Here is a 227919-nt window from a genome sequence, read left to right as displayed (position 1 = left end):
CGTATCCGCGGACCTGCAGGCGAATCTCGGCACCTTCGTCATAGGGCGACACGACCAGCGCGACATTCGGTCCGTTGCGGGGGCGAAGGAAGTCGGCAGCGTCACTCAGGTCGGCCAGCGTCGCCGACAGGCCGATCCGGGGGACGCGACGGCCGACAACCCTATCGATGCGGTGCATGAGCGACTGAAGCTGGGCGCCGCGCTCTGACCCGATGAACGAGTGGAACTCGTCGATGACGACGTGGCGCAGCCCGGCGAAGATCCGCGCCACCCGGGAGCCGTCGCGGACGAACAGCGCCTCCAGCGATTCGGGCGTGATGAGAAGGATACCGTCGGGATTGGTGCGGACGTTCCGCTTCGCACTTCCGGGGACGTCCCCGTGCCACCTGTGCACAGGGATGTCCGCGCTCTCGCCCAGAGTCTCCAGCCGCAGGTGCTGGTCATTGATGAGGGCCTTCAGCGGTCCCACGTACATGGCCTTGATCCCCGGCGCGCCGTCGCCGGCATGCTCGGCGATGTCCGAGCAAATGGGCAGCCATGCCGCCTCGGTCTTACCCGCCGCCGTCGCCGCCGAGATGAGAACGTCGCGTCCGGACAGGATCGGCTCGACCGCCAGCGCTTGAACCGTCCGTAGGCTCGTCCAACCCTGGTTCCAGATCCACCGCTGGACACCGGGGTGCAGCCGGCCGAAGGCGCGAGCCGGATCCGCGTGCCCGGCGGCGGCATCGGACAGCATCAGAGCTTGAACGACCGCAGTTCGTCGTCCTCGTCAGCGACCTGCCGCACCGGCAGCTCTCGGGATCCGTCGCTGGCTGAGTCCTCGGGCAGCGGCTCGAGGTCCGGATTCGTCTCGTGTTGAACGGGAAGGGCCTCGATGATTTCGTCCCACTGCTGGTCGGGGTTCTGCTCGAGCACGGCGAGCAGATCCAGGAAGCTGCGGATGGTGTTGCGGGGCGTGCGGAAGTAGGCGTCGCCGATGCGGTTCGAGCAATGCTGCATGAACGCATGTAGCGCGTCGGCCTCGAGCAGGTAGGCATTCGCGTCGCCAGCCGCGTGCACATGGACGAGCTTGGTCAGGAGGACATAAAGGTCCTCGGGTGTGAGTGCCGCGAGCCGAATGACCGGACCCGAGAGGTCGATCCGTCCACCTGTAGCGAAGGTGTTCTCCGCGAGCCGGGACTGCAGAGCGGTGTAGGAGTAGAGGCCACGGCGGCCGTCGGTGAGGAAATCCGGGGTGCCGCCGAAGACGAAACCGATGCCTTCGGCCGACCCCTGCAACGCGTCGTTGAGGATGCGCAGGATCTGCTCGTAGTTCGAGTTCCGCGCCTGGGAATGGGGGAGCTTATAGAGGTTCACCATCTCGTCGAGACAGACCAACAGGCCCTCGAAGCCGGCGAGACGGACGAACCTTGCGAGCAGTTTGAGCTGGTCGTAGAAGTTGGCGTCATCGATGATGGTCCGCACCCCGAGCGCGGCACGTGCGTCGGTGCGGGTGCTGAACTCGCCGCGAAGCCACCGAACGGCGTCCGACTTCAGCTGCTCGTCACCCGTGTCGTGACCCTGCCAGTACTTTGCAACGACTTCGGCGAAGTCGTATCCGCCGGTCAGTTCGCTCAGCTGGTTGAGGCGACCCCGGATTACCGCCTCCGGTTGAAGACCCTGGGTAGCGGCCTCGGTGAGGGCGCCGGTCACGAACCGTTCGACGACGCTGCCCATCGCGCCGCCGTCAGGCTTCGCGCGGGTCGACATGTTCCGCATGAGCTCGCTGTAGAGGGAACGTGCCTGCCCTCCGGTGGCGTGCAGCCGCCGATCGGGGGAGAGGTCCGCATGGGTCGTGACGAGCCTGCGCTGCAGCGCGACCGACCGGACGAGGTGGAGGAAGAATGTCTTTCCGGACCCGTACTCACCGATGACGAACCGCGCGGTCGCTCCGTTGTCGGCGATGCGGTCGATATCGACGAGCATCGCATTGAGCTCGTTCACGCGGCCGACTTGGATGTGCTGCTGCCCCACGCGAGGAACGACTCCGGCACGCAGGCCATTGATGAGTGTGTCGCGGTCACGAGGCCGGATTCGTTCGGCGGTTCCTCCCGTGAGGGCCTGACCCTGGGGCATCACTGCAGCTCCTGGCGCGCGTAGTCGTTGACGGTAAACATGTCGAGCTGGTCCTCCTCGAGGAGCGGTTCGCCGGCGATGTCGAGGGCGAACTCGTTGATCGTGTCGAGGACTCCGTCGGGCATCAAATGGCCCTCCTCGGCGAGTTCCTCGATCTCCGCTCGTGACCACGAGCTGCGGGTCAGGACGGTTCGCAGGAATCCCGAGTGAGCGGCGTCGAGCCCAGGAATGGGCGCGGCGGCCGAATCGCCTGGCGCGCCGGCAGATGTCGGTCCCCCGGCCACCTCGGGGGACAGCGCCATGGTGTGGACAGGCTCGTCGTCGCTGAAGATATCGGCCAGCAGTGCGCCGACCGCCGCGGTCTCGGCGAACTTCGCCTGGATGGCCTCGGCATCGAGGCTGAAGGCAGCTGACGGGGCGTCCGCACCGACTCGGCCGGGCGAAGCGACGGGGTACCCGGGATCGGGTGCACCCGCTTCGCGGACTGTGACGGGACGAGAAGCCGGTGGCTGCCGGCCGCCCGCGAGGTGCGCGTGCAGCGACGAGTGGACATCGGCGGGGTCGAGTCCGAGCAGCTTGAAGATCTTTGTCAGGCTGGTGATCTCTTCCGGAGATATCGCGCCGTCTGCCGCGGCGACGGTGACCAGAAGGTCAGCGACGCTGGTCCGCTGCGGTTGTGACAAGGCCTCGACTCGCTTCGAGAGGCCGGTGAGCTTCACTCCAGCCGCTGTCAACCACCGCAGGTGCGCTTGGAGGCGGAGCCGCTCACCCGCCGTCAGTTCCAGCGCTCGTTCGAGGTGGTCGACCAGATGCTGCTGCTCGCTGGGGCTGACGTGCCCATCGGCTGAGGCCACGGCCGTCGCGAGATGCAGAAGTGTCGCCGCGGACGCATAGGCCGGCGTCGCTGACTGCGGTGGCGCCTCGCCGCCGGTCTCGAACAGGATGACCTTCGCCGCGGCCAGGATCGCCGGTCCGCCGAGGCGGACATCCGGTTCGATGCCGAGTCCGTGCCGGCCCAGCAGCCGGGCCAGAGCTACGGTCTCCGGCTTGGCGAGCCGGTCCGAAGCCTTCGACGGCCACCGCGACAAGACATCAGCGCCCGTCGTTGCGATGCCCGACTCCGCGAGTCGAGTGCCCCACTGGATCAGTGCAACCACTTCGGGCGACTGAGCTCCCCTGAGGTCATCCGGCAACAATGCCGCCGCGGCCAAGCTCGACCCACCGCTCGGGTTCCGCCCGAGGAAACGACTGTAGGCGTCGAGGTCGGCGCTCACCGACTCGACCAGGCTCTCCAGGTGCTTGCGTGGCGCTGCCTGGGCGAACACGTCCGGAGCGTCCATCGAGACCTGGGCGGATCCGAGACCGGCGGACGCGGCGTAGTAGTCGAACTGGATCCTCGACTTCCCCGGTCGCACCCTGATGCCGTCGCCATGCGCAGCGCGGTATCGGGAGGTGAACAACGCCGTGAACTCTTTCGTGCACCGAGTGGCCGACGTTCTCAGGTGGATCTCGGGGTGATACCACGCCCAGGCCAAGGCCCATTCCGCCGGCACCGGCCTTCCTGCCGATGCAAGCCTCCCGACCTCGGCCATCAGCGACAGAGGCGGCACCCAGTGACGTTCGGGGTCGAGCGGGGGTGGCGACGCCGCGTTCGATCCGCCTTGGGCCAGCTGAAGGTCCAGGACATCCAGAAACTTCGTCGCATAGCCGCGGAAGGAGTTGTTGCCCCCGTAGATGCCGAGCAGCCGTTGGACCTCTGCCCGCAAGAGCGGGAGCTCAATCTTCAGCCGTTCATCCGCCGGGATGTCGACGAGTGCACGTCGCTCCAAACCGTAGAAGAACAGGAAGACGAAGCCGATGTAGGCGTGGGGATCCCGGCGGCCACCGGCCAGCCAGATCAAGTAGCCTGCGCGGGCCTCAGGGCTGATCTTGTGATAGCTCGGCCAGTAGCCCATGGTGGCGCCGAACGTGTCGACGTTGCGGACCGCCACCTTCAATGTGGGGTCTATCTGCGCCGGCTCGACGTCGCCCCGTGGCGATCGCAAGCCATGGCCGATGTAGAGCATTCCGCCCGGCAGTGTGTAGCCGGCCACCCTCATGCTCGAGCTAGGGCCCACCCATTGCGCGTACTTGGTCAATTGCTGGACGCCCAGCCCCTGCGCCCCAGGCCTGGCATCCGGCTGGCTGAGACGCTGCGGCGGTCTTGGCGCCGCAGCAGGTGCGGGAGTCGGCGGCGCTGGTGGCCTGGGAGGTGTGGACGGCGCGACAGGGAGCGGGGTTGTGACCACGCTTCTTCCGGCGTTCGGACGAACAGTGTGCTTCGGCTTGTGCTGCCTCCGAAAGCGGTCGAACAGCCCCACGGTCCCCGCCTCGCTATCTTGCCGCCCGATGAGTGAGCCAGGAGCCGGGTTCGCACGCCGGTGACGGTTGTAGGTGTCACCATCACCCGAGCCGGCCACGACTCAAGCGGAAGTGAATCAGGAGCCCCGGACACTTGCGGTGAGCAGGGGTGGCGCCGGCCGGATCGTCGACGGTTCGGTTGTCCGTGCTCCTCGCTGAGATCCCACGCGTGGCGAGCGCGATCCCTGCTTCGCGTGGCCCGAAGGGGGCGTATAGTTGTTGCGGATAGTGCAGTTAGAGCAGATGAGGAAGGCGCCATGACGGAGATGCTGGCTCGAGATGTCGAGGCTGTGCACCGTGCTCTGGATGCTGGCGGTGACGAGGTGCAAGTGTCGCTCTCGCGACAGACGGCGGAGCTTCTTGCGCTTGTGGTCGACGCGCGTGCTCGTGGTCAGCAGGTTCTCGTCACTCGGGGACATGCCGAGGTCACGCCGAGTGAGGCCGCTGAGCTGCTGGGGATGTCGCGGCCACAGGTTCGCAAGCTGATGGATCAGGGCGTGCTCGACTTCCGCAAGGTTGGTGCCCATCACCGCATCCGGGTCTCCTCGATCAGGGCGTTCCTCGATGCCGAGCGTCCGCGGCGTCGTGCAGCCTTGGAGGATCTTGCCGATCTGCAGGATGAGTTGGGACTCACGGAGTGACTGACGATCTCGACCTGCCCGGCATGGTCCGGGTCGTGCTGGTCGACGCCAACGTCCTGTACTCGCGCGTCTTGCGTGACTATCTGCTCTACGCCGCTGATGAGGAGATCATCGCCGTCGCGTGGAGTCGAGAGATTCTCGACGAGGTCACCGAGCATCTGGTGGCGAACGTCGCCGGCTTCACCGTCGAGTCTGGTGCGCGCCTTGCGGCCGCGATGAACCGGGCGTTCCCTTATGCCGAGGTCGAACCGGAACCTGAGGCTCACGAGCGGCTGTCCGAGCTGGCGCTGCCCGACGAGGACGACCGTCATGTGATCGCCGCTGCCGTCGCTGCGGAGGCCACAATCCTGTGCACGGCGAACACGAAAGACTTCCCGGAGGAAATCGCGGGGCCGCTCGGATTCGAGGTGATGACGCCCGATGCGCTGCTGAGCCTCCTGATCGCCGAGTACCCAGCTCAGATGCTTACCGCACATGCGACCTCCGTTGCTCGGCTGCGCGGCGCCACGGACGCATCGACCATCGCCGCGCTCGAGCGTGCCGGCGCCCCGATCGCGGCCACCAGAATGGTCCCTCTGCTGGAGTCGGCCGGCATAGCTCTCGACTGAGACGCCCCACCTGCTCCATCGTTAACAACCCGTACCGACCATCAAAGACCCGATACAGTCGGAGGGCGAGAACCACCCGGTTCCCAGCTAAGAGCAGGGGATCCGCAAGCTTACGAGATGACCGTAAAGCCGCTCTGACCAGCGGTTTCATCCAAGGGGTCGCAGGTTCAAATCCTGTCAGCCCGACCATGTGGCAAGCCCCGTTGACGCAGGTCAGCGGGGCATTTTCATGCCAGGCCGACCGGCTGGCCGCTCTCGGCCGAGCGGTACGCCGCCAGCGCCACGCGTGTCGCCGCCAGCCCGTCCTCGCCGGTGACGGACGGCCGGCGCCGGTGCCGGGCCGCGTCGAGGAACTCGTCGATCATGCCCTGGTTGGCATCGGATCCCCACAGGGGCCAGCCGAGCCGCCCGTCCGGTCCGCCGTGGACGGTGAGGTGCTGGCTGAACGCGTCGACGGCGACCGTGCCGTGCTCGCCTACCAGCTCGAGGGTGAGCCCGCCCCACGTGGGGTAGTCGTCCGGACGGCTCCAGCTGGAGTCGATGCTCGCGAACACGCCGTCGGCGTAGTTCAGCATGACCAGACCCCCGGTCTCGACGGTGACGGCGTCGCGGTGCAGCACGCGGTTGGTGGCGGCGAACACCTCGACCGGGTCCTGGCCCAGGTACCAGCGCAGGACGTCGGCCAGGTGCACTACGTGGTCCATGATCGCGCCGCCGCCGGCCAGCACGGGGTCGGCGAACCAGGCGCCGTGCCTCGTCGGCAGCACGCTCTGGTTCGTGCCGGTGCACGCGTGGACGCGGCCGAGCGCGCCGCCGGCCAGCAGTGCGGCGGACTCCAGCAGTGGCGGGCTGAACCGCATGGGGAACGCCGTCATCAGCGGCACGCCCGCCCGGGCGCACAGGTCGACGATGGCGCGCGCGTCATCCTCGGTGGTGGCGAGCGGCTTCTCGCAGAGCACGGCGACACCGGCCGCCGCGGCCTGCTCCACCAGGCCGCGGTGGTGCGCGGTCTCCGAGGCAACCACGACCGCGTCCAGGCCGGCGTCCAGCAGCTGCCGCGGCGACGCGAACCACGGCACCGCGTGCGCGGCGGCCCACCGGCCGCCGCGCTCGGCGTCGTCGTCGGTCACTCCGGCCACCTCGGCGCCGGCGGCCCGGACGTTGTGGACGTAGGCGTCGACGTGCACGTGTGCCGTCGACAGGAATCCGACCCTCATGCGGCGACCTCCACGTCGACGGATCTGCCGGTGGCGATCGACTCCCCGACCGCCGCGGCGATGCGCACAGCCGCGAGGGCGTCGTCGGCGGTCACGATCGCCGTCGCCGTGCCGCGGACGACGTCGAGGAAATGCCGCAGCTGGACGGCGAAGGGCGACTCGGCGATCGGGCTGGACGGCAGCGGCATCGGCCCCGCCGCGGACTCGGCCCGCAGGTTCGGCCGTACCGGTGCACTGCGGTCGGAGTCGAACTCGAGCAGGCCGCCGGTCCCGGCGATCTCCGCCCGGGTGCGAAACGTCGGCGGCGGCTGCGCCCACGACGCCTCGACGTGGCTGATGGCACCCGGCGCGTGCCGCAGGATGGCGAGGACGTGGTCGGGGGCGTCCGGGCGAGCGGCCCGGACGCTGCGCGCGTGCACGCCCACCACCTCGCCGGCTACCCAGCGGGCGTAGTCGAGGTCGTGCACCATCAGGTCCAAGCTGAGCCCGCCCGAGCGTGCCTCGTCGAGGTGCCACCGGTCGCCGGGGGGCTGGAACGTCGCGCGGGTCAGCCGGACCACCGCCGGTTCGCCGATGACGCCGGCGTCGACCGCGGCCTTCGCCGCCGCGTACTCGGGGAAGAACCGCACGACGTGGGCGGGCAGCAGCGGCACGCCGGCCTCCCGGCACACCGCGATCATCTCCGCCGCCTCGCCGGGCGTTCGGGCCAGCGGCTTCTCGCAGACGACGGCGCGACCGGCGCGGGCCGCGCGGACGGTGACCTCGTGGTGCAGGTCGGTGGGAACGCAGACGTCGACGACGTCGACCTGGTCGAGCAGCTCGTCCAGGCCGGCGCAGGCCTGCATGCCGTACTCGTCCGCCAGCCGCGTGGGCGGGCCGCCGGACCCGCCGACGACCGCCGTCAGCCGGGCGTCCGGGCAGGCCGCCCACGCCGCCGCGTGGACGGACCCCATGAAGCCGGCACCGACGATGCCGATCCGCGTCCGGCTCATTTGATCGCTCCCGACGTCAGACCGCGGACGAACTGCCGCGAGAAGATGATGAACAGGGCCAGCATCGGCAGCGCCGCCAGCGTCAGCACCGCGAGCACGGCGTTCCAGTCGCTGACGAACTGGCCGAGGAACAGCTGGGTGCCCAGCGTCACCGTGCGGACGCCCTCGCCGGGCGTGAGGATCAGCGGGAACCACAGGTCGTTCCAGATCGGCAGCATGGTGTACACGCCGATGGCGGCGAGGCCCGGCCGCGCCAGCGGAAGGGCCAGCGCGTACACCCGGTACTCGCTGGCGCCGTCGATGCGCGCCGCGTCCTTCAGGTCACCGGGCACCTGTTTGAAGAACGCGGTCAGCACGAACACGGCCAGTGGCAGCCCCATGGCGGTGTACACCAGCACCAGTCCGGCCAGCGAGTTCACCAGGTTCAGCCGGACCATGAGGTCGAGGATCCCGACGGTGCCGAGCCGGATCGGGATCATGATCCCCACCGCCAGGTACAGCGAGACGACGGTGATGCCCGCGAACCGGTACTCGGCGAGGGCGAACGCCGCCATCGACCCGAGCAGCAGCACCAGGACCACCGTGCCGACGGTGACGATGAAGCTGTTGAGGAAGTACAGCTCGAACCGGGCCCGGGTGAAGACCGTCTCGAAGCCGCCCAGATCCACCGTCGACGGCGTCGGGAACGCGAACGGCTCCTCGAAGATCGCCTGGCGGGACTTGAACGCGTTCATGACGATCAGCGCGATCGGCCCGCACGCCACGACGACGTAGGCGATCAGGATCAGGTGCGGGACGGCCACGCCGGCCCGCGCCCGCCAGGTCCGGCCCGCCCGGGGCGGCCGTGCGACACCGCGGGGCGGGGTGCTCACAGCGCTCACTCTGGGCTCCTCATAGTTGGTAGCTCTGGATGCGCCGCTGCCAGCCGTAGAAGTACGCCAGCACGCCGGCCAGGATGAGCAGGAACATCATGGTGGCGACGGTGGCGCCCATGGTGCTGGAGCCCTGCTGGAGCTGGAAGCCGAAGAAGGTGCGGAAGAACAGCGTCCCCATGATGTCCGAGGCGAAGTCCGGACCGGCCAGGGCGCCCTTGACGGTGTAGATCAGGTCGAAGGCGTTCATGTTCGCCACGTAGGTGATGACGGAGACGATGCCGACGGTGGGCAGGATCAGCGGGAACTTGACCCGCCAGAACGTCGACCAGGCGCCGGCGCCGTCGACCGTCGCGGCCTCGATGAGCTCGTCCGGGATGCTGATGAGCACGGCGTAGAACAGGATCATCGGGATGCCGATGTACTGCCACACCGACATCAGCGCGAGCGTCACCAGGGCGGTGCTCGACTGCCCCAGTAGCGGCGTCTCGACGAACCCCCACACCGGGCTGATGATCAGCTGCCAGATGAACCCGACGATGACGACGCTCAGTGTCGTCGGGATGAACAGCAGCGTGCGGTACGCCGACCGGCCGCGCAGCGTGGGCGCGGCCAGCAGCGCCGCGAGCAGCAGGCCGATCGGGTTCTGGACGAAGAAGTGCACGGCGAAGAACACCAGGTTGTTCCACACCGCGTTCCAGAACGCGTCGGAGAGCAGGTCGTCGGAGACCAGATGGACGAAGTTGTCCAGGCCGACGAACGTCTGGACGCCGTCGACCGGGGCGTACAGGCTCAGCCGCAGCGAGTCGAGCAGCGGGTAGACCATGAAGATCGTGTAGATCGCCGCCGCCGGTGCGATGAAGACGACCAGATGGGTGCGGAACCGGCGACGCGGGCGGGCGGCGGGCATCGGCGCCACGGCCGGTGTGCTCGCGGCCGTGGCGTCGATGCCGATCCCCTCGGGGGGCGCCGAGGTCATCCGTTCTCCTTACCGCTGCTGCGGCTCGTACCAACGCTCCAGGCCCGCCTGGGCCTGGGCGGCGGCATCGGCCGGCTGGACGGTGCCGTTCAGCACCTGCGCGCTGAGATCCCAGAGCTGGTTCTCGAGGTTGGGCTCACCGCGCGAGAGGATCTGGTACGAGTTGCGGATGGTCGACTCGCAGTCCTCACGCCAGCTGAGGAACTCCTGCGCCAGCGGGTCGTCGACCTCGACGTCGTGGTCGGACATCGGGAAGAACCCCGGCAGCTCGTTGGCGTACAGGTCCGCGAACTCGGCCGACGTGGTCCACTCCAGGAACGTCCTGACCTCGTCCGGGTGCTCGGTGGCCGCGTTCATGCCGATGCCGATGTCGGTGTGGTCGCTGATGTAGCAGGCGTCCTGGCCCTCCGGCAGCGGCGGGCCGAACGCGCCCATCTCGAAGTCCGCCTGCTCGTTGAAGAGCGCGATCTCCCAGGAGCCGGCGGGGAAGATCGCCCCCCGGCCGAGCGTGAACATGTTCTGCGCGTCCGGGTAGGTCATCGACTCGTAGCCGCTGGGCAGGAACTCCGCCCACGAGGCCAGCTCGGTGAAGGCGGCGACGTACTGCTCGTCGTCGAACCGCTCGGCGCCGTCGATGAGCGCCTGCCGGCCCTCCTCGCCGTTCCAGTAGTTCGGGCCGATGTTCTGCAGGCCCATGGTCGCCGCCTCCCACTGGTCGGCGGTGCCCATCACCAGCGGGGCGTACGTGCCGTCGGCGGCGATCGTGTCGAGCAGTTCGTGGAACTGCTCCTCCGTCTCCGGCGGCGTGAGGCCGAGCTCGTCGAACGCCGCGGTGTTGTAGAGGAAGCCGTGGATCACCGACGCCATCGGGACGCAGAACGACTCCGATCCGTCGTCGGTCGACCACGCGGCCCGGGCGACGTCGCCGAAGGCGTCCATCCCCTCCAGGTCGGCGAGCGAGGTGAGGTGGCCCTCCTCGAACAGGCGCAGGGACACGTCGAACGGGCGGCAGGTGATGAGGTCGCCCGCCGTGCCGCCGGAGAGCTTGGCGTCGAGCGCGGCGTCGTACTCGTCCGGCGCCGTCGGCTGGAACGTCACCCGGATGTTCGGGTGCTGCTCGTGGAACGCGGGCAGGATGACGTCCTCCCAGATGGCAAGGTCGTCGTTGCGCCAGCTCTCCATGACCAACGTGACCTGGCCGTCGTCGCTGCCGCCGTCGCCGCCGCCGGCGTCGGTGTTCTCTCGCGGGTCGGAACTCTCGCCGCAGGCGGCGAGCACGAGGGCCGCGCACACGGCCGGTGCCAGCCGGCCGAGTCGGTTCGACATGGGATCTCCCGTGATGATCGAGGGGATGAGGGGTCCGGGTCCGGCGCCGGCCCGCGAGTGGCGGACCGGCGCCGGACATCGTCTGTCACTGCTGTGTCACGACATGGACCACGACGTCCGGCTCGACGCCGGGCGCCCGATGTCGCTGCGGGCGGCGGTGCTGACGATGGCGCCGCGCTCGCGTGCCGTGAGCACGCCGTCGGTCACCAGCTGGCCGGTCACCTCCCCGGCGTGCCGCACGAAGGCGCCGTGGCTGGACCATTCGCCGTCGTCGAGGATGAGGTCGTTGACCGTGCAGCCGTCGTCCAGGGCGTAGCTGGGCACGCCGCTGTCGAGGTCGCCGATCATGACGGTCTCCCGCGGGTCCGGCTCCGGGCAGGCGCCCGGGTCGCCGTCGCCGATGGTGAACTCGGCCGTCTGCCATTCCTCGGTGTGGCCGGCCACGTCCACCGACCGGAACTCGACGACGTGGTCGCCGGGCTCGGTGACGGTGATCGGCTCGGTGTAGGCCACCGGCTCCTCCGTGTCGGCCATCCGGTACTGCGTCTCGGCGACGCCGGACGTGGCGTCCTGCGCGCCGAGGGTCACCGTCACCGGACCGGTGTAGACGTCGCCGGCCTGCTCGCCGGCCAGCGATGCCGTGGTGGTGGGCGCCGTCTGGTCGATGAGGAACTCGATCTCCTCGATCCCGGTCTCGACCGGGGGCTGACCGGTGGACGGCGTCACCTCGAAGGTCGCCACCATCCCGGCCCACGTCGTGGGATCGTCCGGGTCGGGCCGGTTCGAGTGCGGCGTGCAGTAGACGTAGTACGTGCCCACGTCGGCGGCGTCGAAGAAGAACGGGTCGTCCTCCCAGTCGTCGCCGAGCGGACGGGACGCCAGCACCTCGCCGTTCTCGTCGGTGATCACGACGTCGTGGGCGTAGCCCGGGACGTACTGGAACTTGACGGTGTCGCCCTGCGCCACGCTGAAGTCGGTCTCGCTGAACCCGAAACCGCCCGAGCCGACGAGGATCTCCTTCTCGACCGGCTCACCGCCGTCGCCGGGGATCGCCGCCTTGTAGTCGATGTTGTAGACACCGTCGGTGTCGAACAGCACCGGCTCGGTCCACGTACGCCATTCCGTCTCGTCCGTGCGCGGCCGCCAGAACAGCTCGGCGTCCGGGTCGTTGGACTCCAGGCCGAGCGTGACCGGCGAGACGTACCAGCCGTTGGCGCCGTCGGGCTCGGGCGGCGCCAGCGTGGCGTCGACCGTCAGCTCGTCCGCGATCTCCTTGATCCAGACGTTGCGGAACTCGACGCTCTCACCGGCCGCCTGCCCCGACGAGTGGTTCTGCAGGCCGACGAAGCCCTCGAGCGGACGGGTGCCGTCGCTGGTGAACGTGGTGACCTCGACGCCGTTGAGCGTGACGCGGTACTCCTGGCCGATCACCTCGATCTCCATCGTGTTCCACTCACCGATCGGGTTCGTGGCCAGCGACTCGGCCGGAGCGTAGTTGTAGATCGCGCCGGTGCGAGTCATCGGATCGTCGGTGCCGTCGTAGATCTGGACCTCGTGGCCCTCGTCGATCGTGTTCGTCGGATCGCCCTGCGGGTCGGGGAAGCGGACGTACACGCCGGAGTTGTCCGTCGGCGCCTGGACCCGGAAGTCGACCCGCATGACGTAGTCGGAGAACGTCTTCTCGTCGTACCAGAGCAGGCCCATGCCGCCGAACGGCTCGAGCAGCCCGCACTCGTCGATCTCGAAGCCGCCCGGGCCGGCCATGGTCCAGCCGTCGAGCGTCTCGCCGTCGTACAGCGGCACGAAGCCCGCCGGCGGCGCCTGCGGCTCGGGGCACTGCGTGTCGCCGAGCTCCTTGATCCAGATGTCGCGGAAGAACACGTTGTCCGACACGCGGTTGTTCTGGATGCCGACGAAGCCGGAGGCGAGGTCGCGCCCGGAGCCCTCCGGGTTCTCGTACTCGTTGACCAGCACGTCGTTGATCCAGACCCGGACCATCGGGTCCTCGACCTCGATCTCCATCTCGTTCCACTCACCGGCGACCGTCGGGAACGACGTCGGCGCCTGGAACGTGTAGATCGACCCGGTCTTGGACTTGTCCTGGGCGCCCGGCGAGCCGCCGGTGTCGTCGATCTGGATCTCGTAGCCCTGGCGCACGGCGACGTACGGATCGTCACCGGGGTCGGGGAACCCGAAGAACACGCCGGAGTTGTCGTCCTCGGCCACGGCCTTGAAGTCGAGGTGCAGCCGATAGGACTCGAACTCCTCCTCGTGCCAGAGCATCCCCAGGCCGGCCGGGTCGCCGACCGACTCGAGGGCACACGAGCCCGCGCGCTCCCCGTCCGGGACGACGGCGAACCCACCCGGGCCGGACTGGTTCCAGCCGGTCAGCGTGGCGCCGTCCCACAATGGCCGGTAACCCTCGTCGGGCTGCGGCGCCGCACACGCGGGCTCCTCCGGGACGCACAGCGAGTAGTCGGAGAACGTCGCGGTCAGCGGCGTCTCGATCGCGTTCGGGCCGTGGGCGGCGAAGAAGCCGAACTGGGGCGCTTCGTACTGCGAGATCGGCGCCGGTCGCCCGACGTTGACCCAGGTCACGCCGTCGCGGGAGTAGGCGGCCCGCACGTTCTCGCCGTCACCGCTCAACCGGAGGTGCAGCGTCCGCGGCGCGTTGGTGATGGTGGGGTTGTCGACCCCGCCCTGGTAGCGGATCTCTCCGTTCTGGTGGAAGAGGTACTCCATCCGCCCGTCGACCGCGCTGCCGTACGGCGGGAAGTAGGCCGCCTTGGTGAAGTTCTGATCGTCGGCGTAGATGATGAACCCGGCCTGGTCATGGCTGACCGACTCCGCCGGCAGGTCGACGGTGACCGTGGCCTCCCAGCGCCCGTCGGGTACCGGAGTCATGATCAGGTTCTGCGCGGTGGTGTTGATGTTGCCGGTCAGGTGGTTGCTGATCATGTCGCCCTGCAGCATGTCGATCTCGAGGGCGCCGTCGGTCTGCCGGTAGCCGTCCGGGTTCTCGCGCACGATCGTCGGCCAGGCCTCGCGGTCGAGCTCGGTCCCGGCGAAGTCGTCGGTCACGCACTGCCCGGGGCCGGTGTCGGGCACGTGGTCGACCCGGTACAGGCCGGCGTTCGGGCTGTTCCCGAACGCGCCGCCCTCCAGCACGTACAGCGATCCGTCCGGGCCGAACTCGCCGTCCATCAGGCCGGACCAGGTCTGGCCGGGCATGAAGTCGTCGATGGCCTCGACCTGCTCGTTCTCGTCCAGGTCGGCCGTCTTGACGTGGCCGCGGTGGAAGTCGAGCAGGAACCAGCGCCCGTCGTAGTGCTCGGGGAACTTGGTGTCGGACTGCAGCGCCGGGTCGTAGCGGTAGACCGGGCCCGACATCGGGCCGCCCGCGCCGGAGCCCATGTTCAGGAACGGCTCCGGGATCGGGTTGAGCTCCTGCGCCGGCCAGCCGACCCACGACTCGGGCCAGCCCGTCCAGCTGCGCGGGTAGTAGATCGTCGCCGGCGTCACGGGCGGGAGCTGGTCCAGCCCGGTGTTGTTCGGCGAGTCGTTGACCGGGCCGTTCTCGCAGTCGTAGAAGTCACCGAGCGGCTGGTTGGTCGCGTAGTCCCACGGCCGGTACGGGTAGTTGTTCCCGATGCAGAACGGGTACCCGAAGTTCGCCGCCTCCGACGTCGCCATGTACTGGTCGAAGCCCCACGGGCCGCGCTCGGTCCAGTCGCCCAGCCGGTCCGGCCCGTAGTTGCCGATGTGCAGCCGGTCGGTCGCGGGGTCCAGCGAGATGCGGAACGGGTTGCGGAACCCCATCGCGAAGATCTCCGGCCGGGTCTTGCCGCCGCCGTCCTCCTCGCCGGTGAACAGGTTCCCGTCCGGGATCGTGTAGGTGCCGTCGGGCTGCGGCGTGATCCGCAGGACCTTGCCACGCAGGTCGTTCGTGTTGCCCGAGGTCCGGCGGTCGTCGTTGTACCAGTGTGTCGGACGGCTGTCGAGCGGCGAGTACTGCTGGTTGAGGTCCGGCGGCGACTCGTCTCCGGTGCTCAGGTACAGGTTGCCGGCGGAGTCGAAGTCGACGTCCCCGGCGACATGGCAGCAGTGCGTCTTGTTGTAGGGGACCTTCAGCATGACGACCTCGGACTCGACGTCGAGCTGGTCGTTCTCGACGACGAACCGGGAGAGGTAGTGCGCGTTCTCGGCGCGGGTCGTGTAGTACACGTACACCCAGCCGTTCGTCGCGAAGTCCGGGTCCAGGGCCAGGCCCAGCAGGCCGCCCTCCTGGTTCTTCGACCCCTCGAAGTCGGGGTTCTGCGGCAGCGGGTGGTCGTCGAAGACGTCCAGCTCGCCCACCACCATCGCGTGCCCCATGTTCGGGTCATACACGCGGATGACGCCGTCGCGGCTGGTCATGTACACGCGGCCGTCGTCGGCGATGTCCATGTTCATCGGCTGGGAGATGCCGGGAGCCACCAGCACCTTCTCGAACTCGTCGGCTGCGGACAGTTCCGCGAACGTACCGCCGGGTTCGGCCGGGACCTCGGTCGTCTGTGCGGTGGCCGGCGTGCTGACCAGGACTGACAACAGCAGCGCCAGTAACAATGGTAACGATGCGGATCGCTTGCCCAACATGGCTTCCTCCCGGGGAAGGGGACCGGTTCTGACCTGTACGAACGCCGTGTCGATCTACTGCGGAGGAATGTGATGAGTAGCGCCCTGCAGGTGCCGGCAAGCAGAGCCTGGCTTCGGGTTGACGGCCACAACTGACAGCGGTGACGACCACCACCTACACTTAGTAAGGAAACTTCCCTAACTATGTTGACGATCACTATGTTGGTACGTGATCGTTGGTGTCAAGGGGTACTAGTGACGCAAACCGGACATGGCAGTGGGCCCCAGATGCTGCGGCTCATGAACTGCGCGGCGGTGCTCAGCGCCATCCGTGCCACGGGCACGGCACGTGTGACGGATCTGATCCGAGCGACCGGCCTGTCGCGTCCCACGGTCAGTGCGGCGGTGTCGACGCTCATGGCCGACGGATGGGTCGAAGAGACCGAGGCCCCCGACCCCGACCTGCCGCGCATGGGCCGACCGGCGCGCGTGCTGCGGTTCCGTGCCGACGCGCGGTACGTGCTCGGGATCGACGTCGGGCCGCACAAGATCTACTGCGTCGTCGCCGATCTCAGCGGAACCGTCGTCTCCCATGCCCGCCGCGACGTCGACGGGCCCAGGACCCATGCCCAGCTGCTCGAGCAGGTGAAGGCCACGATGCGCCGGGCGCTCGATGCGGTGCCCGTCCCGTCGTCCGCGCTCGCGGCGGTGGGCATCGGAACGCCGGGTGTCGTGGACGACCAGCGTGGCGCCGTGGTGCAGGCGCCGTCCATCCCCGGATGGAGCTCACTGGAGCTGGGCGGGCTGTTCCGGCGCAGCGTCGAGTGTTCCGTCCGGGTCGAGAACGACGTCAACCTCGCCGTCATGGCCGAGCGTTGGAACGGTGCCGGCGGCGCTGCCGAGAACCTGATCCTCGTGCAGTGGGGTGCCCGGGTCGGTGCGGCGGTGCTGGTGCACGGTCAGTTGCACCGTGGCGCTCACGGCGCGGCCGGAGAGCTCGGTTTCCTCGAACTCGACGAAGAACCCCGAGGTGTCCAGCCCGACGGCCTCGGCCCGCTGGAGTCCGCGGCGGGAACCGCGTGGATCCTGCGCCGGGCGGTCAGCCTCGGCTTCGACGACGGCGCCGATGCCGCCGCCGTCCTCACCGCGGCGGCCGACGGCGAGCCTCGGGCGCTCCAGGCCGTCGAGGAGGCCTGCGCCCAGCTGTCGCGAGGACTCGCCTCCTTCGTGTCCGCCATCGACCCCGAGTTGGTCATCATCGGCGGCAGCATCGCCCTGGCCGGCGACGCGGTACTGGCGAGCATGCGGCGGCATCTCGGCCGGCGTGCGCTCGTGACGCCCCGGTTGGAGCTCAGCCAGCTCGGCGACGACGCGGTGGCGCTCGGTGCCGTGCGGCTCGCCCTCGCCGATGCCGAGCGACGGCTGCTGGACGTCTATGCGGCTCCGTCGTCGGCTGAGCAGGTGTGACACGTGTCGCGCGGCGGGTTCACGAGGCCGGGCGGCTCCTCGCCAGCGAGCCAGGCGGCGACGGCGGCGGCGCCGAGCTCCGCCGCGCGGTGGGCGGTCTGCTTCGTCGCGCCGGCGAGGTGCGGCGTCATCACCACCCGGTCCGAGCGCAGCAGCGGCCAGCCGGGCGCCGGCGGTTCGGCGGGGAAGACGTCGAATCCGGCCCCGGCCAGGTGGCCGTCGTCGAGGGCGGTGAGCAGCGCGTCGTAGTCGACCAGGCCGCCACGGGCGGAGTTGACCAGGTAGCTTCCCGGCCGCATCAGGGCCAGTGCCGCCGCGTCGATCAGGCCCGCCGTGCCGGCGGTGAGCCGGGCGTGCAGGCTGACGATGTCGCTGCTCGTCAGCAGCTCCTCCAGTGAGACCAGCGCGACACCCTCCGGGAGCTCCGCCGGCGCGACATACGGGTCCGTGACCAGCACGCGGGCGTCGAACGCCTGCAGCATCCGCGCCACCCGCCGGCCGATGGCGCCGTAGCCCACCAGCCCCACCGTCGACCCGCTCAGCTCCAGCCCGCACTCGTCGTAGGCGTACAGGTCGCTGCGCCACTGCCCGGCGGCGACGGTGCCGTGGACGCGCGGGATCGCCCGTACCGTTGCCAGGATCAGCGTGACGGCGTGCTCCGCGGCGGCGACGGCGTTGCGGCCGGGGGTGTTGCACACCAGCACACCGCGCTCGGTGCAGGCGTCGACGTTGACGTTGACCGGGCCGCCTCGCGTGCAGACGACCAGCCGCAACGACGGCGCCGCGGCGAGCACCCGCTCGGTGACGGGCGCCATCTGGGTGACGATGACCTCCGCGTCGCGAGCCAGCTCGACGAGTTCGTCCTCGACGTCGGAGGCCTCGTCGACCTCGGCGACGCGGCCGAACGGAACGTGTGGCCAGGGCAGTTCCAGCGTCCGCAGCTCGACGGCCGGCGGCGACGGCGTCCGTGCCACCGCCGCGAGCAGCCGTTCGGCCAGGAGGTCGTTGCGGACGAACTGGTCACCGGCCAGCAGGATCCGGCTCATGACTGCCCTTCCGGCGTGCGCGTCCAGGTCTCGCGGGCGACGGCGACGCGGTCGAGGTAGTCGGCGAACCCGTCGTCGTACCGGGATCGGAGCGCGGGTGTGGGTTCGACGACGTGCGCCCGGACCGGCCATCCGGGGGACTCGCCACGTGCCTCCAGCGCGGAGAGCACCGCACCGTAGGCGCCGGCCTGTGGCACGTCGACGACCTCGAGCGGGCGGCCGAGCACGTCGGCGAAGAGCTGGGTCCAGGCCATGCTCTGCGCGCCGCCGCCACAGACTGCGAGCCGCCCGGTCAGCCCGGCGGCGTCGAAGCAGTGCCGGGCCGCGTAGGCGAGCCCTTCGCACAGGCCGCGGACCAGGTCGGCGCGCGACGTGGCCAGGTGCAGGCCGTCGAACCGGCCGCGAGCGGACGCCTCGACGAACGGTGCTCGTTCGCCCGACGCCGACCAGTACGGCAGCACGGACACGCCGCGGGCACCCGGCGGCGACTCCGCCAGCAACTCGGCCAGCGCGGACACCGGGGCGCCGACCAGGCGCAGCAGCCAGTCCAACGATGCCGTGCCGACCATGGCCGGCATGGCGCGGATCCACCGGCCCGGCTGCCAGGTCGCCAGCAGGAGACCGGCGCGGTGGGGAAGTGGGCCGGGGTCGGCCGTCACGACCTGGCAGGCCAGCGTCGTGCCGATGATCAGCAGGCCGTCGCCGGGCTCGACCGTGCCGCTGCCGCGGGCGGAGGCGAGCAGGTCGTACGGGCCCGCGCTCACCGTCGTCGACGGCGGCAGCCCGAGGCCGGCCGCTGCGGCCGGTGTCAGTCCCGCCGCCGGACCGGCCGGCCCGACCACCGGAGGCAGCAGGTCGCGGCGGTGGGAGAGCCCGGTGAGCCCCAGGAGTTCGTCGGACCAGTCGCGGGTGATCGGGTCGAGCAGGGGATACGACGCGTCGGACAGATCCACGGCGCGGACCCCGGTGAGCCGCTGGAACACCGTCCCGACACAGTGCGTGGCCGTCGCCGCGCGGTCCAGCGTGGCGGGCTCGTCGCGGTCGAGCACGGCGAGGATCGCGGCGGACGCACCGGGGAAGACCATGCCGCCGTTGCCGGCGAGGACGGCGTCGGCCGTGCCGTCGCGGTCCCACCGGCGTACGACGTCGGCGGCGCGGCCGTCCAGCCACGACGCCGCGGGCCGGACGGGGACGCCGTCGGCGTCGGCGAGCCAGCAGCCGTCGCCCTGGCCGGTGAGCGCCACGAGCTCCGGCGTGCCGGGCAGCCGGTCGGCGACCTCGTGGACCACGGCGGCGACGGAGGCCACGACGGCGTCGGCGTCCTGCTCGACCCGGCCGTCGTCACCGTGGACGAGCTCGGTCGGGACGCTGTGCGCGCTGAGCTCGGTGCCGTCGTCGCCGTAGCCGACGGCCTTGGTGAGCGTGGTGCCGATGTCGACGCCGATGTACATGCCGCCTCCTTGCTGACTCAGGGGGTGTCGAGCGGTGCGACGTGGACGTTCACCTGGTGGTCGCGCAGGGTGCGCAGCACGTCGGCGGGGGCGCCGGCGTCGACCACGACGTCGTCGAAGTCGGCCAGCGGCGCCAGTTGGTGCAGCGCGGTGCCGCCGAGCTTGGTGTGGTCCATGAGCAGCACCTTGCGCGTGGCCGAGCGCATCATGGCCCGCTTGACCAGCACGATCTCCTGCTCCTGGTGGTAGGTCAGCCCGCCTGACGCCGCGGACGTCGAGGTCAGCAGCACGTCGGCGTGCAGCGACTCGATCGCCTCGATGCACGGCACGCCGAGGAAGGAGTCGTGCGTCGGGTAGTACTCGCCGCCCAGGGCGATGAGCCGAACCCCGTCGACCTGGCTCACGGCGTTGATGACCTGCAGGAAGTTCGTGATGACGGTGAGCGGGGCGGCGTCGGGAAGCAGCTCGGCCACGCCGAGGGTCGTCGTCGAGTCGTCCAGCATGACCGCCATGCCGGGCTCGATGAGCGTACGGGCGACGCGAGCGATGGCGGCCTTCTCGGCGCGCGCGGTGCGCAGCCGGTAGGCGACGTTGCTCTCGAAGACGCTGGAGGGCTGGGCGCTGACCCCGCCGCGGTACTTGCGGACGACGCCCTGCCGCTCGAGCTCGTCGAGGTCGCGGTGGACGGTCATCAGGCTGACGCCGAACGTCTCGGCCAGCTGGCTCGCCGAGACCGAGCCCTCGCGCAGGACGTGGTCGGCGATCTGGTCCTGGCGTGCGTTGCGGGTGGTCCGGCCGGTCATGACGCGGTCCGGTTGTAGTGGTCGAGGCTGACCGCGTGGTTGTAGTGGTCGAGGGTGACGGTGCCGCCGGCGCCGAAGGCGAGGCGGGTGGTGGCGGTCGGTTCCGGGCCGCGGAGCGCGGTGCGATACGTGCGCATCGGGATGCCGGTGAGCCGGCAGACCAGGAGGCGCATCAGCGTGTTGTGGCAGATCACCAGGACATTCTGGTCCGGATGCCGGTCGACGACGTCGAGAAGCGCCCGCTGCGCGCGGTCGGCGGCCGCTTCGGGATGCTCGCCCCCTGGGTGGTGATGGGCGACGGGGTCGTGTTCGAACGCCGCGACCGCATCGGGGTCGGCCGCGCGGAGCTGGGCCAGGGTCCTGCCCTCGGCGGCGCCGAAGTCGAGCTCGCGCAGGCGCGGATCGGTGTGCACGGCCAGCCCGGTGACGGCGGCGACGGCGGCAGCGGTCTGCTGGGCGCGGAGCAGGTCGGAGGCGTAGAGGGCGTCGGGGACGTCGGCGCCGCGCTGGGCGGCGGCGAGGGCGGCGGCCTGCTGGTGCCCGACGTCGTCGAGGCCGACGTCGCTGGAGCCGGTGTAGCGGTTGCCCTCGTGCCAGGCGGTGCGGCCGTGCCGCGCGAGGGTGATGGTGGTCGTCATGGGGCGTACCCGTTCAGCCGAGGGGCGGTGGTCGTCGGGGTGGCGCCGGCCTCGGTGCCGGCGAGGTCGAGGTGACCGCGCCGGGTCAGTTCGGCGACCAGCTGCTCGTAGCCCGCGGTGAGCCGCTCGTGCGACCCGGCGCGCGGCTCGACGACGGCGCGGCGGGCGACCATGGTCGCGGCGCGGGCGGCGACCGTCGTCCCGGGTGCCGAGGCGAGGACCGCCATCCCGAACGCGGGCTCGGGGGTCCGGGGCAGCGCGAGCGGCCGGCCGAGCACGTCGGCGCGGAGCTGGTTCCAGTAGGCGCTGCGGGTGGCGCCGCCGGTGATGGTGACGTCGCCGCTGACGTCGGCGCCGAGTCCGCCGAGCCGTTCGAAGCAGAGCCGCTCGACGTAGGCGACGCCCTGGACGACGGCGGCGTACCGCTCCGCCCTGGTGGTCGTGGTGCCGAGCTCGAACCGGGTGGCGTCCGGACGGACGAAGGGGAACCGCTCGCCCCGCGCCGTCAGCGGGTAGACGACCGCGCCGGCCGGCTCGAACCGCCGGGCCTCGGCGGCCAGTACGTCGAGGTCGTCGTCGGCGAACTCCTCGGCGACGGCACCCGCCCCGACGTTCGACGCCCCGCCCGGGAGCCAGCCGCCGTCGGGATGCCGGTGGCTGTAGACGGCGCCCGCAGGGTCGTCGATGAGCGCTGCGGAGACGCCCTTGAGCACCAGGGTGGTGCCGAGCACGGAGTTCCAGCTGCCCGGCGAGAGCGCTCCGGCGGCGATCTGGGCGGCGCACCCGTCCGTCATTCCCGCGACCACGGGTGTGCCGGCGGGCAGGCCGGTGTGGGCCGACGACGCCGCGGTCACGGTGCCGAGACGGGTGCCGGGCGGGACGACCGAGGGGAGGCGGCCGGCGTCGACACCGGCCGCGTCGAGGAGTTGCGGGTCCCAGCGCTCCTCGACGACGTCGTAGCCCGACTTCAGCGCGTGGCTGCTGTCAGTGGGCACCCGGTGGCCCACCAGCGCCGCGGCGACGACGTCGGCGCTGTGCGCGACGTACCCGGGGCACCGGCCCGTCGTGGCTTGCCGGCGGAGCAGCCAGTCGATCTTCGGCAGGGCCCAGGACAGCTGGACCGACGCGTCGGGCTCCGCGTGCGGTGCGCCGGAGCCGCCGGCGCGCAGCCGTTCCCGCAGCCGGGACAGCTCACCCACCGCGCGGGCGTCGTCGTACATGAGTGCCGGCGTGATGGGTGCGCCCCGCTCGTCGGTGAGCAGGACGGTGCCCGACGTGCTGCAGATCGCGACCGCGCCGACCGGTGACCTCCGCTGCCGCGGCGGCAGGCCGGCGAGGGCCTGCCGGGACGCCGCGCCGACCGCGTGCCACCACTGGTGCGGATCCTGCTCGTGCCGGCGTCCGCCGGGGCTGCGACGGTCGCTCGTGAGCCCGGCGGACCCGAGCGCGAGCACTCGGCCGGTGTCGTCGGAGATGAGGACCCGCACGCTCTGCGTCCCGATGTCGACGCCGGCCCAGAGGACGTCCGCGGGCCTCGACTCCATGTGCGCTCCGTCTGCTCGATGTCCGTTCCGTACCGAACGCTATCGCATAGTTAACACCAGTACATGTGATGCACCCTCGCAGATCGCGATGATGCTTGCCAATATCTCAATCTGGACGTTAAGTTACCGCACCAAGTGTTAGCTACGTCCGTCCCGTCCATCGGATCCGATGGCAACCGTCACGTCGGAGGCGCTCGTGGGGAGTCGAATGGTTATGTGCGCGCACCGCGGCTCTCCGGCCGTGGCGCCGGAGAACACCCTGGCCTCGTTCCGGCGCGCCGTGGAGCAGGGCGCCGACGAGGTCGAGCTGGATCTGCGGTTGTCCGCGGACGGGCGCCTCGTCGTCCTGCACGACGAGACCGTCGACCGGACGACCGACGGCACCGGCGCCGTCGCCGACCTGACCTTCGCGGAGCTCCAGGCCCTGGACGCGGGCGGGGAGCCGGTGCCGTCGTTCGAGTCGGTGCTCGACGCCGTCGCCGTGCCGCTGCAGGTCGAGATCAAGGCGCCCGAGGCGGTCGGGCCACTGGCCGCCCTGCTGCGTGAGCGCCCGGCCGAGCTCGACCGGATCTCGCCCTGCAGCTTCGAGCCGGAGGTCGTGGCCGAACTGGTCCGGCTCTTCCCGTCCACTCCCGTGGGGCTGATCGCGTCGGCCGGCTCCGCCGAGAACGTGGCGCGGGCGGCCGGCTCCGGCGCGTCGCGGGTGCTCCTCGGCTGGCCGGGCACCACTCGCGCCCTGGTGGCGAGTGCGCACCGGCGCGGCCTGGACGTCAGCGTCTGGCCGGTCGACACGCCGGCGCAGCTGCGCGCCGCCAGCGACCTGGGGGTCGACGGCTTCACCACCGACCATCCGGGCCTCATCGGGGCCGAGCTCGCTCGCACCGCGGGAGCGCGGTCATGACGCCGGTCCGCATGCGGCTCCGCTCAGAGCCGGAACCACCCGGTGCGGAAGTGCCAGGGGCGGCCCGCACGGATGTGGGTCACCAGGGCGCGCTGCAGCGACGTGTCCTGCGGCAGTGCGTCGAGGTGATCGGCGGGGCGCTCGAAGACGAACTCGACGACAGTGCCGGCGCGGTCCGGGCCGGGATCCGGCGCGAGCTCGAACCGGCGCTGGAAGGCGAGGATGTTCGAGTCGGCCGCGAGGTACGAGCGCAGCTGCGGATCCAGTACCCACGAGGTGCAGACGCCGAACCGGTGGTCCTCGTGCCCGAACTCGCGCCGGTAGAAGGCGGTGGCCGCGGCGATGGACTCGTCGCACGCCGCCGGAGTCAGCCGTCCCTCCGGGATGTGCAGGGACAGCACGGGCTCGCCTCGGACCGGGCCCGCGGCGCCGTGTCCCGGCGCGTCCGCGTCGAAGTAGCTCCGCTCGACGTGGAGTCTGCCGAAGTCGAGGATGGTGGCCCGGAAGTGCCGGGTCAGCCAGTTCTGCTCGCTCAGTCCGGCGACGCCGTGCAGGGACCTGTACGCGGCCAGCTGGGCGGCGAGGTTGGCCAGGATCCGGCTGCCGTCGCGTCGCGTCACGCCGTGGCGCTCGTGGAACGCGCGCACCTCGGGGAGAACCGACAGGAACACCCAGACGTAGACCAGGTTCCCCACCCGCTCGTGCGGCGGGCCGACGTCGTGCCAGTCCGGCAGGGTCCGTGGATCACCCAGGTGCGCGATCAGCTGCCCGCGTCGCTCCGCGAGCAGTGCCAGCAGGCCGGGCGAGGCCGCCAACGCCGGACGGGCCGCCAGCACGGCGAGCCGGTCCTCGGGGGCGACGCCGATCTCCGCGAGCCAGGCATCGGCCTGTTCCGCCGAGGGCAGCTCCGCGGTTCCGGGCTCGTGCATGGTCCCTGATCCCCTTCCTCGGTCCCGCCCCTGAGGCGGTCCGGCACTACTCATTGCGCAGTCTCAACGGTCGCACTATAGTTTCGCAACCCTGAATCTATCTTCGAAATATCGAAGAGTTATGGCAGGAGGTCTCGTGTTCACACCCACGCATGTCACGACGCAGCTGTCGCGTCGCCGGGCGCTCCAGCTCGGCGGCGCCGCCGGGCTGGCGGCCTTCCTCGGGTCCTGCGGGCTCGGCGAGGACACCGACGGCGGCTCCGGCGGAGGGGGCGGGAAGGTCGACCTCTGGCTGACGCCCAACGCCTCGCCCGAGGCCATGAAGGCGTTCACCGACGAGATGGCCGCGGGCATCAAGGAGTCCTCGGCCGGTGAGATCACCGCGTCGAGCCTGGTCATCCCGTGGGAGAACGCTCTGACGAAATACACCGCGGGGTTCTCGGGCAACAACCCGCCGGACGTGACCTACCAGATCATCCCGTGGATGAACAAGTGGCGCGAGACCGGCGTGCTCGCCGACTTCCGCGAGCTCGCCGGCGAGGACGACCTCGCATCCTTCACGCAGGGGCAGCCTCAGTCCTACCTCGACGCGGCCACGGGCCCGGACGGCGAGCTGTACGCCGTCCCGTTCACCCAGGGGTTCCAGCCGCTCGGCCTGAACGCCGCGATCTGGGAGAAGGCCGGGCAGCCGCCGCTGCCCACGACCTTCGAGGAGATGATCGGCTTCGCGGAGGCGCTGACCTTCGACACCAGCGGCCGCAACCTCAAGGACCCGGGCTTCGACGCCGGCAACGTCGAGCACTGGGGGATGGCGTGGTCGAGCATCCCGACCCAGGAGGACAACTGGGTCTGGCAGTACTTCTGGGGCTACGGCAGCGACTACATCAACGAGGCCCGCGACGACATCGGCTTCGACACCCCCGAGGGCCGCGAGGCGCTCGAGGTGATGAAGCGGCTCGTCGACTCCGGCGCGGTGGTTCCGCAGGGCACCTTCGCCGACGACGCCCGCTGGAGCCAGGCCACCATCTCGGGCAAGGCTGGGATGCAGTGGATGCCGCCGCTGTCGGCGGAGCTGTGCACGCAGTACCCCGACGCGCGGCTGACGGTGATCCCGCTGCCGGGCGGGCCGGCGGGACGCAACATCGTCGCCGGCTGCGGCTACTGGGCGGTGTCGGCGAAGAGCGACGACCTCGACGCGGCCTACGAGTACGCCAGGTTCCTGCTCCAGCCCGACCAGACCGACCGCTACATCCGCATGATCCTGGGCCAGCCGACCCGCCCGGTCGAGGGCAACTTCTACGAGGAGCCCCTCGCCGACCCGCGGATGAACACCTTCCTGAACGAGGCCACCGAGTACGGCCAGTACGCCCGGGCCACCCTGGTGCTGCCGTACCAGCCGCAGGAGTTCCTGATCGGCAAGATCAACGACTACCTGTTCAACGGCCAGCCCCTCGACGCCATGATCTCCGAGGCCTCCGAGGGCATTCGGCAGATGGCCAGCACCGCCTGACCCGGCGCGCACCGTCCCGCCCTCTCCGTCCCCCTTCCGGTCACCCGAGCCGAGGACCGACCATGACACCTGACGACACCGTCGAACCGAGCCCGACCCAGAGCCAGCTCCTCGCCGCACGGTGGGGACGCCGGCGGTTCCTCACCGTCACCGGAGCCGCGGCCGCACTCGCCCTCGGCGGCTCCCTCGCGGCCGCCGACACCTCGCCTCAGCGGGCCCGGCTGCCCTACCCGTTCACGCTCGGCGTGGCGTCGGGCGATCCGCTCGCCGACGGCGTGGTGCTCTGGACCCGCCTGGCGCCGGAGCCGCTGGCCACGTTCGGCGGCATGGACGGGCGCCTCTCGGTGCCCGTCAAGTGGGAACTCGCCGAGGACGAGGCGTTCCAGCGCGTGGTGCGCCGCGGCACCGCGCTGGCGCGGCCGGAGTTCTCCTATGCGGTCCACGTGGACGTGCGCGGGCTGCGGCCGTCGGCGCACTACTTCTACCGCTTCCGGGCCGGTGAGCACCTCTCGCCGCCGGGACGGACCAAGACCGCGCCGGCGCGCGACGCCGCCACCTCGTCCATGCGGTTCGCCTTCGTGTCCTGTCAGCATCGTGTGGTCGGCTACTACACCGCCTACCAGCACCTGACCGCCGAGGACCTCGACGTCGTGCTGCATTTGGGCGACTACATCTACGAGGGAGCCGACCAGGGCAGTCTCGGACGCGGGCACTTCCCCGAGCGCACGCTGCTCACGCTCGACGACTACCGGGCGCGCTACGCGCAGTACAAGACCGACCCGGACCTGCAGGCGGCGCACGCGGCCTTCCCGTGGATCGTCACCATGGACGACCACGAGGTGCTGTCGAACTGGGCGTCGGACTACTCCTTCTACTACCCGCAGGAGGCGAAGGACGCCTTCGTCGTCCGGCGGGCGAACGCGTTCCGTGCCTACTGGGAGCACATGCCGCTGCGGCTCGCCCAGCTGCCGGCCGGTCCCGGCATGCCGCTGCACCGGCGGTTCGGCTACGGCGACCTGGCCCGGATCAACGTCCTCGACACCCGCCAGTACCGCAGCGACCAGGCCAACGGCGACGGGATCAAGCCGCCGAGCGACGAGAGCCGCGACCCGAGCCGCACCATGCTCGGCGACGACCAGGAGCGCTGGCTGCTCGACGGGCTCGCCGGATCCGGGGCCACGTGGAACGTGCTCGCCCAGCAGGTCTTCTTCTCGCAGCTGGACCTCAACGTCGCCGATGACAGGGAGTCCTACGAGATGGACGCCTGGGACGGCTACGAGGCCAGCCGGGACCGGATCGTCGACTTCGTCCAGGACCGCGACATCGCCAACCCCGTCGTCCTCACCGGCGACGTCCACGCGAACAACGCCTGCGAGATCAAGGCCGACTTCGACGACCCCGACTCCGCCACCATCGGGACGGAGTTCGTCGGCACCTCGATCAGCAGCTCCGGCGACGGCCGCGACACCGACCCCGGCCGGGACGCGCTGGCCTCACAGCTGCCGCACATCCCGTACTACAACGTGCAACGCGGCTACGTGCGCTGCGAGCTGACTCCGCAGCTCTGGCGCACCGACTTCAAGGTCCTCGACTACGTGAGCCGGCCCGGCTCCCCGCTGCGCACCGACGCCACGTTCTACGTCGAGAGCGGCAGCCCGGGCCTGCAGCAGGCCTGACCCCCGCCGCCCCTCGACCGCCTCGACTCGTCCTCAGGAGCGACCATGCCCCACCTCCAGCAGAGCCGGCGCCGGCCGCGCACCGTCCTCGCGTTCGGCGTCTCCGCCACCGTCATCGCGTTCGGGGTTCTCGCGGTCGTGGCCCCGCGCGGCGACAGCGCCCCGGCAGGCCCGGAACCGTCGGCCTCGCTCGAGCTCACCGCCGGCCCCGAACGGCTCGACGTCGCACCCGGCCTCTGCTCCCCGTCGACCACCCAGATCGGCGTGCGGAGCGTGGACGGTGCGGCCGCCTATCCGACGGTGCGGGTCACCGCGCCGGAGCCGGTCGGGCTCTCGCGCACCACCTTCACCACCTACGCGCCCGCCGAGTATCCGGCCCTGACCCCGCTCGACGTGGTGGTGCCGGGCGACACGCCGGCGGGGGAGTACGACCTGGCGCTGCGGTCGGGCGCGTCGACGCTGACGATCCCCGTGACCGTGACCGAACGCCCGTCCGGGCCGGACGCCAACCTGGCCCGCGGTCAGGAGACCACGGCCTCCTCCGTCGGCAACCTCACCACCGCCTGCGGCGTGGTGGACGGCAACCACACGTACACCCTCGAGGGCTTCAACCGGCCGCCGACGGCGTGGGCCGACGGCTCGCCCGGAGTCTTCCCGGACCAGCTCGAGACGCGTCTCGCCCGGCCTGCAGCGGTCGGCCGGGTGGACGTCCACACCCATGCGGAGGCGAGGTTCGCCCTGCGGGACTGGGACGTCGAGCTGCACACGGAGGCCGGGTGGACGACGGTGGCATCGGTGCGCGGGCACACCGCCGGCGCAGCCACCTCCACCTTCCCGAGCCTGCGGGCCGACGCGGTGCGGATCACCGCGCTCGCGACCAACGGCTACGCCTACGCGATCGTGACGGAGGTCGAGGTGTACGGGCCATGACCCCGGTGAGCGCTCGCGCGCCGGCGCCCGCCACCGTGGCCACCGGGCCGGGTGGGTCCGGCACCGGCGGGACCGCCCCCGCCCGGCGGCGGCTGCGGCGCCTCGGCGAGCTGGGGCCGGCGCTGCCGTTCCTGGTCGCCAAGGTGCTGCTGTTCGGGACGTTCATCGCGTTCCCGTTCGCCTACACCGTCTACCTGACGTTCCAGCGCGGCTCCCTGCTCTCCGGGCTGACGTTCGCCGGGCTCGAGAACTACCGCAACGTGCTGCGCGACACCCTCTTCCACGAGACGTTGCGCAACACCGCTCTGTTCATGGTGGTCGTCATCCCGCTGACCATCGTGGTCACCTGCGCCGTCGGGCTCCTGCTGTCGAGCCGGATCCGCGGCATGCGGATCTACCGGTCATTGATCTACACGCCGTCGCTGCTCTCGATCGTGGTCGCGGGCCTCATCTGGAAGATGCTCATCGACGGCGAGACCGGGCCGCTGGACCGCTTCACCAGCGGCGTGCTCGGCCTGGACGTGCCCTGGTTGACCGACGGCACGACCGCCATCGTCTTCCTGTCGGTGGTCACGCTCTGGACGAGCATCGGCTTCTACTCGCTGCTGTTCATGGCGGCGTTCAACAACGTCGACCTCGACCTCGTCGACGCCGCACGCATCGACGGCGCCGGCGGCTGGCAGATCCTGACGCGGATCAAGCTCCCGCTCATCAGGCCCGTCGCCCAGGTGGTGCTGGTGCTCGTGACCATCAACGCGGTGCAGTTGTTCGACCTGGTCTACGTGATGACGCAGGGCGGTCCGGGGACGGCGACCTACACGGCCATGTGGTACGTCTACCAGAACGCCTTCAACGGCGGCAGCGTCCCGTACGCCGCCACCATGAGCCTGGTGCTGCTCCTGATCACGGCCGTCATCGCCGGGATCTTCATCAGCCGAAGCAGGTCGGAGGCCGACGATGTCTAGTGTCACCACCGCCGCCCGGCCACGCCGTGCCACCCGGCGCGGCGCGCAGGCCGCGGCCGTCCACCTGGCGGCCATCGTGGTGTCGTTCGTCTGCGCCGGCCCGGTCGTGCTCCTGATCGTGGCCTCGCTGCACGACTCCGTCTTCGCCGACTTCTCCTTCGCGAACCTCACGGTCGCGAACTACGAGCGGCTGCTGTCCAACGCCGTGTTCCTGCGCTGGATCGTCAACAGCGTCCTCGTCGCGTCGGCCGTCACGGCGCTCACCGTCGCGGTCGACATGCTCGCCGCGTACGCGTTCGCGAAGATGCGCTTCGCCGGCCGCGACCTCACCTTCCGGTTGCTGCTGGCGACGATGATGCTGCCGTTCTCGGCCACCCTGGTGCCGGTCTACCTCCTGGCCTCGGAGCTCGGCATGATCGACCGGTACAGCGGCCTGATCGTCCCGGCCCTCGCGGGACCGTTCGGGGTGTACCTGCTGCGCCAGTTCGTCAGGGGCATTCCCGACTCCCTGCTCGAAGCCGCTCGCATCGACGGCGCCGGCCACGGGGGCATGTTCCTCAGGATCGTCCTGCCGCTGTGCCGCCAGCCGATGGCCGTGCTGGCCATCTTCACCTTCGTGGCCAACTGGAACACGTTCCTGTGGCCACTGCTGATCGCGCAGAGCGAGCACATGATGACCCTGCCGGTCGGCATCGCCACGACGAACACGCAGTTCGCGCAGAACATCTCGATGCTCACCGCGGGGGCCGTCATCAGCATCGTCCCGATGGCCGTGCTCTTCGTCGCCTTCCAACGCCACTTCATCGGCGGCGTCCTCGCGGGCGCCGTCAAGTCCTGATCGTCCACCCGAAAGGTAGATCCATGTCTTCGTTCCGCGGCCGGCCCCGGATTCCAGAGCAGGGCATCAAGGCCACGCTCTGCGGCGGCAACACCATCGGCGGCACCATTCGTGAGCGGGAGGCCCGCGCCGACGGCTACCGGCACATCGACACCCCGGCACTCGTGCGCCGGCTCGTCGAGCTGAACGTCAACACGTACCTGTTCGGGGTGTGGGACTCGCCGACCGACTGGGACGACCTGCGCCACGAGTTCCTGCCGGCGGCCCAGGAGGCCGGCATCGACGTCATCCCGTACATCGTGCCGCCCAGCGAGACCACCGAGAACGGCCGCGCCTCGCGCCCCTTCATGACCGACTACGTCGCCTGGGCGCGGGCGATCGCGGAGCTCTCCGTCCAGTACCCGAACCTGGTGTCCTGGGCGATCGACGACTTCGAGATCGGCGACAACGCCCTGCTGTTCACCCCGGACTACATGCAGCAGATCAAACGGGCCCAGGCGGAGGTCAGCCCCGACCTGGGCTTCTACACCTGCGCCTACATCCGTTCCGCGACGGATCCGTCCTTTCTCGACAAGTACGGCCCGTACATCGACGGGGTCATCTACCCGTTCCTCGACGGCCGCAACGAGAACACCACCGTCGCCACGTCGCTGCGCGAGTGCATCGCCGAGATCCGCACCCACACCGAGCCGCGCGGCCTGCAGCTGATGCTGCTGATCTACACCGGCCGGTTCCTCGACGCGCCGCTTCCGCCGACCGAGGACTACGTGCGCGAGACCGTCGCCGAGGGTGTCCGGCTCGCCGCCGAGGGCCAGACCGTCGGTGTCGTGGCCTACGGCACGCAGCAGGACGACGCCACCGCTCCGGCGACGGACAACCGCGCCATGTACGGCGCCGGGCGGCTCGCCCTCTTCGCCTCGCGCAAGCCGGTGGCGCCGGGCCAGCAGGCCGGCGGCGCCCAGACGGTCCGCGTCGACCCGGCGAGCCCGCGCTACGAGCTGTCCTTCTGGTTCCGCCGCGAGTTCGTCGTCGACAACCTGAAGCCCGGCGACTACCGCCTCCAGGTCGCCGTCGACGACCACGTCGTCTGGGACTTCGACGTGGTGGATCAGCCGCAGAACCTCTGGCTCCAGGGCGACGCCTACCAGGGTCCCATCGACGTCACGGCGGCGGTCGCGGGCAAGGAGTCGGTACGGCTCGCGTTCCGGCTCGTGTCGACGTCGCAGACCGACCATGCCTTCGTCGACGTCGGCATCGACCACATCGAGACCGTCGGACTGCACGTCGTCGACCCCGGGTTCGAGGAGCCCGGCACCTGGGAGGTGCACAGCGAGGGCGTCATGGTCGCGACCGTCGACCTCTTCGCGGCCGACCGTCCGCAGAGGATCCGCTCCGCGCTCCGGGACGTCTTCGCCGCGGACGGACGCCCGTGACGGACGCGGTTCCGAGCGGCTCCGGTGCGTCCCTCCTGCGGTGGGAGACGCACCGGAGCTCCGCCGTGGTGGACCTCGACGACGGCGCCCGGCTGACGTCGCTGCGGTTCGACGGGCACGAGCTCCTGGTTCCGCACGAGGGACGTGACCCGCTGTGGTGGGGCTCGTTCGTCATGGTGCCGTGGACCGGTGACCTGCACCACGGCACCTTCCGGTGGAGGGACCGCGCCTGGCGGGTGCCGGCCGAACCGGGCGGGCACGCCTCGCACGGCACGGTCCGGCGGTCGCGCTGGACGTCGCCGGCACCGGGGCGGGCGGTGGCGGCGCTCGAGGACGGCTGGCCGTTCGCGGGCTCCGTCGAGCTCACGGCCGAGCTCGAGCCCAGCGTCCTGCGACTCGGTCTCCGGCTGTGGGCGGAGGAGGACATGCCGGCGGCCATCGGCTTCCATCCGTGGTTCCCCCGTCGCCTCACCCCGGGCGGCGGCGCCGCACGGGTCGAGCTCCCGGCGGGCTCCAGGATGCTGCTGCGCCAGGACGACGGCACCCCGACGACCCGCTACGTCGGGCTCGGCCCGCCGCCCTGGAACGAGACGGTCCGGTGCTCCGTGCCCGAGGCCGCCGTCGTCTGGCCCGGCGACGGCACCCTCGGACTGACCTGGACCAGCCCGTTCGCCACCGTCTTCACGGCCCACGAGCAGGGCGTCTGCGTCGAGCCGGTGACGAGCCCGTCAGGGCGCATGGACGACGACCTGGCGGCGGGCGAGGTACTGGAGCTGACCTTCACCTTGACCTGGACGCCGTGGGCGGTCCTCCACTGTTGATCATGGAGAAGTTCGGCCTCCACGGCGCTGTTGACCCGCTCTTCTCCATGATCAACAGCCCGGGGCGCCCTCAGTTCGTCGACGAGAGGATGGGCAGCTTCGCCGCCGTCTCGTCGTCGGCGGGGGTGAAGGTGGACATCGTGATCTCCGAGTGGGGTCCGGCGTTCAGCTGCGTGACGGTGAACGTCAGGAGACCCGCGGCCGGGTGTTCGAACCGCCGAGTCGTCACCGGCTCGCGCGTCACGTCGCAGCGGGGCCAGAGCTGCTCGAACAGGGGCGACTCGGCGGTCAGCCGCTTCACCAGGGATTTCCACGCCGGCTCGCTCACATGATCGGCCCAGGCGGCGCGGAAGCCGGCCACGAGACGTGGAACCTGCTCCTCCCAGTCGACGGAACGAGCTCGCCATTCAGGATTGAGCAGCGACTGCACCAGAAGATTGCGTTCCGAGAGAGGAATGGCGCCCAGATCGCCCATGAGCCAGCTGTAGCCCCGGTTGTGGGCGAGAACGTCGCACCGCGCATTCGTCACCATGGCCGGATAGGGATCGAGCTTGGCCATCATCGCCGTCATCGACGGCGACACGGCATGACCGCCCGCGTCGCTCGGCGGTTCTGCCGAGCCCGCCAGGGTGAAGAGATGTGCCTGCTCGTGCTGATCGAGCCGCAGCGTGCGCGAGATCGCCACCAGCACCTGTTCGGACGCATTGATGTCGCGGCCCTGTTCGAGCCAGGTGTACCAGGTGACGCCGACGCCGGCGAGTTGGGAGACCTCTTCGCGCCGCAGTCCGGGGGTACGGCGGCGGCCCACAGTGGGCAGGCCGACCTGCTCGGGGGTGATGCGGGCGCGCCGGCTCTTCAGGAAGTCGCCGAGCTCGCCGCGACGAGCGCGAGCCTCACGAACCGTATCCACGTCCTCCAGTCAACCACCGCCGAGCAGGGCGATCCAGGTGCTGCCGGTACCAGGATGATGGGGCTCCTGGTACCAGGGTCGGCGACGGCTCACGCTCGGCTCATGAGACTTGGACTCCGACTGCCCCAGCGGGTGGGCACCGATCTACGGCACGACGTCACGGAGGTGGCCGGCGCGGCCGAACGCGCCGGGTTCGACAGCGTGTGGGCCTGGGAGCGGCTGTTGTTTCCCGTCGCGCCGCGCGATTCCTTCACCCCGGGCGCGCCGTGGCCGTCCGCGTACCGGCAGGCGGCCGACCCGCTGACCGTTCTCGCGGCCGCGGCCGTGGTGACCGAGCGAGTGAGAATCGGCACCAGCGTCATGGTGGCCGGCCTTCACCAGCCGCTCCAGCTCGCGAAGAGGTTCGCGACCCTCGACCAGCTCAGTGGCGGGCGCGTGGTCGCGGGACTGGGAACGGGCTGGGCGGTCGACGAGTTCGAGGCGGTCGGGGTGGCCAAGGTCCATCGCGGCCGGCTGCTCGACGAGACCCTCGACGTCTTCGAGGCGGCCTGGGGTCCGGATCCGGTGAGCTACCGCGGGCCGACCACGCTCATCGACAACGCCTACGTCCTGCCGAAGCCGGCCGCGCCGATCCCGGTCCTGCTGGCCGGCGATGTCGACGTCAGTGCCGCAGGAGGTCCGAACGCACGGGTGCTGGAGCGGATCGCCCATCGGGCCGACGGGTGGCTGCCACTCCTCCCGACTCCTGGCGCCGCCGGCGCGACGAAGCTGCGTACGGAGTGGGACCTGATCCGGCAGACGGCGGCAGCCGCGGGCCGCGACCCGTCGACGATGGAGCTGGTCGTCGTGGGGAACATCGCGTTCTCCGAGACGCCGCTGGGCGACGACCGGGCCGGCTTCGCGGGTACGCGAGCGCAGGTCCTCGATGACATCGCCGCCGTCGCGAGTGCGGGCGCCGACGAGCTGATCCTCGACCTGCACCTGCAGGACTGGTGGCAGAGCACCCGTCAGATGCTGGACGCGGCCCTCGAGATCCGGGACCTCGCCGCGGCCTAGTGGCTGTACTCGCCCCGGTAGTACTCGAAGATCCAGCCGATGGCGGCGACCGCGGCCAGGGCGATGCCGATGATGAAGACGAACCACGCGAACACCAGGCCGATGAACACCACACCCACCGCGGCGGCGGCCGCGAGCGGCCACCACGAGTTCGGGGCGTAGAAGCCGTACTCGCCGGCGAAGTCCGGGATCGTGGCGTCCGAGCGGTCCTCGGGCCGCGGGCGGATGCGGCGGGAGACCAGCATGAAGTAGAAGGCGATCATCCCGCCGAAACCGAACGTGACGGTGAGAGCGGTCGTTCCGGTCGGGTCCTCGGACAGGAACCAGTACACGGGCGTGACGATCGCGAAGAACACCGTCACGATGCCGAAGATCATCGACTCGATCCTCATGTTCAGCTCCCCGATGATTCACTCAGCCTCGGGAGGGGCTGTGGTGGGTGCATCTCCAACTTACGGCCGCATCGACGGTGTGGCGCAGCCGCGACGGGACCAGTTTCCGTCTTTTGCGGACGCGATCAGCGGGGCAGCGGGCTCCACGGTGTCGGGTTCCCAGACGGGAGTGCGGCCGGGACGCTGGATCCCCAGCCGATCGTGAAGCCGAGCTCGTCCCGAAGGACCACGCGCCGACCGTCGTCGAGCAGCGCGAACTCGCTCACCGAGTAGCTCGTCGGCACGCCGGGTGGGAATAGTCGGCGGTGGAACCGCCTTTTATGGGTAGGATCGACAGTGCCCTGCAGGGGACCCGCGGAGCGGGAATCGCCTCACTGTCAGTGACGCAGGGTAGAACCAAGGTCAGGGGTGCACGGGCCCGGCGCAAGCGTCACGCGCCGATCGGTGCGACCGAAGCCGCAGCGCAGTACGCGGCCACCCCGCAGCCACGCAGGCAACGCGCGTGGCAACTCCGAAGGAGGAGAAGCGATTGGCGAGAGACGCCAGGCGCCGGCCCGGCGCCAGTAGAACGGGCACGCGAGCGAAGAGTCGCGCGCGTGGCCAGGGCAATCAAGGCACCGAGGGCACGCAGGACATCATGTCCGTGCTCGCGCGTGCGGTGCGTGAGGTCGAGTCCGCCGTGCAACGCGGGTCGTCGACTCCCTCGACGCGCACGAAGTTCCAGGTCATCGCCCTGCTGGTCCGTGAAGAGCGGGCCCAGGTCAAGGCCGACACCACCCGCAGCGAGGCCTATCGGGCCGAGCAGCTGAAGCGCCTGGACGGCATCGCGACGATTCTCGCGAAGGTCGCCGTTCGCGAGTCGCCGCTGCTGGAGCTGCTCGACGAGAACGCGGTCGTCACCGACGCGGCCAGGGGGCTGCGGCGCGAGATGCTGATCGCGGCCGGGCGGCAGCCGGGGGAGGACTCCGTCGCCGTCACCACTCCGACGGCCACCACCACGGCGAATGCGGCGACGACGGCGCCGAAGCGGCAGGTCGTGCCGCAGGCGGTCGTGTCGAGGCAGCTGTCCAACCCGTTCCTCGCCCCCGACTACGAGGCGTTCTCTGCGGTTGCGCCGCGGCCGGACACCCAGCGGCCCCGCCGGCTGGTCAACTGGGAGCTGATCGAGCCGCTGCTCAACTCGTTCGAGACCGCGGCCGACGGCAAGGCCGCCTCCATGGACCTCCCCGACCGCGCCGACCCTCGCACGCGGGACGGACAGCTGCTCATGCGCCACCAGGCGCAGGTGGTCGAGGCCGCTGAGGAGGGGCACCGGACGTTCCTGCTCGCCGACGAGCCGGGACTGGGCAAGACCGCCCAGGCACTGCTCGCCGCGCAGGCGGCCAATGCGTTCCCGCTGCTCGTCGTCGTGCCGAACGTCGTGAAGACGAACTGGGCGCGCGAGGCCGCGCTGTGGACGCCGGGCCACCCGGCGACGGTCATCCACGGCGACGGCGACACCATCGACGGGTTCGCGGACATCATCGTCGTCAACTACGAGGTGCTCGACCGCCACGTCGGCTGGCTCGGCGACCTCGGCTTCCGCGGCATGGTCGTCGACGAGGCGCACTTCATCAAGAACAAGAAGTCGCAGCGGTCCCAGCACGTCCTGCAGCTCTCCGAGCAGATCCGGACCCGGACGGTGCGCCCGCTGCTCATGGCGCTCACCGGAACACCGCTGATCAACGACATCGACGACTTCCGGGCCATCTGGCAGTTCCTCGGCTGGATCGACGAGAAGAAGCCGCGCGCCGAGCTCATGGGAGCGCTCGAGGCGACCGGCCTCACCCCGGCCGACCCCGGCTTCGCGACCGCCGCCCGCACCAGCGTCATCGACCTCGGCATCGTCCGGCGCCGCAAGGTCGACGTCGCGGCCGACATCCCGGCGCGACGAGTCGCCGACTTGCCCGTCGAGCTCGACGACTCTCTCGGCCGCTCGATCCGCAAGGCCGAGCGCGAGCTCGCCGACCGCCTCGTCGCGCGCTACCGCATGGCGCTCGAGGCACGCGCCGAGGCCGCCGGCACGCTGACCGGAGCTGCCGCCGTCGTCGACGGCATCGACCACGACCTCGTGCGCCGCGTCGTCGGGGCCGAGCTGACCGACAAGTCGGCGAAGACCGGCGAGAACGTGTTCAGCATGATCCGCCGCATAGGCCAGGCCAAGGCCGGCCTCGCCGCCGACTACGCAGCGCAGCTCGCCCGCAACGTCGGCAAGGTCGTCTTCTTCGCCAAGCACGTCGACGTCATGGACGCGGCCGAGGCGATCTTCGCCGAGCGCGGACTGCGCTACTCGTCGATCCGCGGCGAGCAGACGAACAAGAAGCGCCAGCAGAACATCGACGCGTTCGTGAACGACCCCGAGGTGGCGGTCGCGGTCTGCTCGCTGACGGCGGCCGGCGTCGGCATCAACCTGCAGGTCGCGTCCAACCTCGTGCTCGCCGAGCTGTCCTGGTCCGCCGCCGAGCAGACCCAGGCCATCGACCGCGTCCACCGCATCGGCCAGGCCGAGCCGGTCACCGCGTGGCGCATCATCGCCGCGCAGACCATCGACACCAAGATCGCCGAGCTCATCGACAGCAAGGCCGGACTCGCGGCCCGGGCGCTCGACGGCTCCGACGACGAGGTGGCGTCGGCGGCCGACGTGCAGCTCGAGGCGCTGGTAGCGCTGCTGACCGACGCACTGCGCGCAGAGGTGCTGCCGGTGACGCCATAATCGCTCGTCAGGGGCTTCGCGGCTTGCCAGAATGCAACGTCATGGCCGAGAAACCCAGGCGGGACCCGCGTGACGAAGTCGTGGACGCGGTCGTGCTGTGGCGGCTGGATCCCGCAGGTGAGGCGAAAGCGGTCATCGACGCCGCGGTGCAGGCACTCCTCGACGGTCTCGATACGCCTGCGCTCCGCGAGCTCGCAGGCGCGAGCCCGAAGGAGTCGACGTACGTCCTCGAGGAACTGATCGACCGTAGACGGTCGACGAGCTGGAGGTCCGCGACCGCCTGGGTGATGACCCCCGACACGCGGCGTTGCACCTGATGTGCCGGCGCGTCCTGTCGGGCACCATGACGCCGCGACAGCTCGCCGCGTGGGCGCGCGGGTTCGTTGCGTACGACGGCGGGCCCGAGACGCTACCGCTGGTCACCCTCGACGGCATCTACGACGACGCGGAGTTCACGGGCCTCGCGCTGGACCAGGTGGACGAATGGACCATCGAGGAGGCGCGGGTCCTCGTCGCGGGCGCGCCGTCGCGGTTCTTCGGCGATTCGCCTCTGGAATCGAGGACGCTCACCCAGGGTCGCCCGCGCCGTTGGCGGCGATCGCTTCTCGCCGGCCGATGGCGTCTCGCCGCCAGGCGACGTCCGTCGCCATAGGAGGTGCCGGACCTTCTCGGAACTCAGGGGGAGTGGACGACGGCGACGGGGCGGGACGAGCGCTGCAGCACCGCGCTGCTGGTCGAGCCGAGCAGCAGGCTGCGCACCTGACCGCGCCCCCGCGAGCCGACCACGATCAGCGCCGCGTCCCGGCCGGCCTCGACGAGCACGTCCGAGGGGCGGCCGGGATCGATGCGGATCGACACGTCGGGGTCGGTGAGGATCGCCGCCCGGGCCCGTTCCAGCGCGGCCGGCACCAGCGACTCCAGGTCGGACTGGTCGTGATGGGCGTACACCGCCACGACCTTCGCCGACCGGCGTCCGGCCTCGGCCAGTGCGAACCGGAGCGCGGCGTCGCCGGCGCGGGAGCCGTCGACCCCCACCACGATCGACCCGTCGTCGGGCGAGACGACCGAGGGCACGACCACCGTCGGGCAGCTCGCGCGGGCCGCGACCCGGCTGCTGACCGAGCCGAGCACCAGCCCGCTGACCCCGCCGAGGCCGCGGGTCCCGACCACGATCAGCTCCGCCTCGTTCGCGACGTCGAGGATCGCCTCCACGGCGCCGCGCAGGATGAGGAAGGTGTCGACGTCGACGGCGGGCTCGGCCCGGGCCACGCGGTCGCGGGCGGCGTCGAGCACGCCGGTCGCCAGTTCGCGCAGCTCCTCCGACGGCGGGAGCGTGGCGGCCGGGCCGAACGGGACCGCGGCGACCGGCATGAGCAGGCCGTACACGACGGTGAGGCCGACGCCACGCAGCGCGGCCTCCTTCGCGGCCCAGTCGAGGGCGATGCCGCTGTCGGGCGATCCGTCCACGCCGACGACGATCGTGCTGCTCATGCGGGGGCTCCGTTCACGACGGTGACAGGGGGCGGGTGGTGCGCGTACGACGCGGTGCTACGACATCGACCGCGCAGGTGCACTCAGACGTGACGCGCGTACACCGGGACGGAGCGCTCGGTGCGCAGGACGATCAGCCGCTCGGCCCGGTCCTGGTGGCGCTGCCAGCGGTTGCGCAGCGGGTCGTCCGCCGGCAGGCCGGTGTGGCAGTTGGTCGCCGTCCGCTGGCGCTCGCGGTCGACGTCGACGACGAGGACCTGGTGGCCGCGGGCGGGCTGGCCGGCGCGCAGCGTCCAGGCATAGAGCGTGCTGCCCTGCTTCGTGGCCGCGCGGTAGGCGGCGCGCATGGCGCGGATGTGGTCCGGGTGGGCGTCGGCGCCGGTCGCGTCGACCGTGAGGATCGCGTCGGCGCTGTGCCGCGTGCTCAGGATCTCCTCGACGAGGTCGTCCAGGCCGACGATGGCGAGCGTGCCGGGCGCGTGATCGAGCAGCGTGACGTCCTCGGCGCCGAGGTGACGGGTCGCGCGGCCGAGGTCGCGGGCGCGGTCCAGGCGGTGCCGTGGCCGCGGGTCGGCGTGCCGGCCGTGGGTGAGGCAGAGGACGTGCACCGACGTCCCCGAATCGGCGAACGCCGCGATGACGCCGCCGAGCGCGAAGGTCGCGTCGTACGGATGCGCGCATACGACGACCAGACTCCGGGTGGCCGGAACCGGCCGCACGTACTTTGTCATGCCCTCAAGGGTCCGGCCAGCCGGTATACGGCCGTAGGGGCGGAAAGACCGTCATCTCGGGACCTTCGTCCCAATGCATCCGATCATGATGAGGGCCCGACTGAGCTGCGACGCTGGCGGTGCGCTGACGCCGTCGGGCATGGTGTGGGCAGCGCCGACTCCCGACGAACCCCCGACGAACGGAGCGCCCATGAAGGCCGAGCAGCTGACCGCGGCGGTGTGCGAGCACGGCGAGGGGCCGGCGTACTCGCCGCGCTGGGCCGGCCCGCGCTGGGTCGACATGCTCGCCGGCGAGCTGCTCGAGCTCGACGGGACGGGCGCCATCGAGCGCCGCCGCGTGGGCGAGGTCGCCGCCGTCGTGCGGGCGCGGCGTGACGGCGGCTGGGTGGTCGCCACCCGCCGGGCCATCGCGCTGGCCGGCGGCGACGCGCTCGACGCGCCCCTGGACGAGCGCCCGGAGCTGTGGAACGGCGACGCCGTCCGTGCCAACGACGGCGGCTGCGCGCCCGACGGCGCCTTCTACCTGGGCTCCATGGCCTACGACGAGACGCCCGGCGCCGGCACGCTGTACCGCATCGACCCTGCTGGCGCGGCCGCCCCCGTGGTCAAGGGCGTGACGGTGTCCAACGGCATCGGCTGGTCGCCCGACGGCACCCGCGCCTACTACGTCGACACCACGACCGACCGCATCGACGTCTTCGACTGGTCCGAGGCGACGGGGCTCACCGGCCGGCGCACCTGGACCGAGGTCCCGGGCTGGCCCGACGGCCTCACCGTCGACGCCGAGGGCGGGGTCTGGGTCGCGACCTACGCGACGGGCGAGGTGCGCCGCTACGACGCCGACGGCACCCTCGACGCCGTCGTCGACCTGCCGGTCACGCACGCCACCGCGGTCGCCTTCACCGGGCCCGGCCTCGACCAGCTCATCGTGACGACGTCGCGGCTCGGCATCGACACCGCGGCCGAGCCCGCGGCGGGCGCCCTGTTCGTCATCGCCGAGCCCGGCGTCCGCGGCCTCCCGCTGCACGAGTTCGGCGGCTGATCGACGACGGCGTCAGCCTGCGGCCGCGACGGGGTCAGCTCACCGCCGCGCGCAACCAGTCGCCGAGGATACGGGCGCTGGCGTCGACCACCGACGGCCAGTCGAGGGCGGACTCGTCGGCGGTGTCGGAGACGTGCTTGACCAGGCGCACCGGGACGCCGAACGCGCGGCAGGCGTAGGCGACGGCGTAGCCCTCCATGTCGACGAGGTCGGCCCGCGCGGCCAGCCGGTCGCGCACGACGGGGTCGGCGACGAACCGGTCGCCGGTCGCGAGCGTGACCCCGTCGCCGCCGGGCACCTCGAGCAACTCCTCGGGGTCGTAGCCGAGCGCCCGGATCGCGTCGGCGTCGATGTCGTGGTTCAGCACCCGGCCCGGCGTGAACAGGCCGCTCACGCCGTCGTGCAGGGCGCCGGCGGTGCCGATGTTCAGCACCGTCAGGCCGTCGAGGCTAAGGCCGGCGAGGGCGCGCGCCGTCGCCGTCGCCGCCGCGGTCTTGCCGAGCCCCGTCACGACGACGGGCAGGCCGGCGGGGACGTAGCGGGCCTCGGCCTCGGTGGCGCTGACGATGAGGAAGCCGGTCACGCGGTAGAACCTACGGCCGGGCGAGGATGGCGGCGCACATGGCCTCGCCGATCCAGTCCTCGTACTGGTCGGCGGACCAGCCGCGCGCCAGCCTGAGCAGGCGCCAGACGTCGATGCTGGTCAGGGTCCACAGGCGGTCGCGGGCCGCCTCGGCGGCGAGGCCGGGGCGCAGGCCGCCGAGCTCCTGGACCCGCCCGGCCGCCATGCCGGCGCCGATCAGCCGCTCGCCGTCGGTGGTCTCGATGTGCGCCGTCAGCTCCGGGTCCCCAGAGCCTGCCCCGGCGGCGATGACCAGCATCAACGGGCCGAGTCGCTCGCTCAGCGTGCGGGCGAGCCCGGCATAGCCGCGCAGGAACTCGGCCGGGTCGGGGAGCGCGTACATCGCCTGGACCTCGGGTCGCTGCGCCAGCGGGATCGGCTCGTCGTCGCCGGCCAGGACGACGTCGTAGACGTGCTTGAGCAGCGCCGGCTTGCTGCCGAACGCGTTGTACACCGTCTGCGCCGAGACCTCCGCGGCGGCGGCGACGGCGGCGATGGTCGTCGGGCCGTAGCCCTGCTCGACGAAGAGCCGGTGCCCGGCGTCGAGGATGCGCCGCTGGGTCAGCCGGGTCTGCTCGGCGCGCAGCGCGCTGGTGTATGTGCGGCGTTCGTTATTCACTTGACTCACTCTCAAATGAAGTTAGGCTCACTACATCGAAAACATCGTAGACCGGGGGGACAGACCATGGCGACCTTCCTGATCGCGTCGATCGCGATCGAGGCCCACACCACCAACCCGCTGCCCGTCGCGGCGCGGCTGGTCGAACGCGGGCACACCGTGCTCTGGTACGCCGGCCGGGCGTTCCACGAGCGCATCGCCCGCACCAGCGCGACTCCGCTGCCGTACGTCGATGCGCCGGACTTCAGCGGCCAGGACTTCTTCGAGTACTTCCCGCAGTTCCGCGGCCGATCCGGACCGAAGGTCATCGGCGACGCCTTCGCCCAGGTCTTCGTCGGGCACGCGCCGCAGCGGGTCGCCGACCTGCGCCGCATCACCGCGGCCCACCCCGTCGACGCCATGCTCACCGAGGGCCTCAGCTACGGCGTCGGCATGGTCTCCGAGCTCGAGGGCATCCCGTGGGCGACGTTCGCCGACGGCCCGCTGCCGTTCGAGGACCCCGACACGCCGCCGTTCGGCCCCGGCCTGCTCCCCATGCGCGGGCCGGCCGGGCGGCTGCGCAACCGGCTCATCCGGGCCGCCGCCGGCCGGCTGATCTTCCGCGACGCCGAGCGCGTGTACGACGAAGTCCGGGCCGGCCTGGGACTTCCGCCCGACCCGGGGTCCGCGCTGCAGGCCGGACCGTCGCCGCTGCTGCACCTGCAGGCGTGCACTCCGTCGTTCGAGTACCCGCGCCGCCACCTGCCGGCGCACATCCACTGGATCGGCGCGCTCCGGCCCGACCCGAGGCCGTGGGACCCGCCGGCCTGGTGGGACGAGCTGGGGGTCGACGGCGTCGACGGCGCCGGCCGCCGGCCGGTCGTGCACGTGACGCAGGGCAGCCTTCGGCCCGACCCGGCCGAGCTGGTACTGCCGGCCGTCCGCGGGCTGGCGGACGAGCCGGTCACCGTCGTCGTCACCACCGGCGGCGCGTCGCGGGCCGACCTCGAGCGGGCCGCGGGGGAGCCGCTGCCGGCGAACTGCCTGGTCATGCCCTGGATCCCGTACGACGAGCTGCTCGCGCGGGCCGACGTGTTCGTCACCAACGGCGGCTACACCGGCGTGACGCTGGCGCTCGCGCACGGCGTCCCGATCGTCCAGGCCGGCACCACGGAGGAGAAGGCCGAGAACGCCGCCCGCATCCAGTGGTCCGGCGTCGGGCTACGGCTCGGCAAGACCCACCCGGCGCCGTCGAAGGTGCGGGCGGCGGTCCGCCGGGTGCTGGACGAGCCGTCCTTCCGCACGGCCGCCCGCAGGGTCCAGGCGGAGATGTCCGCTCACGACGCGGCCGTCGAGTCCGCCGAGCTGCTCGAGCGCCTGGCCGCGACCCGCCGGCCGGTGCTGCGCGCCGACGCTGATGAGAGGGTTCTCAGCCGGTCCGAATAGCGGACTCATGCGGCGTGCCGATCGTGGAGGCGTCAGCGCCCCCGACGAGAGGACCGCCGCGAGATGGACGCCGGCCCGCTGCCCGGAACGCTCACCCGAGCCCCGGCAACCCCGCCGCCACCACCGGCGTCGCCTCCGCCACCGCCGCCTCCTCCGCCGCGGCATGAGCGTGCGCACCGGCGCGCCCGGCCCGTCCGGGCCGCCCGGTTCCCGTGGTGGCTGCCGAACGTCGGGGTCGCCGTCGCGGCGGTGGTGCTGTTCGCCGTCGTCGCCGGGACGGGGGTGCAGGGGCCGGCGCCCGGCTCGGCGGCGTGGTGGGCGCTGACGGTGACCCTGCACCTGCCGCTGCTGGTCATCGTTGCGTTTCTGAGCGGCGGCGTGATCGAGCGGCTCGGCTACTTCTGGCGCGGCCGGGCGCCCGAGCAGCCCGGCCGGCTGCCGTTCCGGTACCCGTCGGTGTGCGTGCAGCTGCCGATGTTCAACGAGCACGCCGTCGCCGCGCGGATCATCGAGGCGGCCTGCTCGCTGCGCTGGCCGAAGGACCGGCTCACGGTGCAGGTGCTCGACGACTCCACCGACGGCGACACGCGGGCGCTGGTCGACGCCGTCTGCGCGCGGCTGCGCGAGGAGAGCGGCGTCAACGTGACGGTGCTGCGCCGCGAGCACCGGCACGGCTACAAGGCCGGCGCGCTGGAAGAGGGCCGCAAGCGCACCGACGCCGAGTTCATCGCGATCTTCGACGCCGACTTCCTGCCGCGGCGCGACTACCTGTTGCGGGCGATCCCGCACTTCTACGGCCCCGGCGGCGTCCCGGACCACGGGCTGGCGCTGGTCCAGGCGCAGTGGGGGCACCTCAACCACGACGAGTCGGCGCTGACGCGGGCGCAGTCGCTCTGGGTCGACGACCACCACACGCTGCAGATGGCCTGGCGCTCGGCGCGCTGGCGGTTCGTCAACTTCACCGGCACCGCGGGCGTCTGGCGGGCCGCGGCGGTCGAGGCGGCGGGCGGGTGGCGGGCGGCCAGCCTGGTCGAGGACTGCGAGCTGAGCTTCCGGCACCTGTTCGCCGGCTACCGCACGACGTTCGTCAAGGAGATCGTGGCGCCGGCCGAGCTGCCCGCCACCTACACCGCGTACAAGGCGCAGCAGAAGCGGTGGACCCAGGGCTGGGTGCAGGTGCAGCGGATGCACCTGGCGACGCTGCTGTTCCGGCACCGCTGCTCGCTCGCGCGCCGGATCCACCTCGTCTACCACATGTGCACGACGTGGCAGTGGCCGTTGTGGGGACTGTGGATCATGGTGCTGCCGGCGCTGATCCACTCCGGGCTCTGGTTCGGCGCGCTGGGCACCGCCGCCGGCGTCGCGCTGTACGTGCTGCCCAGCCTGCTCTGGATGACGCTCGTCACCAGCCTGGCGTCGGCGGAGACCCGCCACACGTATGCGGAACGGCTGACGCCGTCGTCGTTCCGGCGCCGGTTCGCGCGGATCCTGCCGTACCTCGTCGTCAACACCGGCATGCTGCCGCACCAGTTCAGCGCGTTCACCGAGGGACTGTTCGGGCCGCTGCACAGCGAGTTCGAGCGGACGCCGAAGGCCGGCGACGCCGCCGGCCCGGCCCGCGCGGGAGCGGGGGCGGCGCGACGCTACGGCGTCAAGGTGCACTGGCCGTACGTGGCGGCCGAGCTGTTCTGCGTCGCGTACCAGCTGGCCTGGGCCGGCGTGTTCCTGGCCGAGGGCCTGGTGTGGTGCGCGCTCGGCGCCGGCTACGTCGCCGCCTGCGTGGCGTACCTGCTGTTCCGGTACGGCGACCACGCCGGCAAGGTGCTGTTCGTGCTCGACCCGCCCCGGTTCGACCCGCCCCGGTTCGGCACGTCCCGGCGCGGTGCGGCGCGCCGGCTCAGGCGGTCGCGGCGGGCAGAACGGGTGCCAGCGCCCGCCGGGTGAGCTCGTCGAGCAGCTCCTGGGCGACGGCGTCGAGGGCGACGGGGCTCGGCGTGGCCGGACGGCGCTCGTCGTAGTAGGTGCCGTTGTCGTGGTCGCGCCGGACGACGTCGAGCAGGTTGGCGGCGGCGTACTCGGGGGAGTCGCCGCCGGCGGAGAACATGGCGTGCAGCAGGCCGGTCGCGATGACGCCCGGGTGGATGCTGACCACGTCGAGGGTCTCGCGCGGGCGGCGGGTGGCGAGCCGGCAGGACCACGTGACCACGGCCAGCTTCGACCGCGCGTACGCCGCCGCGGGGGAGTAGCCGTTGCCGGACCAGGTGAGGTCGTCGAGGCGCAGGCTCGCCGAGTAGTGGGTGGCCGACGCGACGTTGACGAGGCGTCCCGGCCTGCCGGCGCCGACGGTGTCGAGCAGCAGCGTCGTCAGCAGCACCGGGGCCAGGTAGTTGACCTGGAAGGTCGCCTCGTGGCCGTCGCCGGTGAGCGTCCGTGACGGCGCACCGGGCCGGGCCGCGTTGTTGACCAGCACGTCGATGCCGCCGGGACAGGCGGCGCGGACGTCGGCGGCCAGCCGCGCGACGTCGGCGAGGTCGCCGTAGTCGGCCCGTAGGTAGACGACGTCGGCGTGCGCCGACAGCCCGCCGATCAGCTCGGCGACCTCGGCCTCGTCCTGCGGCCCGTGCACGACCAGCCGCCCCGGCCCGGCGGCCGCGATGGACTGCGCCGTCGCCCGGCCGATGCCGGACGTCGCACCCGTGAGGACGATGGTGGACCCGCCGACCCGCATGAGACCCTCCTGCTGCGCGAAGTGTGAGGTCACAGTAGGGCACGAAGACGACAGTGACAGCATGGCCGGATGCGGGTGCAACCGGTGACCGAGAACGTGCTGGTGGACCGCATCGTCGATCTCGCCCTGACGCGCGGTTCGGGCGGCGACGGGAGCGGCGACGGCGGCCGCGGTGGCGCCGTCCGGCTCATGATCGACGGCCACCCCGCGACCCGGCCGGACCGGCTGGCCGACGCGCTGGTCGAGCCGCTGCGGACGGCGGGCCGGCCGGTCGCCCGGATCCGCGTCGCCGATTTCCTGCGGCCGCGGTCACTCCGGCTGGAGCAGGGCCCGCAGGACCCGGACTCGCTGCTGGACGCCTGGATCGACGCCGAGGCGCTGAACCGCGAGGTGCTGACGGCCGTCGGGCCGGGCGGGACCGGCCGCTACCTGCCGACGCTGCGGGACCCGGTGACCGACCGCTCGACCCGCGCGCCCTACGCCGACGCGCCGCCCGGGCTGGTCGTGGTGCTGGACGGGTCTCTGACGCTGGGCGCGTGGCTGGACCTCGACCTGACGGTGCACCTCGCACTGCGCCCGGACACGCTGCGCCGGCGCACCCCGCCGGAGGACGCCTGGACGCTGCCGGCTTACGAGCGCTACGCCGCCGAGGTCGACCCGGAGACCGTCGCCGACCTGGTCGTCCGCGCCGACGACCCGCGGCACCCCGCGCTCGTGGTCAGCTGACGGCCGAGGCTTCGTCCCCGACGTCGAGCCCCATGGTCGAAGGATCAGGCCCCAGGCCCGCCGTGTCTTGGGATGCGCTGGCCGGTGGCGGTTGCGTCGGCCACTGACGGTGGTGGCGACGCCTCGCAATCCGGCTCACGCTCGGGAATCCGGCGCTTGCGGCCCGGATTCCGCTTCCAAGCGCCGGTTTCCCGAGCGTCCGCCGGTTTCCAGGCATCAGGGCGCCATCCGCACCCGGCCGCGCATCAACGTCGCGGCGGGCGGTGCGACGGGAGGAAGCGTCAGCTGACCTCGACGCCGACGAAGCCGGTGCCGGGGCGATAGTCGGGGGACTGGTGCCGGAAGTAGGTGTTGTACACGTCGCAGTAGGCGCCGCCGGCCCGCAGCAATGAGTCGTGCGTGCCCTCTTCGACGATGCCGCCGTCGCGCATGACGATGATGCGGTCGGCGTGCTCGATGGTCGACAGCCGGTGCGCGATGACGATGGACGTGCGCCCGGCCAGCGCGACGTCGAGGCCCTCGGAGATCTGCGCCTCGGTGAGCGGGTCGACGCTGGCGGTGGCCTCGTCGAGGATGACGATGGACGGGTCCTGCAGCAGCAGCCGGGCCAGCGCCACCAGCTGCCGCTGGCCCATGGACAGCGCGGAGCCGTGCTCGCCGACCTCGGTCGCCAGGCCGTCGGGCAGGGCGTCGAGCCAGTCGCCGCCGGCCACCGACTCGGCGACCGCGCGCACGTCGTCGTCCGAGGCGTCCGGCCGCGGGTAGCGGATGTTGTCGGCGACCGTCCCGGAGAACAGGAACGGCGACTGCGGCACCACGCCGAGCTGGTGGCGGTAGCCGGTGAGCTCGACGGTGCGGATGTCGGTGCCGTCGATGAGGATCTGGCCGCCCTGGAACTCGTAGAAGCGCACCAGCAGCCGCCCGATGGTCGACTTGCCGGCGCCGGTGTGCCCGACCAGCGCGACGGTCTCGCCGGCCTCGATGGTGAGGTCGAACCCGTCGAGCACCGGATGCTGCGGCGTGTAGCCGAACGTGACCGAGCGGAACTCGATGCGCCCGGCCAGCCGCCCGACCGGCCGCGGGTCGCGCTGCACGACCAGCGGCTCGGCGTCGATGAGCGCGAACACCCGCTCGGATGCCGACAGGCCCTGCTGGAACTGCGACCAGAACGAGGCGATGGACGTCAGCGGCATCCAGAACAGCCCGACGCTCTGCAGGAACAGGTACCAGTCGCCGGCCGAGATGTCGCCGTCGAGCACCCGCCCGCCACCGACCTGCACGAGCATGACGGTGGCCAGCCCGGCGACCGCGAACAGCGCAGGGAAGATCGTCCCGAACACGAAGCCCTGCTTGAGCGTGACCCGGTAGTTCTGCCCGTTGATGGGGCGGAACTCGTCGTAGATGGTCTGCTCCTGGCGGAAGTTCTTCGCCACGGAGATGCCGCCCATGGTCTCTTGCAGCGTCGCGTTGACCTTCGCGAGCGAGCGCTGCTGCTGCCGGGTGGTCTCGCGCGCGATGCGCCGGAACGCCAGCGCCATGGCCACGATGATCGGCACCACGGCCATGACCAGCAGCGCCAGCCCGAGGTTGCGGGTGAACAGCAGCGCGGTGATGAGCCCGACCAGCAGCACCTGGCTGACGAGGTTGAGCGTCAGCGTGACGACGGTGGCGAAGTCCTCGGTGTCGGACGTGACCCGGCTGACCACCTTGCCGGAGGAGTGCTCGTCGTAGAAGGACATGTCGCGGTCGAGGACGGCGTCGAAGGCGTCCTCGCGCAGCCCGAGCACGACGTCGCCGACCACCGTCGCGGTGTACCAGCGCTGGACGAAGTTGAACACCCAGCCGAGCACGCCGGTGACCAGCACCGCCGACACCAGCGCGACGACCAGCCCCGTCGTGCGGTCGTCGACGATGCGGTCGAGGCCCTCGCTGACCACGAGCGGGAACACCGCCTGCATGAGCGACTGGGCGACGATGGCGACCGCGATGAACCCCATGACGCGCGCCTTGGGCCGGAAGTAGCGCAGGATGCGCCGCAGCAGCTCGCGGTCGTCGTAGGTGCGGTCGTAGGCCTCGGCGTCGAGGCCGGCCATGAGGAACGCCATCAGCCGCTCACCTCGTCGTAGTGGGCGAAGATGCGCCGATAGAGCGCGCAGCGGGCGAGCAGCTCGTCGTGCGTGCCCTCGTCGACCAGCCGGCCGCGCTGCAGCAGCAGGACCTTGTCGGCCCAGCGGATCTGCGACAGCCGGTGCGTGATGAGCAGCGTGGTGCGGCCCTCGAGGACGCGCTGGATGGCCCGCTGGATCTCGTCCTCGGTCGCGCTGTCGATGGCGCTGGTGGAGTCGTCGAGCACGAGGATGGCGGGGTCGGTGAGCAGCGCCCGGGCGATGGCCAGCCGCTGCCGCTGCCCGCCGGACAGGGTGACGCCGCGCTCGCCGATGACGGTGTCGTAGCCGTCGTCGAGCGCCGTGACGAACTCGTGCGCCTGGGCGTCCTTCGCGGCGCGGACGACGTCGTCGCGGGAGGCCTGCTGGCCGAGGCTGAACGCGATGTTCTCGTGCACCGAGCGGCTGAACAGCACGATGTCCTGCTCGATGGTGGAGATCTGCGAGCGCAGGGAGTCGAGGTTCCACTCGCGCACGTCGACGCCGTCGACCAGGATGCGCCCGGAGCCGACGTCGTAGATGCGGTTGACCAGCTTGGTGAGCGTGGTCTTGCCGGCTCCGGTCTCGCCGACGACGGCGACCGTCTGGCCGGGCTCGATGCGGAACGACAGGTGCTCGAGGACGGGCTGGTCGCCGTAGCCGAACGTGACGTCCTGGAACTCGACGGTGCCGCGCATGGGAGCGGTGTGGCCGGCCTCGTTGTGGTCGAGCTCGGTCTCCTCGCGCATGAGCGCCAGCAGCCGGTTGGCGCTGGCGATGCCGTTCTGGACCAGCGAGAACGAGAAGATCGAGATGAACGCCGGGAAGCCGAGCAGGCCGAGCAGCCCGATGTAGGTGATGAGCCCGCCGACGCTCAGCTCGCCCGCGTCGAGCAGCCAGAGCCCGTGCAGCAGCCCGCCCGCCGTCGCGACGGCCAGCAGCAGCGTGGGCAGGTAGCGGGCCTGGATGAAGCCCTGCTCGACGTAGGCGTCGCGGTAGCGGCGGGCGTTGCGGCCGAACTTGGCGAGCTCTTGCTCCTCCTGGCCGGTGGCCTTGACCACTTCGATGCCGCGGATGGTCTCGTTCAGCCCGGCGTTGAGCGTGCCGTAGTTCTCGCGCAGGCTCGCCGACACCGGCGACAGCCGGCGCATGAACCGGCGGATGGACCAGACGAACGCGACGGCGAAGATCAGCGGCGCGACCAGCAGCCGCGGGTCGAGGAACGCGATGAAGACGATGGGCACGATGCCCTGCGTCAGGGAGTCGACCAGCAGGTCGATGCCCGGGCTGAACATGGTGCCGAGCTGGCGGACGTCGTTGGCGCCGCGGGCCATGAGGTCGCCGACGCGCTGGCGGTTGTGGAACGTCTGGCTCTTGCCGAGGAGGCTGACGTACAGCTCTTCGCGGGCGTCGCGCTCGATGCGTTTGGCCAGCACCTCGGTGCACAGTCGGGCGACGAAGTCGATCACCGTCCGCGCGACGACGACGACCAGCAGGACCACGACGATGGTGGTGAGCTCGGCGCGCTGGTCGGCGGTCTCGTCGAGGACGGTGTCGAAGGCGTCGCCGACCAGCCCCGGGATCATGGAGTTGAGCACGACCATGACCACCGAGCCGGCGAGGAAGCCGGCCAGCTGCCACGGATTGCGCAGCTGGTGGGACACGACCCATCGCACCGGCCCGCGCCGGTCGTACTCCGGCTGGCCGGCGACGGTGAACTCGGTGCGCGCCAGTGTCATCGTCGGAAGTTCTAACACGCGGCACCGACAGACCTCATCTGGTTAAACCCGGGCGCTTATGCTCACTGCTGGGAATCGGGAGGTGTGCTGGTGGCCAGGAGCCGGCTCGGGTCGCTCGAGGCGGCCGTCATGGACGTCATGTGGACGTCGGCGGCGCCGCTGACCGTCCGGCAGGTCGCCGAGGCGCTGGCCTCGTCGCGTGCCGTCGCCTACACTACGGTGCTCACCGTCATGGACAACCTCTTCCGCAAGGACGTGCTGGCGCGCGACCTCGCGGGCCGGGCGCACGTGTACCGCCCGCGCACGTCGCGCGAGGAGTTCGCCGCCGACCTCGTCGAGACGGCGCTGTCGGACAGCCCCGACCGGGCGGCCGTGCTCATCCGCTTCGCCGACCGGCTCGACGAGGCCGACGTCCGGCGGCTGGTCGAGGCGCTCGAGCAGCACCAGGGACGCGGCGGGAACTCGCGGCGGTGACGGCGCTCGCGGTGGCGGCCCTCGGACTTGCCGGGGCGTGGCTGCTGCCCCGTCCGCTCGCCGCCGCCCGCTGGCCGTACCGGTTCCCGCGGGCCGGCATCGCGGCCTGGATGCTGCTCTTCCCGGCGACGGTGGGCGCGCTGCTGGCCGCCGGGCTCACCATGGCGCTGCACCTGCTGTCGAAGGGTCCCGGCCCGGAGCACATGGGCGGCCCCGTGCTCGACGGCGCGATCGCCGTCAGCGAGGTGCTGCTGGTGTTGGCCGGGCTGGCTGCTGTGTCGACGACGGTGCACCGGGCGACGGTGGCGCGGCGGACGCACCTGCGCGACCTGTTCCTGGTGGCCCGGCCGACGGCGCACACCGGCGTCGTCGTGGTCGAGGCCGGTGTGCCCGCCGCCTACGCCGTCCCCGGCCGGCACGGCGCGGTGGTGCTGACGACAGCGGCCCGCGATGCGCTGAGCCGGCCCGAGCTCGCCGCCGTCCTCGAGCACGAACGAGCCCACCTGCGCGCCCGGCACGACCGCCTGCTGACGGTGACCGGAACGTTCGCGACGGCGGCGCCGTGGGTCCCGGCCGCCCGGATCGGCCACCGGTCGCTGCGGATGCTCGCCGAGATGCACGCCGACGACGCCGCCGCCCGTCGCACCTCGCCGTTCACGACGGCGACAGCCCTGGTCAAGCTCGCGGGAACGGCAGCGCCGTCGACCGGGTTAGGGGTGACCGGCACCGACGTCGCGGTGCGGGTGCAGCGGCTGCTCGACCGCGCCGCCGAGCCGCGCGTACCCGGTCGCTGGCCCATGGTGCTCGGGCTGGCCGGCCTGGCCGCGCTGGCCTCGGTGCCCTTCGAGGTCCTGGTCGTGGCGCTGGCCTGAGCGTCGGTGGGGGTCGTGGGGTTGGGTGGGGTTCCCCCGTCCCCCTGCTGCCCATTGTCTTAGCCGCGGGGACCCGCCTCAAGCGGACCGACGGCGCTTCGCGCGGGGGAGACCGCTTGACCCGGGTCCCCGCGGTCTAAGAACGGGCAGCTATCAGGGGGACGGGGGGAGTCTGGCGACGGGTGCGGGGTCGGACCTGGTGCGGCCCGGCGTGGGGAGGGAGTTTTCCTCGCTATAGCGGGGGAAACTCCCTCCCCACGGGTGTCGTGGGAGGTTTACTACCGCTCCAGCGGTAGTAGCTCTCCCTCGACGACCGTCGGTGTCCACGTGGTGGGATTTACCGGCGATTCTTGGGCCGCCCACCACGATTACCTGTGCATCACGAGGCCTGTAATCGTGTTGAGGCTCGGGTAATCCTCGTGATGTACGCGATCCTTGATGATCATCGCTGTCCACAGCCGCAACCGACCGGCGCTGAACGGGCGAGGCGTGTCCAGGGTCTCCCCGTCCCCCTGATAGGTGCCAGGTTCTTGGCCGGGTGTGTGCGGGTCAAGCGGTCCCTTCGCGCGAAGCGCCGTCGGTCCGCTTGAGGCGCACGTGCGCGGCTAAGAGACTGGGCACCAGGGGGACGGGGAGCCAACCTCACACCCCCGCAGAACCTCAAAGACCCGCCGGGCGCATGCGAACCCTCAGCGGATGCGGACGAAGACCGGGTTCGAGTAGAACCAGAGGTCGTCCCACGGGTTCTCGAGGCCGTCGGCCTCGGGCTCGAGCTCGTCGGTGCTGGTGCCGCGGACACGGGCGTAGAAGCTGGCGTCGGCGTCGCGGACGGTGTGGCGGATGACGTACTCGTCGCCTTGGCGCTGCCAGTCGCCCGGGCCGAAGCGGCCGACCACCTGGGTGGTGGGGTTGGTGGCGGCGTCGAGGTCGCTGACCGGGCCGGTGACCTGGCCGATGATGAGGTCGACGCGGTTGACCTCGGGCCGGTCGCCGTGGTGGTTCTTGCCGTCGAGCGGGCGGAAGCGGATCTCGATCTCGACGTCGTTGCGGCTGCGGCGGTCGAGGGTGAGGGTCTCGCCGACGGTGACCGTCTTGCGCCGGCTGGTGGCCGACAGGTCCAGCGACCTGATGAGGTCGCCCGTCGTGACGAACATCCGGCCGCTGCGGATGCCCTCCATGATGTCGGTGTAGTCCTGCTTGGCGTGCACGTAGGTCTTGCTGTACTCGCCGGGCCAGAAGTCCGAGCCGCCCCGGGTGTGGTGGACGTGCGAGTCGGAGGTGGCGGTGATCCACCACTTGCGGCCCTCGCCGAGCAGCGAGTCCCACAGGCCGCCGACGCGCGCGGTCATCTGGTCGTAGCCGCCGTGCGTGGGGTAGTTGCCGTAGCCGCCGCGGGCGCCGCCGTTGAGTGGACCGGCCTGGTGGCCCGGCGCGCCCTCGAAGCCGACGTAGATGTCCGGCGCGGCGTTGTTGCCGTTGCGGAACTCGTGCGGGGTGTCCTGGCCCCAGACGCCCAGGCCGGTCGCCGAGCGGGCCGCGTGGTGCGCGATGACCAGCGGCTTCGGGTTCAGGCCCTTCGCCACCTTGAGGAACTCGATCATCTTCGCCTCGCTGTTGGCGTCCGGCGGCACCGTCGGGAACGGGTCGTTCTTGGCGAAGCGGCGCTCGAGCTCGTAGAGCATCTTCGCCTCGTCGTCGTGCCGGGGGATCATCAGCGTGTGGTGGTCCATGGCCGGTGCGTCGAACTCCATGCCCCAGAACTGCAGCACGTCCGGCACCAGCCGGCGCGACAGCAGCAGGTCGGGGTAGGCCTGCTCGAGGTTGACCTTCGAGTGCGTCGGACCGCCGTGGTCCGTGCACATCGCCCAGGTCAGCCCGAAGTTCTTGGCCATGATCGCGTTGGTGACGATCGGGTAGACCGCGTCGGCGCCCTTGTGGAAGACCGGCGGGTTCACCGACGTGTCGAACTCACCGCTGTACTCGGAGTGGATGTGGTGGTCGCCGGCCCGCCAGGCGCGGCCCTTGGACCCGCCGGACGGGCCGGACGGCTGCCCGTTGCCGCGGTCGTCGTCCTCGTGTGCCCACGCGGCGCTCCCGCCGGCCACCGTCGTCGCCGCCGCGAGCGTCGCGCCGACACCGGCGTACCTCATCAGCTGGCGCCGCGACAGACCCTGGTCCGGCTCCTCGACCCGCTCGCCCATGGATGACCCTCGTCTCTACTAAGAAAGGCAGTACTAACCCGCTTAGTTTTGACGTGGTCGTTGAATCGTCGATGAACGAGCAGGGAACGGCCGCCGTCAGTCGACGGCCCAGGTGTGGACGGGGTCGTTGGTGTGCATGTGCTCGACGTAGGAGCCGAGCATGCCGCGCAGCGCGTCGTGGCGCTCGGCCGACGTCGCCTCGAACCGTTTGCGGAACGCCTCGACCTGCCAGGTCGACCCCGTCCGCCGCTGCGTGCAGCGCTGCTCGATGATGCCGAGCAGCCGCTCCTGCTCGGCGGTGTCGACGTTCCAGCGGCGCAGGCCCTCGTAGGCGAGCGGCAGCAGCCGGCGCAGGACCAGCTCGGCCACCGGCACGTGGCCCAGCCCCGGCCAGTACACCTGGGCGTCGATGCCGTCGCGGGCGCAGGCGTGGAAGTTCTCCTCGGCGGCGCTGAACGACATCTGCGTCCACACCGGCCGGTCCTCCTCGGCCAGCGTGCGCACCAGCCCGTAGTAGAACGCGCCGTTGGCCAGGGTGTCGGCGACGGTCGGCCCGGCCGGGAGGACGCGGTTCTCGACCCGCAGGTGGGCCCGGCCGCGGACGACGTCGTAGACCGGCCGGTTCCAGCGGTAGATGGTGCCGTTGTGCAGCCGCAGCTCGGCCAGCTCGGGGGTGTCGCCGCGGTCGAGGACCTCGACGGGGTCCTCGTCGGACACGATCGGCAGCAGCGCGGGGAAGTAGCGCACGTTCTCCTCGAACAGGTCGAAGATCGAGGTGATCCACCGCTCGCCGAACCAGACCCGCGGCCGCACGCCCTGCGCCTTGAGCTCCTCGCTGCGGGTGTCGGTGGCCTGCTCGAACAGCGCGATGCGGGTCTCGGCCCAGAGCTGCTTGCCGAGCAGGAACGGCGAGTTGGCGCCGACGGCGATCTGCACGCCGGCGATGGCCTGGGCGGCGTTCCACATGGCGGGGAACTGCTCGGGGCTGACCTGCAGGTGGAACTGGGTGCTCGTGCAGGCGGCCTCGGGGACGATGGTGTCGCACGAGACGCGCAGCCGCTCGGTGCCGGTGATGGACAGGTGCAGGTCCTCGCCGCGCGCGGCCAGGATCTGGTCGTTGAGCAGCTCGTAGCGGGGGTTCACCGATAGCGCGTGCCCGGTCATGTGCTCCAGCCGCAGCGTCGGCAGGATCCCGATCATGGCGAGATGGGCGCCGACGGCGGACGCCTTCTGTTCCGCGGCGTTCAGGCTGGCGCGCACGTCCTGCTCGAACGCCGCCACACCGGCGCCGTCGAGCTCACGCGGGGCGAGGTTGATCTCGAGGTTCCACTGGCCGAGCTCGGTCTGGAACGCGGGATCGGCGATGGCGGCGAGCGCCTCGGCGTTGCGCAGCGCGGGGTCGTTGGCGCCGTCGACGAGGTTGAGCTCGATCTCCAGACCCGTCATGGGGCGGTCGAACTCGAACTGCGCCTCGCGCAGCATGCGCTCGAACGCGTCGAGGCACCGGCGGACCTTGGTGCGGTACTTCGTCCGGTCCGCCCGGGTGAACTCCTGCCGGCCGACGTCCTCGCCCATGTGACCTCCAGCGGCTCGTCAGCTCAGTATGACGCCGGGTCAGCCGAACAGCTCGCCTCCCTGCTGCCAGATCGTCAGCGCCGACAGCACGCCGAACAGCAGGAACGCCCACACCAGCGCGGCGACGCGGCCCTTCGAGGGCTGGATGGCCGGCGCCAGGGACCGCTTGTTCAGCAGGATCAGCAGGCCGCTGTAGAGGAACATCATGAAACCGCCGACGCACGCGGCGATGACCACCAGCACCAGCGGCTGGTCGAACCCGACGGCCAGGACGACGATCCCGATGGCGACCAGGCCCCACACCAGCCCGAAGTACAGGTGGCTCTCCTTGGCCTGCTTCACGTACGACGTCTTCAGCACGTCGGCGGCGAGGCGGCTGGTGTAGTCGACGATCCCCAGCGCCGCCGCGTACAGCGACAGTGCGCCGATGAACCAGAAGAACGCGCCGAACCAGTCGCCGACGGCGTCCTTGAGCTGCTCACCCTGCACCTGCAGGAAGCCGATGTCGTCGGGCAGACCGGGCAGGCCGAACACCGTCGAGTACGACAGCAGCGACATGAACGTGATCGACACGAACGTGATGAGCACGAACGTCGTCAGCTGCTCGATGTTGGCGAAGCGCCACCACCGCCGCCAGCGGTCGAGGTTGTCCGGCGTCGGCTCGAAGACGTAACCGGCGCCGGGCGCGGCCTCGGGCTCGCCGGTCACGGGGCTCTCGATGCGCGGGACGTAGGCGCCCATGCCGAAGCCCTTGTCGCGGATCCAGTTGCTCTGGCACAGGTTCTGCCCGCCGCCCGCCCCGGCGAACGCCAGCGCGCCCAGCAGCACCGCGAACCCGAGCTCCTCGTACGGCAGCTCTGGCGACGCGACGATGTCGGCGGTGTCGCGCCAGGCCTCGGCCGTGACGGCGAACACGCCTCCGACCACGATGAGCAGCAGGACGGCCGCGACCTTGACCATCTGGATCCGCTCGAGCGCGGTGTAGACGACGGGCGCCAGTGAGAGGATCAGGCCGATCGAGACCAGCATGCCGACGGCGATCCACGTCGCGTTGCCGCCCCAGAGGTACGTCACCAGCGTCGCCGAGCTGGTCGCCCAGCCCGGCCACAGGTTCGCGGAGTACGTGAGGATCGCGAACACCAGGCCCCAGTGCCGCCAGAAGCGGCTGAACCCCGTCAGCGCCGTCTCGCCGGTCGCGAGCGTGTACCGCTCGATCTCCATGTTGAGGAAGTACTGCGTGACCAACCCGACCAGCGCCGCCCACACGAAGACCAGGCCGACCTGGCTGGCGATGTACGGGTACAGGATGAACTCGCCCGACGCGAGCCCGACGCCCGCTGCGATGATGCCCGGCCCCACGATGCGCGACGTCGACGACGGCGGCTCGGGGAGCGGCTGGACCCCCGGCGGCGGCAGGTGGGTGGAACGGAGCCGGTCGGCGACAGAGACGCGAGGGTCCATGTAAAGCGCTTACCCCGCCTTGTCGCGAGGCATGCGCAGTCGCGTGGGCCGCCGTGCGACGATGAGTTCCGGGCACGCAGGCGGTCGGTACGGACAGAGACCCGACCAACGATGGGGGAAGGACCGGCTGATGTCCCGTTCCGTGCTCTACATGTCCATGTCTCTCGACGGCTTCATCACCGGCCCCGACGACGGCCCGGAGAACGGCCTCGGCACCGGCGGCGAGCGGCTGCACGAGTGGCTGTTCTCCGGCGGCGACGACGCGCCGGCGCGCGGGGGTGGCGGGCTGCCCGACTTCCGTGTCGCGCCGGCCAGTCTGCCGGTCTTCGACGAGATCCTCGCCACCGGTGCGGTGCTGACGGGGCGGCGCACCTTCGAGGCGGCCGGCGGCTGGGGCGGCGACCACCACGACGGCGTCCCCATCGTCGTCTTCACCCGCAGCGCGCCGGGCCCCGACGCCGTCCGCGGCCCGAACGTCGCCTACGTGACCGACGGCATCGAGGTGGCCATGGCCCGCGCCAAGGACGCGGCCGACGGGCGCGACGTCATGGTCCACGGCGCGACGACGGCGCAGCTCGCCCTGGCCGCGGGGGTCCTGGACGAGCTGCAGATCCACCAGGTGCCGGTGCTGCTGGGCGGCGGCCGGTCGCTCTTCGGCGAGCTGGGGGCGCCACGCGACCTCGAGCTGGTCCGCGTCGTCGACGCCCCCGGCGTGACGCACCTGCGCTACCGCGTCGCCCGCTGACGCGGACGCCGTCGGGCGACTACTGCTGCTGGGAGCCCAGGATGTTGACCATCCAGGTGACGCCGAACCCGTCGACGCACATGCCGAAGGTGTCGCCCCACGGCGCCTTCTCGAGCGGCATGGTGGCCTGGCCGCTGCCCGCCAGCTTGTCCCAGTACCCGCGCAGCTCGTCCTCGTCGGGGCCGCTCAGCGAGATGGAGATGCTGCTGCCCGCCGTCAGCTCCATGGAGTCCGGGGTGTCGGCGGCCATGAGGACGAGGTCGTTCGAGGTGTTCAGCTGGCCGTGCATGATCTTGCCGGCCTCGGCCGGGTCCTCGCTGGCGCCGAAGTCGGCGAACGTGCTGAGCTGGAGGTCGCCGCCGAAGACCGTCTGGTAGAACTCCAGCGCCTGCCGGGCGTTGTCGCGGAACCCGATGTAGGGATTGAGGCGCGTGCTCATGGGACCGACCTCCTCGTCGAACCGGCGGATCCGCGGAACGCGATCCGTGCCACGTCGACAGTAGACCCGCAACGTCCGGGCGAGCGGGAAGACCGAGTGAACATTCAGCGCAGGGAAGGACCGTGACCATGGGAACCGTGCTGTCGAGCTTCTCGACCTCACTGGACGGCTTCATCGCGGCGCCCGACGGCAGCGTCGGCCCGCTCTTCGACTGGTACACCAACGGCGACGTCGAGGTGCGGCCGCCCGGGTACCCGATCACGTTCCACATGACCCGGGCCAGCGCCGACTACTGGAACCGGACGGCGACGTCGGAGGGCGCGTTCGTCACCGGCCGGGCGCTGTTCGACTTCGCCCACGGTTGGGGCGGCCGCCCGCCGAACGACGCGCCGACCTTCGTCGTCACGCACCGCCCGCCGCCCGCGGACTGGCCGCCGATCCCGGACGCCCCGTTCACCTTCGTCGGTGACCTCGAGACGGCGATGCGCCTGGCCCGCGAGGTGGCCGGCGACGACGGCGACATCGGCGTGGCCGGGCCCAACCTCGCGCAGCAGTGCCTCAACGCCGGCTGGCTCGACGAGGTCCGCATCGACCTGGTCCCGGTGCTGCTCGGCGACGGGATCCGCTACTTCGACAACCTCGACTCCCAGGTCGTGCTGGAGGACCCCGAGGTCGTCCAGGGCTCGCGCGTCACCCACCTGCGCTACCGCGTCCGCCGCTGACCGGGTGGGGAGCGGTGGGGCAGACGAGAAACGGGGAGGGCCCCGGCCGGCGCGATGCCAACCGGGGCCCTCCCCGTCGAAACCCGGAGAACCGGGTCAGTGCAGCATGACCGGCGGCGCCTGGCTGGCGTCGCCCTCACCCTCGCCCTCGTCCTCGCGCGGGTCGTGGCGCAGCTCCTGCTTGCTCCGCGGCAGGAAGAACGCCGGGATGAGGCAGAGCACCACGAGCACGATCGCCACGAGGTAGGTGTCGCCGAACGCGCCCGCCATGGCCGACTGGCCGGCCGACACGGCCTCGGCCGGCAGCTGGTCGACGGTCTGGGTGTTGACGGCACCGAAGTACATGGCGGCGGACTCGTTGTTGAGGATGTTCTGGGTCAGGATGACCGACATGACGGCGGTGCCGATCGAACCGCCGGTCTGCTGGACGATGTTCATCAGCGTAGAGCCGCGGGCCACCTCGCCGTGCGTGAGGCTGGCCAGCGCAGCCGACATGATCGGCATCATCGTCATGCCCATGCCGAGGCCCATGACGAACAGCGAGCTCAGCAGCAGCCAGTACGACGTGTCGGCCTCGAGCTGGGTGAACGTGCTCATGCCGAGGGCGATGAGCACGATGCCGCCGAGCACCAGCTTGCCGGGGCCGGTCTTGTCGGTGAGCCGGCCGGCGATGGGCATGGTCACCATGGCGCCGAGACCCTGCGGCGCGATCAGCAGCCCGGCCGCCAGCGTGGTCTCGCCGCGGACCTGCACGAAGTAGCTCGGGAACAGCAGGCCGGCGCCCATGAACGCGACGATGAACAGCGACATCGTCACCACGGCGATGGTGAGGTGCCGGTTGAGGAACAGCCGCAGGTCGATCAGCGGGTGGCTCTTGCGCAGGGCGTGGAAGACGAACGCCACGACGAGGGCCAGGCCGATGAGCGCCGGGACCAGGACCTCGGCGTTGTTGACGGTGCCGTGCTCGGGGATGGACGAGACGCCGTAGAGGAACGCCGCCAGGCCGGGGGAGAGCAGTGCCATGCCGACGAAGTCGAAGCTCTCAGAGGGCTGGGGCTGGTCCTTCGGCAGCACGCGCCACGCCGCGACGAAGCCGATGATGCCGATGGGCAGGTTGATCAGGAAGATGTAGTGCCACGAGTACGCCTCGATCAGCCAGCCGCCCAGGATCGGGCCGCCGATCGGGCCCAGCAGCATCGGGATGCCCAGCACGGCCATGACGCGGCCGACGCGGTCCGGGCCGGCGGCGCGGGTCATGATGGTCATGCCCAGCGGCATCAGCATGCCGCCACCCAGGCCCTGCAGCACCCGGGCGCCGATGAGCGGGCCGATGTCCCAGGCCATGGCGCACAGCACCGAGCCGAGCGTGAACAGGACCAGCGAGGTCAGGTAGAGCCGCTTGGTGCCGAACCGGTCCGCCGCCCAGCCGCTGATCGGAATGACCGCGGCCAGCGCGAGTGTGTACGCCGTCATGGTCCACGCGGCGGTGGCGACGGTCGTGTTGAACTCGGACTGGAAGGTCGGCAGCGCGATGCTGACGACGGTGATGTCGAGGATCGACATGATGGCGCCGAGCACCACCACACCGGCGACCTTCAGGACGCCGCGGTCGAGCTTGTCGTCGGACCCGGTAGCGGGGGGTCCGGCCGGTGCACTCATGAGAGTTGTTCCTCCAGGCGAGATGGTGCGGATGGTTCGACGATCGGAGCGAGTGCGGCGAAGAGCCGGTCCCGGTCCGAGGGATCGAGGGAGCGGGCGAACGTCACCAGCGCGTTGCGGCGGTGGACGTCGATCTCGGTCATGATCGTCCGTCCCGACTCCGAGAGCGAGACGAGCCGGACGCGGCGGTCCTGAGGGTCCTCGCGGCGCTCGACGAGGCCGTGCGCGACCAGACGGTCGACGTTGCGGCCGGCCGTGGCCAGGGTGAGGTCGAGGAGGTCGGCGAGCTCGTTGATGGGCAGCGCGGCGCTGTGCTGGCCCAGCGTGATGAGGCAGCGGAACTGCGAGATCGACAGGTCGAGCTCGACCATGGAGCGCAGGTCGGAGTCGGCCTTGGAGCAGGACACCTGACGGAAGAAGGCCTCGAGGGAGCGGACGAACTCGTCCTCGGACGCGGGCACCCGAGAATACTAACGCACCTGCAACCATTGCGGGTGTGATAGCTATCACGCACGCACCTGCCGACCCCCATGCAGGCAAGGATGACCGCAGCGCACGCCGTCGCGCATCGCATTTTCCGGTCCCTGGAAAATGACACCGTTCCGTCCGTCCCCGTGGCCGCCACACCCACAAGACGCACGACCGGGCCGTTCTGTGACGCGTACTCTTGGGTCGGCAGCCGCGCCACGGGGAGACATGGGGGAGGACGGGCTGTGAAAGCGCAGGAGACGGAGGTGCAGACCGACCGGGTGTTCACGATCCCGAACATCCTGTCGTTCCTGCGGCTCCTCGGCGTGCCCGTGTTCCTCTGGCTGGTGCTGGTCGAAGAGGCCGACACGCTGGCCATCGTCGTGCTCGCGGTGTCCGGGTTCACCGACTACCTCGACGGCTACCTCGCCCGCCGCTGGAACCAGATCAGCCGCGTGGGCCAGCTGCTCGACCCGCTGGCCGACCGGCTCTACATCTTCACGACGATCATCGCGCTGACGGTGCGCGACATCATCCCGCTCTGGTTCGCCATCCTGCTCGTCGCGCGCGACGTGTACATGACCGGCATCGTCGCGCTGCTGCGCGCCCGCCGCGGCATCACCGGGCTGCCGGTGCACTTCCTGGGCAAGTCCGCGACGGCCTGCCTGCTGTATGCCTTCCCGCTGCTGCTGTGGGGCGACGGCGACGGCACCGTCCCCATGCTGGCGCGGGTGTTCGGCTGGGCGTTCGTCATCTGGGGGGTCGCGCTGTACTGGTGGGCGGCGGTCCTCTACACCGAGCAGACCCGCAAGGTCCTCGCCGAGACCAGCCCCGCACGGAATTCCTGACCACCTGGCACGGATGTCGGCGTGGAACGATCAGGGGCGCGTGCGAGCATGGGGGGCGTGGTGACAGGGCAGCCTCCTCGCGTCCGTCCGCTCCGGCGGCCGGACGAGTCGATGTCGCTGCTCAACGACATCTTCGCCAAGCCGCTCGAGCCGGGGTACGAGGACGCCGCCGCCCGCCGGCGCGCCGCGGGCGAGAAGCCGACGTCCGCACGCACCTGGCGCTCGCCCGCGCTGGCGCTCGGCCTGGTCGCGCTCGGACTGTTGCTGACCATGGCGGTCGTCCAGGTGCGCAACACCGCTAGTGTGGTCTCTTCGGAGCGGCAGGGGCTCATCGAGCAGATCCACAACGAGGACGACCGCGTCAGCCGGCTCCAGGGCGACGTCAGCGCGCTGGAGTCCGAGATCAGCGAACTCGAGGACAGCCTCCTGCAGAACTCCACCACAGGGCAGCAGATGCGTGAGGAAGTCGAGAGCTTGCAGGCGACAACCGGTTCGATCGCCGTGACGGGGCCAGGGGTCGTGGTCACGATCCACAACGCCGACGAGCAGAACTCCGACGGCGGTCTCGACTACGTCCTCGACCTCGACCTGCAGCAGGTGGTCAACGGCTTGTGGGCCGCCGGGGCCGAGGCCATCAGCATCAACGGCCAGCGCATCACCCCGCTCACCGCCATCCGCCAGGCCCAGGACATCATCCAGATCAACTACCGGCCCATGAACGCGCCCTACGAGGTCTCTGCCATCGGCGACTCCCGGACGCTGGGCAACGACTTCGCCAACAACATCGGCGGCGAGTGGCTGCGCAGGATCGCCGGCGAGAACGGCATCGACTCCGACGTCAGCTCGCACGACTCGCTGACCCTGCCGGCCGGGAACACGCCTCTTTCCTTTGCGACCCCTGGGGAGGGCGCACCATGATCCCCTTGGCGGGGCTCGTCCTGGGCATCCTGGCCGGCCTCTTCTTCGACGTGACGGTGCCGCTGGAGCTGCAGCCGTACCTCCCGATCGCCATCGTCGCCGCGCTCGACGCGGTGTTCGGCGGCATCCGGGCGGTCATGGAGGGCATCTTCAACGACAAGGTGTTCGTCGTGTCGTTCATCGCCAACGTGCTGATCGCCGCGTTCATCGTGTTCCTCGGCGACCAGCTCGGCGTCGGCTCGCAGCTGTCGACGGCGGTGATCGTCGTGCTGGGCATCCGCATCTTCACCAACGTCGCGACGATCAGGCGGCACATCTTCCATGCCTGAGCCCGACGGCACCACCGACCGCACCGACGCCCCCGGCGACGGCGTCGACTCCCTGCCCGAGGCGATCCTGCCGCGGCACGCGCACCGCCGCGCCCCGGCGGAGCCCGAGCCCGACGCCGTCGAACCCCCGGACCGAGCGGACGCCGTCGGCACCCCGGACGAGCCCGAGCCCATCGGAGACGAGGCCCGTGCGGAGGAGGACGCCGCCGCCGAGGACGCCGTCGACGACGACCGGGACGACACCCGCGGCGACGACCGCGACGACGACCGCGACGACACACGCGACGACGAGGAGCCGGCCGAGGCGGCGCCGGCACAGCGGTTCGTGCCCGCCGGCGCCGGCAGCCGGTTCACGCCCGCCGCGCCGTCGGGCACTCGCCGGCTGTGGAACGCCGTCACCCAGAAGCCCGACGGCGGCCAGCTCCTCGTGGCCGTGCTGGTCTTCATGCTCGGCTTCGGCGCCGTCCTCCAGGTGCGCGCCGACGACGAGGACACCCTCGCCAACGCCCGCCGCGACGACCTCGTGCAGATCCTCGACGGCCTGCGCCGTCAGGGCGACCGGCTCGACGACCACGTGGGCGAGCTCGAGGCGGACCGCCGCGACCTCATCAGCGGCGCCGACACCGAGCAGGCGGCGCTCGAGCAGGCCCAGGAGCGCGCCCGCACCACCGGCGTGCTGGCCGGCACCATCCCGGCCACGGGGCCGGGCATCATCATGACCATCAGCGACCCCGGCCACCGGGTCAACGCCATCCTCATGCTCCGTGCCATCAACGAGCTGCGGGTGGCCGGCGCCGAGGCGATCCAGATCCGCGGCCACGGCAACGACTCCGAGGTCCGGGTGGTCGCCGACACCTCGTTCGTGAACCCCGACCTCGACGTCCTCGCGGTCGGCGGCCAGATCATCGAGCCGCCCTACGAGGTGGTCGCCATCGGCGAGCCGAGCGAGCTGAGCGGCTCCATGACGTTCCCCGACGGCGTCGTCGACCGCATCCAGGAGCAGGAGGACGCCGAGGCGACCGTCGACGAGTACGACGAGCTCACCGTCGACGTGTTGCACGAGCCGAAGGCGCCTCAGTACGCTCGCCCGGCGCCGGAGGACGAGGACGAATGAGACCGGCCGGCCACACCCGCCCGCCGTACCCCGCCGACCGGCCGTCCGTGCCGCTGAGGAGGCAGATCCGTTGTATCCCGACGACCTGAGGTACACCGCGGAGCACGAGTGGATCCGCAGCCCCGGCGAGGCCGACGGCAGCGTCCGCGTCGGCATCACGCACTTCGCCCAGGAGCAGCTCGGCGACATCGTCTACGTGCAGCTCCCGGCCGTCGGCGACGAGGTCACGGCCGGCGGCGTCTGCGGTGAGCTCGAGTCCACCAAGAGCGTCAGCGAGCTGTTCGCGCCGGTCACGGGCACCGTCGTCGCCCGCAACGAGGAGCTCGACGCCGCGCCCGAGCAGGTGAACGCCGACCCGTACGGCGCCGGCTGGATGGTCGAGATCGTCCCGGCCGACCCGGGCGCCGTCGACCAGCTCCTCACCGCCGCCGACTACCGCTCGCAAGTCGAGGGGTAGGTGCGGCCGGGTCCGCCCCCGCAGATAGGGTCGAATCCTCGGTTGACCCCTGGCGGGAGCCGGATCTAGGTTGCCAACATCCGTAAACCCTCAGGCGCTGGTCGAGAGTCAGTGAGACACTCGTAGCGCCGACGAGTCGAAGTCGTGGGGAGACCCGCGGCGGGAGGCCAAGCCGATGCCGTTCTGCACCCAGTGCGGGCACCAAAACCCGTCCGACGCGAAGTTCTGCTCCAATTGCGGAACCCCGCTGGTCCGGCCCATGCAGCCGGCCGAGACGGGGGGTGACGCCACGAGCACCATGGCGATGGTGCGCGAGGAGACCGCACAGGTCGAGCGGGACGACACCGGTGACCTCGCGGCGGCCGACCAGGCCGCCGTCGACGCCCTGCCCGAGGGCAGCGCCCTGCTCGTGGTGCTGCGCGGCCCCAACGCCGGCAGCCGCTTCTTGCTCGACACCGACGTCGTCAGCGCCGGCCGGCACCCCGACTCCGACATCTTCCTCGACGACGTCACCGTCTCGCGGCGGCACGCGGAGTTCCGGCGCATGCCCGGCGGCTTCGTGGTGTCCGACGTCGGCAGCCTCAACGGCACCTACGTCAACCGCGACCGCATCGACGAGGTGGCGCTCAGCAACGGCGACGAGGTCCAGATCGGCAAGTACCGCCTGGTCTACTACTCCAGCCAGCACGGGTTCGGAGGCGGGCCGAGGTGAGTCCCGCCGAGGGGAACTCGGCGCGTGCCTCCGGGCCGGCGCGGCGCGACGCCGCGCCGGCCGGCCAGACCATGAGCATCGGCGAGGTGCTGGCCCAGCTGCGGCCCGACTTCGCCGAGGTGAGCATCTCGAAGATCCGCTTCCTCGAGACCGAAGGCCTGGTGGAGCCGCAGCGCTCGCCGTCGGGCTACCGCCGCTTCACCCCTGACGACGTCGCCCGGCTGCGCTACGTGCTCACCGTCCAGCGCGACCACTACCTCCCGCTGCGGGTCATCAAGGAGCAGCTGGCGCAACTCGACCGCGGCATGGAGCTGGTCACCGACGGCGGCAGCACGGTCACGCCGTACACGGCCGCGGCCGGCGCCAACGACGAGGTGCTGCTGCCGCGGGCGTCGCTGCTCGAGGCGGCGGGCATCAGCGACGACCTGCTGGCCGAGCTCGAGTCCTACGGGCTGGTGACGGCGCGCCGCGGGGGCGCGTACGACGCCGACGCCCTGCTGGTCGCCCGCACGGTCGGCGAGCTGGCGCAGTACGGCCTGCAGCCACGGCATCTGCGCGCCGTCCGCACCGCCGCCGAGCGCCAGGTCGGGCTGGTCGAACAGGTCGTCGCGCCGATGTTCCGCCAGCGCGGGGCCGACTCCCGCGGCCGGGCCGAGGAGGCCGCCACCGACGCCGCCCGGCTGACCGTCCGGTTGCACGCCGCGCTGGTCGACGCCGGGATCCGCCGGCTGTCTCGCTGAACAGTTCTCCGGCTGAGCCGGGCGGGGAGCGGGGGTAGTGTTGAAGGCGTGCGCGAGCTAGACGTCGTGGGCGTCCGAGTGGAGATGCCCTCCAACCAGCCCATCGTCCTTCTGCGTGAGGTGGGCGGTGACCGGTTCCTGCCGATCTGGATCGGCGCGGTGGAGGCCACGGCCATCGCGTTCGCCCAGCAGGGTGTCGTGCCACCGCGGCCCATGACTCACGATCTGTTCAAAGACGTGCTCGATGCCGCCGGCATCACGCTCGAGCAGGTCCGCATCACCGAGGTGCGCGACAACACGTACTACGCCGAGCTGGTGCTCTCCGGCGGGCTCGAGGTCAGCTCGCGGCCGTCGGACTCCATCGCGCTGGCGCTGCGCACCGGGTCGCCCATCTACGCGTCCGAGCCGCTGCTCGACGAGGCCGGCGTGCTCATGTCCGACCCCGACTCCGAGGAGCAGGAGGACGAGGTGGCCCGGTTCCGGCAGTTCCTCGACGAGGTGACTCCGGAGGATTTCAGCGGCTAGGAGTGCGTGTGACTCGTGTGACTGGTGTGATTCCTGTCTAGAGCTGAAGTGAAGCTTGAGACTTGCCGCGTGTTGCATTGACCGGCGCTGGGCCCGGGCCTAACGTCACTGGTGTAAGACGACGTCGCAATCGGTTTGGGACCACGAAGGGGTCGGCGTGAGCGCAGACAGCACATCCGGTACCGGCACGGCGGACGACGCCGGCCGGACCGCCGCGGCCGGCCGCGCCGCCACGCGTCAGGGCCTGTTGTTCGAGGGCATGGTCGGGCCGGTCCCCGAGGACGTCGGCTACCGCGGGCCCACCGCCTGCAGCGCCGCCGGCATCACGTACCGCCAGCTCGACTACTGGGCCCGCACCGGCCTCGTCGAGCCGAGCATCCGCAGCGCCGCCGGGTCCGGCAGCCAGCGGCTCTACTCCTTCCGCGACATCCTGGTCCTCAAGATCGTCAAGCGGCTGCTCGACACCGGCGTCTCGCTGCAGCAGATCCGCACCGCCGTCACGCACCTGCGCGACCGCGGCGTCGAGGACCTCGCCGGCATCACGCTCATGAGCGACGGTGCCAGCGTCTACGAGTGCACCTCCGCCGACGAGGTGGTCGACCTCGTCCAGGGTGGCCAGGGCGTCTTCGGCATCGCTGTCGGGCGGGTGTGGCGCGAGATCGAGGCCACCCTCGTCGAGCTGCCGGCCGAGAAGCCGGGCGAGCCTCCGGCCGAGCACCCCGGCGACCAGCTGGCCGCCCGCCGTCGCGCCCGCGCGGCAGGGGCCTAGCCACTCGCTCGCCCACGTCCCGAACGCCCGCTCCGCCCCCGGAGCGGGCGTTTCGCGTTCCCGAGCGGCGTCGTCGGGTACGTCCTCGAGGGTGCCCTCTCGATAGGCATCGCCGACCCGATCCAGGACGAGCGCAGCTGGCGGTTCACGCTGGACCCGGACGGCCGCGACCCTGTCCTCGGCATCGGCTACCTCGCCGAGGCCTACGCCGCCGCCGACCCCTCCTACGACGGCGGCGTGTCCGTCCCCGCGATCGTCGACGTGCCGTCGGGGCGGCTGGTCACCAACGACTATCCGCGGATCACGCTGGACCTCAGCACCGAGTGGCGTGAATACCACCGGCCGGGTGCGCCGGACCTGTACCCGCTGGAGTGGCGCGACGAGATCGACGAGATCAACGAGCTGGTCTTCATGGACGTCAACGACGGCGTCTACAAGGCCGGGTTCGCGTCGTCGCAGGAGGCGTACGAGCGAGCCCACGACGCGCTGTTCGCCCGGTTGGACTGGCTCTCCGAGCGGCTGGCGAACCGGCGCTACCTGGTCGGCGACCACCTCACCGAGGCCGACGTGCGGCTGTTCACGACGCTGGCCCGCTTCGACCCCGTCTACCACGGCCACTTCAAGTGCAACCGGCACAAGCTGGCCGAGCTGCCCGTGCTGTGGGCGTACGCGCGAGACCTCTACCAGACGCCCGGCTTCGCGGGGATGTGAACTTCGACCACATCAAGCGCCACTACTACCAGGTGCTCGACCAGCTGAACCCGTCGCGCATCGTCCCGGCCGGCCCGGACCTCTCGGGCTGGCAGGAACCGCATCACCGCGAGGTCCTCGGCGGCACCCCGTTCGGCGAGGACGGCACGCCCCCCGCCCGACGTGTCCGACCTCGGCTGAGCGGGGCGGCCCTGTCGCTGCGGACTTGCGGTCCCGTGGCTGGGCCGCCCGCCCAGGCCAGCCGCCTTCGGGGGAGTGTCCCGCCGTGCTGGAGGTCTGCGGTCGCTTGTGACAGCAGACCTCTAACGCGCGTTCGCGCTTTGCGGTCGCATCCGACCGCAGACCTCCAGCGACTCGAAGGGGGCCTCCCTGGGGCCGGGGCCGGCGCGACGGGTGCTGGGGCGGCCTGCCCACAGGGCGAAGGAATCTACCGGGTTGTCCCCATAACGGATCTTCGTGCCGTCGCGGCCGGATCCGACGTGGTCCGATGATCACATGAACGAGGACGATGAGGACTGGATACCGAAACCGCGAGTGCCGATACCCGCATGGGGTCACGAAGGCGCCTCGCCGCATTATCGCCTCGAGTTCAGCGCAGTCACGTGTGTCCTGCGCACGGCGCGGGCCTACGCGGGCCTGAGCCAACGGGAGCTCGCGGAGCGGTCGGGCGTATCGCTGTCGGCGATCGTCCGGGCAGAGACGGGGCGAACCGTCCCGTCGTGGCGCATGGTGGTCACGTGTCTCGAAGCCTGCCGGTTACGGCCGGTGCTGATCGACGATAGCGACGAACTGATCTTGGAGGCGCCGCTGGTGATCGGCCTGAACCGAGGCCGACGGCGCTATCCGGCGCATCTCCCCGTATGGCAGGTCAAGCAGGCCGAGGACTGGTGGGACGGCACGCTCAGCCGCCGCGTCCCGGTCGTCCCGCCCGAACTGATCCCGCCGTTCAGCTTCCGCCGCCGGCACCCGAACGATCAGGGCAAGGCGCGATGGGAGCGCGACGAGCGCCAGCCGGCTGGTCCGCGCGTCCGCGTCGCCTGCCCGGGGCCGGCGAGCTATGCTGACGGCGAGCTGTGGACCCGGGCCGGGAGAGTTCTCGCCACGCGCGAGGCGCCGAAGGGGCAACATCCCCGCCAACCTCTCAGGCAGCAAGGACCGGTCGGGCGAGGCCACTCTGAAGCCGTCATCGGCGGCGACAGAGGGGGAGCGAACTCGTCCACACGTGTCCGAGGAGCTCCGCCGATGTCCCTGTCCCAGCCGCTGTCGCAGGTCGCCTGCGACGCACCGTTCGTCTCCCGGCACATCGGGCCGCGCGACGAAGAGATCGCGAAGATGCTCGACGCCGTCGGGTACGAGTCCTTGGACGCGCTGGTCGAGGCCGCCGTCCCCGACGCCATCCGCAACCTCGGCGCGCTCGACCTGCCGCCCGCCGCCACCGAGACCGAGGCGCTGGACGAGCTGCGGGCGCTGTCGCGGCGCAACCAGCGGCACACCCAGATGATCGGCCTCGGCTACTACGACACCGTCACCCCGCCGGTCGTCGTGCGCCGCGTCCTCGAGAGCCCGGCCTGGTACACCGCCTACACGCCGTACCAGCCCGAGATCTCGCAGGGCCGGCTCGAGGCGCTGCTGAACTTCCAGACCGTGGTGTCCGACCTCGCCGGGCTGCCGACGGCGAACGCCAGCCTGCTCGACGAGGCGACCGCTGCCGCCGAGGCGATGACGCTCATGCGCCGATCCATCCGCGGCACCACCAGCAACACCGTCGTCGTCGACGCCGACTGCCTGCCGCAGACCATCGCCGTCATCCAGACCCGGGCCGAGCCGCTGGGCATCGACGTCGTGGTCGCCGACCTCGACGAGGGGCTGCCCGACGGCGACCTCTTCGGCGTCGTCGTGCAGTACCCGGGCGCGTCCGGGCGCATCCGCGACCTCGCCCCGGTCGTCGAGGCCGCGCACGAGCGGGGCGCGCTGGTCACCGTCGCCGCAGACCTGTTGGCTCTGACGCTGATCACGCCGCCCGGCGAGGCCGGCGCCGACGTCGTCGTGGGGTCCTCGCAGCGGTTCGGGGTGCCGCTCGGGTACGGCGGCCCGCACGCCGGGTACATGGCCGTCCGGGCCGGGCTCGAGCGCGGGCTGCCCGGCCGGCTGGTCGGCGTCTCGAAGGACGCCCACGGCGCGCAGGCCTTCCGGCTCGCGCTGCAGACCCGCGAGCAGCACATCCGCCGCGAGAAGGCGACGTCGAACATCTGCACCGCGCAGGTGCTGCTCGCCGTCGTCGCCTCCATGTACGCCGTCTGGCACGGGCCCGAGGGGCTGCGCGAGATCGCGACCCGCGTGCACCGACACGCGACGGCGCTCGCGGCGGCGCTGCGGGCCGGCGGCGTCCAGGTCGTCCACGACGCGTTCTTCGACACCGTGCTGGCCCGGGTGCCGGGCCGCGCGTACGCCGTCGTCGCCGACGCCGCCGAGCTGGGCGTCAACCTCGGCCCGGCCGGGGTCGACGACGTCCGCATCGCCTGCGACGAGGTCACGACGGCGGCCGACGTCGCCCGGGTGCTGCGCGCCTTCGGGGTGAACCCCGACACCGTCCCGAGCGGGACCGCAGCTGACGCCGTCCCCGAAGGTCTGCGCCGGCACAGCCCGTACCTCACCCACCCGGTCTTCAACACCCACCGCTCCGAGACGTCAATGCTGCGCTACCTGCGCAAGCTCGCCGACAAGGACTATGCGCTGGACCGCGGCATGATCCCGCTCGGCTCGTGCACCATGAAGCTCAACGCGGCCACCGAGATGGAGCCGATCACCTGGCCCGGGTTCGCCGGCATCCACCCGTTCGTGCCGGTCGAGCAGGCCGACGGCTACGTCGCCATGATCCGCCAGCTCGAGGGGTGGCTGGCGACGGTGACGGGCTACGACGCGGTCTCGATCCAGCCGAACGCGGGGTCGCAGGGCGAGTTGGCCGGGCTGCTGGCGATCCGGGCGTTCCACCGCTCCAACGGCGACGAGCAGCGCGACGTCTGCCTCATCCCGTCCAGCGCGCACGGCACCAACGCGGCGTCGGCGGTCATGGCAGGCATGCGGGTCGTGGTGGTCGCGGCGGCCGGCGACGGCACCGTCGACCTCGCCGACCTGCAGGCGAAGATCGACGAGCACGCCGACCGGCTGGCCGCGATCATGGTGACCTACCCGTCGACGCACGGCGTCTACGAAGAGGGGATCACCGAGATCGCCCGCCTGGTGCACGCCGCCGGCGGCCAGGTGTACGTCGACGGCGCCAACCTCAACGCGCTGGTCGGGCTGGCCAAGCCGGGGGAGTTCGGCGCCGACGTCAGCCACCTCAACCTGCACAAGACGTTCTGCATCCCGCACGGCGGCGGCGGTCCCGGCGTCGGCCCCATCGGCGTGCGCGCACACCTGACGCCGTTCCTGCCGAACCACCCGCTGCTGCCCGAGGCCGGCCCGGCGACCGGCGTCGGGCCCATCGCGGCGGCGCCGTTCGGGTCCGCGTCGATCCTGCCCATCCCGTGGGCGTACGTCCGCATGATGGGCCCGGCCGGGCTGAAGCTGGCCACGCAGACGGCCGTGCTGAACGCCAACTACATGGCCGTGCGGCTGCGCGACCACTTCCCCGTGCTCTACACCGGCCGCGGCGGGCTGGTGGCGCACGAGTGCATCGTCGACCTGCGCCCGCTGACCAAGGCGACCGGCATCACCGTCGACGACGTCGCCAAGCGGCTCATCGACTACGGCTTCCACGCGCCGACCATGTCGTTCCCGGTCGCCGGCACGCTCATGATCGAGCCGACGGAGTCCGAGGACAAGACCGAGCTGGACCGGTTCTGCGACGCCATGATCGCGATCCGGGCCGAGGCCGACCGCGTCGCCGCCGGTGACTGGCCCGCCGACGACAACCCGCTGGTCAACGCCCCGCACACGGCCGCCTCCGTGGTCGCCGAGTGGACGCACCCGTACGACCGCGAGGCCGCGGTGTACCCGTCGCCGTCGAGCCGCGAGGACAAGTACTGGCCGCCGGTGGCACGCATCGACGGCGCCTACGGCGACCGCCACCTGGTCTGCTCGTGCCCGTCGCCCGAGGCGTTCCAGGACTGACCCTGACCCGCACCCCCGACGAAAGTCGGGGGTGCGACTCCGCCTGAGGTCGCATGTACGGGCCTCATCGGCCGCGTAGGGTCGGAGGTGACCACTCGGCGAACGGCGAACACGGGGGACCATGAACGACGCGATCATCGAGGCTGCCCGCGACGTCATGGGGTCGCCCTGGGTCTACGTGGTGCTCTTCGCCATCTCCGCCATCGACGGGTTCTTCCCGGCGGTGCCGAGCGAGTCCCTGGTCATCACCGCCGGCGTGTTCGCCGCCGCCGACGGCGTGCCCAACCTGCTGTTCGTCATCCTGGCAGCGTCGGCCGGCGCGTTCGTCGGCGACCACATCTCGTACTTCATCGGCCGCACCGCGGGCACGCGGGTCAGGCATCGCATCGAGGGCGGCAAGAAGTCCGGGGCGATGTTCGCCTGGGCCGGGCGCATGCTCGAGGAACGCGGCGGCGTCATCATCGTCGTGGCGCGCTACATTCCCGGCGGGCGGACGGCGGTCACGCTCACCGCCGGCACGGTCGAGTACCCGCTGCGCAAGTTCTCCTTCTTCGATGCCATCGCGGCGCTGTCGTGGGGCACCTACTCGGGCCTCATCGGCTACGTCGGCGGGCACGCGTTCGAGGACAACCCGCTGCTCGGCCTGGGCGTTGGCCTCGGCATCGCGCTGGCCATCACCGGTCTCGTCGAGCTGATCCGCCACCGCATCGGCGCCCGCAACAAGCGCCGCGCCGCCGAGCAGGGCGCCGCCACGGAGCCGTCGGACCAGGAGGGCTCACCCGGCGAGAAGCCGCAGGAGCTCGTCTGACCGTCACGGCGCGGGTCATCCGATCCGCCCGTTCTGGATCTTTTCCACGATTTTTCCTGCCGCCCTTGACCGGCCTCAGGCGTCCCTGTACGGTCTGGATACCTTATCAAGTAGGCAACATCCACGCCGAGGATCGTTCCTCGCGGACCGAGTGGAGAGCCGTCCTCTTCGGAGGGGATGAGCTCTCGAAAGCATGAGCTCCGCCCGTCAAGTGGTCTGCCCGATGGGTTTCGCCTCGTGCTCGTCAGCTCCGCCTGCCCTGCCACGATCTCGCTTTCTTTCGGTTCACCGGATTCGACGACCGAATTTCCGCTCGACGCACTGCACACCGGGTTTCGCGCACGTCCACGGCCCATCGCCGCGGCGACGGGTCATATTCCCCTTTTGCTTTCGCGCTGACTGGAGAAACGCCGATGAGCATTACCCGAGGTTCCACCTCAGTCTTGGGACTCGTCATCGCGCTCGGCCTCGGACTCACCGCCTGCGGCGGCGACGACGGAGGTGACGAGACGACCGACGCCGGCGACGGCGGCAACGCGGGCGACGCCGGCACGGCCTCGCCCGAGGACGCGCCGCCGTTCACCGTCGCGATGCCCGGCGTCCCCGGCGTCTCCATGGTCCCGCTGCTCTCGGCCATCGACGTGCTGCGCGAGCAGGGCTACGAGATCGAGACGCCGTGGATCGCCGAGTCCGAGCTCACCGTCGAGGGCACTGCCTCCGGTGACTTCGAGTTCTCCAGCGGGACGTCGCAGTCGACGATGCTCGCCATCGAGCAGGGCGCGCCGCTGAAGTGGATCGCCGACCGCGTCGCCAACGAGTGGACCGTCTACGGCGTCGACGACATCGCCGACTGCGCGGGCCTCGACGGGCGCCGGCTCGCCATCCACAGCGAGGGCGCCATCAGCACGGCCATGGTGCACCTGTGGATGGACACGGACTGCCCGGGCACGAAGGCCGAGGAGGTCGTGATCGCCGGGTCGCCGAACCGCCTGCAGGCGCTGGTGGGCGGGCAGATCGACGCGAGCCCGCTCGAGCTGGCCGACGCGATCCAGCTCGAGGAGACGCGCGACGGCTTCAACCGGCTGACCAGCTTCTCCGAGGACATCCCGGAGCTGAAGACCACCACGTACTACGGCAACGAGCAGTTCATGAGCGAGAACCCGCAGATCGTGCACGACCTGCTCAAGGCCATCGTCGAGGAGAACCGCAAGATCGCCGAGGACCCTGCGTACCTGGCCGAGCTCATCCCGAAGTACGTCGAGGACTTCGACACCTCCGTCCTCGAGATCGTGTCCGAGGAGTACGCCGGGCTCGGGATGTTCAGCGTCAACGCGGAGCTGTCGCCGGACGAGGTGCAGTTCACCATCGACACCTTCGCCGAGGGCGGGATCACCGGCGACGGCCTCACCGTCGAGCAGATCGTCGACCCGAGCTACCTCGAGGCGGTGCTCGAGGAGATCGGCAGGGTGTGACCCGGCACCGACCCGGCACTGACCCCGCACTGACCCGGCCCCGTCGGACCACGAGGTGGAGCGGCCCATGGATCAGAGGACGATGACCGGCCGACCGGCCCCGGAGACGCCCGGAGCCGGCCCGGCAGGCCGGCGGGAACGGCGAGCGCTCTGGGACCGGCCCTGGTTCCTGCGCAGCGTGACGCTGTTCGTGTTCGTCGCCGGGTGGCAGGTGTTCGCCATGATCAACGGCGGGCTGATGTTCCCCACGGCGTTCGGGACGATCCAGAGCCTCGGCGAGCTGCTGGTCGACCCGGAGCTGTGGTCGGCGCTGTGGGTGAGCAACCAGGCGCTGCTCATCGGCTTCCCGCTGGCGATCGTCACGGGGATCCCGCTCGGGCTGTACATGGGCCGGGCGCGGTCGGCGGAGAAGTTCGTCGACCCGTACATGAACATCCTGCTCGTCACGCCGATGGCGGCTTTGACGCCGTTGCTGCTGATGTCGGTGGGCATCGGACTGACGTCCCGGGTCATCTTCGTCTACATCTTCGCGCTGCCGATGATCGTGGTGCACGCGCGCACCGGAATTCGCCAGGTCGACATCTCGCTCGTGGAGATGTCGCGTTCTCTGCGGGCGTCGGAACTGCAGATCTGGCGGCGGATCTTCATTCCGTCGGCGCTACCGGCGATCATGACCGGAATTCGCATCGGGACCGGGCGTGCGGTCACCGGAATGATCCTCGCGGAACTCCTTCTCGTCTCGGTCGGAATCGGCGGGATGGTGCTCGAGTTCCGCGGCTTCTTCGCCTCGGAGAAGTTGTACGCCGCCGTGATCATCGTCGTGATCGAGTCACTGCTTCTCGTCGAGCTCGCCCGCTATGCCGAACGCCGGCTCGCGCCCTGGGCGGTCACCGGAAACGAAAGGGCAGGAAAAGAATGATCTCCATCACCAACCTGACGAAGATCTATCCCGCCCGGGGCGACGCCGAGCCGGTGCTCGCGATCGACGACCTCTCGCTGTCCGTGGCGGAGAACGAGTTCCTCACCGTTCTCGGCCCGTCGGGCTGCGGCAAGACCACGCTGCTCAAGATCCTCGCCGGGCTGGTGCCCTGGAACACCGGCGAGATCACCATCGACGGCGTCCCGGTGGACGGGCCGGGCGACGACCGCGCGATGGTCTTCCAGAGCTTCGCGCTGCTGCCGTGGGCCAGCGTGCTCGACAACGTCGCATTCGGGCTCATGCTGCGCAAGGTGCCCAGGGCCGAGCGGTACGAGCAGGCCCGGGCCATGATCCGGACCGTCGGGCTGGCGCGGTTCGAGAAGAGCCTCCCGCGCGAGCTCTCCGGCGGCATGCAGCAGCGCGTGGGCCTCGCCCGGGCGATGGTCATGCGCCCGAAGGTGCTGCTCATGGACGAGCCGTTCAGCGCGCTGGACGAGCAGACCCGCCGCTACATGCAGGAGGAGCTGCTCGGCATGTGGGAGGCGCACAAGACGACGGTCATCTTCATCACGCACAGCATGGAGGAGGCCGTCTTCCTCGGCGACCGCGTGGTGCTGCTCGAGCCCAGCCCGGGGCGGCTGCACAAGATCTACGACGTCCCGCTCGCCCGGCCGCGGCACGACGTCGAGGAGGATCCGGAGTTCGGCCGGATCACCAGCGAGCTGTGGCGGCAGATCCGGGCCATGTCGACGGTGGACGTCGGCGCCCCGGCCCCGGTGACGTCGTGAGCACCGAGGCCTCGGCGACGGCGGCGGCCCGGCGGCCGTCCGGCACCGGAACCGGCGCCGGAACCGGCGCCGCCACCGCGCCCCGCCGTCGCCGCCGGGTGGAGCTGCCGTGGAAGGAGGTCCTGTCGCTGGCCATCGGCGCGGCCCTCTGGGAGCTGATCGGCCGCAGCGCCGACGCGGCGTTCTTCCCGCCGCTGAGCGACGTGCTGGTGCGGCTGTGGGAGCTGATCCTCAGCGGCGACATCCTCACCAACCTGCTCGGCAGCCTCGGCAACTTCGCCCTGGCGTTCGCGTTCTGCATCGTGGTCGGCGTGCCGGTCGGCATGCTGATGGGGTTGTCGTACCGGCTGCGCGCGGCGCTGGACATCTACGTCAACGCGTTCCTGACGGCGCCGTCGCTGATCTTCGCGCCGATCTTCTTCGCCATCTTCGGGTTGTCGCGGTGGTCCATCGTCGCGGTCATCGTCATGTACTCGCTGTTCATCATCATCGTCAGTGCCGAGGGCGCGGTGCGCAGCGTGGACGCGTCGCTGAAGGAGATGGCCCGCTCGTTCAACGCCAACCGGGTGCAGACCTTCTTCAAGGTGCTGCTGCCGGCCTCGCTGCCGCTGATCTTCGCCGGGCTGCGGCTCGGCGCGGGCCGCGGCGTCAAGGGGATGATCAACGGCGAGATGTTCATCGCGGCGGTCGGGCTCGGCGCGCTGCTGATGTCGGCCGGCCGCGGCTTCGACGCCGCCACGGTGCTCGCGGTGCTGCTGGTCATCATCGTCGTCGCGCTGGTCATCGCCCGGCTCATCCAGGCGATCGACGCCCGCGCCACGGCCTGGCTGCCGTCCACCGACCGCAAACAGTCCTGACCGGGAGGTCCGGGTGACGAACGGAGAACCGGACGGCGTCACGAGGCTCGGGTACGCCTTCGGCGACCGCGTCCAGGTGCACGGCTACGACCTCACCGAGGAGCTGCTCGGCTCGGTGTCGTTCACCGACATGGTGGGCCTGCTGCTGACCGGGTCGTGGCCGACGGCGTCGCAGCGGCGGCTGCTCGACGCGCTGCTGGTGGTCCTCATCGAGCACGGCATGGTGGCGCCCGTCGCCGTCGCGCGGCTCACCTACAAGAACAGCCCCGAGTCGCTGCAGGGCGCGGTGGCGGCGTCGCTGCTCGGCGCCGGCAGCAAGCACCTGGGCTCGTCGGAGCTGTGCGCCCACGACCTCGTCGCCGCCCTGGACCACGGTGACACCGTCGCCGAGCAGGCCCGCTGGCTGGTGGCCGACGCGCTGGGCGGGTGCCGCTACGTCTACGGCGTCGGCCACAGCACCCACACCGAGGGCGATCCGCGGGCACGGCGGCTGTTCGAGATCGCCGAGGAGGAGGGCGTCGCCGGCCACCAGTGCGCGCTGCTGCGGGAGGTGCGCGACGAGCTGCAGCGCAGGACCGGGAAGGACCGGCCGGTCAACGTGACGGGGGCGATCGCGGCGATCTCGCTCGACCTCGGCCTGCCGTGGCAGATCACGAAGAGCTTCGCGCTGATCGGCCGCTGCCTCGGGTCGCTGGCGCACATCCGCGAGGAACTGGAGAACCCGCTCGGCCCGCGGCTGAAGCGGCTGCTGAAGGACGTGGCGACGTACGAGCCGCCGGCCCGGGTGGGCTCGCCGGCGCAGGAGGGCTCGCCGGCCGGACCGACGAAGGAGACGACGTGGACACAGGACTGACGGTCGGGATCGACATCGGCGGCACCTTCACCGACGTCGTCGCGCTGGGCGCCGACGGCACGCTGACCACGACCAAGGCCGCCACCACGCCCGGCGCGCTGGAGGAGGGCGTGCTCACCGGCGTGGCGGACCTCGCCGCCGCGCACGGCCAGAGCGTCGAGGAGTTCCTGGGCCGGGTGCGCTACGTCAAGCACGGCAGCACGGTGGCGACGAATGCGCTGCTCACCGGCCGTGGCGTGCGGGTGGGCCTGCTGACGACGGCGGGCTTCGAGGACACCCCGCTCATCATGCGCGCCGTCGGGCGCGTCGACGGCCTCTCCGACGAGCAGATCCGCCACGTCGCCTCCGTCACCAAGCCCGAGCCGCTGGTCGCGCGGCAGCGCATCCTCGGCGTGCACGAGCGGATCGACTCGCAGGGCAAGGTCGTCGTCCCGATGCGCGACGAGCAGGTGCTGGCAGCGGCGGAGCGCCTCGTGACCGCCGAGGGCGCGCAGGCGCTGGCGATCAGCTTCCTCAACTCGTGGGCGAACCCGGTGCACGAGCGCCGCGCCGCCGAGCTGATCCGCTCGTCCGGCGTCACCCGCGACGTCTACCTCAGCACCGGCCACGAGCTGAGCCAGCGGGCCGGCGAGTACGCCCGCACGAACTCCGCCGTCGCCAACAGCTCGGTCGGACCCGTCGTCAACACCTATCTGCGCCGGCTCAACGACCGGCTCCGCGCCGACGGGTTCACCGGCGCGTTCCTCATCATGCAGGGCAACGGCGGTCTCGCCGACTGGCAGAGCATCCGGCCCATCGACATGCTGCAGTCCGGGCCGGCCGGCGGCATGCGGGCCAGCCAGGTCTTCGCCGGCCGACTCGGCCACACCCAGGTGCTCACCGGCGACATGGGCGGCACCAGCTTCGACGTCGGGCTGGTGGTCAACGGCTCGTTCGGGTACGCCGACGAGCCGGTGTTCGACCGGTACCGCCTCGCGCTGCCGCTCGCCGACGTCAAGTCGATCGGCGCCGGCGGCGGGACCATCGCCCGCTACGACGACGGCGCCGGCCTGCGGGTGGGCCCTGACAGCGCGGGCTCGGACCCCGGGCCGGCCTGCTACGGGCGCGGCGGCGAGCTGCCCACCGTCACCGACACCAACGTCATCATCGGCGTCATCGACCCCGAGAACTTCCTCGGCGGGCGGCAGACGCTCGACCGCGACCGGGCGTTCGCGGCGCTGGAGGAGCACGTCGCGCGGCCGATGGGCCGCGACATCCAGGAGGCGGCGGCCGGGATCCTGCAGGTCACCGACAACCGGCTGGGCGACATCCTGCGCCGCGAGGTGGTGCAGAGCGGCTACCTGCCCGAGGACTTCGTCATCTACTCCTTCGGCGGCGCCGGGGGCGCCCACGCGGCCCAGTACGCCCGGATCCTCGGGGTGCACCGCGTGTACGTGTTCCGGCAGGCCTCGGTGTTCTCCGCGCTGGGCATCGCGATGGCCGACATCGTGTCCACGCGGGTGGCGTCGTGCAAGCTGCTGCTCACGCAGTCGCTGCAGCAGGTCGTCGGGCGCGTCGACGAGCTGCGCGAGGAACTGGTGCACACGGTGCGCGGCTCGCTGTCGGACCTGGGCGACACCGCCGCCGACGACCTCGACTTCGAGATGTTCCTCGGCATGCGCTTCCTGCGGCAGTCCTCGCACGTCGAGGTGGCCTACCCGGTCGAGCTGCTGGAGTCGCGCGACGTCGACGGCCTCGAGCGGGCGTTCCGGACGAAGTACACGGCGATGTACGGCGAGGGGACCGACGGCGCCCGCGAGGACATCGAGGTCTCGTCGATCCGGCTGGACGCCATCCACCGGGTGCCGAAACCGCTGATCGTGCCACCACCCGCGGCGGGCGGACCGGCCGAGCGCCGATCGCGCGTGGTGCACCTGGCCGGGGGACCGGCGCCGGTCGACGTCGCCGACCTCGACTCGCTCACCGGCGGCACCTGGCTGGCCGGCCCGGCCGTGATCGAGGCGACCGACACGACGGTGCTCGTGCCGGCGGACTCGCGGGCGTACGTGGACGACTTCAGGACCGTCGTGGTGCATGTGGGCACCTGCCCGGACTCTTGCGGCGCGGCGGCCGGCGACGAGACGGGGGCGAACTGACATGACGACGACCATGACGATCGACCCGTTCCGCTTCGAGATCCTCACCCACCGCATCTGGTCGATCCTCGAGGAGGGCCGGCTCACCCTGCAGCGCGTGTCGGCCAGCCCGATCGTGTCGCAGGGCGGCGAGTGCATGAGCTCCTTCTACGCGCCCGACGGGACCATGGTGCTGGCCTGCTCCGGGCACCTGCGCTTCGCGGCGGCGACCTCGCAGGCGATCCGGGCGCTGATCGACTGGTTCGGCGAGAGTCCCGGCTTCTTCCCCGGCGACCAGATCTTCTTCAACGACCCCTACGTCGCCGGCTCGCACACGTACGACCAGATGGTCATCAAGCCGCTCTTCCACGGCGACGTGCTGTACGGCTGGACGGCGTCGAGCTCGCACACCGCCGACACCGGCGGCCAGCTCCGCGGCGGCGCCACGGAGATCTTCCACGAGGGCATCCGCTACCTCGGGGTGAAGATCATCGACCGGGGCGAGTTCCGCGAGGACGTCTACAAGTCCATCGTCGAGCAGTGCCGCGACACCGTCTACGTCGGCCTGGACCTGCGCTCGCGGATCGCCGCCAACAACGTCGTCGCCGAGCGGCTCGACACCGTCATCGACCAGTTCGGGCTGGACTTCCTGCAGGCCGCGAGCGACGAGCTGATCGCCGACGCCGAGCGGCGGGCCCGGGCCAAGCTGCGGTCGCTGCCGGACGGGCGGTGGTCGAGCCGGCTGTACTCCAGTGCCCGCGACAAGGCGACGGACGGGCCGGTGGTGTTCCCGGTGGTGTGCACGGTCGACAAGCGCGGCGACGAGCTGAGCATCGACCTCACCGGCTCCGGCCCGCAGATGAGCAACGACCAGAACTCCACGCTGGCCAGCACGCTCGCGCACGTCAGCGTGGCGCTGACCAACTTCCTCTTCTGGGACGTCCCGTGGAGCGACGGTCGCATGGCCCCGGTGTCGGTGGTCGTCCCCGACGGCTCGGTGGTCAACTGCACCTTCCCGGCCGCGTGCGGCGGCGCGCCCCGCGTCGGCCAGGTCATCGTCTCCGCGCTCGGCGAGTGCCTGGCCAACATGCTCTACGCGGCCGGCGAGGTCGAGGACGTCAATGCGACCTGGCAGGGCTTCTGGTACCTGGGCGGGCCGGGGCGCTTCTACGGCGGGCTCAACCAGGACGGCGTGCCGGTGCCGCAGGGCCTGTACGACGACCACGGCGGCGGGCTGGGCGCGACGCCGGGACGCGACGGCGTGGACACCGGCGGCCACAACAACATCCCGTCCGGCGGGGTCAGCGACGTCGAGACCATCGAGCTGCACTACCCGTTCCTGTACTTCGCCCGCCGGCACACCGTCGACGGCGTCGGCTACGGGGAGCGGGTGGGCGGGTGCGGCAGCCAACGGCTGCTCATGGTGCACGGGTCGAACGACCTCACCGTCGACTTCAAGCCCTACGCCGGCGTCCCGCAGGGCGGCTTCGGCCTGCACGGCGGGTTCCCATCGGGATCCGGAGGCGTGCGCGCCGTCCTCGAGCCGCGTCCGGAGCTGCTGAGCGCGCTGGCCGGCGGCCGCTACCCGACGGCGGCGGCGGACGCCCTCGACGACGGGATCGCGACGACGTGGAGTCCGGCGGCCAGCGCCAAGCGGGTGCCGGTGCCGGAGGGCTGGCTGCTCTCGGACTTCACCCAGGGCGGCGGCGGCTTCGGCGACCCGCTGCGCCGGCCGGAGCAGAGTGTCCGGGCCGACGTGCGGCGCGGGGTGCTGTCGCCGCGCATCGCCGGCCTCGTCTTCGGCGTCGTCCTGGACGCGCAGGGCGACGTCGACGCCGTCGCCACCACGACCCGCCGGGCCGAGCTGCGTCAGGACCGGCTGACCTGGGACCGGCTGGGGTCACCGCCCGCCGTGGACCGGGCCGCGCTGACCACCGTCCGGCGCATCCACGACGGGCTCGACCTCGCGACCACCGCGGACGGCGCCGCGTACACCGTCTGCCACTACTGCGCCGAGCCGCTCGCCGCGGCGGGGGACAACTACAAGCTGGGCACCCGCTACCGGACCGTCGCGATGGAGGAGGTCGCCGGCCGGCCGATGCCGACCGGGGTGCCGTACCTCGGCGAGCTGCAGCAGTACGCCTGCGGCTCCTGCGGCCAGCTGCTCGCCACGACGGTCTGGGTGCCGGGCGTCGACGAGGCCGAGCACTGGCACGACATCGCGGTGGAGGCCTGACGGTGCGCCCGCTCGACGGCGTCCGGGTCATCGAGGCGGCCAACTACGTCAGCGGGCCGTTCGCGGGGCTCCTGTTGGCGCAGCTGGGCGCCGAGGTGGTGAAGCTCGAGCAGCCGGGCGTCGGCGACGCGTTCCGCAAGTGGCGCAACGGCGCGTCCAGCCCCACCTTCGGCGCGCTGAACTACGGCAAGCAGTCCGTCGCCGTGGACCTGAAGTCCGCGGCCGGCCAGGAGGTGGTCCGAGAGCTGCTGCGCGACGCCGACGTGCTGGTCGAGAACTTCCGGCCCGGCGTGCTGGAGCGGTACGGGCTGGGGCCGGACGCCGTCGCCGCTCTGGCCCCGAGGCTGGTGTACTGCTCGATCACCGGCTACGGCCCCGACGGGCCGCTGGCCGGCGAGCCCGGCTACGACACCGTCGGCCAGGCCCGCAGCGGGCTGCTGAGCCTGCTGACCGACCTCGACGCGCCGCAGCCGATGGGGTTCTCGCTGTCGGATCACCTCACCGGCGTGTTCGCCGGCCTCGGGATCGTGGCCGCGCTGCGCTCGCGGGAGGTGACCGGCCGCGGCACCTGGGTGCGGACCTCGCTGCTCGAGGCCACGGTCGGGCTGATGGCCGAGAGCTTCGGCCGCTACCTCGCCGACGGCGACGTCCCGCGGCGTGGTCACCGGGCCCGGCTGGCGCAGGTGTTCACCGTCGTCGCCGCGGACGGGAAGGCGGTCGCCGTCCACCTGTCGTCGCCGGAGAAGTTCTGGCAGGGCCTGGCGTCAGCACTCGAGCGGCCGGACCTCTTGACCGACGAGCGGTTCCGGGACCGGCCGGGGCGGATCGAGCACTACGATGCGCTGCGCGCCGTGATCTCGGCGGTTGCCGGCGGTCTGACCCGGGCCGAGCTGCTGGCCCGGCTCGCCGCTCACGGCGTTCCTTGTGCCGCCGTTCAGGACCTCGAGGAGGTGGCCGGCGACGAGCAGGTCCGCCACCTCGGGCTGATCACCGAGACCAGCGGCGACCGGGGGAGCCCGGTGCGCCATCCGCGGGCGCCCGTCACCGGCACGGGCTGGCTCGACGGGCCGCCGCTGGGCGATCCGCCCGGGCTCGGCGACGACACCGCGGCGGTGCTGGCGGCGGCAGGCCTGACGGCGGAGCGTCTCGCCTCGTTGACGGCCGCGGGGGTGATCGCCGTCCGGTGACCCGTCAGCCGCGGGCGCGGTGCCGGGCGCGGTCGCGGGCCTGCCGGTTCTGCCGCACCCGCAGCACCACGAACACCACCACCGCCACGACGACCGCCGCGATGACGGCGTACTGGAACAGCCCGACGTAGCGCTCGACGGCGTCCCAGTTCTGCCCCAGCTGGTAGCCGAGCAGGATGAACACGGTGTTCCAGATGGCGCTGCCCAGCGCAGTGAACAGCAGGAACACCGTCAGCGACATGCGCTCGACGCCGGCCGGGATGGAGATGAAGCTGCGGAAGATCGGGATCATCCGCCCGAAGAAGATCGTCTTCACCCCATGCTTGGCGAACCAGCCCTCGGCCTTGTCGACGTCGGCCATCTTCACCAGCGGCAGCTTCGCCAGGATGGCCCGGGTGCGGTCGCGCCCCACCGCCGCGCCCACGGCGTACCAGACCAGCGCGCCGACCACCGAGCCCACCGTCGTCCAGATGATCGCCGCCGCCAGGTTCATGTCGCCGCGGCTGGCGGTGAACCCCGCCAGCGGCAGGATGACCTCGCTGGGCAGCGGCGGGAAGAGGTTCTCGAGGAAGATCGCGAGGCCGGCGCCGACCGCGCCCATGGTGTCCATGAGGTCGACGGCCCAGCCGGCCAGACCGGTGAGCTCGGTTTCCGGGGAGAGGCGGATGTTCACGCCACGACCGTACGGGATGCGGACGCCGTCGTGCGACGACGACCCGGTCTGAGGTGGAAAGCGCATTCGGCGCGCCTCATCGGGTCTGCGCCGCTGCGCCGGTAGCGTCGCACCTGGCCTGGTTGTGGTCGATTCGTCCCGAGTGAGGCGAGGTGGTGCCGGTGTCCCGAGAGCTCCGGGCTGCCCTCATTCTGTGCCTGGTCGTGGGCGTCATCGTCGGCGCCGCGCGCAGCGACCCCCAGGGCGGTTCCGGCGGCACGTCGGCCGCGGCCGCCTCCGTGCAGGCGAAGTCGTCGCCGCAGCGGCTGCTCGGGCTGAAGCCGGCCGCCGCCGACGGCTCCGCGCCGGTCGCCGAGGTCGACGACGCCGGCACCCGCCGCCTCAACGGCCGCGAGGGCAACACCGTCGCGCTCACCTTCGACGACGGCCCGCACCCCGACCAGACGCCCGCCGTCCTGCAGATCCTCCGCGACTATGACATCACCGCGACGTTCTGCCTGGTCGGCGAGATGGCGCGGCTCTACCCGGACCTCGTCCGCGAGATCGCCGACGACGGCCACCGGCTCTGCGACCACACCATCACCCACGACACTTCGCTGCCGGACAAGCCGGCCGACGTCATCGAGGACGAGATCGGCGGCACGCTCGACGCCATCGAAGAGGCCGTCCCCGGCGTCGAGGTGCCGTTCTACCGCGCGCCCGGCGGCAACTTCGCCGCCAACGTCAACGAGATCGCCGCCGAGCACGACCAGGTGCCCCTCGGCTGGAGCGTCGACCCCGGCGACTGGCGCAAACCCGGCGCCCGCGCCATCCACGACTACGTCGCCGAGCACGTCCACCCTGGCGCGATCATCCTCCTGCACGACGGCGGCGGCGACCGGTCGGGCACCATCGATGCGCTGCCCGAGATCATCGAGACCCTCCGCGACGCCGGCTACGAGTTCGTCGTCCCGCGCGCCTGACGCTTGTGGCACGCTTACGGCCATGACGCGGCAGGACTCGTTCGGGGAGCGGCTGGTGCGCGGCATCGGCCAGACCCTGTGGGTGCTGATCCCGCTGCTCAGCGTCACGTTCCTGGCCTGGCTGCCGGCCGCGCAGGCGTGGTGGCGGGCCCGGACCACCGGCTGGTTCATCACCGCCCTCGTCCTGCTGCTGGGCAGTGCGGGCGTCGTCGTGCTCATGGCAGGCCCCGAGGACGGCGGCGCGGCCGCGGGCGGCCTGCTGATCATCGGGACGCTGGTCGGCGGCATCGTGGCCGCGCTGAAGGCCCGCCCGGTGGTGTTCCGCCGTCGCGAAGAGGTGGTCGAGCTGCCGCCGTACCCCGCCGCGGCGCCGGGCGCGACCGGAGCGGGCGCCGTCGCCGATCTGCGCGACCATCCCGCCGTCCGCGAGGTGCTGGCCGACCGGGAACGACGGCAGCAGGCGCGCGACCTGATCGCGCGCGACCCGGCCATGGCGGTGGAGCTGAACCTGGCCCGCCCGGACGTCCCCGACGTCGTCGACGACGGCGGTCTCGTCGACCTCAACAACACCGGCGCCGGCGGGCTGGCCGCCGCGCTGGGCTGGCCGCGCGAGACCGCCGAGGCGTTCGTCGTCGCGCGTGACCTGCGTGGCGGCTACCAGTCGCTCGACGAGATCGCGGCGCTGTCCGGGCTGGCACCGCAGCTGCTCGAACGCGACGCCGAACGCATCGTCGTCCTGCCGTACCGGCCGGCATGAGCGACGCCGCGAGCCCGGGGGAGAGCCGGTTCGACCGCTGGCGCCGGACGGCGGAGGCGGCGGCCGCGTCGGCGGGCGAGACGCGGGCGAAGGTCATCCGCGACCTGGCCGCGGCGCTCGCCGTCCTGGTGCGCCGCGTGCGGATCCCGCTGTTCGCCGTCGGGCTGCTGCCGCTGACGCCGGCGCTCGTGCTGGCGCTCGAAGGGCTGGCCCTGGGCGGCCGTAGCGGCCTGTTCTTCCTGGTCCTGGCGTTGCTCGGCGCGGCGCCGGGTCTCTGGGTGCTCCGGCGGCGGCGCCGGCTGCTGCGCGCCGTCGACCCGGTCGACGAGCTGGCCGCCGAGCTGGCCCAGGCCTACGACGTCGCCGGGGCGTGGGCGAAGGCGGGCGACGCCCTGCAGCAGGTCCGCGGCGCCGGACCCGGCCTGCGCGGCGCCGGGCGGGCGGCGCGCGGCGTGTGGGCCGGCGTCCGGCTGACCCGCGAGCTGTTCGACCGGTTCTCCGACCTGCCGCGGGTGGCGCCGTTCCTGCCGGTGTCGCTGCAGTTCACCGGCTATCTCTGCCTCGCGTCCGTGGTGTCCACGGTCGTGCTGATCGCCCTTGCCGTCGCCGGGTTCGGCGTCGTGCTCGTCGCAGACTGACCTCAGTCTTCTGCCGTTGTGTGTGGGTTCGTCACCTCGTGTTGGGGTGGCGCCGACAGGGTGAAGTCCCGCAACTCCGTGCCCCCACACGACCGGAGGATTTCCCATGGCGAGAGGTAGATCGTCGACTACGGGCCGCCCGCCCAGGGCCCTTTCGAAGAGATTGTTGATCGGCGCCGGCGTCACCGCGACGGTGACCGGCCTCGGCGCGACGGGCTTCGGCCTGGCCGGCGCCGAGGTGGCGCCCGAGACCGAGACCGCCACCGGTGTCGTCTACGACGACGCCAACCGCAACGGCAAGCGCGACAGCGGCGAGGCCGGCGTGGCGAACGTGTCGGTGTCGAACGGCCGCGACGTCGTCCGCACCGACGCGCAGGGCGAGTACAGCCTGCAGGTCGACGACCAGACCGTCATCTTCATCAGCAAGCCGGCCGGCTGGATGGTCCCCGTCAACGACGTCCAGCTGCCGCAGTTCTACTACAAGCACTACCCGAACGGCAGCCCGTACGAGCTGCGCTACGGCGGCGTCGAGCCGACCGGCCCGCTGCCGGAGTCGGTCGACTTCCCGATGTACCAGGACGACTCCGTCGACAAGACGTTCTCGGCGCTGGCCTTCGCCGACCCGCAGACGTCGAACGTCGGGCAGATCAACACCATGGCGATCGACGTCATCGCCGGCATCGTCGGCAACACCGACGCCCGCTTCGGCCTCACCGTCGGCGACGTCGTCAACGACCCGCTGGACCTGTTCGCGCCGCACAACCAGGCGGTGTCGGCCATCGGCATCCCGTGGTGGAACACGCCGGGCAACCACGACATGGACTACGACGCGCCGACCGACGAGAACGCCACGGACACCTACAAGGAGACGTTCGGGCCGACGGACTACTCGTTCGACTACGGCCAGGTCCACTTCGTGCTCATGGACAACGTGCTGCACGAGGGCCCGGACCACGGCTACATCGGCTACCTGAACGACGAGCAGCTGCAGTGGCTGGAGAACGACCTGCGGTATGTGCCGGAGGACAGGCTGATCGTCATCGGGACGCACATCCCGCTGGCCACCAACGCCACCACGTCCGACGGCGTCAACACCACCAACCTGCCCGAGCTGTTCTCGATCCTCGAGGACCGCGAGCACGTGTACACGATCTCCGGCCACGACACCAGCAACAGCTGGCAGATGTACATGGGCGAGGAGCACGGCTGGTATGGCCCGAAGGACTTCCACCACCAGGTCCTCGCCGAGGTCCGCGGCAGCGGCTGGAACACCGGCCCGCGCGACTCGCGCGGCATCCAGGCGGCGGACATGTCCGACGGCAACCCGAACGGCCACTACGAGCTGTTCTTCGACGGCAACGAGTACAAGGCCGAGTTCAAGCCGGCCAGCCTGCCGGAGGAGTACCAGGTCCGGCTCACCTTCGACGGCGGCTGGGACGACCAGGTCCGCATCCCCGGCGGCGTGAGCGGTGTCGACGGCTTCGCTCCGGGCGCCGTGCGGTTCGCGGCGCGCGACTGGACGGGTCTCGGCGTCCAGCGCCCGACGGTGACGGCGAACGTCTTCGACGGCGGCGAGCGTCACACCGTCGAGGTCAGCGTCGACGGCGGCCGCTTCGTCCCGATGACGCACCTGGCCCCGCAGAACGACCCGTACATCTCGGTCCTGCGCTCGACGCTGACGGGCAGCCTCCGCCCGGCCGCGCCCGAGCCGTCGTCGCACCTGTGGTCGTTCGAGCTGCCGCGCGGCCTGCGGTTCGGCGAGCACACCGTCGTCGTCCGCAGCACCGACCCGTACGGCAAGGTCTCGACCACCGACGAGACCATCACCGTCACGGGCGGCCGCCCGTAGTACGGAACTGATCGTGGCGGGTGGTTTGGTGGCGCTATAGCACCACCAAACCACCCGCCATCATGTGGTCGTCAGGTGAGTTGCAGCAGCGACGCGAGCTCGGCGGCGACGCCTGCGACGTCGCGCCGGTCGGTCTCGATGCGATGGTCCGACGGCGTCTTCTGCGCCCCGGCGTAGCGATCCCGGAAGAAGTCGTCAATCGGCGGACGATCGGGATCGGCCTCGAACCGTCGCCGCCACTCCGTCTCGCCGACGACGAGCTGCACCGTGGTCGGCAGCGCGCCGGGCGGCGCCAGCGACCGGACGAGCTCGTGCAGGTGCGTGGACTGGAAGACCCAGGTGACCACGAGCACCTGGACCCCGGCGGTCGCCGCGTGGTCCATCACGGCGGCGAGATTGGCCCGGACCATGGCCGTGGTGCGCTCGTCGACGCGCCACGGTTGGTGCCACCACAGCGCGTCGACGTCGACCCACTGCACCAGTGCTGAACCGCCGGCGGCGCGGCGCAGCAACTGCCGCGCGACGGAGGTCTTGCCCACGCCCGGGGCGCCGCCCAGGAGAACGAGACGCATGAGCGGCGCGGCCGGTCGTCAGGAGGCCTGCGACACCGAGGACATGTTGAAGTCGGGGACGCGCAGGGCCGGCATCGCCGTCCGGGGGAAGTAGTCGCCCCACTCGCGGCTGAAGGTCGGCACCGTCGCGCCGGCGGCGGTGAAGCGGTCGAGCAGCGCCACCGGGCTCTCGTTGAAGCGGTAGTTGTTCACCGCGCCGGTGACCTCGCCGTTCTCGACGAGGTAGACGCCGTCGCGGGTGAGGCCGGTGAGCAGCAGCGTCTGCGGGTCGACGGCGCGGATGTACCAGAGGCACGTGAGCAGCAGGCCGCGCTCGACCCCGGCGGCCAAGTCCTCGGTGCCGCCGGTGGCGCCGTCGACGGTGAGGCCGAGGTTGTCGACGGCGGGCGTCATCGGCAGGCCGGTCAGACCTGCCGAGTGACGGGTCTGCAGCAGCGCGCGCAGCGTGCCGTCCTCGATCCACGACGTCCGCGCGATGGGCAGGCCGTTGTCGAAGACGCTGGACTCCGACGACGAGGCGTGCGCGAACACCGTCGGCGCGCACTCGAGGCCGGGCGCCGCCGGGTCGGACCAGAGCGACACCGGGTGCTTCGAGAGCCGCTCGCCGACGCGGGTGGTGCCGCCGGGTGCGGAGTAGACGGACCGGCCGTCCTGGGCGTCGCGCGCGCTCATGGTCCAGTAGGCGTAGATCATGAGGTCGGCGACGGCGGTGGGCGGCAGGACGGTGTCGTAGCGGCCGGCCGGCAGCTCGACCGTGCGTTGCGCCCAGCCCAGCCGCTTTGTCAGCTCGGCGTCGAGCGCCGTGACGTCGACGTCGGTGAGGTCGCGCGAGGACTGCCCGACCCAGGCCGACCGTGTCTTGTCGGCGGACTTGCCGGTGATGCCGATGTGGCCGGTGGGCTGCTCGTGCCGCGCCCGCAGCCCGGTGCTCGACCCCAGATAGGTGGTGCGGACGCCGTGCTCGAGGTAGCCGTAGAGCAGCCGCTGCTCGTCGTCGGCGCGGCTGAACGCGTCGCCGAGGGCCGGGGCGATGCCGCCGAACACCTCGGGCGAGGTCTCGCCGGGCACGTCGTACCAGCCGGCGCCCGCATCGCTGCCGCCGTCGCCGCTGTCGCCCGCGCCGATCAGCGGTTGCGCGTCCTCGGCCGGGCCGTTGTCGCGGGCGGCCTGCTCGGCGGCGCGGACCAGCGGCTCGAGGCCCTCGGCGGTGACGGCGCTGCGGGCGACCACGCCCGACGCCGTGCCGGTGCCGCCGTCGACCGCCGCGATCACCGTCACCGACCGGTCGCGGGTGACGCCGTTGGTGGTGAGGGCGTTGGTCGCCCAGCGCAGGTTGGCCGTCGACGACTCGTCGACCAGCACGAGCGTGCCGCTGGCCTTCGACAGCTCGAGGCAGCGCTCGACGATCTCCTGCGGCGTCATGGTGCCCGTCACTGGCCACCCTCCTCGGCGGTGTTGAGGATGCGGATGTCGCGGAACAGGGCCGACGGCGCCCCGTGCGAGACGGGGGCGATCTGGCCCGGCTGGGCCTTGCCGCAGTTGAACGCCCCGCCCAGCACGTACGTCTGCGGGCCGCCGACGGCGGCCATGGAACCCCAGAAGTCGGTGGTGGTGGCCTGGTACGCGACGTCGCGCAGCTGGCCGTCGAGCTCGCCGCCGCGGATGCGGAAGAACCGCTGGCCGGTGAACTGGAAGTTGTAGCGCTGCATGTCGATGGACCACGACTTGTCGCCGACGATGTAGATGCCGTCGTCGACCTGCGAGATCAGCTCGTCGGTCGAGGGGCCGCCGTCGGCCGGCTGCAGCGAGACGTTGGCCATGCGCTGCACCGGCACGTGGCCGGGGGAGTCGGCGAAGGCGCAGCCGTTGGAGCGGCTGGTGCCGAGCGCGCTGGCGTTGGCGGCGGCCATGGCGCGGTCGAGCTGGTAGCCGACGAGCGTGCCGCCGCTGACGATGTCCCAGCGCTGCGCCTCGACGCCCTCGTCGTCGTAGCCGATGGTCGACAGGCCGTGCGGCGTGGTGCGGTCGCCGGTGACGTGCATGACGGGGGAGCCGTAGCGCAGCGTCCACAGCTGGTCTAGCGTGGCGAACGACGTGCCCGCGTAGTTGGCCTCGTAGCCGAGGGCGCGGTCGAGCTCGGTCGCGTGCCCGATGGACTCGTGGATGGTCAGCCACAGGTTCGTGGGGTCGATGACAACGTCGTAGCGGCCCGCCTTGACGCTCGGCGCGCCGAACTTCTCGGCCAGCAGCGGCCCCAGCTCGTCGAGCGCCGCGCCCCAGTCGACGACGCCGTCGGCGCCCGTGGCGTACTCCCAGCCGCGCCCGGCCGGGGCGGCGAGGGTGCGCATGGTCTCGAACCGGCCGGTGGCGGGGTCGACCTTGAGCGCCTCGAAGACCGGGTGCAGCCGGACCCGCTGCTGCGTGGTGACGGTGCCGTGGGTGTCGGCGTAGAACTTGTTCTCCTGCACCTGCTGCAGCTGAGCGGTGACGTGGTCGACGTCGGGTTGCGCGAGGACGCGGACGGAGTGGCCGACCATGCGGTCGATCTTCTCCGTGTCCGGGACCTCGAACGGGTTCACGTCGTAGGCCGACACCCACGTGACGTCCGGGTGGACCGGCTCGTCCGCCAGCTCGGTGCGGGCCGGGCTGAGCCGGCGCGAGACCTTCGCGAGGTCGACGGCCTTCTCGGCCGCCTTCGCGGCATCGTCCGTCGTGAGGTCGACGGTGGCGGCGAACCCCCACGTGCCCTCGTGCAGGACGCGGACCGCGAACCCCACGTCCTCGCCGTCGCGGCTGCCCTCGAGCTTGCCGTCGCGGAAGGAGAGGTCCTGGGAGCGGATGCGTTCGAGCCGGAAGTCGGCGTGCTCGACACCCAGGTCACGGGCTCGCTGCAACGCGGCGTCGGCCAGCGAGCGCATCGGCAGGGCGATGAAGGCTGGATCGATCTCGTGCGGCACCCTGCCGAGCCTAGACCAGCCCTCCGGCGCGCGGCACCGGCATTACGGCAGTAGTCGACGGCCCATGATCATCCGAGCGGGTGGCGCCACCTGAGACGGGGGTAGCGCGCGAAGCCTCGACCGGTCGTGATCCATTCGGACCCCGATTCGATGGCGAGCGCAGCCAGGTAGGCGTCCGGGACGGCGTTGCCCGAAGCTGCAGTCGTGTCCAGGAGGTCGGTGAAGATGCTCCAGTGACGGGCGCCGGGCCGGATCGGGACGGCGTTGGCGGCTGAACGAACCGCTTGCTCGAAGGCGTAGGCGAGCACGTTGACGTCGCAGAGGATCACCCGAGGTCGTCCATCAGATCCCGCAAGGAAACGTTGTCGTTCAGCGACACGCCCGGGCGGAGCCGCCCACTGCCGATCGGAAGCTCAACCGCAGATCTCTTGGCCGGATTGCCTTCACGTTCGAGAACGGCGCGTAGCGCGTCCTCCATCAACGACGTCAGAGTGCGGCCTCGTCTGGCCGCCAGCGCCTTGGCGCGCGCGACGAGGTCAGTCACCCAGATCCAGCTCTCGAGGCATTTCTGAGGCGCGCTCCGCGACGATCTCGTCGAGCACGTCGGCGATCGCATCGCTGTGCGGCCCGGCGTCGGCGAGCGCGGACTTCAGGTCCTGGTACGGCCCGGCCGGGCCGGTCACTGGTTCCACTCCACCAGGGTGAGAGCGGCCGTCGCGCCGCGCAACTCGTGCCACGGTGGACAGTCGTCGGGCGCGCGGGCGGGGCGTGGGAGAATTCGAGTCATGCTCAGATGGCTGACAGCGGGGGAGTCGCACGGGCCTGCCCTGGTCGCGGTTCTCGAGGGACTTCCGGCCGGGGTCGAGGTCACGACCGCCGACATCGACGCGGCGTTGGCGCGGCGGCGGCTCGGCTATGGCCGCGGCGCCCGCATGAAGTTCGAGGCCGACGCGGTCACCGTCGTCGGGGGGCTGCGGCACGGCCGCACGCTCGGCAGCCCCGTCGCCATCCAGGTCGGCAACACCGAGTGGCCCAAGTGGGAGCAGGTCATGTCGGCCGACCCGGTCGACCCTGCCGAGCTCGAGGGCAGCGCCCGAAACGCCCCGCTCACTCGCCCGCGCCCCGGTCACGCCGACCTCGCGGGCATGCAGAAGTACGGGTTCGACGAGGCCCGCCCGGTGCTCGAACGGGCCAGCGCCCGCGAGACCGCCGCCCGGGTCGCGCTCGGCGCCGTCGCGTCGGCGTTCCTGCGGCAGGCCTACGGCATCCGGCTGGTCAGTCACACCGTCGAGCTGGGGACGGTCGCGGTACCGGCCGGTTCCGCACTGCCCGGACCCGACGACGTCGACTACCTCGACGCTGACCCGCTGCGCTGCTTCGACGCCGACACCAGCAAGCTCATGGTCGCCGAGGTCGACGCGGCGCACGACGAGGGCGACACGCTCGGCGGCGTCGTCGAGGTCGTCGTCGCCGGCATGCCGCCGGGCGTGGGCAGTTACGTGCACGGCGACCGCAAGCTCGACGCGCGCCTCGCCGGCGCCCTCATGGGCATCCAGGCCATCAAGGGCGTCGAGGTCGGCGACGGCTTCGAGCTCGCCCGCACGCGCGGTTCCAAGGCACAGGACGAGATCGTGCCGGTCGACGGCGGCGGCGTGCGGCGCACGTCGGGGCACTCGGGCGGCATCGAGGGCGGCATGTCCACCGGCGAGACCCTGCGGGTCCGGGCCGCCATGAAGCCCATCTCGACCATCCCGCGCGCGCTGCGCACCGTCGACACCGCCACGGGCGAGGTCACGAAGGCCCACCACCAGCGCTCCGACGTGTGCGCGGTCCCGGCCGCGGGCGTCGTGGCCGAGGCCATGGTCGCGCTGGTCGTCGCCGAGCTGGCGCTCGAGAAGTTCGGCGGCGACTCCGTCACCGAGACCGCCCGCAACCTGGCGACGTACCTGCAGAACATCCCGCCGCGGCTGGCGGTGCGCTGATGGCGCCGCGGGTCGTCATCGTCGGGCCGCCCGGGGCTGGCAAGACCACCGTCGGCACGCTGGTCGCCTCGCGGCTGGGCGTCGAGTTCCGCGACACCGACGCCGACATCGAGCGCACGGCCGGCAAGCCGATCACCGACATCTTCGTCGAGGACGGCGAGCCGGCGTTCCGCGCGCTCGAGCGGGCCGCCGTCGCCAAGGCGCTGGCCGAGCACGACGGCGTCCTCGCGCTCGGCGGGGGAGCGGTCGTCTCGGCGGAGAACCGCGCGCTGCTCGCCGGCCACCTCGTCGTCTTCCTCGACGTCGGCCTGGCCGACGCCGTCGCACGGGTCGGCCTCAACCGCGACCGCCCACTGCTCATCGAGAGCCCGCGCGCCCAGCTCAAGCGGCTGCTCGACGAGCGGCGGCCCATCTACCTCGAGGCCGCCACGGTCACCGTCGACACCGGCGGACGCGAGCCCGAGGACATCGCCGACGAGGTCACCAAGCATGTCCACTGACGCCCCCGTCGCCGGCTCCGGCGACCCGCGGGTCGACCGCGTCCACGTCGGCGGCGAGCACCCGTACGACGTCGTCATCGGCCACGGCCTGCTGGGCGAGCTGCCCGGCCTGCTCGGCGACGGCGTCCAGCGGATCGCCGTCATCCACCCCGGCGCGCTGCGGACCACCGCCGACGCCGTCCGTGACGATCTGGTCGCGCAGGGCTACGAGGCCCACGCCGTCGAGGTCCCCGACGCCGAGGACGCGAAGACCGCCGAGGTCGCCGCGTACTGCTGGTCGGTGCTCGGACGCATCGGCATGACCCGCTCCGACGCCGTCGTCGGCATCGGCGGGGGCGCGACCACCGACCTCGCCGGGTTCGTCGCCGCGTCGTGGCTGCGCGGGGTGAAGTGGGTCCCCATTCCGACGACGGTGCTCGGCATGGTCGACGCCGCGGTGGGCGGCAAGACCGGCATCAACACCGCCGAGGGCAAGAACCTGGTCGGGGCGTTCCACCCACCGGCCGGCGTGCTCTGCGATCTCGCCGCGCTGGCCTCGCTGCCCGCCAACGAGTACGTGGCCGGCCTCGCCGAGGTCATCAAGGCCGGCTTCATCGCCGACCCCACCATCCTCGACATCGTCGAGGCCGACCCCGCCGGCGCCGCCCTGCCCGACGGCCCCTACGTGCGCGACCTCGTGGTGCGGTCGGTGCAGGTCAAGGCCGACGTGGTCGGCGCGGACCTGCGCGAGTCGGGGCTGCGCGAGATCCTCAACTACGGCCACACGCTGGGCCACGCCATCGAGAAGCTCGAGCGCTACAAGTGGCGGCACGGCGCGGCCGTGGCCGTGGGCATGGTGTTCGCCGCCGAGCTCGGCCGGCTGGCCGGCCGCCTCGACGACGACACCGCCGACCGGCACCGGCGCATCCTCGAGACCCTCGGCCTGCCGACCACGTACGACGGCCAGGCCTGGCCCCGCCTGCTCGACACCATGCGCATCGACAAGAAGAGTCGCGGCAACCGCCTGCGGTTCGTCGTGCTCGACGCGCTGGGCAAGCCCGGCATCCTCGAGGCGCCCGACCCGCAGCTCCTGACGGCGGCGTTCACCGAAGTGGCGCGGTAACGCGTCAGCCGAAGCGCCACCGGGTGGGGTTGTAGGGCTCGCCCTCGCCCGAGCCGTAGCCGAATCCCTTCGACGGCGTCAGCGCATAGACGTCGAACGGGCCCGGCCCCGCGGTGGGCGCGCCGTCGGCGTGGAAGACGCCGTCGCGGATCTCGACCGGCCAGTCGTACTGGTCGAGGTAGCGCGCGGCCGCCGCCTGCAGCACGGGCTCGTCGCGCACCGGCACCGCACGGCCCTCGACGGCGAGGTCGATGCCGTCGGCGTTGACGGCGACGACACAGCGCGGGTTCGCGGCGAGGTTGCGCCCGGCGACGCTGCCGGGCCACGCCGCGAAGTGGAACGCCCCGTCGACGACCACGCCCAGGATCGGCACGACATGCGGCCGCCCGTCCGCGCGCACCGTCGACAACCAGTAGGTGTCGGCGGCGGCCAGCGCGGCGACCGCCTCGGCCCACGCCCTGGCCGGCGAGCCGTCACTCACCATGGAGTTGCTCTGCGGTTCCTCGGTCATGCCGATCATCCTGGCATCCGGCGCGGGGCTCGAGCCCACGTGTCAGGAGGGAGTTTGCCCCGCTCTAGCGAGGGAAACTCCCTCCCGATGCCCAAGCCGAGGCGACCGAGCCGCCGTCGGCGCCCTCAGTCCTTCTGGGTGAAGACGGAGTCGAAGGCGCGCTGGGGACGGTCCCAGAGCAGCGACCGGACGTGCTTCAGGGCCTCGGGGGCGCCGGCGAGCCGGTCCATGCCGGAGTCCTCCCACTCGATCGAGATGGGGCCGGTGTAGCCGATGGAGTCGAGCGCCCGGAACGCGTCGTCGAAGGGGACGTCGCCCAGGCCGGCCGACACGAAGTCCCAGCCGCGGCGCAGGTTGCCCCACGCCAGGTGCGAGCCCAGCCGTCCCGCTCGGCCGTCGCGAGGGCGCAGCCGGGTGTCCTTGCAGTCCACGTGGTAGATGCGGTCGGCGAAGTCGAGGATGAAGTTCACCGGGTCGATGTCCTGCCACATCATGTGGCTCGGGTCCCAATTGATCCCGAACGCCGGCCGCCGGTCGATCGCGTCCAGCGCGCGCACCGTCGTCCAGTAGTCGTAGGCGATCTCCGACGGGTGCACCTCGAGCGCGAACCGCACGCCCTCGCCGTCGAACACGTCGAGGATCGGGTTCCAGCGGTCGGCGAAGTCCTGGTACCCGTCGTCGATGACGGCGGCAGGCACCGGCGGGTACATGGCGACGTAGCGCCAGATCTTCGAGCCGGTGAAGCCGGTGACGGTGTCGACGCCCAGCAGCCGGGCCACGCGCGCCGTCTTCTTCATCTGCTCCGCCGCCCGCGCCCGCACGCCCTCGACGACGCCGTCGCCCCAGGTGCGCGGGCCGGCGATGTTCTCGTGCCGGAAGTCGAGCGGGTCGTCGCAGACCAGCTGGCCCTGCGCGTGGTTCGAGATCGCCCACACCTTCAGCCCGTACCGGTCCAGGATCTCCCGCCGCGACGCGAGGTACGCGTCGTCCTCCAGCGCCCGGTCGACGTCCAGGTGCGTCGTCTTGCAGGCGATCTCGAGGCCGTCGAAGCCCCAGTCGGCGGCCAGCTTCGCGACCTCCTCGAGCCGCAGGTCGGCCCACTGGGCGGTGAACAGGGTGACGGGGTGCGTCATGGGGACTCCTGGAGGAACTCGAGCTGGTTGCCGAACACGTCGTAGCTGTGGAACCGGCGGTGGCCGGGGAAGCGGTCATCCATCTCGACGACGGCGTCAGCCTCCCGCAACCGCGTGGCCACCGCGTCGAGGTCGTCGACGAGGAACGCCGGGTGACCCAGACGGTTGGCGACGAAGTCCGGGTCCGGCAGGCCGTGCACTTCCACTCCGTCACCACGGAACCAGCAGCCGACCGCCGCGTTCATCGTCGACGGCTTCGGCACCTCGGTCAGGCCGAGCACGCCGCCGTAGAAGGCCCGGGCCTCGTCCTCGGCGCCGACGGGGTGCGTGAACGTCGCGTGGTGCAGCCGGAGAAAGGCCATCACACGGCAGCGACCGGCGTCGCGTGCACGCGGGCGATCGCGTCGCCGAGCACTCGCGGCAGGTCGCCCTCGGGGATGGTGAACGAGGTCTCGTCGTCGATGGCCAGCGGCGCGCCGAACACGACGACGCCGGCGCCGATGGTCGGGCAGCTCACGGCCTGGTCGATCGACAGCCCGCCGACCGCCTGCACCGGCACCGTCGTCGCGGCGACGATGGCCGGCAGGTCGGTGAGCGGCGAGAGCCCGAGGTGCTTGTTGACGCTGCGGTGGTCGTGCCCGATGTGGTGCAGCACCATCCCGACGCCCAGGTCCTCGAGCCGGCGGCCCTCGGCGGCGCGGTCGTCCGCGCCCATGTCGTCGCCCATGACCAGCAGCCCGAATTTCTCACCGGCTTCGCAGACCCGCTCGACGGTGGCGTCGTGCGCGCGGCCCATGACGACGACGGCGTCGGCCCCGGCGTCGGCGAACATGGCGGCCTCGCCGTAGCCGCCGTCCATGATCTTGAGGTCGGCGACCAGCGGGTGGTCCGGGTACTCCTTGCGCAGCGCCCTGACCGCGCGGGTGCCCTCGGCCATGACCAGCGGGGTGCCGATCTCGAGCCAGTCGGCGCCGGCCTCGACGGCGATGGCGGCCATGCGCAGGCCGTCGTCGAGGTTCTTGAGGTCGAGCGAGACCTGCACGATGCCGTGCGTGAGGTCGGTGCGGCGCAGGCCGCGGATCGAGCTGCTCATGTGGTGCTCTGTCCTTTCGCGCGTTCGTGTGATTCGACCCGGACGACGGTCGAGCCGCCGAACCAGCGCTCGCGGGCGGCCTTGAGGAAGTCGACGGACGCGCGCAGCTCGTCCATGCCGTTGACGCCGTCCTCGATGCTGATCCAGCCGTCGTAGCCGTTCGCGGTGAGGATGGCGAAGATGCGGTCGTAGTCGTTGAGGCCCTGCCCGACGACACCGTGCGCGAGGTCGGGGGAGTAGCCGATGGTGCCGTCCGCCAGCCGGAGCGCGTCGAGCGTGGCACCGTTGACCAGGTGGCGGTCCGACGCCTGCATGGTGACGACGCGGTCGACGACGGTCTCCAGGAACTCCGCGGAGTCGACGCCGGCGGTGATGGCGTTGGACGGGTCGAACTGGACGCCGAAGTGGACGTGGTCGTCGATGCCGTCGACGAGGGCTCGGAACACCTCGGGGCGCTGCGCGAACTCGGGGTACTTCCAGGTGCTGGCCTTGTAGTGGTTCTCGATGGCCAGCGTGATGCCCAGCTCGGCGGCCAGCGGCAGCAACGAGCGGATGGCGTCGCCGGCCCACTGCAGTCCCTGCTCGACGGCGACGCCGGGGTGCGCCTGACCGCTGAGGACGCGGCAGGTGGCGCCGGGTCCGCCGAGTGCCGCCGTCGTCCGCATGAACCAGGCCTGGTCGTCGAGCTCGCGCGCCCGCACGTCCGCGTCGGGGTTCGTGAAGTCGGGCGAGGCGCACATCATCGGCATCGCGAACCCGGCGGCCTCGATGGCCTCGCCGACCTTCGCGACGTAGTCGTCGCCGGTCTCCCAGAGGAAGCCGGTGTGCAGCTCGAGGCCCTCGACGCCCAGCGAGGCGGCCTCGTCGATCCACTCGAAGACCGTCTTGGTGCGCTGCAGCACCATCGCCTGGAGCTCGCCCTTGGGGAACGCCGCGATCCTCAACGTCACTCCTCGACCGTTGACCCAACTCGTGATTTTCAGAACACTATCACCCGGTAGAATGAAAGATAGCGAACAACCTTTGAGTGGGGACGTCCCACTCTCCGAGTGCCGCCTGCTGGAGGATCGCCGATGAAGGCGCTGGTCAAGTATGCCTACGAGGATGGCGCGCTCGAGGTGCGCGAGCTGCCCGAACCCGTCGCCGGACCGGGCACCGTCCTGGTCCGGGTGCACACCGTCGGCGTGTGCGGCTCCGACATCCACATGTGGCACGACTCGCAGAGCAAGAGCTCGAAGGGCGTGCTGCCCGTGACGCTCGGCCACGAGTCGGCGGGTGTGATCGCGGCCATCGGCGACGGCGTCGGCGGCTGGTCCGTGGGCGACCGCGTCGTCTGCGAGACCGCGGCGTCGATCTGCGGCGTCTGCGCGCTGTGCCGCAGCGGCCGCTACAACCTGTGCCCGTGGCGCGAGGGCTACGGCCTCAAGCGCGACGGCGCCATGGCCGAGTACCTGGTGGCCGAGCCGCGGGTCCTGCACCGCATCCCCGACGGCGTCCCCTTCGAGCGGGCGGCCATGACCGAGCCGTTCGCCGTCGCCTACAACGCCGTCGTCGAGCGCGCGTCCGTCGTCCCCGGCGACCTCGTCGTCGTCCAGGGCGCCGGCGCCATCGGCCTGTGCGCGCTGCAGGTGGCGATCGTGCGCGGCGCCGGCACCACCGTCGTCCTCGGCACCGGCATCGACGGCAAGCGACTGGCCAAGGCCACCGAGATGGGCGCCGACCGCGTCGTCGACATCACCCGGGAGGACCCGCTCGAGGTCGTCGCCGGGCTGCACGACGGTCTGGGCGCCGACCTCGTCGTCGAGGCCACCGGCGTCAGCGCCGCGCTCGAGCAGAGCATGCAGCTGGTCCGGCCGGGCGGGGCCATCGCGAAGGTCGGCTGGGGGCCGCAGCCGCTGGGCTTCACCCTGGATCCGCTGGTGAAGAAGGCCGTCACGCTGTACGGCTGCTACTCGCACACGTGGAGCACCTGGGAGAACGTGCTCCGGCTGTTCGCGTCCGGCCGGCTCCACCCGGAGCTCGCGCTCGGCGGCACCTACGACATCGACGACTGGGAGGAGGCGTTCTCGGCGATGCAGCGTGGGGACCACGTGAAATCGGTGCTCAGGACGCCGTTCGGCGCGTCGTCGCCGGAGACGGGGGTGACGGCCTGATGGGCGCGCCGATCCGCCTCGGCATCCTCGGCCTCGGCGCGGTCGCGCAGGTGGTGCACCTGCCCCTGATCGCCCGCCGGCCCGAGTTGTTCACCGTCAGCGCCGTCGCCGACTTCTCCGACGAGGTCACCGACGTCGTCGGCGCCCGGTTCGGGGTCGACGAGAAGCGCCGCTTCCGCACGCTCGACGAGCTGCTCGACGCCGGCGACCTCGACGCGCTGATGATCCTGTCGCGCGGCTCGCACGCGAAGGCCGTCCTGGCGGCGTTCGAGCGGCGCATCCCGGTGTTCTGCGAGAAGCCGCTGGCGTTCACCACCGGCGAGGTCGACGAGCTGATCGCCGCCGAGCCCGACCTCGGCCACCCGGCGCTGCTGCTGGCCTACATGAAGCAGTACGATCCCGCGGTCATCGAGGCAGCCCGGCTGCTCGAAGAGGTCGACGACGTCCGCAGCATCGAGGCGACCGTCCTGCACCCCACGGGGGCGTCGCAGCTGGCGTTCGGGCACGTCGCCAGCCCGTCGGGGCCGCTGCCGGACTGGGCGCTCGAGGAGATCGCGTCCGAGGACCGCCGGCTGTGGACCGCCGCCGTCGGCGACACCGAGGACGGGCTCTGGCGGGCCTACCGCGGCTCGCTGGTGAGCTCGCTGGCGCATGACTTGTCGATCCTGCGCAGCTTCGGCGCGCCGCCGGCCACCGTCGACCACGCCGACATCTGGCGGCAGAGCTCTCGCTTCGCGGTGCGCGACGTCGGCCGCGACCGCGGCTCGTTCGGCCAGCACCCGCCGTCGATCTCCGCGACGGGGACGCTCGCCGACGGCGGCCGGTACACGCTGGCCTGGCACTACCTGCCCGACTTCCCGGCCTACCGCGAGACCGTCCGCGTGGTGCACGGACGGGGGAGCGTCGAGCTGACCTTCCCGTCGCCGTACCTCATGCACGCGCCGACGGAGCTGACGGTGACGACGCTCGACGGCGACGCCGAGCGCCGGGTGGTGCGGCGCAGCATCACCGAGGCGTTCGAGACGCAGCTCGAGGCGTTCCACGCGATGGTCCGCGACGGCGTCGCGCCGCGGTCCGGTCTGGCCGACGGGCGGCAGGACATCTACGACTGCCAGCGGATCGTCGCGACCTACGCGGCTCGGGCCGGCGTGGCGCTCGGCGGCGAGGTCGGCAAGGTGGTCGCGTCGTGACTGGCCCGATCCGCACCGCCGTGGTGGGGTACGGCCTGGCCGGCAGCGTGTTCCACGCGCCGCTGGTCACCGCCGACCCGGCCTATGCGCTGACGCACGTCGTGACGGGGAACGCCGAGCGGGCCGCGGCGGCGTCGGCGCGCTACCCGTCGGCCCGCATCGTCGGTAGCGTCGACGAGCTGCTGACCCTCGCCGACCAGGGCGAGGTCGACCTCGTCGTGGTCGCCTCGCCCACGCCGACCCATGCCGAACTGGCGCTCGCCGTCGTGGACCGCGGGCTGGCCGCCGTCGTCGACAAGCCCCTGACGGTGCACCTGGCCGATGCCGAGGCGCTGATCGCGCGGGCGGAATCGACGGGTGCCGTCCTGACGGCGTTCCAGAACCGGCGGTGGGACGGCGACTTCCTGACGGTCCGGCGGCTGGTCGAGTCCGGCGCGCTGGGCGAGGTGCGGCGGTTCGAGTCGCGGTTCGAGTGGCTCAGCGCGCGGCCCCGCCCGCCGTGGAAGTCGGGGACGTCCGGCCGTGACGGTGGCGGGGTCGCCTACGACCTCGGGTCGCACCTCATCGACCAGGCCGTGCAGCTGTTCGGACCGGTGGCCGACGTGTACGGCGAGCTGGACGCGCACCGTCCGGGCCGCGTCAACGACGACGACAGCTTCATCGCGCTGACTCACGAGTCCGGCGTCCGGTCGCACCTGGCGATGAGCAGCCTGGTCGCGCAGCGCGGGTTCCGGTTCCGGGTGCTGGGGTCGGAGTCGGCGTTCACGAAGTGGGGGCTCGACGGCCAGGAGGGGCAGCTCGGGTCGGGGCTGTCGCCGCTGGACGACGCGTTCGGCGTCGAGTCGCCGTCGTCCTACGGCCTGCTGGGTCGCGACGGCGAGGCGTCGTCGGTGCCGACGGAGCGCGGGCAGTACGTGCGGTTCTACCGCGAGGTGGCTGCGGCGATCGCGGGGGAGGGGCCGGTCCCCGTCGACCCCCGAGACGCCCTGACCGCGATCCGCATCATCGAGCAGCTGCACGCGGCGAAGTCCTGAGAGTCACGACGGCGCTCGGCCCCGGCAGGTGGGGTCGAGCGCCGTCGCGTCTGTCGGGGATCAGAGGGTCGCGGCGTAGGGGTCCCAGTCCTCGCCGAACGCGGGGGCCGACTCGACGGTGCTGTCGACGGCGACCCGGACGCCCTGCTCGATCGACTCCGTCGCCGCCGCCATGACGTCGGTGACGTGGTACGCCAGCTCGCCCGACGCGCGGTGCGGCACGCCGGCCCGGGCCGATCGGATCAGGTCGAGCGCGCCGAGGCCGCGACCCGCCACGGGACCCTCGGCTGCCACCGTCGTCCACTCGTCGTCGCCCTTGCGGCGGATCGCCAGCGCGCCGTCGAAGTGGTTGGGGTCGGGGATGGAGAGCGTCGCCTCGGTGCCGACGATCTCGACGTGGCCGACGCGGCGGTGCGGGGAGTCCCAGCTGAGCACCGTCGTCGATGTCGCGCCGGACTCGAACTCGGCGAGCAGGCTGACGTGCGTGGGGACCTGGACGGCGAACTCCTGGCCGGTCTTCGGGCCGACCAGCAGGGTGCGGACCGGGCGGGCGATGCGGCCCATGCCGACGACCGACGCGACCGGGCCCAGGCTCTGGACCAGCGCCGTCAGGTAGTACGGGCCCATGTCCCACAGCGGGCCGGCACCGGTCGAGAGCAGCACCTCGAGGTTCTTGTGGTCGTCGACCGGGCCGGGGACCTCGAACAGCGTGAGCCCGCCGAGCGGCACGCCGATGTCGCCGCGCTCGATCATGCGGCGGGCGGTCTGCAGGCCGGCGCCGAGGAACGTGTCGGGGGCGCTGCCGATGCGCAGGCCCGCGGTGTTCGCCGTGTCGAGGAGCGTGCGGGCCGTTGCCAGGTCCAGGGCGAACGGCTTCTCCGTCCACACGTGCTTGCCCGCCTCGAGCGCCGCCAGCGAGACCTCGGCGTGCGCGGCCGGGATCGTGAGGTTGACGACGATCTCGACGTCGGGGTCCGCGAGCACGTCGGCCGGGCTGCCCGCGCGCGGCACGCCGAACGCCGTCGCCTGCTCCTTCGCCTTGTCCTCGAGCAGGTCGCCGACGATGCGGACGTCGAGGTCGGGGAAACTGGTCAGGTGCTGCAGGTACTGGTTGCTGATGGTGCCCGCGCCGATGACGCCGACGCCCGCCCGGCTCATGCCTGGACCTGCGGGTTCAGGTAGGCGTGGCTGGCCGCGATGGCGTCGAAGATGTCTCCGTCGTACTCGTCGAACTCGACGGCGCCCGCCTCCAGGTTCGGCGCGGCGGCGAGGATGTCGGTCCAGGGCAGCGTGCCCTTGCCGGCCGGCTGCTGCTCGATGTTGTTGCGGTTGACCGGGCCGTCCTTGAGGTGCAGGAACGCGACGCGCTGGGCGAGCTTCGCGACGTAGGCGGGGACGTCCTGCCCGCCGACGGCCACCCAGTACGCGTCCAGCTCGAACACGATGCGCGGGTCGAGGCGCGCCTCGAGGCTCTCGAGCGCCGTCAGGCCGTCCTCGAACGACTGGTCGATCTCCCACCAGTGGTTGTGGTAGCCGACACGCAGCCCGTGGTCCGCGGCCTTCGCGGCCGCGTTGTTCAGGCGGTCGGCCGTCGCGACGATGTCGTCCAGCGAGGTCCAGTACGGCTCCGGCAGGTACGACTCGATGACCGCCGACGCGCCCAGCTCGGTCGCCTTCGCGAACACGTCGTCGAGGTCGACGTCGAACAGCGGCGACGTCATGGTCGGCGCCGTCAGGCCGTTGGCGCGGAGCGCGTCCAGCGTCTCAGGGCCGGCGGACATCAGCTTGTAGGACGCCTCCACCTGCGTGTACCCGATGCCCGCGACCCGCTCGATGGTGCGGGCGACGTCCTCGTCGAGGGCGTGGCGGACGCTGTACAGCTGGAGGGACAGGGACCTGAGTGGCACGGGGAACCTTTCGTCGTCGCGCACTGACGGAGTTCAGACTAGCCCACGGTTGTGTTCAAATGAACAGAAAGATGTGACCAAGTTACCAACTCTGTGCCGGTCGAGCAGGCCCTCTCGGAATGATCACGTTCACCACGGAATTCCGTGTCGCACCACGCCTGTAGACGTGTTGAGGGTCGGGTAATCCTGGTGATGGCCCGTCGTCGCGGCTGGCAAGCGCTTGCCGTGCACGTCACGAGGCGTTCGCGCGCGTCACGAGGGCTGCAGGCCTGGTTCAGCAGGGAATTCCGTAGTGAACGTGATCATTCCGGGGCGGGGCGAGGCGGGGCGAGGCGAGGCGTGGGGTGCGGGGTCGGCTTTCGCCGGCCAAACGTGGCAAACTTCGGCGAACCGCTCTCCGAGCCGACTCTCGTCTCAACATGCGGCCAAAAACCGTCCACGATGCGGTCTCTCGCGCGCGCGAGAGAACCTCATCCCCTACAGTGAGGCTTCCCGGACTGTAGTCCGCGCCAAGAGGGGGCTTGCGTTGTCTCTACGTCTGTTCACATCCGAATCCGTCACCGAGGGTCATCCAGACAAGATCTGCGACCAGATCAGTGACGCCGTGCTCGACGCGCTGCTGAAGGACGACCCGAACAGCCGGGTCGCCGTCGAGTCCATGGTCACCACCGGCCTGGTCCACGTGGCCGGCGAGGTGACCACGCAGGGCTATGCCGACATCCCGGGCATCGTCCGCGAGACCATCCTCGGCATCGGCTACGACTCGTCCACGAAGGGCTTCGACGGCTACTCGTGTGGCGTGTCGGTGTCCATCGGGTCGCAGTCGCAGGACATCGCGCAGGGTGTGGACTCCGCGTACGAGCATCGCGTCGAGGGCGACCTCGACCCGCTGGACCTGCAGGGGGCGGGCGACCAGGGGCTGATGTTCGGCTACGCGAGCGACGAGACGCCCGAGCTGATGCCGTTGCCGATCATCGTCGCGCACCGGCTGGCGCAGCGGCTGTCCGAGGTGCGCCGCTCGGGTGCGGTGCCGTACCTACGGCCCGACGGCAAGACGCAGGTGACCATCGAGTACGACGGCGACCGCCCGGTCCGCCTCGACACCGTGGTGGTGTCGACGCAGCACGCGGCGAACATCGACCTCGAGCAGCTGCTGACGCCGGACATCGCCAACCAGGTCGTGAAGCCGGTCCTCGAGTCGTTCGAGCTCGACGACCACGACTTCCGGCTGCTGGTCAACCCGACCGGCCGGTTCGAGATCGGCGGACCCATGGGCGACGCCGGCCTCACCGGACGGAAGATCATCATCGACACCTACGGCGGCATGGCCCGCCACGGTGGCGGCGCGTTCAGCGGCAAGGACCCGTCCAAGGTCGACCGCTCGGGCGCCTACGCCATGCGCTGGGTGGCGAAGAACGTCGTCGCGGCGGGGCTGGCCAAGCGGTGCGAGGTGCAGGTCGCCTACGCCATCGGCAAGGCCGAGCCGGTGGGCCTGTTCCTCGAGAGCTTCGGCACCGAGACCGTCCCGGTCGACCGCATCGCCGACGCCGTCAAGCAGGTGTTCGACCTGCGGCCGGCGGCGATCATCCGCGACCTCGACCTCAAGCGGCCCATCTACGCGCAGACCGCCGCCTACGGCCACTTCGGCCGCGAGCTGCCGGACTTCACCTGGGAGCGCACCGACCGCGTCGACGCGCTGCGGGCGGCCGCCGGCTGATCGTCCCTGCGGGGGAGGCGCAGATCGTCCTGGAGTGCGACGGGGACGCGGTGGGGCGTCCGTAGCGTGGGTCCATGCGCCGACTGAAGACGCTTTCCGCCCTGTCCGCAGCACTCGTCCTGCCCGTCGCGGCCACACCGGCCGCGGCGGGCAGTGCCATGTCCGCCGCTGTCGACGGCGACCTCGACGTCGCGTGGCTGGAGGAGTCTCTGGCGGCGCTGGGCGCCGCCGGGCCGCAGGCCGTCGTCGTCGAGGTCCGCGACGGCGAGCAGGTGTGGTCGGCCGCGACCGGCGACCGCGACCCGTTCGCACCCGCGCCGCACGACGACCCGGCCGAGCCCACCGACCTCGTCCGCGTCGGCAGCGTGACCAAGAGCATGATCGTCACCGTGGTGCTGCAGCTGGTCGCCGAAGGCCGCCTGAGTCTCGACGACGCCGTCGCCGACCACCTGCCCGGTGTGCTGCCGTACGACGAGCCGATCACCGTCCGCCAACTGCTCGGCCACACGTCGGGGGTGCCGAACCACTTCCCGCTGCTGTACCCGTCGCTGGCGCAGGGCTCGGCCGAGGACCTGGTCCGCAACCAGCACGCCTACTTCCGGCCGCCGGCGCTGGTCGAGTTCGCGACGCGCGGGCCGCTCGACTTCGCCCCCGGCGCGCACTACTGGTACTCCAACACCGGGTACGCCGTCATCGGCCTGCTGGTCGAGGAGCTCACCGGGCAGCCGATCGAGGACGAGCTGGAGCGGCGCGTGTTCGAGCCGGCCGGGCTGACGGACACGACGTTCCCGCGGCACGGCACCCGCTGGCCGGGCGAGCACCCCGACGGGTTCTTCGCCACCGGCGACCCCGCCGAGCCCTACGTCGAGACGACGCAGATGTCGGCGTCGCAGTTCTGGGCGGCGGGCGCGGTGGTGTCGACGACGGCGGACACCAACCGGTTCTTCCGGGCGATGTTCGACGGCACGCTGCTGCCCGAGGGCCTGCTGGCCGAGGCCCGCACCCTGACCCCGCAGTCCGAGGGGACCTACGGGCTGGGCATCCAGGCGGTGGCGGCGCCGTGCGAGCCGATCGGCGACGGCGGCCTGGCCTTCGGCCACACCGGCGGCACGTTCGGGCACTCGACGTACGCGTTCTCCTCGCCCGACGGCGAGCGCCAGGTCAGCGTCGTGCTCAGCATCGACGACCAGCTGGCCCCGTCCGAGGAGCGGGCACTCGCCCTGAACGAGCTGCTCGTCGCGGGACTCTGCGGATCGACGACGGCGCCGGCTGCCCGTTCCGCCGGGGTGGACGTCCTGGGCGAGCTGGAGATCGTCCGGGGCTGATCGGGACGATGCCCTAAGGGCCGGCACCTGCGCGGATCGTCCTGGAGTGCCAGGAGAACGCGGTGGCGCGTTCCTAGCGTGGAGGCATGCGCCGACTCCTGCCGATCACGGTCCTGTCCGCCTCCGTCCTGTCCGTCTCCGTCCTGTCAGCCGCGGCCCTGCCGACTGCGTCGGGCGACGCCGTCGCCACCGGACTCGACGTGCCGGCGCTGGAACGCGCCCTCGAGGCCGTGGATGCCGCCGGTGCGCCGGGCACCGTCGTCGAGGTCCGCGACGGCGACGAGGTCTGGTCCGCCGCGGCGGGTGATCGTGACCCACTCGACCGGCGCCCGGAGCCGGTCGAGCCGACCGACCGGGTCCGCATCGGCAGCGTCACGAAGAGCATGCTGGTCACCGTTGTGCTCCAGCTCGTCGACGAGGGCCGGCTGGGCCTCGACGACACCGTCGCCGAGCACCTGCCCGGAGTGCTGCCGTACGACACGCCGATCACCGTCCGCCAGCTGCTCAGCCACGCGTCGGGCGTGCCCGACTACTTCCCCGACCTGTTCCCGTCGTTGTTCGAGGGCTCGCCGGCGGACGCCGAGCGGAACCGGCTGCGCTACTACCGGCCCGAGGGCCTGATCGGGATGGCGACGGTGCGCCCGCTCGACTTCACGCCCGGCACGTCCTGGACCTATTCGAACACCGCCTTCTACGTCGCCGGCCTGCTGGTCGAGGAGATCACCGGCAACTCCGTCGAGGACGAGCTGGAGCGGCGGGTGTTCGAGCCGGCCGGTCTCGACGACACCGACATCCCGCGGTACAGCACGTCGATCCGGGGTGAGCACCCGCGCGCGTACCTCGCCACCGGCGACCCGGACCGGCCGCTGCTCGACACCACCCGGATCTCGCCGACGCTGTTGTGGGCGGCCGGCGCGGTGGTGTCGACGACGGCAGACGTGAACGCGTTCTTCCGGGCCATGTACGACGGCACGCTGCTGCCGGCCGAGCTGGTGGCGCAGGCACAGGCGCTGACGCCGGAGTCGGGCGGCGAGTACGGGCTGGGGACCGAGGCGCTGCCGGCCGACTGCCCGCGGATCGACGGCGGCGTCGCCTACGGCCACACCGGCAGCACGCTCGGGTTCGTCACGTCCGCGTTCTCCTCGCCCGACGGCGAGCGGCAGGTCAGCGTCACGATCACCGTCGAGGACCTGCTGGCGCGCAACGAGCAGCTGTCGGCCGCGGTCGACGAGCTGCTCGAGGCCGGGTTGTGCACAACCACGCCTGTCCGGGGCTGAGCCTGTGGACAATCATGAGACGGGTCCGCGGGTGCGGTAGAACGGGTCTGTGAGCGCATCCGAGCCGGCCGAGCCCGACCAGCTGGCGCTGGTCGCCGCCCCCGGCCGGCGCCGGTTCCGCACCCGCGAGCCCGAGCCGGTCGCGGAGGAGCGGCCGGTGGCCCGCGTGCTGGTCGACGTCGGGCTGCCGCACCTCGACCGGCCGTTCGACTACCTCGTCCCGGCGTCCATGGCCGACGACGCCGTCGTGGGCGCTCGGGTGTCGGTGCGGTTCGCGGGCACCGACCACGACGGCTTCATCATCGCGCGCGGCGACGACAGCGACCACGATGGCAAGCTGGCGCGGCTGCGCCGGGTGGTGTCGCCGGAGCCGGTGCTGGCCCCCGAGATCGCCGCCCTCGCGCGCGCCGTCGCCGACCGCTACGCCGGCACCGTCTCCGACGTGCTCCGGCTGGCCGTCCCGCCGCGGCACGCCACCGCCGAGAAGGCCGCGTCGCCCGATGCGCCGGTCCCGCCGGCCAAGCCCGACCCCGGCGGCTGGGCCGACCACGACGCGGGCGCCGCGCTGCTCGACGCGCTGGCCGCCGGGGGAGCGCCGCGCGCCGTCTGGAACCCCGGCCCGGCCGCCGACTGGCCCGACCTCGTCGCCCGGCTGGTCGCGGCGACGCTGTCGGGCGGACGGGGCGCGCTGGTGGTGGTGCCCGACGGCCGCGACGTCGCGCTGGTGTCGGGGGCGATGACGGCGCTGCTGGGCGCGGGACAGCACGTCGAGCTCGAGGCCGACGCAGGGCCGTCCACACGGTACAAGCGCTGGCTGGCGGTCCGACGGGGTGCGGTGCGGGCCGTCGTGGGGACGCGGTCGGCCGCGTTCGCGCCGGTGCACGACCTCGGGCTGGTCGTCGTCTGGGACGACGGCGACGACCTCCATGCCGAGCCGCGCGCGCCGTACCCGCACACCCGCGAAGTGCTGCTGCTGCGCGCCCACCAGGCCGGGGCTGCCGCTGTCGTCGGCGGGTTCGCGCGCACGGCCGAGGCGGAGCAGCTGCTGACCACCGGCTGGGCGCGGGCCGTGACCCCGCCGCGGCCGGCCGTGCGCTCCGCGGCGCCGCGCATCCACTCCAGCGGCGACGACCACGAGCAGGTCCGCGACGCGGCGGCCAGGAGCGCGCGGCTGCCGTCGCTGGCCTGGCGCACGGCGCGTGCGGGCCTGGCTCGCGGGCCGGTGCTGGTGCAGGTGCCGCGGGCCGGCTACCTCCCCGGCGTGGCCTGCGGTCGCTGCCGCACGCCGGCGCGCTGTGCGGCCTGCTCCGGGCCGCTGGTGCTGGGCCAGGCCGACCAGCCGCCGCGGTGCGCCTGGTGTGCGACGGCGTACCCGTCGTGGCGCTGCGAGACGTGCGGGCACGGAGGGCTGCGGGCGACGGTGGTGGGTGTGCGGCGCACGGCCGAGGAGCTGGGCCGGGCGTTCCCCGGCGTCCCCGTGCTGCTCTCGCGCGGCGACGCCGTCCGCTCCACGGTCGACGCCGAGCCGGCGCTCGTGGTGGCGACGCCCGGGGCCGAGCCGGTCGCGTCCGGCGGGTACACCGCCGCGCTGCTGCTCGACGGCACGGCGCTACTGGCCCGGCCGAGCCTGCGCGCGGCCGAAGAGTCACTGCGCCGCTGGCTGCGGGCGGCCGCGCTGGTCCGGCCGGGCACCATGGGCGGCGAGATCGTGGTGGTCGCCGACTCCTCGGCGCCCGCGGTCCAGGCACTGGTCCGCTGGGACCCGGCCGGCTTCGCCTCGCGCGAGCTGGCCGAGCGCGCGTCCTTGCACCTGCCGCCCGCCGCCCGGGTCGCCGAGCTGACGGGCGCCGCCGCCGACGTCGACGACCTGCTCATGCACGCTCAGTTGCCGGGGGAGGCCGAGGTCATCGGACCCGTGCCGGTCGAGGACGGCGGCGCTCGGGCGATGATCCGCGCGCCCCGTGGTGCGGGGACGGCACTGGCCGCGGCCTTGCGGTCGGCGGCCGGCGTACGGTCGGCTCGCCGCACCGGTGGGTCGGTACGCGTGCGGATCGATCCGGTCGACTTCGGCTGACCGTCTCGTCGGGTCGTGGGGTTGGGTTGGGTGGCCCCGCCCCCCCTGCTGCCCATTCTCTTAAGCCGCGGGGACCCGCCTCAAGTCCGCGCCCTCTGTGGTCGGCTTTCGCTGTGGCTTCCGGGGCTTCGACTTGACCCGGGTCCCCGCGGCCTAAGAACGGGCAGCTATCAGGGGGACGGGGGGAGTCTGGCGACGGGTGAGTGGTCGGCGGGCCTGCACCATCCCACGATGCGGGATTTCGGGCGCGTTGGCTGGGCCGCCCACCACGATTACCCGAGCCTCAAGACGCCTGCAATCGTGTTGGGGCTCGGGTAATCCTCGTGATGTACGCGATCCTTGATGATCATCACTGTCCATACCCCGGCGAACCGGACGAAACGGGCATGGAAGGGCGAGGCGTGCCCAGGGTCTCCCCATCCCTCTGATAGCTGCCAGTTCTTGGCCGCGGAACCGCGGGTCAAGTCCGTCTCTCCGGCGCGAAGCGCCTCCATCGTCGGACTTGAGGCGCGGTTGCGCGGCTAAGACACTGGGCAGCAGGGGGACGGGGAGCCCACCTCATCACTCCGACGAACTGAGGTCCACGTAGAACGCCACGGCTTCGGCGGGCAACCCGTCGAACACCAGGCGACCGTCGTCGAAGACCAGGACACGGTCCATGGCGAGCACCGCGTCCAAGTCGTGCGTCACCAGCACCACCCGCTGCGGCAACTCCGCCAGCAACGCCAGCACGCGCCGGGTGTTGCGCAGGTCCAGCAGCGTCGTCGGCTCGTCGCAGACCAGGACCTTCGGCTCCGTCACCAGCACCGAACACAGCGCCAGCAGCTGCTTCTGGCCGCCGGACAGCAGGTGCGCCGGATGGTCGGCGTGCCCGGCCAGCCCGAACGACGACAGCGCCTCGGCGACGCGCTCGGACACGACCGCACGCGGCAGGTCGCGCAATCCGAACGCGACGTCCTCGGCGACCGTGGGCATGAGGATCTGCGCGTCGGGGTCGGTGAACACGAAGCCCACCGAGCGTCGCACCTCCGCGCCCGACCGGCCCCGGGTCGACAGCCCGTCGACCGTTACGGACCCCGTCGTCGGCAGGACCAGCCCGTTCAGCAGGCGCGCGAACGTCGACTTGCCCGACCCGTTGGCGCCGATGACCCCGACCCGCTGCTCGGTCAGCGTCACGGACACGTCGCGCAGGACGGTCCGGTCGCCGTACCGATGGCTGACCTCCTGGACCTCTATCACAGGGACGACGCGGCGAAGGTGTCGCAGGCCGCGATGTCGCCGGTCTTGAGGCCCGTGGTGAACCAGCGCTGCCGCTGCTCGCTGGACCCGTGCGTCCACGACTCCGGCGTGACGGTGCCCTGGAAGCGCTCTTGGATGTAGTCGTCGCCGACGGTGTTGGCGGCGGACAGGGCGTCGGAGATGTCCTGCTGCGTCAGCTCGGTGATCAGCGGCTGGCCGGAGCCGTCTTCGGCCGTGGTGGCGTGGTGCGCCCACATGCCGGCGTAGCAGTCGGCCTGCAGCTCGAGCCGGACGGCGTCGGACGTCGGCCCGGACTGGGTGCGGACGCGCTGCATCTGGCCGGTGAGGTTCTGGATGTGGTGGCCGTACTCGTGGGCCAGGACGTACGCCTCGGCGAACTGGCCGCTGGGGCCGCCGTAGGTGGTGCGCAGCTGGTCGAAGAACCCGAGGTCGAGGTAGACGTTCTGGTCGCCGGGGCAGTAGAACGGCCCCACCTGCGACGACGCCGTGCCGCACCGGGTGGTGACGGACGAGGTGAAGAACGTCGTGGTGGCCGGGGTGTACTGCTCGCCGGCCGCGGCGAAGTAGTCCTCCCAGAACGCCTGGGCGGAGTTGACGTAGAGCACGAAGCGGCAGTCGGCGTTCTGGTCGATGTCGGCGACCGTCTGGCACTCGCGCTCGAGCTCGCCCTCGGAGCCGGGCTCGGCCTGGACGCCGGACGCACCGCCGTCGTCGCCGCCCAGGAGGTCGGCCGGGTTGTTCCCGGTGAGAAGCGCGATCAGCGCGATGATCACCACGCCGATGCCGCCACCGGCCGCCGCTGTGCGGCCGGCCGGGCGCCGGCCACGCTGGTCGGACACCTGGGAAGAGTCCAGGCGTGCCCGCCGGTTGAACTTCATGGCCGATTCACCTCCCGCGTAGACTGCTCACCATGATGCCCGTGGCGGACTGATCGTGCTGCGCCGGTCACCCAACCCCACACGAGGCCACGGAGAGTTCACCCTGACATGATCACCGCTCATCAGCTCGAAGTGCGTGCAGGCGCGCAGGTACTTCTCGAAGACGCCAGTTTCCGCATCGGCCCGGGCGACAAGGTCGGGCTGGTGGGCCGCAACGGCGCCGGCAAGACCACGCTCACCCGCATCCTGGCCGACGAGGGCCAGCCCGCCTCCGGCTCCGTCGTGCGCACGGGCCCCATCGGCTACCTCCCGCAGGACCCCCGCGCCGGCGACCCCGAGGTCGTCGCCCGCGACCGCATCCTGGGCGCCCGCGGGCTCGACGTCGTCGTCGCCGGCATGCGCAAGGCCGAGAAGCAGATGGCCTCCAGCGACCAGGACGAGCACGAGCGCGGCATGCGCCGCTACGCCCGGCTCGAGGCCGAGTTCCTGGCCGCCGGCGGGTACGCCGTCGAGTCCGAGGCCGCCACCATCGCCGCCAGCCTCGGACTGGCCGACCGCGTGCTCACGCAGCCGCTGAAGACGCTCTCGGGCGGTCAGCGCCGCCGCGTCGAGCTGGCCCGCATCCTGTTCTCCGACGCCGAGACGCTGCTCCTGGACGAGCCGACCAACCACCTCGACGCCGACTCCATCGTGTGGCTGCGCGACTTCCTGCGGGCCTACAAGGGCGGCCTGGTGGTCATCAGCCACGACGTCGCGCTGCTCGACAAGACGGTCAACCGCGTCTTCCACCTCGACGCCAACCGCGCCGCCCTCGACGTCTACAACATCGGCTGGACGGCGTACCTCGCCCAGCGCGAGACCGACGAGCGACGGCGGCACCGCGAGCGGGCCAACGCCGAGAAGAAGGCCGCCGCCCTCAAGGCGCAGGCCGACCGCATGCGCTACAAGGCCACGAAGGCCACCGCGGCGCAGAACATGGACCGTCGCGCCCAGCGGCTGCTGTCGGGGCTCGAGGAGTCGCGCCGGTCGGACAAGGTCGCCAAGCTGCGCTTCCCCGACCCCGCGCCGTGCGGCAAGACGCCGCTCACGGCCAGCGGACTGTCGAAGTCGTACGGATCGCTCGAGGTCTTCACCGACGTCGACCTCGCCATCGACCGCGGCAGCCGGGTCGTCATCCTGGGCCTCAACGGTGCCGGCAAGACGACGCTGCTGCGGCTGCTCGCGGGCGTCGAGGCGGCCGACACCGGCGCCGTCGAGCCCGGCCACGGCCTGCGCCTGGGCTACTACGCGCAGGAGCACGAGACGCTCGACACCTCGCGGACGGTCCTCGAGAACCTGCGCAGCTCGGCGCCGGACCTCCCGGAGCTCGAGGCGCGCCGCGTGCTCGGCTCGTTCCTGTTCTCCGGCGACGCCGTCGACAAGCCGGCCGCCGTGCTGTCCGGCGGCGAGAAGACCCGGCTGGCGCTGGCCTCGCTGGTCGTGTCCAGCGCCAACGTGCTGCTGCTCGACGAGCCGACCAACAACCTCGACCCCGCCTCCCGCGAGGAGGTGCTGGGTGCGCTGCGCTCGTTCGCCGGCGCGATCGTCCTGGTGACCCATGACGAGGGCGCCGTCGAGGCGCTGAACCCCGAGCGGGTCGTGCTGCTCCCCGACGGAGTCGAAGATCTGTGGAACCCCGACTATGCGGAGCTCGTCTCACTCGCATAGGAGAGGTCCATCCACGCTGCGTCTTTTTCGTTCCCCGGAGCACGATCGGGGCTTCGAGTGGCGAAAATGCGCAATGAAGCGGATCATTGTCATCTGTCATGCAGGACAACGAAACGGGAGGACGCGTGGCCGAGAAGTTGGTAAAAGGCGCGCGGATCAGTGGGGGGCAGCGTGACAAGCTCGCCTCTGACCTGAAGAAGAAGTACGAAGGTGGTCGGAGCATCCGCGAGCTCGCCACCGAAACCGGGCGTTCCTACGGGTTCGTCCACCGGGTTCTGTCGGAGTCCGGTGTCAACCTACGAGGGCGTGGAGGGGCCACACGAGGCAAGGCCAAGAAGCAGGTCTGAACCAGCCCCTAGTTGGTCGAGATGCCGGAGGAGGGTGGCCTCCAGCAGCTCGATCACCCCGAGAAACGCTTCGTCACCCATGGCGCGGTCCCCGGCGCGCACGCCTCACCAGGCGATGCGGCGGCGATCCACCGAGTCCCTGACCGGTGCATCGTTCGGCGGTTACTCGAGTCGTCGTACTCGAACCCGAGGGGCCTTCACTCATCTGTCGACCACGGTCGCGGCCGGTACAGCCGATCGGGCGAGCCTGACATATCGGGCAGCCGTCAAGCGGTCGCACTCCGCACTGTTGATCTTGGTCCGAGTCATTGCTCGCGATATCGGCGCGCTTTCACTGAGAGTGACGTGAAGGCAGTTCATGCCAGTCCGGGAGTTCGTTCTGTCACGGTGCGTGACGGCTTGGTGTTGGCCAATTGGATCCGGAGAACCGCCATTCGGTCACCGTGGGTGACCATTCGTGCCGCCACGATACCCGGTGACATTGCGCCGCGATGCCCCCTGCATGCTCTGAGCGAACGCGGGAAGAATCGGTTGCGCACCCGGCGTTGTCGGCGCTGAGTCGCATGATGGACCCAGCGGACGTGAAGGAGGTCGACGCCGGTGTCGATGGGAATGGGCCAGGCCTGGCGCGCTTCCAGATCGTTCTCCAGCGACCAGTCGGTCAAGCAGCAACGGCTGGCCCGGGGGACCGTCAAGCGCATCGCCGGCTACGGCCGGCCCTACCGCTTCCAGCTGGCCGTGTTCCTCGGCACCACCATCCTCGCGGCGGCCTCCGCTGCCGCCGTCCCGCTGCTGCTGAAGGTCCTCATCGACGACGGCGTCAGCGCGGGCGACCGCGCGGTGGTCGTCTGGTCGGCCCTGGCGGTCGCCGGGCTCGCCGTCGTCGACGTCATCCTGGGCCTGCTGGGCCGGTGGATGTCGGCGCGCGTGGGCGAGGGCCTCATCTTCGACCTGCGCCGCCAGGTCTTCGACCACGTGCAGCGCCAGCCGGTCGCGTTCTTCACCCGCACCCAGACCGGTTCGCTGGTGTCGCGGCTCAACAGCGACGTCATCGGCGCGCAGCAGGCGTTCACGGGCACGCTGTCGCAGGTCGTGAGCAACTTCGTGACGCTGGTGCTGGCACTGGGCGCCATGCTCGTGCTGTCGTGGCAGATCACCCTCATCGTGCTGGTGCTGGTGCCGCTGTTCCTGCTGCCGGCCCGCTTCATCGGCCGCAAACTGGCCGACATCAGCCGCGAGTCCATGCAGCTCAACGCCGCCATGAGCCAGACCATGACCGAGCGGTTCAACGTCTCCGGCGCGCTGCTGGTCAAGATCTTCGGCCGCTACCAGGACGAGAACGCCGCGTTCGGCGGGGCGGCCGGCCGGGTCCGCGACATCGGCATCGTCCAGGCGCTCTACGCGCGGTACTTCTTCCTCGGGCTGACGTTCCTCGCCTCGCTCGCGACGGCGGTCGTCTACGGCGTCGGCGGCTGGCTGGCCATCGGCGGCACGCTCGAGGTCGGCACGCTGGTCGCGCTGGCGGCGCTGCTGACCCGCCTTTACGGGCCGCTGACGGCACTCTCGAACGTCCAGGTCGACATCATGACGGCGCTGGTCAGCTTCGAGCGGGTCTTCGAGGTGCTCGACCTCCCGCCCATGGTCCGCGACACCGACGGCGCGCGCCCGCTCCCGTCCGGCGACGAGCAGCTGTCGGTCGCGTTCGAGGACGTCGAGTTCGGCTATCCGGGCGCTGACGACGTCTCGCTCGCCTCGCTCGAGTCCGTCGCCCGGCCCGTCTCGGCCTCGCCCGAACCCGTCCTCAACGGCGTCTCCTTCGACGTCGAGCCGGGCCAGCTGGTCGCCCTGGTGGGGCCGTCGGGCGCCGGCAAGTCGACCATCACGCACCTGGTGTCGCGGCTCTACGACCCCACGGCGGGCGTGGTCCGGGTCGGCGGCCGCAACCTGCGCGACGTCACCCTCGAGTCGCTGCACGAGGCCGTCGGCGTCGTCACCCAGGACGCGCACATGTTCCACGACACCATCCGCTACAACCTCGCCTACGCCCGCCCCGCAGCCGGCGACGACGAGCTGTGGGCTGCCCTGCAGGCCGCGCAGATCGCCCCGCTGGTCCGGTCGCTGCCCGAGGGCCTCGACACCGTCGTCGGCGACCGCGGCTACCGGCTCTCCGGCGGCGAGAAGCAGCGGCTGGCCATCGCCCGGCTGCTGCTCAAGGCCCCGCGTGTGGTCGTCCTCGACGAGGCCACGGCGCACCTCGACTCCGAGTCCGAGGTGGCCGTTCAGCGGGCGCTCGAGACCGCGCTCACCGGCCGCACGTCACTGGTCATCGCGCACCGGCTGTCGACCATCCGCGGCGCCGACACCATCCTCGTCGTCGACGGCGGCCGCATCGTCGAGCGCGGCACGCACGAGCAGCTGCTCGCCGCCGGTGGCACCTACGCCGAGCTCTACCGCACCCAGTTCGCCCTGCAGGACGCGCCCGCCCGCACCGCCTGAGCCCTCCCGCACCGGCCGGCTGGGAATGATCACGTTCACCACCCGATTCCCTGCGCCACGAGGCCTGCAGACCTCTTGATCCGCGGAGAGACCTCGTGATGCGCGTCCGGCCGCGCATCACGAGGATCACCCGCGCATCACGAGGTCTGCAGGCCTCGTGCGGGACCGAATCGGGTGGTGAACGTGATCATTCCGAGGCGGGGGCGGCGATCAGAGCGAGCGGATCGACCCGCCGTCGACGGCGATGACGGAGCCGGTGACGTAGGACGCGGCGGGGGAGAGGACGAACGCCGCGACACGGCCGAACTCCTCGGGCCGGCCGTAGCGGCGCAGCGGGATGGTCTTCGACGCGGCCGCCTTGACCTCTTCGGGGTCGCGGCCGGACATCGCCGCCAGCTCGCGCAGGCGGTCGGTCTCGACGCTGCCGGGCAGCAGTCCGACCGTGCGCACGCCGTCGGGCCCCAGCTCGTCGGCCAGCTGCTTGACGACCATCGCGAGGCCGGGCCGGAGCCCGTTGGACGCGGCGAGCCCGGCGATGGGCGCCTTCACCGAACTGGACAGCACGAACGCCAGCGCACCGCCGCCGGACAGCCGCGACGCGACCACGCGGGCCACGCGCACGGCGCCGAGGAATACGCTCTCGAAGGCGGCCCGCCACTGGTCGTCGTCGAGGTCGACCACGCGACCGGCGGGCGGCCCGCCGACGCTGACGAGGGCGCCGTCGAGCCGGCCGAACCGGTCCAGCGCGAGGTCGGCCAGCCGCTCCGGGGTCGACGGGTCGGCGTTGTCGGCGGCCAGCCCGGCCGCGACGCCGTCGCCGCCCAGGTCGGACACCGCGGCGTCGACCGACTCCTGCGACCGCGATGCCAGCACCAGCCGGGCGCCGTCGGCGACGAGCGCCTCGGCACCGGCCCGGCCGAGCCCGCGGGTGCCGCCGGTGACGATGTAGACGCGATCCTTCAGCCCGAGATCCATGGTCGACGATCCTAGGACCGTCAGGCGTGGCCCGTAGCGGGCCGCCCCATCTCGGACAGCAGGTAGGCCGCCGTCACCAGCGGGATGTGGCTGAGCGCCTGCGGGAAGTTGCCGACCATGCGGCCGATGCGCGGGTCGAACTCCTCGGCCAGCAGCCCGAGGTCGTTGCGCAGGCTCAGCAGGTGCTCGAACAGCTCCCGCGCCCGCTCGGTCCGCCCGGTCAGGTGCAGCGCCTCGACCAGCCAGAACGAGCAGGCCAGGAAGGCGCCCTCGTCGCCGGGCAGGCCGTCGACGTCGTGCTCGGTGCGGTAGCGCAGCACCAGGCCGGTGTCGGTGCACAGGTCCTTGGAGATGGCGTCGACGGTGCCGACGACGCGCGGGTCGTCGGGTGGCAGGAAGCCGACGATGGGGATCTGCAGCAGCGCGGCGTCGAGCGCCGGGTGGCCGTAGGACTGGGTGAACGTGTTGCGCGAGGCGTCGTAGCCGTTCTTGACGACGTCGTTCATGATCGTCGCGCGCAGCGCCTTCCACCGGTCCGGCTGGCCGCTGACGCCGTCGTTCTGCAGGGCGGCGACGGCGCGGTCGGCCGCCACCCACGCCATGACCTTGGAGTGGACGAAGTGCCGGCGCGGCCCGCGGATCTCCCAGAGGCCCTCGTCGGGCTGGCTCCAGGCGCCCTCGAGGTGCTGCAGCAGCTTCTCCTGCAGCGCCCACACGTGCCGTTCGAGCGTCAGCCCGTGCTGGTGCGCGCGGGCCAGCGTGTCGATGACCTCGCCGTAGACGTCGATCTGCAGCTGTTCCGCGGCCGCGTTGCCGACGCGGACCGGGCTCGAGCTCTCATAGCCGGGCAGCCAGTCGATCTGGTACTCCTGCAGCCGCCGCTCGCCGCTGATGCCGTACATGATCTGCAGGTCGCCGGGGTCGCCGCCGATGGCCCGGATCAGCCAGTCGCGCCAGGCCCGCGCCTCGTCGACGTAGCCGCTGCGGATCAGCGCGTCCAGGGTGAACGCGGAGTCGCGCAGCCAGCAGTACCGGTAGTCCCAGTTGCGCACGCCGCCGATGTTCTCGGGCAGCGACGTGGTGGGTGCGGCGACGATGCCGCCGGTGGGCTCGTACGTCAGCGCCTTGAGGGTGAGCAGCGAGCGCATGACGGCGTCGCGGTACGGGCCGTCGTAGGTGCACTGGGCCGCCCAGCCGGTCCAGAACTTCTCCGTGGCGTCCAGGGCCTGCAGGGCGTCGACGGGGGACTCGGGCGGGTCGTGTGACGGGCCCCAGGCGAGGACGAAGCTGAGGCGCTCGCCCTCGCCGACGGTGAAGTCGGAGTGCGTCGTCAGCGCCCGCCCGTACGTCGGCACCTCGCAGTGCAGCGCGACGGAGTCGGGCCCGGCGACGCCGACGATGAGGCCGTTCTCGCGGTGCACCCACGGCACCGAGCGGCCGTAGTCGAAGCGCAGCCGCAGCTCGCTGTGCATGGGCACCCGGCCGGACAGCCCCTCGACGATGCGGACGACGTCGTGCTGCCCGGTGCTCGGCGGCATGAAGTCGATGACCTTGACGCTGCCGTGCGGGGTGTCCCAGACGTGCTCGAGGATCAGGGTGTCGCCGCGGTACCAGCGGCGGTCGGCCTGGCCGGCGCCGATGGGCGCGATGCGCCAGAACCCGTGCTTGGGGGTGCCGAGCAGCGAGGCGAAGCAGGCGGCGGAGTCGAACCGCGGCAGGCAGAGCCAGTCGATGGTGCCGTCACGGTCGACGAGCGCCGCGGTGTGCAGGTCGCCGATGATGCCGTGGTCCTCGATGAGACCCGTCATCCCTCCATTAGTACCCGACGGCCTAGGTTCGCGCCGGTGTCTGCGGCGCGTCCTGCTCGTGTGTCTCGTCACGGCCGCGCGCCTCGGCCCGGATGAGCAGGACGAACCCACCCACGCCGACGACGGCGAACAGGAACCACTGGATGGCGTAGGACAGGTGCGGCCCGGACTCCTGCGACGGCGGGTCGATGAGCTGCAGCGCGGTGGCCGGCTCTGGATCCTGGGTGATCAGCTCGCCCCAGGCGCCGTAGAGCGGGTAGGGCAGCCCGGCCTCGATCGTCCCGACGTCGACGAACCGGACCGCGCCGGTGGACGGGTCGACGCCGTCGTGCCCGGACTCGCTGTGCCGGACCCGTGCGGTGACGGTGACCTCGCCGGTGGGCGGGGCGGGCAGCTCGATCTGGTCGTCGTCGCGGCCGTCGGCGGCGACGAACCCGCGGTCGACCAGCAGGGCGGGACCGTCGTCGGTGACCAACGGTGTCAGCGCGTGCACGCCGCGCGTGCCGTCGACCGGGCGCAGCCGCAGCCGCAGCTCGTTGTCGACGTCCCAGTGGCCGGTGACCTGGACGGTGCTCCACTCGTCGCCGGTGGCCAGCGGCTCGCCCGGTGGCACCAGCTGCGCGGCCGGCACGGGGTCGCCGTCGACGTTGGCCTCGATGACGGCGTTGCGGTCCTGCCGCTGCTCGTTGCGGTCGAGCTGCCACAGCCCGAGCCGCACGCAGACCAGCACCAGCAGCACTCCGGCGAGCGTGCGCACCAGCCATCGCCGCGACGCCAGGAACCTGTACACGCCCACGACGGTACGCCGGGTGGTGGACGAGGGCGGCATCGGGGCGCACAGAGGCTTAGGCTGGAACGGTGCTGGTAGACCGATATGGACGCGTGGCCACTGACCTGCGGGTGTCTCTGACCGATCGGTGCAACCTGCGCTGCACCTACTGCATGCCCGAAGAGGGCCTGGCCTGGCTGCCGCGCCAGGACATCCTCACCGACGACGAGGTCGTGCGGCTGGTCCGCATCGCCGTCGAGCGGCTGGGTGTGCGCGAGGTCCGGTTCACCGGCGGCGAGCCACTGCTGCGCCGCGGGCTGGTCGACATCGTCGCCGCCTGCGCCCGGCTCGACCCGCGCCCCGAGCTGTCGCTCACCACCAACGCCGTCGGGCTCGCCCGCACGACCGTGGCGCTGGCCGAGGCCGGCCTCGACCGCGTCAACGGCTCCCTCGACACCCTGCGCGCCGACCGGTTCGAGGCGCTGACGCACCGCCGCCGGCTCGACGACGTCCTGGCCGGACTGGCCGCGGCGCGTGACGCCGGGCTCGAGCCCGTCAAGATCAACGCCGTCCTCATGCGCGGCCTCAACGACGACGAGGCACCCGAGCTGCTCGCGTGGGCGCTCGAGCACGGCTACGAGCTGCGCTTCATCGAGCAGATGCCGCTCGACGCGCAGCACGGCTGGGACCGCTCGACCATGGTGACGGCCGAGGAGATCCTGGCGTCGCTACAGAGCGTGTTCGACCTCACCCCGGTGGGCGACGTCGAACGGGGCAGCGCGCCGGCCGAGACCTGGCTCGTGGGCGGCGGCCCGGCCCGCGTCGGCGTCATCGCGTCGGTCACCCGGCCGTTCTGCGGGAACTGCGACCGGACCCGCCTCACGGCCGAGGGACAGGTGCGCAACTGCCTCTTCGCGCGCGAGGAATCGGACCTGCGCGGGGCCATGCGCGACGGTGCCGACGACGCCGAGCTGGCGCGTCGCTGGGAGGTCGCCATGGCGGGCAAGGCGGCCGGTCACGGCATCGATGACCCGGGGTTCTTGCAGCCGTCGCGGCCGATGTCCGCTATAGGCGGGTAATAACCGCAAATTCAGCGGTTGACCAGGTGAGATTCGACACATTGGCCGGTAGATGAGGACGACGCCGGGCAGCCACGGGGGAAGCCGCCCGACGTCGCCGGTACGCAACGCACCGACGGGGGAATACGGAACGTGCGCCTGGGGAGTATTGCACGTTCCACAACCACTTCGGAAGGCCCTGTCAATGTTCGATTCGATCTTTGGTCGACGCGCCGGGAGGAAGGGCCAGCCGCGGCGGCGGAACCACTGGTGAGAGCGCGCTTCGGCGCGGCTGGCTGGCGGCGTTGGCGATGACGACGGCGACATAGGGCAGCACGACCGCACCCAGGATGAACACCCACCGAAGCCAACCCTGAGTGACGACGGCGAGCGGGAGACAGGCGATTCTGATGCCCATCATGATCAGATAGCGCCGCTGCCGGCTGGCGAGATCGTCACTGTGCGGTGCCGCGGCCGTAGTGACCGACGGCACAGGATCACTCCGGCGTTGACCGTGGTGTCGACCCGTCCCATTCACGGTTCCACGGTAGGCCAGAATCGTGCGATCGATGCAGCCGGGCCGCCATCGTCCGGCGCGACGAAAGGAAATCGCCATGAACCGTACCTACCGGGTGACCGAGATCGTCGGCACGTCCAGCGAGGGGATCGACGAGGCGGTGCGCAACGGCATCGGCCGGGCCGCCCAGACGCTGCGCCACCTCGACTGGTTCGAGGTGACCGAGATCCGCGGGCAGATCGTCGACGGCGACGTGCAGCACTTCCAGGTCGGCATGAAGGTGGGCTTCCGCCTCGAGGACGCCTGACGCCCTGGCCGGGGATTCGTCCGGTATCCGGTAGCGTCGGCGCCGTCGTTCGCAGACCAGAGAAGGAGCACACGTGGGTCGGTCGGTACTGGTGACCGGTGGGAACCGCGGCATCGGGTTGGCCATCGCGCGCTCGTTCGCGCAGGCCGGTGACGACGTCACCGTCACCCACCGCAGCGGCGAGCCGCCCGAGGGACTGGCGGGTGTGCTGTGCGACGTCACCGACGCGGAGTCCGTCGACGCGGCGTTCACCCAGGTCGAGGCCGCACAGGGGCCTGTCGAGGTGCTGGTGGCCAACGCCGGCATCACCCGCGACACGCTGCTGCTGCGGATGAGCGAGTCCGACTTCACCGACGTGCTCGACACCAACCTGACGGGCGCGTTCCGCGTCGCCAAGCGGGCCGCCAAGGGCATGCTCCGGGCCCGCAACGGCCGGGTCGTGTTCATCTCCAGCGTCGTGGGCCTGCTGGGCTCGCCGGGGCAGATGAACTACGCGGCGAGCAAGGCCGGCCTGGTCGGCCTGGCCCGGTCCATGGCCCGCGAGCTGGGCAGCCGCAACATCACCGCCAACGTCGTCGCCCCCGGGTTCGTCGAGTCGGACATGACGGCCGAGCTCACCGAGGAGCGGCGCAAGGAGATCCTGGCCGGCATCCCGCTCGGCCGGTACGCCAGCGCCGACGAGGTGGCGCGGGTCGTGCGCTGGGTGGCGAGCGAGGACGCGGCGTACGTGACGGGTGCGGTCATTCCGGTGGACGGCGGATTGGGGATGGGTCACTGATGGGCATTCTCGAGGGCAAGCGGATCCTGGTCACCGGGGTCCTGACGGAGTCGTCGTTCGCCTTCCACGTGGCGAGGCTGGCGCAGGAGCAGGGCGCCACCGTCGTGCTCACCGGCTTCGGCCGCATGAGCCTGGTCGAGCGGATCGCCAAGCGGCTGCCGACGCCCGCGCCGGTGGTCGAGCTGGACGTCACCAGTACCGAGCAGCTCGACTCCCTGGCGGCCCGCGTCGGCGAGCACGTCGACGGGCTCGACGGCGTCGTCCACTCCGTCGGCTTCGCGCCGCAGACGGCGCTCGGTGGCGCGTTCCTCGAGACGCCGTTCGAGGACGTCTCGACCGCCATCCACGCGTCGACGTACTCGCTGAAGTCGCTGACCATGGCGACGCTGCCGCTGATGCCCGACGGCGGCTCCGTCGTCGGCATGGACTTCGACGCACAGGTGGCCTGGCCCGGGTACGACTGGATGGGCGTCGCGAAGGCCGGCCTCGAGGCGACGGCGCGCTACCTGGCCAAGTACCTGGGGCCGCAGAACGTGCGGGTGAACCTCATCTCGGCCGGGCCGGTGAAGACCATGGCGGCGCGCTCGATCCCCGGGTTCACCGACTTCGAGGGCGTCTGGAACGACCGCGCGCCGCTGGGCTGGGACCTGTCCGACCCCGAGCCCGGCGCCCGCGGCGTCGTCGCGCTGCTGTCGGACTGGTTCCCCAAGACCACCGGTGAGGTCATCCACGTCGACGGCGGTGTGCACGCGGTGGGCGCGTGATCCCGGCCGGGCGCGACGGCTCCGTCCGCCTGGGCGGACTGGTCCTGCGGGACCACTGGTTCGACGTGCCGCTGTCGCATGCCGGCGGGGCCGGCGGCGAGACCATCCGGCTCTACGCGCGCGAGGTCGTGTCGGCGTCCGATCCGGACAAGGACCGGCCGTGGCTGCTGTTCCTGCAGGGCGGGCCGGGCGGCAAGGCGACCCGGCCGGCCGGCGCGTCGGGCTGGGTCGGCCGGGCGGTCGAGGACTTCCGGGTGCTGCTGCTCGACCAGCGCGGCACCGGCCGGTCGACGCCGGCGACGGCGGCGACGCTGTCTGCTCGCGGTGATGCCGCCGCCCAGGCGGAGTACCTGGCGCACTTCCGGGCCGACGCGATCGTGGCCGACTCCGAGCTGGTGCGGCGTCAGCTGGCCGGCGAGGACACCGCGTGGCACGTGCTCGGGCAGTCCTACGGCGGGTTCTGCTCGCTGACCTATCTGTCGTTCGCGCCCGAGGGGCTGGCGTCGGTCATGCTGACCGGCGGGCTGGCCCCGGTCGCCGTCGGCGCCGACGACGTCTACGCCGCCACCTACCGCACCGTCGAGCGGAAGAACGCGCAGTTCCACGCCGCCTTCCCGTGGGCGCGGGAGCGGCTGTCCGCCGTCGCCGATCATGTGCGGGACCATGATGTGCGGCTGCCCGACGGGTCGCGGCTGACGGTGCCGCGGCTGCAGGCGCTGGGGCACGGGCTGGGCGCGAACTCGGCGATCCCCGGGCTGGCGTACCTGCTCGAGGAGGCGTTCGCCGCCGACGGCGTGCTGTCCGACACCTTCCTCGTCGGCGCCTGGGAGACGCTGTCGTTCGCGAGCGGGCCGCTGTACGCCGTCCTGCACGAGGCCTGCTACGCGCACGAGACCGCCACCCGCTGGTCGGCCGAGCGGGTGGGTGCGGGGCTGCCGCAGTTCGGTCCGGACGCCGACCCGCTGCTGCTCACCGGCGAGATGATCTATCCCTGGATGTTCGAGCACGACCCCGCGCTGGTGCCGCTTCGGGCGGCCGCCGACCTGCTGGCGGAGCGCGAGTGGGGTCCGCTCTACGACCTCGACCGGCTGGCCGCCAACGAGGTCCCGGTCGCGGCCGCCCTCTACACCGAGGACATGTACGTCGACGCCGGGCTGTCCCGCGACACGGTGGCGCGGGTGCGCGGGCTGCGTGCCTGGGAGACCAACGCCCACGAGCACGACGGCCTGCGCGAGACCGAGGACGTCATCGACCGGCTGATCCGGATGAACCGGGGTGAAGTGTGAGGCCCGAGGACCTGCCGCCGGGGGAGCGCTTCACCGTCGTGCGACTCTCCGAGGGCTACGACATCGCCGAGGTCGACGCGTTCGTCGACCGGATCCGGGCCACCCTGGGTACCACCCTCTCCGACGACGAGGTGCGCCAGGTCCAGTTCACGGCGGTGCGGCTGCGCGCCGGGTACGACATGCGCTCCGTCGACGAGTACCTCGACGACGTGATCGCCCGGCTGTCCGTCGCCCCGACCCCGCCCGCGGTCGCCGAGCCGCCGTCGTCGTCGCCGCCGAGTGCGGCGGAGCGGGCCGCGTTGCTCGCCGTCGCCGGCCGGGAGCGCGGCAGCCGCTTCGCCCGGCCCCGGTTCGGCCGGGGCTATCACCCGGACCAGGTGGACGCATTCGTCGACGAGGTGCGCGGCACCCTGGCGACGACCCTGACCCGGGCCGAGGTCGCGAACACGCACTTCGACCTTGTGTGGCGCGGCTACGACCCCCGCGAGGTCGACGCTTGGCTGGTCGCCGTAGAGGACCACACTCGCGGCTGACCTGCCCCCGGGCTGGGCCGCCCCGCCCAGAGGGTGGGCCGTCCCACCCACCGGGTGGGCAGGACCCGCCCGGAGGGGTGGGACCCCACGTTAGCGCCGCGAACCGACAAAGTCGGCCGCGTTCCTGAACCCCGGTTGATCATGGAGAAGGTCGGGTTTCCAGCGACGGGGAAGCCGACCTTCTCCATGATCAACTGCCGGCGCGGGGCGGCCGGCTGCCGCGTCAGTGGGTGCGCTCGGTGGTCAGCTCGATGAGCTGCGACAGCGCCTTGCGGCCGTCGTCGGTGACGTCGGCGGCGTCGAGGGCGGAGCGGGCGTCGGCGACCAGCTGGGTGACCAGGGTCTCGACGCGGTCCAGCGCGCCGGTGCCGACCAGGACCTCGCGCAGCGCCGTCACGCCGTCGAGGTCCAGCGAGGGGTCGCCCAGCCGCGCCGCCACCAGGGCCGCTTGGGACGCCGTCGCCCGTTCCAGTGCGTACGCGATCAGCAGCGTCCGCTTGCCCTCGCGCAGGTCGTCGCCGGTCGGCTTGCCGGTCTGGGCCGGGTCGCCGAAGACGCCGAGGACGTCGTCGCGGAGCTGGAACGCCTCGCCGAGCGCCGCTCCGAACCGGTGGTACGACGCCAGCTGCGGTGACGACGCGCCGGCCAGCGCGCCGCCGATGACCAGCGGGTGCTCGACGGAGTAGCGCGCGGACTTGTAGCGGATGACCGTCCGGGCCCGGTCGGCCTGACCCGACGGCGCGCCGGCGCCGCTGACCTGCTCGAGCATGTCGAGGTACTGCCCGCCGCCGACCTCGGTGCGCATGCGGTCGAACACCGCCCGCGCGGACCGCAGGCGAACGCCGTCGACGGCGGCGAGGTCGAACAGCTCGGCGCTCCACGCGAGCAGCATGTCGCCGAGCAGGATCGCGGCCGCCGCGCCGAACGCGTCCGGGTCGCCCTGCCAGCCGGAGTCGCGGTGCAGCGTCGCGAACCGCCGGTGCACCGACGGCAGCCCGCGGCGGGTGTCGGAGGCGTCGATGAGGTCGTCGTGGACCAGCGCCGACGCCTGGAAGAGCTCCAGCGCCGCCCCGATGGTGACCAGCGCGTCATCGGCCGGGTCGCCGTCGGCCGCCCGCCAGCCCCAGTAGCAGAACGTCGGGCGCAGCCGCTTGCCGCCGGACAGGAACGCGGCCGCCGCGTCGATCAGCGGCAGCGTCTGCGGGCTCGCCTCGCCGAGCAGGTCGCGCTGGCCGTCCAGGAACGTGTCGAGGGCCTGCTGGATGCGCGGGCGCAGCAGGCCGACGGGGTCGTCGGGCCCGGCCAAGTCGTCGCGGGGCGCAGTGGTCACCACGCCTGCAAGGCTAGGGGGTGCCGGGTCGTGACGGCGGACGCGGGCGGCGTCCGGCCAGACTTCCGAACGCTGAGACGATCTGTCCGAAACGCGGACGTGGCCGGTACTCTTGGCGAATGGCTCTGGGTCTTCCGTCGACCATGCCCGGTGGTGCGCGCACCATCCGGGAGCTGCTCGCATCGGGCGGGAGATCGTTCTCGTTCGAGTTCTTCCCGCCGAAGGACGAGCGGGCCGAGGCCGCGTTCTGGCAGACCATGCGCGAGCTCGAGCGGCTGCAGCCGACCTTCGTCTCCGTGACGTACGGCGCCGGCGGCACCACCCGCGACAAGACCGTGCGCATCACCGAGAGCGTCGCCCGCGACACCACGCTCACCGTCGTCGGTCACCTCACCGCCGTCAACCACTCGGTGGCGGAGCTGCGCAACATCATCGGCCAGTACGCCGACGCCGGGGTGCGCAACTTCCTCGCCCTGCGTGGCGACCCGCCCGGCGACCCGCGCGGCGAGTGGGTCAAGCACCCCGAGGGCTACGAGTTCTCCGAGGACCTCGTCCGGCTCCTGGGTGCCACCGGCGACTTCTGCGTCGGCGTCGCGGCGTTCCCGGACAAGCACCCGCGCTCGCCCGACCTCGAGACCGACGCCCGCTTCCTGGCCCGCAAGTTCCAGGCCGGCGCCGACTACGCCATCACGCAGATGTTCTTCCACGCCGACGCCTACCTGCGGCTGCGCGACCGCGTGGCGGCGGGCGGGGGCGAGGCGCCGATCATCCCGGGCATCATGCCGGTCACCAACGTGCGGCAGATCCAGCGCTTCGCCGTGCTCACCGACGCCGACTTCCCGGCCCCGCTGGCCGACCGGTTGCTCGCCGTCGAGGACGACCCTGAGGCCGTGCGCGCCATCGGCGTCGAGGTCGCGACGGAGCTGTGCGAGCGGCTGCTCGCCGAGGGCGTGCCCGGCCTGCACTTCATCACGCTGAACAAGTCGACGGCGACGCGCGAGATCTACCAGAACCTCGGGGTCGGCGTCCCGTCCTGAGTGGCCGACGACGGCGTCAGGCCCGGCCGATGTGGTCGGTGACGATCGCGGCCGACAGCGCGACCAGCGGGATGCCGGGGCCCGGGTGCGCCCCGGAGCCGGCGAGGTAGAGCCCGGGGGTCCGGGTGACGTTGGCCGGACGGCGGAAGAGTGCGGTCACGCGGCCGGCCGCGACCCCGTGCACCCCCGGCGGGGTGAGGTGGCGCACCCGCCCCTCGGGGGTGTCGTAGGTGACGACGGCGGGGCCCCCGTCATCGGGAAAGCGGACGGACGGGGTCGCGCTCGGTTCCGTGACTCCGGCGGCCGGGGTCACGACGGCGTCGACGTCACCCAGGGTGGCGGGCGGGATGCTGGCCGGACCGCGACGGAGCCGGCCGAGCAGGCGGAGCGGGTCGGCGGCGAGGTCCGGCGGCAGCAGGCTCGGCTGGGCCGCCCAGACCACGACATCGGCCGCGACGGCGTCGTCGTCGGCGGGCTGGACGCCGGTGACCCGGCCGCCGTCGACGATTGGGCGGGCGATCGGCACCCCGTAGCGGAAGGTGGCGCCCCGCTCGGCCGCCCGGCTCGCCAGCACGGCGGCGAGTGCGCTGACGCCGTCGGCGACCGTCCAGACCCCGAACGTCTGCTCGAGGTAGGGGAGGACGGTGAGCGCCGCGGGCGCCGTCGCCGGATCGGCGCCGTAGCGGGTGGCATAGGACTCGAGGATCGGCCGCAGTCGCGGCTCGGGCAGCGAGGCCGCGACGTCGCGCAGGGTGCCCGACGGCGGCGACGGCTTGGCGCCGGCGTGGCCCATGACCAGCGCCCGCAGCTCGCGCCAGGACCGGTCGCCGTGCGCGACGACGGCGTCCCACTGCGCGCCCGAGCCCCGGCCGAGCGCGTCGTCGAACGTGCGCCGGGCACCGGACGGGCTGGCGTTCGGGACGGTTATCTCGGTGCCGTCGGCGAGCACCCAGCGCACGGCGGGGTCGACAGGGACGACGTCGAGCTCCTTCTCGAGCGGCCGGCCGGTCTTGCGGAACAGGTCGCGCAGGACGGCCGGCAGCGTGAACGGCTGCGGCCCGTGGGCGAGCTGGCCGCCGTGCGTGCCGGCCGCCTCGAGCACCGTCACGTCGTGGCCGAAGTCGGCCAGCGCGAGGGCGGAGCACAGGCCGGCCAGGCCGGCGCCCACGACGACGACGCGTGCCACGGGTCGTCAGGCGGTGACGTCGACGGGGGTGCCGCCGGTGACGCGGACCAGCTCGTCGAACGTCGTCGGGAAGACGGAGTGCGGGTGGCCGGCCGCGGCCCAGATCTCGTCGTGCTCGGCCAGCCAGACATCGACCAGCGTGCGCACCGGCGCCGGGTGGCCGACCGGGGCGACCCCGCCGATGGGCTGGCCGGTGTGGGTGCGGACGAACGTGGGATCGGCGCGCCCGACGGTGGCGGCGCCGGCCGCGCGGGCGAGTACCGCGACGTCGGCCCGGTGCGCGCCGCTGGTGAGGACGAGCAGCGGAGCGCCGTCGCAGTCGAAGATCAGCGAGTTGGCGATGGCGCCGACCTCGCAGCCCAGCTGCTCGGCCGCCGCGGCGGCGGTGGGTGCGGAGTCGGGGAGGACGACGACCCCTTCGGCCGCGCTCGTGGCGCCGGCCTCGGTGAGGGCCGCGCGGACGCGCTGGACGTTGGGGTGGCCGAGGACCTTCTGGTCACTGTCGAGGCTGGTCACGGGGGTCGAGCCTACCGTCCCGGATTCGTGGTTCGAGACGTTGTCGGAGGTGGGGTGTACATTGATTCGTAGGTCGAACAGTCGTTCGAACACGAAGCGGAGGCGGCAATGACTGTCGAGATCCAGGACTACAGCAGGGTGGCGCCCGGCCTGTCGGTGCGACGGTCGCGGCCGCCCATGGGGCACGCGACGCTCGACCTCATCGAGCACGCCCGGTTGTGCCTCGCCGAGGCGGCGTCGGCCGGGCACGCCGGCGACCGGTTCGCCGCCGCCCACCTCGCGGCGCTGCGGGCCGCCGCGGCCGTGCTGGCGGCCAAGGCCCGGCCAATCGAGGCGCGCGGCCGCGGCCGGCGCGGTCACGGCCCGCGCAACGTCTGGGACCTGCTGCCCGGGGTCGCGCCCGAGCTGGCCGAGTGGGCGGCGTTCTTCGGCGCCAACGCCGGCAAGCGGGCCGCGGCGCAGGCCGGGCTGCCGGGCGCGGTCACCCCGCGAGAGGCCGACGACCTCCTGCGCGAGGCCGACGCGTTCCTCGGCCTGGTGTGCGTGCTGCTGGGGCTCCCGTACCAGGAGCCGCTCGACGGACCGGTGGTGGCGCTCACTCCCGGCGCGGCCTGATCCTCACGCGCCGTGACGCCCGGGAAGTGTTGAGGGGGTCGCGGCGTTATGGAGGATGTCTTGTCTGTCCGATGTCGGGAGATCCGCCATGTCGAGCCGCAGTGATCTGTACGAGCTCGTGGACGAGCCGGCCGAGCTCGACTCGCCGGTCCTCGTCTACTGGTTCGACGGTTTCGTCGACGCCGGCCGCGCCGGTGGGGGCCTCGTCGATCACCTGCTCGCCACCCTCGACACCGAGGTCGTGGCCACGTTCGACGTCGACTCCCTCATCGACTACCGCTCCCGCCGCCCCGAGATGCGCTTCGCCGACGGCTCGTTCCAGGACTACGACGCCCCCGAGCTGACCCTGCGCCTCGTCCGCGACGACGTCGGATCGCCGTTCCTGCTGCTGTCCGGCCCCGAGCCCGACGTGCGGTGGGAGGCGTTCATCTCCGCCGTCACCGACCTCATCGAGCGGCTCGGCGTGCGGCTGACCATCGGGGTGCACGGCATCCCCAACCCGGTCCCGCACACCCGCCCGCTGAGCGTGCTCACCCACGCCAACCGTCCCGGCCTCCTCGACGACTCCGCCCTCGTCGACGTCGAGCTGCGCGTCCCCGGCAACATCGGCTCGCTGCTCGAGTACCGCCTCGGCCAGACCGGCCACGACGCCATCGGCCTCGTCGCCCGTGTGCCCCACTACCTCGCCGAGTCCGAGTACCCGCAGTCGTCGCTGACGCTGCTCCGCGCGCTGAGCGCCACCACCGGGCTCCTGTTGCCGTCCGGTGAGCTGGCCGAGGCCGCGCGCCGTACCGATGAGCTCGTCCGCGAGCAGGTCGAGGGCAACGACCAGGTCGCCAAGGTCGTCCACGCGTTGGAGAACCAGTACGACGCCTTCGCCGGCGGCGATGCGCGGGGGAGCCTGATCGCCGAGCAGCGCGCTGTGCCCAGTGCTGACGAGATCGGGGCCGAGCTGGAGCAGTTCCTCGCGGACCTCGACTCCGGGGATGACGAGGACGACGATCAGGGCGACCGGTAGGTCTTCTCTGAGGTCGTGGGGTTGCGCTGGGTTTCCCGTCCCCCTGCTGCCCATTCTCTTAGCCCCGGCCGCGCGCCTCAAGCGGACCGACAGAGGCGCTTCGCGCCGGAGGGGACCGCTTGACCCGCCCGTCCAGGGTCTAAGAACAGGCAGCTATCAGGGGGGCGGGGGAGTCTGGCGACGGGTGGGTGGCTCGTTGCTGGCTGCGGTCGTCTTCACTAGCTCTGCGTAGTGAAGTGGCGGCGTGGGGAGGGACTTGTCCTTGCTATAGCGGGGAGGACTCCGTCCTGACGTTATCGAACTGGCGGCGGGTCGTCCTGGTCTGGTGTCACGTGCTGGTCTGCTGTCACGCGAAACGGCCGATTTCGGCTCGACGGCGTGACGGGGGACCAGGACGTGACACCAGACCAGGACCTCGACGCCGGCGAGGCGTGCCCAGGGTCTTCCCGTCCCCCTGGTAGCTGCCAGGTTCTTGGCCGCGGGACCGCGGGTCAAGCGGATCCTCCCCGGCGCGAAGCGCCTCTATCGGTCCGCTTGAGGCGCGGGCCTGCGGCTAAGAGACTGGGCAGCAGGGGGACGGGGAGCCAACCTCAAAGAGCCGGCAGAACCTACTGATCCGAAGAACCGTCCGACGGGCGCCGCATGCGGTTGGTGATGTTGTCGAACAGCTTCCCGCCCGCGTCGCCAACGCCGCTGAACACGTCGCGCAGCGTGCTGATCAACGGATCGGACGTGCGGTTCCACGAGTCCTGGTACGACTTGGCGGCGTTGCGGACCTCTTGGCTGACCGAGGCGTCCCGATCATCCGCCCGCCGCGGGTAGTCGCCGGCGAGGATGCGGCTGTACTCGCCCGACGCGGCCCAGCGGTCCAGTTCGGCCAGGCGGACGACGGCTTGGGGGTGGGTGCGGCCCATGAGGCTCATCAGCTTGATGACGCCGTCGCGGGCGTCCTCGCCGGCGTCGTACTCGCGGGCCTGCTGCAGGAACGCGTCGACGTCCATCTCGCCGAGGCGGGAGCCGCCGGCCATCTTCATGAGCGAGCGCTTCGCGGCGTGCGGGTCCTGCGACGACAGCAGGCCGGCGCGGTCGGCGGAGAGTTCGGACTTGCGCTGCCACTCCTCGAGCGCGAACACGATGGCCCGCAGCCCGACGTAACCGAGGGGGATCCACGCGACCCGCAGCGCCAGCCGCGTCAGCATGAGCAGCAGCGTGCGGTAGACGGCGTGCCCGGACAGGATGTGCCCGACCTCGTGCCCGATGGCGACCCGCCGCTCCTCGGCGTCGAGGAGATCGAACAGGCCGGTGGTGACGACGATGAACGGCTTGTCGGTGCCGATGGCCATGGCCCGCGGGTTCGGGTCCTGCACGATGTACAGCTCGGGCCGCTCGACGTCGAGGATGTGGGCGGCGTCGACGACGTCCTGGTAGACGTCGCGGAACTGGGTCTCGCCGACCCGCACCGCGCTCGACAGGAAGTGCAGCCGCAGGCTGCGCTCGTTGAACAGGCCCGACATCCGGCGCAGCAGGGTGTCGAACCCGCGCAGCGACCGCATGGCGACCAGCGCGCCGCGGTCGGCCGGGTGCTCGTAGGCACGCGAGCTGAGATCGGGGAAGCGGACACGGCTGCGATCGGGCTCGGTCGTCATGCCGCCATCGTAGGCCGACCCCCGGACCCGGAACAGGAGTCCGCGCCCTGTTGACAATCCATATACTCGGTATGCATGCTGTCGGGCACTACGTTCCGAGCCCCCGAGGGAGTCGCGTCCGATGGGCGTCACCCGCCGCATCGTCCTTCCGACGATCAAGATCCTGCTGCTGGCCGCGATCGCGGCGCTGCTCGCCTACATCGCCTTCCGCGACACCGGCGAGACCGCCGCGGCCGACGACCCCGCCGTCCCCTCGGTCGAGATCGTCCAGCCCGAGGTCCCGGTCGCGCTCGGCACCGTCGTCAACACCGTCGAGGTCGAGGCGACCATCACGGCCGACGCGCCGACACCGGTGCGCGCGACCGACGGGGGAGAGGTGACGGTGCTGCACGCCGATCCCGGCGAGGTCGTCGAGGAGGGCGACCCGCTCGTCGAGGTCGTGTTCGAGGAGGAGGGCGAGCCGACCACCGAGACCGACGACGAGGGCAACGAGGTCGAGGTGCCGGGCGAGCCGGTCCGCCGGTTCCGCACCATCGAGGCGGCCACGGCCGGCACCGTCGGCGAGTTCGACGTGCTCGTAGGCCAGACCGTCGCCGTCGGCGACACCGTCGGCAGCATCTCGACCGGCGGCTTCACCGTCTCCGGCTCGCTCACGGCCGAGCAGCAGTACCGGCTGGTCAGCGGCCCGACGGCGGCAGAGGTACAGGCCCGTGGCGGCCCGGCGCCGTTCGCCTGCGCCGACCTGCGCACCGGCCGGTCCGCAACGGGTGGCGACGGCGGCGACGAGGGCGGCGCCGCACCGCCGCCGGACCCGATGCTGCCGCCCGACCAGAGCGGGGGCGGGTCCAGCACCGCCATCTCGTGCACCGTCCCGCCCGACGTCACCGTGTTCGACGGTCTCGGCGCGACCATGGTCATCAAGGCCGGCCGGGCCGAGAACGTGCTGGTCGTCCCCGTCACCGCGGTCGAGGGGTCGTTCGAGTCGGGCAACGTCTGGGTGGTCGGCGCCGACGGCGGCGAGCCGGTCGAGACGCCGGTGACGCTCGGCCTCACCGACGGCGAGCTGATCGAGGTCCGCGAGGGCCTCGCCGAGGGCGACCTGGTCCTCGAGTTCGTGCCCGGCGCGCCCGACGAGGACGCCATGGACCCGGGCATGATGGGCCAAGCCGGATGAGCCTCATCGAGCTCGACGGCGTCAGCCGCACGGTGATCCTGCCCGACGGCGACCGCCTGGAGATCCTCCGCGACGTCACGTTCACCATCGAGACGGGCGAGCACGTGTCCATCGTCGGCCGGTCCGGGTCCGGCAAGTCGACGCTGCTCAACCTCATGGGGCTGCTCGACACCCCGACCGAGGGCGAGTACCGGCTCGACGGCCGGCCCACCGCCGGGCTGTCGCAACGGCGCCGGGCGAGGCTCCGCGGCGCCGGCTTCGGGTTCGTGTTCCAGCAGTTCAACCTGCTGCCCGGCCGGTCGGCGCTCGAGAACGTCGCCGCTCCGCTGCTCTACGCCGGCGGCCGCGAGTTCTGGACCCGGCGGCGGCTCGCCCACGACATGCTGACCCGCGTCGGCCTCGGCGATCGCGCCGACACCATGCCCGAGAAGCTGTCCGGCGGCGAGCAGCAGCGCGTCGCCATCGCCCGCAGCCTGATCCGCCGCCCGCGGGTGATCCTGTGCGACGAGCCGACCGGCGCGCTGGACGTGCAGACCGGCACCGAGATCATGGACCTCCTCGACGCCATCGCCGCCGAGACCGGGTCGACGCTGGTCACGATCACCCACGACACCATGGTCGCGGCGCGGGCACACCGGCACTACCGCCTCGACGCCGGCGTCCTCGGCCCGCTCGACCCCGCGTTGCTGGGCGCGCCCCGTCAGGTGGTCTCGGCGTGACCGGTCTGTTCGCGGCCTTCGCCGAGGCGTGGGAAGAGGTCCGCATCCACAAGGTCCGCGTCATCGTGTCGCTGATCGGCGTGCTCATCGCCGTCACCGCCATGACGGTGATCACCGCGCTGGGCGACATGGTCCGGCAGGCCAACGCCGAGCACTCCGAGCGCACCATGGGCCGCCCGGCCACGCTGCAGGTCAACGTGTGGGACGAGACCAGCATGGTGGCCCCCGAGCCGGTCGCGGCCGCCTACCGCGACCTCGTCGAGCGGCACTCCGTCACGTACTCCTCGCACGTCCTGTACACCGAGACCGTCATGCGCTTCGCCGACGGCAGCGAGCCGGTCTCCACCACCGCCGTCGACCAGTCCTACGGCGAGATGCACCGCATCGAGCCCGTGCACGGCCGCTGGTTCACTCCCGCCGACGAGCGCCGGCTGGCACCCGCGCTCGTGGTGAACGAGACCTTCCACCAGCGCATGGGAGCGCCGGACCTGCGAACCCACCCGACGGTGGTCATCGGCGGCGAGCGGCCGGTGCGCGCCACCGTCATCGGCGTCACGGCCGACGCCTACTCCGGCGAGATGCCCAGCGCCTACCTGCTGACGTCGCACCGCGACCAGTGGGGCACCGAAGGCCTGTACGGGTCGACCCCGATGCTCGAGCTGTGGGTGCCGCCCGACAGCGCCGACCAGCTCACCGAGGTGGTCAAGGCCGACCTGCGCAGCATGCTCGGCGACGACCTGCAGGTCGAGGTGTACCGTGCCGACCCGTCCGACTTCGACCTCATCGACAGCCAGCTCCAGTGGGTCATCCGCGGCGTCAGCGTCATCGCGCTCGGCATGGGCGCGCTCGGCCTGGTGAACATCGCGCTGGTCACCGTCCGGTACCGGGTCCGCGAGATCGGCGTGCGGCGCAGCTTCGGAGCCACCTCCGGCCGGGTGTTCTTCTCGGTCATGATGGAGAGCGTCTTCGCGACAGCGGTCGCCGGGCTGCTCGGCGTCGGCCTGGCGGTCGCGATCGTCAAGAACGTGCCGATCGAGGAGCTCATCGGCGGGGCGATCACCGATGTGCCGGCGTTTCCTGTGCGTGCGGCGGTTGAGGGTCTCGTGGCGGCGACCGTCGTCGGGGCCTTGGCTGGGGTGCTGCCGGCGACCGTTGCTGTTCGGGTGCGCGTGATCGATGCGATCCGGTTCTGACGCGTCGTTGCTTGCGTTGGGGCGGGGGCGGCGGCGGGTTCGCTGCGCCGGCTCTGCGGCCAACCGTGGGGTGACGCCAGCGCGGCCACTTTACGCCGGCTCCGCGAACCCGCCGCCGCCCCCGCGTTCTGGTTGCCTTGCGGGCGTCCCTGTCGGTTGGGGGTCAGTGGGCGGCTGACCGTGAGGTCGTTCGGGCGCGGCCAGACGGCAGCGCCCTTGCTCCGCGCTTCGTCAGTTGATGGCGATCACTGTTTGGTCGGTGGTGCCTTCGTAGGTGATGGTGCCGAGGTAGGGGGTGGTCGCTTCGAGGCCGGTCCAGGTGAGTGTCGCGTTGGTGGGTTGGCCGGGGCGGGTGGGGAGGGGGTCGGGGGAGACGGTCGCGTTGGTGGATGGGGCTGGGGTGACGGCGAAGGTGCGGAGGGTGAAGTCGACGGGCGAGCCGTCGGGCGTGGAGAACAGGTGGACCAGGACGTGGTAGGTGCCGGGGTCCGGGTCCGTCAGGTCGACTTGTTCGCTGGCGGCGCCGGTCGCGCCGTTGACGGGCAGTTCGGCGCAGTCGGGGCCGTAGACGTACAGGTCGTAGTCGGAGGCGTCGAGGCCTGCACGTAGGTCGATGCGGGCCAGCGTCGTGCCGGCGGGCACCTCGAACGGCACCAGCTGCGACGACCCGTTGCCCTCCGGGTCCGCGCCCTCGCCCGGCGTCAGTGACCCGTCGGTGACGGCGCCCGGCACCAGGCCGCGCAGGGTGAGGTCGACGTCGCCGCGGGTCGAGGCGGTGACGGGGTAGGTGAGCGAGCCCTCGGGACCGCTGCCGGTGACCTCGGGCTGCGCGGCGACGGCGACCGGCCGGGCGACCATCGGGCTGCGCACCGTCGTGCCGCCGCCGCGCCAGGTCAGCGAGCCGTGCGCGTACGCGTCCAGCGGCGCGTCGGTGCGGGTCAGCGTGATCTCGAACGTCTTCGTGTCACCGGGCCGGCCGAAGTACAGCACCGACGGCGTCACCCGGACGTCGAACCCGGGCAGGTCGACGGCGGCCTGGTACAGGCCCGGCGTGACGGCGGTGACGGTGCGCGTGACGGTCTGCAGGCCGGGCAGCGCGCCGACGGCGATCGACGGCTGGTTGAGATCCGACGGGTCGATCGGCTCGACGCCCGGCGCGCCGGTGTCCTCGCCGGTGCCCTCGATGAAGGACAGCCAGTCGTCGACGGTGGACTCGTAGACCAGGCCAGGGTCGAGGAAGCGCGACGGGTCGACGTGCCCGGCGCCGGCGTGGAACCGGTCCTCGTCGGGCGAGCCGGACGCCAGCACCAGGTCGTACGCCGTCGTCATCATCGCCGACTTGATCGCCTGCGCCGACCAGTCCGGCTCGGCGGCCCGGATCAGCGCCGCCAGCCCGGCCACGTGCGGCGCCGCCATGGACGTGCCGGAGATGAAGTCGAAGTCGTTGCCGGCGTGCGGGCCGGGCGCGACCGCCGCGAGCACGTCGACGCCGGGCGCGGAGACGTCCGGCTTCAGCAGGTCGCCGCCGTTGGCCGGGGCCGGCCCGCGCGAGGAGAACCCGGCGAGCACCGGCTTCGGCGTCGGCGGCAGGTCCGTCTGGTCGCCCACCAGCAGGGCCGCGGTGGCGCCGTCGCCGGCCGCGTACTCACGGATCGCCACCGCATCGGCGGCGCCCACGTGCGTGGTCGGGATGACGTGGAAGTCGGCGTTCAGCGTCTCGGCCTCGAGCAGGTTGCCGAGCACCGTCCCGACGCCGCCGGCCCGCTGCACCTCGGCGGACTTCGCGACGCGGTCGTAGACGCCGCGGTCGCAGATGACGAGCGCGCCGGCCGCCCGCGCCGCGTCCAGCGACGACTCGGCGCACAGTGCGGCCTCCTCCGGGTCGACGCCCTCGGCCGCGATGTCGCGGCCGTACACCAGCGGCGTCTGCACCGGGACGCCGTCGTCGCTGATCATCGAGCCGCGGAAGCGCCGCCCGTCGCCCAGCTCGACGGTGCCCTCGTAGACCTGGTGCGTGCTGGCGGCGACGGTGGTGAGCCACGGGCTGTTGTGCGCGACGGTGGACTCGCCCGGCCCGGAGTTGCCCGCCGACGCCGACACGAAGATGTTCGCCGACGCCGCGGACATGAAGGCCAGCTCGACGGGGTCGACGGGGGTGTCGGTGGCGCCGGAGATCGAGTAGTTGATGACGTCGACGCCGTCGAGGATGGCCTGGTCGATGGCGGCGACGGAGTCCGACGGGTAGCAGCCGCCGGTCGCGGCGTCGTCGTCCTGCCAGCACACCTTGTAGGCCGCGATCGCCGCGCCCGGCGCCATGCCCGAGCCCTCGCCGAACGCGCGGCCGTTGACCGCCATGGGCACGCCGTGGTTGCCGGCCGCCGTGCTCGCGGTGTGGGTGCCGTGGCCGTCGCCGTCGCGCGTGGAGATCTGCTCGTTCGGGTCGTAGTGCTCCGGCGACACGTTCGCGACGAAGCCGTCCTCGTAGTAGCGGGCCGACACGAGCTTGCCGTTGCAGAGGTCGGCGGTCCAGTCCTCGCCGGTCTCGCACGCGCCGGTGAACGTCTCGCCGTTCGCCTTGAGCACGGCCGTGCCGGTCTCGGACGTCCGGTACGCGACGCCGACCTCGCCGGTGGCGCCGTCGGCCAGCGACGGGCCGGCGAACGACGCGCTCTCGGGCCAGATGCCGGTGTCGATGACGCCGACGACGATGCCGCGGCCCGCGCCCTCCGCCCCGCCCAAACCGGCCCAGACGCCGTCGTCGCCCGTGAGTCCCAGGAACTCCGGCGACGCGACAGTATCGACGGCGCGCGGCACGTCCGGCACGACGGCGAGCACCTGCGGGTCGGCGTCCAGCGCCGCCGCCTGCTCGGCCGTCAGCTCGGCGGCGAACCCGTTGACCGCGACGGTGTACTGGTACAGCGGGTCGGCGTCGACGCTGCCGGCCACCTCGCGCTGCGCCGCCGTCAGGTGTGCCCGGTAGTCGCGGACCGCACGCGAGGCCGCCCGCAGCCGCTCGCCGCCGGCAGGCGCCGTCGCCGCCAGTCCCTTCACGCCGCCCTCGTACGTGGCGGCCGGCGCCCCGGTCAGCACGACGACGTAGGAGCCGGCCGGGTACTCGCGCGCGGCGGGGGCGTCGAGGTGCGCCGGCGGCCGAGCGGCGACGGCGGTCGAGACGGCGGTCGAGGCGGCGGCCAGGACGGCGACGCTCGCGAGCGCGACGACGAGGCGGGTACGGCGGGGCGAGCGCGCCACGGGTGTCCTCCGGGGTGGTGACATTCGTCATGGACCGGCCGCGCATCGGTCATCGAGGCCGGTGACATCGCCCACCGGATCCGGCCGCGTGCCCCGGCCAGGATGGGGTCATGAGAGAGATGGAACCATCCGCGGGACCGCGAGGAGGCCGGAATGGCTGAGGTCGTCGAGGTGACCGGTGTGCACCGCAGTTACGGCGGCTACGAGGCCGTGCGTGGCGTGACCTTCTCCGTCGCGCGCGGCGAGCTGTTCGCCCTCCTGGGCACGAACGGCGCCGGCAAGACCTCCACCCTGGAGGTCGTCGAGGGGCTGGCCCGGCCGGGCGCCGGCCGGGTCCGGGTGCTCGGCCACGACCCGTACACGCAGCGGCCCGCCGTCCGCCCGCGCATCGGCGTCATGCTCCAGCAGGGCGGGTTCCCGGCCGACCTGACGGTGACGGAGACCGCGGCCATGTGGGCGGGAACGCTCACCGCCCCGCGCCCGGTCGCCGAGGCGCTCGAGCTGGTCGACCTGACCGACCGCGCCGCTGTCACCGTCAAACAGCTCAGCGGTGGTGAGAAACGCCGGCTCGACCTCGCGCTCGCCGTCCTGGGCCGGCCCGAGGTGCTGTTCCTCGACGAGCCGACCACCGGGCTGGACCCGGAGAGCCGCCGCAACACCTGGGCGCTGGTCCGCTCGCTGCTCGACGACGGCGTCACCGTCCTGCTGACGACGCACTACCTGGACGAGGCCGAGGAGCTGGCCGACCGGCTTGCGATCATGCACGAGGGACGGATCGTCCGCGCCGGCACCGTCGCCGAGGTGGTCGCGTCGCAGCCGGCGACCGTGTCGTTCGCGCTGCCGGCGACCGTGGCCCGGGCCGAGCTGCCCGACCTGGCCGGCACGCTCGTCGTCGACGACGGCCGCCGGGTCGAGGTGCACACGGACACCATGCAGACGACGCTGACCGAGCTGCTGCTGTGGGCGCGCGACCGCGCCGTCGAGCTGGAGGAGCTGTCGGCCCGGCCGGCGTCGCTGGAGCAGGCGTTCCTGGCGGTGGCGTCGTCGGCGCCGTCGTCGTCGAGGACCGAGCAGACGGAGGTGGCGGCATGAGCACGCTGCTGGCGAACGGCGGGGCGCGGCGCGTCCGCGCCATCGCGACGGCGGAGCTGCGGCTGCTGGTGCGCAACCGCACGGCGATGTTCACCGCGCTCGCGCTGCCCCTGATCACCGCGGGCGGCCTGACCGCCATCGGGTTCGGCGAGGAGGGCGACCTGTCGACCGGCGCGCTGGTCGTGACGATGCTGGCCGGCTTCACGCTGCTGTACGTCGTCTACTACAACCTGGTGTCCGCGTACGTCGGGCGCCGCGAGGACCTGGTGCTCAAGCGGCTGCGGGTCGGCGAGCTGACCGACGCCGAGATCCTGGCCGGCACGGCGCTGCCGTCGGTCGTCGTCGCCGTCGTCCAGGTCGTGCTCACCGCCGTCGTGGTCGCCGTCGGGTTCGGGCTGGACGCGCCGGTCAACGTGGTGCTGGCCGTGCTGGCGCTCCTCGCCGGCGTCGTGATGTTCGTGCTGCTGGCCGCCGCGTCGACGGCGTTCACCCGCAACGTCGAGATGGCGCAGGTCAGCACGTTGCCAGTGGTGTTCCTGTGCATGGGCAGCCTGATCTTCTCCGGCGTCGTCATGCCGGCCGACACCATCCCGGACACCGTCCAGGCCGTCGTCCGGTTCATCCCGCTGAGCCCCGTCGTCGACATGATCGGACTCGGGCTGACCGGGCAGACGGCCGACGGCGACACCGTCGGGTTCGCGGCGAGCTGGGGCGAGGCCGCGCTGCCCGCCGTCATCGCTGCTGCGTGGATCGTCGTCGGGGTGTACGCGCTGCGCCGCTGGTTCCGGTGGGAGCCGCGGACCTGACCGCGGGCGGCGTGACAAGCTGATGTCCGTGTCCATGGTGAGCCGGTGGTGGGAGGAGCGGAGCGCGCTGCAGCGCTTCGACCTCTACACCCGCGGCACGCTCTACTCGATGGTGGTGGCCGAGCCGCTGGCCGCGCTGTTCATCGCGTCCGCGGGCACGGGCGGTCCGTCGGCTCCGGCCGTCCTGACGTTCGTCGCCGTGTCGGCGGTCCACGCGGGCGTCGCGTTCATGGTGCTGCGGGCGGGCATCGAGTGGTATCTCGGCCGCGGGGTGTGGCCCTACCGGTGGACAGCGGGCCTGCTGGTCGCGACGGTCGCGGTCATGGGCACGGCGGTTGCGGTGTTCGGCTGGGACGCGCCGGCCGAGCCGGGCGTCTCCGACGGCGTCGTCACGGCCTTCGCCTTCATCCTGGTCCTCGGCTTCACGGTCGGCGCGCTGACGACGCGGCTGGCCGGCCCGCAGCTCATGGTGCTGGCGCTGGTCATCTCGGCCGCGGTCGTCGTGGCAGGGATGCTGAGCGACTGGCCGCAGCAGAGCGCGTTCGGCACAGGGTTCGCGGCGTTCTTCGGCTATCTCGGCGGCTGGTCGGCGTTCCGGGCGTCGGTGTGGATGCTCGGCATCGTGTTCGAGCTGGACCGGTCGCGGCAGGTGCAGGCCGATCTCGCCGTCGCCGAGGAGCGGCTGCGCTTCGCCCGCGACCTGCACGACATCCTCGGCCGCAACCTCTCCGTCATCGCCGTCAAGAGCGAGCTGGCCGCCGCCCTGGCCCGGCGCGGCCGCGACGAGTCGGCCGAGGAGATGATGGCGGTCCGCGACATCGCCCAGGAGTCGCTGCGCGAGGTCCGCGAGGTCGTGCGCGGCTACCGCGAGGTCGACCTGACCACGGAGCTGGCCGGAGCGCGGTCCGTCCTCCGCTCGGCCGGCGTCTCGACCCGTGTCATCGGCGAGGTCGGCGGGCTGCCGGGCGACGTGCAGGCGGTGCTCGGCTGGGTGGCGCGCGAAGGGACGACCAACGTGCTGCGGCACAGCTCCGCCACGACCTGCGTCATCACGGTGGCGCGCGACGACGGCTGCGTCACGCTGACCATGGAGAACGACGGGGTGCGCGGGGGTTCCGGTGCGTCCGGCGGGTCGGGGCTGTCCGGGCTGGCGGAGCGGCTGGGTGAGCTGGGCGGTTCGCTGGCCGCCGACCGGCTCGACGGCGACCGCTTCCGGCTGGCCGCGCGGGTGCCGTCGTCGGGGGTGGTCGTGTGATCCGGGTCCTGTTGGCCGACGACGAGAACCTCATCCGGTCCGCGCTGCGGGCACTGCTGTCGCTCGAGGACGGCATCGAGGTGGTCGCCGAGGCCGCGACCGCCGACGAGGCGCTGGCCATGGCCCGCGCCATGCTCCCCGATGTCGCCGTGCTGGATCTGCAGTTGCCGGACCGGGACGGGATCGCGCTGGCGGCCGAGCTGCACGTCGCGGTGCCCGCCTGCCGGACGATGATCGTCACCAGCCACGGGCGGCCCGGATACCTCAAGCGGGCGTTGGCCGGGGGAGTCGGCGGGTTCCTGCCCAAGACGGTGTCCGCGTCGGTGCTGGCCCAGGTGGTCCGGACGGTGCACGCCGGCGGCCGTTACGTCGACCCGGAGCTCGCGGCCGAGGCGATCAGCGCCGGCGACAGCCCCCTGACCGCCCGCGAGTCCGACGTCCTCGAACTGGCCGCCGAGGGCGCCCCGGTCGAGGAGATCGCCCGCCGGGCCGCGCTGACCCCGGGAACGGTGCGCAACTACCTGTCGTCGGCGGCCTCGAAGCTCGGGGCCGCCAACCGCCACGAAGCCGTCCACGTCGCCCGCCGTCACGGCTGGATCTGAGCCCGGCCCCCAGCGCACCCCCGGGGGTCGCGAGCGGCGCCGAGCCGGCCGCCGTCGCCGACCGTCAGGCGGGGACGGGGTCGGACGGGACCGGCGGCGGGGGAGCGGGCGACAGTTCGGGGTCGTCGGCGGCGAAGGTGCGGACCGGGCCGGGCGGGGTGGACGCCGTCTCGAAGCGCACCGTCACGCGGCCCCGTCCGGACCCCCACACCCAGCCGGGTCCGTGCACCGCGTGCTCGACGTCCATGCCGGGGTGCCAGCTGTGGCGCTCGTGCAGCACCTCCTCGACGACCTCGGCGGCTTCGTCGACCGGTGCCGGCCTCTCGGTGACGAAGAGGTCGTCCTGCACCCACTCGGACAGCCCCGACACGCCCACGCCGAGCAGCCGGACGCCGGCCGTCGTGTCGACGTCGCCCAGCAGCCGCGTCGCCAGCCGGGCGATCACGCGGACGTCGTCGGTCGGAGCGGGCAGCGTGGCCGAGCGGGACAGCGTCGTGAAGTCGTGCAGCCGCGTCTTCAGCGTGATCGTGCGCCCGGACAGCCCGGCACGCCCCAGCCGCGTCGCCACCCGCTCGGCCAGTCGCGCGACGATGGCGGCCAGCAGCGCCGGGTCGGTGAGGTCGCGGTCGAAGGTGTCCTCGACGCTGACGGACTTGGACTCGCGCTCGGCGTTCACCGCCCGCGAGTCCTGGGCCAGCGACAGCCGGTGCAGCGAGCGGCCGTGGGCCTCGCCGAGCAGGTCGACGAGGTCGGGCTCGGTGATGCGGGCGAGGTCGCCGACCGTCTTGACCCCGAACCGGGTGAGCCGGGCCGCCGTCGCCGGGCCGACGCCGGGCAGGGCGCGCACCGGCAGCGGGTGCAGCACGTCGAGCTCCGTCCCCGGCTCGACCACCACCAGACCGTCGGGTTTCGCCTGCTCGGACGCGAGCTTGGCCATGAGCTTGGACCCGGCGACGCCCACGGACGCCGTCACGCCGGTGGCATCGAGGATCGTCGATCGCAGCTCCTCGGCCACTGCCCGAGCGGCGCCGACGGAACCCGGCACGCCGTCGGCGCTGCCCGCGAGGTCGACGAAGGCCTCGTCCAGCGAGAGCGGCTCGACGACGGGCGACAGCGCCCGCAGCGCCGCCATGACGACGGAGCTTACCGACTGGTAGACGGCGTAGCGCCCGGACAGGTACGCGGCGTTGGGGCAGCGCGAGCGCGCCTCACTCATGGACATGGCCGAGCGGACGCCGAACACGCGCGCCTCGTAGGACGCCGTCGACACCACGCCGCGCCGCCCGAGACCACCGACGATGACCGGTTTTCCGCGCAGCGACGGCTTGTCGCGCTGCTCGACCGAGGCGAAGAAGGCGTCCAGGTCGAGATGGAGGACGCGCATGTCCCGATCGTGCCACGCCGGACTGACACGACTGTCCGGCGGCTGCGGTACGGTTGCGCCGCGACCCGGAGTTCACGCCGGCCCGTGGAGGGCTGCGCACACAGGCGGCGACTGGGGGCCGGAGGCTCCCACGAGTCGTCGGTCAGGGCCGAGGAGGCCCGGAGCGAGTGAGGGCTGCGTGTGTGGCCCGACATGTCAGGAGTAGTGGGAGAGAAGGTTCCGATGACCGCGATCGTCGTGGGCTACGTCCCCAAGGCCGAGGGCCGCGCCGCGCTCCGCCGGGCGGCCGAAGAGGCGCGGTTGCGGGGCGCCCGGCTCGTCGTCGTCAACTCCGCCCGGGGCGGACGCGACTTCGACGACGACGACGCCATCCGCGCCGACGCCGAGCTCGCCACCGTCAGCCAGCAGCTGAAGGACGCCGGCATCGAGGCCGAGGTGCGCCAGCTGGTGCGCGGCATGGACGTCGCCGAGGACATCATCGCCGTCGCCGAGGAGCACGCGGCCGATTTCATCGTCATCGGCCTGCGCCGCCGGAGCCCGGTCGGTAAGTTGATCTTGGGAAGCAACGCGCAGCGTATCCTGTTGGACGCACCGTGCCCTGTCCTGGCCGTCAAGGCCGAGGACGTGGACTAGAAGGGTTCCCCTGAACGTGACGACGCTGTACCTGGCCGGCGACCCCGCGGCCGACGCCCTCCTGGCGCGAGATCCGTTCTCGCTGCTCACCGGCATGCTCCTGGACCAGCAGGTGCCCATGGAGAAGGCGTTCTCGGGGCCGGCGGTCATCGCCGAGCGCATGGGCGGCGTCGACCACCTCGACCCCGCGGCCATCGCCGCGCACGACCCCGAGGCGTTCGCCGAGATCTTCTCGCGCACCCCGGCCGTGCACCGGTTCCCGGGGTCCATGGCCGGACGGGTGCAGAAGGTGGCCGCGTACGTCGCCGAGCACTACGGCAACGACGCCGCCAACATCTGGGCCGACGCCACCACGGGTGCCGAGCTGCTCAAGCGGCTCAAGGGGCTGCCCGGGTTCGGCGAGCAGAAGGCCAAGATCATGGTGGCGCTGCTGGGCAAGCAGATCGGGGTCCGGCCCGACGGCTGGCGCGAGGCCGCGGGCGACTACGGCGTCGACGGCGCCACCCGCTCGGTGGCCGACGTCGTCGACGCCGACACCCTGCTCCAGGTCCGGGCCACGAAGCGTGAGATCAAGCGTGCGGCGAAGGCCTAGCCCCGATGCGTCCCGCTGACGCCCAGCGCCTGCTCGGTGCGCTGGCCGGTGTCGACGCCCCTGTGGGGTTCGCCGTCTTCGACGAGCACCATCGCTACCTCGCCATCAACGCCGCCCTGGCGGAACGGTCCGGCAAGGGCATCGCCGACCACCTCGGCCGCACCCCGGCCGACGTGCTGCCGCCCGAGCTGGCCGCGCACACCGACGAGATGATCGAGCGCGTCCTGCGCACGGGCGAGTCGGTCGAGGCCGAGGAGCCCGCCGTCTCGGGGCGCACCGACACGTACCACCTGCACTCGTCCTGGTACCTGGTCGACGAGGGCCGCGGCCGCGAGGTCGCCATGTTCGTCGTCGACGACACCTCGCACCAGCGCGCCATCTCCTCGCTGCGGCGCAGCCGGGCCCGCAACGCGCGGCTGCTCGAGGTGTCCGACGTGCTGTCGCGGGCGGTCACGGTGCGCGAGGTCGCCGACGGCGTCGCCGCCATCGGCCGCCGCAACGTGCAGGCCTACCGCACCGCCGTCACGCTCATCGGCCCCAACGGGCGGCCGTACCCCGTCACCACGGGCATCGCCGAGGGCGAGCAGGTCCCCGTCTGGCCGCACGGCGCCGTCACGCCCACCGACGAGGTGCTGCGCAGCGGCTGGCCGATGTTCCTCGGCAGCCGCGACCGCGCCCGGGCCGCCGCGCCCGGTGACCCCGTCTTCGGCGCCTTCCTCGACCACACCGACGAGCGCGCCTGGGCGGTGCTGCCGCTGGCCGGCGAGGACGGCTGCGTCGGCGCGGTCCGGTTCTCCTTCGCCACGGAGCAGGAGTTCGACTCCGACCAGTGCCGATTCCTGCGGGCGGTCGCGCAGCAGGGTTCGCTGGCGTTCGCGCGGGCGCGGCTGTTCGAGCGCGAGCGGACGGCGGCCGCGTCGCTCAGCAAGGGGCTGCTGCCGAGGCGGTTGCCGACGGTGGCCGGCATCGAGCTGGCGGCCCGCTCGCGGACCGACGTGGGCGAGCACTCCGTCGGCGGCGACTGGTACGACGCGCTGGTCATGCCCGACGGCGAGCTGGCCCTGGTGGTCGGCGACGTCATGGGCCACGGCGTCACGGCGGCCAGCGCCATGGGCGAGATGCGGGCGGCGCTGCGGGCGCTGGCGCTCACCGACCCCGACCCCGCGTCGGTGCTCGGCGGGCTGGACCGCCTGGTCGAGCGCGACGACGCCGTCGAGATGGTCACCGTCGTCTACGCGCTGGTCGACCCCGTCAACGGCACCGTCCGCGTCGGCGACGCCGGGCACCTGCCGCTCATCCGCATCCCCGAGGTCGGCGCCGTCGAGCTGGTCGACGCCGGCGCGGGCACCACGCCCATCGGCGTCACCGAGCCCCGGTCGACGCAGTCGGTGCGGCTCTGGCCCGGCGACGTGCTCATAGCGTTCACCGACGGCCTCATCGAGAGCCGCACCCGCTCGCTCGAAGAGGGATTCGCGCAGCTGCTGCGCTGCCTCGAGGAGCAGCGGGGGGTGGCGCTCGAGGAGCTTCTCGACGCCGTCGTCCGGCGCATGCAGATCGACGGCGCCGCCGACGACCAGACGGTTCTCGCGCTACGGTGGGCCGGGCGATGAGAATCCGGGGCCTCCGGCGCGGTTTCGGGATGAACGGGACCCATGCGCTGTGCTTCAATAATGTGTTGCCGTCGCCGCCTTGCGCGCTGCGCCGTCCCTGACCAAGACTTCGAGAGGTCGTACGTGTCGTCGAGCTCGTCCAGCACCAAGCACGCCCGGATCCTGGAGCTGCCGCCGGTCCAGGCGCTCGTGACCCAGGGACGGAATTCGGGCTCGGTCACCGCCGAGGACGTGCGCCTCGCGTGCGGTGCGGCCAACCTGGCGATGAAAGAGAGCCGGATCGTTGTCGAGCATTTGAAGTCGACCGGTATTACCGTCGAGGTAGCGGCGGCGGACTCGCGCAGTCCGCGCAAGCGTGTCGCGGCTGCGACGTCCACCCGCTCCACCGCGGTGGCGACCGCGGCAGCCAAGAAGACCGAGCCGGCGGCCAAGAAGGGCGAGGGATCTGTGAAAACGGCGGTGAAGAAGGCGAAGGCCGACGTCCACGAGGCGGCCGAGAGCGGTGTGGCCGAGCAGCCTGCCGAGGCCGCACCGAAGGCCCGGGGTCGCAAGAAGACCGCCAAGACGGCCGAGGCCGCACCGGCCAAGGAGCCCGGCGCCGCCGGTGCCGACGGCGAACCCGACATCGGTGACCTCGCCGCCGAGGAAGCCAAGATCGAGGACGAGGGCTTCATCCTCTCCGAGGACGACGACACCGACGAGCCCGAGCAGCAGGTCGCTGTCGCCGGCGCCACCGCCGACCCGGTCAAGGACTACCTCAAGCAGATCGGCAAGGTCCCGCTGCTGAACGCCGGCGAGGAGGTCGAGCTCGCCAAGCGCATCGAGGCCGGCCTGTTCGCCGAGGAGAAGCTCGGCGAGCAGGGCGACGCCATGCAGGCCAAGCTCCACAACGAGCTGCTCTGGATCGCCGAGGACGGCCGCAGGGCCAAGAACCACCTGCTCGAGGCCAACCTCCGTCTGGTCGTCTCGCTGGCCAAGCGCTACACCGGCCGCGGCATGCTCTTCCTCGACCTCATCCAGGAAGGCAACCTCGGCCTCATCCGCGCGGTCGAGAAGTTCGACTACACCAAGGGCTTCAAGTTCTCCACCTACGCCACCTGGTGGATCCGGCAGGCCATCACCCGCGCCATGGCCGACCAGGCCCGCACCATCCGCATCCCGGTGCACATGGTCGAGGTCATCAACAAGCTCGCCCGCGTCCAGCGGCAGATGCTGCAGGACCTCGGCCGCGAGCCCACGCCGGAAGAGCTGGCCACCGAGCTCGACATGACGCCCGAGAAGGTCGTCGAGGTCCAGAAGTACGGTCGCGAGCCCATCTCGCTGCACACCCCGCTCGGCGAGGACGGCGACAGCGAGTTCGGCGACCTCATCGAGGACTCCGAGGCCATCGTCCCGGCCGAGGCGGTCTCGTTCACGCTCCTCCAGGAGCAGCTGCACGCGGTCCTCGACACGCTGTCCGAGCGCGAGGCGGGTGTGGTGTCCATGCGGTTCGGCCTCACCGACGGCCAGCCGAAGACTCTGGACGAGATCGGCAAGGTCTACGGCGTCACGCGCGAGCGGATCCGGCAGATCGAGTCGAAGACCATGTCCAAGCTGCGCCACCCGTCGCGGTCCCAGGTCCTGCGCGACTACCTGGACTGATCGCGGTTCTGGCCCGGCCGAGCGCTCAGGCCGGCCGGGCCGGGAAGAGCAGGTCCCCGATCGACCGGGCCAGCCAGTCCTCATAGTGCTGGGCCGACCACCCGAGACGCCGCGTGAGCTTCTCGAAGACCTCGCCGTCGATCATGATCCACAGGCCGGCTGCGAGTTCGTCCGTCCCGGCGTCGGAGCGCAGCCAGCCACGTGACCCGAGCAGCGCGACGAGGTCGCGGACGTTGCCATGGACGAGTCCGAGCACCTCTGACCACTCGGCCTCGATGTCCGGGTCGTCCGCCGCGGCCGATGCGAAGGCACGCATGAGCCCGCTGCTGCGAGCGTTGATCTCACCCACGAGGCGGGCGGCGGCTCGCGCGAATCCGTCGGGACGATCCTGGCGGAGGAGCGCGCCGGACTCGGGGACGTCGAGGATCGACTCGTCGGCCTCGCGACCGAAGGTGCGCATGCGCACGGCGGCGCCCAGGAGACTCCGCTTCGGACCCTGGGCCTGCACGGTCTCCACGGAGACCTGGGCCGCCTCGGCGATGCGAGCGAGGGTCGTGCGGGCGTAGCCGTGCGCCGCGAAGAGCTCGGCGGCCGCATCGATCACCCGCCGCCGCGTGGTGGCGGCCTGCTCGGCCCGGAGCGTCGACGAGTATCGGCGAACGGAAATGACTCCTCCCTCAACGGGTTGACCACTATGGCATAGTACTCAATACTGCGCCAAGCTTCTCGACCTGGCTCGGGAGGGCCGTCATGTCCGACATCCTGATCGCCAGTGTGCCGATCCACGGGCACGTCACGCCGCTCCTCGGTGCTGCCGTCGGCCTGGTGCGGCGCGGCCATCGCGTGCGGTTCCTCACTGGAGCGCGCTTCGCGTCGCTCGTCGAGGAGACGGGCAGTACCTTCGTCGCTCTCCCCGCGGACGCGGACTACGACGACCGGCAGCTCGACGCGGTGACCAAGGACCGGCCTCGCGGCCTCGCCGGCCTGCGGTTCGACGTCAGGCAGATCTTCCTCACACCCGCGCCGGCCCAGTACCGGGCCCTGTTGGAGCAGCTGGCCGAGCCCACGAAGGCGGTGCTCGTCGACCCGACGTTCCTCGGCGCCTTCCTGCTCACCGGCCACCCCGCCCACGACCGGCCTCCGGTGATCTACGGCGGGGTCACCGTCCTGACACTGGCCTCGCCGCACGTGCCACCGTTCGGACTCGGTCTGCAGCCGCTGGCCGGTCCGGCGCGGCGGCTCAACACCGCGCGCAACCGCCTGCTGCGGTTCCTCGTCGAGCGGGTGGTCTTCGCGCCGGTGCAGCGCGACTTCGACGCCCTCTACCAGGCGGTGCACGGCCGTCCGGCGCCCGCCTTCGTCCTCAACTGGGTCAGCACCGTCGACGCCATCGTGCAGTTCTCGGTGCCGGCGTTCGAGTATCCGCAACCGGACGCCGCGGTCCCCACGTACTTCTCCGGACCGCTGACCCGGCCGGCGACGGCGGTCGACCTGCCGGCCTGGTGGGACGACCTCCGGACCACCACGCCGGTCGTGCTCGTCACCCAGGGCACGATCGCCAACGCCGACCTCACCGCACTCGTCCGGCCCACCCTCGACGGGCTCGCGGGCGAGGACGTCCTGGTGGTGGTGACGACCGGAGGGCAGCCGGCCGAGAAGCTCGGACCGCTGCCGGACAATGCCCGGGTCGCGCGATTCCTTCCCTATGACCAGCTCCTTCCGCTGGTCGACGTCATGGTGACCAACGGCGGGTACGGCGGTGTGCACTACGCCCTGACCCACGGCGTGCCCCTCGTCGCCGCCGGTGTCACCGAGGACAAGCCGGAGGTGTGCGCCCGCGTCGCCTGGTCCGGGGCCGGCGTGAACCTCCGCACCGGACGGCCACGGGCGCGGGCGGTGCGGCGCGCCGTGCTCGGGGTGCTCCGATCGTCCAGTCACCGCGCGGCGGCCGGCGCCATCGCGAGCCAGATCGCCGAGTCGCGCGGAGTCGACGAACTCGTCGACGTGATCGAGGACCTCGACGGGCGCCGAACCGGTGACACAATCGGCCGATGACGCGGATTCTCGTGCCCTATCACCTCGACGAGCACCGGCCCGGGCTGGACGTGCCGTACGAGCCGGCCGTGACGATCAGCCGTGACCTCGCCGGCGACGACGTGTGGGAGCGGGTGGCGCCCCTCTACGCAGACGTGGCCGACGCCGTCGCCGGTGACATCCGGGCCGGCGCCGTACCGCTGGTCATGTCCGGCGACTGCATGGTCTCGCAGGCCGTGGTCGCGGGTCTGCAGCGCGCAGACGACGGCGACGGCTCCGCGAGCGTCGTCTGGTTCGACGCGCACGGCGACGTGCAGACGCTGGAGACGACGACGTCGGGGTATCTCGGCGGAATGCCGCTGCGGATGCTGGCCGGCTACCGTCCGGAGCTGGTGGCCGACGGGCTCGGGCTGCGGCCGGTCCCCGAGGACCGCATCGTGCTGGTCGACGGGCGGGATCTGGACCCGCCGGAGCGGGACTACCTGGCCGCGTCGGAGATCCGGCAGGTCTTCACCGCCGAGCTCGACGCCGACGCCATCCCGCCCGGCCCCGTCTACCTGCACATCGACCTCGACGTCGTCGACGGGGCGGAGCTGCCGGGCCTGCTGTTCCCGACCCCGGGCGGGCCGTCGCTCAGCGAGGTCGGCCAGGCGGTCCGCCGCGTCCTCGACAGCGGCCGGGTCGCGGCCATCGGCCTCGGCTGCACCTGGCACGAAGGCGTCGAAGGCGACGACGGGGTCGGCGCGGCCGCAGCGGACGCCGTCCGCCGGGCCTTCCCGTTCTAGGTCGCTACTGGCCGACGCGGCCGTCGATGCACTCGCGTAGCAGGTCGGCGTGCCCGCAGTGGCGGGCGTACTCCTCGACCCGGTGCACCCACAGCTCGCGCACCGCGATGCCTTCGGAGCCGACCCGTTCGCCCAGGTCCGGGAACGTCGCCAGCAGCGCGTCGGTCTCGGCCTGCTCGCGCGCCAGGTCGGCGTACGCCGCATCGACCACGGCCTGGTCGGCGACCGCGCCGTCGAAGTCGGCGTCGCGCGGGCCGTACAGCTTCGGCGCCGGGTCGGCGACCCAGCCGCGCCAGTCGCGCTCGACCTCGGCCAGGTGCCGAAGCAGCCCGAGCAGCGACATCGTCGACGGCGGCACCGAGCGCGTCGCCAGCTGGGCGGCGTCGAGGCCGTCGCACTTCATCAGCAGGGTCAGCCGGTAGCTGCGCAGGTAGTCCTGCAGCGTCGGCAGCTCGCCGTCCGGGCTGACCCCATCGCTGTCGCGCGGATCGTCGTCGGGGTCGACCCACATGTCGGCGTAGACGGTCGACTTGGTCCATCGCTCGGGTCGCGCACTCACGCGGATCGACGCTAGCCCGCGCGCCGCCGCACGGCCACCGAAATACCGCCGGGCCGCGAACAGGCTGCGACATAGACTGGCGACATGTCGTCCTCGGGTCAGCTCACGCCCCGCCGATCCGTGCCGCCGGCCATCGTCGCGACGCTGCCGGTGTTCGTCCTCGTGCTGCTCATGTGGGCCGAAGAGATCGTCGACTCGGTGCCGGGCGTCGACCTCGACCAGTACGGCATCCGCCCGCACGACCCCGAGGGACTGGTCGGCGTCGTCACGGCGCCGTTCCTGCACGGCGGGTTCGGCCACCTCATCGCCAACACCGGTGCGTTCCTGGTGCTGGGCTGCCTCATCGCCATGACCACGCGGCGGTTCTGGCCGGTCACCATCGGCGTGGCGCTGGTGGGCGGGTTCGCGACCTGGCTCGCCGCCGCCCCCAACAGCGTCCACATCGGCGCCAGCGGGCTGGTGTACGGCTACGCCGCGTTCCTCGTCGCCTGGGGCGTGTTCAGCCGGCGGGCGCTGGCCATCGTCGTCGCCGTCATCGTGGTGCTGATGTACGGCGGCATCGTCCTCGGCGTGCTGCCGGGCCAGCCGGGCATCTCGTGGCAGGGCCACCTGTTCGGCGCGCTGGCCGGCGTGCTCATGGCCTGGCTGCTGCGGGGGAGCGGGTCGAAGACCCCCGCATGAACCCCGCACAACCCGCCGTAAGAACCCCGGACAGCGCTCGGCCGCCTCGCGAACGAGGCGGCCGGCAGGCGACTATGAGGGGGCGGGGTTCAGTCGGTGACGGGGGTGGGCTGAGGCGTGAGCTTGTCCGTCTCGTCGTGCCACTCGACGGCGATGGGACGGAGCTTGGCCTCGTGCCGGCGGCCGTGGTGGCCGCAGAAGAGGAGCTCGCCCTCGTTGAGGACGACGCGGATGTACGCCTGGGCGCCGCAGCTGTCGCAGCGGTCAGTGGCCTTGAGAGGGCTGGTAGCGAGAGCCGTAGTAGTCACGTCGCCTGCCTTCCTGATCGTTGGTCCACCGAAGGATCCGGTGGTGTCGTGCATCCGTACCAACATGTAACCACCCCCAGTCGTTCCCGCATCTCGAGCGTGGGGTGGTTCGCTCTGCGCGTAATCGGCGCGCCTGTGACACTGGTCACCTGATCGTCTCGTCAACACGTTCGGACGGGGTCCCTCCGCGTGGCAGCAGCGGTCACCGGCCCCCGAGGGCTTAGTCTTGCGATGCATGTCTCATGACCAGGAGGGACCCGACACGTGACCGCCGAGCGCGCTGACGCCCTGACCAGCGGTGGCGACTACACCGCCCGTCATCTGTCGGTGCTGGAGGGCCTCGAGGCCGTGCGCAAGCGGCCGGGCATGTACATCGGCTCCACCGACTCCCGCGGCCTCATGCACTGCCTCTGGGAGATCATCGACAACGCCGTCGACGAGGCGCTGGGCGGGTTCTGCGACCGCGTCGAGGTGGTGCTGCACGCCGATGGCTCGGCCTCGGTCAGCGACAACGGCCGCGGCATCCCGGTCGACACCCACGCGAAGTCCGGGCTGTCCGGCGTCGAGGTCGTCTACACCAAGCTGCACGCCGGCGGGAAGTTCGGCGGCGGGTCCTACGCCGCCACCGGCGGCCTGCACGGCGTCGGCGCCAGCGTGGTCAACGCGCTGTCGGTCCGCCTCGACGTCGAGGTCGACCGCGGCGGGCGCACCCACGCCATGTCGTTCCGCCGCGGTGAACCCGGGGTGTGGGACGGCGACGGCCCGGCCGCGGCGTTCGCACCGTTCACCGACCACTCCGAGTTGCGCATCACCGGACGGGTGGCCAAGCGGGTCACCGGCACCCGGGTCCGCTTCCACGCCGACCGGCAGATCTTCCTGCGCGAGGCCGGCTACTCGTGGGAGGACCTGCTCTCCCGCGCCCGCCAGACGTCCTACCTGGTGCCGGGCCTGCAACTGGTGGTCCGCGACGAGCGCACCGCCGAGGTCGTCGAAGAGACGTTCCGGCACGACGGCGGCATCAGCGAGTTCGTCGAGTTCCTCAGCCCCGGCGCGGCCGTCACCGACGTGCTCCGGCTCACCGGCGAGCAGACCTTCCGCGAGACCGTCCCCGTCCTCGACGACGACGGCCAGCTGGTCAGCAAGGACACCGAGCGGGTCTGCCAGGTCGACGTCGCGCTGCGCTGGGACACCGGCTACGACACCGTCGGCCGCTCGTTCGTCAACGTCGTCGCCACCCCCAAGGGCGGCACCCACGTCACCGGCTTCGAGCAGGGCCTGCTCAAGCTGCTGCGCGACCAGATCAAGGTCAACGCGCGGCGGCTCAAGGCCGGCAACGACAAGATCGAGAAGGACGACGTGCTCGAGGGCCTGACCTCGGTCGTCACCGTCCGCCTCGACGAGCCGCAGTTCGAGGGGCAGACCAAGGAGGTGCTCGGCACAGCGGCGGTCCGCTCCATCGTCTCCACCGTCGTCGAGCGCGAGCTGAAGGCCGTCCTCACCTCGACCAAGCGCAACGACAAGGCGCAGGCGTCGACGCTGCTCGAGAAGGTCGTCGCGGCGGCGAAGGCCCGCGTGGCCGCCCGCGTGCACAAAGAGACCGTCCGCCGCAAGAACGCGCTCGAGACCAGTTCGCTGCCGACCAAGCTGGTCGACTGCCGCTCCAACAGCCTCGAGAAGTCCGAGCTGTTCATCGTCGAGGGCGACTCCGCGCTCGGCACCGGCCGCTCGGCCCGCGACGCGGAGTACCAGGCGCTGCTGCCCATCCGCGGCAAGATCCTCAACGTGCAGAAGGCGTCCGTCGCCGACATGCTGAAGAACGCCGAGTGTGCCGCGATCATCCAGGTGCTCGGCGCCGGCAGCGGCCGCACCTTCGAGATCGACCAGTCGCGCTACGGCCGCGTCATCCTCATGACCGACGCCGACGTCGACGGCGCGCACATCCGCACGCTGCTCATCACGCTCTTCTACCGGTACATGCGCCCGTACGTCGAGGCCGGCCGGCTGTTCGCCGCCATGCCGCCGCTGCACCGCATCGAGCTGTCCAACCCGAAGAAGGGCCAGGACAAGTACGTCTACACGTACACCGACGCCGACCTCGACCGCACCTTGCGCGACCTCGCCCGCAAGGGCGTCCGGGTCAAGGAGACCCCGCAGCGCTACAAGGGCCTGGGCGAGATGGATCCCGACCAGCTGGCCGAGACCACCATGGACCCGCGGCACCGCCGGCTGCGGCGCATCAACGCCCAGGACGCCGAGGCCGCGGAGGGGGTGTTCGAGCTGCTCATGGGCAACGACGTCGCGCCGCGCAAGGAGTTCATCATCGCCGGCGCCGCGGAGCTCGACCGCGCCCGCATCGACGTCTGACCCGTCCGCTGGGACATTCCTCACCGCTTCGGCCGGAATAACGGTGCCGACGCACTGGTCGGGGCCGTGACGTGGACGTTCGGCGTCGCGGCCGGGCACCGCGCGCCCGGTAGGGTGGAGGCGCCGGACGAGCAGCGGGGGAGGTCGAGCCATGGTCGCAACGCCCCGGACCCTGCCCCGGCCCCGACCCCGGACGCCGCTCCGGAGCCTCCTCGCCCTCCTCGTCGCCGCCGGCCTCATGGTGCTCGCGGCGGCCATGGTCACCCCGGGCGGCGACACCGTCCGCGGCGCCGGCCCGGTCATCCACCCGGCGGCCGAGATCACCCCGAACGCACTGCCCCGCGACGAGGACGCGCACCTGATCGACGACGACGGCGCCAGCCCGGCCCCCGACGACGACGCCCCGCAGAGCGCGGCGGGCCAGAGCGCGAGCGGTGACCACGGCGGCGCGCACGCTGCCGCCCTCGTCGATGAACCCGTGACCGCCGGCGGTGACGAGACCCGGTCCGATCGGGTACCTGACGGCCACGCGCACCCGGCCGCGTCGGCGCCGGTCAGCACGGTCGACGGGCGCGCGCCACCCGAACCCGGCGCCGTCTGACCGTCCTCGTCCGCACGAACGTGCCCCTGCGACCTCCCGCAGGCGGCACCATCGAAGGGTTCCCAGTGCCGACTGCCCGTGTGAGCCGCTCATGATGCTGGCCCTGATCGCCGCGCACCTCGTCGCCGCGGCGCTGGCGCCTGCCCTGGTGGCGTGGCTGCGGCGCCCGGCGTTGCTGCTGCTGGCCGCCGTCCCCGCGGCGGGGTTCGGCTGGGCCGTGGCGATGACCGGCCGGGTGCAGGAGGGCGGCGACGTCGAGCAGACGATCCGCTGGGTCGACGAGCTGGGGCTGGAGCTGTCGTTCCGCCTCACCACGCTGACCTGGGTGATGACGCTGCTGGTCACGGGCGTGGGCGCGCTGGTGCTGGCGTACTGCGCGGCGTACTTCCGGCGCGACGACGCGGGCCTGGCGCGGTTCGCGGGGCTGCTGACGGCGTTCGCGGGGGCCATGCTCGGGCTGGTGCTGGCCGACGACCTGCTGGTGCTGTACGTGTTCTGGGAGCTGACGACGGTCCTGTCGTACCTGCTCATCGGGCACAATCCGGAGCGCAAGGCGAACCGGCGGGCGGCGCTGCAGGCGCTCATGGTGACGACGTTCGGCGGGCTGGCCATGCTGGTCGGCGTCATCGTCATCGGGCAGGCCGCCGGGACGTACCAGATCTCCGCGGTGCTGGCCGACCCGCCGGGCGGCGACGCCGTCACCGTCGCCGTCGTGCTGGTGCTGATCGGGGCGGTGTCGAAGTCGGCGCTGATCCCGTTCCACTTCTGGCTGCCCGGCGCCATGGCCGCGCCCACCCCCGTCAGCGCCTACCTGCACGCCGCCGCCATGGTGAAGGCTGGTGTCTACCTGGTCGCGCTGTTCGCGCCGGCGTTCGCGGGGCTGATGCCGTGGCGGCCGCTACTGCTGACGCTGGGTGTGCTGACGATGCTGCTCGGCGCGCTGCGAGCGCTGCGGCAGACCGACCTCAAGCTGCTGCTCGCGTACGGGACGGTGAGCCAGCTCGGCTTCCTCATCGTGCTGGTCGGCGCGGGCACGCGGTCGGCGGCACTGGCAGGGGTCGCCATGCTGGTGGCGCACGCGCTGTTCAAGGCCGCGCTGTTCCTGGTGGTCGGCTTGGTCGACCGCGCGACCGGCACCCGCGACCTGCGCGAGCTGTCCGGGCTGGGCCGGCGGCTGCCGGTCCTGCTGGTGACGTCGGTGCTGGCGGCGGCGTCCATGGCCGCGATCCCGCCGCTGGCCGGGTTCGTCGCCAAGGAGAGCGCGTACCTCGCGGCCCTCGACATCGCCGAGACCGGCGACGGCACCGGCATCGGCGCGTTCGCCGGGTGGGCGCTGGTTGCGGGGCTGGCCGTCGGGTCGGCGCTGACCGCCGCCTACAGCATCCGGTTCGTGTGGGGCGCGTTCGCGGTGAAGCCGGGGGTGCCGGCGCTCGAGGCGTCGGACTGCCGGTTCCCGACGGTGGGGTTCAGCGCCGCGCCCGTGGTGCTGGCGGCCGCCGGGCTGGTGCTCGGGTTCCTCGGGCCGGCCGAGACCACGCTGCTCGAGCCGTACGCCGACCTGTTCCCCGAGGGCGCGCACGAGCCGGAGCTGGCGCTCTGGCACGGCCTCAACGCCGCACTGCTGCTGTCGGTCGCGTCGGTGCTGGTGGGCATCGCGCTGTTCCGCTGGCGCGACGGCGTCGGCCGGGTCGAGGGTGCGCTGGCGCCGTCGACCGACGCCGAGACGACGTACCGGACCATCATGCGCGGCGTCGACCGGCTCGCCGTCGAGGTCACCGGCACCACGCAGCGCGGCTCGCTGCCCAGCTACCTGGCCGTGATCTTCCTGGTCGTCGTCGCGGTGCCGGGCGGCGTGCTGGTGGTCAACCGGCTCTGGGACGGCGGCGGCAGCGGGCTGGACGTGCGGGCGTGGGACAGCGTCGGGCAGGCCGTGGTCGGGGCGATCATGATCGCCGCGGCGGTGCTGGCGGCGCGGTCGCGGAGGCGCCTGAAGGCGGTCGTCCTGGCCGGTGGCACCGGCTACGGCATGGCGATGCTGTTCATCCTGCACGGCGCGCCGGACCTCGCGCTGACGCAGGTGCTGGTCGAGACCGTCACGCTGGTGATCTTCGTGCTGGTGTTGCGGCGACTGCCGACGTACTTCTCCGACCGGCCGCTGACGGCGTCGCGCTGGTGGCGGCTCGGCCTCGGCGTCGCCGTCGGCGTGATCATGGCCGGGCTGGCGCTGGCGGCGTCGGGCGCGCGGACGGCCCAGCCGGTGTCCGACGGGTTCGCCGAGCCGGCCGTGTCGTACGGCGGCGGGCACAACATCGTCAACGTCACGCTGGTCGACATCCGGGCTTGGGACACCATGGGCGAGATCTCGGTGCTCGTCGTCGCCGCGACCGGCGTGGCCAGCCTGATCTTCCTCATCACCGGGCGCACGGGGCGGTGGCGGCCCGACGACGCGATCGCCAGCGCGCCGTCGCCGCACGGCCGCCGCTCGCACCGCAACCTCTGGCTGCGGGCCGGGCGCACCGTCGCGCCCGAGGGCCGCTCGATCCTGTTCGAGGTGGTCACGCGGCTGGCGTTCCACGTGGTCATCGTGTTCTCGATCTACCTGCTGTTCGTCGGGCACAACGCCCCGGGCGGCGGGTTCGCCGGCGGGCTGGTCGCCGGGCTTGCGCTGATGGTCCGCTACCTCGCCGGCGGCCGGCACGAGCTGGACGAGGCCGCCCCCGTCGACGCCGGGCTGGTGCTGGGCATCGGGCTGTTCGTCGCGACGGGGACCGGGCTGGTGCCGCTGCTGTTCGGCGGCGACGTCCTGCAGAGCGCCGTCGTCGACGTCGAGGTGCCGCTGATCGGGCACGTGCACTTCGTGACGTCGCTGTTCTTCGACATCGGCGTGTACCTGGTGGTGGTCGGGCTGATGCTCGACGTGCTGCGCAGCCTCGGCGGCGGCATCGACCGGCAGGCCGACGGCGACGATTCCGACTCGGACGCGGCCTCGGACTCGGCCGAGGCCCTGGAGACCGCGGAGGGGGTGCGATGAGCGCCAACCTGGTCCTCGTCGTCGTGGTCGGCGTGCTGTTCGCCGCCGGCGTCTACCTGCTGCTCGAGCGCAGCCTGACCCGCGTGCTCGTCGGCGTCATCCTCATCGGCAACGGCGTCAACACGCTGTTCCTCGTGGCCTCCGGGCCGGCCGGACGAGCGCCGATCGTCGGCCTCAACGACGTGGACGACATGAGCGACCCGCTGCCGCAGGCGCTGGTGCTCACCGCCATCGTCATCACGCTCGGCGTGACGGCGTTCCTGCTGGCCATGGCCTACCGGGCCTGGCAGCTCAACGGCAACGACGAGGTGCAGGACGACGTCGAGGACGCCGCGATCCGCCGTCGCGCCGAGCTGGACGAGGTGTCGTCGAGCTACGACGACAGCGCCGGGGGCACGATGGACGAGGAGGGGGCGGACGAGCCCGCCGCCGTCGCCTCGTCGCCCGATGGTGACCCGGCCGCCGTCGGGCCCGAGGGGGAGCAGCGATGAGCGCGTCCGTCCTCGTCCCGCTGCCGGTGATCCTGCCGCTGTTCGGCGCCGGCCTGGCGCTGGCGCTCGGCCGGTCCGCCCGGGCGCAGCGGGTGGTCAGCGTCGTCGTGCTCGCGCTCATGGTGGCGATCGCGGCCGTCCTGCTGGTGCGCGCCGATGCCGACGGCCCGCAGGTCATGCACGTCGGCGGCTGGGAGGCGCCCCTCGGGATCTCGCTGGTCGCCGACCGGCTGTCGGCGCTGATGCTGCTGGTGTCGGCGATCGTGGCGCTGTGCGTTCTGGTGTACTCGCTGAGCCAGGGGCTGGTGGAGTACGGCCCGGACACGCCGTTGTCGATCTACCACCCGACGTTCCTCATCCTGGTCGCCGGCGTGGCCAACGCGTTCCTCTCCGGCGACCTGTTCAACCTCTACGTCGGGTTCGAGATCCTGCTCGCCGCGTCGTACGTGCTCCTGACCCTGGGCGGGACCGCCGACCGGATCCGGGCCGGCAGCACGTACGTCGTCGTCAGCCTGGCGTCGTCGATCGTGTTCCTGACCGCACTCGCGCTGGTCTACGCCGCCACCGGGACCGTGAGCATGGCGCAGCTGGCCGGGCGGCTGGACGAGCTGCCCGACGGCGTGGCGTTGTTGCTGCAGCTCATGCTGCTGACGGCGTTCGCCATCAAGGCCGCGGTGTTCCCGCTGTCGGCCTGGCTGCCGGACAGCTATCCGACGGCGCCCGCGCCGGTGACCGCGGTGTTCGCCGGCCTGCTGACGAAGGTCGGCGTCTACGCGATCATCCGGACGCAGACGCTGCTGTTCCCGGACAGCCCGCTGTCCGACGCGCTGCTGTGGGCGGCGCTGCTGACCATGGTCATCGGAATCCTGGGCGCCGTCGCGCAGGACGACCTCAAACGCATGCTCTCGTTCACGCTGGTCAGCCATATCGGGTACATGGTGTTCGGGGTCGCGCTGGCCACCGACGACGGCCTGTCCGGCGCCATCTACTACGTCGTCCACCACATCGTCATCCAGACCAACCTGTTCCTCGTCGCCGGACTGATCGAGCGCCGCGGCGGCAGCACGTCGCTCGAGCGGCTCGGCGGGCTCGCCCGGCTGTCGCCCGTGCTGGCGCTGCTGTTCTTCGTGCCCGCGATGAACCTGGCCGGCATCCCGCCGTTCTCCGGGTTCCTCGGCAAGCTGGGGCTCATGCAGGCCGGCGTCGACGACGGCAGCTGGCTGGCGTACGTGCTGGTGGCGGGGAGCGTCGTGACGAGCCTGCTGACGTTGTACGCCATGGCGAAGGCGTGGAACCGGGCGTTCTGGCAGCCGCCGTCGTCGGAGGAGCTGTCGTCGGAAGCGGAGGCGGCCGGGGCGACGACGGACCTGCACGGCAAGCCGGTGCGGACCGACGGCGCCGTCCTGACCGGCAAGGCCGCCGTCGTCATGCGGGCCGGCATGGCCGGGCCGGCCGCGGCGCTGCTGGCGGTCGGGGTCGCGCTGACGGTATTCGCCGGGCCGCTGTTCGGGCTCACCGACCGCGCCGCCGCCGACCTGCGCGAGCGCACACCGTACATCGAGGCCGTCCTGCCGGGAGGTGCGCCATGACCGTCGATCCCGACCGGGTGGGTCCGGCACCGGGCGAGACGCCAGGTGAGGCGCCGGGCGACGTGCCGTCGCGGCGCAACGGGCTGCAGTGGCCGATGCTGATCGGGCTGACCGTCGTCTGGGTGCTGCTCTGGGGCAGCGTGACCGTGGCGAACGTGCTGTCCGGGCTGGTCGTCGCCGTCGTGGTGGTCCTGGTGTTCCCGCTGCCGCCGATCGTGTTCGGCGGCCGGCTGCGGGTGCGCGGGCTGGCGGTGCTGGCCGGCTGGTTCGTCGCCGACCTGATCATCGCCAGCACCCAGGTGGCGGCCCTGGCGCTGCGGATCGGGAAGCGGCCGCTGAACGCCGTCATCCAGGTCGACCTGCGCAGCCGGTCCGACCTCTACCTAACGCTGACGGCCGAGCTGCTGTCGCTCGTCCCGGGCAGCCTCGTCGTCGAGGTGCGCCGGTCGACGTCGACGCTGTTCCTGCACGTGCTCGGGGTGCGCTCCGAGGCCGACGTCGAGGAGGCGCGACGGCGGGCACTACGGCAGGAGGCGCGGGTCGTGCGGGCGCTGGCGTCGGACGAGGAACTGGCCGCCTATCTGGCTGCCGCTGCGGACCAGGGGGTGGGTCGATGACCGTCGTGATCTGGGTGTGCGCCGCCATGCTGAGCCTGTCCGCCGTCCTGGTGCTGATCCGCATGGCGGCCGGCCCGACCATGCTCAACCGGGTCGTCGCCATGGACGTGCTCATCGCCGTCGTCGTCGCCGGGCTCGGGCTCGAGGCAGCACTGAACCGGCACGCGACGACGCTGCCCATCCTCGTCGTGCTCTCGCTGGTCGGCTTCGTCGGCTCGGTCAGCGTCGCCCGGTTCGCCGCCCACGACGACAAGGGGGAGGGATCGTGACCTGGCTCGACGTGCTGTCGGGGGCGTGCCTGCTGGCCGGATGCGCGCTGTCGCTGATCGCCGCCATCGGCCTGATCCGCTTCCCGGACCTGTTCAGCCGCATGCACGCCGGCACGAAGCCGCAGGTCCTCGGGCTGCTGCTGATCCTGGTCGGTGTCGGGCTGCGGCTGCGCGACTGGACCGACGTCGGCATGCTGCTGGCGGTCGCGATGTTCCAGCTGCTGACGGCGCCGGTGGCCGCGCACATGATCGGCCGGGCGGCCTACCGGCGCGGCGCCGTCCGCCAGGACACCCTGCTGGTCGACGAACTGACCCCGGCCCTCGAGGCCGAGGACTTCGGCGCCGGCTCCGGCTCCGGCTCCGGCTCGGACGGCGACCGTCAGAGTGGGCGGACGTAGTACCGGACCGACTTGTCCCTGCCGACGACATCGGCCGAGCCGACCGGCGTGAACCCGACGGACGTGTGCAGCGCGTCGGACGCCGGGTTGGGCGGGTCGAGGTTGACCTCGGCGCACAGCAACGTCTGCCCCTCGGCGCGGGCGGCCTCGATGACGTCGTCGTAGAGCGCCCGGGCCAGCCCCTGCCCACGCGTCGCCTCCGCCACGACGACCCGGTCGACGTAGGCGAAGCGCGGGTACCGTGCCTTGAACCAGTCGAAGTTCTGGCTGATGCGAGCGGTGTCCTGGTCGAACGCGACGACCATGGCGCTGAGGTCGTCGGTGACGCGGCTGCGCCAGGCCACCTTCAGCAGCTCACGGAACTCGTCCTCCGCCAGCTCGGACAGCTCGAGGGCGTGGTCGTTGTTGAGCTTCAGCAGGGTGGGAAGATCGGCTTCGACGGGGGCGCGGAAGATGTGCGGCACCCGTCGAGCCTAAAGGAAGAGACCGGGCCGCCTGGCGGTTGCCCTGAGCATGGCGATCGACGTGGGACGGGCCGGCGTGTGGGTCGGCGCACGGAACTGGCCCGGCGACCCCGGCGAGGTGGCGTCCGGGTTCGCGGAGGTCGAGGCGCTCGGGTTCGGCGCGGCGTGGCTGGGTGGAGCCGAGGGCGACCTGGTCCGGCCGTCGCAGGTGCTGGCGGCGACGTCGCGGCTGGTGGCCGCCACCGGCATCGTCAACGTGTGGAGCGAGCCGGCGGAGGAGGTGGCGGCGGCGTTCCACCGGGTGGATGACCTGTTCCCGAATCGGCTGCTGCTCGGCATCGGCGCCGGCCACGCGAAGTTCGTCGAGCAGAGCGGCCGGCAGTACCGCCGTCCGTACAGCAAGGTGGTGTCCTACCTGGACGAGCTCGACGCGGCGGACGTGCCGGCAGACCATCGGGCGGTGGCGGCGCTCGGGCCGCGGACGGTGCGGCTGGCGGGGGAGCGCAGCCTCGGCGCGCACCCGTACCTCGTGACACCCGATCACACGCGGCTGGCCCGTGACGTCCTGGGGATTGGGCCGCTCCTCGCGCCCGAGCAGAAGGTGGTCCTGTCCGCCGATTTCGACGAGGTGCGGCGGATCGCCGGCCCGGTGGTCGAGTTCTACCTCGGCCTGCCCAACTACGTGAACAACCTCCGCCGCATCGGCTTCACCGACGACGACCTGTCCGGCTCGGGGAGCCGGCGCCTGCTCGACGCCCTGATCGCCTGGGGCGACGTGGACACCGTGGCCGCCCGGGTCGCCGAGCACCACGCCGCCGGCGCCGACCACGTCTGTGTCCAGGTCCTCACCGGCCGGGCGGGCTTGCCGCTTCCGGAGTGGCGCGAGCTGGCGCCGGCACTCACTGTGGCCTGACGCGGGCCTGAGATGGCGGGCGGTTTGGTGGCGCTATAGCCCCACCAGACCGCCCGCCACGCGGCTGAGGTCCCCGGGCGGACGGTCAGGCGAGCTGAGTGAGCTTGCCGGTGTCGACGTCGTACAGGAAGCCGCCGACCGGGACGCCGGCGGGCAGGAAAGGCCACGACCGGATCTTCTGCACGTCCTCGGCCAGGGTCGCCCGCTGGTCGGCGATGAGCTGGAAGTCGAGGCTCCGCACGTCGATCCCCGACGACTGCTCGATCGCCGCCACGACCTCCTCGGTGGTCGCGCTGGCCATCTTGCACCGCGTGTGCGCGACCACCATGATGCGCGTGACGCCGAGCAGGTGCGTCGCCAGCGCCAGGGTGCGCAGCACGTCGGTCGTCACGCGGGCGCCGGCGTTGCGCATGATCTTCGCGTCGCCCGGCTTCAGGCCGAGCATGTCGAGCGGCTCGATGCGGGAGTCCATGCACGTGACGACCGCGAGCCCGGCCGCCGCGACCGGCTCGAGGCCGGCCAGGCGGAACGAGGCCGCGTAGTGGTCGTTGCCGGCCAGGACGTCGACGAACTGCTCGGACTGCATCGGGATCCTCTCACCGCGGGACGGGGACACTCGCAACGTACGCGATCGGGGTGACGGGCGGTTTGCCGCAGGACTCCGGCCGCGGCGGCTGCTGCTCCTCGGCCCGGACGGCGACGCTCCAGCTGCGCCCGTCCGCATGATCGACGACGGCGTCCCAGGCGCCTTCCGCGCCACCCGAGCCGCCCGCAACGACGGACGCGACCGACAGGTCGTCCAGGGCGGTGTCGCCGAGCAGTCGCCGGACGGCGGCCTCGGCCGACTGGCCGGGGCGCGAGAACGTGCTCCGCCCGCGGTACCCGTCGTCGAGGAAGCGGCCCTCGCGCGCCGACTCGACCAGCAGCAGCGCCTGCTTGTCGTCCATCCGCCCGTACACGACGCCGTGTGGCAGCAGCACCGCCGTCGGCGCGAACCGGTGTCCGCCGAGGTGCGTCGTCTCCCACACACGCCCGACCACGTCGTCGCGGAGGTCGGCGACGAGCTGGCGGCCCTTCGCCGCGCAGCAGAGGTCGCGCCGTCCGTTCGTGCAGACCAGCAGCAGGGGCTCGGTCTCGGGACGCAGGTCCGGCAGCCGATCGACGACGGCGGAAGGGTCACCCGCGCGCAGCGCGGCCCAGTCCAGCGCGAGCAGCACCGACACGTCGGGCAGCCAGCCGCCGAGCAGGAACGTCGCTCCCGGCGTCGTCCCGGCGACCCAGACCCGGTGCGAGGCGGGGTAGTGGGTGTCGGGGTGCCGCCGCGGCCGCCGGACCAGCGCGACCCGCCCGCCGTGCGCGCCGGCCGCGGCGTCCAGCGACGCCCCCAGCACAGGGTCCAGATGCGACTGCGTCAGCGCCTTCGCGCCCCACGGGCCGGGCTGTTCGACGACGAGCCACCACGCCGCCACGGGCGCCGTCCCGGCCAACGGCTCGGACAGCTCGCGGCCGGCGTCCGAGCAGAGCGTCACGCCTCAACGGTACGTGGACGGTGCCGCAGCAGCAGCACGGCACCCAGGGCGGCGGTCGCCGCGCACACGGCGGCGCCGGTGAACGTGGCCTGCAGCTGCTCGACGATCGCCTGCCGGACGGCGTCGTCGTACGGCCCGCAGTCGGTGGGGGAGTCGGGGCACAGGACGGCGGGCGACTCGATGCCGGCCTGGACGGAGTACAGCTTGCGCAACCCGATCGCCGTCAGTGCCGACAGCCCGGCCAGCATGCCGACCATGCGGGCGACGACGAGCAGGGCGGTCGCCACCCCGTGCGTCGACCGCGGCGCCGCCGCCAGCAGGGCCGCGTTCACCGGGGCGATCGCCAGCCCGAACCCCAGACCGGCCGCCACCAGGACGCCGTCGTCGATCAGGCCGTCGAGCGAGCCCATGCCCCAGGTCGCCATGATCGCGAGGCCCGCCGTGCCCAGCGCCATGCCGCCGCCGGCCAGCAGCGCGGGCCCGTACCGGCGCAGCAGCCAGCCGCCGAGCAGCGCGCCGACCGGCAGCGCCACCAGGAACCGCAGCAGCACCAGCGCCGCGTCCAGCTGGCTCGACCCCGGCACGACGGTGCGGGCGAGGATCGGGACGTCGACGACGACGGCGACCAGCGCGGCGCCGACGAACAGGCTGACGACCAGTGCGCCCCAGGCGGGCATCGCCCGGACGGCGTCGGGCGGGACCAGGGGAGCGGCGGCCCGGCGCTGCCGCCAGGCGAACGCCGCCAGCGCGACCGCGGATCCGGCGAGCAGCCAGGGGCCCGACGGCGCCATCAGCTCGACCGCGGGGTCGGCGGTCGCGAACGTCAGCACGATGCCGCCGAGCGCGACGCCCAGCAGCAGCGCGCCGGGCAGGTCGGCGGCGCGCAGGACCGCGGGGGTGCGGCGCAGCGGCAGCAGCGGCCGGCGGGCGGTCAGCTCGCGGACGACGAACGCGATGGTCAGGACGTACGCGGCGAGGGCGAGCGGCGTCGTCCACTCGTGCCCGTCGAGCCGCGGGACCAGCAGCTCGCCCCACTGGACGCTCTGCTCGAGGCCGCTGGGGCGGTTGACGGCGAGGCCGGCGCAGACCAGCGCCCCCAGCCCGAGGACCAGCCCGACGACGTCGAACCGGCCGGCGGGCGGCCCTTCCGCATCCAGGGCGGCGGCCGCGGACTCACCCCGTCGCCGGCGAACCGTGGCCGTCCCCGCGAACAGCACAGCGCCGACGGCGAAGTTGACCCAGAAGATCGCCCGCCAGTCGGCGACCGCGAGGATCGCCGCGCCGAACAGCGGGCCCAGCACGGACCCCAGCTCCTGCACCGCGCCGACCAGCCCCAGCGGGACGCCGCGGCGGTCGGGCGGCCACAGGTCGGCGACCAGCGCGAGCGTCACCGGGACCAGCGCGCCGCCGCCCGCGCCCTGCAGGAACCGCCCGACGACCGCGCCCGCGACGCCGTCGGCCGACGCCGTCAGCAGCGACCCTGCGGTGAACACGAGCAGCGACCCCGTCAGCACGGGGAGCCGGCCCGTGACGTCGGAGACGCGGCCGACCAGCGGCAGCACGACGACGTAGCCGAGCAGGAACATCGAGACCAGCGGGGCCGCCCGCTGCAGCTCGTCGACGTCGAGTCCGACGCCGACCATCATGTCCGGCAGCGCCAGGACGATGACGTAGGTGTCGGCGGCGGCGAGGAGGACGCCGATGACCCCGAGGACGAGCGCGGCGCGACCGGCGCGCCCCGTCCGCTCAGCTCTCGGGAGCACTGATCTCGGCGGGCTCGTCATAGTCGTCGAGGCTGACGGTGTAGGTCTGCTCGTCGCCGCCGTCGTAGAACGGGCCGGTGAGCGTGGCCTGGCGCAGGTGGCCGGACTCGTCGATGGCCCAGACCGCCTGGACCTCGGCGTCGGGGTCGGCGATGGTGAGGACCTCGCCGACCAGCTCGCCGGGCAGGACGGACTCGACCTGGTCGTAGACCTCGCCGTCGACGCGCACCTGCTCGGTGGCGGTGACCTCGGTGCCGGACGTGAGCAGCTGGCTGACGCCGTGGTCGGGGTCGATCAGCAGGCCGGGGTCGCCGAAGCCGAGCTCGTCGGCGTCGACCTCGTCGAACCCGCTGGTCAGCGGCAGCTGCGCCCACAGCGTCCCGTCGACGGAGACGACCTCGATGGTCGCGGGCAGCGCGCCGGCGCGGATGCGGATCTCGCCCTCGAACGACGACGGCGGCACCGCGACGCCCTCGCCGCCCACGACGACGGTGCCGTCGTCGGGGAGGTCGTCGCCCTCGACCACGAACTTCACGCTCGAGGCCTCGTTGAGGAGGTCGGCGGCGGTGTCGAGCTGCGCCTGCGGATCGGCGGTCTCCTCGCCGCCCCCGCCGTCGCCGTCGTCGCTGCACGCGGTGAGTGCCAGCGCGGCGACGGCGATCGCGGCGGGCAGGATGCGACGTGCGGAGGGACGCATGGGGGCAGTCTGCCAGCCTTTCCGGCCCCTGCGGCCCACGACACCCGGCCTGGACATCGACTGCTCTCCTCCCGTTGGGCGGCCGGCTCACCATGCGGGTTCACGCCTGTGATTTCGCTGAGAGTTCGGTAAATATCGATACGCGACGGTTGCGTATCGCTGGAAGCGGGTCTAGCGTCGGGCGCGAGAACTGATACGGCACGGTCCCGTATCGAAAGAGCAAGCAGGGAAGGACCCGCCAACGTGGACCAAGCGACGATCCACAACCGGCGATGGAGCATCCTCGGCGTTCTCGTCGTGAGCCTGCTCGTCGTCGTGCTCGACAACACGGTGCTCAACGTCGCGCTCCGAACGATCCAGGACGATCTCTCGGCCACTCAGAGCGAACTCGAGTGGGCGATCAACTCCTACACTCTCGTCTTCGCCGGACTGCTCTTCACGTTCGGCCTGCTCGGCGACCGGTTCGGCCGGCGCCGCATGCTGATGCTGGGGCTGCTGCTGTTCGGCATCGCCTCCGCGGTGTCGGCCTACGCGAGCTCGCCGGAGCAGCTCATCGCCGCGCGGGCGTTCATGGGTGTCGGCGCCGCCGCCGTCATGCCGTCGACGCTCGCCATCATCACCAACGTCTTCGAACCCGAGGAGCGTGGCCGGGCCATCGGCATCTGGGTCGCCTCCGTCGGCATCTCCGTCGTGCTCGGGCCGGTGCTCGGCGGCGCGCTGCTGGAGCGGTTCTGGTGGGGCTCGGTGTTCCTCATCAACGTGCCGGTAGTGGTGATCGGCCTGGCGCTGATCGCCTGGCTGGTCCCGGAATCGCGCAACCCCGTTCCCGGCCGGCTGGATCCGGGCGGCGTCCTGCTGTCGATCATCGGCCTGACGCTGCTGGTCTACGGCATCATCGAGGGCGGCGAGCGGGCGACGGTGACCGACCCGCTGGTCTGGGGCTCGACGCTCGGCGGACTGGCCGTGCTGGCGCTGTTCGTCTGGTACGAGCGGCGCTCGACCCATCCCGCGCTGGACGTCGGGCTGTTCCGCAACCCGGTGTTCTCGGCGTCGGTGACGACCATCGGGCTGGTGTTCTTCGCCATGCTCGGGACGTTCTTCTTCATGACGTTCTACCTGCAGATCGTCCGCGGCTACACCCCGCTCGAGACCGGCCTGATGTTCCTGCCGTTCGCGATCGCCCAGACGGTGTTCTCGACGCTGTCGTCGACGGCGGTCGCCCGGTTCGGCATCCGGACCGTGACGGCGACCGGCCTGGGGCTGGTGGCGCTGAGCCTGGTGGCGATGGGTTTCATCGAGGAGACCACGCCGCTCTGGTACCTGCTGCTGGCGTTCTTCGTCCAGGGCGCCGGCATCGCCAACGTCATGCCGCCCGCGACGACGGCCGTCATGGCGGCGGTCCCGCGCGAGAAGGCCGGCGTCGGCTCGGCGGTCAACAACACCATGCGGCAGGTCGGCGGCGCGCTCGGTGTCGCCGTCCTGGGCGCGGTGCTGTCGGCCCGCTACCGGGGCGGGGTCGACGACGTGGTCGGCGTGCTTCCCGAAGGGGTCCGGCACGCGGCCGCCGAGTCGCTCGGCACCACGATGATGGCGGCCGAGCAGGCCGGCGTCGTCGACCAGGTGCGCGGCCCGGCGTTCACGGCCTTCCTCAGCGGTGTGCACTGGGTAGCCTTCTTGGGAGCCGCGGTCGCGGCGCTGAGCGTGGTCGTCGTGACGGTGTTCCTGCCGGGACGGTCGGCCTCGCCCGCGCCCGCCGAGGTGGACGGAGCACCGGAGGCGCCGGAGCCGGAGACAGCGAGGACGTGACCTGATGACGGAGATCGTGCCGGTGGGGGCTGGGCCGCTGGAGCCGGCAGCGGTGGAGCCGCGCCGCGCCGGGCGGCCGCGCAGCGAGGGTGCGGACCGGGCGATCATCGAGGCGACCCTCGACCTGCTGGCGGACTTCGGCATCGCCGGCACCACGATCGAGGGCATTGCCGCCCGGGCCGGCGTCGGCAAGACCACCATCTACCGGCGGTGGAAGGGCCTCGAGAGCCTCATCTGCGACGCCGTCGCCGAGCTCAAGGGCCCGCTGCCGACGCTGCCCGGCACCTCCATCCGCGACGATCTCATCGCACTGTCCGAAGCGGCGGCGCGCGGGCGCGAGTCCGCGCGCAACCGCAAGGTCTACGCCTGCTTCATCGGCGAGATGGCCCGCTACCCGGCGCTCGACGCCCAGTACCGCTCGTCGGTCATCCGGCCGCGGCGCGAGCTCCTGGCGACGGCCCTGAAGAACGCCATCGAGCGCGGCGAACTCCGCGACGACCTCGACCTGGACATCCTGGCCGAGATCGTCTCCGCTCCCACGCTGCATTGGCTGCTGCACAACCCGGACCGCAGTCCCACCCGCCGGCAGTTGGAGCAGTTCGTCGACGGTGTTCTGGACGGGGTTGGCCGGGGGGATTGAGGTTCTGCGGTGGGGTCCTGACGTGGGTCGGGCCCCTGCTGTCCTTAGTGTCGAGGGCCCCCTCCCCGGAATGGCCCCGGCCCTCAGACCCGCTGTTCTCGAGTCACGCCGGCCGCTGGCGGTTCCGCTGTGGTGTTCGGCAGTTGGTCTCGCCGTGGGTGGCGGTCTCGCCGGCCGCCGGCGGCGGTGGCGACGCCCCGCAATCCGGCTCACGCTCGGGAAACCGGCGCTTGCGGCCCGGAATTCGCTGCCAACCGCCGGTTTCCGAGGCGTCCGCCGGTTTCCAGGGCGTCAGCGCCGCCCCCGGACCATGATCATCAACCTTTCGGGCTGCTCTGGCGACACGAAAGGTTGATGATCATGGAAAGCGGCCGGCGGGACCTCACCACAGCGGGAGAGGTTGCCACCCACGCGTGAGCCGTCAGCGGCCGGCTTGACTCGAGAACAGCGGGGATAAGTGCCGGGGCCATTCTGGGGGTGGGGTCCCTGATGGTGCTGTGAGCGGGGGCGCGGGAGTCCGGGTCAAGCGGTCCCCTCTGCGCGAAGCGCCTTCTTGGTCCGCTTGAGGCGGTCTCCCGCGCCCCCGACAATGGAGAGCAGCAGGGGGCCGGCCAACTCGGCAAATCCGGCGCACGGCCACCCCGCCAACGCAGTACCCGCCTACTCCAGGTCCAGCGTCGCCTGCTCCCCGTCGATCACTGGCGCCCCCGAAGCCGCCTCGGAATCACCCTCGGAACCGGCGACCAGGGGTCCGCCCACGGCGGCGATCGGCTGGGCGACTCCGATGCCGGACCCGTCGCGCCGCCCGACGTCCGCCGGAAGTTCGATGGGCACCCCGCTCGCGGCAGCCGCCCGCGCCGGAGCCGCTCCCGCCCACGCCAAGATCAGCGTGTCCTCGCCCTTCAGGAACCGATGGCACCGAACCCCACCGGTCGCGCGGCCCTTGGCCGGGTACTCCGAGTATGGCGTCACCTTGACCGCGCCCGGCTGGGTCCCCGGCAACGCCGTCGACGAGCCGGAGACGGTGACCACGGAACCCGGGCGAGCGCCGTCGACCGAACCGAAGAACGTCACCTTCGCCCCTGACGACAGCTTGACGCCGGCGATCCCGCCGCCGGCCCGGCCCTGCGGACGGACCGCCGACGCCGAGAACCGCAGCAGTTGTGCGTCAGAGGTGATGAAGACCAGGTCCTCGTCGCCGGTGACCAGTTCGACGGCGCCGACCACGCGGTCGCCGTCGTCGAGCCGGATGACGTCGTAGGAGTCCTTGCCGGGGTGGTCCGGGACGACCCGCTTGACGATGCCGCGCTCGGTCCCGAGGGCCAGGCCCGGCGACGACTCGGAGAACGTCGTCAGCGCCAGGGCTCGCTCGCCCGGATCCAGCTCGATGAACTCCTTCAAGGCTGCCCCGCCCGCCAGCGTCAGGGCGGCCGTCGGCGGCAACGAGGGCAGGTCGAGCACCGACAGTCGCAGCACGCGCCCCGTCGACGTGACGACGCCGACTTCGCCGCGCGCCGTCGACGCGGCCACGGAGACGATGACGTCGTGCTTGGAGCGCTTGTCGCCGTAGAGCAGCGGCTCCTCGCCCGCCGTCCGCGCCAGCAGGCCGGACGACGACAGCAGCACCTGGCAGGGGTCGTCGGCGATCTCGAGCGACGCGGCGCCGGCCCGGGTGGTGACGGCGCCGGACTCCTCGAGCAGCACCGTGCGCCGCGGGGTCGCGTGCGCGGCGGCGATCTCGGCCAGCTCGTCGGAGACCGCCTGGCGCAGCAGGCCCTCGTTCTCGAGCAGCGCCGTCAGCTCGGCGATGGTGCGACGGAGGTCCTCGCCCTCCTTCTCCAGCTCCAGCCGGTCGTAGCGGGTGAGCCGGCGCAGCGGGGTGTCGAGGATGTAGCGGGCCTGGATGTCAGACAGGTCGAAGACCGTCATCAACCGCTCGCGGGCGGCCGACGCGTCGTCGGACGAGCGGATGACCGCGATGACCTCGTCGATGTCGAGCAGCGCGATCATGAGGCCGTCGACCAGGTGCAGCCGGTCGGCGGCCTTGGTGCGACGGAACTCGCTGCGGCGCCGCACGACCGACAGGCGGTGCGCGATGAAGACCTCGAGCAGCTCCTTGAGGCCCAGCGTCCGCGGCTGCCCGTCGACGAGCGCGACGTTGTTGATCGAGAACGAGTCCTCGAGCGGCGTGAGGCGGTACAGCTCCTCGAGCACCGCCTCGGGCACGAAGCCGCTCTTCAGCTCGATGACGAGGCGCAGCGCGGTGTTGCGGTCGGTGTAGTCGACGACGTCGGCCACGCCTTGGAGCTTCTTGTTGCGGACGAGTTCGACGATCCGCTCGCGCACGCGCTCCGGGCCGACCATGTACGGAAGCTCGGTGATGACGATGCCCTTGCGGCGGGCGGTGATGTTCTCGATGCGGGCGGTCGCGCGGGTCTTGAAGGCGCCGCGCCCCGACTCGTAGGCCTCGCGGACGCCGTCGAGCCCGATGATCCGGCCGCCGCTGGGGAGGTCGGGCCCCGGGACGAACCGCATGAGGTCGTCGAGGCTCGCCTCAGGATGCGTGAGCAGGTGCCGCGTCGCGTCGATGACCTCGCCGAGGTTGTGCGGCGCCATGTTCGTCGCCATGCCGACGGCGATGCCGGTGGCGCCGTTGACCAGCAGGTTTGGGAACGCCGCCGGGAGCACCTCGGGCTGCTCGAACTGGCCGTCGTAGTTCGGCACCATGTCGACGACGTTCTCGTCGAGCGAGCGCACCAGCAGCATGGCCGGCTCGCTCATGCGGCACTCGGTGTACCGGTAGGCGGCCGGGCCCGCGTCGAGCGACCCGAAGTTGCCGTGCCCGTCGACCAGCGGCACCCGCATGGCCCACGGCTGCGCCATGCGCACGAGGGTGTCGTAGATGGCGCCGTCGCCGTGCGGGTGCAGCTTGCCCATCACGTCGCCGACGACGCGGCCGCACTTGACGTGCGGGCGGTCGGGGCGCAGGCCCATCTCGTTCATCTGGAACAGGATCCGGCGCTGCACCGGCTTCAGCCCGTCGCGGGCGTCCGGGATGGCGCGGGAGTAGATGACCGAATAGGCGTACTCGAGGAAGCTGCCCCGCATCTCGTCCGAGACGTCGACGTCGAGGATGACCTCTTCGAAGTCCTCGGGCGGGGGTGTCGTGGTCCGGCGTGCCATGCCGACCATTGTCGCCCCGCCCGGGCCGTGCTCCGTGCAGCGACCCGCTGGACGGGCTCAGGGATGCGACTCGTACACCTGTGGGACCTCCTCGACGGTGAAGTCGCGCGGGCTGGCCCGCTGGATCAGCTCGGCCAGCTCGCGGACCATCAGGAGCTTGTGGAACGAGCTCCACCCGTCGCCGAACCACTCGGGACTCGCCGCGATGGGCGCCGCCGCCAGTTCCGGCCCGACGTGCACAGGGGGCTGCTCGACGAGCCTCAAGGGCAACCACCGCCAGGTCCCGCACGTGGGACAGGCGACACCGTCGCGCCCGTGCCGCAGGTGGGTCCTGCGGCGCAGCTCGTCCGGGTCGAACCATCGCTCGCCGACCACCGGCATGAGCACCTGGACCGCCTCGCCAGGGGCCTGACGGGGCCAGACCACCGGCCGCAGCCGCAGCCCGAACCGTCCGGCCAGGTCCTCACCGAGCGAGCGCTGCATGCAGAGCACGTTGGTCCGCCAGTACGGGATCCAGGCGCCCTGGGCGCCGGTGAGTCCCTTCGAACGCAGCACGATCGAGCCGGTCTGTTCGCGCAGCGAGACGCCGCAGCCGCGGCACCAGCCGTCGGCGCCGTACATCGGGGTGAGTCCGTAGGAGTCCTCGGGCGTGGGCCAGCCGCGGTTCCGCCTGTAATAGAGCGTCACCAGGTCGCCCATCAGGACGAGTACTGCTGTGAGATCAGGATGATGGCGGCCACGGAGGGGATGACGACGAGGGCGCCGGCGAGGACGGGGTAGCGCTCCAGCAGGGGGACGGCGTGCGGGTAGCGGCGGGCGAGGGCGCGGGGAGAGGCGAGCCGGCCCAGCTTGGTCGGCTCGATGCCCAGGGCGGTGATGAGCCGGCGCATGTCGTCCTCGACCCAGCGGCTGCCCTTCAGTCGCGCCACGCGCCGGCCGCCGCGGTCGAGGACGTACAGGTGGGCGAGGCTCTTGCTGTTCTTGTGGGTGCGGGGGAGCGCCACGGTGATGATCGACCCGACGGCGTCGCGGGGGACGCGGCGGGTGCGGAGCAGCCCGGTGACGGCGATCTCCGACGGCGTCACGGTGATGGCGGCGCGGCGGAAGTACACCGGCAGCACCGCCGACGCGAGCACGATGACGATGATCGACACGACGGCGCCGAAACCGCCGCCGCGGAACAGCAGGGCCGCCAGCAGCACCACGACCGGCAGCACCGACCATTTCACGGTGCGCAGGTACCGGCGCCACGACGGCCGCAGCACGAGCGCGGCGCCGGAGACGGGTCCAGGCAGGGGTGCGGGCACGGCCAGCATCCTAGGGGCCGGCGGGGTCAGCCCGACAGGCCTGCGATCACGGCCCCGAGCACGACCGCCAGCACGGCGAAGCCGAGGGCGCAGAGCAGCGTGAACGCGACCGGGTGCCGCCCGACCCAGCCGACGGAGCCGGGCCGCTCGCGGGCCAGCTGGCCGAGGGTTACCGGGCGGTCCGGCCCGCCGCTGATCAGCCCGAGGTGGTCGACCAGCCGGTCGAGGTCGCTGGTGGAGTAGAGCGCGCCGTTGATGCGCAGCAGGGCACGATCGTCCACATCGACGACCACGATGGTCTCCGCGGGGGCGGCCATGGGCTGGACCACCGTCGCCCGGACCAGTGCGGCGGCGAGCGTGCGGTCGCGGCGGTGGTGGAACCAGAGCCCGCGCACCGAGATCTCGGCCGGCGTGACGACGATGCGGGAGCGCCCCAGGTACACCGCGGCGGCCGCGGCCAGCAGCAGGGCGAGCACGATGCAGGTGATCAGGGCGGGCCGGCCGCCGGCCATCACACCGGCGATGACGAGCACGACGGCGATGACGGCGGCGATCATGAGGACCTGGCGGCGCGGCCCGGGCGCCGGTCGCAGGACGATGAGATCGGCTTCAGACACGATGTCACACCCTAAGGCACCTCCGGCGACGCCTACGGCACGGCGCGCGGCGCCCCGATCGTGACCGGTGCGAACGGCAGGGTGACGACGAACCGGGCGCCGGGGCCGGCGTCCTCGACGACCAGGCGGCCGCCGTGCGCCACGACGATCTCGCGCGCGATGGCCAGTCCCAGCCCGGAGCCGCCGGCGTCGCGGTCGCGGGCGTCGTCGAGGCGGGTGAAGCGCTCGAAGATCCGCTCCCGGTCCGACGGCGGCACCCCCGCGCCGTCGTCGCTCACCGCCACCAGCGCCACCGGACCGGACGCTGACACGGAGACGGAAACGCCCGACGACGCGTGCCGGACGGCGTTGTCGACCAGGTTGCGCAGCACTCGCGCGAGGGAGTCGCGGTGCCCGCGGGTGTGCACGCCGGCCCCGGCAGACGACGACATCGAGACCCGCACCGGCACCCGGCCGCCGCGAACGCCGTCGGCGACCTCGGCCGCCAGCTCGTCCAGCGAGATCAGCTCGTCGCGCCGCGCCGGCCGCGGGCTGTCGAGGTGCGCGAGCACCAGCAGGTCGTCGACCAGGCGGCCCATGCGCTCGACCTCGACCAGGGCCTCGCGGGCGGTGTCGTGGGGGTCGACGGCGTCGGGATGCGCCAGCGCGACCTCCAGTTCCGTCCGCAGCGCGGCGATGGGGCTGCGCAGCTCGTGCGCGGCGTCGGCGACGAACGCGCGCTGCCGGGCCGCGGCGGCGTCGAGCCGGCCGAGCATGTCGTTGAGCGTGACGGCGAGCCGGCTCAGCTCGTCGCCGCCCGCGGGGACGGGCAGCCGGTGCCCGCCGCCGGCGCCGGTGATCTCCTCGGCGCCGCCGCGCAGCCGGTCGACGGGGCGCAGCGCGCGGACGATGACCAGCCAACTCAGGATGCCCAGCGCAGCCGTGACCGTCGCCCCGCCCGCCGCGACGCCGATCTTGGCGAACTCGACGCTGCGCTGCTGCTCCTCGAGCGAGACGGCGACGAGGACGGTGACCGGCCCGCTCGGCGCGTCGGCCGGCACGCCGACGACGCGCAGCGGCTCGGGCTGGCCGAGCCGGGTGCCGTCGAGCTCGACCGCATCGCCCGCGCGGACGGCGGCCAGATCGGAGCCGGCGACGACGGGCGTCAGGCGGTCCCCGCCGGGCGTCGACGCCAGGACCCGCCCCTCCGAATCGATGACCTGCGCGACGACGGCGCCGAAGCCCGGCAGCGGGTTGGGCGGCTGCCCGGACTCGACCAGCGCCGCGATGTCCTGCCCCTGCCGCTGGGCGGTCTCGTCCAGCGCGCCGATCAGCGCCCGGTCCAGCGCTATCAGCAGCAGCACCCCGCCGATGCCCAGCCCGACCGCAGCCATCGCCGTCGCCGCCAGGGTCAACCGGGCCCGCAGGCTGAGCCGCCCGAACACGCCCACGCCGATCAGCCGCCGTCGCCGGAGAGCCGGTAGCCGGCGCCGCGCACGGTCTGCAGCGCCGCCCGCCCGTACGGGGTGTCGATCTTGCGCCGCAGGTAGCCGACGTAGACCTCGACGACGTTGGGGTCGCCGTCGTAGTGGGCGTCCCAGACGTGCTCGAGGAGGTCGCGCTTGGACACGACCTCGTCGGGGTGGCGCATGAGGTACTCGAGCACGCCGAACTCGCGTGGCGTCAGCGTGATGTCGGCGTCGCCGCGGCGCACCGTCTTGGCGCCCGGGTCCAGCTCGAGGTCGCCGGCCGCGAGCACCGCGGGACGGGCCGGCGCGCCCCGTCGCAGCAACGCACGCAGCCGCGCCACCAGCACCACGTACGAGAACGGCTTCGTGAGGTAGTCGTCGGCGCCGACGTCGAGGCCGTCGGCCTGGTCGTACTCGCCGTCCTTCGCCGACAGCATGAGGATGGGCACCCAGTTGCCCTCGGCCCGCAGCGTCTGGCAGATGCGGTAGCCCGACAGCGACGGCAGCATGATGTCGAGCACGATGACGTCGTAGGTGTGCTCGCGGGCCAGGTGCAGGCCGTCGAGGCCGTCGTGCGCCAGCTCGACCGAGAACCCCTCGGCCGACAGCCCGCGGTGCAGGGCACGGGCCAGCCCGCGCTCGTCCTCGACCACCAGCACCCGCATGCCGTCAAGCATGCCCTGCCGCGCGAGGGCTCCGGCGGAGGCTCTCAGGGATCTCACAGCGACGACGAGGCAACCTGGATGTCATCGGGGCGAAACCCCCGGTCGAAACGCACCGAGCCATACAGGAGCACTGACATGCCGAACTCCCTTCTCAGCACCCCGGCCAGGCGGTGGGCGACCGGTGCCACGGTCGCCACCGTGGTCGTCGGCGCGGCCGTGGCCGGCCCGCTGATCGCCGGTGCCGACTCCGACCTGCCCGACCGCACCGCCGCCGAGCTGCTCGTCGGCCTCGCGACCGTCGACGTGCAGCCGTTCGCCGGCACCGTCGTCCAGTCCGCCGACCTCGGGCTGCCGGCGCTCACCGGCGCCGACGCGACGTCGCTGCCCACCGCGGCGCTCTCGCTGCTCAACGGGTCGTCGACGGCACGCATCTGGTACACCGACGGCGACACCTACCGGTTCGCGCTGCAGGACGACCAGTCCGAGTCCGACCTGCTGCGCAACGGCCAGGACCTCTACTTCTGGAGCAGCGAGGGGTCGACGGCGTCGCACGTGGTGGTCCCCGAGGAGCCCGAGGGCGACGACGGCGGCAAGGGCCCGTTCGGGGGCGGCGGCCCCTTCGGCGGTGACGGCGGCCCGTTCGGCGGCGAGGGCATGCCGGAGGACCTGCCGACGAATATCCCCACCGAGGCCGCGTCGCTCGCGCTGGCCATGATCGAGCCGTCCACGCAGGTCGACGTCGACGGCACCGCGACGGTCGCCGGCCGCTCGGCGTACGAGCTGGTGCTGCGGCCCAAGGCCGAGGAGTCGCTCATCGGCTCCATCCGGCTGGCCGTCGACGGCGAGAACAACATGCCGCTGCGGGTGCAGATCTTCGCCCGCGACCACAGCGAGCCGTCGTTCGAGGTCGGCTTCACGTCGGTCTCGTTCGACGAGCCGGACGAGTCGACCTACGACTTCACGCCGCCGCCCGGCACCACGGTCGAGGAGATCGAGCCCGGCGACATCGACGAGGCGCTGCCCCACCACGGCGGCGACGCGCCCGACGTCGGCCCCGACGGCCACCTCGACATGGCGCCGTCGGACGTCACCACCGTCGGCTCCGGCTGGACCACCGTGGTCGTCGCCCAGGGCGTGGACCTCGACGAGCTCACCGCCGGCCTCGAGGGCGACGCGGCCGCCATCGCCGACGCGTTCATCGCCGACCTGCAGGACGTCAGCGGCGCCTACGGCACCGGCCGCGCGATGACCAGCGACCTGTTCACCGTCCTCCTGCTCGACGACGGCCGGCTGCTGGCCGGCGCCGTCCCGCTCGAGGTCCTCGAGCAGGCCGCTCAGGACCCGGCCGCGCAGTAGGGCCGCGCGACGCAGAGGAGGCCGCCGCGGGATCCGTCCCGCGGCGGCCTTCGCGTGCTGGTCTGTCGTCACGTCCTGGTCTCGCGTCACGCTCACAGCCCTACATCGACCACTTCGCGTGACAACAGACCAGGACGTGACGACAGACCAGGACGCCGACCGACCGAGAACAGAGGTTGCCGATGATCAGGTGATCTCCTCGGCACTTCGTGCCCATGCTCCTGAAACGCGGGGTGCCTAAGTTGCCTCCAACGTGTCCGCACAGGTGATCTGCGTCACCTGCCCCGCGCGAGGAGGCTTCCGTGGCACTGCCCTGGAAGGTGGTCTACGACGGAAAGACACCACCGCCGGGGGCGGTGGTCCGGCCGGACGAACGGTTGTCGTGGGGGCGGACGGTGGGCCTGGGCGCCCAGCACGTCGTCGCGATGTTCGGCGCGACGTTCGTGTTCCCGATCATCATGGGGCTGAATCCGCAGCTGGCCATCATGATGAGCGGCGTCGCGACGATCTGCTTCCTGCTCATCGTCAAGGGTGTGGTGCCGAGCTACCTGGGCACCAGTGCCTCGTTCGTGGGCGGCGTGATCGCCATCCGGGCGCAGGACGGCGACTCCGCCGACGTCACCGGGGCGATCCTGGTCGCCGGCATCGTGCTGGCGGCGTGCGGCCTGCTCATCCACTACCTGGGCGCCCGCGTGCTCTACACGGTCCTGCCGCCGGTGGTGACGGGCGCCGTCGTCATGCTCATCGGGTTCAACCTGGCGCCGGTGGTCGCCGACGTCTACTGGCCGCAGGACCAGTGGATCGCGCTCATCGTGATGTTCGCCGTCATCCTCATGGCGGTCGGGCTGCGCGGGTTCCTCGGCCGCATCGCGATCTTCGTGGGCCTGGTGTTCGGCTACGCGCTGTCCTGGGTGTTCGACCGCGTCTTCGGCCAGATCACGTCGCCCGACGGCACCGGCGAGATCGTGACCCGCGACCGGGTGAACTTCGACGGCGTCCGCGAGGCGAGCTGGTTCGGCTTCCCGGACGAGACGTTCGTAGGCCCCGACGGGAACGAGGTGGCGGGCTGGCACCTGCCGAGCTTCAGCATCACGTTCATCCTGCTGGTGCTGCCCGCCGTCATCGCGCTGATCGCCGAGAACGCGGGCCACGTCAAGGCCGTCGCGGAGATGACCGGCAAGGACCTCGACCCGGTCATGGGCAAGGCGATCGCGGCCGACGGCGTCGGCACCGTGATCGCGAGCTCGGTCGGCGGCTCGCCGACCACGACGTACGCGGAGAACATCGGCGTCATGGCCGCGACGAGGGTGTACTCGACGGCGGCGTACTACGTGGCGGCGATCGTGGCGATCCTGTTCGGGTTCTCGCCGAAGTTCGGGGCGCTGATCGCGGCGACGCCCGGTGGCGTCCTGGGCGGCATCACCGTCGTGCTCTACGGCATGATCGGCCTGCTCGGCGCCCGCATCTGGATCGAGAACCGGGTCGACTTCTCCAACCCCGTCAACCTGGTGCCGGTGTCGGCGGGCATCATCATCGCCATCGGCAACACCTCGCTGGAGATCACCGACGACTTCGTCCTGTCGGGCATCGCGCTCGGCACGCTGGTCACCATCGTCGCCTACCACCTGGCCCGGGCCGTCGCCCCGTCGCACCTGCGCGAGCCCGCCGGCGGCGCCGTCGTCACCGTCGGCCCGCCGGGCGTGCACGAGGTCGAACCGGAACCCGACGGCGATGCGGAGCGCACCGAACGGCGGGACGAGAGAGGATGAGGGCGTGAAGCCAGCGGGGTTCACCTACCACCGGCCGGCCACCGTCGACGACGCCGTCGCGGTCCTGGCCGAGGTGAGCCCTGCCGGCAAGGTGCTGGCCGGCGGGCAGAGCCTGGTCCCGCTGCTCAGCATGCGCCTCGCGTCGCCCGAGCATCTGGTCGACATCAACCGTCTCGCCGACCTCGCCTACGTGCGGGTGGGCGACGACGGCGGCAGCGTGACGGTGGGCGCGCTGGCCCGGCACGCCGACGTCGAGCGCGACGCCGCCGCTCACGCCGTCCTGCCGCTGCTGCGCGACACCCTGCGGCACGTCGCCCACCCGACCATCCGCAACCGGGGCACGACGGTGGGCAGCATCGCGCACGCCGACCCGTCCGGCGAGATGACGGCGGTGCTGGCGCTGCTCGGCGGGACGGTCACGCTGCGGTCGGCGGCGGCCGGCGAGCGCACCGTCGCCGCACACGACTTCTTCACCGGACCCATGTCCACCTGCGCCGATGTCGGCGAGCTGGTGACGTCCGTGACGTTCCCGGTACCGGAGGGCCGTACCGGGGCCGTCTGGACGGAGGTGGCCCGGCGCCACGGCGACTACGCCGTCTGCGGCACGGGAGTGGTGGTGACACTCGACGACGACCTACGGGTCGCCGGTGCCAGAGCCGCGTACATCTCGGTCGCCCCGGAGCCGGTCGTGCTCGATCTCTCCGAAGCGGTCGTGGGCGCGATGTACGACGACGCCGACTGGCCGGCGGCCGGGCGACTGGCCGCCGGCCGGCTCGACCCCGACGAGGACATCCACGCCACGGCCGCCTACCGGTCCCACCTGGCCGAGGTGCTGACCACCCGGGCGCTGCGCGAGGCGGCCGGGCGCGCGAGCGTGACCGGAGGTCGCCCGTGACGGCCGCCGACGAGCTGTTCGAGGTCTCTCTGCTGGTCAACGGCGTGCCACGGTCGGCGACGGTGCCCGCCCGGAGGCTGCTGTCGGACTTCCTGCGCCACGACCTCGAGCTGACCGGCACCCACGTCGGCTGCGAGCACGGCGTCTGCGGCGCCTGCACGGTGCTGGTCGACGGCCGCCCCATCCGGTCATGCCTGCAGTTCGCCGTCACCGTCGACGGCGCCTCGGTGACGACCGTGGAGGGCTGTACCCGGGCGGACGGCGAGCTGGGCCACGTCCAGCAGGCGTTCCGCGACTGCCACGGGCTGCAGTGCGGCTTCTGCACGCCCGGCTTCGTCACGACGATCACGGCGTACCTCGAGGAGAACCCAGCGCCGACGGAGGAGCAGGCGCGCGAGGCGATCGCCGGCAACCTGTGCCGCTGCACCGGTTACCAGAACATCGTCGCGTCGGTCCTGCGCGCGGCGGAGCTCCGGGCCGGGGCGGCGGGGGAGGTGACGCCGTCGTGACGACCAGGTCGCTCGGCGAGCCGATCGCGCGGCTCGAGGACCCGCGGCTGCTGACCGGGCAGGGTCGCTACCTCGACGACATCGGCCACCAGGCGCTGGCGGCGGCGTTCGTCCGCAGCCCGCACGCGCACGCCCGCATCGCCGACATCGACGTCGCCGACGCGGTCGGCGTCGAGGGCCTGGTCGCTGTCTACACGCACGAGGATCTCGACGGCCGGGCCGGCGAGCCGCTGCCGCTGCTCATCCCGCACGCCGCGCTCACTCATGGCCGCACGGCGTACGCGCTGGCGAAGGACGAGGTCAACCACGTCGGCGAGCCGATCGTCATGGTCGTCGCCACGGACCGGTACGTCGCCGAGGACGTCTGCTCGCGGATCGTGGTGACCTACGACTTCCTGCCGCCGGTGGTGGGCATCGAGGCCGCCAGGGCCGGGGAGCTGCTGGTCCACGACGACGTTCCCGGCAACGTCGCGGCCCACATGGTGCAGTCGCGCGGCGACGCGGCCGCCGCCATCGACGCCGCGCCGCACGTCCTCGAGCTGGACCTCGACATCGAGCGCAGCGCGTCGACCCCGCTCGAGGGCAAGGGCGTGCACGCGCGCTGGGACGCCGACGACGCCAGCCTGCGTGTCTACACGTCCACCCAGGCGTCGACGTCGGTGCGGGCGGCGCTGGCGGCCCGGCTGGAGCTGCCGCCGGACCGCGTCGAGGTCATCGCGCCCGACGTCGGCGGCGGGTTCGGCGTCAAGATCGTGCACCCGTGGCCCGAGGAGGTCATGGTCGCGTGGGCGGCCATCCGGCTGGGCCGCGAGGTCAAGTGGACCGAGGACCGGCGCGAGCACTTCGTCGGCGCCGCCCACGAGCGCGGCCAGCTGCAGCACATCAGGGTGGGCTTCGACGACGACGGCCGGCTGCTTGGCCTCGACGTCACCGTCTGGCACGACAACGGGGCCTACACGCCGTACGGCATCATCGTCCCGATCATCACCACCACCCAGCTGCTCGGGCCGTACAAGCCGGGCGCGTACCGGGCGGAGTTCTTCAGCCTCTACACCAACACCGTCACCGTGACGCCGTACCGCGGCGCCGGCCGGCCGCAGGGCTGCTTCGCCATGGAACGCACCATGGACGCCGTCGCCGCTCATCTGGGCCTGGACCGGACGGTGGTGCGCGAGCGCAACTTCATCCGGCCCGACGAGATGCCCTACGACCACGGCCTGATCTTCCAGGACGGCCGGCCGCTGATCTACGACTCCGGCGACTACCCGGCCACGCTCGAGAAGCTGAAGAAGCTGGTCGGCTGGGACGAGTTCGAGGCGTTCCGAGCCGAGGCGCGGGCGGCCGGGCGGCGGGTCGGCATCGGCATCGCCTGCTACGTCGAGGGCACCGGCGTCGGCCCGTACGAGGGCGGCTGGGTCAAGGTCGAGACCGACGGCACGGTCATCGCGGCGACCGGGCTGACGACGCAGGGCCAGGGCCACAAGACGGCGTTCGCGCAGGTCGTCGCGTCGGAGCTGGGCGTCCCGGTCGAGCGGGTGAACGTCACGACCGGCGACACCCGGCGGTTCGGGTACGCCGTGGGGACGTTCGCCTCGCGCGCGGCCGTCATGAGCGGCAACGCCCTGGCGTCGGCCGCGCGGAAGGTCCGCGACAAGGCGCTGCGCGTCGCCGGCGAGGCGCTCGAGGCCGACCCGCGCGACCTCGAGATCGTCGACGGTGTCGTGCGGGTGGTCGGGTCGCCGGCGGGTGCGCCGGGCACGACGATCCCGCTGGCCACCGTCGCCGTCCTGGCCAACCCGCTGCGCTACGCGTTCGACCGCGAGGCCGAGCGGGCCACCCAGTTCGGCGGCCCGGTCGACTACTCGAAGCCGCCGGTGGCCGAGGGCGACTCGCCGGGCCTGGAGGACACCGGCTACTACTCGCCGCCGCGGTCGACGTTCGCCAACGGCATGCACGCCGCCGTCGTCGAGACCGACCCGGACACCGCCGAGATCACCATCCTGCGCTACTGCGTCGTCCACGACTGCGGCACGCTGATCAACTCGCGCATCGTCGAGGGCCAGATCCACGGCGGCGTCGCCCAGGGCGTCGGGGGAGCGCTGTACGAGCGCATGGTCTACGACGGCGCCGGCCAGCTGCTGAACGCGTCGTTCATGGACTTCCTCATGCCGTACTCGACCGAGGTGCCGGTCGTCGAGACCGACCACCTCGAGACGCCGTCGCCGCTGAACCCGCTGGGCATCAAGGGCGCGGGCGAGGCCGGCGTCATCCCCGGCTCCGCGGTGCTGGCGTCGGCCATCTCCGACGCCGAGGGGTTCGCGATCACGCGGATGCCGATCTCGCCGTCGGACCTGTATGCGTTGCGGCTGCGCGCCGCTGGGGAAGGGGACACGCCATGAAGGTTTCCGGGACCGCCGTGCTGCGGGCACCGCGCGCCGAGGTGTGGAAGGCGCTCAACGACCCGGCCGTGCTGGTGCGGACGATTCCCGGCTGCTCGCGGCTCGAGGAGGCCGGGCCGGACCAGTACCGCATGACGGTGTCCGCCGGCGTCGGCTCGATCAAGGGCACCTACGCCGGCGACGTGCGGCTGCACTCGCAGGACGAGCCGGGCTCGTTCGTCATGACGGCGTCCGGTGCGGGCGCGCCGGGGACGGTGAGCGCCGACGTCCGGGTCGTCCTGGCTGACGACGGTGCCGGCGGCACCCGGCTGGACTACGACGCCGACGCCATCGTCGGCGGCATGATCGGCGGCGTCGGGCAACGGATGCTCGCCGGCGTCGCGAAGAAGACGGCGGGCGAGTTCTTCGCCGCCGTCGAGGACGTGCTGACGGGAGTGGCGCCGGCCGCCGCCGGGCCGCAGGTTGTCGCCGTCGGGACCCCCGGTGTGTTCGAGGCGCCGACCCGCGGCCCGGCCGCCGCCCCGGCCGACTTCACCCGCGGCATCCTCGTCGGCGCCGCGGTCGCGTTGGCAGGCGTCGCCCTCGGCGGCTGGCTCTCCGCCCGCGCGCGATCCGTGACAAACTAAGCTAACTTAGCTAAGGTGTTTCCATGGGAGAGCCAGCAGCAGCCCAGTTCAACATCCACGAGGCGAAGACCCAGCTGTCGCGGATCATCGAGCGCGTCGAACGCGGCGAGCAGGTCGTCATCAGCAGGGCCGGTGTCCCCGTGGCCAAGGTCGTGCCGTTCCCTGCGAAGGCACGCCGGCGGCAGCGGGGCTCGCTGGCCGGCCAGGTCACGCTGGCCGCCGACTGGGACTCCGACGACGTCAACGGCGCGATCGCCGACGACTTCGGGATGCGGCCGTGACGACACGTACCCGGCTCCTGCTCGACACCCATGTCGTCCTGTGGTGGCTGATGGACGACGCCGAGCTGTCGGACGAGCTGAAGGAGGCCATCGACGAGGAGCTCGAGGTCTTCGTCAGCTCGGCCACCGCGTGGGAGGTCTCGATCAAGCAGGGACTGGGCAAGCTGTCCGCGCCGGTCGACCTCGCCGAGGAGATCCTGCGCAGCGACCTGCAGCAGTTGCCGATCGGCTTCGAGCACGCGATCGAGGCCGGGCGGCTGCCCCTCCATCATCGCGACCCGTTCGACCGCATGCTGGTCGCACAGGCACGGGTCGAGGGGCTGACGCTGGTCACGCGCGACACGGCGATCAACGACTACGACGTCCGGGTCGTGAAGGCCTGACGCACTGAGGAGGCGAGGAGTATGCGGGCGTTCACCGCGGCCGCGGTCCAGGTGCGGCCGCTGGCCGAGCCGCTGACCGCGCAGAGCATCAAGGCGAACATCGAGCACGCGCTCGACCACGTCGAACGCTGCGCCGAGGACACGGGCGCCGAGCTGATCGTGCTGCCGGAGTCCGTCACCACCGGGTTCACCCCGGCGATACCGGCCGACGAGTTGTGGGACCTGGTCACCGACGTCCCCGGCGCGCTGGCCGAGCCGTTCCAGGAGACCGCGCGCCGCCTCGGTGTGCACCTGGCGTGGGGGACGTACGAGCGCGGCCCCGAGCGCGGCGTCGTCTACAACTCCGCCGTCCTGGCCGGCCCGGACGGCGAGATCGGCGGCGTCTACCGCAAGACGCACCCGTTCTGTACCGAGCTGGCGTCGCGCGGCGGCTGGGTGACGCCGGGCGACGACGTCTGCGTGGTCGACACCGCGCTGGGGAAGATCGGCATGATCATCTGCTTCGACGGCGACTACCCGGAGCTGTCGCGCATCACCGCCGTCCGCGGCGCCGAGGTGATCCTGCGCCCGTCGGCGCTGCTGCGCTCGGCCGACCTCTGGGAGCTGACCAACCGGGCCCGCGCCTACGACAACCACGTCTTCGTGGTCGGCGCCAACGCGACGGGCACGGACCCGGCCGGCGTGCTCTACTTCGGCAACTCGATGATCGTCACGCCGATCGCCGAGGTGGTCGCGCGGGCGGCCAGCCACGAGTGCTGGGTGTCCGCCCGGCTGGACCCGGACGCGGCGCTCGAGTCGCTCACGCCGGGGTCCAGCATCGGCCAGGGCTTCGACCACCTGGCCGACCGCAACCTCGAGCTGATCCGGCGGCACACGGACGAGCTGACCCGCCCGGCCGCCAGCCCGTTCAAGAACGACTGACCGGGCTCAGGACCGCCTGACCGGCCAGACGATCTCGGTCTCGAGCTTCGCCGGGTCGCCCACCTCGGACGGGTCGTTGAGGTAGACGTCGTACGGCGCCCCGTTGGACGTCAGCCCCTGGGCCTCGATCCAGGCCTCGACCTCGCGGTAGGCGAGGCCCAGCTCGTCGTACGGCCCGGTGTGGTGGGTGACGGCGGCCAGCCCGCCCGGCACCTGGTGCAGGCCGAACCCGTCGGGCGCCCGGGATACCCCGGCCACCGGGACGCAGGCCTCGATGGTCCAGGTGTCGTCGGCGAGCTCGAGGTAGACCATGCGGGGCGGCCCGGCCGGGCGCCCGCCGGCCTCGGCGATGGCGGTGTAGACGCGGTGGTAGGCGACAGCGCTGGTCTCGGAGAGCGAGTCCAGCGTCGACGGGTACGTGGTGCCGAGCACCTCGGTGGGTGTGGTGTCGCGGGTGGTGATCTCGTAAGCCATGACGGCTCCCTTCCGGATGAAGGTCTCGACACGGTTGAGCATGTGCCGATGACGGTCGATGCGCTGCTCGAGCACCAGCCGGTAGCCGTCGAGGAGGTCGCGGACGCGGTCCGGGTCGGGCTCGGCCAGCACCTCCCTGATGGATGCCAGCGGCATGTCGAGCGTGCGCAGGGTGGCGATGACCCGAGCCGTCGCCGCCTGGTCCGGCGTGTAGTACCGGTAGCCGGTGCCGGGGTCGACGTGCGCCGGATGCAGCAGGCCCTGCTCGTCGTAGACCCGCAGCGCCTTGATGCTCAGCCAGCACAGCCGCGAGAACCGGCCGATCGGCATCAGCTCGTCCATCGCCACCTCCTCTCACCCTTCGGAGCCTGGAGTCTGCCCTTGGGGACGAGTCAAGCGCCTCAGTCCGCCACCGCGCCACCCGTGACGTTCGCCACCGTCCCGGTCATGCCCGCGGCGCGGTCGGAGGCGACGAACGCGGCGACCTCGGCCACGTCGGCGACGGTGAGCGCTCGGCCGAGCGGGCTGCCGGCCGCGACCTGCGGCAGCATCTCCTCCAGCGTCATCCCCAGGCGTTCCGCCGCCCGGGTCCAGACCTCGCGCGTGTGCGAGCCGAGCCGGGTCGCCGTCTCGGGCATGCCGGTCGGGCGCAGGCAGACCACGCGGATCCCGCGCGGGCCCAGCTCGGCGGCCAGTTGCCGGGCGAGGTTCTCGACGGCGGCGCAGGCCTGGCCGAACGGGCCGGTCAGGGCCGCTGGCGAGCCGGCCATCGGGTTCGACAGCGGCAGGATCACGCCGGACCCCTGCGCCGCCATGTGCCGGGCCGCCGCCCGCGCCGTGACGAAGTGGGTCCGCGCGTACTCGGCGACCGGGCGGACGTACTGGTCGGCGGTCAGCTCGACCAGCGGGACGCCCTGCTCGCCGTTGTCGTCGCCCACGCCGTTGAACGAGACGTCGAGGCGTCCGGTCTCGGCGACGACGGCGGCCGCGTGCGCGTCGACGGCGTCCTGGTCCAGGGCATCGACGACGGCGGTGGCGGCGGTCCCGCCGGCCTGGCGGATGTCGTCGGCGACGGCGTCGAGAGTGGTCCTCGTGCGGCCGGCGAGGTGGACGACGGCGCCCTCGCGGGCGAACGCGCGGGCCACGGCGCCACCGACGGCGCCGCCGCCCCCGTAGACGATCGCGGTCTTGTGCTCGAGCAGCATGGTGTTCCTCTCATCGGGACGGGTTGCTGCTCGTGTGACGACGGATCGGCTCAGAACTCATCGGCGCCGCGGGCGGGTGGGAGCCCGAACGCGGGGAACACGTCCGGCGTGAACGCCTGGACCTCACCGATCAAACCGTCGACGACGGTGAGAACGGCCAGCGCGAACGCGCTGAACCGCGGCGATCCGGGCGCGCGGACATAGGTCGCCACGGCCGGCCGCCCGTTCGCCGTCGTCGGGACCAGCCGCAGCGACGGCCCGTCGCCCGGACCCGGCATGACCGGCGCCCACGCCGCCACCAGGACGTCGCGGCCCTGGTACCAGACCGGACGGTCGCCCACATGTCCACCGGCGCCGGGCTGGTGACCGGCCCGCGCGTCGGCCCGCAGCAGCGCCGCCAGCGCGGCGCCGTCGGACCGCTCGATCGCGTCGACGTAGCGCCGGACCAGCGCGCGGTCGCCGGCGCTCACCTCGGCGGGCGCCGTCCAGTCCAGCCGTCGTTCGGGCAGCCGCGAGCGCAGCGCCGGCCGGGCCTGCTGCAGCGCGCTGGTCACCGACGCGACGCTCGTCCCCAGCGCCTCGGCGACCTGCGCCGCCGGCCAGCCGAGCACGTCGCGCAGCAGCAGGACGGCCCGCTGCCGCGGGGGCAGGTACTGGACGGCGGCCAGGAACGCCAGCTCGACGGTCTCGCGGGCGACGACGCCCTCGAGCAGGTCGTCGGGGTACGGCTGCAGCCAGGGGACGGCGACGGCGGGCGTGGGGGCGAGGTGCGGCGCGTCCGGCGGCGGCCCGTCGCCGCCCGGGCGGCGACGCCGCGCCTTCAGCGCGTCGAGGCAGGCGTGCGTCGCGATGCCGTAGAGCCAGGCGCGGTAGCTGCCCGGCCCGCGGTAGCTCTCGCGCCGCCGCCAGGCCCGCAGGAACGTCTCCTGCACCAGGTCCTCGGCCTCGTGGACCGAGCCGAGCATGCGGTAGCAGTGGACCTGCAGCTCCGGCCGGTGCCGGGTGATGAGCTCGGCGAACGCGGCCTCGTCGCCGTCGCGGGCGGCGACGACGAGCGGCTCGTCGGCCGTCTCCTCGCTCATCGCCGCAGCCTACGGCCGTCAGCGCAGCTTGGGCACGACCTCCGTCGCCAGCCGCTCGAACGTCTCGTTCTCCGCGTCGGTCTCGGGCCAGCCCAGGACGAACTCGGTGAACCCGGCCGGCGCGTACAGGTCGACCAGCTGCTCCAGCGTCGCCGACCCGGTGAGCGCGTCCGTGGTCGCCCACAGCAGGACCGACTTGCGCAGCGTCGCGGGGTCGCGGCCGGCCCGCTCGGCGAACTCGTCGACCTGGCGGCTCCAGTCGGCGGCCAGCGCGACGTTGTCGTCGACGCCGAGGTTGGGCCGGCCGTTGGTGTTCCAGACGTCGGCCTGCTCGGCTGCGACCCGCAGCACCGTCGGCGCGTTGCCGCCGACGAGGATCGGCGGGCGCGGCCGCTGGACGGTCGCCGGGCCGGTGGGGAGGTCTCGGACGGTGTACCAGTCGCCCGCGAACTCGTAGGGGCCGCCGTCGCGCCGCAGCACCTCGTCGAGGACCCGCACGTACTCGGGGAAGCGGGCGACCCGCTCCTTGACGGTCCACGGCTCGGTGCCGGTGGCGTGGTGGTCGGACTCCATGATTCCCGCGCCGATGCCGAGGTCGAGCCGGCCGCCGGACAGCTGGTCGACGGTGAGCGCCGCCTTCGCCAGCACCGCCGGCGGGCGCAGGATCGGGTTGGCGACCAGGGTGCCGATGCGGATCCGCTCGGTGGCCAGCGCGGCCGCGGCGGTCATGGTCCAGCCGTCCAGCCAGGGCGGCTCGGTGGCGAAGATGTTGCCGATGTGGTCGGGGAGGAAGAGCTGGTCGAAGCCGAGCTCCTCGGCGCGGCGGAAGCGGCCGAGGAGCGTGGGCGCGCCGGCGTCGGGAAGGACCAGCACACCGAAGCGTCGTGGGTGCGTCGTCATGTCTCGATCGTCGGCTCGTGCTTGCCGATGATCAAGTACCGACTATAAAGTCAGGTACTCACCAAAAGGTCAGTACGGGAGTGCGCCATGGCGAGGAACCGGCCCTACACCTGCGGACTCGACGCCGCCATCGACGTCGTCGGCGGCAAGTGGAAGGCGACCGTCCTGTGGACGCTCGAGGACCAGGGGCCGCTGCGCTTCGGCGAGCTGCGCCGCCGCGTCCCCGGGGTCACCGAGAAGATGCTCATCCAGCAGCTGCGCGAGCTCGAGGCCGACGGCCTGGTGCACCGCGAGATCTTCCACCAGGTGCCGCCGAAGGTGGAGTACTCGCTCACCGACTACGGCCGCACCCTCGAGGTGGCGCTGCGCCCGCTGGGCGACTGGGGGCACGCCAACATGGCTCGCATCGAGGCGACCCACCCCTGAGCGCAGCTGTTCTCTCGCGTGCTCCGCGGGGCGATGTCACGCAGGGGCGCCGAGCGGCGGGTGCTCGAGCACGCTGGGCCTGTACTCGACCAGCTGGATGCGGCCGTCGAAAGTGTGGTGCCCGATCATCTCGAGGGCGACGTCCGGATAGCCGTCGTAGATGCGTTCCGCGCCCGTGGCCCCAGTGATCACCGGGAACATCACCACCCGGAAGCGGTCGACGAGTCCGGCTCGCAGCAGGGACCGGCACAGGCTGAGGCTGCCGATCGTGCTGAGGAGTCCCGAGCCGCTCGACTTCATGGCGCGGACCGCCTCGACGGCGTCGTCGCGGATCAGCGTGGCGTTGGCCCACGTCAGTGGTTCCTCGAGTGAGGAGGAGAACACCACCTTGGACGCCTGCGTGAGCTCGTCGACGGACGCCTCTTCCTCGGGCCTGAACTCGTCCTGGCCACTCGGGACCTCGCCGGCGGCGAAGCCCGACATCAGGCGGTAGGTGTTCGCTCCCATCAGGTAGGTGGCCTCGGGCTGCTCGCCGAGCCAGGCGAGGTACTCGGGGCCCTCGAGGCCCCAGAATCCGGGCCATCCCTCGCCCGATGCGTGGCCGTCGAGGGAGGTGATGAAGTCGACGAGAAGCTCCGGCATGGCGGTGTCCCTTCCTGGGGTGTCCCGTGCTGTAGGTGACGAGGAACCCATCGTCTCGCCAGTACGCGCGAACGACGATCCCTTCCCGCGCGATCTCTCAGCCGCGCGGGTCGCGGAAGGCGGCGACCAGCGTGGGCAGGGCGACCAGCAGCGCCACCGCGCGGACGGCGCCGGCCAGCGGGTACGGCGCCCGCAGGCCCCACGCGTGCGCGACGACGCCGCTGAGCAGCGCGCCCGCGGGGATCAGCCCCCAGCTGACCAGCCGGTGCACGCCCATGACCCGGCCCAGCAGGTCCGCGGGCACCAGCCGCTGCCGCAGCCCGATGCTCACCAGGTTCCACAGCGTCACGCCCAGCCCTGTCGTCGCGAGCAGCACGCCGAGCACGGCGGCGTCCGGGGCCAGCCCCATGGCGCCGACGGCGACGGCGTTCAGCACGAGCGCCGCGAGCAGCACCGCCCGGTCGCCGAGCCTGCGCAGCAGCCACGGCCCGCCCAGCCCGCCGGCCAGCGACCCGGCCGCCGCCGTCGCCAGCAGCAGGCCGAACCCGCGCGCCGACACGCCCAGCTCCGTCGTCGCCAGTAGCACCAGGGTGGCGTTCCCGAGCTGGAAGCAGAAGGTGTTCACGGCCGCGAGCAGCGTCAGCGTCCGCAGCAGCCGGTGCGCGGCCAGCCAGCGCAGCCCGGCCCCGATCTCGGCCCGCAGCGACGACGGTGTTCGCTGCGGCCGCCCGCGATCACCCCGCGCCGCCAGCGTCGCGAGGAGCGCCGCCGCCACCGTCAGGACGACGGCGTAGGCCCCGAACGGGAGACCGGCGGCGACGGCGAACAGCAGGCTGCCCGCCGGCGGGCCGAGGAACTGCTGCCCGACGACGGCGATCGTCTGCTGGTAGCCGTTGGCCGACGGCAGCCGCTCGGCGGCGACCAGCGACGGCAGCAGGGCCTGCGCCGCCGTCCCCACCGCCACCTGGCACGCGCCCAGCCCGAACGCCAGCGCCGCCAGCCCGCCCACCCCCAGCCGCTCCGACGCCGCGAGCACCGCGACCACGGCCGCGACCGCCGCCTGCACCGCGACGCCGCGGCCCATCATCCGTGCCCGGTCGTTGCGGTCCACCAGGGCGCCGGCCGGCAGCGAGAACAGCAGCCACGGCAGCGAGGTCGCCGCCGCGACGACCGAGACCAGCCGCGGGTCGCGGGTCAGCGTGGCCGCCAGCAGCGGCACGGCCGCCGCGAACACACCGTCGCCGGCGGTGGTCAGACTCGTCGCGGCCGCGAACCGGCGGTAGCCCGTCATGCCGGCGATCGTCGCCGTCGTTCACGGCAGACGGCACCTTGTAGCGCTGTGCTACATACTGGGGTCGTGGCGCTGACGGTGGACCTGAGCGTGGACGAGCTGGCCGGCACCCGGTTCGCCGTCTCGCCGCTGTCCGAGACGGTCGCCGCGCTGCAGCAGCTGGCCGGGCAGGACCGCCAAGCCGTCCATCGGCGCTGGCTCACCTGGGCCCAGGGCGAGCTGGCCCGCGAGCCGCTCGTGCTGCCGCTCACATGGCCGCTGCTGTTCGGCGACGCGCGCGGCTGGCCGGAGTTCCTCGTCCCGGCGCCGGCCGGCCCCGGCGGCACCATCGACGACGACCTCGCGGCGCTGCGGCGCACCCCGGCCGCGAGCGTGCGCGCCAACCTGCGGCGCCGGTTCGGCGACACCGCACCGTCCGCCGCCGTCGCCGACCTCGCCGCCGACCCGGAGCGCGGCCTGCGCGAGCTGGCCGCCGAGCTGCGCGACGCCCACGACCGCCTGGTCGGGCCGCACTGGCCGCGCATCCGCGCCGTCCTCGCCGCCGACATCGCCCACCGGGCCCGGCGGCTGGCCAACGGGGGAGCGGCGGCCCTCTTCGCCGGCCTGCACCCGGACCTGAGCTGGCAGGACGGCCGGCTGGAGCTGGGCGGCGACCGCTGGCGTCAGGACAGCACCGTCGACCGCGGACCGGGCGGGCTGGTGCTGATGCCGGTGGTGCTGGGGTCGGCGTACGTGCTGATCAAACGGCGGACGTCGAGCCAGACGACGGTGCGCTATCCGGCCCGCGGCGTCGGGGAGCTGTGGAGCGCGCTGTTCGGGCGGCGGCCCGTGGGCGCGACCGTACGGCTGCTCGGCCGGGCCCGCGCGGAGCTGCTCTCCACCCTGCGCTCGCCGGCGTCGACCACCGACCTCGCCCGCGCGCTCGGCGTCACGCCCAGCGCCGTCGGCCAGCACCTGCGCGTGCTGCGCGAGAACGGCCTGGTCGAGGGCGAGCGGCTCGGGCGGGCGGTGCTCTATCGCACGACGGCGTTGGGCGTCGCCCTGCAGGACGGAATGGTGCACGAGGTCGGCGGCGGACCGTTGGCACCAGTTGCCGACGCAGGGCGCGGCGCGGCGCCGGTTGAATCGTCCGCATGGCCATGATCCGCATCGGCATCGACACCGGCGGCACCTTCACCGACGTCGTCGCCGTCGACGAGGAGACCGGCCGGCAGGCGAGCACGAAGACGCCGTCGACGCCGGCCGATCCCGCCGAGGGGTTCATGGCCGGCATCCACAAGATCCTGCCCCTCATCGGCGCACGCCCGGGCGACGTCGCCGCCGTCGTGCACGGCACCACCGTCGCGACCAACCGGCTGCTCGAGGGGAAGGTCGACCACCTCGGGTTCATCACCACCGAGGGCTACGCGCACCTGCTCGAGATCGCCCGGCAGTCCGTGCCCGACGGTTACGGCAACAGCTACTTCTGGGTGAAGCCGCCGCGCATCGTCCCCGCGGACCTCGTCCGCACCGTCGGCGGCCGGCTCGCCCACGACGGCACCGAGCTGCGCCCGTTCGACCAGGACGACGCCGTCGCCGCGGCCCGGTTCTTCCGCGACCGCGGCATCACCACCATCGGCGTCTGCTTCCTGCACTCCTACGCCGACCCGGAGCACGAGCTGCGCATGCGCGACGTCCTCGCACGCGAGCACCCGGACGCCGTCGTGTCGATCTCGGCCGAGGTGCTGCGCGAGTACCGCGAGTACGAGCGCAGCGTGACGACGCTGGTCGACGCCGCCGTGAAGCCGAGCATCGCGCGCTACGTCGCGACGATCGCGTCCCGTCTGACCGAGCTCCGGCCGAGCGACGGCGACGCCGTCCCGTTCTACGTCATGAAGTCCAACGGCGGCGTGCTGTCGGCCGACGAGGTGGTGCGGCAGCCGATCTCGACGGTGCTGTCCGGGCCGGCCGCCGGCGCACTGGGGGCGGCCGTCGTCGCGCAGGCGGCCGGCTTCGACAGCGTCCTCACGCTCGACGGCGGCGGCACCTCGACCGACGTCGCCGTGGTCGTCGACGGGCACCCGGCGCTGACGACCGAGGGCACCGTCGGCGCCTACCCGAGCAAGATCCCCATGATCGACGTCGTCACCGTCGGCGCCGGCGGCGGGTCGGTCGCCTGGCTCAGCCCCGAGGGGACGCTCAAGGTCGGCCCGCGATCGGCCGGCGCCGACCCGGGCCCGCTCTGCTACGGCGCCGGCGGCACCGAGCCGACCGTCACCGACGCGCACGTGCTGCTCGGGCGCATTCCGCCACACCTGCTCGGCGGCGAGATCCCGCTGGACGTGGCGGCGGCGCGCGAGGGCATCGCGGCGCTGGCGGCGTCGCTGGGTCTGACCGCCGAGCGCTGCGCCGAGGGCATCCTCGAGATCTCCGCGTGGAACCAGGCGAACGCGCTGCGCCAGGTCACGGTCACGCGCGGGCTCGACGTCCGCGACTTCCACCTGGTCAGCTTCGGCGGCTCCGGGTCGCTGCTGGCCTGCCGGCTGGCCGACGTCCTGGGCCTGGCCGGCGTGCTGGTGCCGCCCAACCCGGGCAACCTGTCGGCGTACGGGCTGCTGACGGTCGACGTGCGCAACGACTACGTGCGGACGGCGGTCGCCCGGCACGCCGTCCTCGACCCGGACGCCGTCGGCAAGACCTTCGACGACCTGCGCGCCGAGGCGTCCGCGGCGCTCGAGCGCGAGGGGTTCGCGGCGGGGGAGCGGCGGTTCCTGCGCACCGCCGACCTGCGCTACTTCGGCCAGGCCTACGAGGTGCGGGTCGACGTCCCCGACGGCCCGGTCACGACGGCGCTCGCCGACGCCGTCGCCGACGCGTTCCATGCCGCCCACCGCCGGCTCTACGGCTACGACTTCGCCCACGACGCGCGGCAGGAGGTCGAGTGGGTGAACCTGCGGGTCACCGGCGTCGGCCCGATCGCCCGCCCGGCGGTGCCGACGGTGCCCGCGGGGTCCGGGGCGCTGCCGCGGACGACGCGGCGGGTCGACTTCGGCGAGGGCTGGGCCGACACCCCCGTCTACGACCGCGCCGCGCTGGGCGCCGGTGACGCCGTTGCCGGCCCCGCCGTCGTCGAGGAGTTCGGCTCCACCGTCCCGGTCCACCCGGGCTTCCGCGCCGTCGTCGACGGCCACGGCAACCTGCTGATCACTCGCGAGGTGGCGCCATGACCGTGGACCCGATCCTGGTCGAGATCGTCGAGGGCTACCTGACGTCGGTCGAGAAGGAGGTCGAGACCGCCATCGGGCGTACGTCGCGCTCGCCGATGATCCGCGACGCGCACGACTACCGCGCCGGCATCCACGACCGGAGGCTGCGCAAGCTGACCGGCCGGTCGTACTCGGCGCTGGTGAACCCCGTCGTCCGCGACTACCCGATCGAGACCATGCGGCCGGGGGACGTGTTCTTCCACAACGACGTCTACCTCTCCGAGGGCGGCATCGGGCACCTGCCGGACCTCTGTGTGACCGCGCCCGTCTTCCACGAGGGCGAGGTCGTCGCGTTCGTCCAGGCGTTCGGGCACCACGACGACATCGGCGGCACCGTCCCCGGCTCGATGCCCTCGCACGCCACCAGTGTGTTCGAGGAGGGCCTGATGGTCCCGCCGATCCGGCTGTGGGACCAGGGCGTGCCGAACGAGGCCGCGCTGAAGATCATGACCCGCAACTCGCGGATGCCGGAGTCGCTGGCCGCCGACCTCGACGCCGAGTGCGCGGCCTGCCTCATGGGCGCGCGGCGGCTGGCCGAGCTGTTCGGTCGCTACGGCCGCTCCGAGGTCGAGGCGTGCTTCGACGCGATCCTCGACAAGACGACCGAGACCTTCCGCCGCGAGATCCTGGCGAAGATCCCGGCCGGCAGCTACGTGTGGGAGGACTACGCCGAGCACGACGGCGTCGACGAGCCTCGCCTCCATACCCAGCGGATCACCCTGACGAAGATCGACGACGACGGTGGCCGCCTGGTCATCGACTTCACCGGTACGGGACCGCAGGCCAGGGGGCCGATCAACCACTGCGGCGACTACGCCGACGGCGCGTTCCTGAAGAAGTGGCTGGCGCCGATCCTGCGCAACCTGGCCGACTCGCCGGAGCGGATGGCCGAGCTCGAGGTCAACGAGGGCGTCGTGCCGCTCATCGAGATGCGCTTCCCGCCGCCCGGCACGCTGCTGACGCCGGTCTTCCCGGCGCCGACGAACGCGCGGACGTTCGTGATCCTGCGGCTGCTCGGCGTGCTGGCCGGCGTGCTGGCGAAGGCCGTCGACGGGCGGATGCCGGCGGACCAGGAGACCATCCGCTATACCGGCGTCTACGGCGACGACCTGGACGGCCGGCCGTACCTCATGCGCGAGGTGCTGGGCGGCGGGTCGGGCGGGCGCTACTACGCCGACGGCGAGGACACCATCCACGTCGTGCCGGACTCCCGGAACCTGCCGACGGAGTTCAGCGAGGCGCGCTTCCCGTTCGTCGTCGAGCGGCTGGGGCTGGCCGCCGACTCCGGCGGGCCGGGCCGGTTCCGCGGCGGCCTGGGCTACGAGAAGCACATCCGCATGCTCCGCGACGCGCACTTCATGTCGATCGCCGACCGCTCGATCCTGTCCTGCTGGGGCGTGCGCGGCGGGCGGGCCGGGCGGCCGTTCTCGGTGACCATCGACCCGGGCGGCCCGGGGGAGCGGACGGTCGACGCCCTCGCCGACGCCGAGCCGGTGCGGGCCGGCGAGGCGATCCGGATCCGGACCACGGGCGGGGGCGGCTGGGGCGACCCGCTGGACCGCCCGGTCGAGGACGTCCTGCGCGACGTGCGCTGGCGGAAGGTGTCGCCCGACGGTGCCCGCTCGGACTACGGCGTCGTCGTGCGCGGGCCGCTCGACGACCCCGTCGCCGACGAGGGCGCGACGGCGGCGCTGCGGGCGGACCTGCGCGCCGCACGGCCCGCTGACGAGCCGTTCTTCGACCGTGGCCCGGGGTACGCCCGGCTCTCCGGCGGCGCCGCAGCGGCCCCCGTCGACCATCTGTGACGTAGATCTTCGTCAAATCGGGCAATTCATCCGCATTCGGGTATTGACGGCGCATGCCGCGATATCTCATGCTCCCGATGGTGGTTTCCGCGAGATGCCACAGTTGATCACTGGAAGTTGATCACCTGAGTTGATCATCAACACACGTTCATATTGATCCGATGGACACGGGGGGCTGTGTCTGCATGAGCCACGTCGATCATTTCACTCACGGACCCATCACGCCCGCGATCGGTTACGTCTTCATGGTGATGGCGGCCGTGATCGGGCTGATGTGCACCGTACGGGCGCGGGAATCGTCCGGGGGCGCCAAACGCAATTGGTTGATCACCGGGGCCGCGTCGCTGGCCGCCGGGATCTGGACATTGCACTTCATCGCAATGCTCGGCTTCCGCGTCGCCGGCAGCCCGGTGCGCTACAACGTATCGCTCACCTTGATCAGTCTGGTCGTCGCTTTCCTCGTCGTCGGTCTCGGCGTCCTGATGGTCGGTTACGGCACCAACCGCAACCGCTCGCTGGCGTTCGGCGGACTGGCGACCGGGGTCGGCGTCGCCGCCATGCACTACACCGGCATGGCCTCGGTGCAGATCAACGGGAGCACCCACTACCGCGTCGAGCTGGTGGTGGCGTCGCTGGCCATCGCCGTCGCCGCGGCGACCGCGGCGCTGTGGCTGGCGTTCAACATCCGCAGCTTCGGTGGCGCGATCATCGCCGCGCTGGTCATGGGCGTCGCCGTGAGCAGCATGCACTACACCGGCATGGCGGCGGTCTCCGCGGACCTCGCGCCGGACCCGCTTCCGGTCGCCGGCGCGACGGCCATGGAGTTCCTGGTGCCGCTGTCGATCGGGCTCGGGGCGCTGCTGCTGGCCGGGTTCACCGTCATCGCCGTCTCGCCGGTCGAGCTCGGACCGCGCGACGACGATGACGACGACGAGCCGGGCGCCGAGCAGCGCGAGAACCTGTTCGCGCCGCCGACGCGGGAGGTGCGGGCCATGCGCGAGCGCGCGGCCGCCCGCCCGCCTGCGCCGCCCACGCCGCTGCGCCGCGCCGAGCACGCCCGGCCGCTGCCGACGCGGACGCCGGCCCGTGACGAGGAGCAGGCGAAGAACGACCCGCCGGTGGTTCAGAGCTGGCTGACGCGGCCGGACTCGAGGTCGTAGACGCCGGCGACGACCGCGGTGCGCCCGGCCGCGACCGCCTCGTGCACGATCGGCGAGGCGGTGGTGAGCGCCGAGGCGGCGTGCCGGGCCTGGGCGGCCACGCAGTCGGCCAGGTAGGCGGCGTCGTCGGCGCCGGTCGCCGGCACGCCGCGGACGGCCGGCTCGATGGCCTGCACGAGGGCCGCGATGGAGCCGTCGGGCGCCGGGCCGCCGCGAACGACGTCGACGGTCGCCTGCACCGCGCCGCAGCCGGCGTGCCCGAGCACGACGATCAGCGGGACGGCGACGTGCTCGACGGCGTATTCGATGCTGCCGACGACGGCGTCGTCGAGGACCTCGCCGGCGGACCGGACGGTGAACAGGTCGCCGAGGCCCTGGTCGAACACGAGCTCCGGCGCGACCCGCGAGTCCGCACAGCTGAGCACGCAGGCGATGGGGTGCTGTCCGGCGACCAGCGACTCGCGGTAGGCGGTGTCCTCGTGCGGGTGCTGCGGGGTCCCCGTCGCGAACCGCTCGTTGCCGGCGGCCAGCAGGGCCCAGGCGCCGTCGGGACCGGTGGGGACGCCGGTGGGGAGGGGCGTGGGGACGGGCGTGGGGACGGGCGCCTGGGTGACGGCCGCCGGCGACACGTCCCCCCGCGAACAGGAGGCCGGCACCGTCGTCGACAGGGCCAGCAGGCCGAGCATGCCGAGGGCGTCGCGCCGGGTCAGCCGGCCGCCGTTGATCATGGTCAGCAGCGTAATCTGTGACGATGTCCGACACCCAGGAGTTCGCCGATGCCGGACCGTTGGCCGGCTACGTCGTCGTCGACCTGAGCCGGGCGCTCGCCGGGCCGCACGCCGGCATGATGCTCGGCGACCTCGGTGCGCGCGTCATCAAGGTCGAGGCGCCCGGCCACGGCGACGAGTCGCGCACCTGGGGCCCGCCGTTCCTCGGCCCCGACGACCAGCCGGTGTCGTCGTACTTCCTGTCGGCCAACCGCAACAAGGAGTCCGTCACCGCCGACCTCAAGTCCGCCGAGGGCAAGGAGCTGCTCACCCGGCTGGTCGAGCGGGCCGACGTCCTCGTCGAGAACTTCCGCACCGGCGTGCTCGACCGCCTCGGCTTCGGTGTCTCGCGGCTGCACGAGCTCAATCCGCGGCTCGTCGTCCTGTCGATCACGGGGTTCGGGCCCGACGGTCCCGAGGCCGGCCGGGCCGGCTACGACCAGATCGCCCAGGGCGAGGCCGGCATCATGAGCCTCACCGGCGAGCCGGGCCGGCCGGCGAAGGTCGGCGTGCCCATCGGCGACCTGCTCGCCGGCATGTACGGCGTGTCCGGGCTGCTCGCGGCGCTGCTCGAGCGCGAGCGCACGGGGCGAGGGCGCGTCGTGCGAGTGTCGCTGCTGTCGGCCCTGGTCGGGGTGCACGCGTTCCAGGGCACCCGGTGGACCGCGGCCGGCGAGGTGCCGCACGCCATCGGCAACCACCACCCGTCCATCGCGCCGTACGGCCTGTTCAACGCCGCCGACGGGGCCCTGCAGGTCGCCGTCGGCAACGACGCCTCGTGGCGCGCGTTCGCCGGTGTGGTGGGGTTGGATGCGGCCGAGCCGCGGTTCGCCACCAACCGGCTGCGCGTCCAGCACCGCGAAGAGCTCGTCGCCGTCATCGAGAAGGCGTTCGCCGCCCACCCGCGCGACCACTGGCTGGCGCTACTGGACGCGGCCGGGATCGCGAGCGGCAAGGTGCGGACGTTGGACGAGGTGTACGAGTGGGAGCAGACCCGCTCACAGGGCCTCCTCGTCGACGTCGAGCACCCGCTGCTGGGGAGGGTGTCGCTGCCCGGGCCGGCGATCCGCTTCGACGGCGCGGCGCCCAAGCAGCACGCGTCGCCGCCTCTGCTCGGCGAACACGACGAGTCCGTCCGCGCCTGGCTGTCCTCGGACGACTAGGTCCGCCCGGACTCCTGCCCCGCACACCGGCTCCGCCGGTTCCCGAGGCGTCGCCGTCACACTCTCTTGATCACGGAGAAATCGGGGTTCCCGAGGTGTCGGAAGGCCGATTTCTCCATGATCGTCAGGCCGCGGCCGACATCGACGAGTGACGACCGGCGGAGCGAGCTCATGGCTCGTTCCCCAGGTCGCGGGACAGAGCCGCCAGGGGCTCGAGCCGGGCGGCGAGCGGCGGGTGCGACGCCATCAACTTGTCGATGAGCCGCGAGAACCAGCCGGTCCCAGCGCCCGCGTCGTCCGCCGGGAGCGCGACGATCGTCATCGAGGACATCGCCCGCAGCTCGCGCAGGTCCTTCGCCGGGATCGCCGGGCCGTCGGCATCCAGGGCCGTCAGGGCGGCGGCCAGTGCTGCCGGGCGGCCGGTCAGGACAGCCGCGCCGCGGTCGGCGGCCAGTTCGCGGTACCGGCCCAGCCGGGCGATGATCCCGGCCGCCGGCAACGCCAGCAACAGCATCGGCGGCAGCAGCACGACGCCGAGCCCCGCCAGCAGCATGAAGTTCGACACCCGGACCAACCCCAGGACCGGCACGGCCAGCAGCGACACCGCCGGCGCGTCGGTGCGTACGGGCGGCATCGGGAAGTCGTCGTCCTCGGTGGCGGGCTTCCACGGCCGCCCGCACCAGCGCGCTGCCCGGCAGAGCGGGACCTCGAGCGCCATCAGCGGCGCGAGCAGCGCCATCGGGGCCAGCGCCAGCGACGTCGACAGCGCCATCGCGACGGTCATGGCGGCGGCGTCGCGGTGGGCGATGTGGGCGAGCTCGTGCGCCAGGACGGCGTCCAGCCGCGGTTCGTCGCTCTGCTCGAGCAGCCCGCGCGTGACGGCGATGGTCGGCTTGCGGCCGGGCAACCGGAAGGCGAGCGCGTTGGGCCAGGTCGCATCGATGACCTTCAACCGAGGCCGGTCCAGCGCGGCCAGCGCGCACAGCCGGTCGACGACGGCGAACAGGCGGCGGTCGTCGACGGCGGCGGGGTCCGCGTCGGCCACCACCAGCTTGCGCGGCAGCACCGCGCCGCCCTCGATGGCGTAGACGACGGCGCCGCCCAGCAGCGGGGCGGCCAGTGCCACCCACCACGGCCAGCCGACGAGCCACTGCAGCAGCAGCCCGAGCAGCGCCGCGTACCCGAACGCAAGCAGCAGCACCAGCAGCCACGTCTCCGCGATGCGGTACGTCAGCCTGGTGTCCGGCGGGAAGCCGGCGCCGGCCATGGGACCCCTCCATCTCACAAGAACGGCTGTGACGGCACATCATGCCGAACCCCGCAGGCCGATTGGGCGAAGGTGACCATCGTCGCCACCCACGGCGGTCCGTAGGCTCGGCGCGTGCGGGTGCTGATCGCTCTGGGTGGCAACGCCATGACGTCGGCCGACGGGCGGGCGCGGCCGGGTGACCAGATCGTCGCGGTCACCGTCGCCATGGAGCCGGTCGCCGACCTCGTCGCCGCCGGTTACGACGTCGTGCTGACCCACGGCAACGGGCCGCAGGTGGGGAACCTGCTGGTCAAGAACGAGCTCGCGGCCGCCGTCGTGCCGCCGGTGCCGCTGGACTGGTGCGGCGCGCAGACCCAGGGGACCATCGGGTTCATCGTCATCGACGCGCTGGAGCGGGCGCTGGCCGCGCGCGGCGTGCGCCGCAGGGTTGCCGCCGTCGTCACCCGGACCCTCGTCGACGCCGCCGACCCGGGGTTCGCGCGGCCGACGAAGCCGATCGGGCGGTACCTGCCGCGCGACGAGGCGGCGGTGCTGATCGACCACGGCGAGACCTGGGAGGACCGCGGCGCGCGCGGCTGGCGGCGGGTCGTCGCCAGTCCGGAGCCGCTGGAGGTGCTGGACGCCCCGGCTGCCGCCGCGCTGCTGGCCGCCGGGTTCGTCGTCGTCGCCAACGGGGGCGGCGGCATTCCCGTCGTCCGGGAGGCCGACGGCGAGGTCCGCGGGGTCGAGGCCGTCGTCGACAAGGACCTGGGCGCGGCACTGCTCGGCCGGGCGCTCGGCGCCGACGTGCTGGTCATCGCGACCGACGTCGACGGCGCCGTACTCGGCTTCGGCACCCCGAAGGCCCGGCCGCTGACCACCGTCGACGTCCCCACCCTGCGCGGGTACGCCGCCGAGGGGCACTTCGCGTCCGGAAGCATGGGCCCCAAGGTCGAGGCGGCCTGCCGGTTCGTCGAGCAGGGCGGCCGGCGCGCCGTCATCACCACGCTGGGCCGCATCGCCGACGCCGTCGTCGCCGAGGCCGGCAGCGACAGCGCGGGCACGACCGTACTGCCAGCAGACATCACACGAGAGGTGGCCGGGCATGCCTGAGCCGATCGAGGTCCGCAAGGTGCCGATCACGCACGTCAGCGACGCCTCCGGGCTCGCCGAGCTGATCGACGCCGGGGTCATGGAGGCCGACCGCGTCATCGCCGTCGTCGGGAAGACCGAGGGCAACGGCGGGGTCAACGACTACACGCGGATCATCGCCGACCGCGCCTTCCGCGAGGTGCTGGTGAGCCGCGGCACGCGCACGCCCGAAGAGGTCAAGCAGATCCCGATCGTCTGGTCCGGCGGCACCGACGGCGTGCTCAGCCCACACGCGACGGTGTTCGCGACGGTCCCGGCGTCCTCCGTCGAGGCGACCGACGAGCCGCGGCTGACCGTCGGGTTCGCCATGAGCGAGCCGATCCTGCCCGAGGAGATCGGCCGCCGCGGCATGATCGAGAAGGTCGCGGCCGCCGTGCGCGTCGGCATGGAGCGGGCCGGCATCACCGGCCCCGCCGACGTCCACTACGTGCAGACGAAGACGCCGCTGCTGACCATCCACACCATCCGCGACGCCAAGGCGCGCGGCAAGTCGGTGTGGACCGAGAACACGCACGAGTCGATGGACCTCTCCAACGGTGCAACCGGCCTCGGCGTCGCGGTCGCGCTGGGCGAGATCCCGATGCCGTCCGACGACGCCGTCCTGCACGACCGCTCGCTGTACTCGTCGGTCGCGTCCTGCTCCTCCGGTGTCGAGCTGGACCAGGCGCAGGTCGTGGTGGTCGGGAACGTGCGCGGGGTGGGCGGGCGGTACCGCATCGGCCACTCCGTCATGCGCGACGCCATCGACGCCGACGGCATCTGGGCCGCCGTCCGCGACGCGGGGCTGAAACTGCCGGACCGCCCGCATCCGGACGACCTGGACGGCCGGCTGGTCAACGTGTTCCTCAAGTGCGAGGTCAGCCAGGACGGCGTGGTGCGCGGCCGCCGCAACGCCATGCTCGACGACTCCGACGTGCACTGGCACCGCCAGATCAAGGCGGCGGTCGGCGGCGTGACGGCGGCGGTCACGGGCGACCCGGCCGCCTTCGTCTCGGTGTCGGCCGCCCACCAGGGCCCCGACGGCGGCGGCCCCGTCGCCGCGATCGTCGACCTGGGGTAGCCGGCCGCGGCGCGCCGGGCGTCGGACGTCGGGCGTCCGTCGCGATCAGGTGACGTACACGCCGGCTCGGTGGCGGTTGGGTCACCTGATCGTTTCAGTCCACATGCTGGAGATGATCAGGTGACGGACGGTGCGTGCTCGCGTCGACCCGGTCAGCTGATCGGTCCGCCGAAGATGATCAGGTGACATAGTGGCGGCGTTCGTGGGCCGAGTGGGCCGAGGGCGCCGGGTGCGCAGCGGGGGCGGGCGGGGCCGGTAGGCTCGGCGCTCATGCGTGTGCTGTTCGCCGGAACCCCTGAGGTCGCCGTCCCGTCGCTGCGGGCGGTGCTCGGGTCGCGGCACGAGGTGATCGCCGTCCTGACGCGGCCCGACGCCCCCGCCGGGCGGGGGCGCAGGCTGACGCCGTCGCCGGTGGCGGAGGTCGCGGCCGAGGCGGGCATCGAGATCCTGCGGCCGCTGAAGCCGCGCGACCCCGAGTTCCTCGAGCGGCTGGGCGAGCTGGCGCCGGACTGCGCGCCGATCGTCGCCTACGGGGGGCTGATCCCGAAGACGGCGCTCGACGTGCCGAAGCACGGGTGGGTGAACCTGCACTTCTCGCTGCTGCCGGCCTGGCGGGGCGCGGCGCCGGTGCAGCACGCGGTGCTGGCCGGCGACGACATCACCGGCGCCTGCACGTTCCAACTCGAGGAGGGTCTCGACACCGGTCCGGTCTACGGCACCGTCACCGAGGCCGTCCACCCCACCGACACCAGCGGCGACCTGCTGCACCGGCTGTCGCTGTCGGGCGCGGAGCTGCTGGTCCGCACGCTCGACGGCATCGAGGACGGGGCGCTCAGCCCGCAGCCGCAGCCGGCCGACGGGGTGTCGCTGGCGCCGAAGCTCACCGTCGACGACGCGCACGTCGACTGGACGGCGCCGGCCATGCGGGTCGACCGGGTCGTGCGCGGCTGCACGCCCGCGCCCGGCGCCTGGACGACCTTCCGCGGCGAGCGGCTGAAGCTGCGCCCCGTCGCCCTCGAACGCGGCCGCGACGGCCTGGCCCCCGGCGAGATCGTCGTCGAGAAGTCCGGCGTGCGGGTCGGCACCGGCAGCCACGCCGTCGTCCTCGGCGAGGTCCAGCCGCAGGGCAAGAAGGCGATGCCGGCCGCCGACTGGGCCCGCGGACTCCGGCTGGAGCCGGGGGAGCGGCTCGGCGCGTGAGGCAGGAGAAGAGCCGGGCGGGCGACCCCGCCCGCGAGGCCGCCTACGAGGTCCTGCGCGCAGTCGGCGCCGACGACGCCTACGCCAACCTGGCCATGCCCGCGGCGCTGCGCCGCCACGAGCTGCGCGGCCGCGACGCCGGCCTGGCGACCGAGCTCGGGTACGGGACGCTGCGCGGGCAGGGCACGTACGACGCCGTCATCGAGGCCTGCGTGACGCGGTCGCTCGACGACCTGGACCCGCCGCTGCTCGACGCGCTCCGGCTGGGCGCCCACCAGCTGCTGGCGACGCGGGTCCCCGCGCACGCCGCGGTGTCGACGAGCGTCGATCTGGTCCGCCGGCACGTCAACGAGGGCGCGGCGCGGCTGGCCAACGCGGTCCTGCGGCGGATCGGCGAGCGCGACCTCGACGGCTGGGCGGCCGAGCTGGCCCCGTCGCGCGAGGAGGACCTGGTCGGCCACCTGGCGTTCCGGCACGCGCACCCGGCCTGGATCGTCCGGGCCTTCCGCGACGCGCTGAAGGGCGACGACGCGGAGCTGGAGGCGACGCTGCGGGCGGACAACGAGCCGGCCGAGGTCACCCTCGCCGCCCGGCCCGGCCGCGCCACCGTCGAGGAGCTGGCCCAGGCCGGGGCCCGGGCCACCCGCTGGTCGCCGTTCGGTGCCGTGCTCGAGTCCGGGTCGCCCGCGCGGCTGGCCGCGGTCCGCGACGGCCGGGCCGGCGTGCAGGACGAGGGCAGCCAGCTCGTCGCGCTGGCCCTCGCCACGGCCCCGGTCGAGCCGCCGGACGAGCGCTGGCTCGACCTCTGCGCAGGCCCGGGCGGCAAGGCGGCGCTGCTGGCCGGCCTGCTCACCCAGCGCGGCGGCCGGCTGCTCGCCGTCGAGCAGCACGAGCACCGCGCCCGGCTGGTCGCGCAGGCGCTGGCCGGCGACCCCGGCGAGCACGAGATCCTGGTCGGCGACGCGACGAAGCCGGAGTGGCCCGAGGCCGACTTCGACCGGGTCCTCCTGGACGCCCCGTGCACCGGGCTCGGCGCGCTGCGGCGCCGGCCCGAGGCGCGCTGGCGGCGCCGCCCGGCCGACGTGGCGGGGCTGCGCAGGCTGCAGGCCGACCTGCTCCGCTCGGCGCTGTGGTCGGTCCGCCCCGGCGGGCTGGTCGCCTACGTCACCTGCTCGCCGCACCTGGCCGAGACGGTCACCGTCGTCGACGACGTCCTGCGCGGTCGCGACGACGCCGAGCGGGTCGACGCCCGTCCGTACCTGCCCGGCGTGCCCGATCTGGGCGACGGCCCGGACGTGCAGCTCTGGCCGCACCGGCACGGCACCGACGCGATGTACCTGGCGCTGCTGCGGCGGACGGAGTGAGATGACCCTCGTGAGCTACCTCTACGACCTCGCGGCCGACGACGACGCCACAGCGATCGCGGGCGTGCACACCGAGAGCTGGCTGTCGGCCTACCGCGGGCACGTGCCGGACGCGTTCCTCGACGACGACCTCGCGGCCGAGCACCTCACGGGCTGGACCACGCGGTTCGGCGACCGCACCGGCACGCTGACGGTGGTCGCCCGCGGTGCCTCGGGCGCCCTGGCCGGGTTCGCGCACACGTTCGTCGACCACGACCCGCGCCTCGGCAGCCTCGTCGACAACCTGCACGTCCGGCCGGAGCTGAAGGGCCAGGGCATCGGCCGGCGGCTGCTCGCCGAGACCGCCGTCCGGCTCCAGGACCTCGGCGCCGCCGACCGGCTGCACCTCGAGGTCATCGAGACCAACGAGGCCGCCCGCGGCTTCTACGTGGCGCTGGGCGGTGTCGAGGCCGGCCGTGGCACCAACCGGTTCGGCGACCAGGACGTGCCGATCCTGGTGTACGCCTGGGCGTCGCTGGACCCGCTCGCCGCGCCGCTGCGGCTGGGGCCGTCGACGTGACCGGGCCGCGCGACGAGCCGCTGAGCTGGCCGGTCGCGGCGTCGGCCACCCGGTTCGAGGGCCGCGTCGTCTCGGTCCGCAGCGACACCGTCCGGTCGCCGGTCGACGGGTCGGAGTTCGTCCGCGACGTCGTCGTCCACCCGGGCGCGGTCGCCGTCGTCGCCGTCGACGACCACGACCGCGTGCTCGTCGTCCGCCAGTACCGCCACCCGGTCGGGCTGCGCCCCGTCGAGCTGCCGGCCGGGCTGCGCGACGTCGCCGGTGAGCCGCCGCACGAGGCCGCCGCCCGCGAGCTCTACGAGGAGGGGCACATCGAGGCCGCCGAGTGGCGGGTCCTCGCCGACCTGCTCACGTCGCCGGGCATGACCGACGAGGCGATCCGGGTGTTCCTGGCCCGCGGCATCGAGACGCTGCCCGACGGCGACCGCTTCGCCGGCGAGCACGAGGAGGCCGACCTCGGCGTCGAGTGGGTGCCGCTGGACGACCTCGTGGCCGCGGTCCTGGCCGGCGACGTGCAGAACGCCACCCTCTGCGCCGGCGCGCTGGCCGCGAGGGCCGCTCGCGACGGCGCCGGCTACGACGCGCTGCGCCCGGTCGACGCGCCCTGGCCGGCCGGCGACTGGCCCGCGGGCGCGAGGCCCGCCAGGTCCGGGGGATAGTCCAGCCCCAGCCGGTCCAGCTCCGCCCTGGCCAGCGCCCGGACGGCGGCCGGCTCACCCGCCCGCCATCCCGCCACCAGGCCGCCGCCGATCCGCGGCAGCCGCACCGTCCCCAGCGCCCGTGCCGACAGCAGGTCGTCGCGGTCGGGGAACGCCATGACGGCCCGGGCGTCGGACGCGGCGCGGTACCAGAGCACCCGCGGGCGCAGCCAGACGTAGGCGGCCGCGGCCAGCGCCACCACGATGACGACCAGCCCGATGACGTCGCCGGCCCGCTCGATGGACGCCGCCGTGTCGGCTCCGGTGCCGCTCAGCCGGCCCGCGGCGTCGGCGGCGCGCTGCAGCGACTCCTCCAGCGCGTCGCCGACCAGCGGGACCCGGGAGATCGACTCGGCGGTGTCGGCGAGGGCGTCGGCGAGCGCTCCGGCGGTGGACTCGACGAACGTCGCGGGCGTGGTCCGGGACCGGATGGAGTGCCGGATCGCCAGCCCGGCGACGATCATTCCCACACACCAGAGCGGCCCGAGCACGTCGGCGACGATCTGCTGTCTCCGCCGCTGCGGGCGGTCGGCGTAGATGCGCATGGCAGAGGTCTACCGCAGTGGGGCTGGTCACTTGTCATGACAGGACCGAGACGGCGTGACGCGTGTCGACTTAGACTCGCCCCGCCGTCCACACGGGGCGGCGGCCCGACAGCGTCGTCGGGAGTGCGGAAGAGGTGGAACGCGTCGTGCTGGTCGGCATCCCTACCGAGGTCAAGAACAACGAGTACCGCGTGGCCATCACGCCGGCCGGTGTGCACGAGTTCGTGCGCAACGGCCACGACGTCCTGGTGCAGTCCGGCGCCGGCGAGGGCTCGTCGGTGCGCGACGAGGAGTACGTCCGGGCCGGTGCGCGCATCGCGCCCGACGCCGACGCCGTCTGGGGCGCCGCGGACCTCGTGCTCAAGGTCAAGGAGCCGGTGGCGGAGGAGTACCACCGCATGCGCCGCGACCAGGTCCTCTTCACGTACCTGCACCTCGCGGCGTCGCGCGAGTGCACGCAGGCCCTCCTCGACTCCGGCACCACCGCGATCGCCTACGAGACGGTCGAGACCGCCGGCGGGCACCTGCCGCTGCTGGCGCCCATGAGCGAGGTCGCGGGCCGCATGGCCACGCAGGTCGGCGCGCACGTGCTCGAGCGGGCGCAGGGCGGCCGCGGCATCCTGCTCGGCGGCGTGCCGGGCGTGAAGTCGGCGAAGGTCGTCGTCATCGGCGCCGGCATGGCCGGTATGAACGCCGCCGTCATCGCCATGGGCATGCAGGCCGACGTGTGGGTGCTGGACAAGAACGTGGCCCGGCTGCGCGACGTCGAGGAGCTCTACGGCGGCAAGGCGCAGACCATCGCGTCGAACCTGTTCGAGATCGAGAGCGCCGTCGTCGACGCCGACCTCGTCATCGGCGCGGTGCTGGTGCCGGGGGCGGTGGCGCCGAAGCTGGTCTCCGACGACCTCGTGTCGCGCATGCGCCCGGGCAGCGTGCTGGTCGACATCGCCATCGACCAGGGCGGATGCTTCGAGAGCTCACGGCCCACCACGCACGACGACCCGACCTTCATGGTGCACGAGTCGATCTTCTACTGCGTCGCCAACATGCCCGGCGCCGTGCCGCACACCTCGACGTACGCGCTCACCAACGTGACGCTCCCGTACGCCGTCGAGCTGGCGAACCGGGGGTGGCGCGACGCCGCGCGGTCCGACGCGGCCCTGGCGAAGGGCGTGAACGTGCACGACGGCGCTATCGTCTACGAGCCGGTCGCCGAGGCGCACGGACTGCCGTCGGTCCCGCTGGAGAAGGTGCTGCACTAGCGTCGAGGAGCCGCCGCCCATGGACACCGCAGAGTCCACGCTCGAACGGGCCGTCCGCGGCTACCTCGACCACCTCGCCGTCGAGCGTGGCCTGGCCGTCAACACCCTCGCCTCCTACCGCCGCGACCTGCGTCGTTACACCGAGTTCCTGCGCGAGCGCGGCCGCGACGCCCCGGAGAAGGTCGAGGAGGAGGACGTGACGGCGTTCCTGCGCAGCCTGCGCGAGGGCGACGAGGGCCGGGTCGCGCTGGGCGCCAGCTCGGCGGCGCGCACCGTCGTCGCCGTCCGCGGCCTGCACCGGTTCCTGCACCGCGAGGGGCTGTCCGACGGCGACCCCGCGGGCGCCGTCCGTCCGCCCACCCCGCCCCGGCGGCTGCCCAAGGCGATCCCGCTGGCCCAGGTCGAGCGGCTGCTCGACGCCGCCTCGGTGGGCGACGGGCCGCGGGCGTTGCGCGACCGGGCGCTGCTCGAGGTGCTGTACGGGTGCGGCGCACGCATCTCCGAGGCGGTCGGCCTCGACCGCGACGACCTGGACGGCGAGACGGGGACGGTGCTGCTGCGCGGCAAGGGCGGCAAGGACCGCGTCGTCCCGCTGGGCAGCTACGCCTGGGAGGCCGTCGACGCCTACCTGGTCCGGGCCAGGCCGACGCTGGTGGCCGGGACGAGCAAGGGGACACCTGCCCTCTTTCTCAACGCCCGCGGCGGGCGGCTGTCGCGGCAGAGCGCCTGGGCCGTGCTGCGGACGGCGGCCGGGCGGGCCGGGCTGTCCACCGCGGTCACCCCGCACACGCTGCGGCACTCGTTCGCCACCCACCTCCTGGAGGGCGGCGCCGACGTCCGGGTGGTCCAGGAACTGCTGGGGCACGCCTCGGTCACCACCACCCAGGTGTACACGCTGGTGACCGTCGACCAACTCCGCGAGGTCTATGTGGCCGCGCACCCGCGCGCCCGCAGCTCTGCGCCGCCCTCGCGAGGTAGGCTTCCGGCCCAGGACGAAGCGTAGAAGACGCTCAAACGACCATCGAGGAGCTCTGAACGACGTGGCACCCTCGAAGCCGGACGCCGCGGGCGTGCTGCCGTTCGACACCGAGCCTGAGCTCGATCTCGGACCCACGCGCCGTCCTCCGGTCGACTTCCCGAAGCCCAAGCGGCTGGACCACCACGGCCCGGCGCGCATCGTCGCCATGTGCAACCAGAAGGGCGGCGTCGGCAAGACCACCACGACGATCAACCTCGGTGCGGCGCTGGCCGACTACGGCCGCCGGGTCCTGCTGGTCGACTTCGACCCTCAGGGCGCGCTGTCGGTGGGCCTCGGGCTCGACGCGCACGACCTCGAGCTGTCGATCTACAACGTCCTGATGGACCCGTCACTGCGGGCCGGCGACATCGTGCAGAAGACGCCCATCGAGAACATGGACCTGCTGCCGGCCAACATCGACCTCTCCGCGGCCGAGATCCAGCTGGTCACCGAGGTGGGCCGCGAGCAGGCGCTGGGGCGCATCCTGAAGCCGCTGCTGGCCGACTACGACCTCATGCTCATCGACTGCCAGCCGTCGCTCGGCCTGCTGACGGTCAACGCGCTCACCGCGGCCGACGGCGTCATCATCCCGCTCGAGTGCGAGTACTTCGCGCTGCGCGGCGTCGCGCTGCTGCAGGAGACCATCGAGAAGGTCCGCGACAGGCTCAACCCCGACCTCGAGATCGAGGGCCTGCTGGCCACCAGGTACGACTCCCGCACGGTGCACGGCCGCGAGGTGCTGTCGCGGCTGGTCGAGGCGTTCGGCGACAAGGTGTTCCACACGGTCATCGGCCGCACGGTCCGGTTCCCCGAGACCACGGTCGTCGGGCTGCCCATCACCAGCTTCGCGCCGTCGTCGCGCGGGGCGTCGGCCTACCGTCAGCTGGCCCGCGAGGTGCTGGCGCGCTGGGAGCCCGCCCGCCAGTGACGGACACCGCCACCCTGCTGATCGAGCCGGAGCTGGACGAGAGCTCGAAGTTCGAGGTGCACCTCGAGAACTTCGAGGGGCCGTTCGACCTCCTGCTCACGCTCATCTCCAAGCACAAGCTCGACGTCACCGAGGTCGCGCTGTCGCAGGTCACCGACGAGTTCATCGCCTACATCAAGGCGTCGGACTGGGACCTCGACGAGACCAGCGAGTTCCTCGTCGTCGCCGCTACGCTGCTCGACCTCAAGGCGGCCCGGCTGCTGCCCAGCGGCGAGGTCGAGGACGAGGACGACCTCGCTCTGCTCGAGGCCCGCGACCTGCTGTTCGCCCGGCTGCTGCAGTACAAGGCGTACAAGGAGGTCGCCTCCGTGCTGGCGCAGCGCCTCGCCGACGAGTCGCTGCGCTTCCCGCGCGCCGTCGGCCTCGAGGAGCGCTTCGCCGCCCTGCTGCCCGAGGTGGTCGTCGGGCTCGGGCCCGAGGAGCTGGCCATGCTCGCGGCGAAGGTCCTGACGCCCAAGCCGCCGCCCGTGGTCGGGCTGACCCACCTGCACCAGCCGCGGGTCAGCGTCCGCGAGGAGGCGATCGTCGTCGTCGACCGGCTGCGCCGCTCACGGGTGCTGACGTTCCGCACGCTGGCCGCCGACTGCCCGACGACGCTGCACGTGGTCGCCCGGTTCCTGTCGCTGCTGGAGCTGTACCGCGAGAAGGTGGTCGCGTTCGAGCAGGTCGTCGCGCTGGGCGAGCTGACCGTGCGGTGGACCGGCGACGACGACGAGGACGTCGCGGTGAGCGGTGAGTTCGACGAGGAGGGCGGCAGCGGTGCACGAGCCGACGCTGACTGACGGCGAGCCGGGCCTGCGAGCCTCGGTCGAGGCGATCCTGCTGGTGGTCGACGAGCCGATCGACGTCGTCACGCTGGCGCAGGTGCTCGAGCGCCCGCGCGGCGAGATCACCGACGTGCTCGAGATCCTGCGCGACGAGTACGCCCGGCCCGGCCGCGGCTTCGAGCTGCGCGAGATCGGCGGCGGCTGGCGGTTCTACACGCACGCCTCCTGCGCCGCCGTCGTCGAACGGTTCGTCCTCGACGGCCAGCACGCCAAGCTGACCCAGGCCGCCCTCGAGACGCTCGCCGTCGTCGCCTACCGCCAGCCCGTCAGCCGGGCCCGGGTGTCGGCCGTCCGCGGGGTCAACTGCGACGGCGTCATGCGCACCCTGACCGCCCGCGGACTGGTCGAGGAGGCCGGCGCCGACCCCGAGTCCGGCGCGAACCTGTACCGGACCACGTCATACTTCCTGGAGCGCCTCGGCATGGCCTCGATCGACGAGCTGCCGCCGCTGGCGCCCTATCTGCCCGATGCCGACTCCATCGAGGAACGTGAGAATGTCTGAGCCCGACGCCCGCACCGACGAGCAGGGTGTCCGCCTGCAGAAGGTGCTCGCCGCCGCCGGCGTCGGCAGCCGCCGGGCCAGCGAGGCGCTGATCGCGGCGGGGCGGGTCGAGGTCGACGGCCGCATCGTCAGGACCCTGGGCACCCGGGTCGACCCCGCGACCTCCGTCATCAAGGTCGACGGCTCGCGCATCACCACCGCCGAGAGCGGCCAGGTGTACCTCGCGCTGAACAAGCCGACCGGCGTCGTCAGCTCCATGAGCGACCCCGAGGGCCGGCCCGACCTCAGCGGCTACGTCCGCGGCCGGCGCGAGCGGCTGTTCCACGTCGGTCGGCTCGACGCCGACACCGAGGGCCTCATCATCCTCACCAACGACGGCGAGCTCGCCCACCGGCTGGCGCACCCGTCGTTCGAGGTGCTCAAGACCTACCTGGCCGAGGTCCCCGGGCCGGTGTCGCCGGGGCTGGGCCGCGAGCTGCGCGCCGGCATCGAGCTCGAGGACGGCCCGGTGCGGGTCGACTCCTTCCGGGTCGTGAGCCGCTCGGGGACGCGCGTCATGGTCGAGGTCGTGCTGCACGAGGGCCGCAAGCACATCGTCCGCCGCCTGCTCGAGGCCGTCGGCCACCCGGTGAAACGGCTGGTCCGCACGCATGTGGGCCCGGTGGCCATGGGCGAGCTGCGCCCCGGCAACACGCGCGTTCTCACCAAGGCCGAGGTCGCCGCGCTCTACCACGACGTGGGGCTGTGACGCGCGGGCCGGCTCGCGCCGGGTACCTTGCTGTCCTGTGACTGTGCGCGCGATACGGGGGGCCACCCAGCTCGACGCCGACGAGGCCGAGCACCTGCTGGAGCGGACCGCCGAGCTGATGACGACGGTGCTCGACCGCAACGAGCTGACGCCCGACGACGTCATCAGCATCTTCCTCACCGCCACGCCGGACCTGCGCTCCGCGTTCCCGGCCGTGGCCGTCCGCCAGCTGGGCATCACCGACGTGCCGATGATGTGCGCCCAGGAGATCGGAGTCGCCGGGGCGCTGCCGCGGGTCGTGCGGCTCATGGCGCACGTCGAGACCACGAAGCCGCGGTCGCAGATGCGCCACGTCTACCTGCACGGCACGACGGTGCTGCGCGACGACCTCGCGGACCGGTGACGGACAGGTGATGGACCGGTGACGGACCCGTTCGAGGGCAGGAGCGTCCTCGTCGTCGGCACGGGGCTGGTCGGGACCTCGCTCGGGCTGGCGCTGACGCGGGCCGGGGTCGACGTGCGGCTGGCCGACGCGAAGCCGGAGATCCTGGCCGAGGCGGTGGGTCTCGGCGCGGGACGTCCGGAGCCGGAGGCGGGCGGTCCCGCCGCGCTGGCCGTCGTCGCCGTCCCGCCGGAGGCCGTCGCCGCCGTCGTCGGCGAGGTGCTGCAGAGCGGCCGGGCCGAGTACGCCACCGACGTCGCCAGCGTGAAGATGCTGCCGACAGCGCAGGTGCGCGAGCGGGTCGCGGACCCGGGCCGCTACGTCGGCAGCCACCCCATGGCCGGCCGCGAGATCAGCGGGCCGGGCGCCGCGCTGGCTGACCTGTTCGAGGGCCGGCCGTGGGTGATCTGCCCCGACGACGGCACCCACCAGCAGGCGGTCACCCGCGCGCTCGCCGTCGCCCGGCTGGTCGGCGCCGCCCCCATGACCATGACGGCGGCCGAGCACGACGCCGCCGTCGCGCTGGTGTCGCACACACCGCACGTGGTGGCGGCGCTGATGGCGGGCCGCCTGGCCGGCGCGCCGGGGCACGAGGTGAGGCTCGCGGGCCCCGGCGTCACCGACGTCACCCGCATCGCCAGTGGCGACCCGGAGCTGTGGACGGAGATCCTGACGGCGAACGCGGCGGCCGTCCGCCCGGTGCTCGAGGGGCTGCGCGGCGACCTGGACCGGCTGATGGCGGCGCTGGAGACGCCCGTCGCGGGCCAGCCGGTGCTGCGCGAGCTGCTGCGCGGGGGAGTCGACGGCCGGTCGCGGCTGCCCGGCAAGCACGGCACCGCCCACACGGAGTTCGCCACGGTCATCGTCGCCGTCGACGACAGGCCCGGCCAGCTGGCCCGGCTGTTCGCCGACGCGGGGGCGGCCGGCGTCAACGTCGAGGACGTCCGCATCGAGCACGCCGCGGGCCAGGCGCTCGGGCTGGTCGAGCTGGACGTCCGGCCCGGCACCGAGCAGGAGCTGGCGGCGTCGCTGCGCGAACGCGGCTGGACCATTCGTGGATGAGAGCCTGGCCGCGGGTGAGTCCGCTGCCCGGTAATCTTCTGGACGTGTCCGATACCCCCGCTGACGTCAGTGCCCGTGACCTCGTCGTCGCCATCGACGGCCCGTCCGGCTCCGGGAAGTCGACGGTCGCCCGCCGCGTCGCCGCGTCGCTCGGCCTGCGCTACCTCGACACCGGCGCGATGTACCGGGCGGTCACCTGGTGGGCGCTCGAGCAGGGGGTCGACCTCGCCGACACCGAGCGGGTGGCGCAACTGGCCCGCGAGCTGCCGCTGGACCAGGGGCTCGACCCCGGCACCGAGGCGGTCAGCGTCGCCGGCACCGACGTCGTCGCGGCCATCCGCACCAGCCGCATCTCGGCCGCCGTCAGCGCCGTCGCCACCAACCTGGGCGTGCGGACCGAGCTGGTGGCCCGGCAGCAGGCGGTCGCGCGGGCGGGCGGTGTCGTCATCGAGGGCCGCGACATCACCACCGTCGTCGCGCCGGACGCGCCCGTGCGGGTGCTGCTCACGGCCGACGAGCAGGTCCGGCTGTCGCGCCGGGCGCTCGAGGTGCACGGCTCCGACGACGAGTCCGCCGTCGACGCCACCCGCGACCAGGTGGTCCGGCGCGACGCCGACGACTCCACCGTCGCCAGCTTCCACGAGGCCGCCGACGGCGTCGATGTCGTCGACTCCTCGGTGCTGTCGCTCGACGAGACCGTCGCCGCCGTCCTGAAGCTGGTGGAGGCCCGCTCGGGGGTACGGGCGTGACCGAGCGGAAGCTGCCGACCCACGTCGGGGCCATCGCGGGCAGGTACATCGCGATGTTCCTGGCCCGGCTGCTGTACCGCGTGACCATCACGGGCCGCGAGAACGTGCCGCGCACCGGCCCGGTCATCCTGGCGCCCAACCACACCGGGTTCCTCGACGCGCCGCTGCTCATGGGCACCTGCCCGCGGCCCGTGCACACGCTGGCCAAGAAAGAGCTGTTCAAGGGCCCGCTCGGCTGGCTGCTGCACGCCGTCGGGCAGATCCCGCTCGACCGCAACGACCCCAGCCGCACCATGATCGAGTCCGGCATCGGGGTGCTCGACGACGGCCGCATCCTGGTCGTCTTCCCCGAGGGGACCCGCGGCGCCGGCGACTTCTCGGAGCTGCGGACGGGGCTGGCCTGGTTCGCGCTGCGCTCCGGCGCGCCGGTCATTCCGGTCGTCTTTGCGGGAACGGCGTCCCGGGGACGTACATTTGGTGCGATGCCCGGCCTGCGTTCCCGGGTCGAGGTCGTCTTCGGCCGCCCGGTCGTGCTGCCGACCGGCGGCGGGCGCACGCGCTCGGCACTCGACGCTGCGACCGAACAGCTGCGCGAGGCCCTGGTGGCTCATCGCGAGGCCGTGGCGTCCCGAACCGAGGAGCGTAAGTGAGCGAGCACATTCCGGTGGAGGCCCTCGAGGCCGACGCCGAGGCCGCGGCCGACGTCTACACGCCGACGGTGGCCGTGGTCGGCCGTCCCAACGTCGGCAAGTCGACCCTGGTCAACCGCATTCTGGGCCGCCGCGAGGCGGTCGTCGAGGACGTGCCCGGGGTCACCCGCGACCGCGTCGCCTACGACGCCGCGTGGGGCGGGCGGGCGTTCACCCTGCTCGACACCGGCGGCTGGGACCCCGAGGCCAAGGGCATGGCGGCGCGCATCACGGCGCAGGCCGAGGTCGGCATGGCCGCGGCCGACGTCGTCATGTTCGTCGTCGACTCCACCGTCGGCGCCACCGACACCGACGAGGCGGTCGCGAAGCTGCTGCGCCGGTCCGGCAAGCCGATCATCCTGGTCGCGAACAAGGTCGACGGGCCCAGCGGCGAGGCCGATGCGGCGGCGCTGTGGAACCTCGCGCTCGGCGAGCCGTACCCGGTGTCCGCGCTGCACGGCCGGGGGAGCGGCGACCTGCTCGACGCCGTCGTCGCCGCGCTGCCCGAGGCGCCGCCGGAGTCCTTCGAGGGTCTCGAGGGCGGCCCGCGCCGCATCGCGCTGGTCGGCAAGCCCAACGTCGGCAAGTCCAGCCTGCTCAACAAGCTCGCCGGCGAGGACCGCGTCGTCGTCGACTCCGTCGCCGGCACCACCGTCGACCCCATCGACGAGCTGATCGAGCTGGGCGAGCGCGAGTGGCGGTTCATCGACACCGCCGGCATCCGGCGCCGCGTGCACGAGGCGTCCGGCGCGGAGTACTTCGCGTCGCTGCGCACTGCCGCCGCGCTCGAGCGGGCCGAGGTCGCCGTCGTGCTCATCGACGCCAGCGAGCCGCTGGCCGAGCAGGACCTGCGGATCATCTCCATGGTCGTCGACGCCGGCCGGGCGCTGGTACTGGCGTTCAACAAGTGGGACCTCCTCGACGACGAGCGCCGCGACGGGCTCGAGCGCGAGATCGACCGGCAGCTCGACCGGGTCGCGTGGGCGCCGCGGATCAACGTGTCCGCGCGCACCGGCTGGCACGTCGACCGGCTGGTCAAGGCGATCGACACCTCGCTCGAGGGCTGGGAGCAGCGCATCTCGACCGGCAAGCTGAACTCGTTCCTCGGGCAGCTGGTCGCCGCGCACCCGCACCCGGTCCGCGGCGGCAAGCAGCCGCGCATCATGTTCGCCACCCAGGCCGACACCCGCCCGCCGCGGTTCGTGCTGTTCACGACCGGGTTCCTCGAGGCGTCGTACCGGCGCTTCGTCGAGCGGCGGCTGCGCGAGGAGTTCGGCTTCGAGGGCACGCCGCTGGACATCTCGATGAAGATCCGAGAGAAGCGCTCCCGGTCGTGATGCCGCGGCCCGGCACCGTCAAGCCGATGATGGCGTCGCCGTCGCCGGTGCTGCCGGCCGACGACGACGCCTACGGCTACGAGGTCAAGTGGGACGGCGTGCGGACCATCGCGTACGTCTCCGGCGGCGCCGTGAAGCTGTCGAGCCGCACGCTGCGCGACGTCACCCGGGTGTATCCGGACGTGCACGGGGTGGCGGATACTCTCGGCGGGCGCGAGGCGGTGCTCGACGGCGAGGTCGTCGCGTTCGACGACACCGGCCGGCCGAGCTTCGAGAAGCTCCAGTCGCGGATGAACGTCGAGGTGTCCGGGCTGGGCGACCCGCTGGTGGCGGGCGCGCCGGCGGTGTACGTGCTGTTCGACCTGCTCTGGCTCGACGGCCGGTCGCTGCTCGACGCGCCGTACGAGGAGCGGCGGGCGGAGCTCGAGGCGCTGCTGCCGTCCGGGGGCGGCGCGGGCTGGCAGGCACCGGCGTACGTGCCCGGCAACGGCGCCGCCATGCTGGCCGCCACCAAGGCGCAGCGGCTCGAGGGCGTCATCGCCAAGCGGCTGGGCAGCCGGTACCTGCCGGGGCGCCGCGGGACCGACTGGCTCAAGGTGAAGAACGTCAACCGGCAGGAGGTCGTCATCGGCGGCTGGCTGCCCGGCGAGGGCGGGCTCACCGGCACCCTCGGGGCGCTGGCGGTCGGCGTGTACGACGACGAGGGTGTGTTCCGGTACTCGGGCCGGGTCGGCACCGGCCTCACGCTGGCCGAGCGGAACCGGCTGGCCGGGCTGCTCGCGCCGCTGGTCACCGACGAGAGCCCGTTCGTGGGCGCCCAGCCGGACAAGCGCGGCTGCGTCTTCGTCCGGCCGGAGCTGGTCTGCGAGGTCGCGTTCGCCGAGTGGACCGCCATCGGCACGCTGCGCCATCCCGCCTACAAGGGCCTGCGCCACGACAAGCCGGCCCGCGAGGTCGTCCGCGAGGGCGCTGCGTTGCCATGACCCGGTCGCCGGCGGAGTTGTCGCTCGCGCAGGCGCGCCGGATCGCGCTGCGGGCGCAGGGGCTCGACCGTGCGGCTTCCGACGGTGCCGCCGTCACTCCCGCGCGGGTCCGGTCGGTGCTGCGCTCGCTCGGGGCGGTGCAGCTGGACGCCGTCAACGTGCTGGTCCGGTCGCACTACCTGACGCTGTACTCGCGGCTGGGACCGTACGACCCGGCGCTGCTCGACGACGTCGTGTACCGGCGGCGGCACGGGTTCGAGTACTGGGGACACGCGGCGTCGCTGGTGCCGGTCGAGCTGCGGCCGGCGCTGCGCTGGCGGATGACCCGGCGGGCGGAGCAGCCGTCGTGGCAGCGGTTCCGTGAGCGCGTGTCGCGGGAGCGGCCCGGCTACCTGGAGGCGCTGGCGGCCGAGGTCGCGGCACGCGGGCCGCTCGCCTACACCGACCTCGCCGACAAGGCGCAGCGCGACCGCTCCGCCGTCGACCACGGGTACGCCGACTCCACGCTGCTCTGGTACCGCTGGTCCGACGGCAAGTCGGCGCTGGAAGGGTTGTTCGACGAGGGCTCGTTGGCCGCGGCCGGACGGCGTGGCTTCGAGCGGCTCTACGACCTGCCGTCCCGGGTGCTGCCGCCGTCGGTGCTGTCGACGCCGACGCCGTCACTGGAGGACGGGCAGCGCGAGCTGGTCCGGCGGGCCATGGCCGGGCTGGGGGTCGCGACCGCGCGCGACGTCGCCGACTATTTCCGCATGCCCGGCGTCGAGACGCGGGCCCGGCTGCGCGAGCTGGTCGCGTCGGGGGAGCTCGAGCCCGTCCGGGTGGAGGGCTGGACCGACCCGGCCTGGCTGGCTCCCGGGCCGGTGCCGCGCTCGGCCGACGGGCGGGCGCTGCTGTCGCCGTTCGACTCGCTGCTGTGGGAGCGCAGCCGGGTGGAGCGGCTGTTCGGCTTCCGGCACAGCTTCGAGCTGTACGTGAAGCCGGAGAAGCGCGAGTTCGGCTACTTCGTGCTGCCGTTCCTGCTGGGTGACGCGCTGGTGGCCCGGGTGGACGTCAAGGCGGACCGATCGCGTGGCGTGCTGCTGGTGCCGGGGGCGTTCGCCGAGGCCGGCGTGGACGGGGCCGATGCTGCCGCCGTCGTCGATGCGCTGGCCGGTGAGCTGCGCCGGCTCGCGAGCTGGCTGGAGCTGGACGGCGTCGATGTCGGGGCGCGCGGAGACCTCGCGGCGCCGCTGAGGCGGGCGCTCGGCTAGCCCTGTCTGTCAGCCATGTCCGGCCGGCACCCGCAGCCGGACGTCGCGGCGCTCGGCCGCGGGAGCGATGAACGCCAGCAGTCCTGCGGCCTCGGTTTCGAGCGCCTCTTCCGCGGCCGCGCCGACCGGCCCGAGCAGCTCGACCGTCAGGGTGGCGGCGCCGTCGTCGCGGGCGACCGTCCAGAAGCCGCGGACCTTGCCGTCGACCAGGACGGCGGCCTCCCAGCCGACGCGCGCCGCCGCGTCCGGGCCGACCAGGCGGCCGCGGTCGGCGTAGCCGAGGACGAGGTTGTCGAGCGGGGCGAGCAGTCGCGGCGGCGCCGGGGTGTCCGGGTCGGGCCGGGGCGCGTCGGGGACGTCGAACAGCTCCTCGCCGTGCTCGCCGGTGAACGTGACCAGCTGCGGCCGCATACCGTCGACCACCTCGCGCAGCCGGGTCAGCCCGCTCCACGCCTGGACGTCCTTGACGGTGGCCGGGCCGAACGCGGCGAGGTAGCGGCGCACGAGCGTGCTCGGCGCGACGCCTGGGGAGAGCGGGCGGCCGAGCCAGGTGCGGGCGAGCGCGATGTGCGCCGGGCCGCGCCGGTCCCACAGGCCGTCGGGCGGCGGGTGCACCACCGGCAGCAGGCCCTGGATCGAGCGGGCCAGCGCCATCGGGCTGTGGTCCGGCCACTGCTCGGCGAGCGCCCGGCTGAGCCTCGGCCGGGTGAGGGTGCCGCCGTCGAGCAGCCCGGCCGCCGTCTTGGCCAGCTGGTCGAGGTCGACGCCGTCGAGGGCCTTGCCCCACGCGCCGCGCTGCCGGCGTTCGAGCATCGGTGCCAGCATGGGCCGCAGCCACAGGTAGTCGTCGGTGGCGACCATGTGCAGCGTGCCGCGGAACAGCGTCGCCCGGACGACGCTGCGGTCCAGCTGCAGCGTCGTCAGCCCGTCGACCGTGAACCCGTCGATACGGTTCCACAGCATGACGTACGGCGGGGCCGGTTCCTGTCCCTGCAGCCCCACGAGGTCGCGCGCGACGTCCAGCGGCCGCCGGTCGACGCGGACGAGCAGATGCTGCCGTGCGAGCGTCGCCCGGCTCAGCCGGCGCCCGTCGAGTCGCTCGTGCATGTCAGCAACCTAGGCCCGATTGCGGTCACCCAGTGTCCGCAATGCTGTCCCACCTCGAACCGTGACACTAGCCTGCCCGTGCGGGTGGTTTCAGGAAGCGGTGGCCGGTGGGGCTGGTCCAGACGGTGGTGCCGTTGGGCAGGGTGGCGCAGCGCCAGTGTCCGTGGTGTTTGAGCAGGTGGTGGGTCTCGCAGAGGCACTGGCAGTTGGCCGCTGAGGTGGCCCCGCCGTTCTGGTAGGGGTCGCGGTGGTCGATGTGGCAGTAGCGGGCGGGGCGGTGGCAGCCGGGCATGCGGCAGGTCCGGTCGCGGGCGATGATGAAGTCGGCGAGCGCCTTGGTGGGCCGGTACGTGGTCCGGCCGAGATCCATGACCCGCCCGCTGCCGGGATCGGTGGCCAGCCATCGCCATACCCCTTCGGCGGCGAGCTTGCGGGCGATGTGGGCGGGTATGGGTCCGTAGCCCTCGAGCTCGCCCGGCTCCTCGCTCAGCCCGGCCAGCGTGCCGAACGGGATCGTCACGTGCACGCTGACCTGTCGCCGCGGCGGGCCTCCGGCCGTGGTGGCGCTGGCCCAGGCGAACGCGCACAGTGCGTCGGCGCGGCGTTGGTCCTTCGTCCTGACCGGCCGGCGGGCGGCGAGGTCGGCGCGTTTCAGGTCGGCGGCGTCGGCGTTCAGTCGGGCGTTGAGGGCGATGGCGTCCTCGGCCGGGAGCAGGGCTTCGAGGTGGGCCATCCCGTCGCTGGCGGGGGTGATGGCGACGTAACGGGCTTCGCGGGCGCGGCGGTGCCGCTCGGCGACCGTGACGGGGGCGAGTTCGTGCAGCAGCCGCTTGATCAGCTTGCGCAGCGCGACGGAGTCCAGGTGCGGCGCCTGCGGCAGCACCGCCGCCTCCACCCGGGAACGCACATCGGGGTCCTGCCCGCCGAGCTCGTCCAGGATGGCGCGGACCCGCCGCCAGTCGATCAGCCCGGCCCACCACGCCGCCCACGTGTCTGGGAAGTCACGTAAGAGTTGCACTGCGGGTCCGACCATGCCTTCGGCCTGCTTGGTCGTCAGCTGGCATCGTCCGGCCACCACGACGGCGGTGTTGGTGACCGGGTTGACCGAGCGGTAGCCCGTCTCGGCGGGTCGCAGCTCGACCCGGGCGGCCAACGCCGCGAGCGCCCTGGCCAGCCCGGCCTCGGCGTGGGCGACCTGCCGCGCCCACCCGGCGACCAGTTCGACCACGTCGTGGGAGTCGCCGGCGGCAGCGGGGTCGCGCTCGGTCAGCAGCGTCGCCAGCTCCGGCCCGACCGCGGCCGCGTCGATGTCCAGCTCCGCAGCGGGAGCCGCCGCATAGGACGCGGCCAGCCGGTCCAGCAGGGCCCGCGTGTCGGAGTCGGACGGCTCCACCCAACCCACATCCTCCAGCGGACCGAAGTCCGGCGGAGCCTCAGGCGAAGCAGCGAATTCGAACATATAAGTGATCTTAGCTGCTCTCGCCGACAAGATCAACTTCGCGATAAATCGGTTGCCGTCCCACGAACGGACGTGCTCGACTGGGCGCTCACAGCCGAGCGAGAAGGGAGAGCGGTCATGCGCCGAGCTTTCGGGTCCACCCCATCGACACCTGTCGTCCGAGCAAGGGACTCGTGGCTCATTGCGAACGCTCAACCTGGGAATCCTCGCGCATGTCGACGCCGGTAAGACCAGTCTGACCGAGCGGCTGCTGTACGCGGCCGGGGTCATCGACGAGGTCGGAAGCGTCGACGCCGGGAGCACACAGACCGACTCGCTGGCGCTGGAGCGCCGGCGCGGCATCACCATCAAGTCCGCCGTCGTCTCGTTCACCATCGGCACGGGCGGCGACGCGACCACCGTCAACCTCATCGACACGCCCGGCCACCCCGACTTCATCGCCGAGGTGGAGCGGGTCCTCAGCGTGCTCGACGGCGCCGTGCTGGTCGTGTCGGCGGTCGAGGGCGTGCAGGCGCAGACGCGGGTGCTCATGCGCACGCTGCGGCGGCTGCGCATCCCGACCCTGGTCTTCGTCAACAAGCTCGACCGCGGCGGCGCCGACCTGGACGCCGTCGTCGACCAGCTCGCGACGAAGCTGACCCCGCGGATCGTCCCGATGGGCACCGCGGAGCACCAGGGCACCAAGGACGCGGTGTTCCGCCCGTTCCGCGAGCGCGACGACGGGTTCCGGGCCCGGCTGCTCGACGTGCTGGCCGACGGCGACGACGCGCTCTTCGCCGACTATGTCGAGGACCCGGCGTCGGTGCCGTACCGGCGGCTGCGCCGGGCGCTGGCCCGGCAGACCCGGCAGGCGCGCGTGCACCCGGTCTTCGCCGGCTCGGCCATCACCGGGGCGGGTGTCGGCGAGTTGACGACGGGGATCGCGCGGCTGCTCCCGTCGACGGCGGCAGCCGCGGCAACGGAGCAGGCAGCCGGCCCGCCCCGCGCCACCGTCTTCAAGGTCGAGCGCGGCCCGGCGGGAGAGAAGATCGCCTACGTCCGCATGGTCGCCGGCACGCTGCGCACCCGCGACCGGCTCTCGGCCGGCAAGGTCACCGCGATCAGCGTGTTCGACGACGGCGACGCGGTGCCGCGGGCGGAGGTGGTGGCCGGGCGGATCGCCAAGGTGTGGGGCCTCGCCGGGGTCCGCATCGGCGACGCCCTCGGCGAGGCGGCCGCCGGCGACAGGGCCGACGCGCCCGGCCACCACTTCTCCCCGCCCACCCTCGAGACGGTCGTCGTCCCGTGCCGGGCCCGCGAGAAGGGCCGCCTGCACGCGGCCCTCGCGCAGCTGGCCGAGCAGGACCCGCTCATCGACCTGCGCCAGGACGACGTCCGCCAGGAGGTGTCGGTGTCGCTCTACGGCGAGGTGCAGAAGGAGGTCGTCCAGGCGACGCTCGCCGAGGAGTACGGCATCGACGTCGAGTTCCGCGAGTCGACGACCATCCACGTCGAGCGGCTCACCGGGACCGGCGCGGCGACGGAGCTGATCAAGGACGACGGCAACCCGTTCCTCGCCGGCGTCGGACTGCGGCTGGAACCGGCGGCCCCGCACGACGGCGTCACGTTCGAGCTGGAGATCGAGCTGGGATCGCTGCCGCTGGCGTTCATCCGGGCCATCGACGAGACCGCCCGCGAGACCCTGCGCCAGGGCCTGCACGGCTGGCAGGTCCCGGACTGCCGAGTGGTGCTGACGCGGTCGCAGTACTGGCCGCGGCAGAGCCACGCGCACGCGACGTTCGACAAGAGCATGTCGAGCACGGCCGGCGACTTCCGCGGGCTGACCCCGCTGGTCCTCATGACGGCGCTGCGCGAGGCCGGCACCCGGGTGCACGAGCCGATCCACCGCTTCGAGCTGGAGCTCCCGGCCGACACCCTCGGCCAGGTGCTGCCGGCGCTGGCCAGGCTGCGGGCCGTGCCGGGGACGCCGTCGCCGACGGGGTCCGCGTACGTCCTTGACGGCGATCTCCCCGCCGCCCACGTGCACGCGCTGCAGCAGCAGCTGCCGTCGCTGACCCGCGGCGATGGTGTCCTGGAGACCCGGTTCGACCGCTACCAGCCGGTCCAGGGCGAGCCGCCGGACCGGCCGCGCACCGACCACGACCCGCTGCACCGGAAGGAGTACCTGCTGCGTGTCACCCGCCGCGTCTAGCCGACATGCGGGATCGTCTCGAGGTCGCTGAGCAGCAGCTCACGGTCCTCGTCGGTGGTGATGTCGGCGCTGGCGAGGCGCGCCTGCTCGGTGTGGCGGCGCGCCTCGTCCGGGTCGCCGGCGACGGCGTACGCGCGGGCCAGCGCCTCGTGGGCGAAGGCCAGGTCCCAGTCGCCGATGCCGTGGTCCTGGCAGGTCGACAGCACCAGCCGGGCGTGGAACAGCGCGGGCTCGCCCCGGCCGACGACGCAGTACACCCGCGAGCACAGCCAGTGGCTGCGCGCCACGTTCTGCGCCGTGCCCACCTGCAGCCAGTGGTAGGCCGACGCGTGCGCCTGGTGGATCATCAGCACGTCGTCGGCGGGGGAGCGGTCCTCCAGCTCCATGAGCCGCCAGGTGTCGTTGAACAGCTCGGCGCCCAGGCGGCGGTGCGTCTCGGCGTCGAGCATCCCCACCGCAACAGCATCAGCCATGATCGAGCCCTCCGAATCGGTCAGCAGGTGGTCGATGGTGTGGAGGATGCCGCGCAGCCGGGTCACCCGGGCATCGATGCGGCGGCGGTGCTCGGCCAGCGCGGACCGGAAGGCGGCGCCGTCGTCGCCGGACTCGCGAGGCTCCAGCAGCGACAGCAGCCGCCGGACCTCCTCGAGCGGCAGCTCGAGCGCGCGCAGCCGGCGTACCAGCCGCACCTGCTCGACCTGCTCCGGGCGGTACCAGCGGTAGCCCGTGACCGGGTCGACGTCGGCCGGCCGGAGCACCCCGATGCGGTCGTAGTGCCGCAGTGTCTTCGGGGTGACTCCGGCCAGCCGGGCCACCTGCCCGATGGACAGCCGCGCGTCCTCCACGTCAGGAACGCTAGGCCTTTCCCCACGGGCAAGGTCAACGGTTCAGCACACCTCAGTCCAGCGGCGCGATCAGCACGTCGTCGTAGGAGTGCTCCATGTTGCCGACGTCCTCGGGGAGCAGGCCGGTCTCGGCGCGGAACCCGGTGAACTCCTCGACGTCGGCCAGCGCGAGCGACGTGGTGCCCATGACGGTCCCGTTGAGGCTC

211 protein-coding genes, 2 pseudogenes and 1 riboswitch (2 of these 214 only partly in view) are annotated in these 227919 nt (G+C 72.3%); of the genes and pseudogenes, 130 read left to right on the top strand and 83 right to left on the bottom strand.

Features of this window, described 5'->3' with window-relative positions:
* The 3 genes in view from HD601_RS20635 to HD601_RS20625 are tightly spaced (each overlapping or abutting the next) and all read right to left on the bottom strand, a layout consistent with a single transcriptional unit that may run on beyond the window.
* Positions 1-736 carry the 5' portion of a DEAD/DEAH box helicase gene (locus tag HD601_RS20635; protein WP_184825013.1) on the bottom strand. Its footprint begins 2492 nt before the window's first position, so only the first 736 of its 3228 coding nucleotides appear in the window; it begins with the start codon at positions 734-736; the stop codon falls past the left edge of the window.
* A complete protein-coding gene (locus tag HD601_RS20630; RefSeq protein WP_184825011.1) occupies positions 736-2115 on the bottom strand; it encodes an ATP-binding protein in 1380 nt (459 codons plus the stop codon). The genes HD601_RS20635 and HD601_RS20630 overlap by 1 nt, the downstream gene beginning before the upstream one ends.
* Entirely contained in the window at positions 2115-4208 is a 2094-nt protein-coding gene (locus HD601_RS20625) for a TerB N-terminal domain-containing protein (protein WP_184825009.1), read from the bottom strand. Before HD601_RS20625 ends, HD601_RS20630 begins: the two co-directional genes overlap by 1 nt.
* Before the next feature lie 564 nt (positions 4209-4772).
* On the opposite strand from HD601_RS20625, the gene HD601_RS20620 reads away from it, so the two are divergent.
* On the top strand, positions 4773-5156 hold the full coding sequence (locus HD601_RS20620; protein ID WP_184825007.1) for a helix-turn-helix domain-containing protein: 384 nt from the start codon (positions 4773-4775) through the stop codon (positions 5154-5156).
* Positions 5153-5764: a PIN domain-containing protein gene (locus HD601_RS20615; protein WP_184825005.1), complete on the top strand. Its 612-nt coding sequence runs from the start codon at positions 5153-5155 to the stop codon at positions 5762-5764. The genes HD601_RS20620 and HD601_RS20615 overlap by 4 nt, the downstream gene beginning before the upstream one ends.
* A 227-nt stretch (positions 5765-5991) precedes the next feature.
* Here HD601_RS20615 and HD601_RS20610 read toward each other — a convergent pair whose 3' ends face one another.
* The 6 genes from HD601_RS20610 to HD601_RS20585 form a co-directional block, all read right to left on the bottom strand.
* Positions 5992-6981 carry a Gfo/Idh/MocA family protein gene (locus HD601_RS20610; RefSeq protein ID WP_184825003.1) on the bottom strand — a complete coding sequence of 330 codons (990 nt, stop codon included), beginning with the start codon at positions 6979-6981 and terminating at the stop codon, positions 5992-5994.
* Positions 6978-7973, bottom strand: a complete 996-nt coding sequence (locus HD601_RS20605) for a Gfo/Idh/MocA family protein (protein ID WP_184825001.1) — start codon at positions 7971-7973, stop codon at positions 6978-6980. Before HD601_RS20605 ends, HD601_RS20610 begins: the two co-directional genes overlap by 4 nt.
* Positions 7970-8854: a carbohydrate ABC transporter permease gene (locus HD601_RS34050; protein WP_425503421.1), complete on the bottom strand. Its 885-nt coding sequence runs from the start codon at positions 8852-8854 to the stop codon at positions 7970-7972. Before HD601_RS34050 ends, HD601_RS20605 begins: the two co-directional genes overlap by 4 nt.
* Positions 8855-8864: 10 nt before the next feature.
* A complete protein-coding gene (locus HD601_RS20595; protein WP_221441160.1) occupies positions 8865-9824 on the bottom strand; it encodes a carbohydrate ABC transporter permease in 960 nt (319 codons plus the stop codon).
* Positions 9825-9833: 9 nt separating this feature from the next.
* Complete coding sequence (locus tag HD601_RS20590; RefSeq protein ID WP_184824999.1) at positions 9834-11150, bottom strand: ABC transporter substrate-binding protein; 1317 nt, start codon at positions 11148-11150, stop codon at positions 9834-9836.
* A 96-nt stretch (positions 11151-11246) separates the two neighbouring features.
* Positions 11247-15785, bottom strand: coding sequence for a 3-keto-alpha-glucoside-1,2-lyase-like domain-containing protein (locus HD601_RS20585; protein ID WP_184824997.1), 4539 nt, complete (start codon positions 15783-15785; stop codon positions 11247-11249).
* A 198-nt stretch (positions 15786-15983) separates the two neighbouring features.
* On the opposite strand from HD601_RS20585, the gene HD601_RS20580 reads away from it, so the two are divergent.
* Positions 15984-17231 carry an ROK family transcriptional regulator gene (locus HD601_RS20580; protein WP_343076434.1) on the top strand — a complete coding sequence of 416 codons (1248 nt, stop codon included), beginning with the start codon at positions 15984-15986 and terminating at the stop codon, positions 17229-17231.
* Here HD601_RS20580 and HD601_RS20575 read toward each other — a convergent pair.
* The 5 genes from HD601_RS20575 to HD601_RS20555 are packed head-to-tail and all read right to left on the bottom strand — an operon-like array spanning position 17198 to position 22713.
* On the bottom strand, positions 17198-18277 hold the full coding sequence (locus tag HD601_RS20575) for a 2-hydroxyacid dehydrogenase (RefSeq protein ID WP_184824993.1): 1080 nt from the start codon (positions 18275-18277) through the stop codon (positions 17198-17200). The genes HD601_RS20580 and HD601_RS20575 overlap by 34 nt on opposite strands.
* A complete protein-coding gene (locus HD601_RS20570) occupies positions 18274-19728 on the bottom strand; it encodes an FGGY family carbohydrate kinase (protein WP_184824991.1) in 1455 nt (484 codons plus the stop codon). The genes HD601_RS20575 and HD601_RS20570 overlap by 4 nt, the downstream gene beginning before the upstream one ends.
* A 17-nt stretch (positions 19729-19745) precedes the next feature.
* Positions 19746-20531, bottom strand: a complete 786-nt coding sequence (locus tag HD601_RS20565; protein ID WP_184824989.1) for a DeoR/GlpR family DNA-binding transcription regulator — start codon at positions 20529-20531, stop codon at positions 19746-19748.
* Positions 20528-21169 (bottom strand): histidine phosphatase family protein, encoded by a 642-nt coding sequence (locus HD601_RS20560; RefSeq protein WP_184824987.1) that lies wholly within the window; start codon positions 21167-21169, stop codon positions 20528-20530. Before HD601_RS20560 ends, HD601_RS20565 begins: the two co-directional genes overlap by 4 nt.
* On the bottom strand, positions 21166-22713 hold the full coding sequence (locus HD601_RS20555; RefSeq protein WP_184824985.1) for an FGGY-family carbohydrate kinase: 1548 nt from the start codon (positions 22711-22713) through the stop codon (positions 21166-21168). Before HD601_RS20555 ends, HD601_RS20560 begins: the two co-directional genes overlap by 4 nt.
* Positions 22714-22927: 214 nt before the next feature.
* Here HD601_RS20555 and HD601_RS20550 point away from each other — a divergent pair, with 214 nt between their 5' ends.
* Positions 22928-23614, top strand: a complete 687-nt coding sequence (locus tag HD601_RS20550; RefSeq protein ID WP_221441158.1) for a glycerophosphodiester phosphodiesterase — start codon at positions 22928-22930, stop codon at positions 23612-23614.
* 23 nt (positions 23615-23637) lie between these two features.
* Here HD601_RS20550 and HD601_RS20545 read toward each other — a convergent pair whose 3' ends face one another.
* Positions 23638-24543, bottom strand: a complete 906-nt coding sequence (locus HD601_RS20545) for an acyltransferase domain-containing protein (protein WP_184824981.1) — start codon at positions 24541-24543, stop codon at positions 23638-23640.
* 136 nt (positions 24544-24679) lie between these two features.
* On the opposite strand from HD601_RS20545, the gene HD601_RS20540 reads away from it, so the two are divergent.
* From HD601_RS20540 to HD601_RS20510, 7 genes are all read left to right on the top strand, one after another.
* Complete coding sequence (locus tag HD601_RS20540) at positions 24680-26053, top strand: extracellular solute-binding protein (protein ID WP_184824979.1); 1374 nt, start codon at positions 24680-24682, stop codon at positions 26051-26053.
* A 62-nt stretch (positions 26054-26115) separates the two neighbouring features.
* Positions 26116-27729 carry an alkaline phosphatase D family protein gene (locus HD601_RS20535; protein WP_184824977.1) on the top strand — a complete coding sequence of 538 codons (1614 nt, stop codon included), beginning with the start codon at positions 26116-26118 and terminating at the stop codon, positions 27727-27729.
* A gap of 45 nt (positions 27730-27774) precedes the next feature.
* On the top strand, positions 27775-28659 hold the full coding sequence (locus tag HD601_RS20530; RefSeq protein WP_184824975.1) for a COG1361 family protein: 885 nt from the start codon (positions 27775-27777) through the stop codon (positions 28657-28659).
* Entirely contained in the window at positions 28656-29624 is a 969-nt protein-coding gene (locus tag HD601_RS20525; RefSeq protein WP_184824973.1) for a carbohydrate ABC transporter permease, read from the top strand. The genes HD601_RS20530 and HD601_RS20525 overlap by 4 nt, the downstream gene beginning before the upstream one ends.
* Positions 29617-30462: a carbohydrate ABC transporter permease gene (locus tag HD601_RS20520; protein ID WP_184824972.1), complete on the top strand. Its 846-nt coding sequence runs from the start codon at positions 29617-29619 to the stop codon at positions 30460-30462. Before HD601_RS20525 ends, HD601_RS20520 begins: the two co-directional genes overlap by 8 nt.
* Positions 30463-30485: 23 nt before the next feature.
* Positions 30486-31895, top strand: a complete 1410-nt coding sequence (locus HD601_RS20515) for a hypothetical protein (RefSeq protein WP_184824971.1) — start codon at positions 30486-30488, stop codon at positions 31893-31895.
* A complete protein-coding gene (locus tag HD601_RS20510) occupies positions 31892-32716 on the top strand; it encodes an aldose epimerase family protein (protein ID WP_184824970.1) in 825 nt (274 codons plus the stop codon). Before HD601_RS20515 ends, HD601_RS20510 begins: the two co-directional genes overlap by 4 nt.
* A 70-nt stretch (positions 32717-32786) precedes the next feature.
* Here the strand turns inward: HD601_RS20510 and HD601_RS20505 are convergent, their stop codons facing one another.
* Complete coding sequence (locus tag HD601_RS20505) at positions 32787-33626, bottom strand: MmyB family transcriptional regulator (RefSeq protein WP_184824969.1); 840 nt, start codon at positions 33624-33626, stop codon at positions 32787-32789.
* Positions 33627-33728: 102 nt separating this feature from the next.
* On the opposite strand from HD601_RS20505, the gene HD601_RS20500 reads away from it, so the two are divergent.
* Positions 33729-34682, top strand: a complete 954-nt coding sequence (locus HD601_RS20500; RefSeq protein WP_184824968.1) for a TIGR03619 family F420-dependent LLM class oxidoreductase — start codon at positions 33729-33731, stop codon at positions 34680-34682.
* Here the strand turns inward: HD601_RS20500 and HD601_RS20495 are convergent.
* Positions 34679-35074 (bottom strand): cytochrome c oxidase subunit 4, encoded by a 396-nt coding sequence (locus HD601_RS20495; RefSeq protein WP_184824966.1) that lies wholly within the window; start codon positions 35072-35074, stop codon positions 34679-34681. The two genes, HD601_RS20500 and HD601_RS20495, sit on opposite strands and share 4 nt — an antisense overlap.
* Before the next feature lie 529 nt (positions 35075-35603).
* Here HD601_RS20495 and HD601_RS20490 point away from each other — a divergent pair.
* From HD601_RS20490 to HD601_RS20480, 3 genes are read left to right on the top strand one after another with little or no spacing between them, the layout of a single operon-like run.
* Complete coding sequence (locus HD601_RS20490) at positions 35604-37826, top strand: SNF2-related protein (protein ID WP_184824964.1); 2223 nt, start codon at positions 35604-35606, stop codon at positions 37824-37826.
* Between the two features lie 41 nt (positions 37827-37867).
* A complete protein-coding gene (locus HD601_RS20485) occupies positions 37868-38143 on the top strand; it encodes a hypothetical protein (protein WP_184824962.1) in 276 nt (91 codons plus the stop codon).
* A gap of 26 nt (positions 38144-38169) precedes the next feature.
* Positions 38170-38478 (top strand): hypothetical protein, encoded by a 309-nt coding sequence (locus HD601_RS20480; protein WP_184824960.1) that lies wholly within the window; start codon positions 38170-38172, stop codon positions 38476-38478.
* Positions 38479-38501: 23 nt separating this feature from the next.
* Here HD601_RS20480 and HD601_RS20475 read toward each other — a convergent pair whose 3' ends face one another.
* The gene (locus tag HD601_RS20475; RefSeq protein ID WP_184824958.1) at positions 38502-39317 is read right to left on the bottom strand and encodes a universal stress protein; all 816 of its coding nucleotides are present in this window, start codon (positions 39315-39317) and stop codon (positions 38502-38504) included.
* 83 nt (positions 39318-39400) lie between these two features.
* Entirely contained in the window at positions 39401-40048 is a 648-nt protein-coding gene (locus tag HD601_RS20470) for a PIG-L family deacetylase (RefSeq protein ID WP_184824956.1), read from the bottom strand.
* 190 nt (positions 40049-40238) lie between these two features.
* Between HD601_RS20470 and HD601_RS20465 the strand changes: the two genes are divergently transcribed.
* Positions 40239-41090 (top strand): SMP-30/gluconolactonase/LRE family protein, encoded by an 852-nt coding sequence (locus HD601_RS20465; RefSeq protein WP_184824955.1) that lies wholly within the window; start codon positions 40239-40241, stop codon positions 41088-41090.
* A gap of 34 nt (positions 41091-41124) precedes the next feature.
* Here HD601_RS20465 and HD601_RS20460 read toward each other — a convergent pair whose 3' ends face one another.
* On the bottom strand, positions 41125-41673 hold the full coding sequence (locus tag HD601_RS20460) for a nucleosidase (protein ID WP_221441156.1): 549 nt from the start codon (positions 41671-41673) through the stop codon (positions 41125-41127).
* 10 nt (positions 41674-41683) lie between these two features.
* Positions 41684-42331 carry a TetR family transcriptional regulator gene (locus tag HD601_RS20455; protein WP_221441155.1) on the bottom strand — a complete coding sequence of 216 codons (648 nt, stop codon included), beginning with the start codon at positions 42329-42331 and terminating at the stop codon, positions 41684-41686.
* A gap of 66 nt (positions 42332-42397) precedes the next feature.
* Between HD601_RS20455 and HD601_RS20450 the strand changes: the two genes are divergently transcribed.
* Positions 42398-43756 carry a glycosyltransferase gene (locus HD601_RS20450; protein WP_184824953.1) on the top strand — a complete coding sequence of 453 codons (1359 nt, stop codon included), beginning with the start codon at positions 42398-42400 and terminating at the stop codon, positions 43754-43756.
* A gap of 63 nt (positions 43757-43819) precedes the next feature.
* Positions 43820-45700: a glycosyltransferase gene (locus HD601_RS20445; protein ID WP_184824952.1), complete on the top strand. Its 1881-nt coding sequence runs from the start codon at positions 43820-43822 to the stop codon at positions 45698-45700.
* Here the strand turns inward: HD601_RS20445 and HD601_RS20440 are convergent.
* A complete protein-coding gene (locus HD601_RS20440; protein WP_184824951.1) occupies positions 45654-46484 on the bottom strand; it encodes an SDR family NAD(P)-dependent oxidoreductase in 831 nt (276 codons plus the stop codon). The two genes, HD601_RS20445 and HD601_RS20440, sit on opposite strands and share 47 nt — an antisense overlap.
* A 69-nt stretch (positions 46485-46553) precedes the next feature.
* On the opposite strand from HD601_RS20440, the gene HD601_RS20435 reads away from it, so the two are divergent.
* Positions 46554-47210 carry a nucleoside/nucleotide kinase family protein gene (locus tag HD601_RS20435; protein ID WP_184824950.1) on the top strand — a complete coding sequence of 219 codons (657 nt, stop codon included), beginning with the start codon at positions 46554-46556 and terminating at the stop codon, positions 47208-47210.
* Positions 47211-47491: 281 nt separating this feature from the next.
* On the opposite strand, the gene HD601_RS20430 is transcribed toward HD601_RS20435, so the two are convergent.
* Positions 47492-49315, bottom strand: coding sequence for an ABC transporter ATP-binding protein (locus tag HD601_RS20430; protein ID WP_184824949.1), 1824 nt, complete (start codon positions 49313-49315; stop codon positions 47492-47494).
* Positions 49315-51093 (bottom strand): ABC transporter ATP-binding protein, encoded by a 1779-nt coding sequence (locus tag HD601_RS20425; protein WP_184824948.1) that lies wholly within the window; start codon positions 51091-51093, stop codon positions 49315-49317. Before HD601_RS20425 ends, HD601_RS20430 begins: the two co-directional genes overlap by 1 nt.
* A 90-nt stretch (positions 51094-51183) precedes the next feature.
* Here HD601_RS20425 and HD601_RS20420 point away from each other — a divergent pair, with 90 nt between their 5' ends.
* Together HD601_RS20420 and HD601_RS20415 are read left to right on the top strand one after the other, a co-directional pair.
* The gene (locus HD601_RS20420; RefSeq protein WP_221441154.1) at positions 51184-51567 is read left to right on the top strand and encodes a BlaI/MecI/CopY family transcriptional regulator; all 384 of its coding nucleotides are present in this window, start codon (positions 51184-51186) and stop codon (positions 51565-51567) included.
* A complete protein-coding gene (locus tag HD601_RS20415) occupies positions 51564-52439 on the top strand; it encodes a M48 family metalloprotease (protein WP_184824947.1) in 876 nt (291 codons plus the stop codon). Before HD601_RS20420 ends, HD601_RS20415 begins: the two co-directional genes overlap by 4 nt.
* Positions 52440-53128: 689 nt before the next feature.
* On the opposite strand, the gene HD601_RS20410 is transcribed toward HD601_RS20415, so the two are convergent.
* The 3 genes from HD601_RS20410 to HD601_RS20400 all read right to left on the bottom strand — a co-directional run bounded on the left by HD601_RS20410 (position 53129) and on the right by HD601_RS20400 (position 57676).
* Positions 53129-54640: a CehA/McbA family metallohydrolase domain-containing protein gene (locus HD601_RS20410; RefSeq protein WP_184824946.1), complete on the bottom strand. Its 1512-nt coding sequence runs from the start codon at positions 54638-54640 to the stop codon at positions 53129-53131.
* Between the two features lie 96 nt (positions 54641-54736).
* A complete protein-coding gene (locus HD601_RS20405; RefSeq protein WP_184824945.1) occupies positions 54737-56215 on the bottom strand; it encodes a glutamate-cysteine ligase family protein in 1479 nt (492 codons plus the stop codon).
* Between the two features lie 39 nt (positions 56216-56254).
* Positions 56255-57676: an Nramp family divalent metal transporter gene (locus tag HD601_RS20400; protein ID WP_184824944.1), complete on the bottom strand. Its 1422-nt coding sequence runs from the start codon at positions 57674-57676 to the stop codon at positions 56255-56257.
* A 130-nt stretch (positions 57677-57806) separates the two neighbouring features.
* Between HD601_RS20400 and HD601_RS20395 the strand changes: the two genes are divergently transcribed.
* Complete coding sequence (locus tag HD601_RS20395) at positions 57807-58421, top strand: dihydrofolate reductase family protein (protein WP_184824942.1); 615 nt, start codon at positions 57807-57809, stop codon at positions 58419-58421.
* Between the two features lie 19 nt (positions 58422-58440).
* On the opposite strand, the gene HD601_RS20390 is transcribed toward HD601_RS20395, so the two are convergent.
* On the bottom strand, positions 58441-58860 hold the full coding sequence (locus HD601_RS20390) for a VOC family protein (RefSeq protein WP_184824940.1): 420 nt from the start codon (positions 58858-58860) through the stop codon (positions 58441-58443).
* A 128-nt stretch (positions 58861-58988) separates the two neighbouring features.
* Here HD601_RS20390 and HD601_RS20385 point away from each other — a divergent pair, with 128 nt between their 5' ends.
* Positions 58989-59582, top strand: a complete 594-nt coding sequence (locus HD601_RS20385; RefSeq protein WP_184824938.1) for a dihydrofolate reductase family protein — start codon at positions 58989-58991, stop codon at positions 59580-59582.
* Between the two features lie 96 nt (positions 59583-59678).
* Here HD601_RS20385 and HD601_RS20380 read toward each other — a convergent pair whose 3' ends face one another.
* Together HD601_RS20380 and HD601_RS20375 are read right to left on the bottom strand one after the other, a co-directional pair.
* On the bottom strand, positions 59679-61241 hold the full coding sequence (locus HD601_RS20380; protein WP_184824936.1) for a DHA2 family efflux MFS transporter permease subunit: 1563 nt from the start codon (positions 61239-61241) through the stop codon (positions 59679-59681).
* Positions 61238-61702, bottom strand: a complete 465-nt coding sequence (locus HD601_RS20375; protein ID WP_184824935.1) for a MarR family transcriptional regulator — start codon at positions 61700-61702, stop codon at positions 61238-61240. Before HD601_RS20375 ends, HD601_RS20380 begins: the two co-directional genes overlap by 4 nt.
* Positions 61703-61954: 252 nt before the next feature.
* Between HD601_RS20375 and clsA the strand changes: the two genes are divergently transcribed.
* The 21 genes and pseudogenes from clsA to HD601_RS20270 all read left to right on the top strand — a co-directional run bounded on the left by clsA (position 61955) and on the right by HD601_RS20270 (position 84179).
* Positions 61955-62557, top strand: coding sequence for a cardiolipin synthase ClsA (gene clsA, locus HD601_RS20370; RefSeq protein WP_221441153.1), 603 nt, complete (start codon positions 61955-61957; stop codon positions 62555-62557).
* A 57-nt stretch (positions 62558-62614) separates the two neighbouring features.
* Positions 62615-63475 (top strand): DUF881 domain-containing protein, encoded by an 861-nt coding sequence (locus HD601_RS35895; protein WP_184824933.1) that lies wholly within the window; start codon positions 62615-62617, stop codon positions 63473-63475.
* Positions 63472-63804 carry a small basic family protein gene (locus tag HD601_RS20360; protein ID WP_184824932.1) on the top strand — a complete coding sequence of 111 codons (333 nt, stop codon included), beginning with the start codon at positions 63472-63474 and terminating at the stop codon, positions 63802-63804. The genes HD601_RS35895 and HD601_RS20360 overlap by 4 nt, the downstream gene beginning before the upstream one ends.
* Positions 63797-64918: a DUF881 domain-containing protein gene (locus tag HD601_RS20355; protein ID WP_184824931.1), complete on the top strand. Its 1122-nt coding sequence runs from the start codon at positions 63797-63799 to the stop codon at positions 64916-64918. The genes HD601_RS20360 and HD601_RS20355 overlap by 8 nt, the downstream gene beginning before the upstream one ends.
* Positions 64919-64988: 70 nt before the next feature.
* A complete protein-coding gene (gene gcvH / locus HD601_RS20350) occupies positions 64989-65375 on the top strand; it encodes a glycine cleavage system protein GcvH (RefSeq protein ID WP_184824930.1) in 387 nt (128 codons plus the stop codon).
* 175 nt (positions 65376-65550) lie between these two features.
* A complete protein-coding gene (locus tag HD601_RS34040; protein ID WP_131984753.1) occupies positions 65551-66087 on the top strand; it encodes a double zinc ribbon and FHA domain-containing protein in 537 nt (178 codons plus the stop codon).
* 71 nt (positions 66088-66158) lie between these two features.
* The gene (ftsR, locus tag HD601_RS20340; protein ID WP_184830083.1) at positions 66159-66827 is read left to right on the top strand and encodes a transcriptional regulator FtsR; all 669 of its coding nucleotides are present in this window, start codon (positions 66159-66161) and stop codon (positions 66825-66827) included.
* 48 nt (positions 66828-66875) lie between these two features.
* Positions 66876-67352 (top strand): bifunctional nuclease domain-containing protein, encoded by a 477-nt coding sequence (locus HD601_RS20335; protein ID WP_184824929.1) that lies wholly within the window; start codon positions 66876-66878, stop codon positions 67350-67352.
* Positions 67353-67509: 157 nt separating this feature from the next.
* The gene (locus HD601_RS20330; protein WP_425503419.1) at positions 67510-68121 is read left to right on the top strand and encodes a MerR family transcriptional regulator; all 612 of its coding nucleotides are present in this window, start codon (positions 67510-67512) and stop codon (positions 68119-68121) included.
* Positions 68122-68205: 84 nt separating this feature from the next.
* Positions 68206-68987, top strand: a pseudogene (locus HD601_RS35890) (glutathione S-transferase C-terminal domain-containing protein); the annotation flags it as partial.
* A 340-nt stretch (positions 68988-69327) separates the two neighbouring features.
* Positions 69328-69594: pseudogene (locus tag HD601_RS36275) on the top strand (helix-turn-helix domain-containing protein); the annotation flags it as partial.
* Positions 69595-69907: 313 nt separating this feature from the next.
* Positions 69908-70000, top strand: a riboswitch (glycine riboswitch).
* 74 nt (positions 70001-70074) lie between these two features.
* Positions 70075-72945, top strand: coding sequence for an aminomethyl-transferring glycine dehydrogenase (gene gcvP, locus HD601_RS20315; protein WP_184824927.1), 2871 nt, complete (start codon positions 70075-70077; stop codon positions 72943-72945).
* Positions 72946-73066: 121 nt separating this feature from the next.
* Complete coding sequence (locus tag HD601_RS20310; protein ID WP_184824925.1) at positions 73067-73753, top strand: DedA family protein; 687 nt, start codon at positions 73067-73069, stop codon at positions 73751-73753.
* A 443-nt stretch (positions 73754-74196) separates the two neighbouring features.
* Positions 74197-75225 carry an ABC transporter substrate-binding protein gene (locus HD601_RS20305; protein ID WP_184824923.1) on the top strand — a complete coding sequence of 343 codons (1029 nt, stop codon included), beginning with the start codon at positions 74197-74199 and terminating at the stop codon, positions 75223-75225.
* Positions 75226-75307: 82 nt separating this feature from the next.
* Positions 75308-76144, top strand: a complete 837-nt coding sequence (locus HD601_RS20300) for an ABC transporter permease (RefSeq protein WP_184824921.1) — start codon at positions 75308-75310, stop codon at positions 76142-76144.
* Entirely contained in the window at positions 76141-76932 is a 792-nt protein-coding gene (locus HD601_RS20295; protein WP_184824919.1) for an ABC transporter ATP-binding protein, read from the top strand. The genes HD601_RS20300 and HD601_RS20295 overlap by 4 nt, the downstream gene beginning before the upstream one ends.
* Entirely contained in the window at positions 76929-77789 is an 861-nt protein-coding gene (locus tag HD601_RS34030; RefSeq protein ID WP_184824917.1) for an ABC transporter permease subunit, read from the top strand. Before HD601_RS20295 ends, HD601_RS34030 begins: the two co-directional genes overlap by 4 nt.
* Before the next feature lie 13 nt (positions 77790-77802).
* Positions 77803-78642 carry a citryl-CoA lyase gene (locus tag HD601_RS20285; RefSeq protein WP_184824915.1) on the top strand — a complete coding sequence of 280 codons (840 nt, stop codon included), beginning with the start codon at positions 77803-77805 and terminating at the stop codon, positions 78640-78642.
* Entirely contained in the window at positions 78627-80777 is a 2151-nt protein-coding gene (locus HD601_RS20280; RefSeq protein WP_184824913.1) for a hydantoinase/oxoprolinase family protein, read from the top strand. Before HD601_RS20285 ends, HD601_RS20280 begins: the two co-directional genes overlap by 16 nt.
* A 1-nt stretch (position 80778) precedes the next feature.
* Positions 80779-82992, top strand: a complete 2214-nt coding sequence (locus HD601_RS20275; RefSeq protein WP_184824911.1) for a hydantoinase B/oxoprolinase family protein — start codon at positions 80779-80781, stop codon at positions 82990-82992.
* A 2-nt stretch (positions 82993-82994) separates the two neighbouring features.
* Positions 82995-84179, top strand: a complete 1185-nt coding sequence (locus tag HD601_RS20270; protein ID WP_184824909.1) for a CoA transferase — start codon at positions 82995-82997, stop codon at positions 84177-84179.
* A gap of 4 nt (positions 84180-84183) precedes the next feature.
* Here the strand turns inward: HD601_RS20270 and HD601_RS20265 are convergent, their stop codons facing one another.
* Positions 84184-84789: a DedA family protein gene (locus HD601_RS20265; RefSeq protein WP_343076512.1), complete on the bottom strand. Its 606-nt coding sequence runs from the start codon at positions 84787-84789 to the stop codon at positions 84184-84186.
* A 224-nt stretch (positions 84790-85013) separates the two neighbouring features.
* On the opposite strand from HD601_RS20265, the gene HD601_RS20260 reads away from it, so the two are divergent.
* From HD601_RS20260 to HD601_RS20245, 4 genes are all read left to right on the top strand, one after another.
* On the top strand, positions 85014-85814 hold the full coding sequence (locus HD601_RS20260) for a polysaccharide deacetylase family protein (RefSeq protein WP_184824905.1): 801 nt from the start codon (positions 85014-85016) through the stop codon (positions 85812-85814).
* A 22-nt stretch (positions 85815-85836) separates the two neighbouring features.
* On the top strand, positions 85837-86571 hold the full coding sequence (locus HD601_RS20255) for a hypothetical protein (RefSeq protein ID WP_184824903.1): 735 nt from the start codon (positions 85837-85839) through the stop codon (positions 86569-86571).
* Entirely contained in the window at positions 86568-87209 is a 642-nt protein-coding gene (locus HD601_RS20250; RefSeq protein ID WP_184824901.1) for a hypothetical protein, read from the top strand. The genes HD601_RS20255 and HD601_RS20250 overlap by 4 nt, the downstream gene beginning before the upstream one ends.
* A gap of 166 nt (positions 87210-87375) precedes the next feature.
* Positions 87376-89058, top strand: a complete 1683-nt coding sequence (locus HD601_RS20245; RefSeq protein ID WP_184824899.1) for a calcineurin-like phosphoesterase C-terminal domain-containing protein — start codon at positions 87376-87378, stop codon at positions 89056-89058.
* Between the two features lie 71 nt (positions 89059-89129).
* Here the strand turns inward: HD601_RS20245 and HD601_RS20240 are convergent, their stop codons facing one another.
* The 6 genes from HD601_RS20240 to HD601_RS20215 all read right to left on the bottom strand — a co-directional run bounded on the left by HD601_RS20240 (position 89130) and on the right by HD601_RS20215 (position 93279).
* Positions 89130-89630, bottom strand: coding sequence for an AAA family ATPase (locus HD601_RS20240; protein ID WP_184824897.1), 501 nt, complete (start codon positions 89628-89630; stop codon positions 89130-89132).
* An 18-nt stretch (positions 89631-89648) separates the two neighbouring features.
* Positions 89649-91052 carry a TldD/PmbA family protein gene (locus HD601_RS20235; protein ID WP_184830081.1) on the bottom strand — a complete coding sequence of 468 codons (1404 nt, stop codon included), beginning with the start codon at positions 91050-91052 and terminating at the stop codon, positions 89649-89651.
* 8 nt (positions 91053-91060) lie between these two features.
* Positions 91061-92587 (bottom strand): metallopeptidase TldD-related protein, encoded by a 1527-nt coding sequence (locus HD601_RS20230; RefSeq protein ID WP_184824895.1) that lies wholly within the window; start codon positions 92585-92587, stop codon positions 91061-91063.
* Positions 92588-92655: 68 nt separating this feature from the next.
* Positions 92656-92916 (bottom strand): PIN domain-containing protein, encoded by a 261-nt coding sequence (locus tag HD601_RS20225; RefSeq protein ID WP_184824893.1) that lies wholly within the window; start codon positions 92914-92916, stop codon positions 92656-92658.
* The gene (locus HD601_RS20220) at positions 92913-93131 is read right to left on the bottom strand and encodes a DUF2191 domain-containing protein (RefSeq protein ID WP_343076433.1); all 219 of its coding nucleotides are present in this window, start codon (positions 93129-93131) and stop codon (positions 92913-92915) included. Before HD601_RS20220 ends, HD601_RS20225 begins: the two co-directional genes overlap by 4 nt.
* Positions 93124-93279: a hypothetical protein gene (locus HD601_RS20215; protein WP_184830334.1), complete on the bottom strand. Its 156-nt coding sequence runs from the start codon at positions 93277-93279 to the stop codon at positions 93124-93126. Before HD601_RS20215 ends, HD601_RS20220 begins: the two co-directional genes overlap by 8 nt.
* A gap of 93 nt (positions 93280-93372) precedes the next feature.
* Between HD601_RS20215 and aroC the strand changes: the two genes are divergently transcribed.
* Genes aroC through aroB form a run of 3 tightly spaced genes read left to right on the top strand, consistent with a single transcriptional unit; the run spans position 93373 to position 96171 of the window.
* Positions 93373-94569: a chorismate synthase gene (gene aroC / locus HD601_RS20210; protein ID WP_184824891.1), complete on the top strand. Its 1197-nt coding sequence runs from the start codon at positions 93373-93375 to the stop codon at positions 94567-94569.
* Complete coding sequence (locus HD601_RS20205) at positions 94569-95069, top strand: shikimate kinase (protein ID WP_184824889.1); 501 nt, start codon at positions 94569-94571, stop codon at positions 95067-95069. Before aroC ends, HD601_RS20205 begins: the two co-directional genes overlap by 1 nt.
* Positions 95059-96171 carry a 3-dehydroquinate synthase gene (aroB, locus tag HD601_RS20200; protein WP_184824888.1) on the top strand — a complete coding sequence of 371 codons (1113 nt, stop codon included), beginning with the start codon at positions 95059-95061 and terminating at the stop codon, positions 96169-96171. Before HD601_RS20205 ends, aroB begins: the two co-directional genes overlap by 11 nt.
* Positions 96172-96175: 4 nt before the next feature.
* Here the strand turns inward: aroB and HD601_RS20195 are convergent, their stop codons facing one another.
* The 5 genes from HD601_RS20195 to HD601_RS20175 form a co-directional block, all read right to left on the bottom strand.
* Entirely contained in the window at positions 96176-96682 is a 507-nt protein-coding gene (locus tag HD601_RS20195) for a pyridoxamine 5'-phosphate oxidase family protein (RefSeq protein ID WP_184824886.1), read from the bottom strand.
* Positions 96683-96807: 125 nt separating this feature from the next.
* A complete protein-coding gene (locus HD601_RS20190; RefSeq protein ID WP_184824884.1) occupies positions 96808-97815 on the bottom strand; it encodes a sugar phosphate isomerase/epimerase family protein in 1008 nt (335 codons plus the stop codon).
* Positions 97812-98177: a VOC family protein gene (locus HD601_RS20185; RefSeq protein WP_184824882.1), complete on the bottom strand. Its 366-nt coding sequence runs from the start codon at positions 98175-98177 to the stop codon at positions 97812-97814. The genes HD601_RS20190 and HD601_RS20185 overlap by 4 nt, the downstream gene beginning before the upstream one ends.
* On the bottom strand, positions 98177-98908 hold the full coding sequence (locus HD601_RS20180) for an orotidine 5'-phosphate decarboxylase / HUMPS family protein (protein WP_184824880.1): 732 nt from the start codon (positions 98906-98908) through the stop codon (positions 98177-98179). Before HD601_RS20180 ends, HD601_RS20185 begins: the two co-directional genes overlap by 1 nt.
* Positions 98905-99858 carry a TIM barrel protein gene (locus HD601_RS20175; RefSeq protein ID WP_184824878.1) on the bottom strand — a complete coding sequence of 318 codons (954 nt, stop codon included), beginning with the start codon at positions 99856-99858 and terminating at the stop codon, positions 98905-98907. The genes HD601_RS20180 and HD601_RS20175 overlap by 4 nt, the downstream gene beginning before the upstream one ends.
* A 123-nt stretch (positions 99859-99981) precedes the next feature.
* Here HD601_RS20175 and HD601_RS20170 point away from each other — a divergent pair, with 123 nt between their 5' ends.
* The 3 genes from HD601_RS20170 to HD601_RS20160 are packed head-to-tail and all read left to right on the top strand — an operon-like array spanning position 99982 to position 103285.
* Positions 99982-101061: a zinc-binding dehydrogenase gene (locus HD601_RS20170; protein ID WP_184824876.1), complete on the top strand. Its 1080-nt coding sequence runs from the start codon at positions 99982-99984 to the stop codon at positions 101059-101061.
* The gene (locus tag HD601_RS20165; protein ID WP_184824874.1) at positions 101061-102251 is read left to right on the top strand and encodes a Gfo/Idh/MocA family protein; all 1191 of its coding nucleotides are present in this window, start codon (positions 101061-101063) and stop codon (positions 102249-102251) included. Before HD601_RS20170 ends, HD601_RS20165 begins: the two co-directional genes overlap by 1 nt.
* A complete protein-coding gene (locus tag HD601_RS20160) occupies positions 102248-103285 on the top strand; it encodes a Gfo/Idh/MocA family protein (RefSeq protein ID WP_184824872.1) in 1038 nt (345 codons plus the stop codon). The genes HD601_RS20165 and HD601_RS20160 overlap by 4 nt, the downstream gene beginning before the upstream one ends.
* A gap of 60 nt (positions 103286-103345) precedes the next feature.
* Here HD601_RS20160 and HD601_RS20155 read toward each other — a convergent pair whose 3' ends face one another.
* Entirely contained in the window at positions 103346-104443 is a 1098-nt protein-coding gene (locus HD601_RS20155) for a Gfo/Idh/MocA family protein (RefSeq protein ID WP_184824869.1), read from the bottom strand.
* Positions 104440-105192 carry a TIM barrel protein gene (locus HD601_RS20150; RefSeq protein ID WP_184824867.1) on the bottom strand — a complete coding sequence of 251 codons (753 nt, stop codon included), beginning with the start codon at positions 105190-105192 and terminating at the stop codon, positions 104440-104442. The genes HD601_RS20155 and HD601_RS20150 overlap by 4 nt, the downstream gene beginning before the upstream one ends.
* A 526-nt stretch (positions 105193-105718) precedes the next feature.
* On the opposite strand from HD601_RS20150, the gene metK reads away from it, so the two are divergent.
* The 4 genes from metK to HD601_RS34945 all read left to right on the top strand — a co-directional run bounded on the left by metK (position 105719) and on the right by HD601_RS34945 (position 111585).
* Entirely contained in the window at positions 105719-106909 is a 1191-nt protein-coding gene (gene metK / locus HD601_RS20145; protein ID WP_184824865.1) for a methionine adenosyltransferase, read from the top strand.
* A gap of 74 nt (positions 106910-106983) precedes the next feature.
* A complete protein-coding gene (locus HD601_RS20140; RefSeq protein WP_184824864.1) occupies positions 106984-108234 on the top strand; it encodes a serine hydrolase domain-containing protein in 1251 nt (416 codons plus the stop codon).
* Positions 108235-108320: 86 nt separating this feature from the next.
* A complete protein-coding gene (locus tag HD601_RS20135; RefSeq protein WP_184824862.1) occupies positions 108321-109511 on the top strand; it encodes a serine hydrolase domain-containing protein in 1191 nt (396 codons plus the stop codon).
* Between the two features lie 49 nt (positions 109512-109560).
* Positions 109561-111585 carry a primosomal protein N' family DNA-binding protein gene (locus HD601_RS34945; protein ID WP_184824860.1) on the top strand — a complete coding sequence of 675 codons (2025 nt, stop codon included), beginning with the start codon at positions 109561-109563 and terminating at the stop codon, positions 111583-111585.
* 561 nt (positions 111586-112146) lie between these two features.
* Here HD601_RS34945 and HD601_RS20125 read toward each other — a convergent pair.
* Both HD601_RS20125 and ypfJ read right to left on the bottom strand, forming a co-directional pair.
* Positions 112147-112824: an ATP-binding cassette domain-containing protein gene (locus tag HD601_RS20125; RefSeq protein ID WP_184824858.1), complete on the bottom strand. Its 678-nt coding sequence runs from the start codon at positions 112822-112824 to the stop codon at positions 112147-112149.
* Complete coding sequence (ypfJ, locus tag HD601_RS20120) at positions 112821-113723, bottom strand: KPN_02809 family neutral zinc metallopeptidase (protein WP_184824856.1); 903 nt, start codon at positions 113721-113723, stop codon at positions 112821-112823. Before ypfJ ends, HD601_RS20125 begins: the two co-directional genes overlap by 4 nt.
* 108 nt (positions 113724-113831) lie before the next feature.
* Between ypfJ and abc-f the strand changes: the two genes are divergently transcribed.
* The 3 genes from abc-f to HD601_RS20105 all read left to right on the top strand — a co-directional run bounded on the left by abc-f (position 113832) and on the right by HD601_RS20105 (position 118273).
* Positions 113832-115430, top strand: a complete 1599-nt coding sequence (abc-f, locus tag HD601_RS20115; RefSeq protein ID WP_184824854.1) for a ribosomal protection-like ABC-F family protein — start codon at positions 113832-113834, stop codon at positions 115428-115430.
* A 125-nt stretch (positions 115431-115555) separates the two neighbouring features.
* Positions 115556-115777, top strand: a complete 222-nt coding sequence (locus tag HD601_RS20110; protein WP_184830079.1) for a helix-turn-helix domain-containing protein — start codon at positions 115556-115558, stop codon at positions 115775-115777.
* Positions 115778-116383: 606 nt separating this feature from the next.
* A complete protein-coding gene (locus tag HD601_RS20105; RefSeq protein WP_184830078.1) occupies positions 116384-118273 on the top strand; it encodes an ABC transporter ATP-binding protein in 1890 nt (629 codons plus the stop codon).
* A gap of 210 nt (positions 118274-118483) precedes the next feature.
* Here the strand turns inward: HD601_RS20105 and HD601_RS20100 are convergent, their stop codons facing one another.
* The 3 genes from HD601_RS20100 to HD601_RS20090 are packed head-to-tail and all read right to left on the bottom strand — an operon-like array spanning position 118484 to position 121846.
* Positions 118484-119248 carry an SDR family oxidoreductase gene (locus tag HD601_RS20100; protein ID WP_184824852.1) on the bottom strand — a complete coding sequence of 255 codons (765 nt, stop codon included), beginning with the start codon at positions 119246-119248 and terminating at the stop codon, positions 118484-118486.
* Between the two features lie 20 nt (positions 119249-119268).
* Positions 119269-121056, bottom strand: coding sequence for a glycoside hydrolase family 15 protein (locus HD601_RS20095; RefSeq protein ID WP_184824849.1), 1788 nt, complete (start codon positions 121054-121056; stop codon positions 119269-119271).
* A gap of 22 nt (positions 121057-121078) precedes the next feature.
* Positions 121079-121846: an SURF1 family cytochrome oxidase biogenesis protein gene (locus HD601_RS20090; protein ID WP_184824847.1), complete on the bottom strand. Its 768-nt coding sequence runs from the start codon at positions 121844-121846 to the stop codon at positions 121079-121081.
* A 68-nt stretch (positions 121847-121914) separates the two neighbouring features.
* On the opposite strand from HD601_RS20090, the gene moaA reads away from it, so the two are divergent.
* The gene (gene moaA, locus HD601_RS20085) at positions 121915-122904 is read left to right on the top strand and encodes a GTP 3',8-cyclase MoaA (protein ID WP_184824845.1); all 990 of its coding nucleotides are present in this window, start codon (positions 121915-121917) and stop codon (positions 122902-122904) included.
* A gap of 181 nt (positions 122905-123085) precedes the next feature.
* Here moaA and HD601_RS20080 read toward each other — a convergent pair whose 3' ends face one another.
* Positions 123086-123499 carry a DUF3099 domain-containing protein gene (locus HD601_RS20080; RefSeq protein ID WP_184824843.1) on the bottom strand — a complete coding sequence of 138 codons (414 nt, stop codon included), beginning with the start codon at positions 123497-123499 and terminating at the stop codon, positions 123086-123088.
* On the opposite strand from HD601_RS20080, the gene HD601_RS20075 reads away from it, so the two are divergent.
* The 5 genes from HD601_RS20075 to HD601_RS20055 all read left to right on the top strand — a co-directional run bounded on the left by HD601_RS20075 (position 123498) and on the right by HD601_RS20055 (position 127068).
* A complete protein-coding gene (locus HD601_RS20075) occupies positions 123498-123707 on the top strand; it encodes a dodecin (RefSeq protein WP_184824841.1) in 210 nt (69 codons plus the stop codon). The genes HD601_RS20080 and HD601_RS20075 overlap by 2 nt on opposite strands.
* 73 nt (positions 123708-123780) lie before the next feature.
* Positions 123781-124485 carry a 3-oxoacyl-ACP reductase FabG gene (gene fabG / locus HD601_RS20070; RefSeq protein ID WP_184824839.1) on the top strand — a complete coding sequence of 235 codons (705 nt, stop codon included), beginning with the start codon at positions 123781-123783 and terminating at the stop codon, positions 124483-124485.
* On the top strand, positions 124485-125249 hold the full coding sequence (gene fabI / locus HD601_RS20065; protein WP_184824837.1) for an enoyl-ACP reductase FabI: 765 nt from the start codon (positions 124485-124487) through the stop codon (positions 125247-125249). Before fabG ends, fabI begins: the two co-directional genes overlap by 1 nt.
* A complete protein-coding gene (locus HD601_RS20060; RefSeq protein WP_221441143.1) occupies positions 125246-126535 on the top strand; it encodes an alpha/beta fold hydrolase in 1290 nt (429 codons plus the stop codon). The genes fabI and HD601_RS20060 overlap by 4 nt, the downstream gene beginning before the upstream one ends.
* Entirely contained in the window at positions 126532-127068 is a 537-nt protein-coding gene (locus HD601_RS20055) for a DivIVA domain-containing protein (protein WP_184824835.1), read from the top strand. Before HD601_RS20060 ends, HD601_RS20055 begins: the two co-directional genes overlap by 4 nt.
* Positions 127069-127291: 223 nt before the next feature.
* Here the strand turns inward: HD601_RS20055 and HD601_RS20050 are convergent, their stop codons facing one another.
* Entirely contained in the window at positions 127292-128401 is a 1110-nt protein-coding gene (locus HD601_RS20050; RefSeq protein WP_221441142.1) for a polyprenyl synthetase family protein, read from the bottom strand.
* 116 nt (positions 128402-128517) lie between these two features.
* Between HD601_RS20050 and metF the strand changes: the two genes are divergently transcribed.
* The gene (metF, locus tag HD601_RS20045; RefSeq protein WP_184824831.1) at positions 128518-129435 is read left to right on the top strand and encodes a methylenetetrahydrofolate reductase [NAD(P)H]; all 918 of its coding nucleotides are present in this window, start codon (positions 128518-128520) and stop codon (positions 129433-129435) included.
* A gap of 16 nt (positions 129436-129451) precedes the next feature.
* Here the strand turns inward: metF and HD601_RS20040 are convergent, their stop codons facing one another.
* Both HD601_RS20040 and HD601_RS34940 read right to left on the bottom strand, forming a co-directional pair.
* A complete protein-coding gene (locus tag HD601_RS20040) occupies positions 129452-130621 on the bottom strand; it encodes an FAD-dependent oxidoreductase (protein WP_184824829.1) in 1170 nt (389 codons plus the stop codon).
* A gap of 6 nt (positions 130622-130627) precedes the next feature.
* A complete protein-coding gene (locus HD601_RS34940; RefSeq protein ID WP_184824827.1) occupies positions 130628-131137 on the bottom strand; it encodes a YbaK/EbsC family protein in 510 nt (169 codons plus the stop codon).
* A gap of 108 nt (positions 131138-131245) precedes the next feature.
* On the opposite strand from HD601_RS34940, the gene HD601_RS20030 reads away from it, so the two are divergent.
* Complete coding sequence (locus tag HD601_RS20030) at positions 131246-131752, top strand: SAV_6107 family HEPN domain-containing protein (protein ID WP_221441141.1); 507 nt, start codon at positions 131246-131248, stop codon at positions 131750-131752.
* Between the two features lie 88 nt (positions 131753-131840).
* Complete coding sequence (locus tag HD601_RS20025; protein WP_184824825.1) at positions 131841-132770, top strand: proteasome assembly chaperone family protein; 930 nt, start codon at positions 131841-131843, stop codon at positions 132768-132770.
* Positions 132771-133378: 608 nt separating this feature from the next.
* On the opposite strand, the gene HD601_RS20020 is transcribed toward HD601_RS20025, so the two are convergent.
* The gene (locus HD601_RS20020) at positions 133379-134416 is read right to left on the bottom strand and encodes a M48 family metallopeptidase (protein WP_184824823.1); all 1038 of its coding nucleotides are present in this window, start codon (positions 134414-134416) and stop codon (positions 133379-133381) included.
* Positions 134417-134537: 121 nt separating this feature from the next.
* Between HD601_RS20020 and HD601_RS20015 the strand changes: the two genes are divergently transcribed.
* The 3 genes from HD601_RS20015 to HD601_RS20005 are packed head-to-tail and all read left to right on the top strand — an operon-like array spanning position 134538 to position 137502.
* A complete protein-coding gene (locus tag HD601_RS20015) occupies positions 134538-135590 on the top strand; it encodes a permuted SH3 domain-containing protein (RefSeq protein ID WP_184824821.1) in 1053 nt (350 codons plus the stop codon).
* Entirely contained in the window at positions 135587-136309 is a 723-nt protein-coding gene (locus HD601_RS20010; RefSeq protein WP_184824819.1) for an ABC transporter ATP-binding protein, read from the top strand. Before HD601_RS20015 ends, HD601_RS20010 begins: the two co-directional genes overlap by 4 nt.
* Positions 136306-137502: an ABC transporter permease gene (locus tag HD601_RS20005; protein WP_184824817.1), complete on the top strand. Its 1197-nt coding sequence runs from the start codon at positions 136306-136308 to the stop codon at positions 137500-137502. The genes HD601_RS20010 and HD601_RS20005 overlap by 4 nt, the downstream gene beginning before the upstream one ends.
* A 231-nt stretch (positions 137503-137733) precedes the next feature.
* On the opposite strand, the gene HD601_RS20000 is transcribed toward HD601_RS20005, so the two are convergent.
* Positions 137734-140754, bottom strand: coding sequence for a S8 family serine peptidase (locus HD601_RS20000; protein ID WP_184824815.1), 3021 nt, complete (start codon positions 140752-140754; stop codon positions 137734-137736).
* A gap of 153 nt (positions 140755-140907) precedes the next feature.
* Between HD601_RS20000 and HD601_RS19995 the strand changes: the two genes are divergently transcribed.
* From HD601_RS19995 to HD601_RS19980, 4 genes are read left to right on the top strand one after another with little or no spacing between them, the layout of a single operon-like run.
* Positions 140908-141846 carry an ABC transporter ATP-binding protein gene (locus HD601_RS19995; RefSeq protein WP_184824813.1) on the top strand — a complete coding sequence of 313 codons (939 nt, stop codon included), beginning with the start codon at positions 140908-140910 and terminating at the stop codon, positions 141844-141846.
* Positions 141843-142652, top strand: coding sequence for an ABC transporter permease (locus tag HD601_RS19990; RefSeq protein ID WP_184824811.1), 810 nt, complete (start codon positions 141843-141845; stop codon positions 142650-142652). Before HD601_RS19995 ends, HD601_RS19990 begins: the two co-directional genes overlap by 4 nt.
* Positions 142653-142686: 34 nt before the next feature.
* A complete protein-coding gene (locus HD601_RS19985; protein WP_246401611.1) occupies positions 142687-143907 on the top strand; it encodes a sensor histidine kinase in 1221 nt (406 codons plus the stop codon).
* Positions 143904-144509: a response regulator gene (locus HD601_RS19980; RefSeq protein WP_184824809.1), complete on the top strand. Its 606-nt coding sequence runs from the start codon at positions 143904-143906 to the stop codon at positions 144507-144509. The genes HD601_RS19985 and HD601_RS19980 overlap by 4 nt, the downstream gene beginning before the upstream one ends.
* A 64-nt stretch (positions 144510-144573) precedes the next feature.
* On the opposite strand, the gene HD601_RS19975 is transcribed toward HD601_RS19980, so the two are convergent.
* Positions 144574-145893, bottom strand: a complete 1320-nt coding sequence (locus HD601_RS19975) for a DNA polymerase IV (protein ID WP_184824806.1) — start codon at positions 145891-145893, stop codon at positions 144574-144576.
* A gap of 222 nt (positions 145894-146115) precedes the next feature.
* Between HD601_RS19975 and HD601_RS19970 the strand changes: the two genes are divergently transcribed.
* The 4 genes from HD601_RS19970 to HD601_RS33140 are packed head-to-tail and all read left to right on the top strand — an operon-like array spanning position 146116 to position 150369.
* Positions 146116-146526 carry a universal stress protein gene (locus tag HD601_RS19970; RefSeq protein ID WP_184824804.1) on the top strand — a complete coding sequence of 137 codons (411 nt, stop codon included), beginning with the start codon at positions 146116-146118 and terminating at the stop codon, positions 146524-146526.
* 16 nt (positions 146527-146542) lie between these two features.
* Positions 146543-147118 carry an HhH-GPD-type base excision DNA repair protein gene (locus HD601_RS19965; protein ID WP_221441139.1) on the top strand — a complete coding sequence of 192 codons (576 nt, stop codon included), beginning with the start codon at positions 146543-146545 and terminating at the stop codon, positions 147116-147118.
* A 5-nt stretch (positions 147119-147123) separates the two neighbouring features.
* Positions 147124-148728 carry a SpoIIE family protein phosphatase gene (locus HD601_RS19960; RefSeq protein ID WP_184824802.1) on the top strand — a complete coding sequence of 535 codons (1605 nt, stop codon included), beginning with the start codon at positions 147124-147126 and terminating at the stop codon, positions 148726-148728.
* Between the two features lie 60 nt (positions 148729-148788).
* The gene (locus HD601_RS33140) at positions 148789-150369 is read left to right on the top strand and encodes an RNA polymerase sigma factor (RefSeq protein ID WP_184824800.1); all 1581 of its coding nucleotides are present in this window, start codon (positions 148789-148791) and stop codon (positions 150367-150369) included.
* Between the two features lie 25 nt (positions 150370-150394).
* Here HD601_RS33140 and HD601_RS19950 read toward each other — a convergent pair whose 3' ends face one another.
* The gene (locus HD601_RS19950; RefSeq protein ID WP_184824798.1) at positions 150395-150973 is read right to left on the bottom strand and encodes a TetR family transcriptional regulator; all 579 of its coding nucleotides are present in this window, start codon (positions 150971-150973) and stop codon (positions 150395-150397) included.
* A gap of 146 nt (positions 150974-151119) precedes the next feature.
* Here HD601_RS19950 and HD601_RS19945 point away from each other — a divergent pair, with 146 nt between their 5' ends.
* Positions 151120-152424 carry a glycosyltransferase gene (locus HD601_RS19945; protein WP_184824796.1) on the top strand — a complete coding sequence of 435 codons (1305 nt, stop codon included), beginning with the start codon at positions 151120-151122 and terminating at the stop codon, positions 152422-152424.
* Complete coding sequence (locus HD601_RS19940; RefSeq protein WP_221441138.1) at positions 152421-153188, top strand: arginase family protein; 768 nt, start codon at positions 152421-152423, stop codon at positions 153186-153188. Before HD601_RS19945 ends, HD601_RS19940 begins: the two co-directional genes overlap by 4 nt.
* 4 nt (positions 153189-153192) lie before the next feature.
* Here the strand turns inward: HD601_RS19940 and HD601_RS19935 are convergent, their stop codons facing one another.
* The gene (locus HD601_RS19935; RefSeq protein ID WP_343076431.1) at positions 153193-153747 is read right to left on the bottom strand and encodes a DinB family protein; all 555 of its coding nucleotides are present in this window, start codon (positions 153745-153747) and stop codon (positions 153193-153195) included.
* 84 nt (positions 153748-153831) lie between these two features.
* Between HD601_RS19935 and HD601_RS19930 the strand changes: the two genes are divergently transcribed.
* Positions 153832-154428, top strand: a complete 597-nt coding sequence (locus HD601_RS19930) for a rhomboid family intramembrane serine protease (protein ID WP_184824794.1) — start codon at positions 153832-153834, stop codon at positions 154426-154428.
* 89 nt (positions 154429-154517) lie between these two features.
* Here HD601_RS19930 and HD601_RS19925 read toward each other — a convergent pair whose 3' ends face one another.
* Entirely contained in the window at positions 154518-154736 is a 219-nt protein-coding gene (locus tag HD601_RS19925) for a DUF7455 domain-containing protein (RefSeq protein WP_246400384.1), read from the bottom strand.
* A gap of 264 nt (positions 154737-155000) precedes the next feature.
* On the opposite strand from HD601_RS19925, the gene HD601_RS19920 reads away from it, so the two are divergent.
* From HD601_RS19920 to mnhG, 8 genes are all read left to right on the top strand, one after another.
* Entirely contained in the window at positions 155001-157100 is a 2100-nt protein-coding gene (locus HD601_RS19920; RefSeq protein ID WP_184824790.1) for a DNA gyrase subunit B, read from the top strand.
* Between the two features lie 151 nt (positions 157101-157251).
* Positions 157252-157701: a hypothetical protein gene (locus tag HD601_RS19915; protein ID WP_184824788.1), complete on the top strand. Its 450-nt coding sequence runs from the start codon at positions 157252-157254 to the stop codon at positions 157699-157701.
* Positions 157702-157795: 94 nt separating this feature from the next.
* A complete protein-coding gene (locus tag HD601_RS19910) occupies positions 157796-160732 on the top strand; it encodes a Na+/H+ antiporter subunit A (RefSeq protein WP_184830071.1) in 2937 nt (978 codons plus the stop codon).
* Positions 160729-161223, top strand: coding sequence for a Na(+)/H(+) antiporter subunit C (locus tag HD601_RS19905; protein ID WP_184824786.1), 495 nt, complete (start codon positions 160729-160731; stop codon positions 161221-161223). The genes HD601_RS19910 and HD601_RS19905 overlap by 4 nt, the downstream gene beginning before the upstream one ends.
* The gene (locus tag HD601_RS19900) at positions 161220-162812 is read left to right on the top strand and encodes a Na+/H+ antiporter subunit D (RefSeq protein WP_184824784.1); all 1593 of its coding nucleotides are present in this window, start codon (positions 161220-161222) and stop codon (positions 162810-162812) included. Before HD601_RS19905 ends, HD601_RS19900 begins: the two co-directional genes overlap by 4 nt.
* The gene (locus tag HD601_RS19895) at positions 162809-163429 is read left to right on the top strand and encodes a Na+/H+ antiporter subunit E (RefSeq protein WP_184824782.1); all 621 of its coding nucleotides are present in this window, start codon (positions 162809-162811) and stop codon (positions 163427-163429) included. The genes HD601_RS19900 and HD601_RS19895 overlap by 4 nt, the downstream gene beginning before the upstream one ends.
* Entirely contained in the window at positions 163426-163698 is a 273-nt protein-coding gene (locus HD601_RS19890; protein ID WP_184824780.1) for an MrpF/PhaF family protein, read from the top strand. Before HD601_RS19895 ends, HD601_RS19890 begins: the two co-directional genes overlap by 4 nt.
* Positions 163695-164096, top strand: a complete 402-nt coding sequence (gene mnhG, locus HD601_RS19885; protein ID WP_343076430.1) for a monovalent cation/H(+) antiporter subunit G — start codon at positions 163695-163697, stop codon at positions 164094-164096. Before HD601_RS19890 ends, mnhG begins: the two co-directional genes overlap by 4 nt.
* Here the strand turns inward: mnhG and HD601_RS19880 are convergent.
* Complete coding sequence (locus HD601_RS19880; protein ID WP_221441136.1) at positions 164078-164560, bottom strand: GNAT family N-acetyltransferase; 483 nt, start codon at positions 164558-164560, stop codon at positions 164078-164080. The two genes, mnhG and HD601_RS19880, sit on opposite strands and share 19 nt — an antisense overlap.
* 49 nt (positions 164561-164609) lie before the next feature.
* On the opposite strand from HD601_RS19880, the gene HD601_RS19875 reads away from it, so the two are divergent.
* On the top strand, positions 164610-165473 hold the full coding sequence (locus HD601_RS19875; protein WP_184824778.1) for an LLM class F420-dependent oxidoreductase: 864 nt from the start codon (positions 164610-164612) through the stop codon (positions 165471-165473).
* An 85-nt stretch (positions 165474-165558) separates the two neighbouring features.
* Here the strand turns inward: HD601_RS19875 and HD601_RS19870 are convergent, their stop codons facing one another.
* The 4 genes from HD601_RS19870 to HD601_RS19855 are packed head-to-tail and all read right to left on the bottom strand — an operon-like array spanning position 165559 to position 169462.
* Complete coding sequence (locus HD601_RS19870) at positions 165559-166059, bottom strand: beta-class carbonic anhydrase (protein WP_184824776.1); 501 nt, start codon at positions 166057-166059, stop codon at positions 165559-165561.
* Positions 166060-166069: 10 nt separating this feature from the next.
* Complete coding sequence (locus HD601_RS19865; protein ID WP_184824774.1) at positions 166070-167002, bottom strand: sucrase ferredoxin; 933 nt, start codon at positions 167000-167002, stop codon at positions 166070-166072.
* Complete coding sequence (locus tag HD601_RS19860) at positions 166999-168765, bottom strand: MFS transporter (protein ID WP_221441135.1); 1767 nt, start codon at positions 168763-168765, stop codon at positions 166999-167001. Before HD601_RS19860 ends, HD601_RS19865 begins: the two co-directional genes overlap by 4 nt.
* Positions 168749-169462, bottom strand: coding sequence for an LppX_LprAFG lipoprotein (locus HD601_RS19855; RefSeq protein WP_184824770.1), 714 nt, complete (start codon positions 169460-169462; stop codon positions 168749-168751). The genes HD601_RS19860 and HD601_RS19855 overlap by 17 nt, the downstream gene beginning before the upstream one ends.
* Positions 169463-169705: 243 nt before the next feature.
* Between HD601_RS19855 and HD601_RS19850 the strand changes: the two genes are divergently transcribed.
* Positions 169706-171268, top strand: a complete 1563-nt coding sequence (locus HD601_RS19850; RefSeq protein ID WP_184824768.1) for a DHA2 family efflux MFS transporter permease subunit — start codon at positions 169706-169708, stop codon at positions 171266-171268.
* Positions 171269-171272: 4 nt separating this feature from the next.
* Positions 171273-171908: a TetR/AcrR family transcriptional regulator gene (locus HD601_RS19845; protein WP_184824766.1), complete on the top strand. Its 636-nt coding sequence runs from the start codon at positions 171273-171275 to the stop codon at positions 171906-171908.
* A gap of 660 nt (positions 171909-172568) precedes the next feature.
* Here HD601_RS19845 and HD601_RS19840 read toward each other — a convergent pair.
* The 6 genes from HD601_RS19840 to HD601_RS19815 are packed head-to-tail and all read right to left on the bottom strand — an operon-like array spanning position 172569 to position 179128.
* Positions 172569-175091 (bottom strand): DNA gyrase/topoisomerase IV subunit A, encoded by a 2523-nt coding sequence (locus HD601_RS19840; RefSeq protein ID WP_184824764.1) that lies wholly within the window; start codon positions 175089-175091, stop codon positions 172569-172571.
* Between the two features lie 57 nt (positions 175092-175148).
* Positions 175149-175790 carry a hypothetical protein gene (locus HD601_RS19835; RefSeq protein WP_184824761.1) on the bottom strand — a complete coding sequence of 214 codons (642 nt, stop codon included), beginning with the start codon at positions 175788-175790 and terminating at the stop codon, positions 175149-175151.
* Positions 175790-176398, bottom strand: a complete 609-nt coding sequence (locus HD601_RS19830; RefSeq protein WP_184824759.1) for a hypothetical protein — start codon at positions 176396-176398, stop codon at positions 175790-175792. The genes HD601_RS19835 and HD601_RS19830 overlap by 1 nt, the downstream gene beginning before the upstream one ends.
* Positions 176399-176424: 26 nt before the next feature.
* The gene (locus HD601_RS19825) at positions 176425-177015 is read right to left on the bottom strand and encodes a hypothetical protein (RefSeq protein ID WP_184824757.1); all 591 of its coding nucleotides are present in this window, start codon (positions 177013-177015) and stop codon (positions 176425-176427) included.
* Between the two features lie 32 nt (positions 177016-177047).
* Entirely contained in the window at positions 177048-178445 is a 1398-nt protein-coding gene (locus HD601_RS19820) for an ATP-binding protein (RefSeq protein ID WP_221441133.1), read from the bottom strand.
* 5 nt (positions 178446-178450) lie between these two features.
* Positions 178451-179128 (bottom strand): response regulator transcription factor, encoded by a 678-nt coding sequence (locus tag HD601_RS19815; protein WP_184824755.1) that lies wholly within the window; start codon positions 179126-179128, stop codon positions 178451-178453.
* A 135-nt stretch (positions 179129-179263) separates the two neighbouring features.
* Between HD601_RS19815 and HD601_RS19810 the strand changes: the two genes are divergently transcribed.
* From HD601_RS19810 to HD601_RS19770, 9 genes are all read left to right on the top strand, one after another.
* Positions 179264-180484 (top strand): LolA family protein, encoded by a 1221-nt coding sequence (locus HD601_RS19810; protein ID WP_184824753.1) that lies wholly within the window; start codon positions 179264-179266, stop codon positions 180482-180484.
* Between the two features lie 302 nt (positions 180485-180786).
* Positions 180787-182253, top strand: coding sequence for a solute carrier family 23 protein (locus HD601_RS19805; RefSeq protein WP_184824751.1), 1467 nt, complete (start codon positions 180787-180789; stop codon positions 182251-182253).
* Between the two features lie 4 nt (positions 182254-182257).
* The gene (locus HD601_RS19800; protein WP_184824749.1) at positions 182258-183148 is read left to right on the top strand and encodes an FAD binding domain-containing protein; all 891 of its coding nucleotides are present in this window, start codon (positions 182258-182260) and stop codon (positions 183146-183148) included.
* Positions 183145-183657: a 2Fe-2S iron-sulfur cluster-binding protein gene (locus HD601_RS19795; RefSeq protein WP_184824747.1), complete on the top strand. Its 513-nt coding sequence runs from the start codon at positions 183145-183147 to the stop codon at positions 183655-183657. The genes HD601_RS19800 and HD601_RS19795 overlap by 4 nt, the downstream gene beginning before the upstream one ends.
* The gene (cutA, locus tag HD601_RS19790; RefSeq protein ID WP_184824744.1) at positions 183654-186056 is read left to right on the top strand and encodes an aerobic carbon-monoxide dehydrogenase large subunit; all 2403 of its coding nucleotides are present in this window, start codon (positions 183654-183656) and stop codon (positions 186054-186056) included. Before HD601_RS19795 ends, cutA begins: the two co-directional genes overlap by 4 nt.
* Positions 186053-186682, top strand: coding sequence for an SRPBCC family protein (locus tag HD601_RS19785; protein WP_184824742.1), 630 nt, complete (start codon positions 186053-186055; stop codon positions 186680-186682). Before cutA ends, HD601_RS19785 begins: the two co-directional genes overlap by 4 nt.
* 23 nt (positions 186683-186705) lie before the next feature.
* Positions 186706-186963 (top strand): type II toxin-antitoxin system Phd/YefM family antitoxin, encoded by a 258-nt coding sequence (locus tag HD601_RS19780; RefSeq protein WP_184824740.1) that lies wholly within the window; start codon positions 186706-186708, stop codon positions 186961-186963.
* Positions 186960-187346, top strand: a complete 387-nt coding sequence (locus HD601_RS19775) for a type II toxin-antitoxin system VapC family toxin (protein ID WP_221441132.1) — start codon at positions 186960-186962, stop codon at positions 187344-187346. The genes HD601_RS19780 and HD601_RS19775 overlap by 4 nt, the downstream gene beginning before the upstream one ends.
* 21 nt (positions 187347-187367) lie before the next feature.
* The gene (locus tag HD601_RS19770) at positions 187368-188267 is read left to right on the top strand and encodes a carbon-nitrogen hydrolase family protein (protein WP_184824738.1); all 900 of its coding nucleotides are present in this window, start codon (positions 187368-187370) and stop codon (positions 188265-188267) included.
* A 6-nt stretch (positions 188268-188273) separates the two neighbouring features.
* Here the strand turns inward: HD601_RS19770 and HD601_RS19765 are convergent, their stop codons facing one another.
* From HD601_RS19765 to HD601_RS19750, 4 genes are read right to left on the bottom strand one after another with little or no spacing between them, the layout of a single operon-like run.
* Positions 188274-189083, bottom strand: coding sequence for a MerR family transcriptional regulator (locus HD601_RS19765; protein WP_184824736.1), 810 nt, complete (start codon positions 189081-189083; stop codon positions 188274-188276).
* A 59-nt stretch (positions 189084-189142) separates the two neighbouring features.
* Entirely contained in the window at positions 189143-189946 is an 804-nt protein-coding gene (locus HD601_RS19760; protein ID WP_184824733.1) for an SDR family NAD(P)-dependent oxidoreductase, read from the bottom strand.
* 50 nt (positions 189947-189996) lie between these two features.
* Positions 189997-191028: an RNA polymerase subunit sigma-70 gene (locus HD601_RS19755; protein ID WP_184824731.1), complete on the bottom strand. Its 1032-nt coding sequence runs from the start codon at positions 191026-191028 to the stop codon at positions 189997-189999.
* 18 nt (positions 191029-191046) lie between these two features.
* Complete coding sequence (locus HD601_RS19750) at positions 191047-191928, bottom strand: LLM class flavin-dependent oxidoreductase (RefSeq protein WP_184824729.1); 882 nt, start codon at positions 191926-191928, stop codon at positions 191047-191049.
* 87 nt (positions 191929-192015) lie between these two features.
* On the opposite strand from HD601_RS19750, the gene HD601_RS19745 reads away from it, so the two are divergent.
* On the top strand, positions 192016-192354 hold the full coding sequence (locus tag HD601_RS19745) for a winged helix-turn-helix transcriptional regulator (RefSeq protein WP_184824727.1): 339 nt from the start codon (positions 192016-192018) through the stop codon (positions 192352-192354).
* 36 nt (positions 192355-192390) lie between these two features.
* Here HD601_RS19745 and HD601_RS19740 read toward each other — a convergent pair whose 3' ends face one another.
* Complete coding sequence (locus HD601_RS19740) at positions 192391-192996, bottom strand: dihydrofolate reductase family protein (RefSeq protein ID WP_184824725.1); 606 nt, start codon at positions 192994-192996, stop codon at positions 192391-192393.
* Positions 192997-193093: 97 nt separating this feature from the next.
* Entirely contained in the window at positions 193094-194287 is a 1194-nt protein-coding gene (locus tag HD601_RS19735; protein WP_184824723.1) for an MFS transporter, read from the bottom strand.
* Positions 194288-194353: 66 nt separating this feature from the next.
* Here HD601_RS19735 and HD601_RS19730 point away from each other — a divergent pair, with 66 nt between their 5' ends.
* From HD601_RS19730 to HD601_RS19715, 4 genes are all read left to right on the top strand, one after another.
* Positions 194354-195430, top strand: a complete 1077-nt coding sequence (locus tag HD601_RS19730) for a DUF5937 family protein (RefSeq protein WP_221441131.1) — start codon at positions 194354-194356, stop codon at positions 195428-195430.
* Entirely contained in the window at positions 195421-197493 is a 2073-nt protein-coding gene (locus HD601_RS19725; protein ID WP_184824721.1) for a hydantoinase/oxoprolinase family protein, read from the top strand. The genes HD601_RS19730 and HD601_RS19725 overlap by 10 nt, the downstream gene beginning before the upstream one ends.
* Positions 197490-199337, top strand: a complete 1848-nt coding sequence (locus tag HD601_RS19720) for a hydantoinase B/oxoprolinase family protein (protein WP_184824719.1) — start codon at positions 197490-197492, stop codon at positions 199335-199337. The genes HD601_RS19725 and HD601_RS19720 overlap by 4 nt, the downstream gene beginning before the upstream one ends.
* 323 nt (positions 199338-199660) lie before the next feature.
* A complete protein-coding gene (locus HD601_RS19715; protein ID WP_184824717.1) occupies positions 199661-200497 on the top strand; it encodes an MHYT domain-containing protein in 837 nt (278 codons plus the stop codon).
* Here HD601_RS19715 and HD601_RS19710 read toward each other — a convergent pair.
* The gene (locus HD601_RS19710) at positions 200461-201225 is read right to left on the bottom strand and encodes a carbonic anhydrase (protein ID WP_221441130.1); all 765 of its coding nucleotides are present in this window, start codon (positions 201223-201225) and stop codon (positions 200461-200463) included. The two genes, HD601_RS19715 and HD601_RS19710, sit on opposite strands and share 37 nt — an antisense overlap.
* 23 nt (positions 201226-201248) lie before the next feature.
* Between HD601_RS19710 and HD601_RS19705 the strand changes: the two genes are divergently transcribed.
* Positions 201249-202427 (top strand): CaiB/BaiF CoA transferase family protein, encoded by a 1179-nt coding sequence (locus HD601_RS19705; RefSeq protein WP_184824715.1) that lies wholly within the window; start codon positions 201249-201251, stop codon positions 202425-202427.
* Between the two features lie 169 nt (positions 202428-202596).
* On the opposite strand, the gene HD601_RS19700 is transcribed toward HD601_RS19705, so the two are convergent.
* On the bottom strand, positions 202597-203694 hold the full coding sequence (locus HD601_RS19700) for a M48 family metalloprotease (protein ID WP_184824713.1): 1098 nt from the start codon (positions 203692-203694) through the stop codon (positions 202597-202599).
* Positions 203695-203808: 114 nt separating this feature from the next.
* On the opposite strand from HD601_RS19700, the gene HD601_RS19695 reads away from it, so the two are divergent.
* The 6 genes from HD601_RS19695 (at position 203809) to HD601_RS19670 (ending at position 209670) form a co-directional block, all read left to right on the top strand.
* Entirely contained in the window at positions 203809-204789 is a 981-nt protein-coding gene (locus HD601_RS19695; protein WP_184824711.1) for a carbamate kinase, read from the top strand.
* Positions 204782-205888 carry a barbiturase gene (gene bar / locus HD601_RS19690; RefSeq protein ID WP_184824709.1) on the top strand — a complete coding sequence of 369 codons (1107 nt, stop codon included), beginning with the start codon at positions 204782-204784 and terminating at the stop codon, positions 205886-205888. The genes HD601_RS19695 and bar overlap by 8 nt, the downstream gene beginning before the upstream one ends.
* 270 nt (positions 205889-206158) lie before the next feature.
* Positions 206159-207088, top strand: coding sequence for a methionyl-tRNA formyltransferase (fmt, locus tag HD601_RS19685; protein WP_184824707.1), 930 nt, complete (start codon positions 206159-206161; stop codon positions 207086-207088).
* Positions 207085-208452 (top strand): transcription antitermination factor NusB, encoded by a 1368-nt coding sequence (locus HD601_RS19680; protein WP_221441129.1) that lies wholly within the window; start codon positions 207085-207087, stop codon positions 208450-208452. Before fmt ends, HD601_RS19680 begins: the two co-directional genes overlap by 4 nt.
* A 1-nt stretch (position 208453) precedes the next feature.
* Positions 208454-209011 carry a GNAT family N-acetyltransferase gene (locus tag HD601_RS19675; RefSeq protein WP_184824706.1) on the top strand — a complete coding sequence of 186 codons (558 nt, stop codon included), beginning with the start codon at positions 208454-208456 and terminating at the stop codon, positions 209009-209011.
* Positions 209008-209670 carry an NUDIX domain-containing protein gene (locus tag HD601_RS19670; RefSeq protein ID WP_184824704.1) on the top strand — a complete coding sequence of 221 codons (663 nt, stop codon included), beginning with the start codon at positions 209008-209010 and terminating at the stop codon, positions 209668-209670. Before HD601_RS19675 ends, HD601_RS19670 begins: the two co-directional genes overlap by 4 nt.
* Here the strand turns inward: HD601_RS19670 and HD601_RS19665 are convergent.
* Entirely contained in the window at positions 209586-210254 is a 669-nt protein-coding gene (locus HD601_RS19665; RefSeq protein WP_184824702.1) for a hypothetical protein, read from the bottom strand. The two genes, HD601_RS19670 and HD601_RS19665, sit on opposite strands and share 85 nt — an antisense overlap.
* Before the next feature lie 146 nt (positions 210255-210400).
* Here HD601_RS19665 and ald point away from each other — a divergent pair, with 146 nt between their 5' ends.
* Genes ald through HD601_RS19600 form a run of 13 tightly spaced genes read left to right on the top strand, consistent with a single transcriptional unit; the run spans position 210401 to position 222111 of the window.
* Positions 210401-211516: an alanine dehydrogenase gene (ald, locus tag HD601_RS19660; RefSeq protein WP_184830063.1), complete on the top strand. Its 1116-nt coding sequence runs from the start codon at positions 210401-210403 to the stop codon at positions 211514-211516.
* A 19-nt stretch (positions 211517-211535) separates the two neighbouring features.
* Positions 211536-212519: a site-specific tyrosine recombinase XerD gene (gene xerD, locus HD601_RS19655; RefSeq protein WP_184824699.1), complete on the top strand. Its 984-nt coding sequence runs from the start codon at positions 211536-211538 to the stop codon at positions 212517-212519.
* Positions 212520-212556: 37 nt separating this feature from the next.
* A complete protein-coding gene (locus HD601_RS19650) occupies positions 212557-213462 on the top strand; it encodes a ParA family protein (RefSeq protein WP_343076429.1) in 906 nt (301 codons plus the stop codon).
* Positions 213459-214304: a segregation and condensation protein A gene (locus tag HD601_RS19645; protein ID WP_343076428.1), complete on the top strand. Its 846-nt coding sequence runs from the start codon at positions 213459-213461 to the stop codon at positions 214302-214304. Before HD601_RS19650 ends, HD601_RS19645 begins: the two co-directional genes overlap by 4 nt.
* Complete coding sequence (gene scpB, locus HD601_RS19640; protein ID WP_221441127.1) at positions 214282-214851, top strand: SMC-Scp complex subunit ScpB; 570 nt, start codon at positions 214282-214284, stop codon at positions 214849-214851. The genes HD601_RS19645 and scpB overlap by 23 nt, the downstream gene beginning before the upstream one ends.
* Entirely contained in the window at positions 214844-215599 is a 756-nt protein-coding gene (locus HD601_RS19635) for a pseudouridine synthase (RefSeq protein ID WP_184824695.1), read from the top strand. The genes scpB and HD601_RS19635 overlap by 8 nt, the downstream gene beginning before the upstream one ends.
* A gap of 37 nt (positions 215600-215636) precedes the next feature.
* Positions 215637-216002 (top strand): chorismate mutase, encoded by a 366-nt coding sequence (gene aroH / locus HD601_RS19630; RefSeq protein ID WP_184824693.1) that lies wholly within the window; start codon positions 215637-215639, stop codon positions 216000-216002.
* An 18-nt stretch (positions 216003-216020) separates the two neighbouring features.
* Entirely contained in the window at positions 216021-217103 is a 1083-nt protein-coding gene (locus HD601_RS19625) for a prephenate dehydrogenase (protein WP_184824691.1), read from the top strand.
* A gap of 44 nt (positions 217104-217147) precedes the next feature.
* On the top strand, positions 217148-217852 hold the full coding sequence (cmk, locus tag HD601_RS19620) for a (d)CMP kinase (protein ID WP_221441125.1): 705 nt from the start codon (positions 217148-217150) through the stop codon (positions 217850-217852).
* Between the two features lie 53 nt (positions 217853-217905).
* Complete coding sequence (locus HD601_RS19615; protein ID WP_184830060.1) at positions 217906-218502, top strand: lysophospholipid acyltransferase family protein; 597 nt, start codon at positions 217906-217908, stop codon at positions 218500-218502.
* A 14-nt stretch (positions 218503-218516) separates the two neighbouring features.
* Positions 218517-219878, top strand: a complete 1362-nt coding sequence (gene der, locus HD601_RS19610) for a ribosome biogenesis GTPase Der (RefSeq protein ID WP_343076511.1) — start codon at positions 218517-218519, stop codon at positions 219876-219878.
* Positions 219878-220861, top strand: a complete 984-nt coding sequence (gene ligD / locus HD601_RS19605) for a non-homologous end-joining DNA ligase (RefSeq protein ID WP_184830059.1) — start codon at positions 219878-219880, stop codon at positions 220859-220861. Before der ends, ligD begins: the two co-directional genes overlap by 1 nt.
* Positions 220858-222111, top strand: a complete 1254-nt coding sequence (locus tag HD601_RS19600; protein ID WP_184824685.1) for a winged helix-turn-helix domain-containing protein — start codon at positions 220858-220860, stop codon at positions 222109-222111. Before ligD ends, HD601_RS19600 begins: the two co-directional genes overlap by 4 nt.
* Before the next feature lie 9 nt (positions 222112-222120).
* Here HD601_RS19600 and HD601_RS19595 read toward each other — a convergent pair whose 3' ends face one another.
* Both HD601_RS19595 and HD601_RS19590 read right to left on the bottom strand, forming a co-directional pair.
* Complete coding sequence (locus tag HD601_RS19595; RefSeq protein ID WP_184824683.1) at positions 222121-223218, bottom strand: winged helix DNA-binding domain-containing protein; 1098 nt, start codon at positions 223216-223218, stop codon at positions 222121-222123.
* A gap of 67 nt (positions 223219-223285) precedes the next feature.
* A complete protein-coding gene (locus HD601_RS19590; protein ID WP_184824681.1) occupies positions 223286-224611 on the bottom strand; it encodes a DUF222 domain-containing protein in 1326 nt (441 codons plus the stop codon).
* 247 nt (positions 224612-224858) lie between these two features.
* On the opposite strand from HD601_RS19590, the gene HD601_RS19585 reads away from it, so the two are divergent.
* Positions 224859-226868: an elongation factor G gene (locus tag HD601_RS19585; RefSeq protein ID WP_184824679.1), complete on the top strand. Its 2010-nt coding sequence runs from the start codon at positions 224859-224861 to the stop codon at positions 226866-226868.
* Here HD601_RS19585 and HD601_RS19580 read toward each other — a convergent pair.
* Both HD601_RS19580 and HD601_RS19575 read right to left on the bottom strand, forming a co-directional pair.
* Positions 226865-227713, bottom strand: coding sequence for a MerR family transcriptional regulator (locus tag HD601_RS19580; protein WP_184824677.1), 849 nt, complete (start codon positions 227711-227713; stop codon positions 226865-226867). The two genes, HD601_RS19585 and HD601_RS19580, sit on opposite strands and share 4 nt — an antisense overlap.
* Before the next feature lie 52 nt (positions 227714-227765).
* A protein-coding gene (locus HD601_RS19575; protein ID WP_184824675.1) for a discoidin domain-containing protein crosses the window boundary here: on the bottom strand, positions 227766-227919 show its end. The gene runs 2120 nt beyond the window's last position; only the last 154 of its 2274 coding nucleotides appear in the window; its start codon lies off the right edge, out of view — the gene reads right to left on this strand; the stop codon is at positions 227766-227768.

The organism is Jiangella mangrovi, assembly GCF_014204975.1.
Classification (GTDB): Bacteria; Actinomycetota; Actinomycetes; order Jiangellales; family Jiangellaceae; genus Jiangella; species Jiangella mangrovi.
The sequence above is the reverse complement of the archived record's forward strand: the minus strand, read 5'-3'. Positions and strand labels throughout refer to the sequence as shown.

What these genes read in the sequence shown, in the direction of transcription:
- HD601_RS20595 (WP_221441160.1), bottom strand. Translation starts at nt 9,824, where the DNA reads ATGACCTCGGCGCCCCCCGAGGGGATCGGCATCGACGCCACGGCCGCG.
- HD601_RS20360 (WP_184824932.1), top strand. Translation starts at nt 63,472, where the DNA reads ATGATCCCCTTGGCGGGGCTCGTCCTGGGCATCCTGGCCGGCCTCTTC.
- HD601_RS20450 (WP_184824953.1), top strand. Translation starts at nt 42,398, where the DNA reads ATGGCGACCTTCCTGATCGCGTCGATCGCGATCGAGGCCCACACCACC.
- HD601_RS20430 (WP_184824949.1), bottom strand. Translation starts at nt 49,315, where the DNA reads ATGGCGTTCCTCATGGCCGGCCTCGACGCCGAGGCCTACGACCGCACC.
- HD601_RS20080 (WP_184824843.1), bottom strand. Translation starts at nt 123,499, where the DNA reads ATGGCGATTTCCTTTCGTCGCGCCGGACGATGGCGGCCCGGCTGCATC.
- HD601_RS20500 (WP_184824968.1), top strand. Translation starts at nt 33,729, where the DNA reads ATGAGACTTGGACTCCGACTGCCCCAGCGGGTGGGCACCGATCTACGG.
- HD601_RS20100 (WP_184824852.1), bottom strand. Translation starts at nt 119,248, where the DNA reads ATGGATCTCGGGCTGAAGGATCGCGTCTACATCGTCACCGGCGGCACC.
- HD601_RS20555 (WP_184824985.1), bottom strand. Translation starts at nt 22,713, where the DNA reads ATGGAGTCGAGGCCCGCGGACGTCCTCTGGGCCGGCGTCGACATCGGG.
- HD601_RS19705 (WP_184824715.1), top strand. Translation starts at nt 201,249, where the DNA reads ATGTCCGACACCCAGGAGTTCGCCGATGCCGGACCGTTGGCCGGCTAC.
- HD601_RS20445 (WP_184824952.1), top strand. Translation starts at nt 43,820, where the DNA reads ATGGACGCCGGCCCGCTGCCCGGAACGCTCACCCGAGCCCCGGCAACC.
- abc-f (WP_184824854.1), top strand. Translation starts at nt 113,832, where the DNA reads ATGATCACCGCTCATCAGCTCGAAGTGCGTGCAGGCGCGCAGGTACTT.
- HD601_RS20265 (WP_343076512.1), bottom strand. Translation starts at nt 84,789, where the DNA reads ATGGACACCATGGGCGCGGTCGGCGCCGGCCTCGCGATCTTCCTCGAG.
- HD601_RS19600 (WP_184824685.1), top strand. Translation starts at nt 220,858, where the DNA reads ATGACCCGGTCGCCGGCGGAGTTGTCGCTCGCGCAGGCGCGCCGGATC.
- HD601_RS19760 (WP_184824733.1), bottom strand. Translation starts at nt 189,946, where the DNA reads ATGCTGCTCGAGCACAAGACCGCGATCGTCTACGGGGGCGGCGGCGCC.
- HD601_RS20570 (WP_184824991.1), bottom strand. Translation starts at nt 19,728, where the DNA reads ATGTACATCGGCGTCGACATCGGCACCACGCTCACCAAGGCCGTCGGC.
- HD601_RS20390 (WP_184824940.1), bottom strand. Translation starts at nt 58,860, where the DNA reads ATGAGCACGCGCCTCAATCCCTACATCGGGTTCCGCGACAACGCCCGG.
- HD601_RS20095 (WP_184824849.1), bottom strand. Translation starts at nt 121,056, where the DNA reads ATGACGGGTCTCATCGAGGACCACGGCATCATCGGCGACCTGCACACC.
- HD601_RS20545 (WP_184824981.1), bottom strand. Translation starts at nt 24,543, where the DNA reads ATGCACGAGCCCGGAACCGCGGAGCTGCCCTCGGCGGAACAGGCCGAT.
- aroC (WP_184824891.1), top strand. Translation starts at nt 93,373, where the DNA reads ATGCTCAGATGGCTGACAGCGGGGGAGTCGCACGGGCCTGCCCTGGTC.
- HD601_RS19890 (WP_184824780.1), top strand. Translation starts at nt 163,426, where the DNA reads ATGACCGTCGTGATCTGGGTGTGCGCCGCCATGCTGAGCCTGTCCGCC.
- HD601_RS20530 (WP_184824975.1), top strand. Translation starts at nt 27,775, where the DNA reads ATGCCCCACCTCCAGCAGAGCCGGCGCCGGCCGCGCACCGTCCTCGCG.
- HD601_RS20465 (WP_184824955.1), top strand. Translation starts at nt 40,239, where the DNA reads ATGAAGGCCGAGCAGCTGACCGCGGCGGTGTGCGAGCACGGCGAGGGG.
- HD601_RS20425 (WP_184824948.1), bottom strand. Translation starts at nt 51,093, where the DNA reads ATGACACTGGCGCGCACCGAGTTCACCGTCGCCGGCCAGCCGGAGTAC.
- HD601_RS20580 (WP_343076434.1), top strand. Translation starts at nt 15,984, where the DNA reads ATGTTGGTACGTGATCGTTGGTGTCAAGGGGTACTAGTGACGCAAACC.
- HD601_RS19635 (WP_184824695.1), top strand. Translation starts at nt 214,844, where the DNA reads ATGTCTGAGCCCGACGCCCGCACCGACGAGCAGGGTGTCCGCCTGCAG.
- fabI (WP_184824837.1), top strand. Translation starts at nt 124,485, where the DNA reads ATGGGCATTCTCGAGGGCAAGCGGATCCTGGTCACCGGGGTCCTGACG.
- HD601_RS19815 (WP_184824755.1), bottom strand. Translation starts at nt 179,128, where the DNA reads ATGCGGGTGCTGGTGGTCGAGGACGAGCGCGGGCTGGCCCGTGCCCTG.
- HD601_RS19960 (WP_184824802.1), top strand. Translation starts at nt 147,124, where the DNA reads ATGCGTCCCGCTGACGCCCAGCGCCTGCTCGGTGCGCTGGCCGGTGTC.
- HD601_RS19995 (WP_184824813.1), top strand. Translation starts at nt 140,908, where the DNA reads ATGGCTGAGGTCGTCGAGGTGACCGGTGTGCACCGCAGTTACGGCGGC.
- HD601_RS19975 (WP_184824806.1), bottom strand. Translation starts at nt 145,893, where the DNA reads ATGCGCGTCCTCCATCTCGACCTGGACGCCTTCTTCGCCTCGGTCGAG.
- HD601_RS20495 (WP_184824966.1), bottom strand. Translation starts at nt 35,074, where the DNA reads ATGAGGATCGAGTCGATGATCTTCGGCATCGTGACGGTGTTCTTCGCG.
- HD601_RS19990 (WP_184824811.1), top strand. Translation starts at nt 141,843, where the DNA reads ATGAGCACGCTGCTGGCGAACGGCGGGGCGCGGCGCGTCCGCGCCATC.
- HD601_RS20240 (WP_184824897.1), bottom strand. Translation starts at nt 89,630, where the DNA reads ATGCGTCTCGTTCTCCTGGGCGGCGCCCCGGGCGTGGGCAAGACCTCC.
- HD601_RS19840 (WP_184824764.1), bottom strand. Translation starts at nt 175,091, where the DNA reads ATGGCACGCCGGACCACGACACCCCCGCCCGAGGACTTCGAAGAGGTC.
- HD601_RS20480 (WP_184824960.1), top strand. Translation starts at nt 38,170, where the DNA reads ATGACGCCGCGACAGCTCGCCGCGTGGGCGCGCGGGTTCGTTGCGTAC.
- HD601_RS20135 (WP_184824862.1), top strand. Translation starts at nt 108,321, where the DNA reads ATGCGCCGACTCCTGCCGATCACGGTCCTGTCCGCCTCCGTCCTGTCC.
- HD601_RS20310 (WP_184824925.1), top strand. Translation starts at nt 73,067, where the DNA reads ATGAACGACGCGATCATCGAGGCTGCCCGCGACGTCATGGGGTCGCCC.
- ligD (WP_184830059.1), top strand. Translation starts at nt 219,878, where the DNA reads ATGCCGCGGCCCGGCACCGTCAAGCCGATGATGGCGTCGCCGTCGCCG.
- ftsR (WP_184830083.1), top strand. Translation starts at nt 66,159, where the DNA reads ATGAGCATCGGCGAGGTGCTGGCCCAGCTGCGGCCCGACTTCGCCGAG.
- HD601_RS20105 (WP_184830078.1), top strand. Translation starts at nt 116,384, where the DNA reads ATGGGAATGGGCCAGGCCTGGCGCGCTTCCAGATCGTTCTCCAGCGAC.
- HD601_RS20380 (WP_184824936.1), bottom strand. Translation starts at nt 61,241, where the DNA reads ATGAGTGCACCGGCCGGACCCCCCGCTACCGGGTCCGACGACAAGCTC.
- bar (WP_184824709.1), top strand. Translation starts at nt 204,782, where the DNA reads ATGCCTGAGCCGATCGAGGTCCGCAAGGTGCCGATCACGCACGTCAGC.
- HD601_RS19915 (WP_184824788.1), top strand. Translation starts at nt 157,252, where the DNA reads ATGGTCGCAACGCCCCGGACCCTGCCCCGGCCCCGACCCCGGACGCCG.
- HD601_RS19745 (WP_184824727.1), top strand. Translation starts at nt 192,016, where the DNA reads ATGGCGAGGAACCGGCCCTACACCTGCGGACTCGACGCCGCCATCGAC.
- HD601_RS19700 (WP_184824713.1), bottom strand. Translation starts at nt 203,694, where the DNA reads ATGGCCGGCGCCGGCTTCCCGCCGGACACCAGGCTGACGTACCGCATC.
- HD601_RS20535 (WP_184824977.1), top strand. Translation starts at nt 26,116, where the DNA reads ATGACACCTGACGACACCGTCGAACCGAGCCCGACCCAGAGCCAGCTC.
- HD601_RS19870 (WP_184824776.1), bottom strand. Translation starts at nt 166,059, where the DNA reads ATGCAGTCCGAGCAGTTCGTCGACGTCCTGGCCGGCAACGACCACTAC.
- HD601_RS20300 (WP_184824921.1), top strand. Translation starts at nt 75,308, where the DNA reads ATGACCGGCCGACCGGCCCCGGAGACGCCCGGAGCCGGCCCGGCAGGC.
- HD601_RS20525 (WP_184824973.1), top strand. Translation starts at nt 28,656, where the DNA reads ATGACCCCGGTGAGCGCTCGCGCGCCGGCGCCCGCCACCGTGGCCACC.
- HD601_RS20010 (WP_184824819.1), top strand. Translation starts at nt 135,587, where the DNA reads ATGAGCCTCATCGAGCTCGACGGCGTCAGCCGCACGGTGATCCTGCCC.
- HD601_RS20020 (WP_184824823.1), bottom strand. Translation starts at nt 134,416, where the DNA reads ATGACGACCGAGCCCGATCGCAGCCGTGTCCGCTTCCCCGATCTCAGC.
- HD601_RS20475 (WP_184824958.1), bottom strand. Translation starts at nt 39,317, where the DNA reads ATGAGCAGCACGATCGTCGTCGGCGTGGACGGATCGCCCGACAGCGGC.
- HD601_RS20250 (WP_184824901.1), top strand. Translation starts at nt 86,568, where the DNA reads ATGAGCGACGCCGCGAGCCCGGGGGAGAGCCGGTTCGACCGCTGGCGC.
- HD601_RS19900 (WP_184824784.1), top strand. Translation starts at nt 161,220, where the DNA reads ATGAGCGCGTCCGTCCTCGTCCCGCTGCCGGTGATCCTGCCGCTGTTC.
- HD601_RS19765 (WP_184824736.1), bottom strand. Translation starts at nt 189,083, where the DNA reads ATGGACGAGCTGATGCCGATCGGCCGGTTCTCGCGGCTGTGCTGGCTG.
- HD601_RS19845 (WP_184824766.1), top strand. Translation starts at nt 171,273, where the DNA reads ATGACGGAGATCGTGCCGGTGGGGGCTGGGCCGCTGGAGCCGGCAGCG.
- HD601_RS19785 (WP_184824742.1), top strand. Translation starts at nt 186,053, where the DNA reads ATGAAGGTTTCCGGGACCGCCGTGCTGCGGGCACCGCGCGCCGAGGTG.
- HD601_RS19735 (WP_184824723.1), bottom strand. Translation starts at nt 194,287, where the DNA reads ATGACGGGCTACCGCCGGTTCGCGGCCGCGACGAGTCTGACCACCGCC.
- HD601_RS20400 (WP_184824944.1), bottom strand. Translation starts at nt 57,676, where the DNA reads ATGGACCCTCGCGTCTCTGTCGCCGACCGGCTCCGTTCCACCCACCTG.
- HD601_RS19875 (WP_184824778.1), top strand. Translation starts at nt 164,610, where the DNA reads ATGGCGATCGACGTGGGACGGGCCGGCGTGTGGGTCGGCGCACGGAAC.
- HD601_RS19945 (WP_184824796.1), top strand. Translation starts at nt 151,120, where the DNA reads ATGTCCGACATCCTGATCGCCAGTGTGCCGATCCACGGGCACGTCACG.
- HD601_RS19985 (WP_246401611.1), top strand. Translation starts at nt 142,687, where the DNA reads ATGGTGAGCCGGTGGTGGGAGGAGCGGAGCGCGCTGCAGCGCTTCGAC.
- HD601_RS20275 (WP_184824911.1), top strand. Translation starts at nt 80,779, where the DNA reads ATGACGACGACCATGACGATCGACCCGTTCCGCTTCGAGATCCTCACC.
- HD601_RS20485 (WP_184824962.1), top strand. Translation starts at nt 37,868, where the DNA reads ATGGCCGAGAAACCCAGGCGGGACCCGCGTGACGAAGTCGTGGACGCG.
- HD601_RS19770 (WP_184824738.1), top strand. Translation starts at nt 187,368, where the DNA reads ATGCGGGCGTTCACCGCGGCCGCGGTCCAGGTGCGGCCGCTGGCCGAG.
- HD601_RS20605 (WP_184825001.1), bottom strand. Translation starts at nt 7,973, where the DNA reads ATGAGCCGGACGCGGATCGGCATCGTCGGTGCCGGCTTCATGGGGTCC.
- ypfJ (WP_184824856.1), bottom strand. Translation starts at nt 113,723, where the DNA reads ATGAAGTTCAACCGGCGGGCACGCCTGGACTCTTCCCAGGTGTCCGAC.
- HD601_RS20140 (WP_184824864.1), top strand. Translation starts at nt 106,984, where the DNA reads ATGCGCCGACTGAAGACGCTTTCCGCCCTGTCCGCAGCACTCGTCCTG.
- HD601_RS19720 (WP_184824719.1), top strand. Translation starts at nt 197,490, where the DNA reads ATGACCGTGGACCCGATCCTGGTCGAGATCGTCGAGGGCTACCTGACG.
- HD601_RS19725 (WP_184824721.1), top strand. Translation starts at nt 195,421, where the DNA reads ATGGCCATGATCCGCATCGGCATCGACACCGGCGGCACCTTCACCGAC.
- HD601_RS33140 (WP_184824800.1), top strand. Translation starts at nt 148,789, where the DNA reads ATGTGTTGCCGTCGCCGCCTTGCGCGCTGCGCCGTCCCTGACCAAGAC.
- HD601_RS20550 (WP_221441158.1), top strand. Translation starts at nt 22,928, where the DNA reads ATGTGCGCGCACCGCGGCTCTCCGGCCGTGGCGCCGGAGAACACCCTG.
- HD601_RS20410 (WP_184824946.1), bottom strand. Translation starts at nt 54,640, where the DNA reads ATGGGCGAGCGGGTCGAGGAGCCGGACCAGGGTCTGTCGCGGCGCCAG.
- HD601_RS20520 (WP_184824972.1), top strand. Translation starts at nt 29,617, where the DNA reads ATGTCTAGTGTCACCACCGCCGCCCGGCCACGCCGTGCCACCCGGCGC.
- HD601_RS20025 (WP_184824825.1), top strand. Translation starts at nt 131,841, where the DNA reads ATGTCGAGCCGCAGTGATCTGTACGAGCTCGTGGACGAGCCGGCCGAG.
- metF (WP_184824831.1), top strand. Translation starts at nt 128,518, where the DNA reads ATGGCTCTGGGTCTTCCGTCGACCATGCCCGGTGGTGCGCGCACCATC.
- HD601_RS20575 (WP_184824993.1), bottom strand. Translation starts at nt 18,277, where the DNA reads ATGAGCCGGATCCTGCTGGCCGGTGACCAGTTCGTCCGCAACGACCTC.
- HD601_RS20030 (WP_221441141.1), top strand. Translation starts at nt 131,246, where the DNA reads ATGACTGTCGAGATCCAGGACTACAGCAGGGTGGCGCCCGGCCTGTCG.
- fmt (WP_184824707.1), top strand. Translation starts at nt 206,159, where the DNA reads ATGCGTGTGCTGTTCGCCGGAACCCCTGAGGTCGCCGTCCCGTCGCTG.
- gcvP (WP_184824927.1), top strand. Translation starts at nt 70,075, where the DNA reads ATGTCCCTGTCCCAGCCGCTGTCGCAGGTCGCCTGCGACGCACCGTTC.
- HD601_RS20565 (WP_184824989.1), bottom strand. Translation starts at nt 20,531, where the DNA reads ATGACCGGCCGGACCACCCGCAACGCACGCCAGGACCAGATCGCCGAC.
- HD601_RS20165 (WP_184824874.1), top strand. Translation starts at nt 101,061, where the DNA reads ATGGGCGCGCCGATCCGCCTCGGCATCCTCGGCCTCGGCGCGGTCGCG.
- HD601_RS20075 (WP_184824841.1), top strand. Translation starts at nt 123,498, where the DNA reads ATGAACCGTACCTACCGGGTGACCGAGATCGTCGGCACGTCCAGCGAG.
- HD601_RS20630 (WP_184825011.1), bottom strand. Translation starts at nt 2,115, where the DNA reads ATGCCCCAGGGTCAGGCCCTCACGGGAGGAACCGCCGAACGAATCCGG.
- HD601_RS20470 (WP_184824956.1), bottom strand. Translation starts at nt 40,048, where the DNA reads ATGACAAAGTACGTGCGGCCGGTTCCGGCCACCCGGAGTCTGGTCGTC.
- HD601_RS20585 (WP_184824997.1), bottom strand. Translation starts at nt 15,785, where the DNA reads ATGTTGGGCAAGCGATCCGCATCGTTACCATTGTTACTGGCGCTGCTG.
- HD601_RS20405 (WP_184824945.1), bottom strand. Translation starts at nt 56,215, where the DNA reads ATGGGCGAGGACGTCGGCCGGCAGGAGTTCACCCGGGCGGACCGGACG.
- HD601_RS19750 (WP_184824729.1), bottom strand. Translation starts at nt 191,928, where the DNA reads ATGACGACGCACCCACGACGCTTCGGTGTGCTGGTCCTTCCCGACGCC.
- HD601_RS20440 (WP_184824951.1), bottom strand. Translation starts at nt 46,484, where the DNA reads ATGCGGGTCGGCGGGTCCACCATCGTCCTCACGGGTGCGACGTCCGGC.
- HD601_RS19930 (WP_184824794.1), top strand. Translation starts at nt 153,832, where the DNA reads ATGTCGTCCTCGGGTCAGCTCACGCCCCGCCGATCCGTGCCGCCGGCC.
- HD601_RS20355 (WP_184824931.1), top strand. Translation starts at nt 63,797, where the DNA reads ATGCCTGAGCCCGACGGCACCACCGACCGCACCGACGCCCCCGGCGAC.
- HD601_RS19940 (WP_221441138.1), top strand. Translation starts at nt 152,421, where the DNA reads ATGACGCGGATTCTCGTGCCCTATCACCTCGACGAGCACCGGCCCGGG.
- HD601_RS20620 (WP_184825007.1), top strand. Translation starts at nt 4,773, where the DNA reads ATGACGGAGATGCTGGCTCGAGATGTCGAGGCTGTGCACCGTGCTCTG.
- HD601_RS19780 (WP_184824740.1), top strand. Translation starts at nt 186,706, where the DNA reads ATGGGAGAGCCAGCAGCAGCCCAGTTCAACATCCACGAGGCGAAGACC.
- HD601_RS19910 (WP_184830071.1), top strand. Translation starts at nt 157,796, where the DNA reads ATGCTGGCCCTGATCGCCGCGCACCTCGTCGCCGCGGCGCTGGCGCCT.
- HD601_RS20515 (WP_184824971.1), top strand. Translation starts at nt 30,486, where the DNA reads ATGTCTTCGTTCCGCGGCCGGCCCCGGATTCCAGAGCAGGGCATCAAG.
- HD601_RS19595 (WP_184824683.1), bottom strand. Translation starts at nt 223,218, where the DNA reads ATGCACGAGCGACTCGACGGGCGCCGGCTGAGCCGGGCGACGCTCGCA.
- HD601_RS19905 (WP_184824786.1), top strand. Translation starts at nt 160,729, where the DNA reads ATGAGCGCCAACCTGGTCCTCGTCGTCGTGGTCGGCGTGCTGTTCGCC.
- HD601_RS20180 (WP_184824880.1), bottom strand. Translation starts at nt 98,908, where the DNA reads ATGAGCAGCTCGATCCGCGGCCTGCGCCGCACCGACCTCACGCACGGC.
- HD601_RS19895 (WP_184824782.1), top strand. Translation starts at nt 162,809, where the DNA reads ATGACCGTCGATCCCGACCGGGTGGGTCCGGCACCGGGCGAGACGCCA.
- HD601_RS20295 (WP_184824919.1), top strand. Translation starts at nt 76,141, where the DNA reads ATGATCTCCATCACCAACCTGACGAAGATCTATCCCGCCCGGGGCGAC.
- HD601_RS20590 (WP_184824999.1), bottom strand. Translation starts at nt 11,150, where the DNA reads ATGTCGAACCGACTCGGCCGGCTGGCACCGGCCGTGTGCGCGGCCCTC.
- HD601_RS20205 (WP_184824889.1), top strand. Translation starts at nt 94,569, where the DNA reads ATGGCGCCGCGGGTCGTCATCGTCGGGCCGCCCGGGGCTGGCAAGACC.
- HD601_RS20560 (WP_184824987.1), bottom strand. Translation starts at nt 21,169, where the DNA reads ATGACGACCACCATCACCCTCGCGCGGCACGGCCGCACCGCCTGGCAC.
- HD601_RS19740 (WP_184824725.1), bottom strand. Translation starts at nt 192,996, where the DNA reads ATGCCGGAGCTTCTCGTCGACTTCATCACCTCCCTCGACGGCCACGCA.
- HD601_RS19835 (WP_184824761.1), bottom strand. Translation starts at nt 175,790, where the DNA reads ATGGGCGACCTGGTGACGCTCTATTACAGGCGGAACCGCGGCTGGCCC.
- HD601_RS19665 (WP_184824702.1), bottom strand. Translation starts at nt 210,254, where the DNA reads ATGCGCATCTACGCCGACCGCCCGCAGCGGCGGAGACAGCAGATCGTC.
- HD601_RS20435 (WP_184824950.1), top strand. Translation starts at nt 46,554, where the DNA reads ATGCGGGTGCAACCGGTGACCGAGAACGTGCTGGTGGACCGCATCGTC.
- HD601_RS20155 (WP_184824869.1), bottom strand. Translation starts at nt 104,443, where the DNA reads ATGAGCCGGGCGGGCGTCGGCGTCATCGGCGCGGGCACCATCAGCAAC.
- HD601_RS19675 (WP_184824706.1), top strand. Translation starts at nt 208,454, where the DNA reads ATGACCCTCGTGAGCTACCTCTACGACCTCGCGGCCGACGACGACGCC.
- xerD (WP_184824699.1), top strand. Translation starts at nt 211,536, where the DNA reads ATGGACACCGCAGAGTCCACGCTCGAACGGGCCGTCCGCGGCTACCTC.
- HD601_RS19855 (WP_184824770.1), bottom strand. Translation starts at nt 169,462, where the DNA reads ATGCGTCCCTCCGCACGTCGCATCCTGCCCGCCGCGATCGCCGTCGCC.
- HD601_RS19615 (WP_184830060.1), top strand. Translation starts at nt 217,906, where the DNA reads ATGTTCCTGGCCCGGCTGCTGTACCGCGTGACCATCACGGGCCGCGAG.
- HD601_RS20235 (WP_184830081.1), bottom strand. Translation starts at nt 91,052, where the DNA reads ATGACGCCGCAGGAGATCGTCGAGCGCTGCCTCGAGCTGTCGAAGGCC.
- HD601_RS20185 (WP_184824882.1), bottom strand. Translation starts at nt 98,177, where the DNA reads ATGGCCTTTCTCCGGCTGCACCACGCGACGTTCACGCACCCCGTCGGC.
- HD601_RS20190 (WP_184824884.1), bottom strand. Translation starts at nt 97,815, where the DNA reads ATGACGCACCCCGTCACCCTGTTCACCGCCCAGTGGGCCGACCTGCGG.
- aroB (WP_184824888.1), top strand. Translation starts at nt 95,059, where the DNA reads ATGTCCACTGACGCCCCCGTCGCCGGCTCCGGCGACCCGCGGGTCGAC.
- HD601_RS20385 (WP_184824938.1), top strand. Translation starts at nt 58,989, where the DNA reads ATGGGAACCGTGCTGTCGAGCTTCTCGACCTCACTGGACGGCTTCATC.
- HD601_RS19710 (WP_221441130.1), bottom strand. Translation starts at nt 201,225, where the DNA reads ATGATCAACGGCGGCCGGCTGACCCGGCGCGACGCCCTCGGCATGCTC.
- HD601_RS34040 (WP_131984753.1), top strand. Translation starts at nt 65,551, where the DNA reads ATGCCGTTCTGCACCCAGTGCGGGCACCAAAACCCGTCCGACGCGAAG.
- HD601_RS19970 (WP_184824804.1), top strand. Translation starts at nt 146,116, where the DNA reads ATGACCGCGATCGTCGTGGGCTACGTCCCCAAGGCCGAGGGCCGCGCC.
- HD601_RS20255 (WP_184824903.1), top strand. Translation starts at nt 85,837, where the DNA reads ATGACGCGGCAGGACTCGTTCGGGGAGCGGCTGGTGCGCGGCATCGGC.
- HD601_RS19755 (WP_184824731.1), bottom strand. Translation starts at nt 191,028, where the DNA reads ATGAGCGAGGAGACGGCCGACGAGCCGCTCGTCGTCGCCGCCCGCGAC.
- HD601_RS20170 (WP_184824876.1), top strand. Translation starts at nt 99,982, where the DNA reads ATGAAGGCGCTGGTCAAGTATGCCTACGAGGATGGCGCGCTCGAGGTG.
- HD601_RS20610 (WP_184825003.1), bottom strand. Translation starts at nt 6,981, where the DNA reads ATGAGGGTCGGATTCCTGTCGACGGCACACGTGCACGTCGACGCCTAC.
- HD601_RS20195 (WP_184824886.1), bottom strand. Translation starts at nt 96,682, where the DNA reads ATGACCGAGGAACCGCAGAGCAACTCCATGGTGAGTGACGGCTCGCCG.
- HD601_RS20015 (WP_184824821.1), top strand. Translation starts at nt 134,538, where the DNA reads ATGGGCGTCACCCGCCGCATCGTCCTTCCGACGATCAAGATCCTGCTG.
- HD601_RS20395 (WP_184824942.1), top strand. Translation starts at nt 57,807, where the DNA reads ATGTCCCGTTCCGTGCTCTACATGTCCATGTCTCTCGACGGCTTCATC.
- HD601_RS19810 (WP_184824753.1), top strand. Translation starts at nt 179,264, where the DNA reads ATGCCGAACTCCCTTCTCAGCACCCCGGCCAGGCGGTGGGCGACCGGT.